Origin of the sequence: Pseudoalteromonas sp. MEBiC 03485 (assembly GCF_004195145.1) — a bacterium.
In the GTDB taxonomy this organism is placed as follows: Bacteria; Pseudomonadota; Gammaproteobacteria; order Enterobacterales; family Alteromonadaceae; genus Pseudoalteromonas; species Pseudoalteromonas apostichopi.
In genome coordinates, this window is record NZ_SGBT01000001.1 from 2,273,996 (window position 1) to 2,504,681 (window position 230,686).

The 230,686-nt window shown below is 40.7% G+C and carries 193 protein-coding genes, 7 tRNA genes and 1 riboswitch (2 of these 201 cut by a window edge); of the genes, 117 read left to right on the forward strand and 83 right to left on the reverse strand.

The window, feature by feature from the left end; all coding sequences use genetic code 11:
- The 5 genes from EVU92_RS10550 to speB all read left to right on the forward strand — a co-directional run.
- Positions 1 to 240: the 3' end of a transposase gene (locus EVU92_RS10550; protein WP_130051190.1), read on the forward strand. Its footprint begins 738 nt before the window's first position; the window shows 240 of its 978 coding nt (coding positions 739–978); its start codon lies beyond the left edge, outside the window; its stop codon occupies positions 238 to 240.
- A gap of 470 nt (positions 241 to 710) precedes the next feature.
- Complete coding sequence (locus EVU92_RS10555) at positions 711 to 1,172, forward strand: GNAT family N-acetyltransferase (protein ID WP_105174581.1); 462 nt, start codon at positions 711 to 713, stop codon at positions 1,170 to 1,172.
- An 82-nt stretch (positions 1,173 to 1,254) separates the two neighbouring features.
- A complete protein-coding gene (locus tag EVU92_RS10560) occupies positions 1,255 to 1,680 on the forward strand; it encodes a hypothetical protein (protein WP_130051191.1) in 426 nt (141 codons plus the stop codon).
- A gap of 212 nt (positions 1,681 to 1,892) precedes the next feature.
- Complete coding sequence (gene speA / locus EVU92_RS10565; protein ID WP_130051192.1) at positions 1,893 to 3,806, forward strand: biosynthetic arginine decarboxylase; 1,914 nt, start codon at positions 1,893 to 1,895, stop codon at positions 3,804 to 3,806.
- Between the two features lie 3 nt (positions 3,807 to 3,809).
- Positions 3,810 to 4,733, forward strand: a complete 924-nt coding sequence (speB, locus tag EVU92_RS10570) for an agmatinase (protein ID WP_130051193.1) — start codon at positions 3,810 to 3,812, stop codon at positions 4,731 to 4,733.
- A 56-nt stretch (positions 4,734 to 4,789) separates the two neighbouring features.
- On the opposite strand, the gene EVU92_RS10575 is transcribed toward speB, so the two are convergent.
- Positions 4,790 to 6,376, reverse strand: a complete 1,587-nt coding sequence (locus tag EVU92_RS10575) for a LysM peptidoglycan-binding domain-containing protein (RefSeq protein ID WP_130051194.1) — start codon at positions 6,374 to 6,376, stop codon at positions 4,790 to 4,792.
- 147 nt (positions 6,377 to 6,523) lie between these two features.
- Positions 6,524 to 7,297: a hydroxyacylglutathione hydrolase gene (gloB, locus tag EVU92_RS10580; protein WP_130051195.1), complete on the reverse strand. Its 774-nt coding sequence runs from the start codon at positions 7,295 to 7,297 to the stop codon at positions 6,524 to 6,526.
- Positions 7,298 to 7,350: 53 nt separating this feature from the next.
- Between gloB and EVU92_RS10585 the strand changes: the two genes are divergently transcribed.
- Positions 7,351 to 8,109, forward strand: a complete 759-nt coding sequence (locus tag EVU92_RS10585; protein ID WP_130051196.1) for a class I SAM-dependent methyltransferase — start codon at positions 7,351 to 7,353, stop codon at positions 8,107 to 8,109.
- On the opposite strand, the gene EVU92_RS10590 is transcribed toward EVU92_RS10585, so the two are convergent.
- The gene (locus EVU92_RS10590) at positions 8,080 to 8,943 is read right to left on the reverse strand and encodes an MBL fold metallo-hydrolase (protein WP_130051197.1); all 864 of its coding nucleotides are present in this window, start codon (positions 8,941 to 8,943) and stop codon (positions 8,080 to 8,082) included. The genes EVU92_RS10585 and EVU92_RS10590 overlap by 30 nt on opposite strands.
- Positions 8,944 to 9,032: 89 nt before the next feature.
- Positions 9,033 to 9,500 carry a ribonuclease HI gene (rnhA, locus tag EVU92_RS10595; protein WP_130051198.1) on the reverse strand — a complete coding sequence of 156 codons (468 nt, stop codon included), beginning with the start codon at positions 9,498 to 9,500 and terminating at the stop codon, positions 9,033 to 9,035.
- A 68-nt stretch (positions 9,501 to 9,568) separates the two neighbouring features.
- On the opposite strand from rnhA, the gene dnaQ reads away from it, so the two are divergent.
- The 10 genes from dnaQ (at position 9,569) to EVU92_RS10645 (ending at position 13,448) form a co-directional block, all read left to right on the forward strand.
- Positions 9,569 to 10,279, forward strand: coding sequence for a DNA polymerase III subunit epsilon (gene dnaQ, locus EVU92_RS10600; RefSeq protein ID WP_130051199.1), 711 nt, complete (start codon positions 9,569 to 9,571; stop codon positions 10,277 to 10,279).
- Between the two features lie 9 nt (positions 10,280 to 10,288).
- A complete protein-coding gene (locus EVU92_RS10605) occupies positions 10,289 to 11,662 on the forward strand; it encodes a TIGR03503 family protein (protein WP_130051200.1) in 1,374 nt (457 codons plus the stop codon).
- 98 nt (positions 11,663 to 11,760) lie between these two features.
- Positions 11,761 to 11,837 (forward strand) — tRNA-Asp (locus EVU92_RS10610).
- 27 nt (positions 11,838 to 11,864) lie between these two features.
- Positions 11,865 to 11,941, forward strand: a tRNA-Asp gene (locus EVU92_RS10615).
- A gap of 41 nt (positions 11,942 to 11,982) precedes the next feature.
- Positions 11,983 to 12,059, forward strand: a tRNA-Asp gene (locus EVU92_RS10620).
- 29 nt (positions 12,060 to 12,088) lie between these two features.
- Positions 12,089 to 12,165, forward strand: a tRNA-Asp gene (locus EVU92_RS10625).
- A 37-nt stretch (positions 12,166 to 12,202) separates the two neighbouring features.
- Positions 12,203 to 12,279, forward strand: a tRNA-Asp gene (locus EVU92_RS10630).
- Positions 12,280 to 12,310: 31 nt separating this feature from the next.
- A tRNA-Asp gene (locus EVU92_RS10635) sits at positions 12,311 to 12,387 on the forward strand.
- A gap of 50 nt (positions 12,388 to 12,437) precedes the next feature.
- A tRNA-Asp gene (locus tag EVU92_RS10640) sits at positions 12,438 to 12,514 on the forward strand.
- Positions 12,515 to 12,722: 208 nt separating this feature from the next.
- Positions 12,723 to 13,448: a helix-turn-helix transcriptional regulator gene (locus EVU92_RS10645; RefSeq protein WP_130051201.1), complete on the forward strand. Its 726-nt coding sequence runs from the start codon at positions 12,723 to 12,725 to the stop codon at positions 13,446 to 13,448.
- A 23-nt stretch (positions 13,449 to 13,471) separates the two neighbouring features.
- On the opposite strand, the gene EVU92_RS10650 is transcribed toward EVU92_RS10645, so the two are convergent.
- Positions 13,472 to 13,936, reverse strand: a complete 465-nt coding sequence (locus tag EVU92_RS10650) for a sel1 repeat family protein (RefSeq protein WP_119852042.1) — start codon at positions 13,934 to 13,936, stop codon at positions 13,472 to 13,474.
- 121 nt (positions 13,937 to 14,057) lie between these two features.
- Here EVU92_RS10650 and EVU92_RS10655 point away from each other — a divergent pair, with 121 nt between their 5' ends.
- Positions 14,058 to 15,350: an NCS2 family permease gene (locus EVU92_RS10655; protein WP_167657755.1), complete on the forward strand. Its 1,293-nt coding sequence runs from the start codon at positions 14,058 to 14,060 to the stop codon at positions 15,348 to 15,350.
- Positions 15,351 to 15,376: 26 nt separating this feature from the next.
- Here EVU92_RS10655 and EVU92_RS10660 read toward each other — a convergent pair whose 3' ends face one another.
- On the reverse strand, positions 15,377 to 16,135 hold the full coding sequence (locus EVU92_RS10660) for a hypothetical protein (RefSeq protein ID WP_130051202.1): 759 nt from the start codon (positions 16,133 to 16,135) through the stop codon (positions 15,377 to 15,379).
- A 298-nt stretch (positions 16,136 to 16,433) separates the two neighbouring features.
- Between EVU92_RS10660 and cysB the strand changes: the two genes are divergently transcribed.
- Positions 16,434 to 17,411, forward strand: a complete 978-nt coding sequence (gene cysB / locus EVU92_RS10665) for an HTH-type transcriptional regulator CysB (RefSeq protein WP_130051203.1) — start codon at positions 16,434 to 16,436, stop codon at positions 17,409 to 17,411.
- Positions 17,412 to 17,467: 56 nt separating this feature from the next.
- Here cysB and EVU92_RS10670 read toward each other — a convergent pair whose 3' ends face one another.
- From EVU92_RS10670 to pabB, 3 genes are all read right to left on the reverse strand, one after another.
- On the reverse strand, positions 17,468 to 18,844 hold the full coding sequence (locus EVU92_RS10670) for an L-serine ammonia-lyase (protein WP_130051204.1): 1,377 nt from the start codon (positions 18,842 to 18,844) through the stop codon (positions 17,468 to 17,470).
- 101 nt (positions 18,845 to 18,945) lie between these two features.
- Complete coding sequence (locus EVU92_RS10675) at positions 18,946 to 19,524, reverse strand: CoA pyrophosphatase (protein WP_130051205.1); 579 nt, start codon at positions 19,522 to 19,524, stop codon at positions 18,946 to 18,948.
- Positions 19,525 to 19,541: 17 nt separating this feature from the next.
- Positions 19,542 to 20,885, reverse strand: coding sequence for an aminodeoxychorismate synthase component I (gene pabB / locus EVU92_RS10680; protein ID WP_130051206.1), 1,344 nt, complete (start codon positions 20,883 to 20,885; stop codon positions 19,542 to 19,544).
- A 181-nt stretch (positions 20,886 to 21,066) separates the two neighbouring features.
- Here pabB and EVU92_RS10685 point away from each other — a divergent pair, with 181 nt between their 5' ends.
- The 6 genes from EVU92_RS10685 to EVU92_RS10710 all read left to right on the forward strand — a co-directional run bounded on the left by EVU92_RS10685 (position 21,067) and on the right by EVU92_RS10710 (position 32,072).
- Complete coding sequence (locus EVU92_RS10685; RefSeq protein ID WP_062570698.1) at positions 21,067 to 22,593, forward strand: fumarate hydratase; 1,527 nt, start codon at positions 21,067 to 21,069, stop codon at positions 22,591 to 22,593.
- 400 nt (positions 22,594 to 22,993) lie between these two features.
- Entirely contained in the window at positions 22,994 to 24,034 is a 1,041-nt protein-coding gene (locus tag EVU92_RS10690) for a Glu/Leu/Phe/Val dehydrogenase (protein WP_130051207.1), read from the forward strand.
- A gap of 157 nt (positions 24,035 to 24,191) precedes the next feature.
- The gene (locus EVU92_RS10695; RefSeq protein WP_205987943.1) at positions 24,192 to 24,827 is read left to right on the forward strand and encodes a CatA-like O-acetyltransferase; all 636 of its coding nucleotides are present in this window, start codon (positions 24,192 to 24,194) and stop codon (positions 24,825 to 24,827) included.
- A gap of 131 nt (positions 24,828 to 24,958) precedes the next feature.
- Positions 24,959 to 27,865, forward strand: a complete 2,907-nt coding sequence (locus EVU92_RS10700) for a ligand-binding sensor domain-containing diguanylate cyclase (protein ID WP_130051209.1) — start codon at positions 24,959 to 24,961, stop codon at positions 27,863 to 27,865.
- Positions 27,866 to 27,954: 89 nt separating this feature from the next.
- A complete protein-coding gene (locus tag EVU92_RS10705; protein ID WP_130051210.1) occupies positions 27,955 to 28,779 on the forward strand; it encodes a M90 family metallopeptidase in 825 nt (274 codons plus the stop codon).
- A gap of 107 nt (positions 28,780 to 28,886) precedes the next feature.
- The gene (locus EVU92_RS10710; RefSeq protein WP_130051211.1) at positions 28,887 to 32,072 is read left to right on the forward strand and encodes an amidohydrolase family protein; all 3,186 of its coding nucleotides are present in this window, start codon (positions 28,887 to 28,889) and stop codon (positions 32,070 to 32,072) included.
- Positions 32,073 to 32,115: 43 nt separating this feature from the next.
- Here EVU92_RS10710 and EVU92_RS10715 read toward each other — a convergent pair whose 3' ends face one another.
- Positions 32,116 to 32,658: a TetR/AcrR family transcriptional regulator gene (locus EVU92_RS10715; RefSeq protein ID WP_130051212.1), complete on the reverse strand. Its 543-nt coding sequence runs from the start codon at positions 32,656 to 32,658 to the stop codon at positions 32,116 to 32,118.
- A gap of 99 nt (positions 32,659 to 32,757) precedes the next feature.
- Here EVU92_RS10715 and EVU92_RS10720 point away from each other — a divergent pair, with 99 nt between their 5' ends.
- Positions 32,758 to 33,234, forward strand: a complete 477-nt coding sequence (locus EVU92_RS10720) for an HPP family protein (RefSeq protein ID WP_130051213.1) — start codon at positions 32,758 to 32,760, stop codon at positions 33,232 to 33,234.
- Positions 33,235 to 33,264: 30 nt separating this feature from the next.
- Here the strand turns inward: EVU92_RS10720 and EVU92_RS10725 are convergent, their stop codons facing one another.
- Positions 33,265 to 33,642 carry a hypothetical protein gene (locus EVU92_RS10725; RefSeq protein WP_054561783.1) on the reverse strand — a complete coding sequence of 126 codons (378 nt, stop codon included), beginning with the start codon at positions 33,640 to 33,642 and terminating at the stop codon, positions 33,265 to 33,267.
- Between the two features lie 150 nt (positions 33,643 to 33,792).
- Here EVU92_RS10725 and EVU92_RS10730 point away from each other — a divergent pair, with 150 nt between their 5' ends.
- Positions 33,793 to 34,545: a Nif3-like dinuclear metal center hexameric protein gene (locus EVU92_RS10730; protein WP_130051214.1), complete on the forward strand. Its 753-nt coding sequence runs from the start codon at positions 33,793 to 33,795 to the stop codon at positions 34,543 to 34,545.
- Between the two features lie 6 nt (positions 34,546 to 34,551).
- On the opposite strand, the gene EVU92_RS10735 is transcribed toward EVU92_RS10730, so the two are convergent.
- A complete protein-coding gene (locus tag EVU92_RS10735; RefSeq protein WP_130051215.1) occupies positions 34,552 to 35,316 on the reverse strand; it encodes a YdcF family protein in 765 nt (254 codons plus the stop codon).
- Positions 35,317 to 35,371: 55 nt separating this feature from the next.
- Positions 35,372 to 36,259, reverse strand: coding sequence for a LysR substrate-binding domain-containing protein (locus EVU92_RS10740; protein ID WP_054551603.1), 888 nt, complete (start codon positions 36,257 to 36,259; stop codon positions 35,372 to 35,374).
- A 362-nt stretch (positions 36,260 to 36,621) separates the two neighbouring features.
- Between EVU92_RS10740 and EVU92_RS10745 the strand changes: the two genes are divergently transcribed.
- Positions 36,622 to 37,266: an alpha/beta hydrolase gene (locus tag EVU92_RS10745; RefSeq protein WP_240701309.1), complete on the forward strand. Its 645-nt coding sequence runs from the start codon at positions 36,622 to 36,624 to the stop codon at positions 37,264 to 37,266.
- A 2-nt stretch (positions 37,267 to 37,268) separates the two neighbouring features.
- Entirely contained in the window at positions 37,269 to 38,093 is an 825-nt protein-coding gene (locus tag EVU92_RS10750) for an alpha/beta hydrolase-fold protein (RefSeq protein WP_130051216.1), read from the forward strand.
- On the opposite strand, the gene EVU92_RS10755 is transcribed toward EVU92_RS10750, so the two are convergent.
- The 4 genes from EVU92_RS10755 to fadE form a co-directional block, all read right to left on the reverse strand.
- Complete coding sequence (locus EVU92_RS10755; RefSeq protein ID WP_130051217.1) at positions 38,090 to 38,569, reverse strand: YchJ family protein; 480 nt, start codon at positions 38,567 to 38,569, stop codon at positions 38,090 to 38,092. The genes EVU92_RS10750 and EVU92_RS10755 overlap by 4 nt on opposite strands.
- 40 nt (positions 38,570 to 38,609) lie before the next feature.
- A complete protein-coding gene (locus tag EVU92_RS10760; protein ID WP_130051218.1) occupies positions 38,610 to 39,047 on the reverse strand; it encodes a SulA-like leucine-rich domain-containing protein in 438 nt (145 codons plus the stop codon).
- A gap of 303 nt (positions 39,048 to 39,350) precedes the next feature.
- Positions 39,351 to 41,276 carry a S9 family peptidase gene (locus EVU92_RS10765; protein ID WP_130051219.1) on the reverse strand — a complete coding sequence of 642 codons (1,926 nt, stop codon included), beginning with the start codon at positions 41,274 to 41,276 and terminating at the stop codon, positions 39,351 to 39,353.
- Positions 41,277 to 41,474: 198 nt separating this feature from the next.
- The gene (gene fadE, locus EVU92_RS10770; RefSeq protein WP_130051220.1) at positions 41,475 to 43,931 is read right to left on the reverse strand and encodes an acyl-CoA dehydrogenase FadE; all 2,457 of its coding nucleotides are present in this window, start codon (positions 43,929 to 43,931) and stop codon (positions 41,475 to 41,477) included.
- A gap of 337 nt (positions 43,932 to 44,268) precedes the next feature.
- Between fadE and EVU92_RS10775 the strand changes: the two genes are divergently transcribed.
- Positions 44,269 to 45,033 (forward strand): class II glutamine amidotransferase, encoded by a 765-nt coding sequence (locus tag EVU92_RS10775; RefSeq protein ID WP_130051221.1) that lies wholly within the window; start codon positions 44,269 to 44,271, stop codon positions 45,031 to 45,033.
- Between the two features lie 17 nt (positions 45,034 to 45,050).
- Here the strand turns inward: EVU92_RS10775 and EVU92_RS10780 are convergent, their stop codons facing one another.
- The 5 genes from EVU92_RS10780 to cmoA form a co-directional block, all read right to left on the reverse strand.
- On the reverse strand, positions 45,051 to 45,851 hold the full coding sequence (locus EVU92_RS10780) for a DUF3108 domain-containing protein (protein ID WP_130051222.1): 801 nt from the start codon (positions 45,849 to 45,851) through the stop codon (positions 45,051 to 45,053).
- A complete protein-coding gene (gene purN / locus EVU92_RS10785; RefSeq protein WP_130051223.1) occupies positions 45,796 to 46,443 on the reverse strand; it encodes a phosphoribosylglycinamide formyltransferase in 648 nt (215 codons plus the stop codon). Before purN ends, EVU92_RS10780 begins: the two co-directional genes overlap by 56 nt.
- A complete protein-coding gene (gene purM, locus EVU92_RS10790) occupies positions 46,443 to 47,495 on the reverse strand; it encodes a phosphoribosylformylglycinamidine cyclo-ligase (RefSeq protein ID WP_130051224.1) in 1,053 nt (350 codons plus the stop codon). Before purM ends, purN begins: the two co-directional genes overlap by 1 nt.
- A gap of 191 nt (positions 47,496 to 47,686) precedes the next feature.
- Positions 47,687 to 48,655: a tRNA 5-methoxyuridine(34)/uridine 5-oxyacetic acid(34) synthase CmoB gene (gene cmoB, locus EVU92_RS10795; RefSeq protein ID WP_130051225.1), complete on the reverse strand. Its 969-nt coding sequence runs from the start codon at positions 48,653 to 48,655 to the stop codon at positions 47,687 to 47,689.
- A gap of 27 nt (positions 48,656 to 48,682) precedes the next feature.
- Positions 48,683 to 49,408, reverse strand: a complete 726-nt coding sequence (gene cmoA, locus EVU92_RS10800; RefSeq protein ID WP_063706202.1) for a carboxy-S-adenosyl-L-methionine synthase CmoA — start codon at positions 49,406 to 49,408, stop codon at positions 48,683 to 48,685.
- 118 nt (positions 49,409 to 49,526) lie between these two features.
- Here cmoA and EVU92_RS10805 point away from each other — a divergent pair, with 118 nt between their 5' ends.
- On the forward strand, positions 49,527 to 50,207 hold the full coding sequence (locus EVU92_RS10805) for a DUF3334 family protein (RefSeq protein ID WP_063705977.1): 681 nt from the start codon (positions 49,527 to 49,529) through the stop codon (positions 50,205 to 50,207).
- A gap of 353 nt (positions 50,208 to 50,560) precedes the next feature.
- Positions 50,561 to 51,577 carry a DUF5924 family protein gene (locus EVU92_RS10810; RefSeq protein ID WP_168990012.1) on the forward strand — a complete coding sequence of 339 codons (1,017 nt, stop codon included), beginning with the start codon at positions 50,561 to 50,563 and terminating at the stop codon, positions 51,575 to 51,577.
- Between the two features lie 9 nt (positions 51,578 to 51,586).
- Here the strand turns inward: EVU92_RS10810 and EVU92_RS10815 are convergent, their stop codons facing one another.
- Together EVU92_RS10815 and EVU92_RS10820 are read right to left on the reverse strand one after the other, a co-directional pair.
- Positions 51,587 to 52,081 carry a YgjP-like metallopeptidase domain-containing protein gene (locus EVU92_RS10815; RefSeq protein WP_130051226.1) on the reverse strand — a complete coding sequence of 165 codons (495 nt, stop codon included), beginning with the start codon at positions 52,079 to 52,081 and terminating at the stop codon, positions 51,587 to 51,589.
- Positions 52,082 to 52,103: 22 nt separating this feature from the next.
- Complete coding sequence (locus EVU92_RS10820; RefSeq protein WP_130051227.1) at positions 52,104 to 52,952, reverse strand: DUF72 domain-containing protein; 849 nt, start codon at positions 52,950 to 52,952, stop codon at positions 52,104 to 52,106.
- A gap of 227 nt (positions 52,953 to 53,179) precedes the next feature.
- On the opposite strand from EVU92_RS10820, the gene aspS reads away from it, so the two are divergent.
- The 5 genes from aspS (at position 53,180) to EVU92_RS10845 (ending at position 57,187) form a co-directional block, all read left to right on the forward strand.
- A complete protein-coding gene (gene aspS, locus EVU92_RS10825) occupies positions 53,180 to 54,949 on the forward strand; it encodes an aspartate--tRNA ligase (RefSeq protein WP_130051228.1) in 1,770 nt (589 codons plus the stop codon).
- Between the two features lie 109 nt (positions 54,950 to 55,058).
- Entirely contained in the window at positions 55,059 to 55,265 is a 207-nt protein-coding gene (locus tag EVU92_RS10830) for a hypothetical protein (protein ID WP_058585269.1), read from the forward strand.
- Positions 55,265 to 55,852 carry a pentapeptide repeat-containing protein gene (locus tag EVU92_RS10835; protein ID WP_130052273.1) on the forward strand — a complete coding sequence of 196 codons (588 nt, stop codon included), beginning with the start codon at positions 55,265 to 55,267 and terminating at the stop codon, positions 55,850 to 55,852. Before EVU92_RS10830 ends, EVU92_RS10835 begins: the two co-directional genes overlap by 1 nt.
- A 14-nt stretch (positions 55,853 to 55,866) precedes the next feature.
- Entirely contained in the window at positions 55,867 to 56,454 is a 588-nt protein-coding gene (locus EVU92_RS10840; protein WP_130051229.1) for a GNAT family N-acetyltransferase, read from the forward strand.
- 1 nt (position 56,455) lies between these two features.
- Positions 56,456 to 57,187, forward strand: a complete 732-nt coding sequence (locus EVU92_RS10845) for an alpha/beta hydrolase (protein ID WP_130051230.1) — start codon at positions 56,456 to 56,458, stop codon at positions 57,185 to 57,187.
- A 7-nt stretch (positions 57,188 to 57,194) separates the two neighbouring features.
- Here EVU92_RS10845 and EVU92_RS10850 read toward each other — a convergent pair whose 3' ends face one another.
- Positions 57,195 to 58,082, reverse strand: coding sequence for an MBL fold metallo-hydrolase (locus EVU92_RS10850; protein WP_130051231.1), 888 nt, complete (start codon positions 58,080 to 58,082; stop codon positions 57,195 to 57,197).
- Between the two features lie 238 nt (positions 58,083 to 58,320).
- On the opposite strand from EVU92_RS10850, the gene EVU92_RS10855 reads away from it, so the two are divergent.
- Positions 58,321 to 59,163: a 2OG-Fe(II) oxygenase family protein gene (locus EVU92_RS10855; protein ID WP_130051232.1), complete on the forward strand. Its 843-nt coding sequence runs from the start codon at positions 58,321 to 58,323 to the stop codon at positions 59,161 to 59,163.
- Between the two features lie 203 nt (positions 59,164 to 59,366).
- Positions 59,367 to 60,773 (forward strand): DEAD/DEAH box helicase, encoded by a 1,407-nt coding sequence (locus tag EVU92_RS10860; protein WP_130051233.1) that lies wholly within the window; start codon positions 59,367 to 59,369, stop codon positions 60,771 to 60,773.
- A 62-nt stretch (positions 60,774 to 60,835) separates the two neighbouring features.
- On the opposite strand, the gene EVU92_RS10865 is transcribed toward EVU92_RS10860, so the two are convergent.
- Both EVU92_RS10865 and EVU92_RS10870 read right to left on the reverse strand, forming a co-directional pair.
- Entirely contained in the window at positions 60,836 to 61,582 is a 747-nt protein-coding gene (locus EVU92_RS10865) for a DUF3307 domain-containing protein (RefSeq protein ID WP_130051234.1), read from the reverse strand.
- Positions 61,579 to 62,196 carry a hypothetical protein gene (locus EVU92_RS10870; RefSeq protein ID WP_167657774.1) on the reverse strand — a complete coding sequence of 206 codons (618 nt, stop codon included), beginning with the start codon at positions 62,194 to 62,196 and terminating at the stop codon, positions 61,579 to 61,581. The genes EVU92_RS10865 and EVU92_RS10870 overlap by 4 nt, the downstream gene beginning before the upstream one ends.
- 155 nt (positions 62,197 to 62,351) lie before the next feature.
- Here EVU92_RS10870 and EVU92_RS10875 point away from each other — a divergent pair, with 155 nt between their 5' ends.
- From EVU92_RS10875 to EVU92_RS10925, 11 genes are all read left to right on the forward strand, one after another.
- Positions 62,352 to 62,846, forward strand: coding sequence for an NYN domain-containing protein (locus EVU92_RS10875; protein WP_130051236.1), 495 nt, complete (start codon positions 62,352 to 62,354; stop codon positions 62,844 to 62,846).
- Between the two features lie 372 nt (positions 62,847 to 63,218).
- A complete protein-coding gene (locus tag EVU92_RS10880) occupies positions 63,219 to 64,133 on the forward strand; it encodes a BadF/BadG/BcrA/BcrD ATPase family protein (RefSeq protein WP_130051237.1) in 915 nt (304 codons plus the stop codon).
- Positions 64,133 to 65,245: an N-acetylglucosamine-6-phosphate deacetylase gene (gene nagA / locus EVU92_RS10885; protein ID WP_130051238.1), complete on the forward strand. Its 1,113-nt coding sequence runs from the start codon at positions 64,133 to 64,135 to the stop codon at positions 65,243 to 65,245. Before EVU92_RS10880 ends, nagA begins: the two co-directional genes overlap by 1 nt.
- Positions 65,246 to 65,306: 61 nt before the next feature.
- A complete protein-coding gene (locus EVU92_RS10890; protein WP_130051239.1) occupies positions 65,307 to 66,437 on the forward strand; it encodes a DUF5009 domain-containing protein in 1,131 nt (376 codons plus the stop codon).
- Positions 66,438 to 66,647: 210 nt separating this feature from the next.
- Positions 66,648 to 67,442: a glucosamine-6-phosphate deaminase gene (gene nagB / locus EVU92_RS10895; RefSeq protein WP_130051240.1), complete on the forward strand. Its 795-nt coding sequence runs from the start codon at positions 66,648 to 66,650 to the stop codon at positions 67,440 to 67,442.
- Between the two features lie 114 nt (positions 67,443 to 67,556).
- The gene (gene nudC / locus EVU92_RS10900) at positions 67,557 to 68,474 is read left to right on the forward strand and encodes an NAD(+) diphosphatase (RefSeq protein ID WP_130051241.1); all 918 of its coding nucleotides are present in this window, start codon (positions 67,557 to 67,559) and stop codon (positions 68,472 to 68,474) included.
- A gap of 19 nt (positions 68,475 to 68,493) precedes the next feature.
- Entirely contained in the window at positions 68,494 to 69,672 is a 1,179-nt protein-coding gene (locus tag EVU92_RS10905) for a cystathionine beta-lyase (protein ID WP_130051242.1), read from the forward strand.
- A gap of 114 nt (positions 69,673 to 69,786) precedes the next feature.
- Positions 69,787 to 70,605, forward strand: coding sequence for an ABC transporter permease subunit (locus tag EVU92_RS10910; RefSeq protein WP_130051243.1), 819 nt, complete (start codon positions 69,787 to 69,789; stop codon positions 70,603 to 70,605).
- Entirely contained in the window at positions 70,602 to 71,510 is a 909-nt protein-coding gene (locus tag EVU92_RS10915) for an ABC transporter ATP-binding protein (RefSeq protein WP_130051244.1), read from the forward strand. Before EVU92_RS10910 ends, EVU92_RS10915 begins: the two co-directional genes overlap by 4 nt.
- Positions 71,511 to 71,512: 2 nt before the next feature.
- Complete coding sequence (locus EVU92_RS10920) at positions 71,513 to 71,887, forward strand: PH domain-containing protein (RefSeq protein ID WP_130051245.1); 375 nt, start codon at positions 71,513 to 71,515, stop codon at positions 71,885 to 71,887.
- A 220-nt stretch (positions 71,888 to 72,107) separates the two neighbouring features.
- Entirely contained in the window at positions 72,108 to 72,896 is a 789-nt protein-coding gene (locus EVU92_RS10925; RefSeq protein WP_130051246.1) for a putative porin, read from the forward strand.
- A gap of 57 nt (positions 72,897 to 72,953) precedes the next feature.
- On the opposite strand, the gene EVU92_RS10930 is transcribed toward EVU92_RS10925, so the two are convergent.
- A complete protein-coding gene (locus tag EVU92_RS10930) occupies positions 72,954 to 74,804 on the reverse strand; it encodes a M2 family metallopeptidase (RefSeq protein ID WP_130051247.1) in 1,851 nt (616 codons plus the stop codon).
- 168 nt (positions 74,805 to 74,972) lie between these two features.
- Here EVU92_RS10930 and EVU92_RS10935 point away from each other — a divergent pair, with 168 nt between their 5' ends.
- Positions 74,973 to 77,252, forward strand: a complete 2,280-nt coding sequence (locus EVU92_RS10935; RefSeq protein WP_130051248.1) for an acyl-CoA dehydrogenase — start codon at positions 74,973 to 74,975, stop codon at positions 77,250 to 77,252.
- A 58-nt stretch (positions 77,253 to 77,310) separates the two neighbouring features.
- Here EVU92_RS10935 and EVU92_RS10940 read toward each other — a convergent pair whose 3' ends face one another.
- Complete coding sequence (locus EVU92_RS10940) at positions 77,311 to 79,680, reverse strand: EAL domain-containing protein (RefSeq protein ID WP_130051249.1); 2,370 nt, start codon at positions 79,678 to 79,680, stop codon at positions 77,311 to 77,313.
- 191 nt (positions 79,681 to 79,871) lie between these two features.
- Between EVU92_RS10940 and pyrC the strand changes: the two genes are divergently transcribed.
- The 10 genes from pyrC to EVU92_RS10990 all read left to right on the forward strand — a co-directional run bounded on the left by pyrC (position 79,872) and on the right by EVU92_RS10990 (position 89,026).
- The gene (gene pyrC, locus EVU92_RS10945; protein WP_130051250.1) at positions 79,872 to 80,918 is read left to right on the forward strand and encodes a dihydroorotase; all 1,047 of its coding nucleotides are present in this window, start codon (positions 79,872 to 79,874) and stop codon (positions 80,916 to 80,918) included.
- A 345-nt stretch (positions 80,919 to 81,263) separates the two neighbouring features.
- On the forward strand, positions 81,264 to 81,473 hold the full coding sequence (locus EVU92_RS10950) for a cold-shock protein (RefSeq protein ID WP_036967526.1): 210 nt from the start codon (positions 81,264 to 81,266) through the stop codon (positions 81,471 to 81,473).
- Positions 81,474 to 81,903: 430 nt separating this feature from the next.
- Positions 81,904 to 82,518, forward strand: coding sequence for a response regulator transcription factor (locus EVU92_RS10955; RefSeq protein ID WP_130051251.1), 615 nt, complete (start codon positions 81,904 to 81,906; stop codon positions 82,516 to 82,518).
- 474 nt (positions 82,519 to 82,992) lie between these two features.
- Positions 82,993 to 83,763, forward strand: a complete 771-nt coding sequence (locus EVU92_RS10960) for a DUF3450 domain-containing protein (protein WP_054551560.1) — start codon at positions 82,993 to 82,995, stop codon at positions 83,761 to 83,763.
- A gap of 6 nt (positions 83,764 to 83,769) precedes the next feature.
- Positions 83,770 to 85,134 (forward strand): MotA/TolQ/ExbB proton channel family protein, encoded by a 1,365-nt coding sequence (locus tag EVU92_RS10965; RefSeq protein WP_130051252.1) that lies wholly within the window; start codon positions 83,770 to 83,772, stop codon positions 85,132 to 85,134.
- Complete coding sequence (locus EVU92_RS10970) at positions 85,134 to 85,658, forward strand: MotA/TolQ/ExbB proton channel family protein (protein WP_062570716.1); 525 nt, start codon at positions 85,134 to 85,136, stop codon at positions 85,656 to 85,658. The genes EVU92_RS10965 and EVU92_RS10970 overlap by 1 nt, the downstream gene beginning before the upstream one ends.
- A 14-nt stretch (positions 85,659 to 85,672) precedes the next feature.
- Positions 85,673 to 86,077 (forward strand): biopolymer transporter ExbD, encoded by a 405-nt coding sequence (locus EVU92_RS10975; RefSeq protein WP_054551557.1) that lies wholly within the window; start codon positions 85,673 to 85,675, stop codon positions 86,075 to 86,077.
- Positions 86,077 to 86,694: an energy transducer TonB gene (locus EVU92_RS10980; protein WP_054551556.1), complete on the forward strand. Its 618-nt coding sequence runs from the start codon at positions 86,077 to 86,079 to the stop codon at positions 86,692 to 86,694. The genes EVU92_RS10975 and EVU92_RS10980 overlap by 1 nt, the downstream gene beginning before the upstream one ends.
- 11 nt (positions 86,695 to 86,705) lie before the next feature.
- Entirely contained in the window at positions 86,706 to 87,965 is a 1,260-nt protein-coding gene (locus EVU92_RS10985) for a tetratricopeptide repeat protein (RefSeq protein ID WP_130051253.1), read from the forward strand.
- 56 nt (positions 87,966 to 88,021) lie between these two features.
- Complete coding sequence (locus EVU92_RS10990; RefSeq protein ID WP_130051254.1) at positions 88,022 to 89,026, forward strand: hypothetical protein; 1,005 nt, start codon at positions 88,022 to 88,024, stop codon at positions 89,024 to 89,026.
- 14 nt (positions 89,027 to 89,040) lie between these two features.
- Here the strand turns inward: EVU92_RS10990 and EVU92_RS10995 are convergent, their stop codons facing one another.
- Complete coding sequence (locus EVU92_RS10995) at positions 89,041 to 89,376, reverse strand: TraR/DksA C4-type zinc finger protein (RefSeq protein WP_130051255.1); 336 nt, start codon at positions 89,374 to 89,376, stop codon at positions 89,041 to 89,043.
- 51 nt (positions 89,377 to 89,427) lie between these two features.
- Complete coding sequence (locus EVU92_RS11000) at positions 89,428 to 90,405, reverse strand: tRNA-dihydrouridine synthase (RefSeq protein WP_130051256.1); 978 nt, start codon at positions 90,403 to 90,405, stop codon at positions 89,428 to 89,430.
- 172 nt (positions 90,406 to 90,577) lie between these two features.
- Between EVU92_RS11000 and EVU92_RS11005 the strand changes: the two genes are divergently transcribed.
- The 10 genes from EVU92_RS11005 (at position 90,578) to adk (ending at position 100,059) form a co-directional block, all read left to right on the forward strand.
- On the forward strand, positions 90,578 to 91,129 hold the full coding sequence (locus EVU92_RS11005) for a hypothetical protein (RefSeq protein ID WP_130051257.1): 552 nt from the start codon (positions 90,578 to 90,580) through the stop codon (positions 91,127 to 91,129).
- Between the two features lie 56 nt (positions 91,130 to 91,185).
- The gene (locus EVU92_RS11010; RefSeq protein WP_130051258.1) at positions 91,186 to 92,049 is read left to right on the forward strand and encodes a DUF692 domain-containing protein; all 864 of its coding nucleotides are present in this window, start codon (positions 91,186 to 91,188) and stop codon (positions 92,047 to 92,049) included.
- The gene (locus EVU92_RS11015) at positions 92,042 to 92,794 is read left to right on the forward strand and encodes a putative DNA-binding domain-containing protein (protein ID WP_256854835.1); all 753 of its coding nucleotides are present in this window, start codon (positions 92,042 to 92,044) and stop codon (positions 92,792 to 92,794) included. Before EVU92_RS11010 ends, EVU92_RS11015 begins: the two co-directional genes overlap by 8 nt.
- 91 nt (positions 92,795 to 92,885) lie before the next feature.
- Complete coding sequence (locus tag EVU92_RS21820) at positions 92,886 to 93,008, forward strand: hypothetical protein (protein WP_254907726.1); 123 nt, start codon at positions 92,886 to 92,888, stop codon at positions 93,006 to 93,008.
- 151 nt (positions 93,009 to 93,159) lie between these two features.
- Positions 93,160 to 93,705: an adenine phosphoribosyltransferase gene (gene apt / locus EVU92_RS11020; RefSeq protein ID WP_130051259.1), complete on the forward strand. Its 546-nt coding sequence runs from the start codon at positions 93,160 to 93,162 to the stop codon at positions 93,703 to 93,705.
- Positions 93,706 to 93,708: 3 nt separating this feature from the next.
- Positions 93,709 to 96,156 carry a DNA polymerase III subunit gamma/tau gene (dnaX, locus tag EVU92_RS11025; protein WP_130051260.1) on the forward strand — a complete coding sequence of 816 codons (2,448 nt, stop codon included), beginning with the start codon at positions 93,709 to 93,711 and terminating at the stop codon, positions 96,154 to 96,156.
- 59 nt (positions 96,157 to 96,215) lie between these two features.
- Positions 96,216 to 96,542, forward strand: coding sequence for a YbaB/EbfC family nucleoid-associated protein (locus tag EVU92_RS11030; protein WP_036967566.1), 327 nt, complete (start codon positions 96,216 to 96,218; stop codon positions 96,540 to 96,542).
- Positions 96,543 to 96,552: 10 nt separating this feature from the next.
- Positions 96,553 to 97,161, forward strand: a complete 609-nt coding sequence (gene recR / locus EVU92_RS11035; protein ID WP_063705901.1) for a recombination mediator RecR — start codon at positions 96,553 to 96,555, stop codon at positions 97,159 to 97,161.
- A gap of 160 nt (positions 97,162 to 97,321) precedes the next feature.
- Positions 97,322 to 99,235, forward strand: coding sequence for a molecular chaperone HtpG (gene htpG / locus EVU92_RS11040; RefSeq protein ID WP_130051261.1), 1,914 nt, complete (start codon positions 97,322 to 97,324; stop codon positions 99,233 to 99,235).
- A gap of 179 nt (positions 99,236 to 99,414) precedes the next feature.
- Positions 99,415 to 100,059, forward strand: coding sequence for an adenylate kinase (adk, locus tag EVU92_RS11045; protein ID WP_036967590.1), 645 nt, complete (start codon positions 99,415 to 99,417; stop codon positions 100,057 to 100,059).
- A gap of 80 nt (positions 100,060 to 100,139) precedes the next feature.
- Here the strand turns inward: adk and tpx are convergent, their stop codons facing one another.
- The gene (gene tpx, locus EVU92_RS11050) at positions 100,140 to 100,721 is read right to left on the reverse strand and encodes a thiol peroxidase (RefSeq protein ID WP_130051262.1); all 582 of its coding nucleotides are present in this window, start codon (positions 100,719 to 100,721) and stop codon (positions 100,140 to 100,142) included.
- A gap of 205 nt (positions 100,722 to 100,926) precedes the next feature.
- Between tpx and EVU92_RS11055 the strand changes: the two genes are divergently transcribed.
- Together EVU92_RS11055 and EVU92_RS11060 are read left to right on the forward strand one after the other, a co-directional pair.
- Positions 100,927 to 101,931, forward strand: coding sequence for a response regulator (locus EVU92_RS11055; protein WP_130051263.1), 1,005 nt, complete (start codon positions 100,927 to 100,929; stop codon positions 101,929 to 101,931).
- A 3-nt stretch (positions 101,932 to 101,934) separates the two neighbouring features.
- A complete protein-coding gene (locus tag EVU92_RS11060; protein WP_130051264.1) occupies positions 101,935 to 102,897 on the forward strand; it encodes a diguanylate cyclase in 963 nt (320 codons plus the stop codon).
- Between the two features lie 50 nt (positions 102,898 to 102,947).
- Here the strand turns inward: EVU92_RS11060 and EVU92_RS11065 are convergent, their stop codons facing one another.
- From EVU92_RS11065 to EVU92_RS11085, 5 genes are all read right to left on the reverse strand, one after another.
- Entirely contained in the window at positions 102,948 to 103,829 is an 882-nt protein-coding gene (locus tag EVU92_RS11065) for a universal stress protein (protein WP_130051265.1), read from the reverse strand.
- A 5-nt stretch (positions 103,830 to 103,834) separates the two neighbouring features.
- Positions 103,835 to 105,349 (reverse strand): SpoVR family protein, encoded by a 1,515-nt coding sequence (locus tag EVU92_RS11070; protein WP_130051266.1) that lies wholly within the window; start codon positions 105,347 to 105,349, stop codon positions 103,835 to 103,837.
- 20 nt (positions 105,350 to 105,369) lie between these two features.
- Positions 105,370 to 106,656 (reverse strand): YeaH/YhbH family protein, encoded by a 1,287-nt coding sequence (locus tag EVU92_RS11075; protein WP_130051267.1) that lies wholly within the window; start codon positions 106,654 to 106,656, stop codon positions 105,370 to 105,372.
- Positions 106,657 to 106,682: 26 nt separating this feature from the next.
- On the reverse strand, positions 106,683 to 108,605 hold the full coding sequence (locus EVU92_RS11080) for a PrkA family serine protein kinase (RefSeq protein WP_130051268.1): 1,923 nt from the start codon (positions 108,603 to 108,605) through the stop codon (positions 106,683 to 106,685).
- A gap of 239 nt (positions 108,606 to 108,844) precedes the next feature.
- Positions 108,845 to 109,426: a Fe-Mn family superoxide dismutase gene (locus EVU92_RS11085; protein WP_054551537.1), complete on the reverse strand. Its 582-nt coding sequence runs from the start codon at positions 109,424 to 109,426 to the stop codon at positions 108,845 to 108,847.
- Between the two features lie 264 nt (positions 109,427 to 109,690).
- On the opposite strand from EVU92_RS11085, the gene EVU92_RS11090 reads away from it, so the two are divergent.
- Positions 109,691 to 110,029 carry a Grx4 family monothiol glutaredoxin gene (locus EVU92_RS11090; protein ID WP_054551536.1) on the forward strand — a complete coding sequence of 113 codons (339 nt, stop codon included), beginning with the start codon at positions 109,691 to 109,693 and terminating at the stop codon, positions 110,027 to 110,029.
- Positions 110,030 to 110,097: 68 nt separating this feature from the next.
- On the opposite strand, the gene EVU92_RS11095 is transcribed toward EVU92_RS11090, so the two are convergent.
- The 6 genes from EVU92_RS11095 to EVU92_RS11120 all read right to left on the reverse strand — a co-directional run bounded on the left by EVU92_RS11095 (position 110,098) and on the right by EVU92_RS11120 (position 117,324).
- The gene (locus EVU92_RS11095; protein ID WP_130051269.1) at positions 110,098 to 111,399 is read right to left on the reverse strand and encodes an ATP-binding protein; all 1,302 of its coding nucleotides are present in this window, start codon (positions 111,397 to 111,399) and stop codon (positions 110,098 to 110,100) included.
- Positions 111,399 to 112,727, reverse strand: coding sequence for a sigma-54 dependent transcriptional regulator (locus tag EVU92_RS11100; RefSeq protein WP_130051270.1), 1,329 nt, complete (start codon positions 112,725 to 112,727; stop codon positions 111,399 to 111,401). The genes EVU92_RS11095 and EVU92_RS11100 overlap by 1 nt, the downstream gene beginning before the upstream one ends.
- Before the next feature lie 81 nt (positions 112,728 to 112,808).
- A complete protein-coding gene (locus EVU92_RS11105; RefSeq protein WP_130051271.1) occupies positions 112,809 to 114,014 on the reverse strand; it encodes an FtsX-like permease family protein in 1,206 nt (401 codons plus the stop codon).
- 11 nt (positions 114,015 to 114,025) lie between these two features.
- On the reverse strand, positions 114,026 to 115,339 hold the full coding sequence (locus EVU92_RS11110) for an ABC transporter permease (RefSeq protein WP_130051272.1): 1,314 nt from the start codon (positions 115,337 to 115,339) through the stop codon (positions 114,026 to 114,028).
- 2 nt (positions 115,340 to 115,341) lie between these two features.
- A complete protein-coding gene (locus EVU92_RS11115; protein ID WP_130051273.1) occupies positions 115,342 to 116,049 on the reverse strand; it encodes an ABC transporter ATP-binding protein in 708 nt (235 codons plus the stop codon).
- 21 nt (positions 116,050 to 116,070) lie between these two features.
- Positions 116,071 to 117,324, reverse strand: coding sequence for an HlyD family efflux transporter periplasmic adaptor subunit (locus EVU92_RS11120; protein ID WP_130052275.1), 1,254 nt, complete (start codon positions 117,322 to 117,324; stop codon positions 116,071 to 116,073).
- A gap of 696 nt (positions 117,325 to 118,020) precedes the next feature.
- Between EVU92_RS11120 and gltB the strand changes: the two genes are divergently transcribed.
- The 4 genes from gltB to EVU92_RS11140 all read left to right on the forward strand — a co-directional run bounded on the left by gltB (position 118,021) and on the right by EVU92_RS11140 (position 125,096).
- The gene (gene gltB / locus EVU92_RS11125; protein WP_130051274.1) at positions 118,021 to 122,478 is read left to right on the forward strand and encodes a glutamate synthase large subunit; all 4,458 of its coding nucleotides are present in this window, start codon (positions 118,021 to 118,023) and stop codon (positions 122,476 to 122,478) included.
- A gap of 9 nt (positions 122,479 to 122,487) precedes the next feature.
- Positions 122,488 to 123,903 (forward strand): FAD-dependent oxidoreductase, encoded by a 1,416-nt coding sequence (locus EVU92_RS11130; protein WP_130051275.1) that lies wholly within the window; start codon positions 122,488 to 122,490, stop codon positions 123,901 to 123,903.
- Between the two features lie 289 nt (positions 123,904 to 124,192).
- Complete coding sequence (locus tag EVU92_RS11135; protein ID WP_130051276.1) at positions 124,193 to 124,390, forward strand: hypothetical protein; 198 nt, start codon at positions 124,193 to 124,195, stop codon at positions 124,388 to 124,390.
- Between the two features lie 13 nt (positions 124,391 to 124,403).
- Entirely contained in the window at positions 124,404 to 125,096 is a 693-nt protein-coding gene (locus EVU92_RS11140; protein WP_130051277.1) for a response regulator, read from the forward strand.
- 23 nt (positions 125,097 to 125,119) lie between these two features.
- Here the strand turns inward: EVU92_RS11140 and EVU92_RS11145 are convergent, their stop codons facing one another.
- Together EVU92_RS11145 and EVU92_RS11150 are read right to left on the reverse strand one after the other, a co-directional pair.
- Positions 125,120 to 125,581 (reverse strand): hypothetical protein, encoded by a 462-nt coding sequence (locus EVU92_RS11145; RefSeq protein WP_130051278.1) that lies wholly within the window; start codon positions 125,579 to 125,581, stop codon positions 125,120 to 125,122.
- 66 nt (positions 125,582 to 125,647) lie between these two features.
- Entirely contained in the window at positions 125,648 to 127,690 is a 2,043-nt protein-coding gene (locus tag EVU92_RS11150; RefSeq protein WP_130051279.1) for an ATP-binding protein, read from the reverse strand.
- 312 nt (positions 127,691 to 128,002) lie between these two features.
- Between EVU92_RS11150 and EVU92_RS11155 the strand changes: the two genes are divergently transcribed.
- Positions 128,003 to 129,598, forward strand: a complete 1,596-nt coding sequence (locus EVU92_RS11155) for a hypothetical protein (RefSeq protein ID WP_130051280.1) — start codon at positions 128,003 to 128,005, stop codon at positions 129,596 to 129,598.
- A gap of 405 nt (positions 129,599 to 130,003) precedes the next feature.
- Positions 130,004 to 131,602: a hypothetical protein gene (locus EVU92_RS11160; protein WP_130051281.1), complete on the forward strand. Its 1,599-nt coding sequence runs from the start codon at positions 130,004 to 130,006 to the stop codon at positions 131,600 to 131,602.
- Positions 131,603 to 131,676: 74 nt separating this feature from the next.
- On the opposite strand, the gene EVU92_RS11165 is transcribed toward EVU92_RS11160, so the two are convergent.
- From EVU92_RS11165 to nadK, 4 genes are all read right to left on the reverse strand, one after another.
- Positions 131,677 to 132,075: a hypothetical protein gene (locus EVU92_RS11165; RefSeq protein ID WP_130051282.1), complete on the reverse strand. Its 399-nt coding sequence runs from the start codon at positions 132,073 to 132,075 to the stop codon at positions 131,677 to 131,679.
- Positions 132,076 to 132,113: 38 nt separating this feature from the next.
- Positions 132,114 to 133,787 (reverse strand): DNA repair protein RecN, encoded by a 1,674-nt coding sequence (recN, locus tag EVU92_RS11170; protein WP_130051283.1) that lies wholly within the window; start codon positions 133,785 to 133,787, stop codon positions 132,114 to 132,116.
- Between the two features lie 68 nt (positions 133,788 to 133,855).
- The gene (locus EVU92_RS11175; RefSeq protein WP_130051284.1) at positions 133,856 to 134,419 is read right to left on the reverse strand and encodes a hypothetical protein; all 564 of its coding nucleotides are present in this window, start codon (positions 134,417 to 134,419) and stop codon (positions 133,856 to 133,858) included.
- 94 nt (positions 134,420 to 134,513) lie between these two features.
- Entirely contained in the window at positions 134,514 to 135,398 is an 885-nt protein-coding gene (gene nadK, locus EVU92_RS11180; protein WP_130051285.1) for an NAD(+) kinase, read from the reverse strand.
- Positions 135,399 to 135,518: 120 nt separating this feature from the next.
- On the opposite strand from nadK, the gene EVU92_RS11185 reads away from it, so the two are divergent.
- The gene (locus tag EVU92_RS11185) at positions 135,519 to 136,463 is read left to right on the forward strand and encodes an HrcA family transcriptional regulator (protein WP_130051286.1); all 945 of its coding nucleotides are present in this window, start codon (positions 135,519 to 135,521) and stop codon (positions 136,461 to 136,463) included.
- Positions 136,464 to 136,521: 58 nt separating this feature from the next.
- Positions 136,522 to 137,130 (forward strand): nucleotide exchange factor GrpE, encoded by a 609-nt coding sequence (gene grpE / locus EVU92_RS11190; RefSeq protein WP_054551515.1) that lies wholly within the window; start codon positions 136,522 to 136,524, stop codon positions 137,128 to 137,130.
- A 102-nt stretch (positions 137,131 to 137,232) separates the two neighbouring features.
- Here grpE and EVU92_RS11195 read toward each other — a convergent pair whose 3' ends face one another.
- Positions 137,233 to 138,423 (reverse strand): Bcr/CflA family efflux MFS transporter, encoded by a 1,191-nt coding sequence (locus tag EVU92_RS11195; RefSeq protein ID WP_130051287.1) that lies wholly within the window; start codon positions 138,421 to 138,423, stop codon positions 137,233 to 137,235.
- Positions 138,424 to 138,615: 192 nt separating this feature from the next.
- On the opposite strand from EVU92_RS11195, the gene EVU92_RS11200 reads away from it, so the two are divergent.
- Entirely contained in the window at positions 138,616 to 139,413 is a 798-nt protein-coding gene (locus EVU92_RS11200) for a M48 family metallopeptidase (protein ID WP_130051288.1), read from the forward strand.
- 75 nt (positions 139,414 to 139,488) lie between these two features.
- Here the strand turns inward: EVU92_RS11200 and EVU92_RS11205 are convergent, their stop codons facing one another.
- Positions 139,489 to 140,271, reverse strand: a complete 783-nt coding sequence (locus EVU92_RS11205; protein ID WP_130051289.1) for a nucleoside-binding protein — start codon at positions 140,269 to 140,271, stop codon at positions 139,489 to 139,491.
- 91 nt (positions 140,272 to 140,362) lie between these two features.
- Complete coding sequence (locus EVU92_RS11210) at positions 140,363 to 141,676, reverse strand: Na+/H+ antiporter NhaC family protein (protein ID WP_130052276.1); 1,314 nt, start codon at positions 141,674 to 141,676, stop codon at positions 140,363 to 140,365.
- 294 nt (positions 141,677 to 141,970) lie between these two features.
- Here EVU92_RS11210 and dapB point away from each other — a divergent pair, with 294 nt between their 5' ends.
- The 5 genes from dapB (at position 141,971) to EVU92_RS11235 (ending at position 149,038) form a co-directional block, all read left to right on the forward strand.
- Positions 141,971 to 142,768: a 4-hydroxy-tetrahydrodipicolinate reductase gene (gene dapB / locus EVU92_RS11215; RefSeq protein ID WP_130051290.1), complete on the forward strand. Its 798-nt coding sequence runs from the start codon at positions 141,971 to 141,973 to the stop codon at positions 142,766 to 142,768.
- A 207-nt stretch (positions 142,769 to 142,975) separates the two neighbouring features.
- Positions 142,976 to 144,112: a glutamine-hydrolyzing carbamoyl-phosphate synthase small subunit gene (carA, locus tag EVU92_RS11220; RefSeq protein WP_055020805.1), complete on the forward strand. Its 1,137-nt coding sequence runs from the start codon at positions 142,976 to 142,978 to the stop codon at positions 144,110 to 144,112.
- A gap of 16 nt (positions 144,113 to 144,128) precedes the next feature.
- Positions 144,129 to 147,347 (forward strand): carbamoyl-phosphate synthase large subunit, encoded by a 3,219-nt coding sequence (gene carB / locus EVU92_RS11225; RefSeq protein WP_130051291.1) that lies wholly within the window; start codon positions 144,129 to 144,131, stop codon positions 147,345 to 147,347.
- Positions 147,348 to 147,398: 51 nt separating this feature from the next.
- Positions 147,399 to 147,875: a transcription elongation factor GreA gene (greA, locus tag EVU92_RS11230; protein ID WP_054551507.1), complete on the forward strand. Its 477-nt coding sequence runs from the start codon at positions 147,399 to 147,401 to the stop codon at positions 147,873 to 147,875.
- 119 nt (positions 147,876 to 147,994) lie between these two features.
- On the forward strand, positions 147,995 to 149,038 hold the full coding sequence (locus EVU92_RS11235; RefSeq protein WP_130051292.1) for a S66 peptidase family protein: 1,044 nt from the start codon (positions 147,995 to 147,997) through the stop codon (positions 149,036 to 149,038).
- Between the two features lie 36 nt (positions 149,039 to 149,074).
- Here EVU92_RS11235 and EVU92_RS11240 read toward each other — a convergent pair whose 3' ends face one another.
- Positions 149,075 to 149,731 carry a nitroreductase family protein gene (locus EVU92_RS11240; RefSeq protein WP_130051293.1) on the reverse strand — a complete coding sequence of 219 codons (657 nt, stop codon included), beginning with the start codon at positions 149,729 to 149,731 and terminating at the stop codon, positions 149,075 to 149,077.
- Between the two features lie 102 nt (positions 149,732 to 149,833).
- Here EVU92_RS11240 and EVU92_RS11245 point away from each other — a divergent pair, with 102 nt between their 5' ends.
- Positions 149,834 to 150,772, forward strand: a complete 939-nt coding sequence (locus EVU92_RS11245) for a LysR family transcriptional regulator (RefSeq protein ID WP_130051294.1) — start codon at positions 149,834 to 149,836, stop codon at positions 150,770 to 150,772.
- Positions 150,773 to 150,802: 30 nt separating this feature from the next.
- On the opposite strand, the gene EVU92_RS11250 is transcribed toward EVU92_RS11245, so the two are convergent.
- From EVU92_RS11250 to EVU92_RS11275, 6 genes are all read right to left on the reverse strand, one after another.
- The gene (locus tag EVU92_RS11250) at positions 150,803 to 152,245 is read right to left on the reverse strand and encodes a serine hydrolase (protein ID WP_130051295.1); all 1,443 of its coding nucleotides are present in this window, start codon (positions 152,243 to 152,245) and stop codon (positions 150,803 to 150,805) included.
- 22 nt (positions 152,246 to 152,267) lie between these two features.
- Positions 152,268 to 152,543: a hypothetical protein gene (locus tag EVU92_RS11255; protein WP_130051296.1), complete on the reverse strand. Its 276-nt coding sequence runs from the start codon at positions 152,541 to 152,543 to the stop codon at positions 152,268 to 152,270.
- 70 nt (positions 152,544 to 152,613) lie between these two features.
- Complete coding sequence (locus EVU92_RS11260; protein WP_130051297.1) at positions 152,614 to 153,477, reverse strand: D-Ala-D-Ala carboxypeptidase family metallohydrolase; 864 nt, start codon at positions 153,475 to 153,477, stop codon at positions 152,614 to 152,616.
- An 8-nt stretch (positions 153,478 to 153,485) separates the two neighbouring features.
- Complete coding sequence (locus tag EVU92_RS11265) at positions 153,486 to 155,102, reverse strand: L,D-transpeptidase family protein (protein WP_130051298.1); 1,617 nt, start codon at positions 155,100 to 155,102, stop codon at positions 153,486 to 153,488.
- A 158-nt stretch (positions 155,103 to 155,260) separates the two neighbouring features.
- On the reverse strand, positions 155,261 to 158,413 hold the full coding sequence (locus tag EVU92_RS11270; protein ID WP_130051299.1) for an efflux RND transporter permease subunit: 3,153 nt from the start codon (positions 158,411 to 158,413) through the stop codon (positions 155,261 to 155,263).
- Between the two features lie 3 nt (positions 158,414 to 158,416).
- Positions 158,417 to 159,589, reverse strand: a complete 1,173-nt coding sequence (locus EVU92_RS11275) for an efflux RND transporter periplasmic adaptor subunit (protein ID WP_130051300.1) — start codon at positions 159,587 to 159,589, stop codon at positions 158,417 to 158,419.
- Between the two features lie 158 nt (positions 159,590 to 159,747).
- Between EVU92_RS11275 and EVU92_RS11280 the strand changes: the two genes are divergently transcribed.
- Entirely contained in the window at positions 159,748 to 159,996 is a 249-nt protein-coding gene (locus EVU92_RS11280; RefSeq protein WP_130052277.1) for a YkgJ family cysteine cluster protein, read from the forward strand.
- Positions 159,997 to 160,169: 173 nt separating this feature from the next.
- Here the strand turns inward: EVU92_RS11280 and EVU92_RS11285 are convergent, their stop codons facing one another.
- From EVU92_RS11285 to EVU92_RS11305, 5 genes are all read right to left on the reverse strand, one after another.
- Positions 160,170 to 162,008 (reverse strand): TonB-dependent receptor, encoded by a 1,839-nt coding sequence (locus EVU92_RS11285; RefSeq protein ID WP_130051301.1) that lies wholly within the window; start codon positions 162,006 to 162,008, stop codon positions 160,170 to 160,172.
- A 163-nt stretch (positions 162,009 to 162,171) separates the two neighbouring features.
- Positions 162,172 to 162,726 carry a DUF4136 domain-containing protein gene (locus EVU92_RS11290; protein WP_130051302.1) on the reverse strand — a complete coding sequence of 185 codons (555 nt, stop codon included), beginning with the start codon at positions 162,724 to 162,726 and terminating at the stop codon, positions 162,172 to 162,174.
- A gap of 122 nt (positions 162,727 to 162,848) precedes the next feature.
- Positions 162,849 to 165,635 (reverse strand): ATPase, encoded by a 2,787-nt coding sequence (locus tag EVU92_RS11295; RefSeq protein ID WP_130051303.1) that lies wholly within the window; start codon positions 165,633 to 165,635, stop codon positions 162,849 to 162,851.
- Positions 165,635 to 166,180, reverse strand: coding sequence for a hypothetical protein (locus EVU92_RS11300; protein ID WP_062564547.1), 546 nt, complete (start codon positions 166,178 to 166,180; stop codon positions 165,635 to 165,637). The genes EVU92_RS11295 and EVU92_RS11300 overlap by 1 nt, the downstream gene beginning before the upstream one ends.
- A gap of 2 nt (positions 166,181 to 166,182) precedes the next feature.
- A complete protein-coding gene (locus EVU92_RS11305; protein ID WP_130051304.1) occupies positions 166,183 to 167,457 on the reverse strand; it encodes a hypothetical protein in 1,275 nt (424 codons plus the stop codon).
- Positions 167,458 to 167,605: 148 nt separating this feature from the next.
- Here EVU92_RS11305 and nhaD point away from each other — a divergent pair, with 148 nt between their 5' ends.
- Positions 167,606 to 168,856 carry a sodium:proton antiporter NhaD gene (nhaD, locus tag EVU92_RS11310; RefSeq protein WP_130051305.1) on the forward strand — a complete coding sequence of 417 codons (1,251 nt, stop codon included), beginning with the start codon at positions 167,606 to 167,608 and terminating at the stop codon, positions 168,854 to 168,856.
- An 87-nt stretch (positions 168,857 to 168,943) separates the two neighbouring features.
- Positions 168,944 to 169,116, forward strand: a riboswitch (Lysine riboswitch).
- Between the two features lie 81 nt (positions 169,117 to 169,197).
- A complete protein-coding gene (gene lysC, locus EVU92_RS11315) occupies positions 169,198 to 170,577 on the forward strand; it encodes a lysine-sensitive aspartokinase 3 (protein WP_130051306.1) in 1,380 nt (459 codons plus the stop codon).
- Here the strand turns inward: lysC and EVU92_RS11320 are convergent.
- A complete protein-coding gene (locus EVU92_RS11320; protein WP_130051307.1) occupies positions 170,554 to 171,291 on the reverse strand; it encodes a 4'-phosphopantetheinyl transferase superfamily protein in 738 nt (245 codons plus the stop codon). The genes lysC and EVU92_RS11320 overlap by 24 nt on opposite strands.
- Positions 171,292 to 171,438: 147 nt before the next feature.
- Here EVU92_RS11320 and EVU92_RS11325 point away from each other — a divergent pair, with 147 nt between their 5' ends.
- A complete protein-coding gene (locus tag EVU92_RS11325; protein ID WP_130051308.1) occupies positions 171,439 to 172,764 on the forward strand; it encodes a sodium-dependent transporter in 1,326 nt (441 codons plus the stop codon).
- A 106-nt stretch (positions 172,765 to 172,870) separates the two neighbouring features.
- On the opposite strand, the gene EVU92_RS11330 is transcribed toward EVU92_RS11325, so the two are convergent.
- Together EVU92_RS11330 and EVU92_RS11335 are read right to left on the reverse strand one after the other, a co-directional pair.
- The gene (locus EVU92_RS11330) at positions 172,871 to 173,854 is read right to left on the reverse strand and encodes a 2-hydroxyacid dehydrogenase (protein ID WP_130052278.1); all 984 of its coding nucleotides are present in this window, start codon (positions 173,852 to 173,854) and stop codon (positions 172,871 to 172,873) included.
- Positions 173,820 to 174,335 (reverse strand): redoxin domain-containing protein, encoded by a 516-nt coding sequence (locus EVU92_RS11335; RefSeq protein WP_130051309.1) that lies wholly within the window; start codon positions 174,333 to 174,335, stop codon positions 173,820 to 173,822. Before EVU92_RS11335 ends, EVU92_RS11330 begins: the two co-directional genes overlap by 35 nt.
- A gap of 114 nt (positions 174,336 to 174,449) precedes the next feature.
- Here EVU92_RS11335 and EVU92_RS11340 point away from each other — a divergent pair, with 114 nt between their 5' ends.
- Positions 174,450 to 175,331, forward strand: coding sequence for an NAD(P)-dependent oxidoreductase (locus EVU92_RS11340; RefSeq protein WP_130051310.1), 882 nt, complete (start codon positions 174,450 to 174,452; stop codon positions 175,329 to 175,331).
- A 38-nt stretch (positions 175,332 to 175,369) separates the two neighbouring features.
- On the opposite strand, the gene sbcB is transcribed toward EVU92_RS11340, so the two are convergent.
- A complete protein-coding gene (gene sbcB, locus EVU92_RS11345) occupies positions 175,370 to 176,815 on the reverse strand; it encodes an exodeoxyribonuclease I (RefSeq protein WP_130051311.1) in 1,446 nt (481 codons plus the stop codon).
- Positions 176,816 to 177,079: 264 nt separating this feature from the next.
- Between sbcB and EVU92_RS21605 the strand changes: the two genes are divergently transcribed.
- The 3 genes from EVU92_RS21605 (at position 177,080) to EVU92_RS11355 (ending at position 178,427) form a co-directional block, all read left to right on the forward strand.
- Positions 177,080 to 177,256: a hypothetical protein gene (locus tag EVU92_RS21605; RefSeq protein WP_168990013.1), complete on the forward strand. Its 177-nt coding sequence runs from the start codon at positions 177,080 to 177,082 to the stop codon at positions 177,254 to 177,256.
- A gap of 89 nt (positions 177,257 to 177,345) precedes the next feature.
- Complete coding sequence (locus tag EVU92_RS11350; RefSeq protein ID WP_130051312.1) at positions 177,346 to 177,921, forward strand: hypothetical protein; 576 nt, start codon at positions 177,346 to 177,348, stop codon at positions 177,919 to 177,921.
- Between the two features lie 125 nt (positions 177,922 to 178,046).
- A complete protein-coding gene (locus EVU92_RS11355; protein ID WP_130051313.1) occupies positions 178,047 to 178,427 on the forward strand; it encodes a hypothetical protein in 381 nt (126 codons plus the stop codon).
- A gap of 13 nt (positions 178,428 to 178,440) precedes the next feature.
- On the opposite strand, the gene EVU92_RS11360 is transcribed toward EVU92_RS11355, so the two are convergent.
- Both EVU92_RS11360 and EVU92_RS11365 read right to left on the reverse strand, forming a co-directional pair.
- Positions 178,441 to 178,860 (reverse strand): hypothetical protein, encoded by a 420-nt coding sequence (locus EVU92_RS11360; RefSeq protein WP_130051314.1) that lies wholly within the window; start codon positions 178,858 to 178,860, stop codon positions 178,441 to 178,443.
- Between the two features lie 83 nt (positions 178,861 to 178,943).
- A complete protein-coding gene (locus tag EVU92_RS11365) occupies positions 178,944 to 179,885 on the reverse strand; it encodes a sodium-dependent bicarbonate transport family permease (protein ID WP_130051315.1) in 942 nt (313 codons plus the stop codon).
- 109 nt (positions 179,886 to 179,994) lie between these two features.
- Here EVU92_RS11365 and EVU92_RS11370 point away from each other — a divergent pair, with 109 nt between their 5' ends.
- On the forward strand, positions 179,995 to 180,969 hold the full coding sequence (locus tag EVU92_RS11370; RefSeq protein WP_130051316.1) for a LysR family transcriptional regulator: 975 nt from the start codon (positions 179,995 to 179,997) through the stop codon (positions 180,967 to 180,969).
- On the opposite strand, the gene EVU92_RS11375 is transcribed toward EVU92_RS11370, so the two are convergent.
- The 3 genes from EVU92_RS11375 to EVU92_RS11385 all read right to left on the reverse strand — a co-directional run bounded on the left by EVU92_RS11375 (position 180,966) and on the right by EVU92_RS11385 (position 184,470).
- A complete protein-coding gene (locus tag EVU92_RS11375; protein ID WP_130051317.1) occupies positions 180,966 to 182,108 on the reverse strand; it encodes a GGDEF domain-containing protein in 1,143 nt (380 codons plus the stop codon). The two genes, EVU92_RS11370 and EVU92_RS11375, sit on opposite strands and share 4 nt — an antisense overlap.
- Before the next feature lie 81 nt (positions 182,109 to 182,189).
- Positions 182,190 to 183,083 (reverse strand): TIGR01777 family oxidoreductase, encoded by an 894-nt coding sequence (locus tag EVU92_RS11380; protein ID WP_130051318.1) that lies wholly within the window; start codon positions 183,081 to 183,083, stop codon positions 182,190 to 182,192.
- Between the two features lie 88 nt (positions 183,084 to 183,171).
- Complete coding sequence (locus EVU92_RS11385) at positions 183,172 to 184,470, reverse strand: diguanylate cyclase (RefSeq protein ID WP_130051319.1); 1,299 nt, start codon at positions 184,468 to 184,470, stop codon at positions 183,172 to 183,174.
- 213 nt (positions 184,471 to 184,683) lie between these two features.
- Here EVU92_RS11385 and EVU92_RS11390 point away from each other — a divergent pair, with 213 nt between their 5' ends.
- The 3 genes from EVU92_RS11390 to EVU92_RS11400 all read left to right on the forward strand — a co-directional run bounded on the left by EVU92_RS11390 (position 184,684) and on the right by EVU92_RS11400 (position 190,389).
- Positions 184,684 to 186,702 carry an ATP-binding protein gene (locus EVU92_RS11390; RefSeq protein ID WP_130051320.1) on the forward strand — a complete coding sequence of 673 codons (2,019 nt, stop codon included), beginning with the start codon at positions 184,684 to 184,686 and terminating at the stop codon, positions 186,700 to 186,702.
- A 126-nt stretch (positions 186,703 to 186,828) separates the two neighbouring features.
- Positions 186,829 to 188,097, forward strand: coding sequence for a substrate-binding domain-containing protein (locus tag EVU92_RS11395; protein ID WP_130051321.1), 1,269 nt, complete (start codon positions 186,829 to 186,831; stop codon positions 188,095 to 188,097).
- A 9-nt stretch (positions 188,098 to 188,106) separates the two neighbouring features.
- On the forward strand, positions 188,107 to 190,389 hold the full coding sequence (locus tag EVU92_RS11400) for an ATP-binding protein (protein ID WP_130051322.1): 2,283 nt from the start codon (positions 188,107 to 188,109) through the stop codon (positions 190,387 to 190,389).
- Between the two features lie 118 nt (positions 190,390 to 190,507).
- On the opposite strand, the gene EVU92_RS11405 is transcribed toward EVU92_RS11400, so the two are convergent.
- Entirely contained in the window at positions 190,508 to 192,730 is a 2,223-nt protein-coding gene (locus tag EVU92_RS11405; RefSeq protein ID WP_130051323.1) for an NADP-dependent isocitrate dehydrogenase, read from the reverse strand.
- Between the two features lie 439 nt (positions 192,731 to 193,169).
- Positions 193,170 to 193,385 (reverse strand): cold shock domain-containing protein CspD, encoded by a 216-nt coding sequence (gene cspD, locus EVU92_RS11410; RefSeq protein ID WP_036968098.1) that lies wholly within the window; start codon positions 193,383 to 193,385, stop codon positions 193,170 to 193,172.
- Between the two features lie 209 nt (positions 193,386 to 193,594).
- Here cspD and clpS point away from each other — a divergent pair, with 209 nt between their 5' ends.
- Both clpS and clpA read left to right on the forward strand, forming a co-directional pair.
- A complete protein-coding gene (gene clpS, locus EVU92_RS11415; RefSeq protein WP_175580379.1) occupies positions 193,595 to 193,903 on the forward strand; it encodes an ATP-dependent Clp protease adapter ClpS in 309 nt (102 codons plus the stop codon).
- A 69-nt stretch (positions 193,904 to 193,972) separates the two neighbouring features.
- A complete protein-coding gene (clpA, locus tag EVU92_RS11420) occupies positions 193,973 to 196,237 on the forward strand; it encodes an ATP-dependent Clp protease ATP-binding subunit ClpA (RefSeq protein ID WP_130051325.1) in 2,265 nt (754 codons plus the stop codon).
- 176 nt (positions 196,238 to 196,413) lie between these two features.
- Here the strand turns inward: clpA and infA are convergent, their stop codons facing one another.
- From infA to trxB, 4 genes are all read right to left on the reverse strand, one after another.
- Positions 196,414 to 196,632: a translation initiation factor IF-1 gene (infA, locus tag EVU92_RS11425; protein ID WP_002962494.1), complete on the reverse strand. Its 219-nt coding sequence runs from the start codon at positions 196,630 to 196,632 to the stop codon at positions 196,414 to 196,416.
- A gap of 90 nt (positions 196,633 to 196,722) precedes the next feature.
- On the reverse strand, positions 196,723 to 197,427 hold the full coding sequence (locus EVU92_RS11430) for an arginyltransferase (protein WP_130051326.1): 705 nt from the start codon (positions 197,425 to 197,427) through the stop codon (positions 196,723 to 196,725).
- Entirely contained in the window at positions 197,420 to 198,136 is a 717-nt protein-coding gene (gene aat / locus EVU92_RS11435; protein ID WP_130051327.1) for a leucyl/phenylalanyl-tRNA--protein transferase, read from the reverse strand. Before aat ends, EVU92_RS11430 begins: the two co-directional genes overlap by 8 nt.
- 106 nt (positions 198,137 to 198,242) lie before the next feature.
- Positions 198,243 to 199,193, reverse strand: coding sequence for a thioredoxin-disulfide reductase (gene trxB / locus EVU92_RS11440; RefSeq protein WP_054551466.1), 951 nt, complete (start codon positions 199,191 to 199,193; stop codon positions 198,243 to 198,245).
- Between the two features lie 288 nt (positions 199,194 to 199,481).
- Between trxB and pssA the strand changes: the two genes are divergently transcribed.
- Positions 199,482 to 200,807, forward strand: a complete 1,326-nt coding sequence (gene pssA / locus EVU92_RS11445; RefSeq protein WP_130051328.1) for a CDP-diacylglycerol--serine O-phosphatidyltransferase — start codon at positions 199,482 to 199,484, stop codon at positions 200,805 to 200,807.
- A 205-nt stretch (positions 200,808 to 201,012) separates the two neighbouring features.
- Here the strand turns inward: pssA and EVU92_RS11450 are convergent, their stop codons facing one another.
- Positions 201,013 to 201,756: a YciK family oxidoreductase gene (locus EVU92_RS11450; RefSeq protein ID WP_130052279.1), complete on the reverse strand. Its 744-nt coding sequence runs from the start codon at positions 201,754 to 201,756 to the stop codon at positions 201,013 to 201,015.
- A gap of 228 nt (positions 201,757 to 201,984) precedes the next feature.
- On the opposite strand from EVU92_RS11450, the gene EVU92_RS11455 reads away from it, so the two are divergent.
- A complete protein-coding gene (locus tag EVU92_RS11455) occupies positions 201,985 to 204,417 on the forward strand; it encodes a VolA/Pla-1 family phospholipase (protein ID WP_130051329.1) in 2,433 nt (810 codons plus the stop codon).
- A gap of 115 nt (positions 204,418 to 204,532) precedes the next feature.
- On the forward strand, positions 204,533 to 205,549 hold the full coding sequence (gene sohB / locus EVU92_RS11460) for a protease SohB (RefSeq protein ID WP_130051330.1): 1,017 nt from the start codon (positions 204,533 to 204,535) through the stop codon (positions 205,547 to 205,549).
- 77 nt (positions 205,550 to 205,626) lie between these two features.
- Here the strand turns inward: sohB and EVU92_RS11465 are convergent, their stop codons facing one another.
- Positions 205,627 to 206,958, reverse strand: a complete 1,332-nt coding sequence (locus EVU92_RS11465) for a dicarboxylate/amino acid:cation symporter (protein ID WP_130051331.1) — start codon at positions 206,956 to 206,958, stop codon at positions 205,627 to 205,629.
- 192 nt (positions 206,959 to 207,150) lie between these two features.
- On the opposite strand from EVU92_RS11465, the gene EVU92_RS11470 reads away from it, so the two are divergent.
- The 4 genes from EVU92_RS11470 to EVU92_RS11485 all read left to right on the forward strand — a co-directional run bounded on the left by EVU92_RS11470 (position 207,151) and on the right by EVU92_RS11485 (position 214,352).
- Positions 207,151 to 210,588 carry a hypothetical protein gene (locus tag EVU92_RS11470; RefSeq protein ID WP_130051332.1) on the forward strand — a complete coding sequence of 1,146 codons (3,438 nt, stop codon included), beginning with the start codon at positions 207,151 to 207,153 and terminating at the stop codon, positions 210,586 to 210,588.
- Positions 210,589 to 210,896: 308 nt separating this feature from the next.
- A complete protein-coding gene (gene topA / locus EVU92_RS11475; RefSeq protein ID WP_130051333.1) occupies positions 210,897 to 213,554 on the forward strand; it encodes a type I DNA topoisomerase in 2,658 nt (885 codons plus the stop codon).
- A 147-nt stretch (positions 213,555 to 213,701) separates the two neighbouring features.
- Positions 213,702 to 214,157, forward strand: a complete 456-nt coding sequence (locus tag EVU92_RS11480; RefSeq protein ID WP_130051334.1) for a carboxymuconolactone decarboxylase family protein — start codon at positions 213,702 to 213,704, stop codon at positions 214,155 to 214,157.
- A gap of 9 nt (positions 214,158 to 214,166) precedes the next feature.
- Positions 214,167 to 214,352 carry a YrhK family protein gene (locus EVU92_RS11485; protein WP_130051335.1) on the forward strand — a complete coding sequence of 62 codons (186 nt, stop codon included), beginning with the start codon at positions 214,167 to 214,169 and terminating at the stop codon, positions 214,350 to 214,352.
- Positions 214,353 to 214,418: 66 nt separating this feature from the next.
- Here EVU92_RS11485 and EVU92_RS11490 read toward each other — a convergent pair whose 3' ends face one another.
- A complete protein-coding gene (locus tag EVU92_RS11490; protein WP_054551458.1) occupies positions 214,419 to 214,661 on the reverse strand; it encodes a hypothetical protein in 243 nt (80 codons plus the stop codon).
- A 240-nt stretch (positions 214,662 to 214,901) separates the two neighbouring features.
- On the opposite strand from EVU92_RS11490, the gene EVU92_RS11495 reads away from it, so the two are divergent.
- Positions 214,902 to 215,450 (forward strand): TIGR00645 family protein, encoded by a 549-nt coding sequence (locus tag EVU92_RS11495; RefSeq protein ID WP_130051336.1) that lies wholly within the window; start codon positions 214,902 to 214,904, stop codon positions 215,448 to 215,450.
- 59 nt (positions 215,451 to 215,509) lie between these two features.
- Here the strand turns inward: EVU92_RS11495 and EVU92_RS11500 are convergent, their stop codons facing one another.
- Positions 215,510 to 217,135: an alpha-glucosidase family protein gene (locus EVU92_RS11500; RefSeq protein WP_130051337.1), complete on the reverse strand. Its 1,626-nt coding sequence runs from the start codon at positions 217,133 to 217,135 to the stop codon at positions 215,510 to 215,512.
- Positions 217,136 to 217,818: 683 nt separating this feature from the next.
- Between EVU92_RS11500 and EVU92_RS11505 the strand changes: the two genes are divergently transcribed.
- The 7 genes from EVU92_RS11505 to EVU92_RS11535 form a co-directional block, all read left to right on the forward strand.
- Positions 217,819 to 220,608, forward strand: coding sequence for a TonB-dependent receptor (locus EVU92_RS11505; protein WP_130051338.1), 2,790 nt, complete (start codon positions 217,819 to 217,821; stop codon positions 220,606 to 220,608).
- Between the two features lie 105 nt (positions 220,609 to 220,713).
- Complete coding sequence (locus tag EVU92_RS11510; RefSeq protein ID WP_130051339.1) at positions 220,714 to 222,210, forward strand: tryptophan halogenase family protein; 1,497 nt, start codon at positions 220,714 to 220,716, stop codon at positions 222,208 to 222,210.
- Between the two features lie 2 nt (positions 222,211 to 222,212).
- Positions 222,213 to 224,063, forward strand: a complete 1,851-nt coding sequence (locus EVU92_RS11515) for a glycoside hydrolase family 13 protein (protein WP_130051340.1) — start codon at positions 222,213 to 222,215, stop codon at positions 224,061 to 224,063.
- Positions 224,064 to 224,154: 91 nt separating this feature from the next.
- Positions 224,155 to 226,032, forward strand: a complete 1,878-nt coding sequence (locus EVU92_RS11520) for an alpha-amylase family glycosyl hydrolase (protein WP_130051341.1) — start codon at positions 224,155 to 224,157, stop codon at positions 226,030 to 226,032.
- Positions 226,025 to 227,509 (forward strand): MFS transporter, encoded by a 1,485-nt coding sequence (locus EVU92_RS11525; protein WP_130051342.1) that lies wholly within the window; start codon positions 226,025 to 226,027, stop codon positions 227,507 to 227,509. The genes EVU92_RS11520 and EVU92_RS11525 overlap by 8 nt, the downstream gene beginning before the upstream one ends.
- A gap of 12 nt (positions 227,510 to 227,521) precedes the next feature.
- On the forward strand, positions 227,522 to 229,921 hold the full coding sequence (locus tag EVU92_RS11530) for a glucan 1,4-alpha-glucosidase (RefSeq protein ID WP_130051343.1): 2,400 nt from the start codon (positions 227,522 to 227,524) through the stop codon (positions 229,919 to 229,921).
- Positions 229,922 to 229,981: 60 nt separating this feature from the next.
- Positions 229,982 to 230,686: the 5' portion of an alpha/beta hydrolase-fold protein gene (locus EVU92_RS11535; RefSeq protein ID WP_130051344.1), read on the forward strand. The gene runs 234 nt beyond the window's last position; only the first 705 of its 939 coding nucleotides appear in the window; the start codon lies at positions 229,982 to 229,984; the stop codon falls past the right edge of the window.

The window sequence follows — 230,686 nt, forward strand, 5'->3', positions numbered from 1 at the left end:
GTAGAACAGACAGGGCGTTGTATTAGCACGGATAAACGCGGATATATAGATCATCATTTACCTACTATCCTTGAGAGGCTTAATCTCGAGCCAGCAAATTGGCTAACATTAACAACACAGTTTGAACATTTATTTCACGGTGCTGTAGGTCGAATACAAGCTATTGAAAACTACTGTAGTAAAACTGCTCGAAAGCGGCGAAGTAACAGGACTAATAGTCTATTACTGTTAGCTAGCTAATTCTTTTATGTGATTTTTGTAATATTATTTTTTAAAACCATTGCTTTGAAATGGCTAGCGTTTCTCAAATTAATCAAAATCAGTTTTAAGATTAAAGGAAAAGAAAGACCTTTATAGTTAAGCGGGCTTTGCAAGGTCAAGTTTAGAGAGGTTGAGAGGAGTTTTAACCTAAGTCTAAGGTTTTTATTTTTAAGTGCCTGTCCATTTTAGTTAAATTAAAAACTAAAGTGACTGTCTTCTTAAAGTTGTCAGTAAAAATCATTAATCTTTAATTGAGCGGTGTAGGTTGGACTTTAATTTTTATCAACTGGGCGTTTTTTCAGTTACATACTGTTGAACTAAGCGATAGTATGGCGGTCTGAACAGTACCTATAAAAATGAATATTGAAAACAACAGTAGAGGATTAAACTAATATCCGATATCATTGTTAACATCATTAACAAAAACGACATATAAAAATGGGAGTTTTATGCAGTTAGTCGATTTAAATCCACATGATCCTGAAGTAGTACACGTGTTTTCTGATATAGACCGACTCATAAACTCATTATATCCTGTTGCAACCGCTCAATCCTTAAGTGTTGAAGAACTTGCTGAACCTAATGTTTATGCCATTGGCTTGAAAAATGAAGATGGTATCGTTGCTTGTGGTGCAATCGTGATGCAAGAAGGCAATCCTCCATATGGTGAGATCCGCCGCCTATATGTAAAACCAAGTTACCGTGGTAAAGGTTTATCACGTCGAATTATGCAAATACTCTTGCATCACGCAGGTGAGCAGCAAATTCCGCTTATTCGATTAGAAACAGGCCCTAAACAAACAGAATCCATTAGCCTATATGAAAACTTAGGCTTCAATCGTTGTGGTCCGTTTGGTAACTATAGCGAAAATCCACAAAGTTTATTTATGGAGTTAGGGCTTAACCAGTAAGTTAGGTATTAAGCCATGTTTTATTGAGGTTATCCTAATTTATAAATATTCCTTACAATTCATATGTTTTGTTACGATTTTTTTGATTACTGCCTGTGGTGATAAGTCACAAGTATCTATTACTTCTAAGAGTAAGCAACCCGACTTTACTATTGATACCACCCAGTTCTACTTAAACTCATGTCACTCCCTAACTGGTGTCTTCAATCATAATGGCACTATAGAATCAAAAGTTATTCTTACATTTCCTTATCGGCCTTTAAGTGTTTGCACTGATAAACAATCACAGCTTAATTTTGATGGTACTTATCTTACTGTAAAAATTTGCCGCACATCTTTTGGTGCAGGAGGGTGTGGGGTTGAAAAGTTTCGGACAAAGGACTTTGAAAATTGGCAAGAGTACATCGGTATTACGTGGCATGATAACGAGCAATATGAGGCATGGAGGCGCTTGGGATCGAACTCAACAAAAGCAGATGAAATCACAAAAGTAGTGCCTGTCCTCTAAAATACTCTAAAATGAAAAACAGTCCACTAATATGTAGTGCCTGTCCTTAAATAATTTTGAGTATGGGTAGGGAATTATCGATTCGTTTTTCACATTAAAAATCACTCGTTACGAGTAAAAATTCTTGTTGGACTTGAATCACTATTTTTCTTTTAATGCGCGGCAACAACCCTTGCCGTTTTTGGCATTACTAAAATAAAAGAGAAAGATAGATGAAAGAGACAACATCACTAGAACAAGCTCGCACGAGTTACAATGTTCGTCATTGGAGCCAAGGTTTCTTTGGTATTAATGATCAAGGTGATGTGTATGTTGCGCCAAAGGCCCATGCCCCAGAGCAAACCATTGCACTAATCGATATCGCACAGCAATTACAAGACAAAGGCTTAAGCTTGCCTGCGTTGGTTCGTTTTCCACAAATTTTACATCATCGTGTACATAGCTTATGTCAGGCATTTAACACGGCGATTGAAAATTATGGTTATCCGAAAGACTATTTGCTTGTTTATCCAATTAAAGTAAACCAACAACGCGAAGTTGTTGAAGAAATAGTTGCAAGCCAAGCTGATATTGAAAAGAAGCAATTGGGTCTAGAAGCGGGCAGTAAACCTGAGCTATTAACGGTTTTAGCCATGGCTGAAAAAACCAGTGCTGTAATTGTATGTAATGGCTATAAAGACCAAGAATACATTCGTTTAGCACTGATTGGCGAGAAGCTAGGTCACAAGGTTTACATTGTTCTTGAAAAACTGTCTGAGCTAGACATGGTGCTTAGCCAAGCAAAAGAGTTAAACGTAAAGCCACGCATTGGTATTCGTGTACGTTTAGCGTCGCAAGGTAAGGGCAAGTGGCAAGCAAGTGGTGGCGAAAAATCAAAATTTGGTTTGTCGGCATCGCAAGTACTCAGTGTGGTTAATCGTTTAAAAGCATCTGATCAACTTGATCTGATCCAACTTGTACACTTTCACCTTGGCTCGCAAATGGCAAACATCCGCGATGTTCGCTTAGGTGTGAGTGAAGCTGCGCGTTTTTACTGTGAGTTACGCAAATTAGGTGCACAAATTGATTGTTTAGATGTAGGTGGCGGTTTAGCGGTAGATTATGACGGTACACGTAGCCAGTCTCATAACTCAATGAACTACAGCTTAAGTGAATATGCTAATAACATTGTATACACCATTGGTGATACCTGTAAGTTATATGAGCAACCAATGCCGCGCATTATTTCTGAATCAGGTCGTGCGTTAACAGCGCACCATGCTGTATTGATTTCGAATGTTATTGGTACCGAAAGCTATGTACCAGAAGACATTCAAGCGCCAGCCGCTGATGCACCACTATTATTAAAAAACATGTGGACATCATGGCAGCAGTTAAGTGATGACAATGACGACCGTGCATTAATTGAAATTTATCATGATAGCCAAGGTGATTTAGCCGAAGCACATAATCAATTCGCACTTGGCTTATTAGATTTAACAGAGCGAGCATGGGCGGAGCAAGTTAACTTACGTGTATGTTATGAACTTAACAAACATATGGATAACAAAAACCGTTTTCATCGTCCGATTATTGATGAATTAAATGCGCGTTTAGCAGATAAGTTTTTTGTGAACTTTTCATTGTTCCAGTCATTACCGGATGCATGGGGTATTGACCAGGTGTTTCCTGTTTTGCCTTTAAGTGGTTTAACAGAGGCACCACAAAAGCGTGCAGTGTTACTTGATATTACCTGCGACTCAGATGGTGCTATGGAGCACTATGTCGATGGTCAAGGTATTGAAAGCACCTTGCCGGTACCAGCATTTAGCGAAGAAAAACCTTATTTAATGGGCTTTTTCTTAGTGGGTGCTTACCAAGAGATTTTAGGTGATATGCATAATTTATTTGGTGACACGCACAGTGCAATTATAAAAATGGACGAGCAGGGTCAGGCGAAAATCACTGAAGTTAACGAGGGTGATACCGTTGCTGACATGATGCGTTATGTACATTTAGATGTAGAAGGTTTTCAGCAATCTTACGCCCAACTGGTAGCGGCAAAATTACCAGAATCAGAGCAGCAAAGCGTATTAGATGAGTTGCAAACTGGCTTAAATGGTTACACTTATTTAGAAGAGTTATAAGCAATGTCGACATTGTTTGACCACACAGATCATTCGTTATATTCAAACGGCATGACGTTTCTACGTCAGCCGATGGTGCAAAACATCACTGCAATCGATGCCGATGTAGTGGTGCTAGGTTTACCATTTGACCTGGCGACCTCGGGTCGCCCAGGTGCACGTTTAGGCCCTGATGCAATTCGTCGTGCCTCTGTGCACCTTGCGTGGGAAGAAATCAAGTACCCGTGGACGTTCCCGTTGTTTGAGCGTTTAAAATTAGCTGATGCTGGTGATTTTACCTACCCAGTAGGTGACCCAGAATATTTTACAGCGCAATTAGAATTAGCGGCTGAGCAAATTCTTCGTCAAGGTAAAACATTATTAGGCTTAGGTGGCGACCATTTTGTGACTTTGCCTTTACTGCGCGCCCATGCTAAGCAATACGGTAAGATGGCATTAGTTCATTTTGATGCTCACACAGATACTTACAGCAATGGCTCACGTTATGATCACGGTACCATGTTTTATCATGCGCCGATGGAAGGACTCATTGATGTTGAACACAGTATTCAAATTGGTATTCGTACCGACTTTGATCAGAGCAAACATGAGTTTGCGGTGATTGATGCAATGGCTGCCAATGATTTACCTGCACAAGATATCGCTGAGCAAATCAAAGCACGCGTGGGTGACTTACCTGTGTATCTAACCTTTGATATTGACTGCCTTGACCCTGCATTCGCTCCAGGGACAGGCACACCTGTGTGTGGTGGCTTAACAAGCGATAAAGTGCTTAAGGTGCTTCGTGCATTGAAGGGCATTAATATGGTCGGTATGGATGTGGTTGAAGTATCGCCATCATATGATCAAAGTGAATTAACCGCGATTGCCGCAGCGACCATTGCCAATGAGTTATTACACTTATGGGCTTTAAAGCATAAATACTAAGTGAGAGAGACAAAGAGCGCCTAAAGGCGCTCTTTTTTTAACATAAAATGAAGCCGTTATGCGCTTCGTACATCAACTTTTAACTTAAGCTTTTGCCCAGGCTGAATGTATTTTTGTCCAGCTAATGAGTTCCATTTGATAATATCTTGCACAGAAACATTAAACTTAGCGGCAATTCGCGCTAACGAGTCACCACGACGAACTTTATAGGTAATTGTTCGCTCTTTGGTTTGTGTCGCAGCAAGTTGTGACTTTTCTTCCTTATATACAGTTAGCTTTTGACCAACACGAAGCACTGAATTTTTTTTCAGCTTATTCCATGTTGCTAGTTCTGCAATAGTCACATCGTACTCACGGCTGATATCCCAAAGTGTATCGCCACTGGCGACTTTATGGCTTAGCTTTTTACGCGTTGCTTTATTCGCTGCCATACGTACTGATTTTGGTAAATGCTGGCTATTTATCTCACCATCACTTAGTGGCACAAGTAATTGCTGACCAACACGAATAGTATTCGATGAAAGTTTATTCAGCGTTTTAATGGCATTTGTACTTGTAGAAAACTTCTTCGCAATCACAGATAAGCTGTCACCACGTGCAACCACATATTGCTGCCAGCGCAGTCGGTCTTTTTGCTCTGTTTTTGCTAGTCTCTCAGAAAACGATTCAACTTTATCTGACGGTAATAATAAAAAGTGCGGTCCATTTGGATCAGTCGCCCAGCGATTAAAACCAGGGTTCAAACGATAAAGTTCAGTTAAGCTAATATCTGCCATATCAGCAGCGAGTGCCAAGTCGATTTGGCTTCCTACATTAACCGCTTCAACTACTTGAGCATTAATAATTGGCTGCCACTTCACACCAAACTCGTCGCTGCGTTTTACTAGATCAGACAGCGCTAACAGCTTTGGTACGTACGAAGTGGTTTCTTTTGGTAAATCAAGTGACCAAAAATCCGTTGGTAAATGCTTTTTACGGTTCTTTTTAATGGCGCGAAGTAAACGACCTTCACCTGAGTTATAGGCCGCAATGGCATTTAGCCAATCGCCTTCTAAGGTTTTGTGTAAATATGATAAGTAATCAAGGGCTGCACGGGTCGATTGCACAATGTCACGACGACCGTCATACCACCAGTTTTGTTTTAAATCAAAACGCTCACCGGTCTGTGGCATAAATTGCCAGATACCTGAAGCACTGCGGTGCGAATAGCCAAATGGGTCAAATGCACTTTCTACAATGGGTAAAAGGGCAATTTCGATTGGCATTTGACGTTTTTCGACTTCTTCAACAATGAAGTATAGGTATGGCTCAGCTCGCTTCGAGATACGATCTAAATAGGCCTGATGACGCGCATAATAGTTACGCTCAGCAACAACAGGGCGGTTTTGTGGCACATCAATCGAAAGCTGGTAGCGAATACGTTCCCATACATCATCAAATACAGGAGGCGGCTCATCAATATCGGTTAATTGTTGATACTGAGCGTTGATCATCAATGCATCATTGATGTCGCTCGGACTTGCGCCGTCTAATTGTTGCTCAACATTATTGTTCGCAACATCTGTACTTGCTGAGTCAGAGGCTGTTAATTGACAGCCACTTAAAATCAGCGCAAGTGATAAAACTAAAGGAGACTTATACATATATACCCATACATCAGGTAAAAAAACTCGGCGAATATTACCTGCTCTGAGAACATATTGCCACTTTATGACCAGTTTATGTCAGCTTATTATTGCAAGATGCTGATCTAAATATACAAAATTGTAAACACTGGCGTTTACGTTTATTTAAAAGTTATCTTTCCAAGCTCTGAGACCTGAAAAGCGTTGCCAAGGTTCATTCAGATCCAAATTAATTTTTAGCTCATCAGGCAGCTCATCGGTGATAGTTGCTACGTTGCTACGCAAAAATGGATTTATTTGTTTTTCAACGCCTAACTGAGTTGGCAGGCTTATTTCGCCGTTGGCACGCAGCATATCTACTTTATCACTGTAGTTGAGTAGGTATTCATTATTTGGTTCAACGGCTTTTGCAAAGGCTAAGTTGGCTTGCGTGTATTCATGAGTGCAATAGATTTTACACTCATCTGGCAGGGCTCTTAATTTACATAGTGAGTGCCACATTTGCTCAGCACTGCCTTCAAATAATCGTCCGCAGCCAGCACTAAATAAGGTGTCGCCAGTAAAACTTAATTCGTCATTAATGTAACAAACATGGTCTAGGGTATGACCGGGTGTGGCAAGCACGGTAAAAGTGTAATCATACACAGTGACTTTATCCGCTTCTGATACGCCATGAGTAATGCCTTTAAAAGGGCTGTGTCTTGGCCCATAAACCGGAATATCACGAAATGCCTTAACCAGTGCAGCAACGCCATCGGTATGGTCATAGTGGTGATGGGTAATCAAAATACCGCAAAGTGTTAAGTTTTGCTCGTTTAGGTAGTTTAAAACAGGTTCTGCTTGACCTGGGTCTACAACCCATGCAGTTTGCTCAGCCTCATTGCTGATGCACCAAATGTAATTATCAGAAAAGGCTTTAATTGCTTTAACTTGCACCATGTTTAATTGCTCTATAAAGTGACAGTTAACACACAGTATAACGAGCTCAGAAAATGAAACCAGCCCTTAGTTTTCAAGAAGGTCCTAAGCCATACTCTTGGCAGCAGTTCCCTCATGGTGACTATTTACGTGCTGAAATTGAACGTAAGCTAACGCCATGGCTGCCACGCATGTTTGGCTATCACATGCTCAAACTTGGTAATTTAAGTGGTGAGCTGGCAACCAGTGAAAGTCCTATTAAGCATCAAGTTTGTGTAGCAGAGCAGGGGTTATTTACCGGTGTAATTGCGGATGTAGACGAACTGCCTTTTTATGAGCACAGTGTTGATGCATGTATTTTATCGCATTGCTTAGAATATCATTCTGATCCGCACCACATTTTACGCGAAGCACACCGTACTTTAATTCCCGGTGGCTATCTGGTGATCACGGGCTTTAACCCGTTTAGCTTGTGTGGATTGGCGCAGCTTTTACCTTTTAGTCGCCAAAAGCTTCCTTGGACAGGGCGCTTTTTTACACCGTCGCGAGTAAAAGATTGGCTGAATCTATTGGGTTTTGAGATTATTTCGGATGAGCGATTTATCCATTCATCGCTTGCAAGAGGGAGCCGTTTATCACGCTTTGCTGCTTGGCGTAGTTTTGGTCAACAATATTTAAAGCCAATGGGGAGTGTTTATATGCTGGTGGCTCGAAAACGTGTGGCCCCGCTTACACCAATTAAACCTAAATGGCATGCAAGGCCGCAATTTTCGCCGGTAAAAGGAGCTGGGCTTAGACAAACATCAAAGCAGCACTGTGAGCGGGATAGCTAAATAGTGTTGGTGAGTATCCGTTTTGCTTGGGTATTGGCCTGCACGAATATTTAATTGAATAGAAGGGTGCAGCAGCTTTGGTACAGCTAAGGTTGCATCGCGGTCTTCCCGAGTTGCAATAAAGCTTTGTTTATCGCCTTTTAAATGAATGTTTTGCTCACGCTGCTCTTTCACTGTGGTTTTGTTCGCGAGAGGGCGGCCATCTGGTTGGTAGTCATGACACATCCAAAGTACCGTGTCGTCAGGTAAAGCTAAAATACGTTGTAGTGAATCATATAACTCGGCTGCACTACCGCCAGGGAAGTCACAGCGGGCTGTGCCGCTGTCTGGCATAAAGAAGGTGTCACCTACAAATACATTGCCATCAATGTGGTAACACACACTATCAGGAGTGTGGCCCGGTGTGGCAATCACATCAACCGTGTAATCACCTAACTGAAATTGTGCTTTATTAGCAAATAAGGCATCAAACGGTTCACCATTACATGGCATATCTAGATTATAAAGTTGGCTAAAGTGTTTTTGAACGTGTGTGATCCCTTCGCCTGTACCAAGCTTACAGGGATGTGTGTTTTGTAATTGTTGCTTTATATAACTTGCTGCGGTGATATGGTCAGCATGTGCATGGGTCTCAAGTAGCCATTGTAATGTGAGCTGCTCAGTCTTTATGTAGCTGATGATCTCATTGGCTGTTGTAAAACTTAACTCACCACTTGGCATATCAAAATCAGCGGGTGCATCAATCAGCAAGCAATCTTTAGTGCTTTCACAACTAACTAAATAACAGAGAGTGGCGCTTTGTTGATGATAAAAAGAGTGAATGCGCAGAGCCATAATGAGTCCTTTATAATTCGTTATAGCCAAATCTTATAACATATAACAAAAATATAAAACGGCCTGCGCCAAGTTTATTTCAAGGCACCTTAATTACCGTCGTAACCTGTGTCTTCAAGTAATTCATCGCTGCCAGCAGCTTCGCGAGCAAGATCGTCAACAATTTCATTATATTTATTGCCGCTATGGCCTTTTACCCAGCGCCATTCTACGTCATGCTGTTGGCATGCTGCATCAAGTCGTTTCCATAAATCGACATTCTTGACTGGCTTTTTTGCTGCTGTTTTCCAGCCGCGTTTTTTCCAATTTTCGACCCATGACTCAATCCCTTGTTTCACATATTGGCTATCGGTGGTGAGAATGACGTGACAAGAGCGGGTGAGGGTTTCTAGTGCAACGATAGCTGCGAGCATTTCCATCCGATTATTTGTTGTTAGGGTATAACCTTGACTTAATTGCTTCTCGTGGCCGTTGTATCGCATCACGATGCCATAACCTCCAGGCCCTGGATTACCTAAACATGATCCATCGGTGTAAATCTCTACGGTTTTCTGCACTGTTTTACCTTGATATTGTGTACAATAAAGTGATGATAGAAAGATACCAGAGTCAGGCTTAAGACGATATGGCACATAGACAAATAGTTTTAGATACAGAAACCACGGGTATTGACCCAAAGCAAGGCCACCGCATTATTGAAATCGGTTGTGTTGAACTTGTTAATCGCCGCCTTACTGGCAACAACTTTCATGTGTATATCAATCCACAGCGTGAAATAGAAGAAGAAGCGATAGACGTTCATGGTATAACCAATGAATTTTTGCGTGATAAGCCTTTATACCACCAGATTGCACATGAATTTTTAGAATATATTCGCGGCGCTGAGCTTGTAATCCACAACGCTGCGTTCGATATTGGTCACATGGACAATGAATTTGCATTGTTAAATCAAGGTTTTCCGAATACTGCCGATGTATGTAGTGTACTTGATACTTTGAAAATGGCGCGTGACTTGCATCCAGGTCAAAAGAATAACCTTGATGCACTTTGTCGTCGTTACGATATTGATAACTCAAAGCGTACCTTACACGGCGCACTGCTGGATTCCGAAATTCTAGCAGATGTTTACCTTTCTATGACGGGTGGACAAGTAAAGCTGAATCTTAATCAAAATAAAGATGAAAGCTCAACACAACAAGCTGGTGGTATTCGCCGACTTAGTGCTGATAGAGCACCGCTTGTCGTATTAAGAGCAACAGAACAAGAGCACGCCGCTCATGAAGAGCGTTTAGACTTGGTCGCTAAAGGTGGTCAATGCTTATGGCGTGCAGAATAGGGTAATAAAATGAGAAAACAACTACTAGCAGGATTAGTGTGTTTAATTCCCTTAACGGGATTTGCCAACGAGCAAGATAAAATAACCCCATTAGAACGTGATGGGGTGCAAAATGAAATTCCCCTGCTAGAGAACCGTTTTCGTATTGACCATAAAATCGATAAAGTTACTTTACTCTTCTTTCGTAAGCGCGGTGCGCCTGCCGTTGTTTTAGTTCGCCCTGATGGTACTAAGTACTATGCTACTGACTCAGTCAAAAATGATGACCTCGACTGGCATGATGAATTGAGCTATGACTTGATCACCATCAGCAACCCAATGCCTGGTCCCTGGCAAGTAGTCGGCAGCATTTTGCCAGATAGCCGTATAATGGTGCTGGGTGAAATTGAGCTTAATGTTGATCCACTCCCGCCTATGCTGTTTCGCGGAGAAACAGTCAAACTAACTGGCCGCGTATTAAATGACGGTGAGCCTATAGAAGTTGGCCAGTTTCGTGATGTAATAAGTCTACACGTTGATTTTGTCAGCACTAATAATAGTGATTTCGCAAACTTTGGCGCAGGTACGCAAAGTGTTACCGATTTTAGAGATGATGGGCGTGGCTTTGATGAGCGTCCTCTTGATGGTGTGTTTACCGGTGAATTTAAGCTGATATTCCCAGCCGGGGAGTGGCAACCCGAGCTTTATATAGAAACCCCTATATTAAAGCGTACCGTGATACAAAAACCCATTGTCGTGCACGAACCGCCTTTTGCTTACGAAATAGCACTTGCTGAGCAAGATGAAGATGATCACATTTTAACGATCACCTTAAATCCTGAAATCGTCAAACCAGAAACAGTGCTTATTCAAGGAAAAATATATTACCCCAATAATGAAGAGCAAATGTTCTCTTTAGATGCTGATAAATCGCAAACACGTGAGCTTGCCATTAAAAATTATGATTGGGGTCGATACAGTGTCGAGCTTTCTGTATTTGGTAGCAATATAAATGACCGTGAATTTATGGCTACTTTACCTACTTATAAATTTGAAATAGAGCGCCCAATTGAAGCTGTACCAGAAATTGTTCGCCCTGAAATTGATTTAGAAGCGCAAGCGGAGCAACAACGAATTCTTGAAGAAGAACAAAAAACATCCACCATGCTCATGGTGACCTTAATTGTTGTTGGAAATTTAACCGTACTTTTATTGGGTTGGCTAGCAATTAGAATTTTTGTTCAAAAGAAACCGCTTAAATTTAAATTTTCGTTACCGTTTTTAAAGAAAAAAAATCAAACCGAAAATGATGAGCAAGCAACGAATGAAAATGAAGTTGGCAAAAACGGCTCAAAAAATGACAAATCAGGTGAAATTTTAAACCTTTCGATGTCAGATGACTAAAAAACCTGTAAAAATACAAAAAACCCCTTGACGAACCAGAGGGTGATTCGTATTATTCACGCCGCTGTCAGGGGAGACTCAGTCAGCAACGAAAATGTGGAGTGGTAGTTCAGTTGGTTAGAATACCGGCCTGTCACGCCGGGGGTCGCGGGTTCGAGTCCCGTCCACTCCGCCAATTTTCGACAATTTGTAAGTATGCGCTGGAGTGGTAGTTCAGTTGGTTAGAATACCGGCCTGTCACGCCGGGGGTCGCGGGTTCGAGTCCCGTCCACTCCGCCAATTACTTGCACAACTTATGGTTGTAAAACATTTTCCTTTGCGGAGTGGTAGTTCAGTTGGTTAGAATACCGGCCTGTCACGCCGGGGGTCGCGGGTTCGAGTCCCGTCCACTCCGCCAATAGGAAAATAAATAGCATTAGATACTGCGGAGTGGTAGTTCAGTTGGTTAGAATACCGGCCTGTCACGCCGGGGGTCGCGGGTTCGAGTCCCGTCCACTCCGCCACTATTTAAACGCTATTTTATTACAAAATTTGTATCGCGGAGTGGTAGTTCAGTTGGTTAGAATACCGGCCTGTCACGCCGGGGGTCGCGGGTTCGAGTCCCGTCCACTCCGCCAACAAATTAAGTAATAACAATGATATCTCTGCGGAGTGGTAGTTCAGTTGGTTAGAATACCGGCCTGTCACGCCGGGGGTCGCGGGTTCGAGTCCCGTCCACTCCGCCATTTGATATCATAAACAAATTAAGTGCATTACCCCATGCACATACCACTGCGGAGTGGTAGTTCAGTTGGTTAGAATACCGGCCTGTCACGCCGGGGGTCGCGGGTTCGAGTCCCGTCCACTCCGCCATTTGTTTTCCTCAAACAAATGATTAGATAAATCTTTACATTACAGCGTACTTTTCTCTTATACTGACATCGTATCTCATATCTCGTATCTCGTATCTCGTATATTTCTTCCTATCTTGCTAATATTCTTAATTATTCCTATTTATTCAGCTTCTTATATCTGCATGAATAGCAAAGAATAGTGGCTCCACAACAAAAGGAAATGCGTTATGAGTACATTCGGAACACAACTAAAACACTATCGCTGTGAGCTAAAACTAAGCCAACCAGAATTTGCTGAGCAAATAGGGATAGAGCAAAGTTACCTATCAAAACTTGAGAACGATAAATCAGTGCCTTCAAATGACACATTTCGTTCGATACTAACGGCGCTCAACCTAACAATTTGTGACTTTATGGAGCCATTAAAACACTCGGCAGATAAAGCTAGGTTGATTAATGTGCCTGACATTGAAGCTTGGTATAAGCGACAAAGTAATAAACAATTCATTAAACAGCGCTCATTGATATATGTTGCCATACTGTTGAGTGCGCTAGGCTGTGCCATGTTTTATTTAGGGCATCAAGAAAAGCTATTCAATACAATGTTCTATGAGTACAAATCATACGGTGAAGTGAAAGATAATGAACCAGATGGCATTTTTCATGATTGGCGAACGCTACTCGTTGAACAAAGCCGCGAGAAAATAGATGCAAAACGTCGAGAAATGATTAGCAGGCATGATTTTAAATTTATTATCTCAGCTGACTATAAGGGCATCTCGTTTGTAGAGCCTGGCGAGCAAGACAGCAGACGCTTATACAGCCTTACTTCAAAAACACCTATTATCAAGCCGCATAAAGGCCATGTGTGGCTTGAGTTTTTAGGTATCTTATTGCTTGTGGTTGGTGCAGGTCTCATCACATTTGAGAGTAAACTGACAAGACAGCATTAATGAGTTGCAGAACCTGACGCGTGTTAGCTCGCGTCAGGGTCACGAGGAATTAAATGAGCAAACTGTTGCTGGTGGATTTGTTCGTATAAGGTCGCTGCATAGCTTTGCGCATCATGTAATCGGCGAGTACTAATGTGCTTTCTAAGGTCATCAAGTGCTGCCGTTGCAGGCTCATAACCTTGGCTACTTGCCAGACTTAACCACACCGCGCCATGAAAAACACTGTGCGGTACACCTTGCCCTTTGATGAAAAACAGCCCCATATAAAATTGCGCTCTATGGTTACCCGCCATAGCTGCTAGGCGCATCCATTTGGCTGCAAGGGGAGGTTGTTCATTTTTTAAATAATACAAAGCTTTGTTTAGTACGTTTTCAACAGATTGAGTACTTTTATCTGGCGCCGACCCTTTATCGGGTTGGGTAATAAAGGCAAGTACATTATCAAGCTGTTGCTCTAAATCTAAGCCTACTGGCGAATTATCAGACATAGTTTAGTTATTTTCTTGAATTAAAAGACCTTATTAGTTTAGAACATTGCAAGGCAAAATGTCCTCTTATTGAGATAAAATATGATAAAATTAGCCAATTAATCTCAACTTAAAGTTCAACATGTTCGAAAGACTTTTCAAAATCACTGAAAACAACACCTCTGTGCGCCGCGAGACTATTGCTGGCATCACAACATTCATTACCATGGTTTACATTGTATTTGTTAACCCTGCCATGCTAGCAGAAGCGGGAATGGATCAAGGTGCGGCATTCGTAGCAACCTGTATTGCTGCTGCAATTGGCTGTTTTATCATGGGTTTATGGGCAAACTACCCATTAGCACTGGCTCCGGGTATGGGCTTAAACGCCTTCTTCACTTATGGTGTTGTTTTGGGCATGGGCTACACTTGGCAAGCTGCATTAGGTGCAGTTTTTATGTCTGGCTGTATTTTCTTATTCTTAAGCCTATTTAAGGTGAGAGAGTGGATCATTGATGCTATTCCACTGGTATTAAAGCGTGCCATTGCCACAGGTATCGGTGCTTTCTTAGCGCTTATTGCATTGAAAAACGCTGGGATTATCGTAGCAAGCCCTGCAACCTTAGTGCAGTTAGGCGATATCACAGCCCCAGGTCCACTACTTGCGATTTTTAGCTTCTTTGTTATTGCTGCGCTGTTATATCGCGATATGAAAAGCGGCGTGCTTATTAGTATTTTACTAGTAACGGCTATTGCGCTTGGTTTAGACCTTGTGGAATATCAAGGAATTATTTCAATGCCGCCTTCAATTGCACCAACCTTTATGCAATTGGACTTTGCAGCCGCATTCGAAATCTCAATGCTAACAGTGGTTTTTGCGTTCTTATTTGTTGATTTGTTTGATACTTCAGGCACTTTAGTTGCTGTAACGCAAAAAGCAGGTCTTGCTGATGAACAAGGTAAAATGCCTCGTTTAGGTCGTGCATTAAGTGCCGACAGCACAGCTACCATTGCAGGTTCAATGCTTGGTACATCAACAACAACGTCTTACATTGAATCAGTAGCAGGTGTGTCAGTGGGCGGCCGTACAGGTCTTACTGCTGTGGTTGTAGGCATTTGTTTTTTGTTAATGATGTTCTTTGCGCCACTTGCTAGTATGATCCCAGCTTATGCAACTGCGGGTGCGATTTTGTATGTTGCTGTTTTAATGATGCAAAACTTAAAGCTGGTAAATTGGGACGATATGACAGATGCAATCCCTGTCAGCGTGGTATTATTAATGACACCGCTCACTTTCTCGATTGCACACGGTATTGCACTTGGTTTTATTTCTTATACTGCAGTGAAGTTGGTATGTGGTAAAAAAGATGAAATCAGTATTAGTGTGTGGGTATTAACAGCGCTGTTTATTGTTAAGTTTGCGTTTTTATCTTAATTAGCACAAAGCAAAGAAAAAGTGGTTTACCACTTTTTCTTTGGTGCGAATAATACATCTAAATCGTCTTGCTCTTGTTCTGCTTTTTTCTTCAGTGACGTTGCATTTGAAGCTTTTAATTCAGAACTAATCGTTTCTAGATAATTCTCTACTTCTTGCTTTTTGGTATTAACATAATCATCGCTATAGCTAACTGCGCTGAGAGTCGCAAGTGCCTTTTCAAAATACTGTCTGGCAGAACCCACCATGTTTGCTGAACGGGCAGAGATACCACGCTTAATTTGGCTTTCTACATTGATTCGCAGTTGTAACTTTTCAAGACGTTTATCTTCAGCAACAAATATTTGGCTATCTATTTTACCTTTGCCATGCTCTGAGCGAAGTAAGGCACGTAATTTCTTTATCCCTTGAATTAGGGCAATCAGTTGTTTGTCGTTATCTGGTAGGGCTAATGCATCACTATTATTAGCTTCGATAGGAGAGGCTAAACGTTCTTTTGATTCTTTTAATCTGTTTTTCAATTCTTTTGAGCTTGGAGAGAGCTCTACCATACCTGCTAAAGCATCATAAATACGACGCTGAATAATACGTAGGATATTTTCAGACATTGGGATATTGGCACTGTTAAGCAGTACATCCTCTGCTTCTTCAATGATTTTTTTCTGTTTTGTAAGCTCTTTACGGCGCTCTGCTTCTTGTTTTTCTTTATGTTGTTGCACTGCACTGACCCATAGTGCGATCACAATTAATGCAACAATGAGCATGATGATGATAGAAACAATCATTACTAAATCTCAGTTTTAACTATCTAATTTTTTTATCTTACATTAAAAAGATTAGATCTGAACAGTTTTGCGGTTAGTTATCTCGAATAAACTTCTTACACTTACTACTTTATAATGAGTATAGCCTTAAACTAGCACCTTTATTGAATATTTTGCGAGTAAACACCGCTACCGAGCTGTAATTTAATGTGTTAGCCTTAGAAACAATCGATATAAATGTATAGCGCGATGAAATATCGCTTGGCATTGCGCTTTACAGCCATTATAAATAAACAATAACAACGTCTACAATGCAGCCATGAAACTACAACAACTCAGATATATAGTCGAAGTCCAAAATCATAAACTGAATGTATCCGCAACAGCAGAAAGTTTATTTACCTCGCAACCGGGGATCTCGAAACAAGTTCGTATGCTTGAAGACGAACTCGGTGTACAGATCTTTGGCCGCAGTGGTAAACACCTTACCCATGTAACCAGTGCAGGTAACGAAATTATTAATATCTCACGGGAAATACTGTCGAAAGTTGAAGGTATTAAAGCGGTTGCCAATGAGCATACCTTACCCGATCAAGGTAAGCTTAATATTGCGACTACTCATACTCAGGCTCGTTATGCATTGCCGAATGTTATTCAAGGTTTTATGAAAAAGTACCCAGCTGTTTCGCTGCACATGCATCAAGGTACGCCGCAACAAATTTCAGATGCTGCAGCACGCGGCGATGCTGACTTTGCCATTGCGACTGAGGCATTGCATTTATATTCTGATTTAGTCATGTTGCCTTGTTATCACTGGAATCGCAGTATTGTTGTGGCAAAAACACATCCGCTCGCGCAAAAGGCTGATAATTTAACGGTTGCCGATGTGGCTAAATACCCACTTATTACTTATGTGTTTGGTTTTACGGGTCGTTCTGAATTAGATAAAGCTTTCAATGCGCATGGGCTTGAGCCGCATATTGTATTTACTGCAACCGACGCTGATGTAATCAAAACCTATGTCCGTTTAGGGCTAGGTGTGGGTGTTGTGGCGTCTATGGCGATTGATCAAATAACTGATTCTGATTTAGTGTGTATTGATGCAAGCCACTTATTTGAAGCGAGCACTACCAAAATTGGTTTTAGAAAAGGCAGCTTTTTACGCAGCTACATGTATGATTTTATTGAGCGTTTTGCACCACACTTAACTAAAGAGTTAGTGGAAAAAGCAAGCTTATTACGTAATCAAGAAGATGTTGATAAGCTCTTCGAAAACATTGAATTACCAGTAAAATAGATATAAAGAAGCCGCGTTAAAGCGGCTTTTTTATTGTGCTCAAAAGGTGCTATAAATTAACACTCGATGATATTAACAGCTAAGCCACCGCGCGCGGTTTCTTTGTATTTTGTTTTCATATCATTTCCTGTGTCGAGCATGGTTTTAATGACCTTATCAAGCGTAACCTTTTGCTCGCCAGAACCGCGCATTGCCAAACGTGATGCGTTAATTGCTTTAATTGAACCCATCGCATTACGTTCAATACACGGAACTTGCACAAGACCGCCAACGGGGTCACAAGTTAAACCCAGGTTGTGCTCCATACCGATTTCAGCGGCATTTTCAACTTGCACAACATTACCACCCATTATTTCAGTTAGTGCACCAGCGGCCATTGAGCAGGCAACGCCCACTTCACCTTGGCAACCTACTTCAGCACCCGAAATTGAAGCATTCTTTTTATATAAAATACCAATTGCTGCAGCTGTTAATAAATAACGTGTTGCAATATCACGGTCTACTTCTTTAATGAAAGTGTGATAATACATTAATACCGCTGGCAAGATACCCGCAGCACCATTGGTTGGTGCGGTAACAACACGGCCACCTGCTGCATTTTCTTCATTTACTGCAAGAGCAAACAAATCAACCCAGTCCATTGCGCGCAATGGGTCATTATTAACCTCAATATTTAATTTAAGGTGTAAGCTTGGTGCGCGGCGTTTTACTTTTAAACCACCTGGTAAGATACCCTCTGTACGCATACCTCGCTCGATACAGGCTTTCATTACTTGCCAAATATTAAACAGCTCATCTTTAATGTCTTTTTCGCTGCGTAGAGTTTTTTCGTTGTGCATCATAAGCGTTGATACACTAAAACCTGATTCACGGCATAGATCTAATAGCTCTTTTGCAGTATTAAACGGGTAAGGAGCTGGGTTTTCTTCGCGTATCTCGAGCGCTTTTTGTTTTTCGTTCTCGAACTCATCATCGCTTACGATAAAACCACCACCGATTGAGTAATACACCTTACTAAATAATTTTTCGCCATTTTGGCTGGCAATGATTTCCATTGCATTTGAATGTTTTGGTAGTGTTTTACGGCGGTGGAATACAATCGCCCCTTGCTTTGGGAAATTGGCTTTATGGCTTTGGTTTAAATAAATAACCTGTTCTTTTTCGATTTTTGCGAGGATATCGTCTACTAAATCAGCATCAATGGTTTCTGGATCATAACCAGCAAGACCTAATATTACGGCTTTACCAGAGCCGTGGCCAATACCTGTCTGCCCTAATGAGCCAAACAGCTCAACTTTAATATCGGTCACGTTTGCAAGTAAGTTTTTTTCTTCTAATTCGTTTACAAATAAACGCGAAGCGCGCATTGGGCCAACAGTGTGAGATGACGATGGGCCAATACCAATACTAAACATATCGAATGCACTGATCATAATTTGCTACTCATTTTTCTATTAACGGCATACTACCTGCCTTTGAACGGTGCCACATGATAACGTTTAAACGTGTCTGTGTAACCCTAAAAACAGGATAATTAAACTGGTAGGGCGAGCTGTTTGATAAAGTTATTAATAATGCTGGCTGTTGCCCCCCAAAGCAGACCATGCGGGGTCATTAAGCCTTGTAAAATAATGATTTTACCATTTCGTTCAAAGGGCAGGGGCTGCCAATTTTGTTGATTACTCAAATAAGATAAAGGCAGTAAAAAGCTAGCAGCAACTTCGTTGGGATCTGCCTGCCATGTTGTGCCTTCGCTAAGGACACAAACAAATGGCTCAATAGTGAAACCGGTTAGGGTCGCGTATTGGTGTAATTTACCGTGAACCGTCACTTGATGTGTCGCAATATTGAGCTCTTCATTGAGCTCTCGAAGGGCTGTGTGCATCAAAGAGTCATCATGCTTTTCATACTTACCACCTGGTAAGCAAATTTCCCCCGGGTGGTGAAGCAGATAACTTGGTCGTTTACATAGTAATAAATGTGCTTCGTCATTTACATCAAGCAATGGTAGCATCACGGCACTGGCGCGCTTTTCGGCATTAAAGCGAATGGTGCTAGGGCTCTGTGTGGTTTTACTTAAACTAAAACGAGCTATTATTTGCTGACTATTCAAGGTAGTTACTTCAACTTTTACTTTAACAAAGGCAGTATTTTATTTACTTTATCGTAAGTTTCTTGGTACTCCAAGTCGACCTTTGAATCAGCCACAATGCCACCGCCAGCCCAGCAATAGATAGCACCTTGATGACACACTAAAGTACGAATTGTGATACTAGTATCCATGTTGCCACAGGCACTCAAATAGCCAATTGAGCCGCAGTAAACATTACGACGATGCGGTTCAAGCTCTTCTATAATTTCCATTGCACGAATTTTTGGTGCTCCAGTAATTGAACCGCCTGGAAAAGCAGCATGAATTTGGTCAACGGCATCTTTGCCATCCGCTAATTCTGCGCGCACAGTACTTACTAAGTGATGTACTGCCGGAAAGCTCTCTATGGCAAATAAGGACGGCACGGTGACACTACCTGGACGGGCAACTTTTCCTAAATCATTACGCAAAAGATCGACAATCATGACATTTTCCGCACGGTCTTTCTCAGATTGTTGTAAGCGAGAAGCTTGCGCTTGGTCTTGTTCATGGTCGGCCAAACGAGGAAGCGTTCCTTTAATTGGTTTGGTTTCTATTTGGCCCTGATTAACTGAAATAAAACGCTCAGGCGAGATTGATAAAATAGCGCCATCAGGGTGGTTTATATAGCTTGAGAATGGTGCTTTATTGGCTTCTCGCAACTGTTTATAGGCTTGCCATGTTGAACCCGAAAATTCAGCTTTAAATCGCTGAGCAAGGTTGATTTGGTAGCAATCACCGCTTTTTAAATAAGCTTGAATTTGTTCAAACTTTTCGCTGTAGCTGGCTTTGGTCATATTTGAGTGCCAGTCACTTGTTAGGGCGAACTCTGCACTTTCTGGTGTTTCGTTTAGCTGCTGTTGATAGAGTGCTAAGCGATTATGATTTGGCTGACAGACGTAAAACCAGCTTTGTTGTTGCTTATCAAAAATAAGGGCATCAGGATAAAGACCTATTGCCATTTGCGGCATATTAATATCGTTTTTGGCACTATTTGGCATAGTTTCAATCACACGACCTAAATCATAACCAAAATAACCAAGCCAACCACCAGTAAAAGGTAGGTTGTTTGAGTTTGGTGTGTGATTAAACTCCCTAAGACCAGATTTCATCAAACTAAAGCAATCACTTGATTGTAATTTACCATCTACAAAGCACTGATTATCGCGCACCTCTAATTGCTTTAATGGCGCAATGGCAATGATATCGAAACGGCTATTCACATGCTCGCTATTAGCTGAATCAAGTAACACGGCGTGGGGCAAATGAGCGAAATGAGTAAATAGCGTGATGCAATCACCGCTTAATTCTAATTTAATGCATAAATTTTCATCGTTTATCATCTACATTGCCCTGAATAACTAGCCCGAAACGGGCGAGGAGGGTATCATAAGTTAAATTTGATTGGCAGCGTTATGATTTCCTTTATAGTGATGCCATGACTAACCCGTAGAGTAAATCTTCGTCACCGGTTTACTCAGGATCACGTACAGCGCTACGCGATAAAAACTTAAGGAACCCGTAATGAGTACAATTCGTCAGCAAGACTTCATTGATAGCATTGAAGATGCATTGCAATACATTTCTTTTTATCACCCTCTCGATTTCGTACAAGCCTTAGAAAAAGCTTACAACAAAGAGCAAAGCAAAGCGGCAAAAGATGCCATTGCGCAAATATTAATTAACTCTCGAATGTCAGCTGAAGGTAAGCGTCCGCTATGTCAAGATACAGGTATTATTACTTGTTTCGTAAAAGTAGGTATGGATGTTAAGTGGGATAAAACAGACATGACCGTACAGCAAATGGTTGATGAAGGTACCCGTCGCGCATACTTAAACCCAGATAACCCGTTACGTGCATCAATTGTTGCAGACCCTGCTGGTACGCGTAAAAACACCAAAGATAATACACCATCAGTTGTTCATATCGACTTAGTGCCAGGCGCTGAAGTAGAAGTAATGGTGGCAGCGAAGGGCGGTGGCTCAGAAAATAAAACGAAAATGGTTATGCTTAACCCATCTGATGATGTGGCTGCATGGGTTGAAAAAACATTACCAACGATGGGTGCGGGCTGGTGTCCACCTGGCATGTTAGGTATAGGTATTGGTGGTACTGCAGAAAAAGCTGCGGTACTTGCTAAAGAATCTCTAATGGACCCAGTTGATATTCACGAGCTGATTGAGCGCGGCGCAGAAACAACTGAAGAAAAAATGCGTATCGATATCTTCGAACGTGCAAATAAATTAGGTATTGGTGCACAAGGTCTTGGCGGTTTAACAACCGTAGTTGATGTGAAAATCAAAACGGCACCGACTCACGCAGCATCAAAACCAGTGGTTATGATCCCTAACTGTGCAGCAACTCGTCACGTTCACTTTACGTTAGATGGTTCAGGCCCTGCTGATCTTAAAGCACCGAAACTAGAAGATTGGCCAGAAGTTACGTTTGAAGTTGGCGAAGGTACACGTCGCGTTGATTTAAACACACTGACTAAAGAAGATACGCAAGAATGGAAGATGGGTGAAACTGTACTTCTGTCTGGTACTATCTTAACGGGTCGTGATGCAGCTCATAAGCGTCTACAAGACATGATCCAATCAGGTGAAGGTTTACCAGAAGGCGTTGATTTTGATAACAAGTTTATCTACTACGTTGGCCCTGTAGATGCTGTGGGTGATGAAGCAGTAGGCCCAGCAGGCCCTACAACTGCGACTCGTATGGATAAATTCACCGATATGATGTTAGAAAACACAGGCATCATCGGTATGATTGGTAAAGCTGAGCGTGGTCCTGCTACAGTAGAATCAATCAAAAACAATAAGTCTATCTACTTAATGGCGGTAGGTGGTGCAGCTTACCTTGTTTCTAAAGCAATCAAGAAAGCACGTGTTGTTGCGTTCGAAGATTTAGGTATGGAAGCAATCTACGAGTTTGAAGTAGAAGATATGCCAGTAACCGTTGCTGTTGATAGTGAAGGTGCGAATGCGCATACGCAAGGTCCAGCTATTTGGAAAGCAAAGATCGAAGAACTTGATGGCAAATTAAAATAACCATCTTGTAACTCTTTAAATAAACGGCGCAACAGCGCCGTTTTTTTCAGCTCTGACCAGTCTTAGTTATTTCTTCACCATACCCTTAAAAAGCATATATTTCTTGGCTTTATCGATACAATTTCTTTGTAATATTTTCTTTACGCTATACTTTACCTTTACGTTCACGTAATTAAGTATGCAATGTTAATATTTTGTTTTGAATTAACAATGCTTAAAGTGTGCTTTTTATGGTGTGTTTTTTCTTTAAAGTGTTATTTTTTGAGTTGTTATTTCGGCAGGGGAACTTTGCTTAGTTTTATCATCTCATATAGTGGCAAGGGAGCAAACGAAGTGATAAAGTCTCGGCACTTTCAGCGCTCACACCCCTTAGGGTAAGAAAATTTCGGAGTATTTAACTGTGGCTGTATTTAATAAAGTCGACTTTGATAACCACGAGCAAGTGGTGTTTTGTTCAGATAAAGAATCAGGCCTAAAAGCTATTATCGCGGTTCATAATACCAAGTTAGGTCCAGCAGTTGGTGGTTGCAGAATGTGGGACTACTCAACAGATGAAGATGCTGTAACTGACGCACTACGTTTATCAAAAGGTATGACGTATAAAAATGCTGTGGCACGCTTACCATTTGGTGGCGGTAAGTCAGTGATTATTGGTAATGCAAAAGAAATAAAATCAGAGCAACTTTTCCGTGCATTTGGTCGTCAATTAGAGCGATTAAGCGGTAGCTACTATTCAGCTGAAGACGTGAACATCACCTGTGACGATGTTGCTATTATGAATAAAGAAACTAACTATGTATTAGGTCTTGAAGGTAAAAGTGGTAACCCATCGCCTTTCACTGCTTATGGTACATTCTTAGGTATTAAAGCTGCATTACAACATCAACGTGGTCACCAAGACCTAGCAGGTGTTAAAGTAGCAGTTCAAGGTTTAGGTGCTGTAGCATATGGCCTTTGTAAACACCTACATGAAGCGGGCGCAACATTATTTGTAACAGATATCAATGAGCAAGCTGTTGAGCGTGTTGTAAATGACTTCAATGCAACGGCTGTGGGTATTGATGAAATCTATGACTTAGATGTTGATGTATATGCACCATGTGCCCTAGGCGCAACGGTAAACGACACGACTATCCCTCGTTTAAAAGCAACGATTATTGCAGGTTGTGCTAATAACCAATTAGCAGAGTCTCGTCACGGTGAAATTATTCGTGAAAAAGGTATCTTATACGCTCCAGATTACGTAATTAACGCAGGTGGTATCATCAACGTTTACTACGAAACAGCGCCAGAAGGTTATAGTGCAGAAGCATCAACGAAACACGTTGAAGGCATCTTTGATACCCTAACTGAAATCTTTGCTCGTTCGGAAAAAGAGCAAAAGTCGACGCATTTAATTGCAGATGAGCTAGCATTAGAAATCATCGAAAACGGTTTATAATTTAGTAAATTCACTAAATTTACAGTCAAAAAAAGGTGCGCAGGTCGCACCTTTTTTGTATCTGTTATTTATCGCATCAAGGTGACGAAGTTAAGCTTGCTAGGTACACTCAGCTTTTAAATTTCGAGGACACCTAATGAAAGCTCCATCTTGTGAAATCACGCCTATTGATCTAGCGACTTGGCCTCGTAAACAGCATTTTGCTTTTTTCAAAGAATTTTCTCTGCCTTATTTTAATGTGTGTGTTTCGCTCGATATGGCAGCTCTATACACTAAATGTAAAACAGAGTCTTATTCGTTTTTTCACTGCTATGTCTACCTAACACTTGAAGCATGCCATGATTATGCGCCGATGCGTCAACGTATTATTGATTGTTTGCCAGTACAACTGTCATCGGTAAGAGGCAGTGTTGTAGAGCTTGCTGAAAATGAAACATTCCGCTTTAGTTATTTTGAAAAACAAGCGTCGATGGACGATTTCTCAAAACATGCCATTTCAGCGAGCAAAACAAGTAAAGCAAAGCCATTTTTTTCTGATGCATTTGCTGCAACAGAAGGGCAGCCTGATCTTATTCATATCTCAGTGCTTCCATGGTTAAACTTCACAGGCTTCTCGCATGCCGTGAGTGAGGGGCACGGCCTTGGTATACCTAAGTTTGTGTTTGGTCAATATGACTCGAAAACTGGCAAGATGCCACTCTCAATTGATGTGCATCATGCTTTGATGGATGGCTTACATGTGGCGCGATTTGTGAAAATACTGCAAGATAAAATTACGAATTTTTGTAATTGATTGTTGCTAAATGTCATTAAAGTGAGTAAGAATTGCAACTAATGTAGTATTATCTGAAGTTAGCGATGACTTTGGCTTCACAGAGCTACATCACTGAATAGAACGATAATAAATATCAGGGTTTTAGTTTTATGGTGCGGGTAGTTAGTTGTATTTTACTTTTCTTATGTTTCAGCGCTTTTGCAGACTCTGCACGCCTCTCTCTGAGTGACTACTTTACAGAGACTTGGAGTACTCGCGCCGGACTTCCTCATAATAGTATTAATAGCGTTACGCAAACTAAAGATGGCTACATTTGGATAGCGACTTGGGAAGGCCTTTCTCGCTTTAATGGCCGTGAGTTTAAACTTTTCACTCGCACAGAAATTCCTGGTTTACCAGATTCAGGCTTACGTAGCCTTATTCCCATGGATAATGGAGATTTATATATCGTTGGTGCGCGAGGTGGTATTGCTCTTCGCTCACAAGGTGGGTGGCGCGCATTACCCAGTTCTTCTGCGATGGTAAATCATGCGCTTGTCACTGAACAAGGTGAGCTTTGGTTAGCACTAGAAGGACAAGGCATTACTTATCGTGCTTCTGAAAATGCCACTGAGCAAAAGTTACTTGATAAGCTGAGCGCATATCGTCTTTTACAGGACAAAACTGGGGTGATCTGGGCTGCTACCAGTGATGGACTCTATCAAATTATTAATAATCAAGTTCGTAGAGTAGGTCAAGAATCAGGCCTACCTGACGCCTCTGTCTTTACTTTGTTACTCACTAGTTCAGGTACCTTAATTGTTGGGACCGAAAAGGGAGTATGGAAAAAGCAGCAAGACAAATTCATTTCTGTTGACCCTGTACTGAATAAAGAATCTATTTCTAGCTTACTTGAAGATAGTGAAGGCGATTTGTGGTTTGGTACCATCAATAAAGGAGTGTTCAGACTCAGCAGTGTAGGACTTGAAAACTTGGCCGCCGATGATGGTTTACCCAACAACCGTATTTTATCTTTACTGCAAGATCGCGAAAAAAGTATCTGGGTTGGCACTAATGCTGGTTTATTTCGCCTGCGAGAAGCGCCATTTACAAATTGGAGTCAAAGTCGTGGGCTTGCATCTGACTATGTGCGTACCGTGTTATCGCATTCTGATGGTAGTTTGTGGGTGGGCAGTAGTAATGGTTTAAACCGTATTGAAAATGGCAAGCTCACAACTCTTAGCCAAGCCTATGAAAAAGACCCGCTATCAGTTTTAAGTTTAACCGAAGATAAACAAGGCACAGTGTGGTTAGGCACTTATACTGCAGGTTTAATGAAAGTGGTAAACAAACAAATTTACCCAGTAAGAAATCGCAGTAATGGCTTGATTAGTAATGAAGTTCGCGCTGTGTTGTTCGATAAAATGGATAACTTATGGATTGGCACCGCGGGTGGTTTAACCAAAATAGATCCTGCCGGGCAAACTGAATTATTCACCACAGAAGATGGTTTAATTGGTGATTTCATTATGGCCCTTGTCGAAGATGACCATGGCAGGTTATGGGTTGGTACGGGGGTCGGTGTTTCAATTTATGACCCAGCAACAAAGCAGTTTAAAACTCTAGAGTTTCCAAAGCAGTTCAGTACTGAGTATGCATTTGGCTTTTATTTAGATGACGATACTATGTGGCTTGCTACTGATAGAGGCCTAGTTCGCTACAATCTCAGCACAGATAAAATGAGCTTGTTTGGTCGAGATCATGGTTTACCAGTTGATAAGCTGTTCCAAGTAATTGAGCAAGGTGACTCATTATGGCTGACCAGTAACCGTGGTGTTATTCAAGTCAACAAAGCTCAGTTAGTTGCAATACTAGATAACCCTGAAAAAGTTCAACCAATGAGCATTTCGATGCAGCTTTATGATGAAGGCGATGGCATGTTGAGCGCGCAAGCAAATGGCGGTTCAAACCCAGCAGCTGTTCTTCATTCCGATGGACAAATATGGGTTGCTACTGCTAAAGGTGTCGCTATCGTAACACCAGAGCGCTTAAAAGAAGCTAGTAAACGACGATTATCGACGGTTATTGAAAGCTTTGAAGTCGATGGCAAACCAATGACTTTACCTGTTGGTAATGAAGTTTTGAGTTTACCTGCTGGTGTTTCTCGTGTTTCGTTTAACTATGCAGGGCTTAGTTTTATCATGCCTGGGCGTTTAAACTACCAAACTCAATTAAGTGGTTACAATCAACAATGGGTAGACAGGGGGCGTCTGGCCATTACGGAGTACACCAATTTACCGCCGGGTGAATATACCTTTAAAGTGCGTGCAGGGTATCCTAATAGTGATTGGCAAAATAATGAGCAAGTACTGCGTTTTAAAATCGCCCCTTATTTTTGGCAAAAAACTAGCTTTAAGTTATTTATCTTAATTGCCGTACTTTTTACTGCTTATGTCATTTATAAATACCGCTTATATCATTATAAGCGTATTGAAATTGAGTTAACCGAAAAAGTTGAACAGCAAATGCATGATTTACAAACCCAAGCGGATGCTTTTGCTCATTTAGCGAACCATGATCAGTTAACGCAATTACCGAACAGACGAGCTTTCGATAGCTGGTTATCTGAAAACTTTAATCAATTTCAGCGTGATAATAAAACGCTTAGTATTGCCATTATGGATATTGATCACTTCAAACTTATTAATGACAACTTCTCGCACTTAATTGGCGATAAAGTGATTTGTGAAATTGCTCGTTTGCTGCGCCTGAACTTCCCTGATGAAGGTTATGCCGCTCGTTGGGGCGGTGAAGAGTTTACTCTGCTGTTCCCTTATAAAAATGCTGAAGAAGCTGCAAAAATGTGTGAAATTATCCGTTTAGAAATAGCCGATTACGATTTTTCAGAATTAGCACAAGAGCTCTCAGTGACGGTTAGTTTTGGCGTTGCAGATAATGCAGAAGTTACTGATTATGACCGTTTATTATCACATGCAGATACAGCTCTTTATCACGCTAAAAACAACGGGCGTAATAAAATTTTTATTTATAATCAAGGTTGCACTGCGCTAGATTAGCCAATCTGAAAATAAAAATGTGTGTAAACAATTGATCTTTTTTTGTTTGCACACATTAAAGTATCAAGATTGTTTTTTAGGCGATAGTAATGCTTAACCTGGTTTTGATACTTTTTTTAATAATTTTTGTTGTGTGTTACTGGCGCTGGGACGACATCCGTAATCACTTTTGGCAGAAAAAATACCTCAATAACTCCCTCAATGTTCAGCAAAAAAATCTGCTGTTAAAATATATGCCTATCTACCGAAAGATGACGGATGCCGATCGTGAAAAGCTGGAGCGTCACATCGTTTGGTTTTTAAATGAAAAACGCTTTATTGGTTGTGATGGCCTTGAGCTTAATGATGCAATGAAGCTGATTGTAGCGGCAGATGCCTGTGTTTTAGTGCTTAATAAACCGTGGCCATTGTATCGCAATGTAAAAGAAATCCTACTTTACCCTAGTGCTTATTATGCACCACAAACTTCCCGCGATAATGCTGGGCTTGTCAGTTATCACAATACTGTGCGACAAGGTGAATCATGGCCGGGCGGAACGCTGGTATTGAGCTGGCATGATGTCCTTGAGGGGAATCGCTTGCCAAGTGATGGTCATAATTTGGTGTTTCATGAATTTGCCCATCAGCTCGACCAAGAAACCGGCAAAACTACAGGCACGCCATTGCTTTCGAGTAATGAGGATTACCAAAAGTGGGCAAAAGTATTTAGCCGTGCGTTTAATCAATTAAAAACCCATTTAGCCTATGGCATGCCTCATGTTATTCACAGCTATGGCGCGACCAATGAGGCAGAGTTTTTTGCTGTTATTACTGAAACCTTTTTAGAAAAGCCTGCTGAACTCAGACAGTTTGACCCAGAAATATACCATTTACTGGTTGGCTTTTATCAGTTTGATCCGATTGCGTGGCATTAGTCGACTATTTACGTCTGTTTAACACGAATCACTGGAATCTTGCTATGCTATTTGGTGCAATCCTGAAAGTGTGCATATAAGCAAAACAATAAAAAAGTGAGATTTCAATGAAGAAAATGCTTCATACAGCGCTTGCTGTATCGATTTCACTTGCTTTAACAGGGCAAGTGGCTGCAGCTGAGCAATCAAATGATGACAAATGGCAGGTAGACGCACCAAAAGGCCAATTCTTAGACGCTAAAATTAGTGTTGAGCAAGGCACGTGGATGAATGTTGATATTAGCCCTGATGGTAAAACAGTCGTGTTTGACCTACTCGGCGATATTTATACCATGCCAATGTCTGGTGGTACTGCAACGCAATTAACCAGTGATATAGCATGGCAAATGCAACCGCGCTTTAGCCCTGATGGTAAGCACATTGCATTTACTTCAGACCAAGGTGGTGGCGACAACATTTGGGTTATGGATTTAAATGGTGAAAACCAAAAGGCAGTAACGAATGAAACATTTCGTTTATTAAATAGCCCAGCTTGGAGCCCTGATGGAGACTACTTAGTGGCTCGTAAGCACTTTACTGCAAGCCGCTCTTTGGGTGCAGGTGAAGTATGGCTATACCATAAAGCGGGTGGTAAAGGTGTACAGCTAACTGCACGCGAAAACGACCAAAAAGACTTAGGTGAGCCAATGTTCTCGCCTGATGGGCGTTATGTTTATTTCTCTCATGATGCAACGCCGGGTAAAACATTTCATTACTCTAAAGACTCTGTAGCGGGTATTTATAAAATTAAACGCTATGACCGTGAAACTGGCGATATTGAAACAATTATCGATGGCATGGGCGGGGCTATTCGTCCTACACCTTCGCCAGATGGTAAAAAGCTTGCTTACATCAAGCGTGATGATTTTCAAACAAGCTTGTACTTATATGACCTTCACACCGGTGAGCATACTAAGCTGTATGGTGAGCTTGAGCGCGATATGCAAGAGACATGGGCTATTCATGGCGTATATCCAACAATCGCTTGGACACCAGATAACGAACAATTGGTATTTTGGGCTGGTGGTACTATCCATAAGCTAGATGTCGATGATAAGTCTGTTTCGACTATTCCATTTAAAGTTGAAACCAATAAGCAAATTCAAAAAGCAGTGCGTTTTACACAAAACATCGATAGCGATAATTTTGATGTGAAAATGCTGCGCAATGTACAAATTTCACCAGATGGTGAAACGGCTATATTTGAAGCGCTAGGTCATATTTATAAGCGTGATTTAGAGTCTGGCAAAGTGAAGCGCTTAACTAAGCAAGACGATCACTTTGAATTATTCCCACAGTTCTCTCGTGATGGAAAGAAAATTGTTTACACAACATGGGATGATAATGAGCAGGGCTCAGTACGTGTTGTATCTGCGCGTAGTGGTCGTGGCGATACTATTACCAAAGAGCCGGGTAAATATGTAGAGCCAACATTTAGCCCAGATGGCAAAACGGTTGTTTACCGTAAAGCGTCAGGCGGCAGTATTCTTAATCCTACATGGTCATTAGAGCCAGGTATTTACTCAGTAAGTGCTAAAGGCGGTAAAGCAACGCTTATCACTAAATCAGGCTATCAACCACAATTTGGTGTAGCAAACGACCGTATTTATGTGATGAGTCCTTGGCCAAAACCAACATTAAGCGTTGTTGAACTTGAATCAAAACAAATTCGTAAACTTTATGAATCAGAGCATGCAACAGAGTTTAGAGTATCACCAGATGGTAAATACTTAGCGTTTGCAGAGCGATTTAAAGTGTTTGTCACGCCATTTGTTGAACGTGGTAAAACCATTAATATTGGCCCGAAAGATAGCCAATTCCCAATTGAGCAGCTCTCTGTTCGTGCGGGTGAAAATATCAGTTGGAGTGGTACAAGCGATAAACTTTATTGGAGCTTGGGCCCTGAGTTATATCATGCAAGCCTAGCGGGTTTATTTGATATTAACCAAAATGCTGAGACTGATTTTAAAGTTAAAAGTGGCGACAATATCGGTTTTACAAAAACCATGGCGGAGCCTAAATCTGTATTTGCGTTAACTGGCGCGCGCATTATTACCATGAATGGTGAGCAGGTCATTGAAAACGGCGTTATTGTTACCGACGGTAAGCATATTAAAGCTGTAGGTAGTAAAGACAGTGTTGATATACCTAAAGGCGCAGAAGTAATTGATGTGACTGGTAAAACAATTATGCCGGGTATTGTTGATGCGCATGCACATGGCTCGCAAGGTAGCGATGAGATCATTCCACAGCAGAACTGGAAGAACTTAGCTGGATTAGCGTTAGGTGTGACAACGATTCATGATCCATCAAACGACACCACTGAGATTTTTGCTGCAAGTGAAATGCAAAAAGCAGGCATGATTGTCGGCCCTCGTATCTTCTCTACGGGTACCATTTTATATGGTGCGAATATGCCAGGTTATACATCGCACATTGACTCGCTAGAAGATGCTAAGTTCCACCTTGAGCGCTTAAAGAAAGTGGGCGCGTTTAGTGTTAAATCATATAACCAACCGCGTCGTGAACAGCGCCAGCAAGTAATTGAAGCAGGCCGTGAACTTGAAATGATGGTTGTGCCAGAGGGTGGATCATTACTGCAGCACAACTTAACCATGGTGGTTGATGGTCATACGGGTATTGAACACTCAATTCCTGTAGCCAATATATACGATGATATTCGCCAGCTTTGGTCACAAAGCGATGTTGGTTACACGCCGACACTCGGTGTAGCATACGGTGGCATTTGGGGTGAAAATTATTGGTACGATAAGACTGATGTGTGGAATCACCCACGCTTAAGTAAGTTTGTACCAAAGAATCAGCTTTTACCTCGTTCAATGCGTCGTGTTAAGGCTCCCGATCATCACTATAATCACTTTAACAATGCCCGTGTTGCCAAAGAGCTACAGGACTTAGGTGTTTTAGTCAATCTGGGAGCACATGGTCAACGTGAAGGTTTAGCTGCACACTGGGAGATTTGGATGTTTGCTCAAGGTGGTATGACGCCACTAGAAGCAATTCGTGCGGCAACGCTAGATCCCGCTAAATACATTGGCCTTGATAACAACATCGGTTCTCTTGAGCCGGGTAAACTTGCAGATTTAATCGTTATTGACGGTAACCCGCTAACTAACATTCGTGATACAGATAAAATAGATTACACCATGATTAATGGTCGTCTATTTGATGCTGCAACCATGAACGAAGTGGGTGAGAAAAAACGCGAAAAGTTATATTTTGAAAAAATCTAACATAGCAAAAATCTAAACTGAAAGCGGCCATAGTGCCGCTTTTTTATTGTTTTAAGTGAGGAAACTGTTTAGTTCCTATTAGTTTTGCTTGGCAGATCATGCCTTCAACGAGCGTCATTAAATAGTGGCTGTGCGTGTCCAGCTGCGCACTTTCCATGTTATTACACGATGACAGACGCAGTTTAATTAACTGCTGTATGGCCATTTTATGTTCTTTACAGGCTTGATTTATCGGGCTAGTAGGATCAGGAAACTCGGCTGCAGTGTTAATAAATAAACAGCCATTGAAATCACCTAACTCAGTCACCTCAGAATTAAACCAAGCTTCATGGCAGCTGATCAAAGCTACTTTAAATTCTTCAACAGTGGTTAGCTTGCTGGTGGCATGCGTTAACCAATTTAAGAATCTGTTATGTCGCTCACTAAGGCACGCAAGTAATAATTCATCTTTACTTGCGAAATGGTGGTACATGGTTTTTTTGGCGACACCAGCCACATTAATAATTTCGTTTATTCCCACACTATGAATGCCTTTTTGATAAAAAAGTGACAGGGCAGTCAAAATAATATGTGTTCGTTTATCCATAACAAAGCCTCATTGGGTGACTAATGATAGCTTGACAGAAGTAGACCGAGTTGTCTACCATTTGCGAGGTAGACAACTCGGTCTACTTTTGGAGGTGTTATGGAAAATAAATTTCGTAAAGCTGCTATTGCTGGCATATTTGCTTGTATGGCAATTTTTGTTTTAGCTTATTTGCAGCAATTAGGAAATTATGGTGTTTGGTTGATGGCGCCATTTGGTGCAACTGCGGTGCTGGTGTTTGGTGTACCGCACAGTCCTTTAGCGAAAGCGAAGAATGTCATCGGCGGGCACATTTTGACTGCTTTAATCGGCGTTGTATTTGTAAATTATGTTGGAGTAGGGCCTGTTGAAATTGCTTTAGCCACAGGGTTGGCAATTAGCCTGATGATGTTGACAGATACAATTCATCCCGCAGCAGGCGCTAACCCAATTTTGATTATGCAATCTCTACAAAGTTGGGATTTTTTAGTGATGCCCGTACTGATTGGAACTGTGTTTATTGTGTTATTTGGTTATTTAAGTCAATGGCTATTAAATATTCAGTTGAATGGGCATAAAAAAACCGCTAACGAGTAGCGGTTTTTAAAATTTTTAAGTGTAATTAAATTACACAACACCACGCGGTAAACGACAATCGTGGTCTTTTTCAGCTAGGTTAACAATCCAAAGCTCTTCAGCTTTGTAACCATCATCGTTTGCTGTAACAACAGTGAACGATGCTTTCTTAGCTGTTTTAGCCGGCGCAGCGGTTTTAGTTTTGGTTTTTTTCGCTGGTGCTTTTGGTGCTTCTTCTGCTTTAGGCTCAGCTGTTTTACCAGAAGTGAGCTCTTCAGTCAGCGCTGCAACATCAGCAAGGCGCATATTTTTGCCACCGTCGATGCTATACCAACCAGGTTTTGTTGTGATTTCAGGTTTCTTACCATTCGCTGCTTCGTATGCTGCTTCGAAGGCATTTAACACTTCTGTTTTGTCTAGTTTGCTCATCAGAGACCCTATACGTTGTAAACACAGATTAAGAATATATATTTATACCTATTTTCAGCTTACTTTTCAATTTTTTGCGATTTTCCTTCCATTTTTCACTCATAAACGCCAAAATTTGCACAAAATAGAGGGTTGAAGGACGATTTTTATATGCAACGCAAACAATTTACTCAATTATTAAACGACATTCTTAAACCTGATTCTATCGCTGACTTTTGCCCAAATGGCTTACAAGTTGAAGGTGCGAGCGAAGTAAAAAAAATAGTGACGGGTGTCACAGCAAGTCAAGCATTGATTGATGCTGCTATTACACAAAATGCAGATACTATTTTGGTACACCATGGTTATTTCTGGAAAGGGGAGTCACAGCCAATCACGGGCATGAAAAAGCGCCGTATAGCGGCACTTTTAAAAAATGATATTAATTTATATGGCTATCATTTACCGCTAGATATTCACCCCGACATTGGTAATAACGCACAATTGGCAAAGTTACTCGATATTGAGTTCACAGGCGGGCTTGAATCAGGTCCAAATAGTGTGCCAGTAAAGGGACGTTTAAAAACACCATTAAGCGGTGAAGAGTTTTCCGACAAAATTACTCAAGTACTTAACCGTGCACCATTAACTAGCTTGGTTAGAGAACAGAAAATCGAAACCATCGCTTGGTGCACAGGAGGTGGACAAGGGTATATTGATTTAGCGGCTGCTCAAGGTATTGATGCTTATCTTACTGGTGAAGCCTCTGAGCAGACTATTCATAGTTCACGTGAGCAAGGCATCGACTTTTTTGCAGCAGGACACCATGCTACTGAGCGTTATGGCATTAAAGCCTTAGGCGAACTTTTAGCTGAGCAGCATGGTTTTGATGTAACGTTTATCGATATAGACAATCCAGTCTGATTAAGTCTATAGCACCTCTGGATCAATCCAGCGGCGCACACTCACCCATGCACTGCCAATTTTCTCATGAGCAACTCTGGTAACTGCAACAAGTACAGCGTCATCAGGTATAAACTGTTTATACGTTGGATACTGACCAAAATCTTGAAAGTCGGTTGCCGCTGGGATCACATCAACACCTTGTGCATTAAATAAGTCTTTCGCTCGCGGCATATGGCTTGCTGAGGTGACTAGGGCTGTTTTTCTATCGACTAAATAAATGGCAAGTCGCTTCGCTTCTTCTGCGGTATCCATAGCGAGGGGGTTTTGTTTAATTCTCGTTGCAGAAATACCTAACGCTTTTGCTGTTTCAAACATGAGTTGACTATTGGTGGTATTAGCAAAACCGCCCCCTGATACATAGAGGATGGCATTTGGATAATGGTGAGCAAGCTTAACACCTTCAAGTAAGCGAGCAAGCGCACAATCGCCTAACTGGTGGTTTGCTTGAAGGCGCGAGTTGGGCATTATTGAGCAGCCAAGTACCACAATATTATCAAGTTTAGGATGTTTTGCTTGGTTAAATTGCCATGCAGGGTTATTGCTTGTAGCTATCAATGACTGGCCAATAAATGGCGTGCTTATCAGCATTAAAGTTAAAATGCTAACAAAGCCAAAATAGAGTGCTTTGCGTTTATGTGTAATGGCTAAAAATACCATCACTAAAGTAAGCAGCCCGAGCAACGGCAGGGGCATTAATAATGAGCCAATGATCTTTTTAATTTCAAACATATATCAATGCTATTGTCTGTGACAGATAATGCTATGTTAGTTATTTTGCCTTGCTTTAGCGACCGTTATTTTGCTTACAAGTATTTAAAAAGTGGCGATAAACAGGGTTATCTTTCATATTTTTTTTCATCGCTAAATACATAGGGCGTGTAAGACCTAATGCACCTAACGGAATAGACTTAATAAGCCCTTGGCTTTCATAAGGGGTGACTAGCCAATCTGGTAATGCAGCAACTCCCATACCTGCGCTCACTAATTGGAAAATCAATAAGCCTTGGTCAACCGTTTTAAGGGTGCCATCAAATCGTGCATTTTGAATGAAATGTTTAAAGATATCTTGGCGCTCACGCGGAATAGGGTAAGAAATAATTGTTTCGTTCTTTAAATCAAGGGCCGTGACATAGGCTTTTTTTGCCAATTCATGATCCGGTGCAACGATTAGTTTTAATTTAAAATCAAACAGGTGAGCATATTCAAGCTGATCGGGTTCACGAATATCAGAAGTCAGCACTAGATCTAATTCATCATTAATTAAATCTGGGATAGCGTCGTAACTAAAGCCGCGCTCGTAATCAATTTTAATATCAGGCCAAAAGTTATTAAATTCTTTTATGGTTGGTAGCAACCAATGAAAGCAGGCATGACACTCAACACTTAAACGTAAATTTGATATTGGCTGATTCAGGCTTTCCTTTAAGCGACATTTCGTTGCTTCAACTCGAGGTAATACCTCGTTAGCAAGTTCCAGAAGTAACATACCTTGTGGTGTGAAGCGCACAGGCTGTGTCTTACGTTCAAACAGTTGGCAATCTAACTTATTCTCAAGATCTTTAATTTGATGCGATAAAGCCGATTGAGTTAGAAATAACTCACGCGCTGTATTGACCAAAGAGCCTGTTTCTTTAAGGGTCGCTATGGTTTTTAAGTGTTTTATATCAATCATCTTTAAAAAATCTCATGAAAAATGTGAGTCTGACTCAGATTACGAACATACTACGCCTTAGAATTATTTTTTTCAACGTCTAGACGTCTAAAGTTGGCGATTAATTTAACCGCTTTTTTACAATACGCCTTCCTATAAACAGTTGACAGCGTTGTCATGTAATTGTTTGTATTTTAGTTATGAAATTATATGAATTTACCTCAAGTTAAAACTTGCTATTTTAATAGTGTTATAGCTTGCGAGAACTAACTTGATATTTATTTTCAATTAATAGTAGTAGGGTAGAGCTGTTCGCTAAGGTATTATTTTTTATAATGTTATTATCTAAAACAATGGTAGTTTTATTTTTCATAGGGATGTCTGTGTTGCGTACTGTATTTTTACTCTGTGCTTGTTGGGTTATGCCTGCTTTTGCTGGCACTATTAACAGCCAGTTTCCGACAGAAATTGATCCACATGGTCACTATGTTTTTTATTCACATGGTTTTATTGTAGAAGGGCATAACCCTAAGCCTGTTCACAAAACCTTTGGGATTTATGATTTTGTTGCCGTAAAAGAAGCGCTTGCAGATGAGAGCTATCATTTAATTGCTTACCATAGACCAAAAGGCACTGAACCTTTTGTGTTTGCGAAAAAGCTTGCAGCAGACGTTGAAGCATTAATAACTGCCGGTGTTGCTGAATCAAACATCAGTTTGGTTGGTTTTTCAAGGGGTGGGGCATTGTCGATAATGGCAGCCAATGAACTTAAACGTACAAATATCAACTTAATTATTTTAGCTGGTTGTGCTGGTTTAATTAAAAAGCTCCCATCAGTTAAAGCTTACGGCAAGGTTTACTCTATCTTTGAACGTTCAGATCAGGTTGGCTCTTGCCAATTTTTAATTGATAGGAATGAGGTAACCAAGTTCGAAGAAATAAGCATCAATACAGGGCTTTCACATGGCGCATTTTATAAGCCAAAAGATGAATGGGTGTTACCTATTAAGAAGTGGCTAAAGGATTAACTATGCCTTATATATTGTTATTTTTAGCGATTAGTGTTTTCGGAATAAGCTTTTCATGCGATGCTGAGCCGTTTACGTTGCCGCGCACTGATACAGTTTTGCTTAAAGATAAACATTCAGACAACGAATACCCAATCACTATTAAACTGCCACCTAGCTACCAAAAGCAAAGTCATAAACGCTACCCTGTGGTGTATCTATTAGATGCAAATTATAGTTTGCCAATTGCCTCTGGTGCTAGTCGCTTTATGATGAATTCGGGGTCCATTGAAGAGGTGATTATCGTTGCTATAGGATACCAAAAAGGCATGTCTGGGCTTAATAGCCGTATTTATGACTACACCCCATTTGAAGATAAAAATTGGCAGCGACAGACTGGGGGAGCAAGAAACTACCTCAATTATTTAAAACAATCCGTATTGCCCTATATTGATGCTCAGTACAGAACAAGCCAAAAAAACACCTTGGTCGGTAACTCGCTTGGTGGTTTATTTGCAGCCTATACCTTGTTTACTGAGCCTACGCTTTTTTCCAGTTATGTCATAGGTAGCCCTTCAGTGTGGTTTAAGCAGCATGACCTTTTAGCTTTACCTGTGGTGCCCACGAGCAAAACAACTAAAGTGTATATTGGTATCGGAGAACTTGAAGAAAGTGAAGGTGAACAAATGGTTTCGGGCGCAAGGCAATTAGCAGCTAAAATTAATAAACAAAGCGGCGCGCTGGTTACAACAAATTTATTTGTTATCCCTCAGGCACGCCATGCAACAGCATTCCCAACAACGATTACCCAAGCCTTAGACTGGATTTACCAGGTTAATGATAACTAAAGAGCGTGACACTTTTTATATTTTTTGCCGCTACCACAAGGGCATTCATCATTACGGCCAATTTTAATATCTGCAACTGGCGTTATATCACCATCTAGGTAACGCCATAGGCCATCTTCTTTAATAAAACGCGATTTTTCGTGTAACTCACAATACAAGTTTTGGTAAAAGTAATTTGCTTTAAATTCTACAAAACCTTCTTGATCATTATGTTCAGTATCTAAAACACTGAGTTTGGTAAAACGGCAGCTATTAGCAAAATCTTTGATTTCGCGAACCGGGTTAGCGGCTTGCTGGCTTTGTGCATAGGTACTAAATACATATTTAGCATCTTTTAGCGCGTAGGCACTAAAACGAGAACGCATAAGTTGCTCTGGGTTATCAGCTTGGCTTGCACCTGTATGAAAAGGTTGGCAGCAAAGCTCGTAAGTCAATTCGCTGCCACAAGGACAAAGGGAGTGTGTGAGTGATGTCATAACAACTTACCTAAAACTATAAATTGTTATTTTAACAAGCCTATTGTGGCTGCGGTACTAAATTGTTTAATTGGGCGCTTTTTGTAAAACAATAAAACTTAGCAGATGCCTGCTCAAGGTTTAAGTTCATCGAATCAAGTTGATGATTGCTTACAATATCTGTCCATGTGATTACAGCAGCAAAATTACCGTTATGTAATGCTGAGCTAAGTACATACTCAAGGTTAACTAAATGCTTTTGTCTTATCACAAGCAGTTTGCTGGTATCAATCGAACACGAATCTAATAACGCTTTACTAGGAACATGATCAGGAGCAATTAATAGGGTCCATGCATTTTGGCTATTGTAATGATGCAATACCTTTAATAGTTCAAAGGTTGCTGATATTTCATCTTCAATTTGAATTAAGTTAACAGACGCTTTGTCGTTATCTTGTTGGTAGCTTTTAACTGTTCTTAAGGTAATTGGCTGTAACATAACTTTCACTCACTGGTTGTTTATACAGTATGTGTATACAGTAGTTTATACAGTGTTCTTGCGCAAGTACTTTTTTGCTATTTTTTAACCAATAATTCAGTTTTATTTTAATTAAAATAATTTAGTTGTTATTAAACAATTGGTTATGGTTTTGTTTTGAAGGTTGAAAAAGGTGAGAAATTTACCGCTAAAGCTATACAGTATTTTATACAGTACTATGTAAATAGCTAAGTTTTGCTTCTATACAGGTATTTTGCATAAAAAAGCCGGTATAGAAACCGGCTCTTAATCTTTGTAGTTCTGCTATTTATCTAAGTAGGTATTTAAAAACTCAAGATATGCGTTTGAGGCTTTTATACGGTTTTCCTTTTTAGTAAACCCATGGCCTTCATCATCGAATAATACATATTCGACAGGCACACCATTTGCTTTTACAGCGGCAACGAGCTCATCGCTTTCAACTTGTAAAACGCGAGGGTCGTTAGCACCTTGAATCACCATTAAAGGCTTAGTGATGTTTTTAGCATGAAATAGTGGCGAAATTGCACGGTGACGTTCACCGTCTGTCGCGGGGTCGCCCATTTCGTCATACAGCGCCTTTTTAAAGCTTTCCCACCATGGTGGAATCGAGTTTAAGGTTCTAACCCAATTCGTTACACCAAAAATATTAATGCCGACTTTAAACTCTTCAGGTTCGAAGGCAAGTGCAGCAGCAGTCATAAAACCACCATAGCTGCCCCCTATGATGCCAATTTTATCAGCATCGACCCAATCTAGGCTTTGCAGGTGTTTTTTACCGTAAACGATATCTTGTAAATCGTCAGTGCCATGCTTTTTGTCATCTAAATGGAAGAAGGTTTTACCGTAACCTGAGCTACCTCGGTTATTGACTGCAAAAATGGCATAACCATGATTTACTAGATGTTGCTGCATAGCACTATATCCAGTGCGGCTTTGTCCACCAGGGCCGCCATGCACCCATACTAAAGCAGGTACTTTGTTGTTGCTGTTGGCTTGCTTAGGCTTGTATAAAACTCCCGGAATTTCTAAACCATCAAAGCTTTTAAAGCGCACAATGGTGCTTTCAACCAAGTCACTTTGATCAATTGCATCACTTAATGTATTGGTTAATTGTTTAGCTTTCGACTCACCGACTTGCCATACAAATAGGTTGCTTGGAGAGGTGTCTGAATTTAGGTAAAACGCCATGGTTTTTTCATCAGCTGAAAAATTTACACCGCGTAAGTTACCAGCAGGCAGTGATGGCATGGCAATACCTTTACCTGTGGTGGTATCGATTATCGACACCTTAGTGCTTGCATCAGCATTAACACCGCTTACTTGGTAACGGCCAGATTTAGAGAAGTAAATAAAGCTTACATCCCACTCATCTTTGAGGGCAGGGCTGTGCTCACCGGTAGTTAAATCATAACGCCATACTTCTGCAAACTCACCCTTAGCATCAGTTGAGTAGTACAATGATTTACTGTCTCTTGAAAATGTTTCAGGGCCGTATTTAGCGTCGCCGTCATGGCGGGTAATGAGCTCTGGTTTCAGAGTTTTTTTACGAGTATCAAGTATGAATACATCACTGTCTTTGTTCGAATTGTTTTTCGATAAAGCAATAAAACGGCCATCAGGGCTGATTGCGCCGACATCAAGGCCCATGGTATTTTGATAAACAGGTGTTACTTCATAGCTGTTAGCATCAACACGATATAGGTCCATAAACTTAGCATCACGCTGATTGCTGGTTATAAAAAAGTGTTTACCGTCTTCTGTGAAACCTGCAAATCCTGCTCTGGTTTCTTCACCTGGCGTAAGATCTTTAACTGTGCCATCTGTTTCGCGAACGTAGATGTGATAACGCTCGTTACCGCCTGAGTCTTTAGTAAATAGTACGCGCTCATCTTTAGGGAAATAAGCCACTGCATAAGTACTGTCTTCAAAGTCTGTTAAGCGGGTTTTCTTGGCAGTTTTTATATCTACTTCATAAAGACTATAAATGCCGCTTTCGTCACTGCTAACGAGTATTTTGTCACCTTTCGGTGAAAAGCTGCTGCCCATAATTGAGGTTGTGTCAAAAAAGGTTTCAGCATCATACTGTTTAACAGTTTGGCTTTGTTGCACGCTTTCGGTGCTACTTGTTGATGGGGTTGATTGTGAACATCCTGCAAGTGCAAGGCTAAGTGCGCATGCAACGGCAGCTAGTTGAAAACTCGGTTTCATTGTAATTATTCCTTGTTAATTTTTCGTTATAAAGTGTTGCCTGTTCATAATCTAAACGCAAGTTTTACCCGTTCGATATTTGTTACAAATCATGTAAATAAATAGGTACATGAGTGTGCTAGAGAGTTTTTAAACGAAAAAACCAGCGCAATTTGCGCTGGTTTGGTTTTTCATAACAATTGGAATTGTTTTGCTAGCTTAAGCGGCGTCTGCTTTTTTATCGCTCTCGCCGCGGGCTACCTTACCGGCAACTAAGTCCGCTGGGTCAAAGTCGTCAACGTTAATAACATCAAGACGGGCTTTCTCAACAGCAGCTAATTTGTCGGCTTCAGCTTGGCTTAAAATACCTGCTTCAAGGCCCATTTGCGCTACTTTATCAAGCTGGAAGAAAGGCAGTTTCACGCCTTTTTCACGGCATACCTTGTCAAACAAAGGCTCAACTTCAAGAATGTCTTTAAGCGTTTGCTCCTGACGACCCACAAGGTTAAGCGGCTCGTTTTTAAGGTAAATGTAGTTAGCTAAACGGTTACGAGTTTCGCTTGGTACTTGTAATAAGTGAGCAAGTTTGTGTTCAAGCTTATCTGTAGGCTTACGAACTGGACGACCGAATGGGAATAACATGATTTTTAGCATCGCACGAAGTGGGGCAGATGGCATGTTGTTAATTAAGTCAGCTAGTGCACGTTGGCAGTGGTAAAGGTGATCTTGGCAGCTCCATTGAACAAGCGCAAAATCTTCTTTTTTACGGCCTTCGTCGTTGTAACGTTTAAGTGTTGCAGATACAAGGTATAAGTAGCTTAGTAAGTCACCTAAACGTGCAGAGATACGCTCTTTACGTTTTAATGAACCACCAAATACCGCCATGCTGATATCTGACATTAATGCTAACGATGCACTGAAACGTGACGCAACACGATAAAACTCAGCGGTTTCATCTTTGTACGGCGTACTCGTAAAACGTGCATTTGTAAATGCTAACCACTTAGTGCGAACAAGGTTCGAAATAGTAAAGCCAACGTGACCCATTAACGCTTTATCGAATACTGCAAGGGCTTCTTCGCGGTCTTCAATTGCACAAGCACCTAGCTCAGTTAACACAAATGGATGACAACGAATTGCACCTTGACCATAGATGATCATGTTACGTGTTAAGATATTTGCACCTTCAACGGTAATCGCAATTGGCGCACCTTGGTAGCCACGACCTAAATAGTTGTTTGGACCAAGCATGATGCCTTTACCACCGTGAACATCCATGCCGTGAATAGTCGCTTCACGCATTTGCTCAGTTAAGTGGTATTTAATAATTGCAGATACAACCGATGGTTTTTCACCAAGGTCAACAGCCCCTGTAGACATACTAACTGCAGCATCAGAGCTATATGCGTAACCTGCAAGTTTTGCCATTGATTCTTCAACACCTTCCATTTGACCAATTGGTAAACGGAATTGACGACGAATACGGCTGTAAGAGCCTGTTGCAAGCGCGATTGTTTTTATGCCACCTGTAGAGTTAGACGGCAATGTGATTGCACGACCAACAGATAAACATTCAACAAGCATACGCCAGCCTTGACCTGCCATTTTCGGGCCACCAATGATGTAATCAAGTGGTACAAAGATATCTTTACCGCGAGTAGGACCATTTTGGAATGGTACGTTTAGCGGGAAGTGACGACGGCCAATTTCTACTCCCGGAGTATCTGTTGGGATCAGCGCACAGGTAATACCAGGTTCTTTGTCATCACCTAGTAAACCGTCAGGATCTTGCAATTTAAATGCAAGGCCAAGTACAGTTGCAACAGGAGCAAGAGTAATATAACGCTTGTTCCATGTTAGGCTAATACCAACAACTTCTTCACCGTTCCATTGACCTTTACAAACAACACCGTAATCAGGAATTGCACTTGCGTCAGAACCTGCTTCTGGTGAGGTTAGCGCAAAACATGGAATTTCTTGACCACTCGCTAAGCGTGGTAAGTAATGATCTTTTTGCTCTTTAGTACCATAGTGCTGAAGTAATTCGCCCGGACCTAATGAGTTAGGTACACCTACGATAGAAGATAGCAACGTTGATTTACTTGTTAGTTTTTGCAGTACACATGATTGTGCATAGGCAGAAAACTCTAAACCGCCGTATTCTTTTTTGATGATCATGGCAAAGAACTTATTATCTTTTAGATATTGCCAAACATCTTGCGGTAAATCAGTTAGTTCGTGAGTTGCGTGCCAGTCATCTAGCATACTACACACTTCTTCAACAGGACCATCAATAAATGCTTGTTCTTCGATAGTCAGTTTAGGAGCTGGGTATTGGTGTAATTTGTTCCAGTCAGGACGACCACAAAACAGATCCGCTTCCCACCACGTAGTACCGGCATCGATTGCTGATTTTTCAGTATCCGACATAGTCGGTGTTACTTTTTTGAAAGCAGCAAAAATAGGTTTAATGATGTATTGTTGACGAACGCCAGTCACAGAAAGTGGCACAGCGATAAGTAAGAATAGTAGCCAACTAATTGCGCCAAACGCGCCAGCAAATGTGCCAACAAGTAAAGTCGCAATGGTAATACCTAAGCAGGTATTCCAGCTTGCTCTGTGGTAACTCGCAATACTAAGCAGCACGAGTAAACCAAGTAAAAATATGAGAGTCATTGATTATTCCTTAATAGAGGTCAGACCACCTCTTTTAGAGTAGCGCTAGAAAAGCGAATTATCAAGAGCAGAACAGAGATTAAAACAGTCTGTTCAGTGAGTTTTATTCATTTAAAAATGACTATCAGTGCAAAAAGATTTACAGCAAATTAGAAATTGTTGAGTAATTACTGATAATCAGCGCCGCTAAAACAGCTATTAGTTGTGAATTGCTCAGATAGTTCTGAAAATCTCAGCATAGCAGTTGCCATCTTTAGCGCTATGTTTAACAATGAGCGCAGGCAGGGATCAGCCCATCATGCCTTTCCTTCGATTAGTTTTATAGGTTAAGAGTTCTATGTGTGAGTTGCTTGGCATGTCGGCCAATGTACCAACGGATATTTGTTTCAGTTTTTCAGGATTATTAGAGCGGGGTGGTAATACTGGCCCACATAAAGATGGCTGGGGCATCACCTTTTATGAAGGTAAAGGCTGTCGTACATTTAAAGATCCAGAGCCAAGTTGCCAATCAGAAATTGCTAAACTCGTTAAAGCGTATCCAATAAAAAGTATTTCGGTGATAAGTCATATTCGCCAAGGTAATCGTGGCCGTGTATGTCTTGAAAACACTCATCCATTTACCCGAGAGTTGTGGGGACGCGAAATTACCTATGCTCACAACGGGCAATTATCGAATTATCATGATTTAAAGCCAGATTATTATCGGCCAGTGGGTAATACCGACAGTGAGCTAGCGTTTTGTTGGTTGCTCGATAAAATTCGCGAAAAATACCCTAAGCGCCCATCAAGTATGGCATCTGTATTTCGTTATGCTGCTAAGCTTGCTCACACACTGCGTGAAAAAGGCGTATTTAACATGCTACTTACCGATGGTGTTTATGTTTTAGCTTATTGTACCAATAACTTACATTGGATCACTCGTCGAGCACCGTTTGGTAAAGCAACATTAATTGATGCTGATATGGTGGTCGATTTTCAAAAAGAAACCACACCGAATGATGTGGTTACTGTCATTGCGACAAGACCACTCACCAATGACGAGCGTTGGCAAAAAATGGAACCGGGTGAGTTTGCACTGTTTAAAATGGGCGAAAAAATCTAAAAAAGAATGAAGCGCTATTAGGGCGCTTCTTTACTTTCTTCATTTGTTAATGAGACTGGTGTGGTCACAGTGAATGAATTTAGTTGCACTTCAAATTGTTCTACCCCTTTTTCACCTTTCCACATACGAACTAACATGTAGTCCATTTCAGGAGCAAACCAAGCTAGCGCTTGACGCTTATCGTTATCGTATAAACGTTTTACTTTAATGGCTTCTACATTACCAATTGGCAGCGAAATCATTTCTGTGCCCACAACTTCAAAGTCGTAATTTCGCAGATTACCTTTTTTATCAATCAATGGATACGATAATTGCGTTTTGCCTTGTTTTAGTTCTTCGCGGACTTGTACTTGATAAGACAGTGAATCTTGAAAATCATCAGACCAATCAATTTTAAGTGGGTATTTACTTTGATTGCTTTGCACTTGCTTTTGAGTTGAATCAAATTTTAAGCTGTATTCTTTATCAGGCCCTGTTCCCGAGCGCTCCATAGTGTAACTTACTGGAGAGATTTTGTGATCATGATAAGTAAACATTGATGTTTCTTTTCGTGAGTCCGAAAAAATCATCCATTCGATTTCACTGTGATAAGTGATCACGTAATTACCGTCTGCGGCTCTTTTAAGCTCGCGGACTGCTTTACCATGGGTTTCGCCTTTACGAAGTACATCGTATTCTGCTTGGTATTGAGTGAGGTCGCCAGCTAAAACACTGGTAGGAAGTAATAAAGTGCCCACACAAGCAAGTAGGGCACTTAGATTTTTATTCTGGGTAGTGCGCGCCGTGTGCAGGAAGTTTCTTTTCGTCAAAAACTGCATAATCTGCTTCCATCTTGAGTCGTTGTTCACTGAACCACTTGACCACCAATGGATAGATTATATGTTCTTGCTGATGAACACGTTGTGCGAGTGTCTCTGCGGTATCGCTTTCGAGTACCGGAACTTTGGCTTGAAGAACAACGGGACCGCCGTCTAGCTCTTCTGTGACAAAGTGAACACTAACACCATGAACGTCATCTTTTGCATCTATCGCTCGTTGGTGGGTATTCAGCCCTTGGTACTTAGGCAACAAAGAAGGGTGAATGTTCAACATTTTTCCCTTAAATTTTTGCACTAAGCTAGGAGTAAGAATACGCATAAAACCAGCTAATACAACTAGATTTGGTTCAAAATTGTCAATAATGTCCATTAACTCAGCATCATAGGCCTCGCGCGAGTCAAAATCTTTATGGCTAAGTACACGAGTTTGTATACCTGCATTTTTTGCTCGCTCAAGGCCATAGGCGTCGGCTTTATTACTAATTACAGCGGCGATTTCGGCCTTAATTTCACCACGCGCACACGCGTCAATGATGGCTTGAAGGTTAGAACCGCTACCAGAAATTAATACAACAAGACGACAAGGGGTCATTAGTCACGACCACCTAAAATTTCTACTTGCTCTTCGCCTGCTTTCGCATCTTGGATCTCACCGATATGCCATGCATTTTCGCCAAGATCTTTAAGAATTGTTAAGCTTTGCTCAAGTTTGTCAGCTGGAACAACTAATACCATGCCTACACCACAGTTGAATGTACGGTACATTTCGTGTGTTGTGATGTTGCCGTTTTCTTGTAACCAGTTGAAAACTACAGGCCATTCCCAGCTGTCGCCTTTGATTACTGCTTTTGCAGACTCAGGAAGTACGCGCGGGATGTTTTCCCAGAAGCCACCACCTGTAATGTGAGATAACGCGTGTACATCAACTTGCTTGAATAGCTCAAGTAATTGTTTAACGTAGATGCGAGTTGGCTCTAAAAGGTGATCGCCAAGTGCTTTGCCTTCAAGTTCAGCGCTTGTGTCTGCACCAGATACTTCAAGGACTTTACGAATTAATGAGAAACCGTTTGAATGAGGACCACTTGATGCAAGTGCGATTAATTGGTCGCCTGCAGCAACTTTAGTACCGTCGATAATTTTTGATTTTTCTACCACACCAGTACAGAAACCAGCCATGTCATAGTCTTCGCCGTCGTACATACCTGGCATTTCAGCAGTTTCACCACCGATTAATGCACAGCCAGAAAGCTCACAGCCTTTACCAATACCTGTTACAACATCAGCCGCAGTATCTACGTCTAATTTACCAGTTGCATAGTAATCAAGGAAAAATAGTGGCTCTGCACCTTGTACAATAAGGTCGTTTACACACATAGCAACAAGGTCGATACCCACTGTGTCGTGCTTTTTAAGATCGATTGCTAAACGTAGTTTTGTACCAACACCGTCTGTGCCAGCAACCAGTACAGGCTCTTTATAGCCAGTTGGTAGTTCGCAAAGTGCGCCAAAACCACCGATACCGCCCATTACTTCAGGACGTCTGGTTTTTTTAACTACGCCTTTAATACGCTCAACAAGTGCATTACCGGCATCGATATCTACGCCCGCGTCTTTATAGCTAAGAGACTGTTTTTGTTCGCTCACAGGTTTTCCTCAAAAAAGTTGCATGTGGGTTGCTTAGAAACGCGCGTATTTTACAACAATTGCAATGGCGCGGCTAGTTGAAAAATCACTTTAACCGACTTGACAAGGACAGTTGTCCGGTTTTTTTTGCTTTCAAGTTACAAGGCTAAAGTATCAAGCAAATGACCCTTCAGCCTTGTAACTGATATTTGTTAAGCTTTCGCGGTTAAAATAGCGCGAAGAGGGGCTGGGTAACCTTCGATGGTTTTGCTGGTGTCATTTGGGTCTAAAAAGTCGACCAGTGATTCGTTTTCCATCCACTGGGTTTTACGTTGTTCTTCAAGCGTTGTGATTGCGCAGTCTTTTACTTGCACATCTTTAAAACCAACGCGCTCCATCCATAGTTTTAATGCGGCGGTGCTTGGGATAAACCATACATTACGCATTTTCGCATAACGGTCGGTTGGCACTAAAACTGTATGTTCGTCACCTTCAACAACCAAAGTTTCAAGAACTAACTCACCACCTGGACGAAGCTGCGCTTTTAATTGTGCTAAAAAGTCGATAGGTGAACGACGGTGATATAAAACACCCATCGAAAATACTGTATCGAATGCTTTTAGCTCTGGCAGGGCTTCTACACCTAGCGGCAATAAGTGCACGTTGTCATCTTGATGATAGTGTTTAATCGCTTGGAATTGGCATAAGAACAAATCGGATGGATCAATGCCCACTACAAAATTAGCGCCTTCACCGCGCATGCGCCACAAGTGATAACCTGAGCCACAGCCAATATCAAGCACAGTGCGGCCTTTTAACGGTTCGATATGAGGCAGTAAACGATCCCATTTCCAATCACTGCGCCACTCAGTATCAATCTCGATACCGTGTAAGCTGAATGGTCCTTTACGCCATGGCATCATGCGCTTTAATAAATGCGTTAACTGTTTTTGCTGGCCTTCAGATAGCTCATCACCGGTGCCAATTTGTACTTTATCCTGAAGGTTCACATGGTTTGTGCTTACCTCAGGTAAGTTTTTCAGCACTTTTTGCCATTTTGGTAAATCACCGTGGCTAGCTTCTAGTTCCCAGTGCTTTAATTGGCCAGGCAAAGTTTCGAGCCAGTGGCTAAGCGGGCTTTGTGCAATCGCAGCGTAAAATTGGTTAAACCATTGAGACATGAAATACTCTTTATATCGTTGTGATGATTACTTGATTGCAATCATCGAGCAGAAGTTAAAACATTGATACCACACTTGCGTTTGGCTAAAACCAATTTCACTTAATCGGTTTAAGTGGGTAGATAAATGATCAGGGCGCATGACATTTTCGATAGCCGTGCGCTTTTGGCTGATCTCCAGTTCTGAATAGCCGTTGTGACGTTTAAAATCATGGTGCAAATCAATGAGCAAATTATCGCATTGCTCATTTTCACCTCTAATTTTTTCGCTAAGCAGCAAAACGCCGCCAGGTTTTAAATTTGCATAAATCTTTTCAAGCACTGCTTGGCGCTTTTCAGGTGGAATAAACTGTAGTGTAAAGTTCATCGCTACCACAGAAGCATTCTCGATTGCTAAATCGTTTATATCACCCAGCGTGACAGTGACCGGCACGTCAGAGCGAAAACCTTGTAAATGTAATTTACAGCGTTCAACCATCGCTTCTGAGTTATCGACGGCAATAATATTACAGTTATCGGTGCGAATATTACGGCGCATACTTAACGTTACAGCACCAAGTGAACAGCCTAGGTCGTATAGGTTTGAATTACTTTGCGCGTACTCGCCAGCCAGTTTACCTATGGTGCTAACAATGGTTGCGTAACCCGGCACCGAACGCTGGATCATATCAGGGAAAACTTCTACTACATGTTGGTCAAAGCTAAAGTCTTTAACCGCTTGCTCAGTGGCATAAATACTGTCTTTTTGCGTCACGTGAACAGTCTCTTTAAAAAATAATACCGCTATTTTAGCATTTTTAACTGGATAGTCAGTGATAAATTCAGTAGCTTGGCTAGAATTATCAATAACAAGTACAAAAAAGAGAAGTTTAATGACAAAAAGCAAAGTGATCAGTACAGAAGATATCTTATCAACTCTGTGTCATTCAGTGACTGGAGTTCTGTCTTCAGCAAGTGGTAACGGTATTAGTTATTCTGCTATGGTTCAAAAAATCACCCGCACCTGTATGCGCCCAGATATTGGCTGTTTTGTATTGTTCGATGGTGGCTTTACCGGTCTTGTGGTAACAAACTTCACAGCGCAAGCAGCCATGGAAATTTACCATGATTACATGCGTAACATGGGTATGCCAGAAGACGAAATTGCACAAAGCCATTTATCAGATGATGTGGCGAACGTACTCGGAGAGCTGATGAACCAAATCGTTGGTGACTTTACGTCAAAAGTACGTGACCAGCTGCATACTTCTATCACGCAAAACCAACCTAAGATGATGGCAATTAACAAGCAGGTGCAAATCTCTGTTGATACTACCATGGATAGACCGCAAGCACGCCGTGTGACATTCACCACAGCTAAGCAAAATATCTTCTATCTTGAGCTGGCAATGGATAAAACTGAATTCATCAAACTACATGACTTTGATATTTCAGAAGCGGTAGACCCAGATGACATCATCGAAAACGAAGCTAAACAAAAAGCTGAAAAGCAAAAAGCGTCATCACAAGCAGACGATGCAGATGATGATTTTATGGCAGAACTTGGTTTGTAACCCAACGACTTGAGCTGTCAGCTATCAGCTTTCAGCCGTCAGAGAAAATAGAGGCGCGGGTCAGACCGCGCTTTTTTGTGTTTAAAATGCTAAACACTCAGTGCTTTATAATAAGCTTATTGCAACTGTAAAATTCAATTGAGGGCACTAAACTCGGAGTTTGAAATATGGTTTTGCAGCTTTTATTAAGTTAATGCTTTGGTGCGTTATACATAAATTAAATAACTGAAATAACTCAATAGGCAGTTGAGTAACTAGTCTTGGCTTAAAGCTGAACTTAAAGCTCCTTTTAAAGCCTACATTCATCCAATTTATGCTTTACTCATTAAGCCTTAAATGGATTTGATGATTGCATGAATTACTTAAAAAACTTTATAACTAAATTTGTTTTCATGATGCAGAAGCGGCCGGGGTTGATGGCTGTGTTGGCTTTTTGCAGTGGTGTGGCAAGTTTTGTCTTTGTTGAGCGAAAAGAATCGTTTTCGCAGCTTATCTCTATTTTGTTATTAGTTACTTGGTTGTGGTTGTTAATAGATAACTGGCTAAGAGATAAAGTCGAGGAGCGTTTTGGTGTGGCGGTGTCGCCCAACGTGATGCGCTTTGCACTGCAAGTTGTGCAGCAAGAAAGTTTGTTTTTTGCCTTACCATTTTTTTTGGCGGTGACAACTTGGGATCATGGGCAGGCCGCGTTTACTGCGTTAATTATACTTTGTGCGTTCGTTTCTGTTGTTGATCCCCTTTATTACAAAAAGCTTGCAAGGCACAGTGTCTGGTTTAGTGTGTTTCATAGCTTTTCTTTATTTGTCGTGCTGTCGGTTACCTTACCTATTTTATTAAAGTTAACGACCAGCCAGAGTTTTGAAATTGCGCTGATCACGGCTGTTATTTTAACGATTCCAAGTCTTGGCAATTTGATGCCAAATGCGAAATGGTGGCGTTTCCCACTGTTGGTGTTATTGCTTTGCGCTTTAAGTGCTGGGCTTTGGCAATTACGCAGTTTTGTACCCCCTGCGGCACTGCGTTTAACTGATATGAGCATGTCGTATCAGCTTGATGAACAAGCCCGTAAACCTCTTGCACCAATTACAGAGCTCAATGAGCAGAGCTTGCATGGAAAAGGTTTATATAGTTTTAGTGCGGTAAAAGCCCCTCGAGGTTTAGATGAAAAAATCTTCCATGTATGGGTACATAATCGTAAAGAAGTTGACCGCATAGCCTTGGATATTTCTGGTGGTCGCAAAGCGGGCTATCGTGCCTGGAGTCATAAAACTAATTTCCCTGCAAATGCTGCAGGAAAATGGGTCGTTAAAGTGGTTACCGAGTCAGGTCAGCTGATAGGACAGAGAAGGTTTGAGGTAACTAAAGTCTAGCTGATAGCTTTAGTACGGATTTTTCCCTTCACCTACCAACACACTGAATATTCTCAAATCCAGTTCTAGTTGATGGTATTGCGGTTCCATGTGGCAGCAAAGTTGATAGAAGGCTTTGTTGTGGTCTTTTTCTTTAAAATGAGCCAGCTCGTGTACGACGAGTGCTTTGAGAAGTGGTTCAGGTGCGCGAAGTAGATCGCTATTAATGGCAAGGTCGTGTTTTCGGGTTTTACCTTGCATACGGAAAGTATGGGTGCCTAAGGCATTTGTGACCATATCGCCTTGTTTTTTGAACGCGGCACGGCCAAATGGCAGGGCATTTTTAAGGTAACGCTTTTTCAATTCAGTGGCGTAATTGTATAAAGCTTTATCGCTGGTAATGCTATGTGCATCTGGGTATTTGCTTTTTAGGTATTTGGCAGCTCTGTCACCCTTAAATAACTGTAACACTTGCTCAATGATATGGGGCGGGTAACCTTGAAAATAACGGCTGTAATCTTTCATCTTTTCTCTAATAAATCGGGCGCTAAAATAAACTGCTTTGGCTTGCTTCGCGTTCACCTAAAAACGGCGCAAGCACGGGGTGATTGTAACCTAAATCTTGGCAAAACTGTCTTGCTAAAAGTGGTGACTGGCGATTATCTGCGGTATGAAAAAACAAATAGGGCGATTTTCCTTCATCAAGCCATTGTTTTACTTTTTTCAGCCAAGGCTGATAATACGATTTATATTCATGTTCAAGGCTGGCAATCACAAAGCGCAGCATTGGCTGATCTCCTGTTGCAATGGCATGCACCGGTAAATAGGGCTTTTTCTTTTGCGCATCAATGAGTGCATCGGTATCGGCGGGTACAGCAAATAAAGCGCGGGTATCCATGCTTATGCGGTCTATATTGTTTTCAATTAATAGCTGATTTAAACGAATTTCAGCATCATCCTTATTAAAAAAGCCGGGGTGACGTACTTCTACACCGTAACTAAGTTGTTTGGGGAGTTGTGCAATAAAATTAGCAAGCAGTGGCAGTGCTTCTGGTCCAAAGGCGCGGGGTAGCTGCAACATAACTTGCCCCGTTTTAGCAAAGATTGGCTCAAATAAGTTTAGCCATGCATTAAGTTCATTATTTATATTTGTCAGTTGTAATTCGTGACTAAAACGACGATGAAACTTAAAAGTAAATTTAAAATCTTCGGGAACCGCATCATGCCAGCGCAATAATGACTCATGACTTGGGTCAGCATAAAAACTGGTGTTGCCCTCGACTGAGTTAAAGCATTGCGCATACTCACTGAGCATGTCGGCGCTTTTACAGTGACTAGAGAGTAAATTTCCTTTCCATGCGGTACTAGACCACTGCGGACAACCTAAATACAGCATTAAATCAACCAATAAATTGAAACTGTGCTTAGTGTAACAAAAGAAATGTTTGCTCAGAAGTCGGGGTGTATATTTAGCCCCCGACAGGCACTGCTGGCACTCGCATTTTGCGATGGTTTGGGTATAATGCTCTGCCTTAAATGATTACTTTGTATAGTGGCTTTTGCTCTCAAAATAGCGAACTCTTAAGAGCAGGCGGCTATAAGTCTTTAACTGACAGGAATACTATGCGCTCTATATATTGCGGACAGCTAAATAAATCTCACGTAGATCAAGAAGTTGAACTATGTGGTTGGATCAACAAACGCCGTGACCTTGGTGGCCTTATCTTCGTCGATTTACGTGACAGAGAAGGTTTAGTACAAGTTGTTTTTGATCCTGAAGTAGAAGGATTAATGGATACTGCGAATAAACTACGTCAAGAGTTTTGTGTGCAGTTAAAAGGTGTTGTTCGCGCACGCCCTGATAGCCAAGTAAACAAAGACATGGCAACAGGTGAAGTTGAAATTTTAGGCACAAGCTTAACTATCATCAACCGTTCAGAGCCATTACCACTTGATTTTAATCAGCAAAACTCTGAAGAGCGCCGCTTAAAATACCGTTACCTAGATTTACGTCGTCTTGAAATGAGCGACCGTATCAAGCTTCGTGCAAAAGCGAGCAGCTTTGTGCGTCGTTTCTTGGATGACAACGGTTTCTTAGATATCGAAACACCGGTACTAACAAAAGCAACACCAGAGGGTGCGCGTGACTACTTAGTACCTAGCCGTGTTCATAAAGGTAGCTTCTACGCTTTACCTCAGTCGCCACAGTTATTTAAGCAATTATTAATGATGTCGGGCTTTGACCGTTACTATCAAATTGTTAAATGTTTCCGTGACGAAGACTTACGTGCAGACCGTCAGCCAGAATTCACACAAATCGATTTAGAGACGTCATTCATGAGCTCTGATGAAGTGCGTGCAATGACTGAGAAAATGATTACAGAAATGTGGCAATCATTATTAGACGTTGACTTAGGCGACTTCCCAGTGATGCCATACAGCGAAGCAATGCGTTTATATGGTTCTGATAAACCAGACCTACGTAACCCAATGCAGCTTGTTGACGTTGCTGATTTAGTAAAAGACGTTGAGTTTAAAGTATTCTCAGGTCCTGCTAATGACGAAAAAGGCCGTGTTGCTGTATTAACTGTACCAGGCGGTGCTGAGCTTTCTCGTAAACAAATCGACGATTACACTAAATTCATCGGTATCTATGGTGCGAAAGGTCTAGCTTGGATGAAAGTGAACGACCGTGCTGCGGGCGTTGAAGGTGTGCAATCACCAATCGCTAAATTCTTAAACGAAGAGGTGATCAACCAATTACTTGAGCGTACTAATGCGCAATCTGGTGATATCATTTTATTCGGTGCTGATAAGCGCAACGTTGTAAACGAAGCAATGGGTGCACTACGTCTTAAGATTGGTGTTGATTTAGGCATTACTGATCTTGATAGCTGGAAACCTTTATGGGTTGTTGACTTCCCAATGTTCGAAGAAGACGACGAAGGTACATTGCATGCGGTTCACCACCCATTCACTGCACCGAAAGGTATTTCTGCCCAAGAGCTTGAAGCAAACCCAGCTGCAGCATTATCAGATGCATACGATATGGTATTAAATGGCTACGAAGTTGGTGGCGGTTCGGTACGTATTCACAATGCCGATATGCAAGAAACAGCATTCAGAATCTTAGGTATTGATGCACAAGAGCAACAAGACAAGTTTGGTTTCTTACTTGATGCACTTAAGTACGGTACACCTCCGCATGCGGGTCTTGCGTTTGGTCTTGACCGTTTAGTTATGCTGTTATGTGGTACTGACAACATTCGTGACGTGATTGCTTTCCCTAAAACAACGCAAGCATCATGTTTATTAACAGATGCACCAAGCAAAGCAAATGCAGATGCATTAACTGAGCTAGCAATTAATGTTGTAGCGAAAGACGCTGAATAATTCATAATAAACTGAATTATAAGACTTTATGAATAATAACCCTAAGGTATATGCCTTAGGGTTTTTTTGTGCTTAAATGAATATTTAGTATGTTCTTCAAGGAGAGAAAATGAATATCAATGCAACTTTAATCGGCCAAATAATTGTTATTTTAATCCCTGTGTTTGCCGCTATCAGCTATTACTTAGGCAAGCGTAAAACCTCAACACCAATTGTGGTGGCCGTTATTGGTGGATTATTAGCGCTTATTCCCTTGTTTGGTCTTATTTTTATTGCAGTTCTTGCGCTTAAACAAGATATTGAGACCACCGCGTGATCGTAAGCCACTCGCTTTATTTTGAACACACCTTTGAAGTAAACCTAGTAGACCAAACATTTTCGCATTGCGAATTTGAGCAATGTGAATTTATCGACTGTGACTTTAGCAATAGTCAGTTTGAAAACTGCCGGTTTATAGAGTGTGAGTTTAAAAACTGTAATTTAGCTGCGCTTGGGCTTAGATACACCTCACTCGAAGAAGTGAACTTTAAACAGTGTAAATTAACCAGTGTGCGCTTTACTGATGTTGATTGGCCGCTACTCGCTAGCCGTGCTCCAGTGAGTTTTATTGGCTGTGAGCTTAGCCACAGCAGCTTTTTTGAGCTTAGCTTAAAAGCTTTAAAAATGCGTAGCTGTTTTGCCAAAGATGTTGATTTTAGACATGCAGATTTATCTTCTGCTGATTTTACTGATACTGATTTTCGTGACAGCTTGTTTCAACAAACCAATCTCAGTAAAGCTAATTTTATAGGTGCTAGTCACTTTGCTATTGATATAACAGCTAACAATATCAGTAAGGCCAAATTTGAACGTTATGCCGCTTTGGATTTATTAGCAGGGCTCGACATCGAGCTGGTGGATTAAAGTTAAGGAAAGTTATGGATTTAAGTCCCATCTTTTTGGAAGGTCAATTTGTTAAATTAGTGCCGTTAACGCTTGAGCACCGTGATGCTTTAGTAAGCGCCGCTTCAGATGGAAAGCTTTGGGACCTGTGGTTTACCTCGGTGCCCAATGAAGAACGTGTTGACGATTATCTAACTATGGCGTTTGAACAACAAGCACTTGGTCGCGCATTACCATTTGCTGTCATCGATAAACACACTGATGAGGTGATAGGCTCAACTCGCTTTTGTAATATTGACAGTAAAAATCGCCGTTTAGAAATTGGCTATACCTGGTATGCCAAGCGTTTTCAGCGTACTGGGGTTAATACTGAATGTAAAAAACTGCTGCTGAGTTATGCATTTGAAACGCTTAATGTGATTGCTGTTGAGTTTCGTACCCATTGGCATAATCAGGCTTCGCGCAATGCCATTGCTCGCTTAGGAGCAAAACAAGATGGGGTTCTTCGTAATCACCAAATAATGGCCGATGGATGTGTACGCGACACCGTGGTGTTTTCAATTATTGATGGTGAGTGGCCGATGGTTAAACGCAGCTTAGAATTCAAATTAGAGAAGTCATAGCATGTTAAATATTAAAAAGGCGGCGCTAATGCTCGCGTTAACCCTTAGCGGACAGACAGCCTTTGCTAATCAAACAGAGATACTGTTTGATACACAGCGAGCTCGCCATATTCCGGTGACCATTACAGTAGCCGATAGCAAATGCACGATAAAGAAAAAATGCCCAGTGGCGTTTATTGGGGCAGGCTATGGTATGGCGCATACAGACTATCAATTTGCCCAGCAGGCCTTCCATCAGCATGGTTATTTAACGGTTGAAGTTGCTCATGAGTTAAAAGGCGATCCGAGTTTAAACCCTGAGCCACCATACATGACCACACGCATGGAAAACTGGCACCGTGGTGTACAAACCCTTGAGTTTTTAGCCGTTGAACTTGCAAAGCGTTATGCTGAGTATGACTTTAATCAGCTCACTTTATTTGGTCACTCAAATGGGGGTGATATTGCAGCATTATATGCCGCTATTTATCCCGCTAAGGTTTCTAAATTGATCACCCTCGATCATCGTCGTATGCTGACCCCAAGGAACAAAAATATTGCTGTACTGACACTACGTGGTAGCGATTACCCAGCAGATGACAACGTATTGCTTACGCAGCAAGAACTCGCTGTATACCCAGTGACGCAAATTAAGCTTAAAGATTCGCGCCATAACGATATGTATGATGGTGGCCCAGAAGCGCTTGTCGCACGTATGAGTAAAGAACTTAATACGTTTTTGGCACGTTTTTGATGCTCAGTTAAAACTGAGCATCAATATCGCTGCGAAAATTAAAATAGCCCATCTCGACAAGGTTGTTATACACACCCTCAATATTCAGTGGTAGCCATTGCTGGTACATTTTTAAATGGCTGTATTGGGGCAAGCTTATTTCTTTTTGTAAGGTAGCAAGGTTTTTACCTTTTAACATGCCATCGCGAACGGCAGTGTGTAAGTCTTCAATGTAGTGTAAGTAAGAGACAACATCATCGCGGTTGCCTGTATCAGCATGGCCACCTATAAATGCAGCAAACGCAGGTTCATTTAACACGGCTTTGGTTGAATGCAGCATGCCGTTAATATCGTAACCAATCAGATTTTTATATGGCATGCGGCCAAGTACAATCCAATCAACAACATAAAGTACATTGGCAGGCATAAAGCGCATACTGACATTACCACGGCCATTATTTGGCCCATAGTAATTAAGCTGCACGTAGCTATCACCTAAATCGACTTTGAGTGTATCGGTAAAAGTAAGATCAGGCAGGGCAGTAGGCACTTTATTCAATTTAAGGTCCTCAGCTGCAAACTGATGAGCGACGACAGTTGTGTTGGTATCGATTAGCTCATTACCGCCCATCGCATGGTCAACATGGCTATGGCTGTATAGCATGTATTTGATATCTGCGTTAAAGGTTTTCTTTATATAGCGTTTTAAGTATTTTGCGGCATCGCTATTAATAGGATCCGTTACCAAGGCAAGGTTATCAACAATCATAAAAGCACTATGATAATGGCCGGCAGTAAAGCGATATACATTATCTTTAATATTTTCGACTTTATAGTTTGCTTGCACAGCTGAGATGACCGGATTGGTAACGAGTATGAGCGCACTAAAAAGTAAAATTTGCAGCCTTGTGAACATAAGCGATCCTTTCGTGTTGAAACGTGTCTTATTAACCATATCAAAGTTTATGTAATAGTACGCATTATACTACTTAAAGGCTTAGTTGATCTGTATCAAACTTAAGGAGCTAAGCTAGGTAGGGGCGGACATAAGTCCTTATGTTTTTGCTTGTGTTTCTCTATTCTCGCGAAGCGCTATAATGAAGAAATGCTATGCTTAGCACAGACTTCTAGAACCTTATTCACTGGAAAAGACAATGCAACATTTACCTACCGTTGATTATAAAGCGAGCGATGCGGCCGCTCAATTTGTTGAGTCACTAAGAAACACAGGTTTCGGTGTATTAAAAAACCACCCAATACCTCAGTCATTAGTTGAGTCTATTTACAAAAATTGGCAAGAATTCTTTAATTCTGAGCAAAAGCATGAGTTTTTATTTTCAAAAGAAACACAAGATGGTTACTTCCCACCATCAGTGTCAGAAGTTGCAAAAGGCTTTACCGTTAAAGATATTAAAGAGTACTACCACGTTTATCCAAAAGGCCGTGTTCCAGCACAGCTAGAAGAAGAAATCCGTGAGTACTATCGCTTAGCCAATGAGTTTGCGGCAACATTATTAAGTTGGGTTCAGGCAGAAGCACCAGAAGAGGTGCGTGCTAAGTTCTCTATCGACCTTAAAGATATGATTGCTGACTCTGAGCAAACACTCCTGCGTATTCTTCACTATCCACCAATGACTGGTGATGAAGAGCCAGGTGCAATCCGTGCGGCAGCACACGGTGACATCAATTTATTAACTGTATTACCAGCGGCGAATGAACCCGGTTTACAAGTACAAAAAACAGATGGTGGTTGGTTAGACGTACCATGTGATTTTGGTAACCTGATCATCAATATTGGTGACATGCTACAAGAAGCGTCAGGTGGTTACTTCCCATCAACTATTCACCGCGTGATCAACCCAACGGGTAAAGCGTCAACGAAATCACGTATTTCGTTACCACTATTCTTACACCCGCGTCCTGATGTTGTGCTTTCTGAGCGCTACACTGCAGACAGCTATTTACAAGAGCGTTTACGCGAACTTGGTGTTAAGTAAAGATTAGCTATACCCAAACCACCTCAAGGTGGTTTGGGTATATAAGATAAAGCGGCATCAGAGCCGCTTTTTTTATACCTAAAATTATTCTGCTAAATCCACCATTAAGTACTAGTTTGTAAATAATTCCATGCATTATTGACTATCCTAGGTATAATGCGCCCACTTCGCCGTATCGGCTGAATTTTTTAAAGAGAGATAGTATGAGTTTTGATGGGTTAGGTTTATCACCAGCTTTAGTAAATGCAGTTTTAGAAAAGGGCTATGAAGCACCAACGCCTATTCAATCACAAGCTATCCCTGCGATCATTGAAGGTCGCGATGTTATGGCCGCAGCGCAAACTGGCACAGGCAAAACCGCGGGTTTTACGCTGCCGCTAATTGAGCGCTTGTCAAAAGGCCCTAAAGCAGGTGGCAATAAAGTACGTGCATTAGTATTGGCGCCAACTCGTGAGCTTGCTTTGCAAGTAAGCGAAAATGTTGAGCAATATGCTAAGCATTCAAATGTCAGCTCATTTGTAGTGTATGGTGGTGTTAAAATTAACCCGCAAATGATGCGCCTTCGCAAAGGTGTTGATATTTTAGTGGCAACACCAGGTCGTTTATTAGACCTACACAATCAAAATGCTCTTAAGTTTGATGATTTAGAAGTACTGATCCTTGATGAAGCCGATCGTATGCTTGATATGGGCTTTATCCATGATATCAAACGTATCATTGCTAAACTGCCAACTAAACGTCAAAACCTGATGTTCTCAGCGACTTTCTCTGATGAAATTCGTGAACTTGCAAAAGGGCTAATTAACGATCCGGTTGAAATTTCAGTTGCAGCAAAAAACACGACCGCTAAATCGGTTACTCAATCAGTTTATGCACTAGATAAATCGCGCAAAACAGCATTACTTAGCCACTTGATCCGTACTAACGATTGGCAACAAGTATTGGTATTTTGTCGTACCAAACATGGTGCTAACCGTTTAGTTAAGCAGCTTGAACGCGATGATATTGTGGGTGCTGCCATTCACGGAAATAAATCGCAAGGCGCTCGTGTTAAAGCACTCGAAGGCTTTAAATCAGGTGAAGTGCGCGTACTAGTGGCAACCGATATCGTTGCCCGAGGTCTTGATATTGTTGAGCTACCTCACGTTGTTAACTACGATTTACCGAATATTTATGAAGATTACGTACACCGTATCGGCCGTACAGGCCGAGCAGGTGCATCGGGTCATGCTATTTCGTTTGTGACAGCTGAAGATGCAGTTGATCTTTACGGTATCGAACGTTTTATTGGTGAATTGATCCCACGCGCGACTGAAGCAGGTTTTGAACCAAGCAATCCCGTGCCTGAACGAGAGCTTGATGCACGCCCAATTAAACCCAAAAAGCCGAAAAAAGCCAAACAGCCGTTTTCTAAGCCTAAGTCGGATAGTAAAAAACCAAATAGCAATGGCAGTGGCATAGGTCCACGCCGTGGTGGTTCTGGGAAAAAATCTAATGCCAAGAAAGCAAGTGACGAGCAAACACAAAGCCCATGGGCTAAGCGTCAGTCTGTAGGGGGGAATTCTCAGCGCAGACGTCGCCCTAAGAATGATGGCTCAAATAACAGCTAATTTATTGGTTAATTAATATAAAGCGCGCCTGTGTTGGCGCGTTTTTTTATGGGTCTGCAAAGTCACACGGCTTTAAGGTAATTAACGGCTAAACCAATAAATAAAGTCACGCTGACACTGAGTAAGGTACCGAGCATAACGTATTCAGTCAGTTTTTTATCTCTACTGGCACTTAAATCACCAAAGCGGAATACGGATTTTGCCGCAAGTAAAAAGCCAACGCCTGAAAATTGGTCCAGTAAGATAAATGTTAGCATCAATACCCGCTCAAGCATGCCGATACTTTGCCCCGCAGCTGGTAAACTGCCCGTGGTGCTAAAGCCAGATGTGATCCGCTCTAACATCATTCGAATAAACACCGCTGTTGGATTTAAAATTAATAAATAGCCACACAGCACCCATAATGTTGCCGGTTGCATCAGCCATTGCCAGCTATGTGTAAAAAACTTATCGTTTTCGCTTAACCATATAGCCAGTAAGAACAAGATAACTAAATGCGCAAGTTGGTCGACAATAAAAGGAACCACACCTTTACTTGAGTAAGATTTAGCAAGGTCGATTAGATAGTGTGTAACCATAATCACTGCCGTGGCGATAACGACGTTTGAAAGCGCTTGCCAGCCATAATTAAACTCCCAAAATAATAGTACCAAAAATGAGCTAGCACCGTGGATGAGCACGTGCAAGTAAAGTTTACTGGCACGAAAGTGGCGCGTATTTCTGTCATGTACCCAGCTCATAGGTTGCCAGTAAAAGTCGGCAATTAAATGCGCTAAAATTAAGCTTACGATAAGTAATGAAAAACTCATGTTGTCATTCCTTTGAGTGTGGTTTGGCTGTACTGTATAAAACGTTCAATTAATTGGTAGTGAGCCAAATTTAATAGCTTTGTGACATTGGCTCGGCTTGTTGCGAGTTCTTTAGCAAGTTCGGCATGGTTGTTGTGTTCTGCTGTTAAATAATAAAACAATGCATTTGCTTGTTTTTGACTCATTTTTTCAAGTAATACTTCTATTAGTTCAATATTGAGTAAAAAACCCTCTTCAAGGGGTTGATTGTCTATTTGTAAAGTGAGCCGTTGATGGCCCATATTATCTAACCCCCGGCCAGATAGAGTATAGGCGCTGCCTGTGGCTGTTTTTATATCGGCACGGGAGTTATCGAGTGAGCCAATAGCCAAACTTTGTCGCAGTTCGTAATTGGCTGCTTTCATTTGCAAATACAACAAAATTGCAGCATGACAGACCTGCTCTGGCTCTGTTAACTGTATTTGCAATGCATCGCCACGATATATGCTAAAACTTGCATTAAAGCGCTTGGCAACAAAGCGTAAGCTTTGATCAAGCTGATACAGCATGGCATCGTATTCTTGTTGTGGAATTTTTTGTGATTTAATTAAATCACCGCTGATCACCGCAATCATTATGATCCCTTAGGTTAAGTAACTTAATTTAGTTACATCGCGCTAAGTAACCAAATTTGGTTACTTTGTTTTATGTAACCAATTTAGGTTACTTTTTCGTAAATATCAACCTAGATATGCTACAGTGAACACAAATCACTAAAAACAGAAAAATTATGTCAGCAGTTGATAAGCTAAGAGTCGGTATCTTTGTAGATGTACAAAATATTTATTACACCTGTAAAGAAAGCTACAAGAAAAACTTTGATTACAATGCCTTTTGGGCACAGATGAGCGAACGCTATGAAATTGATTGCGCCATTGCGTATGCAATTTATCGTGGTGATGAAAAGCAATCGCAGTTTCAAAATATTCTGCGCGCAATTGGCTTTGAGGTAAAACTGAAACCTTTTATTCAGCGCAGAGATGGTAGTGCGAAAGGGGATTGGGATGTTGGCATTACCATTGATATGCTAGAGCATGCCAAGCAGCTCGATAAAATGGTATTACTTTCGGGTGATGGAGATTTTGCGTTATTGCTTGGCCATTTAGCGAATAAGTATCAGCTACCGTGTGATGTCTATGGGGCAGAGCACCTCACTGCCGATATTTTAAAGCAAGCCGCAGCTGAATTTCACTGTATTGACGATTCACTGTTGTTATCAAGGTAGAAAAAAATATTCCATTTCAAATAAAATGTTTAACTAAAGTATTATTTCGGCTAAGCTTGCATTAGTTAAACTTGATGATGAATAAAAGAATAGTCACTCACAATGCGCTAAATTATGCAAAAAAGTATAATTTAAGGTGTTATAAGACATCGTTGATGTGGTTTCTAATTTTCTTTTCTATTAAATAAAGCTATTTAATTCAACAAATTAAAAATAAATATAAAAGTTATACGAAATTTTATAAAAAATATAATGACAACGCTGTCATTTGTTGTGTAACATTAAATCAACAAAGGTTGAGATGATTTCGCATTCAGATAATAAAAATAATGCGATTTAGATAAAAACTAAACGAAGGCTAGGGGTCGTTAAATGATGGCGAAGAGTGTGAATGAGGACCAATTGTTTATTGGTATTGATGGTGGCGGAACGAAATGTCGAGCAACTATCTACTCTGTTAAACAAGGTGTATTAGGAACTGGCCTAGGTGGTCCTGCAAATCCATTACATGGTTTGGAACGTACTCTCGAATCAATTATGGTCTCAACACAATTAGCGCTTCGTGATGCTGGTTTACCACTTGATACAGTTCATCAGCTTTATGCCGGCTTAGGTCTGGCGGGTGTTAACCTACCTAGCTTGTATGACAAGATTATGGAATGGGAACATCCATTCAAACAAATGTTCCTCACGACTGATTTACATACTGCTTGCATTGGTGCACATGAAGGCAGTGATGGTGCGGTGATTATCACTGGCACGGGCTCTTGTGGTTTTTCATGTGTAAATGGTCGTACAACTAACTTTGGTGGTCATGGTTTTGCCCTAGGAGATAAAGGCAGTGGCGCATGGATGGGTCTTGAAGCAATAAAAGCGACCTTGCTAGACCTTGATGGTCTAGGCGAATCAACAAATTTAACTAAAGTGATCACTGAGCATTTTGCTGCTGATAATGCGATGGCAATTGTTGAGCAAATGTCTGGTCAGCCTTCGAGCAGTTTTGCTAAATTAGCCCGTTATGTATTTGAAGCAGCCAATAACAATGACAAAGTTGCCGTTGCGATAGTCAAAGAAGGCGCAGATTACGTGAGCAAATTAGCGCAGCGCTTACTTGAGAATAAGCCTCCACGTTTATCTATGATTGGCGGTTTAGCTGAGCCTCTGAATAAGTGGCTTGCAGAAGATATTGCTAAACGAGTTGAGACACCTATTCAACCACCTGAAATGGGCGCTGTTTATTTTGCTCAGCAATCTGTACTAGAACAAAGTCAAGAGGTAGGTTTGTAATGACGATTTATCATGCGAGTAAATTGTTTACCGGTGAAGAATTTTTATCAGATGTGTATTTTAGCGTCGACAATGGTGTCTTTAAACGTGTTGAAGCACATGCTGATGCTGTTGAATTAACAGGTTTAGTCACCCCTGGTTTTATTGATGTTCAAGTTAATGGCGGTGGCGGGGCATTTTTTAATGCAGAACAAACGCCAGATTGCTTAGATAGAATAGCCAAAGCGCATGGTCAGTTTGGTTCAACAGCGATTATGCCAACGCTTATTACCGACAAAGTAGAAGTAATGGCAAAGGCCGCTGATGCAACCGCACAAGCAATTGCTGAAGGGGTTCCGGGCGTTATGGGCGTGCACTTTGAAGGGCCACATCTTTCCTTTCCTAAAAAAGGTACCCACAGCGAGCAATTCATTCGTCCAATCACAGAGCAAGAATTTGCAATTTATGCACGCCAAGATCTAGGCATTAAAATCGTTACCTTGGCTCCTGAGAATGTTAGTGCTGATGATATCGCTCGCTTAGTTGAGTGTGGCGTAAAAGTATCTATTGGCCACACTAATGCGGACTTTGCGACTACCAATGCAGCACTTGCTGCTGGTGCTGATGGATTCACCCACTTATTTAATGCTATGTCAGCATTTACATCACGAGAACCGGGTGTTGTTGGTGCAGCACTTTGGGATGATAACAGCTGGTGCGGCTTAATTGTTGATGGTCATCATGTACACCCATCATCAGCAAAATTAGCAATTCGCACCAAGCAGCGCGGAAAAATTATGTTAGTCACAGATGCAATGCCACCTGTGGGTACTGACGATATGGAGTTTGATTTCTTTGATGGTCGTAAAGTCATTCGTACTGGCGATCGATTAAATTCAACTACCGGTGAATTAGCAGGCAGCGTACTTGATATGGCAAGTGCGGTGCGCAACACAGTGAATACATTGGATGTTAGCCTTGCTGAGAGCTTACGTATGGCATCACTTTATCCTGCACAATATTTAGGTTTACATAAAAAAGGTCGCTTGCTGAGCGGGTTTGATGCTGATTTTGTTGTGCTAGATGATAATCAATATGTAAAAGCGACATATATAGCTGGTAAAGCTTTGTAAGAACTTCCCTGGAAAAATCCCCGCCGAAGTATCGCGGGGCTTTTTGTATTAAAGGTAAACAATGACAACAACACAACCAACAAGAAAACGTTTGGCATCGCTGGATGCATTGCGTGGCATGGATATGTTTTGGATATTAGGCGGACAGTCACTATTCGCAGCGCTATTCGTTTTAACAGGCTGGACTGGCTGGAAAGTTTTTGAAGCACATACAGTACATAGCGTCTGGCATGGCTTCACATTTTACGATCTGATTTTCCCATTATTTATCTTCTTATCGGGTGTGGCGATGGGGCTAGCCCCGAAACGCATTGACCATTTGCCTTTTGAGGAACGCAAAGTTTATTACCGTAAGGCGGGAAAACGCCTTTTACTATTGTGTTTATTAGGTATTTTGTATAACCACGGCTGGGGCACTGGAATGCCAATGGCTTTGGATGAAATTCGCTATGCCAGTGTACTTGGGCGAATCGCCATTGCATGGTTCTTCTGTGCTATGTTGGTTTGGCACACCAGTTTACGAACGCAAATTATAACCGCAGCGACTATTTTAGTGGGCTATTGGTTACTGCTTTGTTTTGTGCCTGTGCCAGGCGGCAGTGCTGGTGACCTTTCAGCAGCAGGGAGTTGGAATGCATGGTTTGATGCACACTTACTGCCAGGTATTAGTTATCAAAACCGTGTGGTAGACCCAGAAGGTGTATTGTCGAATATCCCAGCGATTGTCAATGCTTTAATGGGCGTGTTTGCAGGTCAATTAGTCGCCCGTGCTCAGCAAATTGGCGAGTGGAAAATGACCGCATTATTGTTTGCTGCAGGGATTGTAAGTGTCTGTTTAGGTTGGTTATGGGACTTACAGTTCCCAGTAAATAAAGAGCTTTGGAGCAGTTCATTTGTGCTTGTAACGGTTGGTTGGAGTGCCATGTTGCTAGCCGTATTTTATGCACTGGTTGATATTCTGCCGGGCCAGCGCGCCGCGTATCCTTTTGTGATCATAGGTGCAAACTCAATTATTATTTACTTAGCCTCAAGTCTTGTGAATTGGGGTTATGTAAGCCAAAGCGTTTTTGGTGGTGTGGTTCGAGCTGTGCCAGAGGTATGGCAACCCCTGATGGCGGTGATTGCGTTATTAGCAGTACAAATGCTGGTATTGCATTGGATGTATCGCCGTAAGATCTTTGTTAGTGTTTGATAATTATTAAACACTAACAAAAAGAGTAATTTTTTATTCACTTTTACTTTACAAAGGTAAAACTAGAAGTGATAATGACAGCGTTGTCATAATGGTTATAGCTACTGCATCGTATCCTGGCAGTGGTTTGATCTAAAACCCAGCTCGATTGCACGTGGGGTTGGGTTTTAGGTCCCATTTTTTTCCAACTTATAATTAGAGCTAATCGATATGCAAATAGTGATTCTTGATGATGCAGCCCAAGTTGCAGCTTATGGTGCCAACATCTTTGCTAAACAATTACTAAAAAAACCAGCATCAGTGCTTGGCCTTGCTACAGGTTCAACACCCGTTGCCTTGTATCAACAACTGATCGAAAAAAATAAAGCAGGCGATATTTCGTTTAGCCAAGCGACAACATTTAACTTAGACGAATACTTAGGCTTAACTGGCGAACATCCACAAAGTTACCGCTACTTTATGAATGAGCAGCTGTTTAACCATGTTGATATCGACAAACAGAACACCCATGTACCGCCGGGTGATGCAGTAAACCCGCTTGTTGCTTGTACTGAATACGAACAAAAAATCGCAGCAGCTGGTGGTATTGATATACAGCTACTTGGTATTGGCCGTAATGGTCATATTGGTTTTAACGAACCATCTTCAGGTTTGACATCACGCACGCGTGTTAAAACACTTACGAAAGCGACAATTGAAGACAATGCACGATTTTTTGCCGAAGGCGAATATCAACCACATTTATCAATCACTATGGGTATTGGCACCATTTTAGAAGCTAAAAAAGTGGTACTTTTAGCAACCGGTGCAAGTAAAGCAGATGCCGTTCACGCCATGGTTGAAGGTCCGTTAATGGCTAAATGCCCAGCCTCAGCACTGCAACTTCATAAAGATGCCGTAATCATCATTGATAAAGCAGCAGCGAGTAAATTAGAAGATTTAGAGTTCTATCGGCATATTGAAGCTGAGAACCAAAAACTACAAGCGCATCTAGCGACCTTGTAAAATTGTGAGAGAGAATAAAAAAGCCCTGTTTGGGCTTTTTTTATGCCTGTAATAAATTGGGTTTATCATCCGCTTATGGTAGTTTTACTAAGTAAACTATTTTCAAGGAACGCCATGCTGAATTACTCTCAAATGCCATTGGATCGTGCATCAAACCGCCGCAAAGATCCTAAGTGGCTAAAGGCTCAAATGAATTCTCAGAGTCGCTGGTTATTAGTCAATAACAATCAAAGTTTATTTGTTAAAGACAGTCCTGAAGTGTGTTATTTACGCTTATCTCAAGTGGATCATCTCGATTTATCAAAAGGCATTTTATTGGGGTTAGACGACGATGATGTGGCTCATTTTGCATTAGATGTCAGCCATGAACCAGACTCACTTATTGAGCCAATGCTCAACGGCGCTGAGTTTGTTGATATTCGCAAGTTGGGCCCACAAGTTGAGCTTAAACAAGGCTCAATTGCAGCACTGGCAAGAGGCTTGTGTTTTTGGCACGCAACGCACCGTTTTTGTGGTCGTTGTGGTCATGAAAATAATATGGTTGAAGCTGGGCATTCGCGTTTATGTGAAAACCAAACTTGTCAGCATCAAACTTTTCCGCGAACCGATCCTGCCGTTATTATGATCGTTACGAAAACTTTTTCAGACGGAATAGAGCGTTGCTTGCTGGGCCGTCAAGCAAGCTGGCCTGAGGGTGTTTTTTCAACACTTGCAGGTTTTGTTGACCCAGGTGAAACACTAGAGCAAGCCGTTGCCCGTGAAGTAATGGAAGAAGCGGGTGTTGCTGTTACAGATATTCAATATATAGCTTCACAGCCCTGGCCATTTCCATCATCAATTATGTTTGGCTTTATGGCCACAGCAGTTTCAGAAGATATTCAGGTAGATAAAGACGAGTTAGACGATGCAAGATGGTTTAGCCGTGCTGAACTTAATGAATTCGGCCAATGGCATGAGCAGGGCAGCCATCTTAAACTAACCCGGCAAGATTCTATTTCTCGATTTTTGGTTGAGCACTGGCGCAACCTGTAAAGCACAGCTTGGACAAATTATGACAAAGACAAATAAAAATACCCAAATCGTCTCTGCAGGGCGTAAAAAAGCGTATACACAAGGGGTTGTGAACCCTGTCGTACAACGTGCATCAACTGTGGTATTTGACTCAGTTGCCGACTTAAAAGCTGCGGCTAAGAAACGTGGCGATAAAACTTTATTTTATGGCCGTCGCGGTACGACGACGCATTTTGCTCTGCAAGAAGCAATTGCAGAGCTTGAAGGTGGTGAGGGTTGTGCGCTTTACCCATCAGGTGCGGCTGCAATCAGTAATGCCTTGCTATCGTTTGTGAAAACGGGTGATCATATTTTAATGGTGGATACAGCTTATGAACCTACCCGTGATTTTTGTGACAAAATACTTGCTGGCTTAGGGATTGAAACAACCTATTACCCGCCGGGGATCGGCGCAGGGATTAGTGAGCTTATTAAAGATAACACCCGTGTATTGTTTTTAGAATCACCTGGCTCAATCACCATGGAAGTGCAAGATGTCCCAGCGATGGTTGCTAAAGCAAATGAGTGCGGTGTTATGACCATGCTAGATAACACTTGGGGTAATGGTCTGCATTTTAGACCGCTCGAGCATGGCGTTGATATTAGTATTCAAGCGGCTACAAAATACATTGTTGGTCACTCAGATGTGATGATGGGTGTTGCTGTTGCTAACAAAAAGTATTGGCCAACACTTCGAGAAAATTCATACCTACTTGGTCAATGTACCTCTGCAGATGATGCCTATTTAGCGCTACGTGGTCTGCGTACTATGGCTGTGCGTTTAAAACAACATGAACAAGCAGCCATAGAAGTGGCTAAATGGCTTGAAACACACCCTTTGGTTGATCATATTCGCCATCCAGCCTTTGCAACGTGCCCTGGTCATGAGTTCTTCAAACGAGACTTTGATGGCAGTAACGGCTTATTTTCATTTGTAATGAAGCAGGGTAATCAACAAGCGATTGATGCCTTTTTAGATAGCCTGCACCATTTTAAAATGGGCTTTTCATGGGGCGGTTATGAGAGCTTAGTCACGGCAAACTTGAGCATGAAAGGTCTTCGCTCTGAAACTGGTTGGTCGCAGGGCCCAGTGATAAGGCTACACATTGGTCTTGAAGATGTGGCTGATTTACTAGCCGACCTTGATCAAGCACTGGCTGTGTACGAAAGCCACCTCTAGGTTAAAGTTTATACTTTGTTACATAAGACCTGCTAGTCGGGTCTTTTTTTTCTGGTAATTCAAGCTGTTTCAACTTAGTGTAATTCTAATAATAAAATTCATTAAGGATTATGAGTGACGCAGTTACATCCTAAACGTCTTGCACAAATTGCCCAATTTGAGCTGGTACGACTATTTTTGACCAAGCGTGGTTTGTTGGCGGTTGCCGCTTTTGCCATTTGTTGGCTACTTATTTTACGCTATCCCATTGCCCAATCTGTGACCTTGATTAGCTCACCTGATTTTGCCGACTTTGCTAGGCAGGCATTTGGCGCCATTGGAATCAGTAAATTACTTGATTGGCCTGAACCTGAACTGGCCGTTTATTGGCTGATTGCTTTATTTAGTTTCCCAAGCTTTTGTTTGTTTTTATGTAGTGACCAGACAGTGGGCGACAGACAACGAGGTACGTTACGCTTTTTATCACTTAGAGCCACTCGCTCAGAAATTATCATTGGCCGCTTTTTAGGACAGCTATTAATTTTAGCGGCACTGTTGTTTGTTACTTTGATGGCAACGGTTGCAATGCTCGGTTATCGTGAGCCAAGTTTGCTGCTTTCTGGCTTATCGCGAAGCTTTATGTTGTTATTTTATTTGCTTGTTGCGGTTATGCCTTTTATTGCCCTAATGAGCTTTTTGAATACCTTTGCTCGTTCATCGCGTCTTGCATTTGTATTGGCTATTTTGTTCTTTGCTGGCGGTAATATTGTGATTGGCTTACTAACATGGCAATGGCCTGCATTTGAGGTTTTAAATTACATATTTCCGGGCTATCAACTTGATTTAATGGCTGGTCAACGTGCCGGCGTAACACTTGCTCTTGGTTTACCACTCTTACAAACTGCAGTGTTATTGATTGCTGGTGAACGAATTTTTTCGAGGAGCTCACTATGACCGTTTTAATTCAAGCACAAGGTTTGTCAAAAAACTATGGGGCTAAACGAGCGCTAGATAACGTCAGCTTTGAAATAAATAAAGGGGCTCCAGTGGCGCTGGTTGGTCCAAATGGTGCGGGTAAAACGACCTTATTTAGCTTGTTATGCGGCTATATTTTACCTAGTTCAGGAAAATTATCGGTAATGGGACATACCCCAGGGAGTGCGGAGTTATTTGGTAAGCTAACGGCATTACCACAAGATGCACAGCTTGATCCTCGCTTTAGTATTGCGCATCAACTTAACTTTTATGGTCAATTACAAGGGCTAAGTGGTGCGGTTCGTAAAAAAGAAACGGCTCGTGTTTTAGAGCTCGTTGGTTTGTCAGAAGTGGCTAAGCAGCGACCAGATGACCTTTCTCATGGTATGCGTAAGCGAGTGACGATTGCACAAGCCTTGATTGGTTCACCAGAAATAGTGATGCTTGATGAAGCAACTGCGGGCCTTGACCCAATTCATGCTCGTGAGGTGAGAGAGCTGGTAAGTTCTTTAAGTAACGAAGCAACATTTATTTTAAGCTCCCATGACTTGACTGAGCTTGAGCGTTTATGTTCTCAGGTGTTACACCTTGATAAAGGTATTTTAAGTGAACATCAAGCCCGTTCAAGCACTCAAGATAACAAACACTTTATTACGCTACAGTTGAATCAACAATATGATGATGTAGAAGCAAAGCTTGCTGGCCTTGCCCACGTACATCATGTTTATATGAGCCAAGCAAAAGAATATGTGATCGAGTTTGAGAAAACAGCCGAGCCTTTTGATATCAATCTTCTACACTTTTGTTATCAACAAGGTTGGCAGTATCGTCAACTGGTGAATGGTCACACACTCGAAAACCAAATCTTTCATAAGGAGAGCTAGTTATGGGGCTATTAAGTGGATTAATGGGTAACGCAAGTGAAGTTGATAACGACGATTTAGAAGAACTGCTTGCCAATACCCTGATTGATGGTGAAACAGTACAAAGAGCCTATAAAGTCATTCGTGATATGTTCATCTTTACAAATAAAAGATTGATTATCATTGATAAACAAGGTGTTACTGGTTCAAAAGTTGAAATGTTGAGCATTGCTTACTCAAAAATTACTAAGTTTAGTAAAGAAAGTGCCGGGCATTTTGACCTAGATGCTGAACTGAAAATTTGGGTTGGTTCAGATCCAACACCAATTAGTAAAGACTTTAAAGCAGGAGATAACATTAATGAGGTTTATAGAATTATAAGCCAGTTTGCTTTATAAGGTACTGACACACTTTATTTTTTCTTTGAAAGTTGGCTCAGAGGCGAAAGTTTCGGCCAACTTTTTCTTTACATTTGCCGACACTTTATTACAATTAATCAAGTAAAAACAAATGCTTAGTTAAGTTCTCATTCAGTTTTCTCACGTTAGCATGTGCCCAACTTAGCCATCAGGCTAGTTTTCAACAGCAATGAAACAATGTTAATAGGGAAATCTGTTTATGAAAAAGTTAGCAGTTATTATTTCGAGTATGCTTCTGTCAACTGCCGCGACTGCTGCGGATAGTTACCAATCAATCAGCCATTTAGGATACATGGACACCGATGGCAACGACACAGTAAGTGTTGATTCAACATATTACTTCGCACCAAAGAAAACAATGGGTCCATACGACCAGTTTGAATACATCAACAGAACAACCAACGTGTTTGGTTCGTACGCTGATGATGACTTTGGTGATGTGACTAACATCGGTGGTGAATACTTCGTACAAGATTTCGTAATCGGTGCAGGTTACAGCAACTACGATTACGGTTCAGATACTGATTTATTCAACGTGTCTGCAGGTTACTTCTTTAATCCTAACCTTCTTCTTAAAGCGACATTTATTGACGTAGAAGACGGTGATAACACAGTAATGTTTGACCTTAAGTACAATCATCAGCTTAACAGCACTGATTACTTAGGTTTTACTTTCACAGCTGACGACGAGTTTGATTACCGTGCAGTAAATGCGAAATACTTCATGGATCTTAAACAAGGTAACTACCTAACAATTGAAGGTACAATCTTAGATACAGACGATAGCGGTAGCTCTTGGGAACTAGGTTCAAACTACTACTTCTCTAAAGCAACATCAGCTTTTGTAACCTTTAATAAAGAAGATGACTACAGCTTTGGTGCACAGCACTTCTTTAACAAAAACGTTGGCTTAAAAGCAGGTTATGCAAACAACTGGGATGACTCAGATTACGATGCATACTTTGCAAACGTAAGCTTACAGTTTTAATCATTAATTTGATGACATAAAAAAGCCCGCATTATGCGGGCTTTTTCGTTTTTATCATTACCAACCGCACTGGCGGCCTTCATTTTGCTCATCAAGGTATTTTTGTAACGGTGCAAAGTAATCTAAGATTGCTGTTGCATCCATTTCTTCTTTACCAGTGATCGTCGCAAGAGCTTCTTGCCATGGGCGGCTTGAACCCATTTCTAACATCGCATTTAGTTTTTCACCCGCCTCAGCAGAGTTGTAAACTGAGCAGCGGTGTATCGCTTCTTTGTTACCAGCAATTTCACATAAACTTCTGTGGAAGTCGAATTGTAAAATGTGTGCTAAGAAATAACGCGTGTAAGGCGTGTTACCTGGTACGTGATATTTTGCACCCGGATCGAAGTCTGCTTCGCTACGTGCGATAGGCGCTTGTACACCTTGGTATTTTTCACGTAATTCCCACCACGCTTTGTTGTAGTTCTCTGGCGTTACTTCACCTGAGAAAACTTTCCAGCGCCATTGGTCTACTAATAAACCAAATGGGATAAATGCTACTTTGTCTAATGCCATTTTCATTAGTAGGCCAATATCTTTTGACTCATCAGGCACTTCGTCTAATAAACCAATTTCTTTTAAATAACCCGGTGTAACCGAAAGCGCAATGGTGTCACCAATCGCTTCGTGGAAACCATCGTTCGCACTCTCTTGATAGTAAACAGGCTGATTTTTGTATGCACGTTGATAAAAGTTATGGCCTAGCTCGTGGTGAATAACAGAGAATTCTTCACCTGTACGTTGAATACACATCTTAATACGCAGGTCATCTTTGCTATCAATATCCCATGCTGAAGCATGACACTGCACGTCACGGTCTTGTGGTTTAGTAAACAGTGAGCGTTCATAGAAAGTATCTGGCAGTGGCGCAAAGCCCATCGATGTAAAGAACTTCTCAGCACCACGTACCATTTTAAGTTCGTCGTAATCGTGCTCAGCTAATAGTTCAGTTACGTCATAACCAGGATCGGCATTTTCAGGTGCGACAACATCGTAAATGTTACCCCAAGTCTGTGCCCACATATTACCTAAAAGGTGTGCTGGGATAGGTTGGTCTTGTGGTACTTTATCTTCGCCATATTTTTCACCTAGCTTGGCACGAACATGACAATGTAATGAATCATAAAGAGGTTTAACTTGGCCCCAAATACGGTCAAGCTCTTTTGCAAAATCATCGGCTGGCATGTCGTATTTACTACGCCACATAGCACCTGTATCCGCATAACCTAGCTCTTTTGCGCCTTCATTGGTTAAAGCAACTTGTTGTTCATACAGTGGGCGCATTGGTTTTGAAACCTGACGCCAACCTTGCCATAAATCAAGCAATTCATTGTAATCACGGCTCGTTGCCATTTTAGCGGTCATTTCGCCAAGGCTTAAACAGCTACCATCTTCTTTACAGTATTTACCTTTACCATATATACCACCTAACTCAGCAACTAACTGCGAGAGTTTTGCTGTTTTTTCAGCATCTTGTGGTGCAGGTAAAGTGAGCGCTAGTTTTAGCTTATCAAGTTTACGGCGTGCATCGTAATCAAGTTCTAAACTATCAAATTTTGCAGCTTCATTAGCAAGGCGTACAACGGCTTCGGTCATTTTGCGATTAACTTCAGCAGATAGCTCAGCAGTATCATAGGTGATGAAGTTGGCATAAATCCACTCAGCGCGGCTTGCTTCTAAATAAAGCGCACTTAATTCTTTTTCAGTATCGGCGATAAATTTAGCGGCATCTTGTGCGGTTACTTGACTTGTTTGGACTTCAGTCGTTGTCGTTTTAGTACTCGCAGCGTCATCATTACAGCCAGTAAGTGCAAGAGCACTCGCTACCATAAGTGCGCTCATACTGAGCTTAAATGGAGTCTTTTTCATAACGTTCCCTAGAAGTTTATTGTTATTTATTGCACATGCATAATAGCAGTGTCTTAGTAAACAACAAACAGCATCGCTAAAAACAACCTTAGTAAGAGCTGCTTACGTTGTATTTATGGCACGATCAGTCATACTTGAAGCAGTTAAATAAAATAAAAGGATTGCACAATGACGACCGTAATTATTCTGTTACTAGTTGCTGTGATTGTAATTTTTGCTGTGAAAGACATTCGCATCAATCTTGTTACACGACCTACGTTTAGTATGTTTAAAAAAGTTTTGCCGCCATTATCGCAAACAGAGCGTGAAGCCATGGAAGCAGGTGACGTTTGGTGGGATGGTGAATTATTCAGCGGTAACCCTGATTGGCAAAAGCTGCATCGTTTCCCTAAACCCGAACTTAGCGAAAAAGAACGCGCATTTATGAGCGAGCAAGTCGAAACCTTGTTAGCTATGCTTGATGACTATCAAATCGTGCAAAAAGATAAAGACCTACCAAAAGAAGTGTGGGACTACCTAAAAAAAGAAGGTTTCTTTGCGTTAATTATTCCTGAAAAATTTGGTGGCCGTGAGTTTTCAGCCATAGCTAATTCAACCATCGTATCGAAAATTGCCACTAAGAGCTTAACCGCTGCGGTGACCGTCATGGTGCCAAATAGCTTAGGCCCAGGCGAATTACTGCTTCATTATGGTACTACCGAGCAACAAGAGCGTTGGTTACCAAGCCTAGCGAAAGGTGATGATGTGCCTTGTTTTGCTTTAACGGGCCCTGAGGCGGGTTCTGATGCGGGTAGTATTCCTGATACTGGTGTAGTTTGTAAGGGCATGCATAACGGTGAAGAAGTGATTGGCTTAAAACTTAACTGGTCAAAACGCTATATCACGCTTGCGCCAATTGCTACAGTGCTGGGTCTTGCATTTAAAATGTACGATCCTGACGGCTTATTAGGTGATAAAACAGAGCTTGGCATTACATGTGCGCTAATTCCTACTGATCACGAAGGTGTACAGACAGGTGAGCGTCATTACCCGTTGAATATGGCATTTATGAATGGCACAACTTACGGTAAAGATGTGTTTATTCCACTTGATTGGATCATTGGTGGCGAAAAAGGCGCAGGTAGAGGTTGGCGCATGTTAGTTGAGTGTTTAAGTGCAGGCCGAGGTATTTCGTTACCTGCGCTTAGTACAGCAACAGGCCACTTGGCTTCAAGAATGACATCAGCCTATGCAACTGTGCGTCAACAATTTGGTGTTTCAATTGGACAATTCGAAGGAGTGCAAGAGGCTCTTGCGCGCATAGGTGGTTTAACTTACACCTTAGAGTCTGCAAGACTAATGACTGCAGGCGCGATTGATATGAAGTTGAGTCCGTCTGTGGTTACTGCAATTGCAAAATATCATATGACAGAAATGGGTCGTACTGTTATGAATGACGCTATGGATATTCACTCAGGTAAAGGGATCCAAGTGGGCCCAAATAACTATTTAGCTCATGGCTATATGGGGATCCCGGTGTCGATTACTGTAGAAGGTGCAAACATTCTCACTCGTAATTTGATGATTTTTGGTCAAGGTGCTACGCGTTGCCATCCTTTTGTTCTTAAAGAAATGGAAGCGGCTGCAATGGAAGATCATGATGTTGCTTTAAAAGAGTTTGACTCATTACTACTGCAACATATTTTGTTTGCTGGTAGCAACGCAGGTATGGCGTTTGTACACGGATTAACACGTAGTTACTTCGCAAAAGCGCCGGTATCTGGTGCAACAGCTGTGTATTACAAACAATTAAGCCGCATGAGTCGTGGCTTAGCGTTTTGTACTGATGTTGCTATGCTGGTTTTAGGCGGTGAGTTAAAACGTAAAGAGATGATTTCGGCGCGCCTAGGTGATGTGCTTAGTCACTTATATTTAGCTTCATGTGTACTGAAACGCTACGAAGATGAAGGCCGTCAACAAGCTGATTTATCATTTGTACAATATGCTGTTGAGCATTCGTTATTTTGCATAGGTCAGGCATTCGATGGTTTCTTTAAAAACTTCTCTAATCCTGTTATTAATTTCTTACTGAAACGCATTGTGTTCCCGGTAGGTAATCATTATCACCGCCCAAGTGACGAGTTAGCACAAACTATGTGTGAGCACATGAGCAAGCCAGGTGTCTTCAGAGACAGATTAACTCACCTTTGTTATGTTGATGAAAATGCCGGTACAGGGGTGATGGAAAATGCCTTTCTAGCCATGATTGATACCCACGATGACTTTAAGCAGCTTCGTAAATGGCAAAAAGAAGGCACTATTGCTAAAAACCTTGAACTTGAGGATGCAATAGTCGTAGCGGCAGAGAAAAACTTGATTAACGAAACCGTTGCTGAGCGAATGAACAAAGCCAATGAGCTGCGCAAAAAAGCGATAGCTGTGGATAACTTCGCTCCTGGGGAGCTGTAAACGTTCCTAATATTTAATAGAGCCAAGCCTTGCATTCGCAAGGCTTTTTTATACTTAGTTACAGGCCGTTTGCTATCACTTTTTCTGCTTCACTAGCGGGCATAGGCTTTGCTTTTAAAAAGCCTTGGCCAAATTTACATTGAGTTTGCTTTAAAATAGCCAATTGTTTTTCCGTTTCAATTCCTTCTGCGACTACATCGAGCTTTAATGATTGCGCTAACGATAAAATAGCATCGACTAAGGGGTTGTGCGCTTTGTTTAAATGGTCAATGAAACTTTTATCAATTTTCATTATATGAATCGGTAATTGGTGTAAATACCCAAGCGCGGAATAGCCTGTACCAAAGTCATCTAAACACAGTTTCACTTCAAGAGGCTCAAGACCCTTGATGATTTTTGTCGCCAGCTCTAGATTACCGATAAGTCCAGATTCGGTTATTTCTAAGCATAGTGAGCCAAGAGGTAACTTATATTGCTTATATAAGGCATGTATTTGTTCCACAAAATCGAGGCTAGCAAAGTGACGCGATGACACATTTACGGTAATTCGGCCAAATGCTTTTCCTTCACTCGTCCACTTTGCAATTTGCTTTGCAGCAAGCTGAAGTAAATGTAAATCTAGGTTGATAATTTGACCTGTGTCTTCTGCTACCGGAATAAAATCATTTGGCGAGACAAAGCCTTTGCTTGGGTGATGCCAGCGCACAAGGGCCTCAAAACCAACAACTCTTGTGTCTTGAATAGTAAAAATTGGCTGGTAGTAAAGTTCAAAGTCGTCATGCTCAATGCCATGCTGTAAATCATTTTCTATATCGGCATGATTTTTAAGTTTTTTACGCATTGTATTGTTGAAAAACTTAACTTTACCACGGCCAGATGATTTCGCCTCGTACATTGCTGCATCAGCATGCTGCAATAGCTTATACGCTTGATCGCGACTACTTTCACAAAAAGCAACACCTATACTAGTCGATGCTTGTAGAAGGTGTCCATCAATATCAAGGGGCTGTGCGAGCACATGCTGGATCCGTTCAAGGGCATCATTTATTTGTTGTTTATCGGTAATGTTTTCCATAAAAATGGCAAACTCATCGCCTCCTAAGCGGGCGAAGGTGTCGGTGTTACGAATAGTGCTTAAGATCAATTCACAAATTTTAACTAAAAAATGGTCACCAACTTCATGGCCTAACGAATCATTGATACTTTTAAAGCGGTCAAAGTCTAAATAGAGTAGGGCATGCTTATGTTGCTTATTTGCTCTTGCAAGGCGAAGTATTGCATGTTTAATTCGCTCAATCAGTAAAGAACGATTAGCAAGTCCTGTTAATTCATCGTGAAGAGCTCGATGCTCAAGCTCTTGCCTTGATAATTGACGGTCTATTGCCATGCTGATTTGACGGCTAACATAAGTGAGTAAGGCACGATCATGCTCGTCATAATGGTAACTTTTACTGTAGCTTTGTACGGCAATGACACCGCTAATACGCTCATTCACTTTAAACGGTACACCTAGCCAAGACTCAGCCTGACGACCGACCATTTTAAAATGCCCAGCATCAATGTGCTGCTGAAATTCTTCTTTAGTAAAAAGAAGTGACTGATCTATATTTAGTAAGTAATAAGACGCAGTGTCTTTTAGTTGTTCTTTCGATATTTTTTTATGAGCATTTGAGCGCACGCCTTCTTCAATAATATAAACTAAATCAAGCACATCGAGCTGCTTGTCATAAAGGCCAATGAAGAAATTATCTGCCCTGAGTAAAGAGGTAATAATGCCGTGTAATGACTCAAAAAAACTATCTAGTTCACTTGATTGATACGTCAAATTGGCGATTTGCAGCATCGATCGTTCTAGCTTTTGCGCATCGTTTAACTGCATGACGGTTTGCTGTAAGTTTTCTATGGTGCGAACCTGATTGATCTTGGCACTTAATAAATGCGCGACAGTTGATAAAATCTCTAAATGCGCGTCATTGTAGTAATCTTTTTGCGGATGCTCACAGTCAATCACACCCAGTATTTTTTCTTTGTAAACTAATGGTACGCAAAGCTCAGAAAGAGCTGGGCGAGAATCAGCGATGTAACGTGGATCTTGGCTAACATCAGCAATCATCAAAGGTTTACCAGTACTTGCGACATAACCCGTAATGCCTTGATCAAAGCTGATTTCTGTACGGTCAATATGGTAAGTATCATGGCTGCCAGCTGTGCCTATAGAAGCCATTTCTTTTAGGGTGCGAGTTTTATCATCTGCGAGGTAAATTACACATTCAATAAAGCCTAGGCGGCTAACCACTTCAGACGTAACATATTCTAATAATTCTTCAACTGTGTCTAATTGCATTACAGATGATGAAAATTGATTAATTATATGTAGTTGGTCTGTTTTGACCTCAAGTGCAAAAGCAGTGTCTAAACTCTTAGGCATAGAATAAAAGGTAACCGAAATGTTGTATTAATTTATTACGTTAACCTACTATCAAACTATCCACAAAGTTATTTTCAAAAAAAACTGGAACTGGTGTAAACTAGGCACCTGAATATGAACTTGGGTAATTTAGCAAGGTTATTTGCTCAAAGTTTACGCTATCCCCCTAACTTTAGCCGTGGAAACAAGCAATGTCAGATTTAAATTCGATGCAAACTCTAACAATTACACGCCCTGATGATTGGCACATTCATTTACGTGATGGTGAGCAACTCGTTGATACCGTTCGTGACGCAAGCCGTTACATGGGTCGCGCAATTATCATGCCTAATCTTGTTCCACCGGCAACTTGTACAGAAACTGCGTTATCTTACTATGAGCGAATTAAAGCTGCCGGCCCACAGGGTAACTTTGAACCGTTAATGGTGCTTTATCTGACAGATAAAACTACGCCAGAAGAAATCAAAAAAGCGAAAGCAACGGGTAAAATTGTTGCAGCTAAGTTGTACCCAGCTGGTGCGACTACAAACTCAGATTCAGGTGTTACTTCAATCAAAAACATCTACCCAGTACTTGAAGCAATGCAAGAAGTGGGTATGTTGTTGCTTGTTCATGGTGAAGTGACAGATTCATCTATTGATATTTTTGATCGTGAGAAGGTGTTCCTAGAAACAATTTTAGCGGACGTAGTGAACGATTTCCCTAACTTAAAAATTGTGCTTGAGCACATCACAACAAAAGATGCGGTAGAGTTTGTTAATAATGCACCTGAAAATGTAGCAGCAACAATTACTGCTCATCACTTACTTTATAATCGTAATCACATGTTAGCGGGTGGAATTCGCCCTCATTATTACTGCTTACCTATTTTGAAGCGTAATATCCATCAACAAGCGTTGATTGCTGCTGCAACAAGTGGTAGTAAAAAGTTCTTCTTAGGTACTGATTCTGCTCCGCACTACAAAGATAAAAAAGAAGCAGCTTGCGGATGTGCAGGTGCTTACACAGCACATGCTGCGATTGAGTTATATGCTGAAGCATTTGAAGAAGCGGGGGCTTTAGATAAACTAGAAGGTTTTGCAAGCCACTTTGGTCCAGACTTCTATGGTATGCCTCGTAACCAAGATACTATTACACTATTTAAAGAAAGCTGGACGGTACCAGCAAGCTATAAACTAGGTGATTCAGAAGTGGTGCCAATCAAAGCTGAAGCGAAAATGGATTGGCAAGTAAAATAATCAAAAGCAATAGCACTCTTTTCTTGAAAATTAGAAGCCCATCATTTTGATGGGCTTTTTTCATTTATTATTAATTGTTTATAAATAATACTGTCATATATTTTTGTTTCGGCAGTTGACCTTAAAATTATTTTCGATTAATAGAGCTAAAAACTATTTAATGTGTTAGTCTTAAATTGCTTTGAGTTTTTGCGTATTGAATTTACGGATAATGTGCGGCTGTACGGTTACCGGTTAGGTTATTGGTTCTTCCTGTACTTTACCCCAAGTTTATTGGGCATTCACTCAGGGAGGATAGAGCCATTATGGCTGAATTTTAATAATTGACTTACAGGAAAATTTGGTATGTCAAACACGGTTACTGGTAAAGTTAAGTTCTTCAACGAAGCTAAAGGCTTCGGTTTTATTGAACAAGAAAATGGCCCTGATGTATTCGTACACTTCAGTGCTATCACAGGTACAGGCTTCCGCACTCTTAGCGAAGGTCAACAAGTATCTTTCGGCATCAAACAAGGTCAAAAAGGCCCTGAAGCTGAGAACGTAGAAGTAGCATAATTTATTATGTGAACCTCTCATTTTGGTGGAACAGTTTCTGTTTCACCAAAATTCATCATTACCTCACAAAAAATTGCAACACTCATATCTCACCAAACATTAATTAGCTGTACCGAAATTATATTCCTCCAAAGGCATTGAAAGCGACTAATTTAATCAGACGATAAGCTAGAACTTCACGATCTATGCTCTAAAAGCTACTCTCCATAACTAAAGTATTATATGCTGTAACGATGTAATTTATTAAACATAACAGCGTCTGTTATGTTAGTTAGTAGTTTTGATTGAACTCGAAAGTTAGCAGCAAAATGTTTACAGTTATTTTTCACCAAACTAGAAATAACCCGCTAAACTTAACTTATCCACATGTGGAAATAATGCTGAGTAACTTATACTTGTTTGATGAAATATAATGAAGGTTTGCTAATCGATGAGCATAGGAAACAATATACTTTTGGTAGACGACCACCCAATGGTGGCAACAGCAATTAAAATGGCACTTGCCAAGTCTACACTAGTAAACGAAGTACAAGCTGTTGCAAGTCAAAAAGAAGCGTTGCAGTTTTTAAAAAGTAATAATGTAGCGCTAGCGATTTTAGACATCGAGTTAGAAGACTCCGATGGCTTTAGTTTATATAAGCGCGCCGTCAGTAGTGGTTTTACTGGTAAAGTGTTGTTTCTATCAGCTAAGCAAGACAAGCATATTATCCGTACAGCTGCAAAACTTGGTGCGCAGGGGTTTGTAAACAAAGCAGAGAGCCTTGAAGATATCTCTTCAGCCGTTGAAATGATTTTGCGTGGTTATACATTCTTCCCGCAAGAGCACTTAATCGCTTCGGAAAAAGACATTGACGAGTTATTAACTGAACGTGAGCTTGCGGTGATGAATTATTTACTACAAGGCTTATCGAACAAAGATATCGGTGAAAAGCTCTTTATTAGTAACAAAACAGTAAGTACATACAAAGCGAAAATATTTGAAAAGCTTGAAGTTGATTCAATTATTTCACTTGCCAAGCTTGTAAAAGACCGCGCAATATTTTAACTCTCTCACCCATAGCGGTGAGAGATTTCAACTCTCTCATTCTTGTGTTTAGTGCCTGATTTGGCTGCTTATTGAGCGGTTACACGTGGCGAGTGCATAAAAATTCTTCAAAATAGATTTTTTAGATGAATAAACGGATTTTTTTTTTCATTTTTCTTCAGCATTTTCAGATTTCATAAAATGTTACATTTATGTTTAAGGTTGAACCTAATATGAATGCGATGTTCGCCAGCAAAGGGCTATAGAAGTATCATATGAACACCTCTGTTATATTTTTGTTAATTCGTTGTTTTGGTTCTTTTCCTTTCAACGACGAGTCACCAAATTTTTCCGACGAAAGCCGAACATCAAGTTGACAGACTCTGATGCATTTAGCATTATTGGAGGGTTGATATCTATTAAAAGATATCAGGGTTGTCCTCTTCGGGGGGTAATTAAATTATAAAAGTAACATTACTTAATTGGTTGGGAACTATGTCTGTTAAAATCAGAAAGAGTCTTGTAGCATCAGCGTTGGTTGGCGCTTTTGCATTTGCAAGCAGCAATGTGATTGCAGATCCTTTGAAAGATGTGCAAGATGCAGGTCAACAAATTCAAAAGGCTGCTGTTAAGTCTCAAACTAAAATTGACAATGTATATGGTCAAACTCAAGAGCTAATCGCTGAGTACCGTAGCGTTGTTGACGAAACTGAGCTAATGAAGGTTTATAACGATCACGTAGCACGTTTGGTCGCTGACCAAAATGCTTCAATCGAGTCGTTTGACCGTCAAATCGCAACTATCGATAACACGAAACAAAACGTTGTGCCTTTGATGTATCGCATGATCGATACGCTTGAGCAATTCATCAAAGCGGACGTTCCGTTCAATCTTGAAAACCGTCTAGCACGTGTTGAAAGACTTCGTGACATCATGGCGTCAGCATCAGTTACTACATCTGAAAAATTCCGCCAAGTTCTTGAAGCTTACACTGTTGAAACTGCATACAGCTCAGCTGTAACTGCTTCACAAGGTACTCTTGAGATCGACGGTAAGAGCATCAACGTTGACTTCGGTCGTTTAGGTCGTATCACTTACGTTGCTCAGTCTTTTGACCTTAAGCACGCGTGGGTGTGGGATAACAACACTAAACAGTGGAAAGAATTAGGTGAAGAATACCTAAAACCTGTTAAAGAAGTTATTCGTATGGCGCGTAAACAAGCGACATTAGAACTTGTTAAACTACCAATCTTTGGCGCGGAGTAATCAATAATGAAGAAACTATTTAAAGGTTTTGCTGTTGCAGCAGTACTATCTGTTTCTGCAGGTACCGCGCTTAATGCACATGCAAACACTGATGCTTTAGACAAAATTCTTGAGCAAGTTAAGCAAGAACGTATCTCTGAAGGCAAATTAAATAAGCAACGTGAACAAGAGTTCCTTTCAGCTCGTGCTGATAAGCAAGCGTTACTTAACAAAGCTAAAAGTGACCTAGCTGCTGAAAAAGCTCGTGGTGATCGTTTAGCTAAAGAATATGCACAAAACGAAAATACTTTAGCTGAGAAAGAGCAAGCTCTTTTAAACGCTCAAGGTACGTTAGGTGAGATGTTCGGTGTTGTACGTCGTGCAGCTGCTGATGCAATCGGTTCAATCGAAGCATCACTTGTTTCTGCTGAAAAACCAGGACGTGCTGAAGTACTTCGCTCACTAGCTGCTGCGAAAGAACTTCCAACTGTACGTGAACTTGAAGAGCTTTGGATTTCTCTTCAAACTGAAATGACTGAGTCAGCTAAAGTTTCAACTTTCGAAACTGAAGTTGCGGGTCTTGACGGTTCATCTTCTGTGAAGAAAGTAACGCGTATCGGTAACTTCAACTTAGTAACTGACGATGGTTATTTAATCTACTCACCAGAAACTAAAGCAATCCAACCACTAGGTAAGCAACCTGATAGCTACATCCTAGCTGGTATCAGCGATTTAGAAAATACTTCTTCTGACAACTATGCTGGCGTATACATCGACCCGACTCGTGGCGCGATCTTACGTATCAACACGCAGAAGAAATCGTTAATGGAATACTACGAGCAAGGTGCTGAAGTAGGTTACATCATCACAGTATTACTTGTTGTTGGTCTACTTATCTTCATCGTTCGTTTCATTGATCTTGCGCTTACTAGCACTAAGATTAAGAGCCAGCTTAAAAACCTTTCTACTCCGAATACAAACAACCCACTGGGTCGTATTCTTAAGGTTTATGCTGACAACAAGAATCAAGACGTTGAAAACCTTGAGCTTAAACTTGACGAAGCAATCTTACGTGAAACGCCTCGCATTGAAGCTGGTATCAACATCATCAAGATCTTGGCAGCAATCGCTCCATTACTAGGTCTACTAGGTACGGTAATCGGTATGATCCTTACGTTCCAAACAATCACATTGTTCGGTACAGGTGATCCGAAGATCATGGCTGGTAATATCTCTCTAGCACTTGTTACTACAGCGTTAGGTCTAATTGCAGCTCTACCACTTATTCTACTTCACTCAATTGTTGCGGGTCGTAGTAAGTCGGTTCTACATGTCCTTGATGAGCAAAGCGCAGGTATCATCGCTGCTCACGCGGAGAAGGAGAAAGCCTAATGCTAGTCCTGATGGAGATCTGGGAATCTATCAGGGATTTTGTTGGCACAGGCGGCCAGGTTTTATACGTGGTCGCGATAGCACTCTTTCTTATGTGGGTTTTAATGATTGAGCGCTATTGGTTCCTACTAGCTGAGTTTCCTCGTATGACGAAGAACATTGTAGCTCAGTGGGATGCCCGCCAAGACACTACGTCTTGGTACGCACACAGAATCCGTGAAGCATGGATTTCTGAAGCGTCTGAAAAATTAGATCAGCGTATGTTGTTGATTAAGACATTGGTAGCTATTTGTCCTTTAATAGGCTTACTAGGTACTGTAACGGGTATGATCGCGGTTTTCGAAACCATGGCTACTCAAGGTACAGGTAACGCACGTTTAATGGCATCAGGTATTTCAATGGCAACAATCCCAACAATGGCTGGAATGGTTGCGGCACTATCTGGAGTATTCTTTAGCTCACGTCTAGAAGCGAGAGCGAGAATGGCGAAAGCTAAACTTGTAGATAGCATGCCTCATCACTAGAGAGAGAATTAAATATGGCACGTAAACAACGTTTTCGTGAAGAAGAAGAAGCAGCGGTTGACATGACGCCAATGCTTGACATCGTATTTATCATGCTTATTTTCTTTATCGTAACTACATCGTTCGTTAAAGAGGCTGGTATCGAAGTCAATAAACCTAAAGCAGCTGCAGCTACGAAGCAAAAAAATGCAAACATTTTTGTTGCTATCCGTGCTGACGGTGCGATCTGGATTGATAAACAACAAGTAGACGTTGAGCGTGTATCAGCTAAACTTGAAAGTTTATTAGCAGAACAACCTACTGAAGTTGTGATTTTGCAAGCTGATAAAGAAGCAAAACACGGCGTAGTGGTTAAAGTTATGGACCAGATCAAAGCGACGGGTGATAACCTTAAAATTTCAATAGCTGGAGATCAGTAATGATTCGTTTTCTGTTTTCACTGATTGCAGGTGGGGCAGTTACTTTCGGCTTGTTCTACTTCATGGCGTACCTCATCTCCGGTGGAGCTGATCGTGCGACTGAACAAAAAGAACAGATCGTAGTCGAAATTATGACGAATCCGCCTGAATCTAAGGTGCAGGAGAGGAAGCGTGTTCCGCCTCCGCCTCCGCCACCGCCAAAGCAGCCGCCTAAGCCGCAGCCGCCTCAGCCGGAAAACAGCAACCCGAACACTGGTGGTTTGTCATTTAATATGCCAAGCATCGATGTGGGTAGCACAGCTGGTGGCCTAAGTGGTCCAGGTGCATTTGGACGTGATGGTGATGCGACACCTATCGTTCGTATTGAACCAAAATACCCTACGCAAGCAGCGCGTGATGGTAAGGAAGGTTGGGTACAACTTTCATTCACTATCAATGAAGTTGGTGGTGTAGAAGATGTTGAAGTGATCGACGCCGATCCAAAACGTATCTTCGACCGCGAAGCTAAACGTGCGCTACGTAAGTGGAAGTACCGTCCGAAAATCATCGATGGTAAACCACAGAAGCAATTTGGTCTTCAAGTACAATTAGACTTTAAACTTAACCAAGGCAACTAAGGAGGCGAGTAATGAGAAATTTATCTAAAGTAACTGCACTTGCGCTTCTTATGTCTCTATCAGGTGTAGCTTTCACTGCACCTGCTTTAGCAGCGCCAGATTACGCGAAGATTGAAGCGCGTAAAAAAGCAAAAACTAAAGTTATGGGCGAGCGCGTTGGTAAGAAAGTTATTAAAGCGTTTGACTTGTACAATGAAGATAAGCTTGATGAAGCGATTGCACTACTTAAAGAAATCGATCCTTCGGATGATTTCGATAAGGCAACAGTTGATCGTTACTTAGGTCAGATGTACGCTCAAAAAGAGCAGTACCAATTGGCTATTAAGCACATCTCAGCGGCAGTTAAGCCTGACGTTTTAAACTTTGCTGACCAAGAGCAAGGCCTAAAACTTCTAGGTGATATGTACGCGGGTACTGAGCAATATGCAAAAGCGAAAGAAGCTTATGCAGCTTGGATGGACTTCACAGGTGAGGAAGACGACAAAGTTTATACACGTATTGCGCAAGCAAACTACGAGTTAAAACTTTACAAAGACGTTCTTCCTGCTGCAGACAAAGCAATTGAATTGGCAAAAGAACCTGCAAAAGCTTCTTACCAATTAAAGCTAGCTGCCTATTTTGAACTTAAACAGTACAAAAACATGGTGGAAGTAGCTGAAGAGATTGTTCGTGTTTGGCCTGAAGACAAAAAAGCCTGGGTTGGTTTAGGTAAATACTACCTACAAACCGAAGACTTCAAAAAAGGTCTAGCGACCATGGAAGTTGCCTACAAAAATGGCTATTTTGAAAACGAAGTTGAATACAAAGTACTTTCTAACTTCTATTCGTTAAATGATATTCCTTACAAAGCAGCAGTCGTGCTTGAAAAGGCAATCAACGAAGAAAAAGTTAAGCGTAACAAGCAAAATATCAGCGCAGTGGCATCTAATTACCACCGTTCTAAAGATATTGAAAAAGCAGCTAAATACTATGAAGAAGCGGCTAAATTTGATGACGATGCAGAGCTTTACCGCAAAGCAGGTTCATTACTTTTACAATCGCAAAATTATAGTGCAGCCGTTGTTCGTTTGAACAAGGCATTAGAGTTAGGTTCTGATAAAAAAGGAACTATCTATTCTGATTTAGCTGAAGCTTACTACTACCAAGAGAAGTACAAGCAAGCTTACAACGCTATCACTAAGGCAATGGATGATCCGCGCACGCGTCGTTTCGCGAAGAGCTGGTCAGCCTTCATCAAAGATAAAGCCGCTCGTAACGGTGTAAAAATCTAATTGATGTTGTTTTAAATTAAAAAGCCCCTCTGGGGCTTTTTTTATGGAATTTTAAAATGCTAAGACAGATCGTATTATTACTTGTCGCAAGTGTGATGCTGATAGCTTGCTCTGAGCAATCTTCAGGTTTCAAGACTTTTAGGGAAGGGCAGCAAGCGCTGCAAAGAATTAATAATTTATTATCTAATCAAGAACTGCAAAGTGAAGCTACTAGCTGGCCTTTCTCTGAAAGTTATTTGCAAGCACGTCACCAAGCTTATCAAAAGCTAAAAGCGACGTCTTTAGATGAGTCACAACAGGCGCAATTAAATTATTTAATTATTGCCGAGCGTTATCCTGAACGTTATTTTGTCTGGCCTGTACAACGTGATGTTATTAGTCAAGCTCGTTCACAGGATAACTATTCAGCAAATGCACTAGCTAATTGGTTAGAGTTAGTTGAAATGCAGTTAATTGCTGCTGAACAAAGCAACCTTAAATTAAATAAAATTGAGTTAACGTTATTGCATAACATGGTTAAATCGCATCTGGATAACAGCGATGACAGTGTCCAAGCAGCGCTTTATAAACTCAATCAATACTTAACTCAATATAAACCTCGTACAAAGCTTGGTTTAGTTGGTTTAGCGAACGGTAAAGACTGGTACCAAAGTAAACTTAATTACTTCAGTGGTGAGACTAAGTCTCCTTTAAACTGGCTTAGTGAGGTCCAAAGTTCACTTAAGCAGTTACAAAGAGCAGATTTTGTATTACCTGTATCAGATTCTCATGTTAACCCATTAGTGATGACTTATTTTGTGGAAAATCATCAGCACAGTGGTCTTGATTGGCAGCTTGATTATATAGACCCGCTAAAAAGTAAACGTAAGCTAACGCAAGGCGAGCAATACTTCTGGCAAGTTATGATGGAAACCGACTTAGGTATTCATTATCACACTTGGAGTGAACAGCAAGCACGTGTCAATTTAATGAAGCGTTTAGGCGTAGATCAGCTGCAAGCGGATTGGTTAATTGAGGATATTATACTTTATCCTGCAATGAGTTTTATTTTTATAAATTAGTACAGCATTGCGCTCTATGGAGCGCAACGCCGACAACGTTGGCTTGCAGGATCTGCAAGTAAACGTTCGTCATCGATTTTTTCTTCGCAATCACAGCAATAGCCATACTGCCCGATATCAATTTGGCAAAGTGCTGCTTCCAACTTTTCTATCCGAGCAATCAATATTTGATATTCAGAGCCAAGGTTATTTGCTGTCAGCTCTAACCAATCCGAAGGAGGGTTATCTTTAAGTTGCGATAGTAGTTGCTGATGATAGCTTTGTTCAGAATTAGCCAGCATATCAAGTAAACGTTGTCTGACCTGCGCAAGTTCCGCAGATAACTTTGTTTGAATTTCAGTATTGTTCATCGCGTTTCTTCCAAGTGGGCAATACTAGTATTATCAAACAAAATCCGTTTGCTAATTATGATTTGTATCAATACTCGGCGCTTTGGCATACTTTCTTAGCACATCAGCTACTTCATCTTTGGCTTTTAAGCGACGTATCTCATCAAAAAGTACGCTTGCTTGTGGGTATTGGCGTTTTAAATAACCGAGCCATTGCTTAGTTCGAGAAGCAAAGTACTTTTCACATTTACTTTCGTCTTGGTGCATTGATGAATGAATAATGTGGTATATCACATGCTCCCATAACATAGGAGTATAATGTTCGTTTTGTGCATGTGACTTTATTTGTTTTGCTAAATCAGGCATTGCTAGTGCGCCACGACCAAGCATTAAGTCTTGGCAATGGCTTCTTTTTTGGCAAAGTATAGCATCTTTAACTTGCCAAATTTCACCGTTAGCAACTACTGAAATATTCTTGTTTTTGATTAATGGGGGGATTTTTTCCCAGTAAGCAGGAGGGTTATAACCATCTCGTTTAGTTCTGGCATGAATAGCAAGACTTGAAGCGCCTGCGCTTACAACAGCATCAACAATTTCTTGGCTATTACTATCATCATCAAAGCCAAGTCTGATTTTTGCACTCACCTCATGGCGTGGGTCGACAGCATCACGTACGGCTTTGATTATCTCGTACATATGCTCAGGGTCTTTTAAAAGTACCGCACCACCTTTACTTTTATTTACCGTTTTAGCAGGGCAACCAAAGTTTAAGTCGATTCCATGTGAGCCTAGGCGTATTGCTTTAACTGCATTTTCAGCTAAAGCATTGGCAACTTGACCCAGTAATTGAATACGTACAGGTGTACCTGCACGGGTATAGCCACCTGTTTTTAGCTCAGGACAATAGCGATGAAACACGCGCTCGGGTAGCGTGTCTTCGACGACACGAACAAACTCTGTAACGCATAAATCAAATCCACCTAAATCAGTTAGGAGTTGTCGCATTTTAAAATCTACAACACCTTCCATCGGTGCTAAAACTAGTCGCATGATACCTGTTTACTTATCAAAAATTAGGACGCGTATTCTAGCTGTTCTAGATTGTTTTATAAATCGTAATTTGCTTTCTGCGCACTTTCAGAAAATAATTAGAAAAAAATGAAAGATATTTGTAGTTCACAGGTCTTGTTTAATAACCCTTTATAAAAAAGAGAGTCATCGAATGAACACAGTTAAGAAAAATTCAATTGCATTAACATTAGGTGCAGTTGTAGTAGGTGCGTCAAGTTTTGCAGCCACTGATGCGAACGCGAATCCATTTGAATTTCAGCAAATGCAAGCAGGGTATCAGTTAGACGCGGCTGAAGGTAAGTGTGGAGAAGGCAAGTGTGGCGGCGATAAAAAAGCGGCTAAAGAAGGTAAGTGCGGCGAAGGTAAATGTGGCGCAGACAAAAAAGCAGCTAAAGAAGGTAAGTGCGGCGAAGGTAAATGTGGCGCAGACAAAAAAGCAGCTAAAGAAGGTAAGTGCGGCGAAGGTAAATGTGGCGCAGACAAAAAAGCGGCTAAAGAAGGTAAGTGCGGCGAAGGTAAATGTGGCGCAGACAAAAAAGCGGCTAAAGAAGGTAAGTGCGGCGAAGGTAAATGTGGCGCAGACAAAAAAGCAGCTAAAAAAGCAGCTAAAGAAGGTAAGTGCGGCGAAGGCAAATGTGGCGCAGACAAAAAGAAAGCTAAAGAAGGTAAGTGTGGTGAAGGTAAATGTGGTTCTAACCACTAAGCGCTCACTTAGCTTTTGAAAGGGCCGTAAAGGCCCTTTTTAGTAGGAGAGGTAGTATGTTAAAAGAATCAGTAGCTGATTTTGGGCAGATTGGGCTAGGTTTGCGACGAGAAATGCTTGATGAAATGCTTATCGATGTTCCTAAACCCATTGAGTTTTTAGAAGTTGCACCAGAAAACTGGCTAAAGCTTGGGGGGCGATTTGGTAAGCAATTTAAGCAGCTAACCGAGCAACATGCCTTTGTATGTCACGGTTTGTCGTTATCGATTGGGTCACCTTCAGCACTTGATATTGAGTTTGTGCAATCGCTTAAAACTTTCTTTAAAGAGCATAATGTTCGTCTGTTTAGTGAGCACTTAAGTTACTGCTCGGGAGAAGGGCACATGTACGACTTAATGCCAATTCCGTTTACTGAAGATGCTATTAAGCATGTTGCCTCTCGAATTAGGCAAGTTCAAGATATTCTTGAGCAGCCAATTGCAATTGAAAATGTCTCTTATTATGGCGCGCCCGGTCAACAAATGACGGAACTTGAATTTACTAATGCGGTTTTAGAAGAGGGGGATTGTAAATTACTGCTCGATGTTAATAATATTTACGTCAATTCGATTAATCATGGTTATGATGCAGGGAAATTCTTAGCAGCATTACCAACTAATCGCATTGCCTATGGGCATGTTGCTGGTCATTACACTGAGGCTGAGGATTTACTCGTTGATACTCATGGTGCGCCAGTGATCGATCCCGTTTGGCAATTGCTCGAAAAAGCCTATGAAATTCATGGGGTATTTCCCACCTTATTAGAGCGTGATTTTAATATTCCTCCTATGAGTGAATTATTAACAGAGCTGAGAACCATTGGAGCGTTGCAAGAGGCTGCTGCTCATCGAAATCAAGCAACGGTGAAACACAGTGCCTAATCATTTTACGCAAGTACAGCAAGAGTTTATGGCGCATATTCGCGACCCAGAAAATAATAAGAAGCCAGCCGATGTTGAAGAGCGTCGCATGGCGATTTACCGCGATTTATTTTTTAATAATGTGGATGGTTTTGTCAGCTCTGCGTACCCAGTGCTAAAAAGTTTATATACTGAGCAAGCTTGGCAGAGACTCATTAGGCATTTCTTTAGTATGCATGACTGTAAATCACCTTACTTTTTAGATATAGCAGGGGAGTTTTTGACTTTTCTTGCAAATGACTATGAAATGCAAAGTGATGATCCTGCTTTTATGTTCGAACTGGCGCATTATGAATGGGTTGAGCTTGATGTGTCGGTTGCTCAAGAGGTGGCACAAGAAGTGAAATTATCAGCTCATAAAGTGACAAGCTCCCCATTATATTTAAGTTCGTTTGCTCGCAATTTAAGTTATAGCTTCCCAGTTCATACTATCAGTGTGGATAATCAACCAAGTGAGCCGACAGCACAAGCAAGTTACTTCGTGGTTTATCGTGATAGTGATGATGAAGTACAGTTTTTATCAACAAATGCGATGACCGCATTACTGCTTAATATTATTGAATCTAAGCCTGGTGCAGATTTAAATGATGTATGCCAAGCAGTTGCAGAGCATGCTCCTCAATTTAGCCAAGAGCAGCTGTATCAAGGGGCCCTCAATACCTTAAGCGCTATGGCAGAGCGCGGTGTTGTGGTTACTAATACATAGGTTTAAAAATCGGCTAAAGCTCTTTATTGATGAGGGCTGTTAGACTATTATGTGCACCTTATTTTGTCGTGCTTAAATAAAGGTAGTAACTATGTCGAATGATAAAGACTTTAAAGATCCGTTCAATGCAACTTATTTCATTGCGTTTTTAGCTGTATTCGGTGGCATTGGCTGCCTTAACGCTATTCTTGGTTGGATCACTTCTTTATCTTAATCTGCGCAAGCAAATTTAAGACACTAGGCTGCACCATGCAGCCTTTTTTGTTGTAGTTAAGTGATTAATTTCGAAACTTGCTACCGACTTTCCACTAAGGTGATGTTATACTCTCGAGCTTTGTTAGATAAACTTTTTGAGCAGTATAATTATGACTCAAGCAACTTCAACGCTCATCAAACAGAGCATTGCAACGATCGCTGATTACCCTAAGCCGGGCATTATGTTCCGCGACGTAACAACATTAATGGCTAATGCTGACGCATTTAAAGCAACTATCGACAGCTTTATCGCAGCATACAAAGACCAAGGTTTTACAAAAATCATCGGTACTGAATCTCGTGGTTTTATCTTTGGTGCACCACTTTCATACGCACTAGGTATTCCATTCATTCCAGTTCGTAAACCAGGTAAACTTCCTCGCGAAGTGATTTCACAAAGCTACCAATTAGAGTATGGTGAAGATATTCTTGAGCTTCATACAGACGCAATTGTACCTGGTGATAAAGTGTTACTAGTAGATGACTTACTTGCTACAGGTGGCACAATCGAAGCAACTGCAAAATTAGTTGCTAAACTAGGCGGTAACGCAACTGATGCGGCATTTGTTGTTTCTTTACCAGAGCTTGGTGGTGAGCAACGTGTTGCTGAGATGGGCATCAAAATCTTAAAGTTGGTTGAATTCGAAGGCGAATAATTAATGAGTTATCAGGTTCTAGCAAGGAAATGGCGACCACAAACCTTTCACGAGTTAGTGGGGCAGTCTCATGTTAAACAAGCATTAGTGAATGCATTAACACAAAATAGACTCCATCATGCTTATCTCTTTACTGGAACCCGTGGGGTGGGTAAAACAACCATCGCACGTATATTCGCAAAAAGCCTCAACTGCGATAAGGGTATCTCTGCAGAGCCATGTGGCCAATGTTCAAGTTGTACTGACATTGAAGCAGGTCGTTATATTGATTTATTAGAAATCGATGCGGCATCGCGTACCAAAGTAGAAGATACCCGCGAAATCCTTGATAACGTTCAGTACGCACCAACACGTGGTCGTTACAAGGTATACCTAATCGATGAAGTTCACATGCTGTCAAAGCATAGTTTCAATGCATTACTAAAAACATTGGAAGAGCCTCCAGAGCATGTGAAATTTTTATTAGCGACAACTGATCCGCAAAAACTGCCCGTGACGATTTTATCGCGTTGCTTACAGTTTAATCTTAATGCTTTGTCGCAATCAGAAATTCATGATCAGCTTGCCCATGTTCTTAATCAAGAACAGCTAAGTTTTGATGATAAATCATTGTCTATTTTAGCTAAGGCCGCTGATGGTAGTATGCGTGATGCACTGAGCCTTACAGACCAAGCAATTGCGCAAACCAACGGCAGTATAAATCATCAGGCAGTACAAACCATGCTTGGCTTGATGGATACTCAATATAGCCAAACCATGTTAGCGGCGCTACTGTGCCAAGATGGCGATGCACTACTTCAAGAAGTAAAAGCGGTCGTAAGTCGAAACCCTAACTTTGTAGCCTTGCTCGACGATTTAATCGCCCTGACGCACCTTATTCAGCTTGTGCAACTCGTGCCTAGTGCAGCGGCACTTGATGATACTAACCGTGATTTTATTGAGCAAGTAGCGCAAACCACTGATGCACAGCAGATGCAGGTTTACTACCAATTGCTATTAAATGGTAAAAAAGATTTGCAGTGGGCACCCGATGCTAAACTAGGTTTTGAAATGATTATGTTGCGTTTGTTGGCATTCCAACCTACGCAATTTGCACAAAGCCAAACACCAACGAATACCCAGCAGCAGGTTAAGCCAAGTGGTGCCGGTGCACTGCGTGATATTTTGAAAAAATCAACGGCGCAACGTGAACAAGCAGTGTCAGAGCAAGCACTTTTAGCACAAAGCTCTGCACAGACAACTGCTGTTCCTTCAGAGCCTCAGCAAATTCAAGCTGAGCCTATTGAAGCTGAACCTGTTCAAGCAGCTAAAGCAGAAACAGTGCATAGCCAAGAGCCTGACCAGCAAGTTGAAGCAACAGCGGTAGTACAGCCTGGTGTTGAACAACAGCCTCAGCAATCTGTTGAAACTGCAATGACCGCTGAAGTTGAACCAGCGCCACAACAGCAAGAGCAAAGCTACTCAGAGCAAGTACCTGCAGCTGAATACTCTCCACAGGAGTATTCTTCGCAAGATTATATAGACGATCATGATGCACAAATGGACTCATCACTTGCTGCGCAATACGATGATGTGATGAATAGCGCCTATGATCAGGGCTTTACTGCAAATGAAGCACCTCAGCAACAGCAAACTGCACCAGTGCAATTACAACAGCAGCAAAGTCAGGCGCAGTCGGCCATTGCTCGTATTTTACAAGACCGCAATATCTCAGGTGCTGGGCGTTTAAGTGGTGCTGCAACGCAAACGAATGCTAAAGCAGAACAACAACCTGAAGCGAAGCCCAAAGCAGAGCCGCCAGCGCAACAAAGCACAGCCACGACCAATATTCAGCCTCAGCAGCAAGCAATGGCTGCTGAAGTAAAAAAGCCCATCCCCCAGCAAACGGGGGAGAGCAGTAATAAAGTAAAAAAAGTCGACTTTAGAGAAAAGCATCAAACAATTACTGAAAACTTAGCGCCTGAGCTGCTTGAGCAGATCAACCCGCAAAAAGTGCCAGAGCCAGTAGTAGAAGAAGCCAGTATTCCGGTCCCTGATGATTTTGAAAGTCCGATCAGCAGTATTAAATTTGCACACGAACAAGATGAATGGGCGTATTTAATAAAGCGCATGGGGCTCGGCGGACGGATGCGCCAATTTGCACTGCATTCAATTTTTACCAAGCAGAATAACCGACTGCACATTGAGGTTGACTCGTCACAGCGCCATTTAGACAGCGCAGTGCTAAGGCAAAAGCTCAATGCTGCATTAAGTGAAATTTACGGTCATAATGTAGAGCTTAGTATCGAGTTTGCTGATGGCGTAATTGACTCACCGTATTTGATTCAGCAAAAAATCGATGCCGGACGTCATCAACAAGCAATTGATGTAATAAATAGCGACGAAAACATAGTGCAATTTCAACAGTTATTTAGCGCTATAATCGATGAAAACAGTATTCAGGCATTGTAATTCGTTACAATAGCCCTTATCTTCATGCCAATTAAAGTAGTTTAGAAAGAGAGACAGTTATGTTTAAAGGTGGAATGGGTAACATGATGAAGCAAGCGCAGCAAATGCAAGAGCGCATGCAAAAAGCCCAAGAAGAAATCGCAAACCTTGAAGTAGTAGGTGAAGCAGGTGCAGGCCTAGTTAAAGTAACTATGCTTGGTAACCACAATGTACGTCGTGTTGAGTTAGATGAAAGCCTAATGGAAGACGACAAAGACATGATCGAAGATTTACTAGCGGCAGCGTGTAACGATGCTGTACGTCGTGTTGCTGAAGAAACGCAAGAGCGCATGAGCAAAGTAACTGGCGGTATGCAATTACCACCAGGTATGAAAATGCCATTCTAAGTGATTTTGTATGCAACTATCTCCTAGTTTAACACAGCTAATTGAAGCGCTACGATGCCAGCCAGGCATAGGCCCTAAGTCGGCACAGCGCATTGCTTTTCATTTGCTTGAGCGTGACCGTCAAGGTGGTAAACAACTTGGCCATGCATTAACTAAAGCAATGGATGAAGTAGGGCATTGTCAATCTTGTCGTACTTTTACAGAGCAAGCTGTGTGTGATATTTGTTCTAGTGTTAAACGCCAAGATAGTGGTTTATTGTGTGTGGTTGAATCACCAACCGATGTACTTGCTATTGAGCAAACTGGTCAGTACCAAGGCCTTTACTTTGTTTTAATGGGTCATTTGTCGCCAATTGATGGCATAGGACCAAAAGAAATTGGCCTTGATATTCTTGAAAGCAAGTTGCAACAAGGTGGCATTAATGAGGTGATCCTAGCAACCAATCCAAGTGTTGAAGGTGAAACCACAGCCCACTATATTGCAGAGCTTTGTCATAAGTATCAGGTGAGTGCATCTCGGATAGCTCATGGTGTCCCTGTTGGTGGTGAGCTCGATTTACTCGATGGTATGACGCTTATGCACGCATTTAGCGGACGACGCGCCGTAAACCAAAACTAATACCGAAAATGGTATCAAAAGCCTGCTTTAAGCAGGCTTTTTTGTGTTTAACCCCTAATTTACCCGCGAATTTAATTTTTTGCCTTGAAGTTCCAAAAGCCTACCCCATATAAAGAGTCATAGTGCAGATTAGACACTTTGTTAATTGGAGATTTACACAATGACTGCAGCACAAAAAGAAACATTAGGCTTTCAAACAGAAGTCAAACAACTATTAAACCTGATGATTCATTCTCTTTACTCTAATAAAGAGATTTTTCTACGTGAGCTTGTATCAAACGCCTCAGATGCGGCAGATAAATTACGTTTCCTTGCGCTTTCTAATGGCGATTTATATGAAAATGATGCGGAACTAAAAGTACGTATCAGTGCCGATAAAGAAGCAAACACGGTCACCATTACTGATAACGGTATTGGTATGAGCCGTGAAGATGTGATTAATTCACTAGGTACCATTGCAAAATCTGGCACTGCAGAGTTTTTCCAAAACCTAACAGGCGACCAAAGCAAAGATTCACAATTGATTGGTCAATTTGGTGTTGGTTTTTACTCAGCATTTATCGTTGCTGATAAAGTAACAGTGCGTACTCGTAAAGCAGGTGAAAGCCAAGGTATTGAATGGCAATCTGCAGGTGAAGGTGAGTACACATTACAAGAGATTGATAAACCATCACGCGGTACCGAAATTATTCTTCACCTTCGTGAAGACGAAACAGAGTTTGCTGATGAGTTCCGTTTACGTAGTATCGTAACTAAATACTCTGATCATATTTCGATTCCTGTTGAAATGTATAAAGAAGAAGTACCTGAATCTGAAGGTCCTGATGGCGAGAAGATTCCAGCACAGCCAGGCGAGTGGGAAGGTATTAACCGCGCGACAGCACTATGGACTCGTGATAAGTCAGAAGTAACAGACGAAGAGTACAAAGAGTTTTATAAGCATATCGGTCATGATTGGGAAGAGCCACTAAGCTGGGCACATAACAAGGTTGAAGGTAAAACAGAATACACTAGCCTGTTATACATCCCGAAAAAAGCACCTTTCGATTTATGGAACCGTGAGCGTCAATCAGGTTTAAAACTGTATGTGCAACGCGTTTTCATTATGGATGACGCAGAGCAGTTCATGCCAAGCTACCTACGTTTTGTGAAAGGTTTACTTGATTCAAACGACTTACCACTTAACGTGTCGCGTGAAATCTTGCAAGACAACAAAGTAACACAGGCAATCCGTAAAGGTTGTACATCGCGCGTACTTAAAATGCTCGAGCGCATGGCGAAAAACCGCGAAGAAGATTATCAATCTTTCTGGAACGAATTTGGTCAGGTGTTAAAAGAAGGCCCAGCGGAAGATATGGCAAATAAAGAAGCCATTGCTAAGCTACTGCGTTTCGCTTCTACACATACTGATGAAAGCACACAAAATGTATCGCTTGAACAATACATTGAGCGTATGAAGCCAGAGCAAGATAAGATTTACTATGTAGTTGCTGATTCATTCGCTGCAGCGAAAAACTCACCACACTTAGAGATCTTCCGTAAGAAGGGCATCGAAGTATTGCTACTAAGTGACCGTGTTGATGAGTGGATGATGAGCTACTTAACAGAGTTCAACGAAAAGTCATTCCAGTCAATTACCCGTGGTGACTTAGATTTAGGCAACATGGATGACGAAGAAACGAAAAAAGCGCAAGAAGAGTCAGAAAAAGAAGTTGCTGGCCTAGTTGAGCGTATTAAAACAGCACTAGGTGATAACGTTAAAGACGTACGCTTTACGCATCGTCTAACGGACTCTCCTGCATGTGTTGTTGCTGATGAGCATGATATGAGCTCACAAATGCAAAAGTTAATGGAATCAGTTGGTCAAACTGTGCCTGAGCAAAAGCCAATTTTTGAGCTTAACCCAGAGCATCAGCTTGTTAAACACTTAAATGTTGAACAAGATGAAGACAAGTTTTCCCAGTGGTCACAAGTACTTCTAGATCAAGCTTTACTAGCTGAGCGCGGAACTTTAAAAGACCCTGCAGGCTTTGTAACTCGTTTGAATAAACTTATGCTAGATTTAAGCAAATAAGCGTTTTAGCATAATGAGTTGGAAAAGGGAGCAAGGCTCCCTTTTTTATTGCCGCTAATATAGGCAATTGGTATAAGTTACTTGAGGTATAGCCTTAGTTGTGGAAGAATTCAGGCTCTAAAAACAAAACTCCACTGATCGACCATTTTTAAGATTAGTATCACACAGAGGACAATGATATGCGCATTATTCTTTTGGGCGCGCCGGGTGCAGGTAAAGGTACTCAAGCTCAGTTTTTGATGGACAAATACGGTATTCCACAAATTTCTACGGGCGATATGCTGCGTGCAGCAATCAAAGAAGGTACACCACTTGGTCTTGAAGCTAAAAAAGTAATGGATGCAGGTCAATTAGTATCTGACGAAATTATTATCGGTCTAGTTAAAGAGCGCATCGCTAAGCCAGATTGCGAAAAAGGTTTCTTACTAGATGGTTTCCCTCGTACTATTCCTCAAGCAGATGCAATGAAAGAGAATGGCGTGGTAGTTGATCACGTTATCGAATTTGACGTTGCTGACGAAATCATCGTTGAGCGTATGGGCGGCCGTCGCGTACACCCTGGTTCTGGTCGTGTTTATCACGTTGTTTATAACCCACCTAAAGTCGATGGCAAAGATGACATCACAGGTGAAGATCTAATCATTCGTGATGACGACACTGAAGAAACAGTACGTAAGCGTTTAGGTATTTACCACGACCAAACTAAACCATTAGTTGATTACTACCAAGCTGAAGCAAAAGCAGGCAACACTCAGTACCACAAATTAGACGGTACTCAAGCTGTTGAAGCTGTTAGCCAACAACTTGGTGAGCTACTAGGTTAATTTACCTTTTAGAATCACAAATAAAAAACCGCCTCTGGGCGGTTTTTTTGTGTCTGTCTCACTGCAAGTAAAATTGCGCTTTACAGTTTCTTTAATGCCGCAATGGCACCGTCGTAATCAGGCTCTTTTGATAAATTATCAACTAGCTGCTTATAAACGATGTTATGTTCTTTATCTAACACAAACACTGCACGGGTTAATAAGCCCATATCTTTGATAATCAAACCGTAGTTCTTACCAAAGTCACGCCACACTGAGTCAGACAAAGTCACCACTTTGTCGATATTTTCGGCTTTACAAAAACGCTTTTGTGCAAACGGTAAATCTGCGCTTAAGGTAAGCATAGCAACACTTGGGTACTCAGTAGCTACTTTTTCATTAAAGTGTTTGGTTTGAATACTACACACACCCGTATCTAAACTTGGCACTACGCTTAAAAGCACTGCTTGACCTTGGTAGTTATCTAGTGTGACAGGTGTAAAGCTGCCATCTACTACTTTAAAATTAGGCGCTTTTTGACCAACTTCAACACCTTGACCTAGTAAAGTGACCGGCTTAGATTGGGCAGAAACCTTACCTGCATCTAAACTATTTTCTGATAAATCACCAGCATAACTAAACGTGCATACAGCACCTAGTGCAAATATTAGCGGACGTAACATAATAAGATTCCTTCAAATTAACGCATTTAACATCAGTGTATTATACTCATAGAGTGGCTCAAAGGATTAGTACAATTTAAAATTGTAAATAACCAATAGTTTGATTAACATGTGTTCGTGAACCGATTTTTTATATAGAAAAATAATAATAAAGTTACTGGCACTAGTTAGTATCTAGTTAAAAGTGCGTATTTAGAGAGAAGGTATGTCAACATCGGTATTAGTTTGTGATGATTCAAAGTTAGCACGTCGACAATTAGCGCGCTCTTTACCCGATGATTGGGATATTAAAGTTGAGTTCGCTGAAAATGGTGTGCACTGTATTGAGCAGATTAAAAAAATTCAGCCAGAAATTCTATTTCTCGATTTAAACATGCCTGAAATGGATGGCTATGAAGTGCTTCAAGCCATTCAAGAACAGGACCTTCATGTTCTCACCGTGGTTGTGTCTGGTGATATTCAACCTAATGCGCATCAACGAGTGCTAGAGTTAGGTGCCATCGACTTTATTCAAAAACCTTGCTCTGCGGAAAAGCTCGCTAATATCATCGAACACCATGGTATTAAAGATAAAGCCATGCGTGAGCGCCTTGCTAATAAGCTAGGTGAGCAAGTTGACCCTGATGTGCGTGATATCTATCAAGAGCTCACTAACGTCGCTATGGGGCAAGCAGGGGACTTATTAGCGCGTCTTCTTAATGTATTCGTAAAGCTGCCTATCCCTAATGTAAATGTATTAGAAGTAAATGAGCTTGATATGGCTCTGCGCTCTATTGATGCTAATGCAACTACATCGGGTGTATGCCAAGGTTTTATCGGCGGTGGAGTATCTGGCGAAGCATTACTACTTTTAAACGATTCAAGTTTTAAAGAAATCGCGTCATTGATGAATTACGAAGGTGAGCTAAACGATAATGTCGAGCTTGAGCTGTTAATGGATGTGAGCAACATTCTGATCGGTGCGATTTTATCAGGGCTTTCTAAACAGCTAGATATGCGTTTTAGCCAAGGTCATCCTGTGGTGCTAGGGCAGCATTGTGATGTCACCGATTTAGTAAAAGCCAATAAATCTCGCTGGCAACGAACACTGGCGATTGAGATCAGCTATGGCATCGAAAATCACAATATTAACTGTGATTTGATGTTGCTGTTCACTGAGGACTCACTTAAAACCCTTAAGTACAAAGTAGCTTATTTATTAGAAGACTAAACTATGCCTGCAGCCGATTTTAATATGAATGAACTCCATTGGTTAATGGATATGTTTAATACCGTTGATGTAGGCCTAGTAGTGCTCGATAGAGACTACAAAGTATGCATCTGGAATGGTTTTATGGAAAACCATTCAGGCTTGCTACCAAGCGCGGTGAAAGATAAAGATCTGTTTGATTTATTTCCATCAATTGATGAAAAGTGGTTTCGCAGTAAATCAGAGTCTGTGTTCATACTAAATAATCGTTCATTTACTATTTGGGAGCAGCAGCCATATATTTTCCGTTTCAAAAACTACCGCCCAATTACCGGTAAAGCGGATCATATGTATCAAAATGCTACCTTTATTCCGCTGACAACGACCACAGGTGAAGTGTCGCATATCTGTATCATTATTTATGATGTAACGGATGAAGCTGTAAACAAAAAAGAGCTAGAAGAAGCCAACAGTAAGCTTGAACAAATGAGTCGAACAGATGCGCTGACTAAACTGACCAACCGTGGTTATTGGGAAGAAAAATTACGTAAAGAGTATATGCGTATTGTTCGCAGTGGCGGGTGTAGCAGTTTGTTGATGTTTGATATTGATCATTTTAAAAAGGTTAATGATGAGCATGGCCATCGCGGAGGTGATGAGGCGTTGCGTCATATTGCTGACCTTCTGCGTAAGACTTTGCGTGAAACCGATTTAGCTGGCCGCTATGGTGGTGAAGAGTTTGCGGTAACCTTGCTAGATACTGATCATGAAGGTGCGCATATTTTTGCTGAGCGATTAAGAACACTGATTGAGAACTCATCAATATACTTTGATGGCAAACAAATTCAACTGACGGTCAGTATTGGTTTTGCCTGCTTTGACGAAAAGTTTGATCGCTACGAAAAGTGGGTTGAAGCGGCAGATAAAGCCTTGTATCACTCTAAAGAAAATGGCCGTAACATGGTTACTGCTTATACAGATTTATAAAAAGGGGCAAAAGCCCCTTTTTTATACTAATTTTCTTAAGATTTTGCCGATTAAATGCCAAGTGGCGGTAAAACGAGAATATCTGTTTTAAGTAGCTTCATGACCTTTTCAGCAGTATTACCAATTAAATGACCTTTAATACCTGTATTACCAACCGAGCCCATAATCACTAAATCAGCATTTAATTTTGCTGCAACACTTGGAATCACTTGTTCAACCACACCAGCTTTGATTTTTAGTTTTTCTTTTAAGTCGTGCGCTTCAATTAAGGTACGCTGCGCGACGGGGAGTTTTTCAAAAGCATTTGTCACTTGTTCATCTGAAAATACAATGCCTAAATCACGTAAAAATGGTGACACGTGCACGGTATAACACGCATAAAATTCGCTTTCGTAGTCTTTAGCATAGGCCAAACCTGCTTTAATAATTGCCTCGTTTAAACAGTATTTAGTGGCTTTTTCGCTGCCTAAATCAAGAGCCGCGAGTACATTGGTATTGTTACGCCATTTGTTATCGGCGGCTAGGTAAAGGGGGAGTGGGCTAAAACGGATAAGCTGCCAATCTAGTTCGCTAAATTGCGTTTCTTCGTCAATGTGACGGGTTTTAATCACCATATCATAGTTTGACGTATCAAGCTCATTTGCAAGCCACTGTACTGGGCTTTCATGCCAAAGGTTTTGCAATGTATAACTGCCGTCATCTAGATGCTCACTGATCAGAGGGCTAAGCGCTGCACGGACTTTAGCGAGTTCTTTGTCTTGTATCGCAAGCGCTTCATCTGGTGGAATAGAGAATAAAATGTTATTGGTATCTTCATAACTAAAAGCAACAAGATCAATATGCTTAACGCCTTTGGCTTTTTGCTTTGCATGTAAAATAGACGTTTTAGCATCGGCTATTGAGTCGATGATCACCAGTATTTTTTTATTCATTTTGGCTACTCTGTTGTGTGTCGGGTATCACTGCTTGGGCATTCACCCAGTAATGAAACTTCACCTGTTGAGGTTTCTTGTTCCAGTTTTACCTTAAAGCCCCATAGCCTGTAAAGGTGTTTTAGCACTTCATCTTTTGATTTAGCTAAGGGAATATTGTTATGGGGGACATAGCGCAGAGTTAATGAACGATCTCCTCTGATATCAACGTTATAGACTTGAATATTTGGCTCGAGATTACTTAAGTTATATTGAGCCGAAAGCGTTTCACGAACTTGTTGATAACCTAGCTCATCATGAATTGCCCCCACATTAAGAGTCGGTTCTTTTTCATGGTCAATAATGGTAAATAATTTAAAATCACGAATTATTTTCGGCGATAAAAACTGGCTTATAAAGCTCTCGTCTTTAAAGTTTTGCATTGCGAAATGCAGCGTCTCTAACCAATCGCTGCCTGCATATTCAGGGAACCACTTTTTATCTTCATCAGTTGGGTTTTCACACATTCTGCGGATATCAACCATCATGTTAAAGCCAAGGGCATAAGGGTTTATACCTGAATAATAGTTACTGTTGTATGGTGGTTGATACACTACATTTGTATGGCTTTGTAAAAACTCGAGCATAAAGGCATCTGTGAGTTTTCCTTCATCGTAAAGGTGGTTCAAAATGGTGTAATGCCAAAATGTTGCCCAGCCCTCATTCATAACTTGAGTTTGTTTTTGTGGATAAAAATATTGAGAAATCTTACGAACAATACGGATGACTTCCCGTTGCCATGACTCAAGCAGCGGGGCATTTTTCTCGATGAAGTACAAAATGTTTTCTTGTGGCTCATCAGGAAAGCGGCGCTCACGCTTTTTAGACTCTTGCTGTGAGGTTGGAATAGTACGCCAAAGTTCATTCACTTGTGATTGTAGGTAATCTTCACGTTCTTGTTGGCGCTTTTGTTCTTCATACAGTGAAATTCGTTGCGGACGCTTGTAACGGTCTACACCATAATTCATAAGGGCATGACATGAATCAATCAGGTTTTCGACCTCGGTAATGCCGTATTTTTCTTCGCATTTAGCTATGTAATTTTTTGCAAATAACAAGTAATCGATAATTGAGCTGGCATCGGTCCAGGTTTTAAATAAGTAATTACCTTTAAAAAACGAGTTGTGGCCATAGCAAGCATGAGCCATTACCAAAGCTTGCATTGGTAGGGTATTTTCTTCCATTAAATAAGCAATACAAGGGTCTGAGTTAATAACAATTTCATAAGCGAGGCCCATTTGTCCTCGTTTATAGTTTTGTTCTGTTTGAATGAATTTTTTACCATACGACCAGTGGCTGTAGCCAATCGGCATCCCTACACTGGAATAGGCATCCATCATTTGTTCTGCGGTGATCACCTCAATTTGATTTGGGTAGGTATCGAGTTTATAAATTTTCGCAACCCGCTCAATCTCAGTTTGATACTCTGCTAATAAATCAAAGGTCCAATCAGGACCGTCACTAATACGTTTATCGGCCATACTTTACCTCACTCGCAAGGCTATGCGGCGCCTTGCTGCTGACGATTCTTTTTAAATAATTCACGGAAAATAGGGTAAATGTCCTCAACGCCCCGGATATGTTGCATTGCAAAATTGTCGTGGGTTTGCGCTATCGACTGATACTCTCGCCACAAGCTTTGATGGGCACGGGCTGTAATTTCGATGTAGGCGTAATAGCGCACCGCCTTTAGTAGTTTATTACGTAAAATTTCGCCACAGTTCGGTGAGTCGTCTGCCCAGTTGTCGCCATCAGAGGCTTGTGCTGCATAAATGTTCCACTCTTCTGGGTTGTAGCGATCAGCGATAATTTCGTTCATTAGCTTTAATGCGCTCGATACAATTGTGCCACCCGTTTCCTGAGAATAGAAAAACTCTTGCTCATCTACTTCTTTCGCTTGGGTATGATGGCGAATATAGACGACTTCTATATTTTTGTAGCTGCGGGTTAGAAATTGATAAAGCAAAATATAAAAGCGTTTTGCCATATCTTTAGTAGCTTGGTCCATCGAACCTGAGACATCCATTAAGCAAAACATCACTGCTTTGCTTGTAGGATGTGGCTGTTTTTCATAATTACGAAAACGTAGGTCATAATTATCAATAAATGGCACTGCGTTAATGCGACTTTGTAGTTCCTCAATTTGACGTTCGAGTAACGCAATGGCAGCTTTGTCTGGTTCTTCCTCTGCTTTTAGCAACGCTAACTGACCTTCAAGCTCAGCAAGGTGGCGCTTTTTGCCTGCGGTCATTGCTACTCTGCGAGCAAGTGAGCCTTGTAATGAGCGCACTATATCAATATTGCTTGGCATGCCATCATTACAAAAACCTGCACGATGGGTTTTCATTTGTACGAGTTTATCTAGCTGATTTTGTTGTAGGTTAGGCAGTTCAAGATCTTCGAACAGTAAGTCTAAGTATTCATCCTTTGAAATAGAGAATACAAAGTCATCTTGTCCTTCACCCGAGTCACTGGCTTCACCTTCGCCACTGCCTCCACCTTGACCACCCCCTTGCGGCCGCTTGATTTTATCGCCCGTAGAGAATTGATCATTACCTGGGTGGATTTGTTCACGGTCACCGCCACGTCCTTGATGAAAAATAGGTTCACTGATATCACGTTGCGGAATAGAAATACTCTCGCCGCTGGTAGTATCGGTTACGCTACGCTTATTAATGGCATCAGATACCGCTTCTTTAATCTGTTTCTTATAACGCCTGATGAACCGTTGACGATTCAAGGTACTTTTGTTTTTTCCATTCAGGCGTCGGTCAATAAAATGCGCCATAACAACCCCCTTAAAACAAACGTTTTTTACTGCGATTTTCTAACGCGTAAATACCATTCAGAAAGTAAACGTACTTGTTTTTGGGTATAGCCTTTCTCAACCATACGATTGACAAAGTCTTCGTGTTTTTTCTGATCTTCAGCCGAGGTTTTCGCATTGAAAGAAATAACAGGCAGTAGGTCTTCAGTGTTTGAGAACATTTTTTTCTCAATAACAGTGCGAAGTTTTTCGTAACTGGTCCAAAGCGGGTTCTTGCCTTGGTTGTGTGCACGCGCACGCAATACAAAGTTGACAATTTCATTACGGAAATCTTTAGGATTTGAAATACCCGCAGGTTTTTCAATCTTCTCAAGCTCTGCATTGAGTGCTGCACGGTCAAATAGCTGGCCTGTATCTGGGTCACGATATTCTTGATCTTGGATCCAGAAATCTGCATAAGTGACATAACGGTCGAAGATGTTTTGTCCGTATTCAGAATAAGATTCTAAATACGCCGTTTGTAACTCTTTACCGATAAACTCAACGTACTGAGGAATGAGGTAACCTTTTAAGTGGCTTAAGTAACGCTCCTCAACATCGGCAGTAAACTGCTCACGCTCAATTTGCTGCTCCAGCACATAGAATAAGTGCACGGGGTTAGCAGCTACTTCTGTGGTATCGAAGTTAAATACCCGCGATAGAATCTTAAACGCAAAGCGGGTAGATAGCCCTGTCATGCCTTCATCAACACCGGCGTAGTCGCGGTATTCTTGATACGACTTAGCTTTTGGGTCGGTGTCTTTTAAGCTTTCGCCATCATAGACTCGCATTTTTGAATAAATGCTTGAGTTTTCTGGCTCTTTAATCCGCGAAAGTGTGGTAAATTGCGCCAGTGTCTTTAATGTGCCGGGTGCACATGGTGCATCATGTAACTCACTGTTTTCAAGTAGTTTATTGTAAATTTTAACTTCTTCAGACACACGTAAACAATAAGGTACTTTGACGATGTAAACACGGTCTAAAAATGCTTCATTATTTTTGTTGTTCTTAAATGTTTGCCACTCAGATTCATTTGAGTGAGCTAATATCATGCCATTAAACGGTAGGGCACTAATACCTTCTGTGCCGTTGTAGTTGCCTTCTTGAGTGGCTGTAAGCAGTGGGTGTAGCACCTTGATTGGCGCTTTAAACATTTCCACAAACTCCATTAAGCCTTGGTTTGCTAAGCAAAGGGCACCAGAGTATGCATATGCATCAGGGTCGTTTTGCGCAAAGTGCTCTAGCTGGCGAATATCTACTTTACCTACCAAAGCTGAAATATCTTGATTGTTTTCATCGCCCGGTTCTGTTTTGGCAATTGCGATTTGATTTAAAATTGATGGGTAGCGCTTAACTACTCTGAATTGGCTAATATCACCATTAAACTCACTTAAGCGTTTTGCAGCCCATGGTGACATCACTGTTTTTAAATAACGTGGCTTAATACCGTATTCTTTTTCTAAAAGCTCAGCGTCTTCATTTGGGTCAAATAACGCTAGAGGGTGGTCGTTGACGGGCGAGCCTTTTATTGAGTAAATTGGTACTTGTTGCATTAAATATTTAAGCTTTTCAGCAATTGATGATTTACCACCACCTACTGGGCCAAGTAAATACAGCACTTGCTTACATTCTTCTAAGCCCTGCGCAGCATGCTTTAAGTAAGAGACGATTTGTTCAATGGCATCTTCCATACCATAAAAATCGTGAAATGCAGGGTAGCGTGCAACTACGCGATTTGAAAACAGCCTGCTTAAGCGCGCATCGGTCGATGTGTCGATAATTTCCGGCTCACCGATCGCCATCAATAGACGTTCAGGTGCGCTGGCATAAGCTGATTTATCCTTCTTACAGATTTCGAGAAATTCCTCAATACTGTATTCTTCTTCTTGCGCTGCTTCGTATCGTGATTGGTAATGCTCAAAAATACTCATAGAGACCTCCGAAAACCCGCTAAAATGACGTGTAATTAGATTAAGAGAAAAGCAAAGGCTAATTAAAGCTTAGTCACGATTTTGAATTTTTGCGCAAGAAAATTAAGAATTTAATTGAAAAAAGCTCATCTTGATTACGCTTTTTGGCTGAGGACTTGGCTGCGACTTAGAGGGGGCGTGCAATGGCAATAAAAAAGACGCCGAAGCGTCTTTTTTGGATTACTGTTAGTAACAGAAGATTAAGCGAAGTTAGCGTTCGCGAAGTCCCAGTTAACTAATGCCCAGAAACCTTTTAGGTAATCTGGACGAACGTTACGGTAATCGATGTAGTAAGCGTGTTCCCAAAGATCCACAGTTAGGATTGGTGTAACACCTTCATCAGTTAATGGAGTTGCAGCATTTGACGTGTTTACGATATCAAGTGTGCCGTCAGCTAGTTTAACTAACCAAGTCCAGCTTGAACCAAAGTTGTTTACTGCTTTATCGTTTAACGCTTCTTTGAATGCGTCGAAAGAACCCCATTTAGCATTGATCGCGTCAGCGATTGCGCCAGTAGGCTCGCCACCACCGTTTGGAGATAGGCTGTTCCAGTAGAAAGTGTGGTTCCAGATTTGTGCAGCATTGTTAAATACGCCACCTTCTGAAGAACATACGATTTCTTCTAGAGATTTGTTTTCGAATTCTGTGCCTGGGATCAGACCATTTAATTTCACAACGTAAGTGTTGTGGTGTTTACCGTGGTGAAACTCTAGAGTCTCTTTTGAAATATGTGGCTCTAATGCATCGATTGCGTATGGTAGTGACGGTAGTTCAAATGCCATTTTTTATCTCCATCTTCTTGGTTGATAGTCCACTCAGTTATAGGTAATAGCAAGGTAAACAGCGTACTTCCCTATACCAAGTGGTATTATAGTGTTACTATAATTGTTGAGTATTTTACTCAAGTTTTAGCAAACAGCAATGCTATTGCTAAAGACTATTTAAAATTGTGGCTACGAATGCCGATTTTAAGTTATATATCTGAGGCCACAGTGAAACTTTTTCAAGGCCAATGTAGTAAGCCAATGTCTTTTTTGAGGTTGTAAATGGAAACCATCGATAAAATTAAACAGCAAATTTCTGAAAATCCAATCCTTCTTTACATGAAGGGATCACCAAAGTTACCTAACTGTGGTTTTTCTTCACAAGCATCACAAGCACTTATGGCTTGTGGTGAGCAGTTTGCTTACGTTGACATTCTACTTAACCCAGACATCCGTGCAGAGTTACCTGCATACGCAAACTGGCCAACATTCCCACAATTATGGGTAGAAGGCGAGCTTATCGGTGGTTGTGACATTATCATCGAAATGTTTCAGCGTGGTGAATTACAACCACTAATTACTGAAACAGCTGCAAAGTACAAAGAAAAAGACGCTGAATAATCGAATTTAGTGTAGAAAAAAGCCGCTGATTGCGGCTTTTTTTATACCAATATTATTGCTTATAGGCATTATGAGGGTAATAAAACATGCACGCTTAAGCCACCTTGCTCGCGGTTGTGTAGGCTAATTTGCCCGTGGTGTGCTTCAACTATTTCTCTGCAAAGTGCTAAACCTAGGCCACTACCAGTTGTCTTGGTTGAATAGAAGGGGATAAGCGCATTAGCCATCACAGCTTCACTCATGCCTTTGCCTTTGTCGCTCACTGTGATGTGAGTGCCGTTTGCTTCTTGTTGCACAGTTAAATTGATATCTTCAGGGTTAGAACCTGATTCATAGGCATTTTTTAATAGGTTGATCAGTAATTGTTCTAGTTGTGTGTGATCAGCTTCAGTTGTTACACCCTCATCAAGTGATACATCAACCTGCCACTGGCTTTTTAGCTGTTCAATAAGAGTATGCCAGTTAACCGTCGATAGTTGCGGTGTTGGTAACTTGGCAAATTTGCCATAACCTTGCACAAACTCATTAAGATGCTTGATGCGGTCCTCAATGGTAGTAAAGACCCGCTTCAAGCGTGGCTCGTCGACTTCTTTAGTTAATAACTGAGCGCTATGAAGCATGGATGACATTGGGCCGAGTGAGTTATTCAGCTCATGACTAATGATGCGAATGACTTTTTTCCACACTTCAACTTCTTGGCGGCTTAGCTCGCGAGTGAGCTGTTTAAATACAAACAGTTGGTGAAACTGATTATTAAGTAATAATCGGCCTGTCGCCATATGCCAAGTTTGCGATTCTTGGTCTTCTTTATCAAGGGTAAATAAACCATCGACCCCTTTGTGAATCGCACGCGTTAATTGCTCACAGCTAGATTCTAAAAAGTGTTCAAGTTTAGCGCCTTCAAGAGCTGATTTAGCATCGAGTAAGCTGCGTGCACTGTGGTTGCTATAAACGATAAAACCTTGGTCGTTAGTCAAAAGCACTGCTTGTGGCGAGCTTTGTAAAACTTTATCGAGCATCAGCTCTCGCTGATATATCCATTGTTTTTCTTGGCGAAGCTGTTTTGCAGTTTGGTTATAAAGCCGACATAAATCGCCAAGCTCATCACTGCCCTCATATGCTAATAATGTAGCCAGCTCGCCATCTTTAAAATTAAGTAGCCCGGTTTCGAGAGAGTTCATTCCATCAATGAGCGGGGCAGATAACTGGGCGGCAAAAAGAGCACTTATCAACACGCATGCAAGTAGAGCTAAAATGCTGTAAAACAAGCTTATGCCCGAAAAGTAACAAACCAATATCAGCGGCAATACAGACGCTGTAATACATAAGGTTATGATTTTATATCGAAACGAAAAACGCTGTGTTGTCATTAATAATCAATCTTAAATTTATCAAGTCTACGATAAAGGGCTTGGCGACTTAATCCAAAATGACGAGCCACTTTCGCAATAACACCTTGGTACTCGCGCATGGCAAGTTCAATCTCTTGCTTGTTTGGCTCTGTTCTTGTTTGTGCGGGGCTATTTACTTCAACTTGTAAGCCAAAATCGGCAAGCTCAATCATCCCTGTGGGCTTTAAAACCCCAGCACGTTTACAGGCATTTTCAAGTTCGCGAACATTACCAGGCCAGCTGTGGGCAAGTAGGGCTTTTTCTGTGCTGAGTGAGAATGCTCGCTCAGGTAAAAAGTGTGCGACCAAAGCTAAAATGTCATCTGGGCGATCAGCAAGGCTTGGCAAATTTAACTCAATGACATTCAAACGGTAGTAAAGATCTTCACGAAACTGACCAGTTTTAATTGCATGACTTAAATCTTCATTGGTTGCTGAAATTACCCTAACATTCACTTTGCGTGTTTGTGTTGAACCTAAGCGTTCAAATTCGCCGGTTTGTAAAATGCGTAATAGTTTCATTTGCCCAGAGAGTGGCAAGTTACCAATTTCGTCTAAAAATAGGGTGCCACCATCGGCGGCTTCAAAACGACCAATACGCTGTTTAGTAATTCCTGTATACGCACCGGCTTCTGCACCAAATAGCTCAGCTTCGATCAGTTCGCTTGGCAGGGCGCCAGCATTAACAGTGATAAAGGGTTTGTCTGCTAATAATGAATTAGCCTGAATTATTTGTGCAATTCGCTCTTTGCCACTGCCGTTAGGACCAGTGATAAGCACCGAAATATCCGATTTAGCAACTTGAATTGCAAGATTAACAATGTGCTCCATAGCGGTACTTTTATATATAAGACCCACTAAATTAGCGTTATGCACAGATGCATCACGTTCTTGCTGGTGGCGGGTAAAGGTTTCGTTTTGTTGTTTTACTTTACCCAGCTCTATCAGGTTATTTACACAGGTAAGTAACTTGGTATCGTCCCATGGTTTCGGTAGATAATCAGCTGCACCCGCTTTTACGAGTTCAACGGCTGTTGACAGCTCAGTCCATGCGGTAATCAAGATAATTGGTAAATGAGGGTTAATGTCTCGTAAGGCATAAAAGAGCTCTTTGCCTTCTTCGCCTGAGGTTGTGTCGGCGGTAAAGTTCATGTCTTGAATAACAAGCGCAATACGTTGATATTGCACAGCTTGAATTGCCTCAAGAGGATTGCTTGCTGTAACGACCTCAAAATCGTGAATTTCAAGTAATAATGACAACGCATCCAAGATGGCTGGGTTATCATCGACGATAAGTATTTTTTCCATATAATTGTTTTAGTTATTTTCCTAATAAGGGTGCAAGATAAATGCTACACTGTAAATCCAGTGTAGCATAGGTTGGGAGAACTAAATTGTTCGAGTTGCAATGCTCGGAGAGATGTTCGCCGCCCGTTTTGCTGGAGCAAGTACTGCCAACAGACTCATAATAAATACTGCTAATGCTGTTACTAGCACGTAGCTAATATCAAGTTGAGCAATTGAGAAATGCTGCATCAGCACCTGGCCTAAATATATGGCAGCAATAACGCCAATCACTAAACCAACTACACATATCATGGCGTTTTCAACTAAGAAGTAGTTAATAATGGCTGATTTTCTTGCACCTAAAGCGCGGCGAGTACCAATCTGTTTTGTACGTTTACTGATATTAAATAAGGTAAGTCCGAAGATACCCAGTGCAGTTACTAACACTAAGATTGCAATGAGTACAACCAGCATTCTCATCATTAATGTGTCTTCAGCCATGTACTGTTCTTTATCATCATCTAAACCACGGATACGAGAAATAACACGTTTGTTGTAGTTTTTAAGCATGGCCTCTTCAACACGATTCATAACTGATTGACGTTGACCTGGCTCAGTTCTGACCACAAAACGTGCATTTGTACCTGGCTTGATGAAAGGTAGCAGTGCTACGTTATCTGGGCGGCTGTCTTTTAGCCATGGACCTTTCATAAGATCAATAACACCAATAATTTTCATTGGAATGTCACCAAAATAAACTGTTTGACCTAAACCATTTCCGTCAGGGAATAGCTCATCAACTAGGGCTTTAGTTACAACAGTTACTTTTGACAGTTCATCATAGTTATCGGTCACGATGACTTCATCTTCGGTGTAGTTACGCCCAGCAATGAGCTTAACACCGTAGGTATTAATGCCATGCTCATCGATAAACATGTAAGACGTACGGACGGATTTACTCTCTTCAGGTGCAGGCTTTAAACTAAAATCTGACGAAGATCCACTGCCTGAAAGCGGTGTATTACTAGAGTAAGCCGCATCAACTACACCTGGGATTTGACGGAGCATAGTTTCATCTAGCTCGTACTGCTGAGATGGAGACACGTCTTTGCCAAACATCATGACATTAAAAACGAAAATATCTTCTTCAGGGTAGCCTGTTTCTTGGCTTAAGTAGCTTACCCTGTCTTGAATAATAAACGCGGCATTACTGACAATCGCAGTGGTGATGGCAATTTGTATCAGTAATAAAATAGCGCCAACTTTTGAGCGGCATAAGGCGTGAAAGATAGGTTTAATTTCTAACATAGGTGTCTTCCTTATTGGCTCTTAAGATAAATAGCAGGGTTGGTTTTACACACTAGCCATGCAGGGTAAAGGCCAGCAATAATACAGGTGGTAATTGCAATCACTGGCGCGCTTAATAGCATGCTTAAATCCATCGTGGCTAAGCTTTTGTAGTAGCTATAGCTATGGCGTACGCCTAATAAACCTATTTGTGCCAAAATAATACCGAAGATGCCACCCAAGAAGCCTAACATTGCCACCTCAACGATATGTTGAAAGAAGATTTGGCGCTTACTGGCGCCTAATGCGCGGCGTACACCCACTTCAGGAGCACGACGTAAAAACTTCGCCAGTAATAAGCCTAAAATATTAGCAAGGCACACGGCTAAAAACATAAAACTTAGGCCGACTAAAATTTCGTTGTCTTCACTGACAACATTGTTGTATTGCATCCACTCATTTACATCGCGCAAGGTGGCCGTTAGTTTTTCACGATTAAAACGACCGAGCTTTTGTTGCTCTTGCATATAGGCCATCAAAAAGTCTTGGTAAGCTTGTTTTTCTGCAGATGTTTTTAGTTCAACCCAAAACTGCAACCACACCATTTCTGAATTTAGTTTGTCGTTAAAGGTGTTGGTTTTTTCATGTTTCCAACCATTGGTATTACCCCAATTTTCAAGCTCGCGGGCTTTCATTAGGCTAAATGGTAAAAACAGTTGTTCGGTTTTATTAAATGCGCCGTTATTAAGGTCATAGTATTTTGTGGTGATATCCCAATCATCAATCACGCCAATAACTTCATAACTGGCATCATCTAGATAAACCATTTTACCTACGGGGTTTTGACCTGCGAAAAGCTTGTCGTTTAGATCTTTATTAATCACCACTACAGGGGCTGCATCTGCTTCTTGTTGCTCAGTCCACACTCCACCATAAATAAACGATAAGTTAAACATATCGAAAAAGTCAGGAGTGGTTAGGCGCGCTTGACCAATAAATGGTTTTACTTTGTCTGAGTCTAAATAAACCGAAAAACCCGTTCTTACCATAGTGACGCGTTTACCACCGGCTTTTGCTTTATTAAGGTTGACTGCATCTTGATAAGTTAATTGCAGTGGCATGTTATCGACTGTCCACCAAGTACGGCCTTCATCCATGGTTTGTAACTGCACAGAATAAAGGCTGCTACTTTTTTCAGGAATAGGGTCTGCTGACATCATGTGATACACAGATAAACTTGTCATGGTTACGCCAATACCAATAGCAATGGCCAATACCATTAAAAAGCTCACAAGTGGCGTGCGCTTAAAGCTGCGCCAGCTTAAATCTAAATAATGAAGGAACATGGTTACACTCCAGCCGCTTTAAGGTTTTGAGTGCCTTGATACAAGGTGAAGTCAGCTAGTTGGCCATCAACAACTTGGATATTGCGTGGGGCTCTGCGCGCAAGTTCTGGATCATGGGTAACCATGATAATGGTTGCGCCATCACGGTTGATTTGCTCAAGTAGCTCCATCACTTGACGCGCCATTAAACTATCTAAATTACCCGTCGGCTCATCGGCAAGTAAAAAGCGAGGCTCACCGGCTAGTGCTCTGGCAATGGCCACACGTTGTTGTTGACCACCAGAAAGTTGTTGCGGTAAGTGTTTTGCTCGTGAAGCTAAACCAACTTGCTCAAGGCATTGCTCAATACGGCGTTTACGCTCAGCGGCTTTAATGCCACGATAACGCAATGGCACTTCAATATTTTCATATAAGTTCAAGTCAGGGATGAGGTTAAAACCCTGGAATATAAAACCAATTTTTTGATTTCGTAGATCAGCGCGTTGGTTGTCATTTAGTTTCCCCACATCAATACCATCTAACATGTACTGGCCTTCGCTAAATGGCTCCAACATACCTGCGATGTTTAAAAAAGTGGTTTTACCCGAGCCACTTGGACCAGTTACTGCAATAAATTCACCTTCATCTACTTGTAGGTTGAAGTCGCGAAGGGCATGAGTTTGTACCATGTCAGTTTGATACACTTTGCTGATGTCGTTCATTGTAAGCATGTTGATTTTTCCTTTTATTTGTTAACGTAAAACCAGTGTGGATGCTTTTTTAAAGCGGTCGTAATTCGAGATGATTAGCTTATCGCCAGGCTCTACGCCTTCTATTATCTCGACAGCATTGATACTGCTAGCACCGGTTTTTATATCGATTAAATAAGCCATGTCACCTTCAACTTTATAAGCCTGGGTGCCACCTTGCTGTAAGAATGCACCGCGTTTTACTTGCAATACATCATCGCGATTCTCTAATAAAATACGTGCGGTTAAGCGTTGGTTTTGGCGAATACCAGAAACCTCACTGTCAAAGCGTACGCGGGTAGTTACCTCGCGATTATTCACCTCCGGTGAAATAGCCGATAAGGTTCCTGTTACATGACGGGCACCTAAAGTCAGTTCAACTTGCATACCAAGACCTAGCTCATTGGCATAGCTTTCTGGTACTTGTAGTTCAGCTTCAAAGTTACTTAAATCCACCAAAGTCATTAATGGTTGGCTTTGTGTAACGGCTTCTTTTTGCTGCACTAATAAGTTACCAACAATACCGCTTACACTGGCAGTAATTGTGAGTTCATTCACCTGCCTAAATAAGTCATCAACGATGAGTTGCTGACGCGTCAGATCGCGCTCTGCAGCTTTTAGTTCAAATGCGAGGGTATCTTTAGCTAAGCTGACTTCTTGCTCTGCATGTTTAAAGGAAAGTTTGGCGCGGGCCAAGTCATCAACGGCTTTTTCTAAATCTATTTGGCTGATTAAATGTTTTTCGATAGAGAGTTTAGCTCGGCGGTTTTCTCTGTCTGCGGCATTTAGTTCAACCTGTGCTAAATCAAGGGCTTTAGTAAGGCTTAGTTTTTGTCGACGTGCTTCAAGTTGCTTGCGTTGTAGTTCACCTTCTAATCGTGCTAATACTGATTGTTGCTGTTTTAATTCGTTAGTAAGCTCAGGGCTGGTTACGGTGGCGATTACTTCGTTTACTTCAACGCTGTCACCGGCTTTTACTTTTAAATCAACAAAACCTCGTTCAGGGCTATAAACTTTTGGCGCATTAGCTGCAACGATTTTACCGCTCGCTGCCACATCTCTAGTAAGCGTCTTTTGGCTTACTTCACTAATTTGTAGGCTTGCTGCATCAACCGAAATGCTGCCATCGCTACTGGCAAACAATGCTTGAAAGCCAAGCGCACCAACAAGTATTACACCTACTGCTAATATAAGTGGTTTCTTAATGGTGTTTTTTTTAGCCACAGTAATATCTTGGGCACTGGTATCCTTTATCATCATAACTCCTTACGATTCTCAAAACATACAATCATGAAGCCAACGGCAATCATGGTAAGCGGAGAAGCCATAAACAAACTGATAGTGAACATTTTGAAATCCTTAATTTCGCTGATGACTTATCTATACCAGTAGCGTGCCAATTGTTAAGTTTCTGATAGTATTGTGTTTTTATTTTTTTTGAAGAGTAGATGTCTGTCCGCGGACAGAAAAAGTGTCCGCTGCGGACACTTTTAAATTGCTGATTATTGACGCGAGGGTAAAGAAAGTCAGTCATTGCGACTAAGGTCGGCTGCTCAGAGACCTAGTTTGTTACTATGCTAAAGCCAAGAGTAAATAATGATGCAGCAGCGTTAGGTGATACCTCATAAAAACTGCATTGATATTCAGATTGTGAATAATCATTCATAATTAAGCGCAGTTTACGTTAACGTAAAGAGGCGGGTTTTAGATTGTTTTTTTTACAAGTTGTTAAATTTGACACCAGTGTCATAAAAAAATAACGGGTGAAATACGCCTAAATGTAAAAAAATAGCATAGAATTTAGAAAGTGCCTTTAAGTGAGAAATATTCATGAATATGAATATGTATTCAAAACTCTATTGACTCATGAGGTATTTGGCGATAGTTTTGTTCGTCTGCTAGCACTGTCACAAAAGACTGAACCGCTAGTCGTTGTAGCAAGGGGAGGGGTCTATGTTATACGACTCAAAATTAGAAAAAGATAATTGTGGCTTTGGCTTAATAGCCCAGGTCAATGGTCAGGCGAGTCACCGCTTGATTCGAACAGCAATCACTGGCTTAGATCGCATGGAACACCGTGGTGGTATTTCTGCAGATGGTAAAACTGGTGATGGCTGTGGTTTATTAATGCAAAAACCTGATAGTTTCTTTCGTGCTATTGCCAGCGAACATGATTGGCACTTAGGTAAGAACTACGCCGTTGGCATGGTATTTTTAAATGCCGATCCTGTACTTGCGCAAACAGCTAAAGATGTGTTGAGTGAAGAACTCGAAAAAGAAACCTTGAGTATTCAAGGCTGGCGCGTAGTACCTACCGATGCGTCATGTTTAGGGCCAATTGCAAAAAAACAACTACCAGGCTTTGAACAAATTTTTGTTAGCGCACCAGAAGGCTGGCGTCCAAAAGATTTAGAGCGTCGCTTGTATGTAGCGCGTCGTCGTGCTGAAAAGCGCCTCGAAAACGATGAACACTTTTATATTGCCAGTTTATCTGGTTTGGTCACTGTCTATAAAGGCTTGATGATGCCTGTAGACTTACCTAACTTTTATTTAGACTTAGCTGACATTCGCATGACCAGTGCGATTTGTGTATTCCACCAACGTTTTTCTACTAATACACAGCCTCGTTGGCCTTTAGCTCAACCTTTCCGCTATTTAGCGCATAATGGTGAAATTAATACGATTCAAGGTAACCGCCAATGGGCACGTGCCCGTGCTTATAAGTTTGCCTCACCACTTATTCCAGATCTGCAATCAGCCGCACCATTCGTTAACGAAAGCGGCTCAGATTCTTCAAGCTTAGATAATATGCTTGAGTTGTTCTTAGCGGGAGGCATGGATTTATTCCGTGCAATGCGTATGCTTGTCCCACCAGCATGGCAGAAAAACCGTGCCATGGATGATGACCTACGTGCGTTCTATGACTTCAACTCAATGCATATGGAACCATGGGATGGCCCAGCTGGTATTGTAATGTCTGACGGCCGTTTCGCGGCTTGTAACCTTGACCGTAATGGCTTGCGTCCGGCGCGTTATGTAATTACTCAAGATGGATTTATCACGCTTGCCTCTGAAGTGGGCATTTGGGATTACGCACCAGACGAAGTCGTTGAAAAAGGCCGTGTCGGACCAGGTGAGCTGTTAGTTATTGATACTCATCAAGGGAAAATATGGCATTCAGATGAGATTGACCAAGACCTTAAATCTCGCCACCCATATAAAGCATGGTTAGAGGCAAACGTTAAGCGTTTAACGCCATTTGAACAGTTATCTGAAAAAGATGCGGGTAACCGTTCTTTTGATGACGAAACACTGCTTAAGTATCAAAAAATGTTTGGCTATACCAACGAAGAACTTGATAGCGTGATTCGTGTTATGGGTGAAAATGGTCAAGAAGCAACGGGTTCTATGGGTGATGACACGCCATTTGCGGTCCTGTCAGAAGGCCATCGCTCACTGTTTGATTACTTCCGACAAAAGTTTGCGCAAGTAACGAATCCACCGATTGACCCACTTCGTGAAAATCACGTTATGTCACTAGCAACCTGTATTGGTAGTGAGCAAAACGTATTTAACGAAACCACCGGCCATGCTAAGCGTTTACAGTTTGATACGCCAATTTTGATGTACGCTGATATGCAACAGCTGATCAATGCTGACGATGAGCACTACAGCTACTGTAAAATTGATATCACTTACACCGCAGAAGAAGGCTTAGAAAAAGCAATCACACGTATCTGTGATGAAGCACAAGAAAAAGCGGCGTCAGGCTGTGTCATGCTTATTTTAAGTGATCGTAACTTTAGCGAAACGCATTTACCGATTCCTGCGGCGATGGCGGTTGGTTCAATTCAAAAGCGTTTAGTAGATAATAACTTACGTTGTGAATCTAATATCATCATCGAATCGGGCAGTGTCCGTGATGCGCATCAATTTGCGGTATTACTTGGTTTTGGTGCAACGGCAATTTATCCGTACCTTGCTTATGAATCATTAGTTGCAATGAGCGACAAAAAGACCCTGAACAAGAGCTATTGCGAAGTAACGCTTGCGTATCGTAATGCGATTAACAAAGGTCTGTATAAAATCATGTCGAAAATGGGCATCAGTACTGTCGCTTCGTACCGCTGTTCAATGTTATTTGAGGCAGTTGGTTTATCAGATGCGGTTGTAGAAACCTGTTTTAACGGTGTAGCTAGTCGTATTAAAGGGGCTTGTTTTACAGATTTTGATGATGACCAACGTAAGCTTCATAAGCTGGCCTTTAGTAAGCGTAAATTATTGAGCCATGGCGGATTATTAAAATATGTTCACGGTGGTGAGTACCATGCTTATAACCCAGATGTTATTCAAACACTGCAAAAAGCAGTACGCTCTGGGGATTACAAAGATTACTTAGCGTATGCTGATTTAGTAAATAACCGCCCGATCACCAATTTACGTGACATGTTGGCAGTCAAGATCCCTGATACAGGTGTCAGTGTTGATGATGTTGAACCTGCAACTGAGCTGTTCAAACGTTTTGACTCTGCAGCAATGAGTATTGGTGCGTTATCGCCAGAAGCGCATGAAGCACTCGCAATTGCAATGAACCGTTTAGGTGGTTGCTCAAACTCGGGTGAAGGTGGTGAAGACAAGCTTCGCTACGGCACAGAGAAAAACTCGCGTATTAAGCAGGTTGCCTCAGGTCGTTTTGGTGTAACACCACATTACTTACGTAGCGCTGATGTAATTCAGATTAAAGTTGCGCAAGGTGCAAAGCCAGGTGAGGGTGGTCAATTACCGGGTGAAAAAGTAACGCCGTATATTGCAAAATTACGTTATTCAGTGCCGGGTGTGACTTTGATTTCGCCTCCGCCACATCACGATATTTACTCGATTGAAGATTTAGCTCAGCTTATTTTCGATTTAAAACAAGTAAATCCAGATGCACTTATTTCGGTGAAACTAGTTTCTGAACCAGGTGTAGGTACTATCGCAACAGGTGTAGCTAAAGCCTATGCCGATTTGATTACCATTGCTGGTTATGACGGTGGTACAGGTGCAAGCCCGCTCACTTCTGTTAAGTATGCAGGTAGTCCTTGGGAGCTTGGTCTTGCTGAAACTCAACAGGCGTTAGTAGAAAATGGTTTACGTCACCGTATTCGTCTACAAACAGATGGTGGCCTTAAAACGGGTCTAGATATCATTAAGGCGGCTATTTTAGGTGCTGAAAGCTTTGGTTTTGGTACTGGGCCTATGGTAGCTCTTGGTTGTAAATACCTACGTATTTGTCACCTAAATAACTGTGCGACCGGTGTTGCAACGCAAGACGATACGCTGCGTCAAAAGCATTATCATGGTCTGCCAGAAATGGCGATGAACTACTTTAAGTTTATTGCCGAAGAAGCGCGCCAAATTATGGCAAGCCTTGGTGTAACTCGCTTAACAGATTTAATAGGTCGTTTGGACTTACTTGAAGCAATTGAAGGCAAGACAGAGAAACAAAAGAAAGTTGATTTGTCTTCAGTTATTGCCGTACCAAACAACCCAACGGGTGAAACCTTGTATTGTAGTGTGCCTAATAGCTCACACTACTTAGGTCAGCTAAACGAAACCTTACTTGAAAAAGCGAAGCAAGCAATTGATGAAAAATCAGGTATCTCGCTGGTTAACCGTATTTGCAATACAGACCGCTCAGTAGGGGCTATGCTATCGGGTTATATTGCGTCAAAACATGGTAACCAAGGTATGGCTGCTGATCCTGTTTCTATTGAGCTCCATGGTACAGCAGGTCAATCATTTGGTGTGTGGAATGCAGGTGGTCTTGAAATGACGCTTGTTGGTGATGCGAATGACTATGTTGGTAAAGGAATGGCTGGCGGTAAGCTAGTAATTCGCCCACCGCTGGGTTCTTCTTTCGAAAGCCACAAAGCGACCATTGCCGGTAATACCTGTTTATATGGTGCAACGGGCGGTAAATTATTTGCCGCAGGCTGTGCCGGTGAGCGTTTTGCAGTTCGTAACTCAGGCGTCCAAGCGGTTGTAGAGGGCGTGGGTGACAATGGTTGTGAATACATGACAGGTGGTGTTGTTTGCGTACTTGGTAAAGTGGGTATCAACTTTGGTGCAGGTATGACAGGCGGTTTTGCTTATATTCTTGACGAAGGTAATGACTTTGAAAAACGCATTAACCCTGAACTTGTTGAGATTGTCACGCTTGAAGGGTTGGCATCACACCAAGAACATTTACGCGGTCTAATTGCTGAGCATTTAGAACTTACAGGCTCAAACCGCGCTGAGCAGATTTTAGCTAACTTCGATTTATACATTCCGATGTTTAAATTAGTTAAGCCAAAATCTAGTGATGTAAAAAGTTTACTTGGGCACCGAGCGCGCAGCAGCGCAGAGCTTCGTGTTCAGGCTCAGTAAGGGGGTAGTATGAGCGAAAATGTATACCAATTTATCGATGTACAACGTGTTGATCCGCGTAAAAAGCCAATCTCAGCACGTAAACAATCTTTCGTAGAAATTTACGAGCCGTTTTCTGAGACGCAAGTTAACTCACAGGCGGATCGCTGTTTAGATTGTGGTAACCCGTACTGTGAATGGAAATGCCCAGTACATAACTATATTCCACAGTGGTTAAAATTAATTCGTACTGGCCGTATTTTAGAAGCGGCAGAGTTGTCTCATCGTACAAACAGCTTACCAGAGGTGTGTGGTCGAGTGTGCCCACAAGACCGCTTGTGTGAAGGCTCTTGTACACTTGACGAAGAGTTTGGTGCTGTCACTATCGGTAATATCGAAAAGTACATCACAGATACCGCTTTTAAGATGGGCTGGAAACCAGATATGTCGTATGTGGTTTGGTCTGACAAAAAAGTGGCTATCATTGGTGCTGGTCCGGCAGGCTTAGGTTGTGCGGATATTTTAGTACGTAACGGTGTAAAACCTGTGGTGTTTGACCGTCACCCTGAAATTGGCGGCCTTCTTACATTTGGTATTCCTTCATTCAAACTTGAAAAAGAAGTAATGCAAAAGCGTCGTGAAATTTTCACTGAAATGGGTGTCGAGTTTCAGCTAAACACTGAAGTTGGCGTTGATATTACTCTTGATGAAATCTTGGCTGAATATGATGCCGTATTCTTAGGTGTTGGTACCTATCAAAGTATGCGTGCAGGCCTTGAAAACGAAGATGCTGATGGTGTGTTTGATGCACTGCCGTTCTTAATTGGTAACACAAACCGAGTTATGGGCTATGCAGAAGATAAGCAAACTTATATCGATATGGCGAACGAAAAAGTTGTCGTGTTAGGCGGTGGTGATACAGCAATGGACTGTGTGAGAACCTCTATTCGACAAGGTGCTGCAAAAGTAACTTGTGCTTATCGTCGTGACGAAGAAAATATGCCAGGCTCAAAGCGTGAAGTTAAAAATGCCCGTGAAGAGGGGGTAGAATTTACCTTCAATGTACAGCCGAAAGGCATTGTTGTTGACGAGCAAGGTAAAGTTGCTGGCGTTAAGATGGTGAAAACCCAGCTTGGTGAGCCGGACGAAAATGGTCGTCGTCGTGCTGAAGAAGTTGCCGGCTCTGAACATGTTATTGAAGCTACCAAAGTGCTTATGGCTTTTGGTTTTAAACCTCATAAAATGGATTGGTTAGAGCCGTACGGTGTTGAAATCAATCATTGGGGTGGCATCAACGCACCAGAAAAAGGTGAATTTACCCATCAAACAACGAACCCTAAAATCTTTGCTGGTGGCGATATTGTTCGCGGCTCAGACTTAGTGGTAACCGCTATTTTCGAAGGCCGAAACGCCGCAGAAGGGATTATGGACTATTTGGAAGTTTAATCCTAAGGGGTTCATTTAATATTTATAAAAGCAAGCTACCTAGCTTGCTTTTTTATTACCTGCCATAAAATATACTTATTTCTTGTTATGAGAATTTAAGCAAGATCCAGAAAGATAATGAAAAAATAGCGCTTATTACCTACAATCTTCGAATGAATTCTACAGTAGAATATAAAAGTTCATTATTTCGTATTAACTCCATATTTACTCCACATTGTTGCGTTTAAATGTCTATCAGAGGCAGAAGCCCATCTGAATATTTGATGCTAACAACATGGATAAAAAGAAAATGTTTTGCGAACACACTAATAACGAGCAGTTAAGCTTTTTTCAGCCGAATTCAAAATCTGAAAATGATTTACTCAATGAGGTCATGAATAGTGAAGACCTGCACGATATTCTGACTATGGTTTTACTAGATGAAACCTTATCAGACGCCCTTAAAGCGATGGTGAAGCAACAACTGAAAACAATAAAAAAAATATAAAACGGAAATAAAAATGCCGCAGATATTAGTCGTTGAAGACGACTTAGATATTGCAGAACAAGTACTGTTGTTCTTTAATGCATCTGGTTTTACTACTCACCACATCACTGATGGCAGTGCTGTGGTGTCGTGGGTTAAAGAAAATAATCCAGATGCAATAATTCTAGATGTAATGTTACCTAATTTAGATGGCGTGGAATGCATGAAGCAGATCCGCGCTTTTTCAATGGTGCCTATTATTATGGTAACCGCTAAAGTCGAAGAAGCTGATAGGTTAAAAGGGTTAGAACATGGCGCAGATGACTATGTATGTAAACCATTTAGCGGTGCAGAGCTGGTGATGCGTGTTAAAGCTATTTTAAGACGCTGCACGCCAGTATCTATTAGCAAGGAAACTGTTGAAACGCCTGCTACTATTTGCTTAAACGAAGATGCGCTTGAAGTTGAAATAAAGGGCGTGTCTTTGGGTTTAACTAAAGTAGAATTTGACGTATTCAAGCTTTTGTACAAAGCCCCTAAGCGTGTTTTTTCAAGGCAGCAGATACTTGATCACATTCAGCCCAATAACTTTGATATTACCGACCGCGTAATCGACAGTCACATCAAAAATATTCGTAAAAAACTGAAGAATTTACAGTTCTCTCCTAAGATAGTCGCTTCCGTTTATGGTGCAGGCTATCGCTATGATGAACGTCAAATCAATTGATTTGGCGTTCATCGCCTTTACTATTAATTACACACTGTACGTTCACCTTTTCGAATCGAATGGGTAAACACATACACTGATAATTCCCTTGCTTGAATATCTTGCCAAATTTGTTTGCTAGGGACAGGGCACAGCGCGTAATGTAAATATTGGCTAAGCGCTTCACCTTCAAGGGCTATCGAATAGGGCGTTCGTACATAGACCTGAATCGCATCAGTTGAGTACTTAATTTGATCTAATCGCCACTGGCCTAGTAAAAATTGCTTTGCAAAAAACTGAGAAATACGTTGTTTTGCAGCTTCAGACAGTGGAGGGTACTCTATTGGCTTTTCGTAGCTTGCATAATAGAGTCCTGCACTTAACAGCATGCTGGCAAGGGCCGCATAAATTGGCAGTGGGGACTTTTTGGTTTTTTTAACATTGCTTTGGCGATGTTTACGCTCAATAGATTTTGCCCATTGAGCGTGCTTTAATGATTCTGACATGGTTCCATTCCACAGTAGTTTATAGTGCTATTTAAGCAATAAAATGTGGTGGAAAGATGGAGAGGCTCACTTATTGCCTAAAGGCAGTAAGATTCTGATACATAAGCCACCTGACTTACCCGGTAATGCATTAATAGTACCTGACATCAATTCGACAAAACTCTGACAAATTGATAACCCTAAACCTGAGCCTCCTGATGCGCGGCTACGAGACTCTTCAACACGATATAAACGGTCAAAGAGCTTGCCAACATGGGCTTTACCTACACTCGGAGAGGTATCATCGACTTGAATAAACAGCTCTTGTTTATTCGCTCTCACCTTTAGGCGAACATGGCCTGGGCAGTCAGTATATAGACAAGCATTAGTAAAAATATTGTTGAAGATCTGGTCGAGCTTTTGTTTATCTACCGTGATCTCAACATCATCAGCAATAACAATGTCAGCAAAAAAAGTTAGCTGATGGCTGCAAACATAACGGCGCATGTCTTGCTCGTATTCTGCAAAAATTTGTGCGGCATTATATTGTTGAAGGTTCAATGTAAGAGTTTTATTTTCAGCTTGCGATAACTGATATACATCTGAAATTAAGTTATTAAGTTGTGCTATCTTGCCATTAATTTTGCTGTAGGCGAGATCGCGGTTTTCTTGAATATCGAGCTCAAGCGCTTCTATATGCAGTTTCAATACGCTCAATGGGGTGCGTAATTCATGAGAGATATCAGCGAGCATTTTGTCTTTTTCAATTAAGTTATATTGATAAAGCTTGGCTTTAAATAACGCTTTTCGATGCTTGAAGTAATAGAGTACTAACGCAAGGATACTAAACAACAAAACAATACCAGCAGACAACAACCAAATCTGTTTTTCTAGTCGCTGGTTATTCATTTGTGCAGTTGCGAGTTTGTTTTTTTGTATTTCATCATCAATTCGTTGCTGTTGCTCGATTGCTGTTAATTGCTTTTTATTCTTTTCGACAGCTTGATTTAGATGTTCTTCAAACAAAGACTCGGCCAGTTCATTTTCAAGCTTTAGCTGCTCAGTTGCTAGCTTGTAATCACCTATCAATTCAGCATAAATTGCGGTATAGCCGTGCTGCTTTTGATTCAATAATCGGTTATTGATACCTAGTAACAACTCTTTTGTTCGACTTAAATAAAGACCAATTAGCTCAGGGTTTTTAAGGACTAAATGCAATTCAATTAAATTAAAGTAAGAGTAGATCTTACTTAACGCCGAGCCAGATTTAAGCGCTGCATTGAGCCCAGACTCAGCACTACTGAGAGCCATATGCTGGTTGCCTATTTTCAAATACAATTGCATTAACGTATGCTTCGCCGTCGCCATATTTTCATAGGCTTTGACGTCGGCTAAACGGGTAAAGGCGTTATTTAATAAGGGAAGAGCCTGCTCTAAATCGCCTCGTTTATACACCAGCTTGGCAAGTTGTAAACTGGTATCAGCAATATTCATTTGGTTTTTGGTTTTAATATCAAACTCGAGTGCTTTTTTATAGAAGTACTCAGATTGCGTGAGGTCATCAAGCCTGTGAGCAAGGTTTGCTAAGTTATAAAAGTTAGTGGCAACAAGTTCATAATTATCGCTGTTTTCTAATAACGCTTGTGCTTTTACCTGATGATGCATTGATTGTTCAAGATCATTTAGTGTGTCGTATAGTGAACCCAAATTGCTATGGCTTTGTGCTTGTAGGTTTTTGTCTTCAAGCTCGTTTGCAAGCGCTAAGGCTGCCATATAGTGTTTTTTTGCTTCTATTGTTTTTAATTGGCGACGATAGTTGATCCCCAACTCTTTTTGGATGTGGTATTGGTCCTTTTTGCTTAAACTAGCAAGCTTTTGTAATGGCGATAATAGTTCAATCGCTTTGTTGTAATGACCTTGTTTACGTAACAGAGGCGCTTGTGCCATCACAATTACAGGGCTCGATGTAGCGCTATTTTTATCTTTGTATTGCTCTAGAATAGTGAGTGCTTCAATGAGCTTGCCTTGGTTCTCAAGGTCAGTGACTTGATTTAATAGAGAGCTTGGTAGTGAGGTTGCTACACAGGAAAAAGACAGTAAACATGTAGCGATAAGTAAAGAGTATTTCATTTGCAGTTAGAATAAGCTTAAAGTGTGCTTATACTAACCAGCAAATGTGTGCAAATTATGGAGTTATTAGTTAGCGTTTATCACAACTAAACTTCAATTAATGATAAAGTTTTATCCTTAATTCAGTTACACCTGAGATGTTATGGTTTTTCATCTTTTTGTCTCAGTATCAAAAATTTCTGATTGTATTCAACCTACGGAATCCTAAAATCTAGATTTGGATAATTTATGCTCCATTAAATTAATAGTAAATAATTTATTTGCTATTTCTGTTAATGATAAAGTTTTAGTTAATTCTTCAGGTGAAATACAATGAAAAAATCTATCCTGTCAATATTGATGGTATGCGGAGCCGTGGCTGCAGATGCTTCGGCAAATAGCTGCACAGGCGAGCTGTATGGTATTAACTCTGGTCGAGGCCATTTAGGTTTCGTTTTTTCTATTGATGAACATACGCAAAGTGCAGCGATTCATTCAAAAGCTGCTTTCTCGTCAGCAGCTATAGCATTTGATAGTACAAGAAACCGACTTTATTACGTTTCAGCTCCACGACCGCTTTCGTATAAGCTTGATGTAAGTGAATTTAATTTAGCAAGTCATGAACTAGCTGACCTGCCAATTAAAAGTGAAAAGTATAAGTATACTCGTCTCGCTTACGTTGATATGGATACAAATGAGCACACAGTGTTTAGTCGCTCTAATTCGATGACTCGATTAGCTTATGATCCAAATCGTGATGTTATCTACGGCTCTAAAGGCAGTAAGTTTTATATTATTTCCCCAGATTCTGGTGAAACTCAGTTTGTAGGTAATATGACTGGCTATGGGAATAGTTCAGATATTCTTCGTGGTGATATGATTGTTAAAAACGGAGAAGTTTATTTAGTTTCTGCAACAAGCATTTTCTCTTTGAACCTTTCTACACTTGAGTTAACGAAAAAATCTGAACATGGCTTAACGACAGTGACCGGTGCTGCGCTTGATCAAAATGGTGAGCTGATTATTGCTCGAGAAGTTATTAACGATCAAGGTAATTACAATATAACTAAGCTGTATAAAGCATCAATTGAAACGGGTAAAACATGTGCAATGGGTACGTATCCTATGCGTATTAATGATTTAGCGTTAAACACACTTAAACCAGTTGCTTGTTATACCAAACCAACCTGTAGTACCGGTGCAGAGTCAGTTGTTATCACGAGTATTGATAAGCAACGAAAAGCGACTTGGCAAAATTACACATTGAATGCTTATTTATTTGATAAACCTGTCGCAAAACTTAAGAGTGCAGCAAATTTTGGTGAAGGTGGAATTGTAAATAAAACACTTACAATTAATCATGACTTTGCCGATGCAAACTCCATTACAGAAGCTGCAATCGATTCTTATGGCACAGATATCTTTTTTGTGGGGAGTTTTCATGATACAGATTTCACAGACGCTGAAGTTTCAGAGCTTTACAATTGGTCAAAGAAACCAGGTAACGTAACTATTATTGCAGCTGACTCTGACTTGCCGAATGAAAAAGTGTATGCAAAGTGGGGCTATACTGTCACGCGTGATGGTTATGTCGACGGCCCAAATACGCAAAACCCTGATGGTGTGGGTACTCATGCTCAGCAGGCTATTTTTGCTGGCCCATTTGGTGGTGTAACGAGTTTTTATCAAGCGGGTGGTGCGAAAGGCTATTTCTCTGAAATGCCAGCTGGTACTCAAGTATTAGCAGTTAATCAAGATGGTCTGCCTACAATTGTTATGGACCCAGAAACTGGCGATATTCTATTATCTGATAATGGTATTGTTAACACTCAAGATAAAGTTGAGAACTACACTCCAGGTACAGGTGTAACTAGCATGGCCGAACGGCTATTCTTAAACTTAATTAACTATGCAAGTGATATAGATTAATTATCCTTATTTAAGCTATCGTGAAGTCATTTACTTCACGATGGTAATTTATATAAATCGTCTCCCATCATAAATTCATTCTAATAAATAATAGTAGTGTTTAGTTTTCTTTTTAATCTGATTTAAATTGATGTGTGCGCTTATTTTTATGATTTATTTACAGCGCAGCCTTGATTTTAAAGTCTTGCTTTCGAATGGTTCTTTTTTGTTACTTTATTTTTGTTTTATCATTTTTAATTATTGATTATTGTGGATTGTTGTTAAAATCAAAATTTTCCTATTGTTTTGTTGTGATTTAAAAGTAAGTATTTACCTTGTGCTATATATATAAATTAATATTTGCTAACTTTTTATTTTTAATTGTTAGTAAATAAGTTTGATTTTATCTTTTTAGGTGAATATAAAATGAAAATCTCTATGTTATCGATAATGACACTTTGCACTGCACTTTCGTCGGGTGCCTATGCAAATACGTGTACCGGTGAGCTATATGGAATTAATTCTGGGCGAGGTGACTTAGGGATTGTCTTTTCCTTGAATGAACAAGATCAAAGTGCTGCGATTCATTCGAAAGCTAAGTTTTCCTCAGCAGCTATGGCGTTTGATAGTACTCGTAACCGCTTATATTATGTATCTGCCCCTAGACCACTAACATATCAGCTAGATCCTGGCTCTTTAAATTTGACCGATGAAGAACTAAAAGGCTTACCGATTAAAGGTAATAAATTTAAATATACCAAACTTGCATATGTGGATATGGCAACTGGTGAGCACGTAGAAGTTGGTCGTAGCAGCCCAATGACAAGACTTGCTTATGATCCTGAGCGAGATGTTATGTATGGCTCAAAGGGTAGCAAGTTTTACATTATCTACCCTGATTCAGGAGAGACTCAGTACGTAGGTGAAATGACGGGTTATGGTAGCAGCTCTGATATCCTTCGGGGCGACATAGTTATAAAAGATTCAAAGATTTATTTGATCTCTTCTAAAAGTATCTTCTCACTTGATTTATCAACATTACAATTAACTCGAATATCAAATCATGGGTTAGTAACTGTAACAGGCGCTGCGGTAGATCAAAACGGTGAATTATTGATTTCTCGTGAAGTAATTAATGATCAAGGACACTTCAATCTTACCAAACTTTATAAGGCATCTATCGAAACTGGTAATACTTGTGAAGTAGGTTCATTCCCAGTGCGTGTCAATGATTTAGCTATGGATACGATAAAACCAGTTGCTTGCTATAATAAAAAGTATACATGTAGCACTGAGCCAGAATCGATAGTCATCACTAGCATTGACCAAAACAGACAAGCCACTTGGCAAGGGTATACGCTTAACGGCTTGCTAATGCTTTGGGCCCTAGAAAAGTTAACTAGTACAGACAATTTCGGTGAAAATGGTGTTGTTCGTAAACCTCTATCAATAAATCATGATTTTGCAGCGGCAAATTCAATTACAGAGGAAGCATTAAATAATTACAACACCGATATCTTTTTTATTGGTAGTTTCAGGTTAAGTAATTTTACAGATGCAGAGCTCGATGAAGCCTATAATTGGTCATTAAAGAAAGGTAATGTTGCCATTATTGCTGGTGATGCTGATTACCCAGAGGAAAAAATATACACAAGATGGGGTTATAAAGTAACAGCAGAAGGTTACATTGATGGACCAAGTATGCCTAATCCAGCAGGAGAGAGTACCAAAGCACAGCAAAGAATGTTCGCAGGACCATTTGGAGAGGTAATTGAGTTTTATCAATCAGGTACAGCAAGAGGTTATTTTTCAGAGATGCCTGCGGGGGCCCAAGTCTTAGCTGTAAACCAACAAGGCTTGCCAACTATCGTAAAAGACCCTGCTACAGGCGATATTATCTTGGCTGATAGTGGAATGCTAACAATTCAATATAAATTAGAAAATATTACACAAGGCCCAAAAGTGACAAGTATGGCGGATCGTCTATTAATGAACTTGTTTAACTATGCCAGTGAGATAGATTAATTATTGCCAAGTTATGTAAAAATCGTGAAGTGTTAAAAGCTTCGCGATTTTTTATAAAACTAACGTTGATTCTATTACCAGCAGCCTGTAAGGGTATTTTTTACTTTATTAGAATGCTGTCTAAGAAATAAATAATTAATACCAACAAGTAATGTATGACTGATTGCTAAAAAAATTAACCATGACGATAAGCCTTGTGTTAACTGAGTAACTGTTACCATGCTAAGTAGCATTAAAATCAAAGATGAATTTAACACGGCTTGTAGCAACTGTTTAAAACGCAAATGTTTCCAGCGACTCCAAACAACCAACAAAAAAGCGGTTGTAGGGAGTGCAACTAATATACATTCAAATAAAATAATGAATAATTGCGTACTTTGATAAGCTGAATTTGTAGTAGCACCCTGAGTATGGCTTGAACTTAGCGAAATCAATCCAAGTATCACAACAGTAAATATATTTTTAATATTCATTTATAAACTCTAAACTCTAAACAGACTTAACTACCAATTTATGCATGTGCGCTAATAAGCTCTTTGGCATTAGCTCTTGCCATTTTACTAATGTTATCGCCTGCGAGTAGTCGTGCAATTTCATCAATACGACCATCTTTTGAAAGTTTATTCATTTGCGTAAAGGTTTCGCCATTTGCAATTTCTTTTGCTACAAAAAATTGTTGATGCCCAGAGCTAGCAACTTGCGGAAGGTGAGTCACACAAATAACTTGAGTTGATTTACCTAGTTGGCGTAAAAGCTTGCCGACAGCAGAGGCGGTTGGGCCTGAAATCCCCACATCTACTTCATCGAAAATCAGTGTAGGCGTAGTAACACGTTGAGCAATAATAACCTGAATAGCTAAACTAATACGTGATAACTCACCCCCAGAGGCTACCTTAGAGAGGGCTTGCATTGGTTGACCTGGGTTCGTCGACACCAAAAACGAAACCGTATCAAAGCCCATTGCACTCGGTGCTTTATCGGTAGTTTGTTGAATATCAATCGCAAATTTGCCGTTTTCCATAGATAAATTCGCCATGCTATCGCTGATTAGCTGATTAAGTGTCTCAGCGTAACTATGACGGCTTTCACTCAATAGTTGAGCTGCTTGTTTGTATTGCTTAAGGGCAGAACTAATTTCGCTTTCAAGAGCAACAAGGCGGTCACTGTTATAGCTGATTGATGCTAACTCTTCTGCAATCGACTGATGAAATTTAACAAGCTCTTCAGGTTTTATGTGATGTTTACGGGCAAGGTCCATAGCACCTGCTAAGCGGGTTTCTACTTCATCTAAACGGGCAGGATCTAAGTCAGTAACATCAACATAGCTGCGAATTTCACGACTTGCTTCTTCAACTTGCACTGCAGCTTCACTTAGTAGTGATGCAATACTTGATAAGCTTTCATCGTAGTTCGCAAGCTCAGCAAATTGCTGTGCGCTGTGTTGCAATAACGAACAAGCACTTTGTTCATCACTTTCGTATAAGTGTTGTAGCTCACGTTGGCATGACTCTAAGATGGTTTGACTATGGCTTAACTTGTGATGCTCAGCTTCAATCTCTTCAAACTCGCCAGGTTGCAGGGCAAATTCATCTAGCTCAGCTACTTGATATTCAAGTAATTGCTTTTGAGCGGCTTGTTGCTGTTGTTGTTGCTCAAGCTGGTTAAACTCTTTGAGTAATGCTTGGTAGGCTTTATAGCGTTCTTTAACATCAGCTAATAATTGATTGTGGCCAGCATAGGCATCAAGCAGATGTAATTGATGTTCAGCTTTTAATAAATGCTGATGGGCATGTTGTCCGTGAATAGAAATTAAATACTGACCTAACTCTTTTAACTGTGCAGCTGTAACTGAGCTGCCATTAATATAGCTCTTGCTGCGGCCATTTTTGCAAATAACACGGCGTAGTAAACATTCGCCTTCACTGTTTGAAAGTAAATGTTGCTCTAAAAAGTGTTGGGCAAGAGGGAGTTGGCTAATATCAAATTGTGCACAAATTTCTGCACGATCAGTACCTGGGCGAACAGCACCAGCATCAGCGCGTTCGCCTAAACATAAAGAGAGGGCATCAATTGCAATTGATTTCCCCGCACCTGTTTCACCTGTAATGGCTGTCATACCATTGTGCCACTCAGTACTTAAATTACTTACAATGGCAAAGTTTTTAATTTCTAACCCGATTAACATACTGTTTATCCATCCAGCTAATTAACTGTTAATTTATACAGTGTTTTCGGGTTTTGCAAATTAAATTTTTAAGCTTTGCTTAATTCTGACGGTTGATTTTGTGGTGTGGAATCATCTGGCGCTTGTGTGCTCTGGGCTGGCAGCTGATCGTCTTGTAAACCCACTGGAGGCTGATATTTAATTACTTCAATCAGTGATGGTAGGGCTTCTTGGTAAAACGATTTGTTATATTCAATGCCATTGTAAGGTAATTCAGCCATAAAATATTGTAGTCTGTCTGCAAGCTGATCAATCTGCTCAGGGCTTTGTGCTTTGCTGGCTTCCATAATGATAGTGTTGAGCAGTAAATCGCTAATGTACTCAAGGTAGGTCAGGTTTTCTTCATTATGAGCTTGAACAACAAAATAATTGCTGGTGATCATACTTAAGCGTTGAATATTCTTCGGACGAATTATCTTACTTTCGCTAAAATCAATTAATTTATCCTTAAAGTCACTGTTGATTTTTTTTACTCGCTGATTAAAGTGTTTTTTTTCAGCTTCAATAGCTTTACGACGGTTGCTCTCAACCATCCAGTAGCAACCTAGTAAGGTGATCAGTAATAATAGAGCAAGAAAAACGATATAGCTCATTTTGCCTTATAATCCTTAAAAAAATACAGCATTAAGTTTGATTATTTTGCGCTAATCACTGCGCCTTGGCAATCATTTAAGATAAAAAAGCCGCTTAAAATAAGCGGCTTCCCCAGTTTAACTTTTTTCTAAGTACGTTGTAGTAAGAGTACTCTTTTGGATGTATTAAACGCAGTCTTTTATCTGCTTTTTTTATCACCACTTCATCACCAGGTAACACAGCTAAAACTACATGACTGTCGCAGCTGACTTGTAAGCTATCGGTATTTTCAAGACTAAGTTTTAAGCGCACTTCATTATCCGCATCAACCACAAGGGGACGGCTTGATAGAGTGTGCGGGAACATCGGAACGAGTGAAATTGCGTTCAGCTCTGGAGTTAAAATAGGACCGCCACCAGAAAGTGAATAAGCTGTTGAACCCGTTGGCGTTGATACAATTAATCCATCAGAGCGCTGTGAAAACACAAAATCGTTGTTTATAAAGGCCTCAAACTCAATCATATGAGCGACTTTATCGGCGTGTAATACAGCTTCATTAACCGCCAAATTCGCACTTTTTAGTTCAGCATGACGATATACTTCAACTTCAAGCAAAAAGCGCTTTTCTTCGAGGAATTGGCCACTTAGCACTTGTTCAAGGCTGGCTTCGAAACCTTCAGGGTTTAAATCGGTTAAAAAGCCTAAATTGCCACGGTTTACACCTATTACGGCGACATCAAAACGCGCTAAAACTCTTGCTGCACCAAGCATATTGCCATCGCCGCCCACTACTATGGCTAAGTCTGCACGTTCACCTAAATCTACCAATTTAACTAGGTTTTCAGCAGGTACGTCTTCAAGCTGGCGGCCAGTGCGTTGTTCTACTAGTACTTCAAATCCTAACGCACGCAAGAATGTGTGCAAGCGACCAAGTGTGGCAGCCGCGGCACTGTGATTAGGTTTGCCAATTAGACCTATGGTTTTAAACGGTGAATCCATGTTATTTGCACTTAAACTTTCATATCGCTAGATTACATTAAAAATTAATGCTTTGAAAATAACTTGAAATAAACTTGATGCGCCCAAATATCCACTGGCAAGAAGCTAAATGAATAAATTATGAAATTAAATCCGCGTGACCAACAAATTTTTTCAGCTGTAATGAGCCTTTACTGTAATGGAGAAGGTCAGCCTGTTGCCTCAACTCGTATTGCCAAACAAAAAGGTATGGCAGTATGTTCAGCTACAGTGCGTAATGCAATGGCACGGCTTGAAAAAGTGGGCTTATTATATTCGCCCCATACGTCAGCAGGCCGTGTGCCTACCAATGCTGGGTTTGATTATTGGCTCACAGAGTTTTTTGCTCTGCCTGAAATCGCAACATATTGGCAGCCTGAACAAGCACAATTAGTTGAGCTTGCCCATGGTTTAAGTCAACGCTATAAAGTGTGTTGCTGTGTGGGATTACCTCAAGTCAGCTCACAGCTGGTTTTCCGAGTAGAGGTGCTAGATTTTGATGGTAGTAATTGGCTTATTCTATTAATTGATAGAGCAGGGCAGAGCCATAATATTTGTATTACCAAACCTGAAGACTCATCTGATGCCGTTCGCTATCAGTTTGCCACTTGGCTCAATACTGTATTTAGCCAGCAAACCTTAATGGAAGGTTTATATCGTATGCAGGCAATGGCAGGCACTGCACCACATAATTGCCATGACTCACTGACACAATGGACTCGGCAATTAAGTCAAAAGCTTGGTTCAGACAATAGCATTGTAGTGGGTGAAAACTACCTTTACCGCCAAGTTGATTGCCAGACCAGTTTAAATATAGGTGTATCATTTTTAAATTTTGTTGAAGATAAACTCGCATTTAAAAATGGTTTATCGGTTTTAAATACAGAACAATTACCATTTACAGATTGTAATGAGCTGATGGTGATCAGCGTTCCATATTTTAATAACCATGAATACCAGAGTCGATTTTGTGTAATTTGTCCAAAATCAGCGCAAATAGAAGCAATCATCCAAGAATTTAAGTTAATCGGCTCATCAGCCTCTTGAATCTTTTAATTCAATCCCCATAATTACCGCAGTTGTAAAGAATTGGAGCATGTAAGCTATGTCTGAGCAGACAAAATCACCAGAGCAAGAAGTTGAACTAAACGAAGAATTTGAGCAAATGCAAGCTGAAGTAGAAGCTGCAGAAAAAGCAGCTGAGCAAGTTGATGGCGAAGAAATGAGCCCTGAAGCTGAAATTGCATTACTACACAGCGAACTAGAGGCAGCTAAACAAACGATTAACGACCAAAAAGACAGTGTTGTTCGTGCTGCAGCAGATGTTGAGAACATGCGTCGTCGTGCCGCTCAAGATGTAGAAAAAGCGCATAAGTTTGCACTTGAAAAGTTTGCTAACGAATTACTACCAGTTATCGATAACCTAGAGCGTGCTATTGAGTTTTCTGATAAAGAAAATGAGCAGCTTAAGCCTGTCCTTGAAGGTATCGAGATGACAGTTAAAAGCTTTAATGATGCAGTATCAAAATTCGGTGTTGAAATTGTTAACCCTCAGGGTGAGCAATTTAATCCTGAATTCCATCAAGCAATGTCAATTCAGCCAAGCAATGATGTAGCACCTAATACTGTTCTTGCAGTAATGCAGAAAGGTTATACATTAAATGGCCGTTTATTACGTCCAGCAATGGTTATGGTATCGAAAGAAGCTGAATAAGCTTTAAAGAGATATAAAAAATGCCTGTTAATTACAGGCATTTTTTTTGATAGCAATCGTGTTAAGTTACCGACCATTTAGCTCGCTAGGATGGTTAAATATTTAAGTCGATTGGTATCGTTTTCGATGCCAAAGCTGCACTAGTAAGATAAGTATCAGTGCGCTGAACATCATCGCAGAAAATGGAATGGCACTTTGAGGGTGAACAAAGGCAAGGATAGGACCAACTAAAGCGCCACTGCCGAATCTTAATGTACCAATAACGGCTGTTGCAGTACCTGACTTTTCCTCAAACTGCATTAGTATCAATGAGTCTGCATTACTCGCTACAATACCTAAGCTCATCATCAGTGGTGCGATGCTTGCAACGATAAAATACAATGATAAATGCATCACACTGAATAACAGTAATGCCCCACCAGAAACGAAGCCAATGGCAAGGCCAATAAATAAAAGCTTACGAGAACCCAAGCGCGGCACTAAACGTGTATTCATAAAGTTACCGAACATTAAAGCCAACACGTTAAAGGCGAATAACACCCCGAACAATTGCTCATCTACTTTAAAAAAATCGAGATATACATAAGGTACCGATGTTAAAAAGCAAAAGAATGCAAATGAGGCAAACATTGAGCTGGCAATATCGGCAAGGGCGCTACGACGGGAAAATACCGTTTTATAACTATTAAAGAACAGTGCCAAGCCACGTTGCTGACTCTTAAAGATTGGAATATCGATTAAATGAATTTGCACTAAAGCTAAAATTGCAAAGCTATAGACAGCTAAGGTAATAAAAATGACCTGCCAGGTTGAAATACCCATGATCAATGAGCCAAGAGTAGGAGCAATGAGCGGGGCAACCATCATGATCATTGATACGTAAGACATACCCTTGGCGGTGTTTTCTCGATAAATGTGGCGAATAATACCCGGCACAACGACCGTTGCAGCGGCGCCAGTGAATGCTTGTACCGCCCTGAGAGATAAAAATAATTCGATATTAGAACAAAACGCCAGTGCTAATGAGCTTATACCAAATAGTGCTAAGCCAACCTTAGCGAGTAATCGCCTGCCAAGTTCATCGGCTATCGGGCCAAAAAACAGCATACCAAGGGCATAACCCGCTAAATAAATACTGAGTGATATTTGCACATTTGGCATGGTTGTTTGTAGGTCGTTGGCAATTACCAACATTGCCGGTAAATATAAATCAATTGCCAAAGGCGTAATCGCGACAATACTTGCCAGTAAAGGCAATAAAATGCGTTTATTTAAAGTCTCAGGGGAAGGCATTGTTTACTCATTCATCAAACATTAGGTCACTATTGTAGCAGTGTGAATCACTGTGGTGAACTTAGTTTGCCTGCTAAGTAAAAGAATTAACTAAATAATAACAACTGAGTGGGTGATTGTTCATTTTCATATAAAATTAAGCAATGCTTTGCTATATTGATCAAAATTACACTAAGTATTTGAAGGACTAGTATGAAAAAGTTAATCATGGCAGTGTTAGCCACCGCTGTTTTAGCTGGCTGTAAAACCTCTCCAACAGGGCGCACGCAAATCGCGCTATATTCAGACCAACAGATGAGTCAAATGGGTCAAGCAAGTTTTGCTGAAATGAAAAAAACGCAACCTGTTAATACTGATCCAAGTGTCAATGCTTATGTGAAGTGTATTGCTGATGATGTTATTGCAGTTTTACCTAACGAGTATGCAAAGCAGTCTTGGGAAGTCGTTGTGTTTGAAGAAGATTCAGCGAATGCATTTGCATTACCAGGTGGTTATATTGGCGTTCATACAGGTTTATTAAAAGTTGCTGTAAACCAAGACCAACTTGCAACAGTACTAGGTCACGAAGTAGCACACGTTATTGCTGAGCACTCTAATGAACGTGTATCACAAAATGCACTGTTACAAACAGGCCTGCAAGTTGGTGGTGCAGCACTTGATATGGGTAATGTGCAATATCGAGGCGAAATTATGCAAGCTTTGGGGTTAGGTGCCCAATTTGGTGTAGTGCTGCCGTTTAGCCGCTCACATGAATCAGAAGCAGATATTGTCGGCCTAGATTTAATGGCAAAAGCAGGGTTTAACCCAGAGCAATCAGTATCGCTTTGGCAAAATATGAGTGCAGCAGGCAGTAGCGGCACCCCAGAGTTTATGTCGACTCACCCAGCACCGGGTAACCGAATTAAAGAGCTACAAAAGCATATGTCGGATGCATTAAAAGCCCAAAAAGCTGCTAAAGCAAAAGGCAAAAACCCACAGTGTAAACTGTAATAAAAATTATCTAGGAATTAAAAAAGCCTGTAGTCTAGCTGACTACAGGCTTTAATTTTTTCAGCTTTCAGCTTATTAGAACGTCCACTCAACGTGAAGTTGTGGTACTGATTCAGTTGTGTCTGTACCTAGTTTGTTGTGCCAGTATTGCCACTCAAGGCCTAGTAGTAGCGTATTTTCTTTCATGCTCATTGCGTGACCTAAATCCCACGTGATGATTGGCTGCGCTAAAATCCACGCTTTAACATCTTCGCCAAATTCGTTTTCACGCTCAGCAATGTATTCAACATGGCCCGTTACGTTGAACTTTTGTGAGCCGATAGTGAATGGGTAGCCCCATGCAACATCAATCATCCAGCTATTTGTTTCAGTGGGGGCACCACCGCGTGCTACGCCTTCACTGTCATCGATATAAGCGGTAAATAAAGTAGATAAAAAGCTAAAGCCAGGTGCCTGCCAGCTAAGTTTTACACCTGGTAAATACTTAAGAACTTTAGAATCGCCTGCAGCATTAAAACCTGCAGTTAAACCTACATCAGCAATTGCGCCGTATGAGAAGTCACTGTCAGAGATTTTTGATAAGCTGAATGTTGAGTACCACTCGCCGTAAAAGTCTTTATCTTGATAGCCATCCTGACGGTCGTCATTGCTGTAATCAATAAAAAAGAAGTTATCGCCATAGTCGTAACCAGAAGCGTGTTGCAATGAAACAACCGTGGTATTTGACTTAGTTAATGAAAACGGATTTTTGTGTTCACCGTTATTAACGTGTAATTGCGTAGAGCTCCAATTAGCGGCATAGCCTGAAGTACTTACTGCACATAGCGCAGCAACAGAAAGGATCTTTTTCAAGTTCATATCTCAATATTGATGGTGTAAAGGGGATACAAAGGGAGGATTATAGCAGATACGCCCTAAATTGGGCGTATCTTGGCAAAAATTATTTAACTTAAGCTTTATTCCGACGTAAGCAAATTACAGCCACAGCTGTAAAGGCAAGAATAAAGCAATAGTAAGATGAAGTAGACACCTGCCAAGGGCTAATTTTGAAAGTCGCACCGAGAAGTAACGCTTGTGCGCCATAAGGTAGTGAGCCTTGTGTTACACAAGCAAAAATATCAAGTAAGCTTGCTGAACGCTTACCAGTAATTTCGCCATCATCCGCTAATTTTTTAGCAATTGGGCCAGCAACAATGATTGATACCGTATTATTAGCAATACATAAGTTACTGGTCATCACCAGTGCCGCAATACCTAATTGATCCGCGACCTTACGGTGCCATTTTGCAATGATTTTCGTAATTGCTTGAATTTTGTTAGCAATATAATCAAGTCCACCATTAATACGGATAAACTCTGAAAGGCCACCAATAAACATCGATAGCAAGAAAATTTCCTGCATATCAGTAAAACCTTTATAGACATCCTTAACAAAACTGGCACCTTCATAGCTGCCAGTAAAGCCCATTAGTGCAGCGAAGATAATACCGCTAAACAGCACCACAAAGACGTTAAAGCCCATTACTGCGAGTACTAAGATAAAGGCATAAGGTAACACTAATAAAATATCGAAATCTTGTGTTTCTACAGCTTCAGCTGCAGGCGTTAAGAAGAATAACAAACCGATAGTTAATGCTGCAGCGGGTAAGGCAATTTTTAAGTTCTCACGGAATTTATCTTTCATTTCACAGCCTTGCGTACGGGTTGCAGCAATAGTTGTGTCAGAAATGATTGATAAGTTATCACCAAACATTGCACCCGATACAATCGTGCCTGCCATCAATGATGGATCAATGCCTGTTTTTTGGGCGACTGCATAAGCAATCGGGCCAATAGCACCGATAGTCCCCATTGAAGTACCCATTGCAGTCGACACAACCGCAGCGATTAAAAATAATCCAGGTAGTAATAAAGCTGGCGGAATAAGTGATAAACCCGCATTAACAACGGCATCGACACCACCCGTTGCACCTGCAACGGCAGAAAACGCACCGGCAAGCAGATAAATCAAACACATAGTGATGATGTTGCTATGGCCCGCACCTTTAATAAAGGTTTCAACACTATGGTTGATGGTATTTCTATTTAAGATAAAAGCCAGCATGATGGCAGGTAAAATTGCCACAGGGGCAGGCAATTGATAGAAGGCGTAATCGACACCTTGAGACTGTAAGTATAAGCCAGCGCCTAAAAATAAGCCGACAAACACCAAAAGCGGCAGCAAAGAAAGTTTTGCTTTTGTTTTATTAAATGATGGCTGCATCATATTCCTCGTTAGATAACCAATAACACAGCCAAATACTTCTTTTAGCTGTATTTAGTTGCCTGCATTCTCAAAAGACAATGCTGTTGCAACAGCGCCCGCAAGCCAAAGACCAAATCGGCGCAAAGGAAGAAGTTTAAATGTATAGATGGCTAAATGCAAAGACTATCTGTTATTATTGTTGTTCTATTAATAAATCTAAAATTAGCTCTGTATTTTTTATAAGCTAACCTGACTATTACATGAGTTTTCGATAAAATCCAGCCAGCTAAGAAGAATAGATAAGGTAACTATATGAACCGCATAGGTGTATTTGGCGCAAACGGCCGCATGGGACTTGCACTTTTAGAAGCAGTCTCAAAAAAAAATGACGCAACATTAACGGGCGCGTACGTGCGTGATAACTCGCCACTTTTAGATATAGCGGTTAATCAATTAAACAGTGCTGCATCAGCGGATGTATCATTTAGTAAAGAAACAGAAGTAAAAGATGCTGATGTATTAATTGATTTCACCTTACCGGCAGGAATGCGCAACCACTTGCAAATAGCGGTCGAAAAAAATATCGCAATGGTAATTGGTACCACGGGCCTCAACCAAGATGATATTGATGCCCTCAATGAAGCAGCGAAACACATTCCGATTGTTTTTGCTCGCAACTATAGCGTAGGTGTGAATTTACTGCTTAACTTAGTGCAGACTGCGGCTGTGAAGTTTGGTGATGACATGGACATTGAAATATTTGAAGCCCATCATCGTCATAAAATTGATGCGCCATCAGGGACTGCATTGGCAATTGGTGAAGCTATTGCCGAGGCAAAAGGCTGGCAGCATGATGAAGTCGCGCGTTTTGATAGAAGCAATGACGAACACGCAAAATCGCAAAATGAAATCGGTTATTCGGTCATGAGAGGCGGAGATATAGTAGGTGAACACACCGCATATTTCGCAACTTCTGGCGAAAGGCTAGAATTAACTCATAAAGCAAGTTCAAGAATGACCTTCGCGTTAGGTGCTGTAAGAGCTGCGGGCTGGTTGAAAAACAAACCAGCTGGACTTTATGACATGCAAGATGTGCTTGACTTGAAGTAGTTTAGTTTCTTTTTTGGCAGTTTCAGTGAATTTTTAGTTAATAACGCTTATTTTTACTATTTTATTAATTAAGATTAGATCTGAAAGCTAATTTACTGTAGAATAGTGCCAATTTGCCAAAAATTCATAAATGCGTGTTTCCAATCGCTTTAAACGGGCAGTAGAGCAAATGACTTTACTCCCGTTTTTTACTGTTAGGAGGTTAACTTGACTAAATCCGCTCTGTTAGTCCTAGAAGACGGCACAGTGTTTCGCGGTACTGCAATCGGCGCTGACGGCATGTCAGTCGGTGAAGTAGTATTCAATACGTCTATGACTGGTTATCAAGAAATTTTGACTGACCCTTCATACGCGGAACAAATCGTAACTTTGACGTACCCACATATCGGTAATACGGGTACTAACAGCGAAGACGAAGAAGCGGGTCAAATCTGGGCTAAAGGCCTAGTGATCCGTGATTTGCCACTGCTAGCAAGTAATTTCCGTAACGAGCAATCGTTAAGTGATTACTTAAAAGAACGCAATATCTTAGGTATTGCAGACATCGACACTCGTAAATTAACACGTATCTTACGTGATAAAGGCGCTCAAAATGGTTGTATCATTGCAGGCGACGAGTTAGATGAGAATAAAGCGCTTGAAGCTGCGCAAGCCTTCCCAGGCTTAAAAGGCATGGATTTAGCAAAAGTTGTCTCAACCAAGGAAAATTTTGAGTGGCGCGAATCAAGCTGGACTTTAGGTTCAGGCTTTAAAACGCTAGAAGCAGCAGACGAGAAGTTCCACGTTGTTGCTTATGACTTCGGTGTTAAACGAAATATCTTACGTATGTTAGTTGACCGCGGTTGTAAATTAACTGTCGTTCCTGCACAAACATCTGCAGAAGATGTACTGGCATTAAACCCAGACGGTATCTTCTTATCAAATGGCCCTGGTGATCCAGAGCCGTGTACTTACGCGATTGAAGCCATTAAAACTTTCCTAGAAACAGACACGCCAATTTTTGGTATCTGTTTAGGTCACCAATTACTTGCACTTGCTTCAGGTGCACAAACGGTGAAAATGAAGTTTGGTCACCACGGTGGTAACCACCCAGTTAAAGACCTTGACCGCAATGTTGTAATGATCACAGCGCAAAACCACGGTTTCGCAGCTGACGAAGCAACATTACCAGCGAATTTACGTGCAACTCACGTTTCATTATTCGATGGCACCCTACAAGGTATTCACCGCACAGATAAGCCTGCATTTAGCTTCCAAGGTCACCCAGAAGCAAGCCCAGGTCCACATGATGCGGCGCCATTATTTGACCACTTCATCGACTTGATGCAAGCACGTTCTAACTAATTTAACCGGAGTAACAATGCCAAAACGTACCGACATAAAAAGCATTCTTATCTTAGGCGCAGGCCCGATCGTAATCGGTCAAGCTTGTGAATTTGACTACTCTGGTGCACAAGCGTGTAAAGCACTACGAGAAGAAGGCTTTCGAGTAATTCTTGTAAACTCGAACCCTGCAACTATCATGACTGACCCTGAAATGGCGGATGCGACGTACATCGAACCAATTCACTGGGAAGTGGTAGAGAAAATCATTGAAAAAGAAAAGCCAGATGCAGTACTACCTACTATGGGTGGTCAAACAGCATTAAACTGTGCGCTTGACTTAGATAAGCACGGCGTACTGGCAAAACACGGTGTTGAGCTAATCGGTGCAACTGCTGATGCAATCGATAAAGCTGAAAACCGTGAGCGTTTTGACGTAGCAATGAAGAACATTGGCCTTGAGTGTCCGCGTGCAGAAATCGCTCACTCAATGGAAGAAGCACACGATGTTCTTAGTCGCATCGGTTTCCCATGTATCATTCGTCCATCATTCACTATGGGTGGTACTGGTGGTGGTGTTGCATACAACCAAGAAGAATTTGATGAAATTTGTGAGCGTGGTTTAGATTTATCACCAACAAATGAACTTTTAATCGATGAATCATTAATCGGTTGGAAAGAGTACGAAATGGAAGTTGTTCGTGACAAAAACGACAACTGTATCATCGTATGTTCTATCGAAAACTTTGACCCTATGGGTGTTCACACTGGTGACTCAATCACGGTTGCTCCAGCGCAAACACTAACTGATAAAGAATACCAAATCATGCGTAATGCATCGATGGCGGTACTTCGTGAAATCGGTGTTGAAACAGGTGGTTCAAACGTACAGTTTGGTGTGAATCCAGTTGATGGCCGTATGGTTATCATCGAGATGAATCCACGTGTATCGCGTTCGTCTGCACTAGCATCAAAAGCAACAGGTTTCCCAATTGCGAAAATCGCAGCGAAACTAGCTGTTGGTTACACGCTTGATGAGCTACAAAACGACATCACTGGCGGTAAAACACCAGCGTCTTTCGAGCCGTCGATCGACTACGTTGTTACTAAGATCCCACGTTTTAACTTCGAAAAATTCGCAGGTTCAAACGACCGTCTAACAACACAGATGAAATCTGTGGGTGAAGTTATGGCGATTGGTCGTAACCAACAAGAGTCACTGCATAAAGCATTACGTGGCCTAGAAGTAGGCGCAACGGGCTTCAACCCAGTTGTAGCCCTGGATGATCCGAAAGCAAAAGAAAAAATCATCCGTGAATTACGTGAGCCAGGTGCTGAGCGTATTTGGTACGTAGCAGATGCAATGCGTCACGGTATGAGCGTTGAAGAAGTTTTCGAACTAACTAAGATTGACCCTTGGTACCTAGTGCAAATCGAAGACATCTTAAAAGACGAAGCAACAATCAGCGAAGTAGGTATGGCTGGTTTAAATGCTGAGTTCTTACGTAAGCTTAAGCGTAAAGGCTTTGCTGATGCGCGTATCGCTGAAATTGCAGGTGTTTCTGAAGCAGAAATTCGCAAGAAGCGTCACCAGTTAGATATCGTGCCTGTATACAAGCGCGTTGATACCTGTGCTGCAGAGTTCAGCTCTGACACAGCTTATATGTACTCATCTTATGATGAAGAGTGTGAAGCGAATCCATCTGACAAAGATAAAATCATGGTAATCGGTGGTGGCCCTAACCGTATCGGTCAAGGTATCGAATTCGATTACTGTTGTGTTCACGCTGCATTAGCTTTACGTGAAGATGGCTACGAAACAATTATGGTTAACTGTAACCCTGAAACTGTTTCAACTGACTACGATACATCTGATCGTCTATTCTTCGAGCCAATCACGCTAGAAGATGTATTAGAAATCGTACGTGTTGAAAAGCCAAAAGGTGTTATCGTTCAGTACGGTGGTCAAACTCCACTGAAACTTGCTCGTGAACTTGAAGCGAATGGCGTGCCAGTAATTGGTACTTCACCAGATGCAATCGACCGTGCAGAAGACCGTGAGCGTTTCCAACAGCTTGTTGAGCGTCTAAACCTTCTTCAACCAGAGAATGCAACGGTTACTTCTTTAGAAGAAGCGATTGTTAAGTCTGCTGAAATTGGCTTCCCACTCGTAGTACGTCCTTCGTACGTACTAGGTGGTCGTGCGATGGAAGTAGTTTATGATGAAGACGATTTACGTCGTTACATGACTGAAGCGGTATCTGCATCAAATGAAGCGCCAGTACTACTTGACCATTTCTTAGATAACGCAATCGAAGTTGACGTTGACGCTATCTGTGACGGTGAGCAAGTAATCATCGGTGGTATCATGGAGCATATCGAGCAAGCAGGTGTTCACTCAGGTGACTCAGCGTGTTCATTACCAGCTCACTCATTAACAGCCGAAGTGCAAGACGTGATGCGTAAGCAAGTGACTGATATGGCTCTAGAGCTTGGCGTAGTAGGTCTAATGAATACTCAGTTTGCTGTGAAAGACGGTAAAGTTTACTTAATCGAAGTAAACCCACGTGCTGCGCGTACAGTACCGTTTGTTTCAAAAGCGACAGGTGTTGCACTTGCTAAAGTAGCGGCACGTTGTATGGCAGGTCAGTCGCTGGCAAGTCAAGGTATTACAAAAGAAGTAATCCCACCTTACTACAGCGTAAAAGAAGTGGTACTGCCATTTGCTAAGTTCCAAGGTGTTGACCCAATCCGTGGCCCTGAAATGCGCTCAACGGGTGAGGTAATGGGTGTTGGTGAAACTTTCGCCGAAGCATTCGCTAAAGCACAATTAGGTGCAAGCAACACTTTACCACGCGGTGGTCGCGCGTTACTATCGGTACGCAACAGTGACAAACCACGTATTGTTGAACTAGCTAAAACCATGACTGAACTTGGTTTCGAGCTAGATGCGACAGGTGGCACTGCAAAAGCACTTGAAGAAGCAGGCATTGCAGTTCGTCGCGTGAACAAGGTATACGAAGGTCGTCCTCATATTCTTGATAGAATTAAAAATGGTGAATACAGCTACATTGTAAACACTACTGAAGGCCGCCAAGCGATTGAAGATTCGAAGGTGTTACGTCGTGGTGCGTTACAGCATAAGACTAACTACACAACGACTCTGAACGCGGCATTTGCTAACTGTACTGCAAACCAAGCAGACGACCGTAGCAAGGTGACGTCAGTTCAGGAACTACACCAGCGAATGAACTAAGGAAATGTGCCAAGGGCGAGGCAATCGCCCTTGGGATTAAGTGAGAATAATATGCAATCAATTCCGATGACAGTTCGTGGTGCAGCATTACTGCGCGAAGAACTTAACGAATTAAAAACAGTTACCCGTCCAAAAATCGTTGCTGATATTGCTGAAGCACGTGAGCACGGTGATTTGAAAGAAAACGCTGAATACCATGCTGCTCGTGAGCAACAAGGTTTCTGCGAAGGCCGTATTCAAGAAATTGAAGCGAAGCTTTCAAATGTGCAAATCATTGATGTAACTAAAATGCCTAACACAGGTAAAGTTATTTTTGGCACAACGGTCACTATCGTTAATGTTGAAACCGATGCTGAAGTAAAATACCAAATCGTAGGCGATGATGAAGCAGATATCAAAAACAACCTGATTTCTGTTAACTCACCAATCGCGCGTGGTTTAATTGGTAAAGAGGTAGATGATGCCGTTATCATTAAAACGCCAAACGGTGAAGTAGAGTACGAAATCATTGAAGTTGAGTATATTTAGTAGCTTAACCAAGCATTGATAAAAACCGCAGTTATATACTGCGGTTTTTTTATACCTGTTTACATGCGTGGATTTATTCGGTACGTTGACTACAAGACAGTCGTAATGAAGGAGTAATAATGGCGAAAATTCAGTATCCTAAACCGCTTGTTCAAGGCGATAAAATAGCCATATGTGCTTTTTCATCAGGTGTAGATACAGCGTTTCATACGCGTTTAGACTTAGTACTTAATGGCTTAACAGCCAAAGGTTTTACTGTCATTGAGGGTGCCTGCTTGCGTCAGTCACACAATAGTGCAAAGCAACGTGCTGATGAGCTAATGGAGTATTTAACTGATGATTCAATAGCAGCCATCATGCCACCTTGGGGGGGCGATCTCACCATGGAGATTTTACCGCTTCTCGACTTTAATGCGATAAGTAAAGCAAGGCCTAAATGGTTGGTTGGCTTTTCAGATATAAGCACTTTTGCATGTGCATTAACAACTCGTTGTGGCTGGGCAACCTTGCACGCTGCGAATTTAATGCAAATTCACCCTGACGATTCAGATGTTTATTTAGCAAATATATTCAGTGCAATGTCACTTGAAGAAAAACAGCAACTGCACCAAGTCGCGTCTCCTTATTATCAGCAAAAACCAATTGATTATAAAGCCGATCCGCAAGCTCAATTTGACTATACAGCCCCGAGTCAATGGCGCTGTATTAACTATAAAGATAAACGCCAGATTGAAGTTTCAGGGCGTTTAATCGGCGGTTGCTTAGATACTCTTGGCTTGTTGCTACCCTCAAATTACTATGCATTGCATGAATTTAAAAAGCAGTATGCACCAGAGGGCTTAATTTTGTATTTAGAAAATGCAGAGCTCAGCCCGATGGCATTAGCACGTTGTTTGTTATCGTTAAAGTTGAATGATGTATTCACCGATGTAAATGCGGTGGTATTCGGCCGCAGTCCAGCAATTAATAACGACTGCTATTTTGATGAATACCAAGCAATCGAACTCGCATTTAAAGGTAATTTGTTCCCAGTTATTGTTGATGCGGACATTGGTCACGTTGCCCCTAATTTAGCATTAATAAATGGAGCAGTTGCCACAATAACTGCAGACTTATGTGAAGGTATGGCGAGTAATATCATTGTAAAGACAGACTTAAAATAACAATTATGCAGGCAAAGCCTGCATAATTTATAGGTTTTATACTACAGTAATTACCGCGTCTTTATCTAAACGAGATTTTGGTAATGTAGCATTATAATCTTGCTCTGGTTCGTGATAACCAATAGCGAGTGCCACTTCACATACATAACCATCTAACTCATCAGCAAATAGTTCACCGAGTAAGTCTTTATCGACGCCTTCCATCGGTGTTGAATCTAAACCTAAACGAGCCACAGTATGCATAGTATTACCTAATGCAATGTAGGTTTGAGATTTAGTCCAAGCAGCGTTATCGCCATGGTCATCAGTATTTAAATCAACAAATGCGAACGCACCAAACGCCTGCTCTTTGTTTTCAGCTTTTGTGCGACCATTAGCAATATCTGCATCGATGACTTTTTCATAGTCATCACGTTTATAACTTGGGTTATAAGCAAATAAAATAGTATGTGATGCAGTTTTTGCATGTACCTGATTAAACTGAAACTTATTTGCAAAACTATCGTGGAAACGTTGTTTTGCTTGCTCTGATTCGATGACTATAAACTTCCATGGTTGAGAATTAATAGACGATGGCGATAAGCGTAAAGCTTCTAAAATTACAGCTAAGTCTGCTTGGCTAATTTGCCTTGATGCGTCGTAGCGCTTACTTGTGTATCGGCGTTGTAAGTCAGAAATAATAGGGTGTGTCATGATTTGCTCCCGCATGTATAACAATTAGGTGCAGTTTACGCTTTGCATACTTTACGATAAAGCGCATAATCGAATAAACATTATCAAAAATTTTTAGTTAATATGCTGGTTGAAGATCTCAAATTAATCCTCAAGGTTGCAGAGTTTCGCAGTATTACAACCGCTGCGGCAAAATTAGACATGCGTGCTGCAACCGCTAGTGCAGCAATTAAGCGCGTTGAAGCAGCTCTTGGTACTGAATTGTTTGTTCGTACTACTCGCCATTTACGTTTATCGGCGTCAGGGGAGCGTTTTTTGCCTCAGTGTCAGCAAGCGGTGCTCATGCTAGAGCAAGCGACACTTGCCTTAAAAGGCGAGCATGATGAAATAGAAGGTGAACTAAGAGTTGCATTATCTTCAGATTTAGGCCGCAACATTATTATTCCTTGGTTAGATGAGTTACTTGATGAATATCCAAAGCTGAGTATGCGTCCTCATATTAGCGATAGTAATGTCGACTTTTACCGAGACTCTGTTGATTTTGCGCTCAGATATGGCTCGCCATCAGACTCGAACTTATATGGCTTTAAAATTTGTAATGTTCCTCGGTTGTTATGTGCAACCCCAGAGTACCTTGCCGAATATGGAGCGCCGACACATCCTGATGAATTAAACCAGCATCAAGGTTTATTTTATCAACTTCAAGATATCATCAACAATGTTTGGGAATTTACCGATGGAACAGAGCGTTTTAAAGTGAAAATGCAAGGCCGCCGAGCGTCTAATGATGGAGATTTAGTAAGACGTTGGTGTGTGGCTGGTAAAGGTCTAGCTGTTAAATCATGCATTGATATCAGTGATGATTTACTTAAAGGTCGGGTCGTGCCGGTTATGCAAAATTACCCTCACTTATGTGCCGAGCTTTGGTTAATCTGTCCAAGTCGACAATCTATAACACCTGCGGTTCGTTTAGTTCGTGATATATGTCGAGCAAAAACCAAGGCGATTCTCACTCAACTGATTGAAAAAGACATTTTAGATAAGCGGGTACTCGATAACTAATTATTTTAGGTATTGAGTTACAAGGCTTATTTATTGTAATTTCTCAATTGCTTGTTTAGCGCTTTCACTGTCAGGATTCAAGTTAAGAGCATTTTTGTAACTTGCCAATGCTTTTTGTTTATCGCCGACTGCTAAATATGCTTCACCTAAACTGTCATAAGTGTTTGCTGATTCTGGATAAGATTGATTGTTGAGTTCAAATACAGTAATTGCGGCATCTAGTTCTTTCATCTGCATTAATTCATAACCCAAGTAGTTTAACGACCTTTCTCTTGGCGTATTCCCATCATTCACCATTTGCTTATAGGTTTTCTTGAGCCCTTTAATACCTTCACTTTTAAATGCTTTATAAAGCTTGCTATCTACATGTTCTGTCGCTTTTTCATAAGGTTTGTCATAGTAGATTGCAAAGAGACCGTTAGTCATGGGGGTGAGAGGTGCACCACCCGTGTTATTTAGAATGACAATAAGTAATTTGTCTTCGATAATTCTACTTATAAACGCATTGAAACCATTGATACCACCGCCATGTTGAATACGTGTTAGGGGTTTTCCGTAAATGTTTTTATCGAGCTTTGTTACTTCCCAACCAAGCGCATAATTTCTTTGCCCAGAAACTTGATACATCTGCTTTTTATATGCGTCGTTTAATAACTTATCTGAGTAAAGGGCTTGATCCCATTTTAGTAAATCCCGCGCTGTTGAATACATTGACCCAGCTGCATACGGGATAGACATATCTAAATAATCGGTGTTGCTATAACCAGCTAGCCCGTTGTCGTATCCAGAGGCGCGAAATTTAATGATTTTATTGTGGGAATCATAGCCTGTATCCTTCATTTTAAGTGGGTCTAAAATATTCTGCTGTAATACCTCTTTATATTTTTGGCCAGTTACCTTTTCAATTACCGCACCCAAAATAAAATAGCCAGAATTGCTATAACGAAATTCAGTGCCAGGTTCGAACACTAGATCATCACTACATAGCAAGCGAATAAATTCATCAACACTGTAGGGGTTTCGGCTGTACTCATCACGAAACGATTTTGCTTGGGTATAATTACCAAGACCAGAGGTATGATTAAGTATTTGGCGAAGAGTAATTTTATTGGCAATATCTTGTCTGTATTCAGGAAGGTATGTTGCAAGATGATCATCGAGTTTAAGCTTGTTATTTTGTGCCAATTGCAGGATTAACATGGCGGTAAACTGTTTGGTTATTGAGCCAATTCTAAACTTACTTTTATCACTATGCTTTATATCCCACTCAAAGTTGGCATAGCCAAAGCTTTTTTCAAACAGTACTTTTCCATCCTTTGCAACTAATACATTGCCGTTAAACTGCTTGTATTCATGAAAGCCTTGAATAAAGTCGGCCATCTCTGTTTGCTTATTTTGGCTATGGGCAAGGCTTGAAATTGCGAGTAAATAAAAAACTACAAGCAATCTTAATTTCTTAAAGTGTATGTTCATTGCTATCCTTGTTATTTGTTGGTTACATTAATCTATGTAAAACCTCATTGCGCATGGCTTGATTGATAAGGCTTACCATTCTTGTGTGGTCTAAATCACTGTAATGCACAACAGAGACGCTCTCATTTTGAAGTGCTTGCCAATAATCAGCGGGGCTTATTAGATCACCGTTACTGACATAGAGAGTTGTACTAACTGATGGTTGTCTGTCATTGAGTAGGGCGATTAAATCAAGTTGTGTTTCATCAATACCACTGTTTTGAATTACATTTTTTTGCTGCGATTTTCCCTTGTTCACAATAACTTAGCAATCAAGCAAAAATAATGCAATCGGATGATCTTTAAACAAGGATTATATGAAGGTTGTATTACCACCTCGCGGTAAATCCTCGGTTATCTATATGTACAAAACCACCGTGATGGGAGGCGGGTCTATAGCGCCCTATACCACCATTATAACGGCTTTGTTTTTGAAATTTTTCGAACACTTTATAAAGTACATCTACATCAGCAACTGTCAGTTTGCCGTCGCCATTTAAATCGTCCATTCGGCCATTACTATCTTCGTCTATGTATAAATCGAAAGCATCGCCATATTGGTGTCGACTATGTTTGCCATTACCAATTGAGCGATTGTAGTGGGGTGTTCTATAGCCGCTGATAAAGGCAAACTTGCTGACTTTAATCCCTTCACTTTGTACAAACTTGAGTAGTTCTTCGAGCATCATCAAGCCACCGTTGTTGACATAAAGATATTTTGGAAAGCCACTCACTTGCTTACAAATTATATTTTTAACTTGCACATGAGGAGTCAGCTGGCGTGATAAGTCTTTCTCAAAAATTTCAATAAACCCGTTTGGTGCACTGTATTGTGTGTAGCCTTTATAGGGCGTAGGGTAGAGGCCTATTTGGTAATTATTTAACTGTTTATTGTTTGCATTGAATGGTTTTTTAACAATCACAAGTAGGTGTTTACTGGTTTCATCGTTACTCAATACTAGGTTATAAAATCCTGCATTTTCTGGGGCGTAAATTGCAATGCTATTTGGCCCTAATCGCTCAGTCTCAACGTCTGATACTGCAGTTGGAGCAAAATCAGCCGTGTTATCAAGTGTTAGAACCTGTTTTGCATCAAGAACAATGCTGTGCAGCGAGTCGCTTAATTCAATGGCAGCAACAGAGCATGTAGTTAACGCGAAGAACACACTTAAAATAATACGGCTGAAATACATAGTTACCTCTAAATTGTATTATTTGCTAATGGCGTGGTGAGTGCTTTTAATAACGCGCCATCGCGATTATAGACATCGGTATAAAATTGTAAGCTCTCGTCGTCACCTGCGACTGTCCAGTACATTAAAAGTACATCTAGCGGTTTTGATAAGCTGATTTTTGTAGTCTCTTTTGCAGCAATGGCGTCATCAATGTCGCTACGACTCCAATTATCTGACGTTTCTAATATTTTCTCAGCTAAGGTGAATGGGTCATCAACTCTTACACAGCCGTGGCTAAATGCACGTTGGTCTTGCTGGAATAATGTTTTTGCAGGGGTGTCGTGCAAATAAATTGAGTATTTATTAGGAAACATAAATTTAATTTGTCCCAATGAATTATTCTCTGAAGGTTGTTGTACAAACCAGTACGGAAAGTTCTTACGACTAGCATTTGCCCAATCAATACTCTTGCTATCCACTGGGTTACGGCGACTATCAACCACAACAAAATCTTTCTCGTTTAAGTAGTTTGGGTTTTCTTTCATTTTTTTGATAATGCCACCTGCAATACTCCGCGGTACTGTCCATGTTGGATTCATCACGATATAGCTCATTTGCCCTTTAAATATTGGGGTTTTGGTGTAGTTTCTGCCAACGACCACATTGGTTTGCCATTTTAATTTGTTGTCTTCAAATAAAAATAGTTTAAAACCAGCGATATTTACCACTAAGAAGCGCTCTGTGAGAGTATTATCAACCCAACGAATACGCTCTAGGTTTACTAAAATATCATCAATGTATTCACTGTAATCTTTGTTGAGTAATTTTAACGTTGCGTTACCAATCACACCGTCGTCAGTAACTTGATGAGCATTCTGAAAATTCTTAACTGCTGCAACTAGCTCATTGTCATAATCAGTATCATCACTATCACTGCCTTGAAAATAATTTAAGTGCTTTAACTTTTGTCTTAACAGCGGTACTGCTGCGTCTGATTGACCCGGTTTTAATATATTGTTTTGCAATGTGATGGCAGGTAACTCGCCAATTGCATCAAGTTCTCGGTAAAACACTAAAGCATCTTTTAAGCGTTTGTAATGAGGTAATACGGGCTTAAGGTTTTCAAGGCCTTTATCAAGGCTTTTAGACTTAACGTGTTTAAGTAAAGAGGCAGCTGCAGCATCAGGACTAACGTCAAACTGTCCATAATTCCATGTTGCAGTAAGTTGTTTTGGGTTTATTTTTCCGCGTATTAAGTGTTTTGCATACGTCATGACAGCATCAGTCATAAGTACATCAAACTGAGCTTCGACAGCCTCTGCTCCGCGTTTATCTATTTCGTTGGCCAGCGCCATTAATGTATCAAAGTGATAGTCATTGGGTGAGAGGCCTTCAAGCTCTGATTGAGCAATTAACTTGAGAGCTTGTTTTGCATATTTGGTGTCATTCCAAACACGTTCAAAACCATTTGCTTTATAGGTGGCAACGGTCATGTCAGGAGAATGGATGTGTTCTCTTTCAATACTGTGAGATTCACCAATCAGGATAGGTTCTAACTGTAGTTGTAAGTATTGGTTTTCAGCCAATACAGGCATGCAAATGGATAAACAACTGACCAAAATGGTGTAGCGCAGAATCTTCATAGCTATGTCCCTATAACAAGTTTGTAATTTGCTTGAATTGTTTCTTTTTTGCTCATTTAAGCTTAGCAAAGCAATACAATTTATAGGAACATATTTTTTAAATAAAAACGCTTGGCAAATGAGTTTGCCAAGCGTTCGGTTGGGATTTTGAGAGGGGTTTAATTACTGGTTGTTTGTAATTTTGCTTCTGGCTCTACTTTTTTACCTCTAAACTTGCCAATTAAACGTTTAAAGTCTTCTAACGCTACATACTGACAAGGGATTAAAATAAGTGTAATGACAGTCGCAAATAACACCCCGAATGCTAGAGATACAGCCATTGGGATAACTATTTTTGCTTGTAAGCTTGTTTCCATAATGATTGGTAATACACCAATAAAGGTCGTAATTGAGGTTAGTAATATTGCTCTAAAACGACGAGCACCGGCTTGCATCACAGCCTCTTTGATTGCAACACCTTCAGCGCGGGCCTTATTGACAAAGTCGACCATTACTAGCGAATCGTTTACTACTACACCAGCAACAGCGATGATACCGAATACTGATAAGCTACTCATTGTCATACCTAAGATCATGTGACCGAACATCGCGCCAATTACACCAAATGGAATAACCGACATAATAATGAATGGCTGCGAGTATGAGCGCAGTGGAATAGCAAGTAACGCAAATATAATCATCATAGACAAAGCAAAATCACGTACTTGTTCTGCCACACTATCCATTTCTTCTTGAATACGACCAGCCACATTACTTTCTACACCTGGGTAGCTTTTCAATAGGCTAGGTAAGTACTCGTCACGAATTTCTTTTGCAATGGCAAATGGTTCTGCTTGATCAGTGTTAACCGCAGCCCAAACGTTGACAGTGCGTTTTGCGTTTTCACGACGAATACGGTTCACACCATCAACGATGTTGACCTTCGCTACTTCTGCAAGAGGCACTTCAACGCCTGTTGGCGTAATGATACGCGCATCAGTGATGTCACTTACCGCATTTCGCGATTCACGAGGGTACCGGATCATTACTTTAATCTCTTCACCGTCACGTAAAATACGTTGTGCTTCTAAACCGTAGTAGCTAAAGCTAACTTGTGATGCCACATCCGATAAGGTTAAGCCTAAGCTGTAAGCAAGTGGTTTAAGTTCAAGTTGAACTTCGTCAGTTGCAGATTGTAGTGAGTCATTTACATCACCTACACCTTGCATGCTATTTAGCTTTTCTTTTAACTTAGCTGCAACTTCTTTTAGTTTATTGATATCTTTACCTTCTAAGCGGAAGCTCACATCACCGTCATCACGACCACCGTTCATGATACTGTCTTCAATATTAAGCGTTTTCACACCTGGCAGTGGTGGCATTTGTTCGCGCCACATTGCACTTAATTGGAAAGTATCAATAGGGCGTAAGTCTGGTTCGACTAAAATCGCCATAATGCGTGCACTTGTACGACCGCGTAAGCTAACAGATAAGTCACGGATCATCGCTTGACCATATTGCTCTTCAAGTTGCTTATCGACATCTAAAATCAGTTTTTCAATTGTTTGTGCTGTTTCAAGGGTCGCTTGTTCAGAAGAAGATAAGTTCATTTCAACTGAGATACGTGGGAAATCATGTGGAATTTTAGGATTCGCAACAAATTTCACTAAACCACCAGCGAACATACCGCCACTGACAATAAGTACACAGATAAAGCCAACAATCACGGTATAACGGTAATGAATACAGCGACCTATAAATGGTGTGTAGTAATTATCGACAAAGTTCTTCAGGCCATTATCCATACCTAAACGCAAGCGGTGTAATGGATTTTTAGGGTTCGCAGGTTTATTTTTCATGGCCGCTAAGTGAGCCGGTAGAATCAGTTTTGATTCAATCAATGAGAAAATTAAGCATAGGATAATTACGCCACCAATGGCTTTAGAAAAGGCAGAACCAGGCCCTGATGCCAGTGTTTGCGGTAAGAATGCGGCGATAGTAGTCAATACACCAAAGGTTGCAGGAATTGCAACGCGTTTTACACCACGCACTACATTATCTAGGCTATGACCGTGCTTTTCAATTTCAGCACTGGCTGATTCACCTACGACGATAGCATCATCAACGACTATCCCTAGCACCAGTATAAATGCGAATAAAGAAGCTAAGTTAACAGTGATGTCTATAAAGCCAAGTGGCATCATTAAAAATGCACCTAGGAATGATACAGGTAAACCCATCATGACCCAAAACGCTAAGCGCAGTGGCAAGAATAGGGCAAGTACCACCATAACTAAAATACCACCCCAAATCATGTTGTCGATCATCATGTTTAGACGACCTTCAAGGTAATAAGTTAAATCAACAATTGGCGATAGCTTTACACCTGCTGGTAACTGTGGCGCTTTATCTGCTAGGTATTTTTTTAATACTGCAGCAACCTTAGTGATGTCTTGATCTTTCGAAGCATTTACTTCAAAAGTCAGTGAATTTTTACCATTGTACTTAGAATATTGCAGGCCTTCTTCAAAGCCATCGTTAATTGTTGCCACATCACCCAAGAAAACTTGGGCGCCATCAGGTAAGTGTAATAAAGGCAGCTTTTCGAACTCTTTACCACGATACGCTTGGTTTTCAACACGCATTGAAATGTAGCCATTTTCAGAGCGAATTTGACCTGCTGACATATTGGCAGAGAAGCTACGAACGGCTGTGGCAATATCACGGAAAGTTAAACCATACTCACGTAGTTTATCTGGGCTGATTTCAATGCCAATTTCGTAGTTTAAGCCACTGTAAAAGTTGACCAAGTTAATTTGTGGTAAAGCTTGTAGTTCATCTTTTATGTCGTTACCAAGTTCTTTGAGCTGGTAGTTACTCATATCGCCATACAGCGCGAGTATCATAACTTCTTGCTCAAACTTTTCACGGCGAACAATTGGGCGTTCCATCTCAGCAGGGAAGGTATTGATTGAATCAACCTGCATCTTGATTTCATCGAGTACTTCTTGCGGGTCGTACTTTTCTTCGATTTCTATCCAAGCTTGTGAAAAACCACGGTTCGAATAAGTAATTAAACGTTTAATGCCTTCGAGGCCCTCTAAAGACTCTTCGACCTTTATGGTTATGCCTTCTTCTACCTCTTGTGGTGCAGCCCCTGGGTAGACAGCTTGAATACTGATCCAGTTACTTTCAAACTGTGGGAACATTTGCTTACGCACTGACATTGCAGTCAATAAGCCGCCCACTAAAATAAAGATCATAAGTAAGTTTGCAGCAACTGGGTTGCGTGCAAACCAGGCAATAAGCCCTTTTTCTCTGTGCGTGGTCATGGCTTATTCCTCTTTTAACGCTAATTGTGTTGTTGGCACACTTAGTTTTGCGTCATCTAGCTTGACTGCCATGCCTTCAGTTGGGTATTCAAGTGCTGAGGTAATAAGTTGCTCACCGTTAGCAAGGCCATTATCGGCGATCACCATGCCATTTTGTTCGCGCACAATGTTAAGTGTTTTAAAAGTAAGTGTTTCGCCATCTTGTAAAACAGCTACCTTGTTGTCTTTAACTAAATGGTGCGGAACAACAATCGCATTGTCCAGCGCTCGACCTTCGATAGTGGCATTAATGTATGAGCCAAAACGCAGTGGTTGTTTTTGCTCATAAGGCGTTGCTACTTGTGCTACTAGGTAATTCATGCGGCTGCGTTGGTCAACGACCCCTTCGCTGCGTACAATAGTCGCTTGCCACGTTGTTTGTTTACCTGCAAATTCAGCATTAATTGATACGCTTGCACCAATTCCTTGGTTATTTAGGTATTGCAGATCTTTATCAGCAACAGGTAAACGAATTTCAGCCAGTGATGTTGAGCTTAGGCTACCAAAGCTATTACCCGGGTTTACCACACTACCTAAACTAATCAGGCGCTCGTCGATAATGGCATCGTATGGCGCTTTAATGTATGTGCGCTCAAGATTACGTTTTGCGCGTTTTACACTGGCTTGAGCAGCACGGTAGTTTGCAAGCTTTTCAGCGAGTTGCGGTTTACGTAAATACAGCTCAGATGGAATAACTTGGTTTGAGTCACCTTTGATGCGGTCCCACTCAGCTTGTGCAACAGATACTTGCGCGCGTTCAATTTCAAGAGCAGAGCTTGCTTGCGCCAGACCTGCTTCTGCTTCAATGAGTGCAGCTTCGTAATCATTTGGGTCAATACGTGCTAGAATATCACCTTGCTTAACAAATCCGCCTTGTACAAATTGATCTGACAGCGATACAACCTGACCACTCACTTGCGCAACAAGTTCAGTTTGGTTTTTAGGTTTAACGATACCGTATGATTTTACATCAAGGGTAATGGCGTCAAAGCTTAACGGTTTAATTGATACAAGCGGTCGCAAATCTTGTTCTGGTTTTTCGACCGGCGCTTGCTTCATAGAGGCAAATGCGAATGCCATTCCAAGTCCGCCGACTAATACGGCGATAGGGAGAATGATTTGTTTTTTACTAGCCACGGGATAGTCCCTCACGGTTGACGGTAATTAAAAATAAATTTGATAGGCTAAGCATACGCAATAAAGTGTTTACAAGGCGTTCGAAGATGTAACAAACCATTACACATATTACAAAGGCACTACAAAGGTTCTATAAGAGGTACTCAATGACAGATAAAATGGCATGTAGATTAGGCTGTGGCGCCTGTTGTATTGCACCCAGTATTAGCTCACCGATCCCAGGAATGCCCAACGGGAAAGCGGCGGGAGAGCGCTGTATTCAACTGGATAATAATAACCTGTGTAAATTATTTGGTGATGAATCAAGGCCCAAGGTGTGTAGTGATTTTTCTGCCACTATTGATGTGTGTGGCACGACAAATGAACAAGCATTGTATTTAATTACCGAACTTGAGCAGATGACTTAAAAAAATTAAACCCTTAACATTTTTTAACAGTTACTGGGATAAATTAGGTTATTTTTTAAAGTCACAGTTTTCGCTATGGCATTTTAAATAAATTTGACTGTGGTGTTCTAAAGATCTTAGAAGAAAACGTGTCACAACAATGCCAGTCAATTGACTGGCATTGTTGTTTTTACTTACCACGTATAGGTAGCGCTTAAAGTATATTGTTCGCCGCGGCCTGGGGTACCCGGGACTTCTTCGAATGATTCATCCCAAATGTTGTCAGCTGCAAAGGTTACAAATACATTATCAAGCTGGGCTGGGGTAAATTTTAACGTTAACTGTGTGAAGAAAGCTTCATCATCAGAGCTACGTAGGCGGTTACTATGTTGTTTACGCCATTCGTTATCGATACGCAACTCAAGCACATCCATTGGTTGCCATACTGCACCCAGTGTTACACGGTGATCAGGGTAGTTAAGCGCATAAAAGCTCGCATCAATATCTGCCGTGCCATAGTCTTCTGACTTTTCTAAATAGGTGTAGCTGGCGATCAACTCAGCGCTTTCAAACGATTTATTCGCTAAAAACTCAACGCCTAAGGTGTCTATATCAACCGGGTTTGCAAAACGTGCTGAAGTTGCATCAAAGCGATATGTCCAATCCGTAAGGTTTTTATCTTTGCGGTAGAAAATAGCTGAATCTAAACGCCACGAAGATTGTTCAATTAGTAAACCTAATTCAAGGTTATCGGTGGTTTCGCGCTCAAGGCTGTAATTACTTCTGAATAACCCGCCCGTTTCACTGCCGCCGATTGCGGTGTAACCGGGAACTTGTGTTGCTTCGGCGTATGATGCGTACCAAGTATGTTCACTGCCATTTTGATTAGCTACTTTAAGACTTGCATCTGCAATAAAGGAGGTATCTGAACTATCACGGTTAGTATCATCAAAAGCAGCACCAACACGAACCATAAGCTCTTTGTTAGCTGTAAGGGCCGTCTTGTATTCAGGCAAGATACTTAGCTTAGTGTAATTGCGTGACGTAAAGTTGTTTTCAAGAGATGTTGATTCAATATCATCAGCAATAAATTGCCCAGCATAATTAATTGCATAGTGGTCATTTAAACGGTGACGTCCAGAGAGTGCCAATGACTTAACGGTGGTTTCGTGAAACGCTTCAAAAATAGCTGGGTTTTCACGAGACAATACATAATGGTCGTTATGTTTACGATAATAACCAGTCACTTCAAAGGTACTGCTATCACCATACATTTGCTTGTGATTGAGCATGAAAAGCTTGGTTTCAAGATCTTCGGTTTCGTTAAAGTTAAATGGCGTGTAAAGATTTGGCCAACCAAAAAATTTTTCTTGGCGTCCGAACATTAAATCAGTTTGCGAGGTATCGCTTGCAAGTTGAACGCGTGCTGAGGCACGTTCAAAGTCGTGGTCGCCATTATCAATTGAGCCATCGCTTTTTGAGTGCGAGTATTCACCCTCAAAACCTAATCGCCAATCAGGTTTGCTATCTAGCTTTTGGCTATGGGCGGCATGAATGCTTTGTAAATTAAAGCCATTCGTACCTGTGCCAAGTGAAACGCTGCCAGTGCTTGTGATAGGGCGCCAGCCAAATGAAACCGTGCCAACCGAGCTATTCATACCATAAAGGGCATTATCAGCCCCTGTAAGTACTGAAGGGCCTGTTAGCATCTGTGGGGCAATAGGAATTTCAGCAAAGTAGTGACCAGATTGGGGGTCAAATAATGTACTGCTACCGACACGAAAGCCAGTATTTTCGAAGATACCACCACGAATAGTGACATCAGCTTGTGCTTCAGCCATATTGCGTGATTGCAAATCGACACGTGGGTCATATTCTAAGTTTGATACCGGCGCATCAAAAGTACCAACCGGTTCTTTATTTGCGGTTGCTGAAACTTCAACGGTGATTTGTTCAATATTGTTGGTGTCTTCTGCTAGCACTGAGCAAGTGACGAATAAAGCGGGAAGTGTAAGCTGTACTGCGCGTACCATCTAAAACTCTCTTGATTTTGTTTAATCTGGGGTAGTGGGCTAGTTAGGCGCACTGAAAATTGCGGGTATTGTATCTGAATCACTGAGTTATACCACTCCAACCAGATTTCAGCAGGCAATAAAAAACCGCGCCAAGTGCGCGGTCTTTTTACTAAAACGGCATTTAGTTTTGATTAATTGATTGCGGTGGAAAGTTACTGAGAATGTTAGCAACAGTTTCTTTGATAACTTCAGTGCGCTTTTCAGGTGATTGGTTCTTTTGCAAACGACCTTCTTTAGCACCACGCCAAACTAATTGGTTAGAAGCACGGTCTACTACGTCTAAAATTAACGTACCGACTTCGTATTCGCGAGTTGTTGTTTGCGTGTTATAACCCATACCCCAGTAATTCCAGCGTGCACCGTAACCTACGTTGAAGGTATCTACATCAATTTTAGTATCAACTGATGCATGATAGTTAATAAGTACATCTGCTTGCGCTACATCAACAAGCTTCATGCCGCTTTTTTCAAGTTCGGCATTAACTGCTTCACGCACACGTTTTTCCATTAAAGGACTAATTTGGTAGTTCGCTACGTTTTTAGTCAAGCTGGCATTAGGTACCCAAGAGAAGGTTTTATAATTACTAAAATCTGCAGATTTGTCGTAATCCCAATCAGGCGTTTTAGCACAAGCCGCTAAAAATAATACAGCCGTCGCGATTAATAAGTTCTTCATATTGTTTGCTCCTTGGCAAAATTTCCACTACTTGATTGATAACATAACACAAATAATACTCAACTGAATGATTATTTAAATACTATGGCACATTTACAAATAAGTACTGTAATAGTTTGTAATTAAGCACTGTGTTCAACTTCTATCCAGTCTTTTTCATCGACCCAGTTTTGCACCCCATCTTTGACAGTACGAATAGGGACAATGTAATCACAGCTAACTTGTGGTTTAACTGAGGCAAAAATCGGCACGAAGCCAAAGCTAAGTGCTGTTTCGATAATTGCTTTTTGGTTTTGCGGGTCGATATCGGCAGCTTCATCGATATAAATCGGAATACGATACAGGTTTTGCTCTTGATCGCTTAATAAGTAACGAATAAACAGCATGCCACAAAGTAGCTTAATGGTAATCCGGGTACCGTTAGAGCCGGCTGAGTCGATTTTCTCGAAGTGCTCAGTGTCACCAGCACGATTTACCACTTCAAAGCGAATATCGAATAAGTCTGTCAGTGTTAAACCTGCTTTTTCAGAAGCAAGCTTAATTAAATGATCTTTTGCTTCGTTTACCGCAGACTCGCTATAAGGCTCTTGGCTTAATAAGTCGAGGGTATCGCCTTGCTCAAACTGATTTGAGGTACTAATGATGGTATCAATGCTATCAACCAGCATCTTGCGCGGGATAACATTAATTTTGAATGCTTGAAGGTTAGAGATCCGATGTTGACTAATGCCTTTATTAAAGCTATTCATTTCACGGCGCAAGCGGTCTAAGTCTTCACGCAAGCCTTTAATGGTAGCTGCCACTTCGGTTAATGCAACTCGGCCTTGACGCTCAACAGCATCGCGCTCGTTATCAATGTTATGAAACGCGCTGATAAGCTTTTCGTATTTAGTAAACTCATCGTTTTCGTTATCAAATTTAGTAATACCCGCATTATAAATATGCATGTAGGTGTTACGTACGTTGATATCAAAGTTACGTAGTTCTTGGCAGTCTTTGTTAAAGTGATGAATGAGGTCACTTAAGTTATCAAAATCAATACTGATTTCAATCATGTATGGTGTGACTTTGCCTGAGTAAAAATCAAGTGTGTGATCGATACGTTCAGATTTAACTTGGCGTAAGCGGTCAGCTTGGCGCGCAAGCAAATCTTTTTTCGACTTGATAATTGAGCGACGATCGCTAATTGAGCCACTGTTCTTTTGAATGTCTTGCAGGTAGTCGTCAACTTGTTCGCGTTCTGCATTTAATTGCTCTTTTAGCAGAGTTTGTGCATCGACAGATTGCTGCATCACTTCAAATTGTTCAAAGCGTTTTAATGCTTCTTCAGAGGCCATTAGCTCATCATACAAGGCATCTTTTTCTTTTTGCTTTTCAGCGACATTAGCAGCTACTTCGCGCTGTTGTTTAAACTCTTTCAGGGAGTTTTCAAGTGCAGCGAGTTGCGCAGTTAATTGCTCTTTGTTTTCGCCTGTTTGCATTTGCACAGGGCTTAGCTTTTTTAGTTTAATCGTCGCACCAGGAAGAGTCAGTACACCGCCTTTTACGTTTGCCGATAACTGCTCTAAAAACTCACCGAAGGCATCTTCGTCTGTGATATCAACATCACCATTGCTGGTGGTGGCAAACGATAAGATATCTGGGTTTAAAATACGCGAAATTTCTTCAACTTCTTTTAAAGATAAATCTTCACGCATACGGGTGAATAAATTGAACTCGAGGTTTTTTAACTGTAGTTTTAAGCTCTTAATTTGCTTTTGTGTTTCGCTAATGCGGTAATCAAGTGTGTGTAAGCTTTGACCTTGGGCACTGCTTAATGAATGCGAAAGCGACTCATAATCTTGTTTAAGCTGCGTAAGGCTTACTTTTAAGGTGGCTTTGTTAACTAGTTCAAACTCAGATTTAAGTGCTCGATAGTCTAAAAACCACTGCTCAATTTGAGTTTGCTTACGCTCAATGTCACGTGATTGCTGAATATACAGCTGCTGCTTTTGGTCGAACTCATGTTTTTCGTGCTCGATATCTTCAAGGGCAATATTTAGCTCAGTGAGTTGCTCTTGTTGATAGGTTTCAAAGTCAATCAGTGCTTGGTCAATTTTTGGCGCATAGGCGGCAAGTTTGCCTTTTAAAACCGTTTGATTCTCAAGCATAGATTCAAGGGCTGCGATAGGCTCTTGCATTGACTCAAGGGCTTTTAATTCACGTTTAGCGCGATTTACCTTATCGAATGAACGTCGCCATACTTCATAAAAATCGACCCGTGAATTTGACATATGACGCTCAAATACACGTAACATAAAGCGCTTAACATCACTGGCTCCTAACTTGTGCAAGTTAAGAATACGGCGGAAAATTTCTTTGTAAATTGCAGAGTCTTGCACGTTATTGAGTGGGATCATCTTTAAATTGATATCGCCATCAAACGGGGTTGCGCCGCCAGTAAGTAGGGCGTTCAGCTCTTGCGCTTTTAATTCAATTGGGTTGAAACCTTGCTCTTTTAAGTGATTAAAAAGCTTGGTGAATTTAACAATTGTCTTGCCTTGGGTGTAGTGATCTAGGTTTAACTTACCTTGATAGCAAAAAAACTGATGCGCATAACCAGCAATTTTACCAAGGCCAGCAACACCAATAACCACAGGGCCATTAGGTAGGTCAGCTTCAAGTAAAATATAGGATTGATCTGACGAAAAGTAGAACTTACGAGTTTCGTCTAAATCGTGGCCATCCCATTCTGTTAAGCGTAAATCATTAATTAACGGAAATTGCAGGGCATTAATAACCGAGCTTTTACCGGTATTATTCGGTGCACAAATTGAGCTACTTTTATCCAGTGGGATCACGCATTTTGCATAGCCTGCGGTATTTAAAAGCGCAAGTTTGCTGAGTCCGTAAAGGCTTTGGCTTTGCATTATTCGTCATCTCCTAGATAGGTTTCTTCGTTTACTTCCATTAATGCATCGATATAACGATAAATTGGCGCTTGCAGCATAAAGCCATTTTCTACTTCGCGAGCAAGGCCTAAACGCACCATACGTAGGTACACATCTTTACGTAAATCTGAGCCAGAGAATATTTCTAATTGATCAAACAAGTGCTTGTTGATTTGCACTAAGGTTTGCATCAGTTCAAGGTCGTTTACCTCGTCAAATAAGGCACGCATAGGATCTTTACCAGTATTGGCATAGTGCTCAATCAAGATGTAGATAGTCAGCGCGATGGCACGTGAAATTTTACCCATGTTTGGGGTGCTCTCGTCACTACCAAAATAGTAATAGCCACGGCTATCATGCTGTAGGTCATGGCCGAGTGCATTAAAAAGGGCACGGTAGGCATCAATGTGTTGGTCAAGCTCTTGCCACATCAGCGTGTCTTGTTCACTAATGTGGTAGCCTGACGTGAGCTTTTTATTAATAGCTTGCAGATGCGTTAAATCATCTAAATTAATATCTGTCATGGTTATTGCTCTGTTGCTTTTTTATCGTCAGCAATCGATGAGTTAAATGGGTAAAGAGAGAAGTGTTGCTGGGCAATTTTTATTTTTACTTTCTCTTGGCTTTGGCTAATTTCAAGGTCGCCATCGCTAATTAATTTTTGATACAAGAACAGCATTTCGTCAGCTTCTAGATCTGGGTAGCTTTCATCTAAGAAACTAAGCAGCGGCTGAGCTTTTTTGCTGGCTTTTTTAAAGCGTTTTCTAAATTGTGTTTTAACGTCGTTGTAATCAGGGATATGCGGGCTTTGATAGGCGGGCACATCATCATGCTCTGGTAGCTGATATTCATCGTGCTCAAAGTCGACTAAGCCTGCCATATAGGCCACGATATGACGTTGTTGACCAAGTGAAAAGCGTTGTGCATCCGAGACAAAGTTTGGTTGTACCGCACTTAGCATGTTATCGACGCCATTTTTACGCACTAAACCAAGTACTTTGGCTGCTTGGCGAGTAATTAGGTTGTTACGGCGTAATTCTTCACGTAGCGGCATTAGCATATCGGCGCTTTTACGTAAGCTTTCACGACCAACTAAATGCATTTCTAAAATACGGGTTCGCAATTGCTCAAGCATGCGTTTGTCTTGATATGACTTACCTAGGCGGTCAATTTGTTCGATTTGTGCGCTTATTTGCGTTTCGATGGTGTTAAAGCAAGCGTGGAAGTCACCACGTATATCAACCATTTCAAGCATAGGTTCAATGTATTCATCAAACGCTTCGATCACTGCTTGATAGCGCTTTTGCAAAGATTGCACGGCGTTGTTTGCTTTAGCTTGCTCAACAATATTTAAAATCGCGTTTTCATTGTGGGCAAACAATTTCATTATTTTACGTACCCGATCATCCATAATACGGCTAAAGCGGCGTAGCTCGTCGTAATCTTCAATTTCACCTGCTTTAGCCAAGCGACTACCAAGGCGAGCTAAATCATCAACTAGTACACTAATTTCTTGGGCAAGACCTAGGTGTTCTTCTTGTAGCAAGAAAGTCGCAAAATCAGCAATCGCTCGATTGATTTCTAATTGCGATGATTTCGCTAATGGAATGATAATATCTTGATTTAATAAACGATTTGTTTCCTTATAAATGCGTTCATTTGACCATGAAGGTTGTTTTTGTTTTATCGCATTTTGTACGTCTTTCAAACTGAAATCAGCCATCTTAAAACGTTTAAATAGCAGTTCTAACACCCCCCAATGTTCAGTAAGGGTATTTAATAACTTTTTAGCTGGGATCATAAGGCTCCAGTAAATTCAGACTTAGGTGTTAGCGATTAGTAGTAAATTATGTAATTGATAATAGTTTTATGCTTTCTATGCTGCTAGAATCCGCGCCGAAACACTCGACTTACAATTTTTACATTATTATAAAGGTTGTTCAAACACCATGGTAACCCCACTTATCCTAACCCTGATAGCGGTGGCATTTTTGCTTATCGTTATAGAGGATATTATCCATGTAAACAAGGCCAAAACGACGCTTTTTTTTGGCACTTTATGCTGGATTATCTTATTTATCTCTCCAATTCATGGGCAAAGCCCAGAAACCATACAACATCAACTGGATCACAATATATTAGAGATCGCGACTTTGTGGCTGTTTTTAATGGCAGCGATGACCTTTGTTGCGTATTTAAACTCTAAAGGCTTTATCCAGAATATTGTTCATAAAATTATGCCAAATCAAATCAGTGAACGAAAGTTGATGTTTCTGATTGGTGGCTTTTCTTTCTTATTTTCATCGATATCAGACAATATAACTGCGACTTTAATCTCACTTGCGGTGGTGATGTCACTAAAATTAGATCCTAAAAAATTAATAAAATATGCAACCTTGATTGTATTTAGTGTTAACTCGGGTGGGGTGTCGTTGATCACGGGTGATGTTACAACTCTGATGATTTTCTTAGACGAAAAGGTCACCATTGCTAATTTACTATTATTAATTGCGCCTGCACTGACAAGTGTTGCACTGCTTGCGGCAATGTTATCTGTAGGTATGTCGGGTAATGTAGTATTTGAAAAGCAAACAGCTCGTCGTATTGAAAAAACAGATATTACCATTGCGGTTATCTTCTTCTCGACGATTATTGCCACGTTAACTTTGAGCGTGCTTTATAATGTGCCACCGCTTTTAACCTTTTTATTTGGTTTATCACTAATGTTTTTGGTTGCGCAATTCTTAATGCGCAAAAAAGACGTCAACAAAAAAATTATCGATTATATTCGTGAGATTGAGTACGACACCTTATTGTTCTTCGTAGGTGTGTTATTGCTGGTTGGTGCATTAAAAGAAGTAGGTATGCTTGCTAAGTTTACTCACCTATATGAGTTGATGGCGCCTGAGTATGCAAACTACATGATGGGGCTATTATCAGCAGCGGTAGATAACGTACCTTTAACTGCAGCACTTTTAAAAGCAGATATTGTGATGAGTCCACAGCAGTGGTTGTCGTTTACATACGCAACAGGGGTAGGTGGTTCAATGCTTATTATCGGCTCTGCGGCAGGTATTATCGCCATGAGTAAAGTAAAAGCACTGACCTTTATGAGCTATCTTAAAATGTCGGTTTATTTATTAATTGCTTATACCGTTGGCTATTACGGGTCGCACTTAGCAGGCAGTTTAATTTCATAAAACAACTTGACAGCTAGACGTCTAAACGTTAACTTTCAAAGCCTGCTTTTTTAGCAGGCTTTGTTATTTTAACCAGGTGTTAACTTAACATTCAGAAGAGGTGCGATACTTAGGTAGTTAATGTGAGGTGACGAACGCCGATGACCATTAATGAGGGAAGTACTCGCCGAGAAAATTAGCCGGACGTCACGGTTACTTTTCGGTTTATGGGGCTGAATCCTCAAAACTGTCACCAAACTAGGTGGAGAGCTTCTGGCATGGACTACTCTTTATTTTCAAAGCACCCCCTTGCCGAGTTCTTCTTGAATTACTGTGGATAGTTTTCCACAAAAGGAGACGACATGAATACCCAATTAGCCGCCAACACAAAATCAGATTACGTTGTTGCAAAATTTGGTGGCACCAGTGTAGCTAACTTTGATGCTATGAGCCGCTGCGCAGAAATCATTTGTGCTGATAATCAAGTACGTATTGTTGCTGTGAGTGCCAGTGCAGGCGTGACCAATCATTTAGTTGCATTGTGTAAAGCTGATTTGAGTGCGGCTGAGCGTGACGAGCACATTACTGGTGTGGTCGCCATTCAAGAAGCTATTTTAGCTGAGCTATCGCTTGATGCTGACTTAGCTCATGGCTTTAATGAAACCCTCAAAGCCTTTCAAAAACTGGCATCAGAAGGGGTTAAGTCAGTAGCGGAGCAAGATGAGCTACTTAGCTTTGGTGAGCGTTTATCATCGTATTTATTTACACAAGTATTGCGTGGGCAAGGTCTTGATGCGGTGCGTTTTGATGTACGCAAGGTGCTAAAAACAGATAGCCAATTTGCTAAAGCAACACCGAATGTTGCAGCAACCGCTGCGGCTGCTAAAGAGCATTTAGTGCCGCTACTTGAGGACCACGTTGTAGTAACTCAGGGTTTTATTGGTAGCAATGAACATAATCAAACAACCACTTTAGGGCGTGGAGGTTCAGATTACAGCGCGGCATTACTTGCAGAAGCAATTAACGCAAAAAGCGTGCATATTTGGACTGATGTTGTGGGTATTTTCAGTACTGATCCGCGTTTATGCGCTAAAGCAAGCCCAATTGCACGCTTGAGTTTTGATGAAGCGGCAGAGATGGCAACGTTTGGTGCAAAAGTACTGCATCCTGCAACCATTTTACCTGCGAGCCGTAGTCATATTAGTGTGTTTGTTGGTTCAAGCCGTGAGCCACAATTAGGTGGTACATGGATTGAAAAAGAAAAGTCTCAGCAACCAGGTATTCGTGCAGTAACACAGCGTAAAAACCAAATTCTGTTAACGGTTAAAAGCCCAGAAATGCTCCTAGCGAGTGGTTTCTTAGCGCGTGTTTTCACTATTTTAAGTGAGTTTAATATTTCGGTTGATTTGGTTACTACCTCCGAGATCAGTGTTGCAATCACTTTAGATAACGCGCCAAATGCATCACGCCCTGAGCTGGATCAAGCTTGTTTAGATAAGCTTTCTGAGTTTTGTCATGTGTCGGTCGAGAATAACTTAACGCTGGTGGCTTTAATTGGTTCTGAAATTCAATTACGTCAGCAAGAAATGAATTTAATGCAGGTATTAAGCGACTTTAATATTCGTTTAATTTGCCACGGTGCAAGTAAACATAACCTGTGCTTTTTGGTGGAGCAAAGCGAGTCAGATGACGTTGTGCAGGCAATTCACAGCCGATTATTAGAAAGCCAAGTCGCGGCGTAAGTCGCTAAAGCTAATAAAAGAGCACTGCCAGTCAGTGCTTTTTTGTGCCACAACACTTATGTCAAAGCCTTCAATACAATTACTTCTAGCGCAGAAATTATGTTTACGTATTTCTTCAAATACATTGGGAGCGAGCAGTTTCGCAATCGGCTGAGCACTTGCCTTAGCAAGGGCTTCTTTTAATGTCCAAATTCTAAAAAAACACTGTGCCTGTTCATCGGGTGCATCAAAACTGCTGATTAAGTCAACTTCATCTTGATGATAAAAATGCTTTGCAAGCTTGATAAAAGGGCGAGGTTTGTTGCTTTGTTCAATATCAAAACCAAGCAGCTGCTGAGCTGGGTTGAGGGCAGCACCTATCAAACCATTTGAATGAGATAAGCAAGCCCAAACAGACTCTCTAACGGGTGTATGTAGTTTCAGCTTACTGTCTTTGTCATCAAATTGGCTTGATATTTCATTGAGCGCTAAATCATCATGAGGGTAAGTATGTTTGTATAAATACTTTAACGTTAAGCGAGTCGCTAAATACTCTTGTTTAGCTGCGGGCACTTTGCGTTGTTCAAGTACACATAATTCAAACTCACTGAGCAATTTTTCAATAGCTAAGCTTGAAATATCGATGTTTGATGCTTCCATTAGCATAATTTGCTGTGCCGTGTTGTTCGGCTGCAGATTAATAACTAAGGTGTTTGAAAAATAGTGGCTGCTCATGATTTAACGCTTATACGGGGGTTCGTATTTAGTTTTGTTTATTTTTACAGCAAATGAACTTGTAAGAGCACGAACAACTCAAATAGTTTACGCAGTTGGCTGTAATTATGGTTTAATGAGGAAAAATAATAACAGATTTATAGATGTATGGCACAAGTTCGTGACGGCTTTCACAGCCGACTAGGTTTCGTATTAGCCGCTTCAGGTGCGGCGGTAGGTTTAGGTAATATTTGGGGCTTTCCAACACAAGCGGCAAACCATGGCGGCGGTGCATTTTTACTTGTTTACTTCATTGTTATCTTCTTATTAGCGCTTCCAGCCCTTTATACTGAGCTGTATTTAGGCCACCAAGCGCAAGCTAATCCGGTAAAAGCATTATCCAATGCATGGCAAGATACGGCTCCTAAAGTGGGCGCTGCAGCAGGCTACATAGGTCTGTTTGGTGCAATTGTGATGTTAAGCTTTTATTCGATAGTCGCAGGTTGGATGTTAGCGTATGCACTTGAGCCAATCGCTAGCTTCTTGGGTTTTACTGAGTTAAGTAACTTTTTGCATAGTGATTCAATGGTACGCAACTTTGTGTTTACGCCGCTGATGCTTATTCTAACTGCGAGTATTATCTTAAAAGGGGTTAAATCAGGAATCGAGACTTGGTCACGCCGCTTAATGCCATTATTGCTAGTGTTATTAGTGGCGTTAATTGCTTATATCGCTACCCTAGATGGTGCGATGGATGGCTTTGCAGCCTACTTAGTGCCAGATTTTAGTCAAATTCTTGATGCAAACTTAATTATTGCGGCAATGGGGCAAGCGTTCTTTTCATTGTCGTTAGGTGTAGGCTGTATGATGGTTTATGGCTCATATTTAAAGCCTGATGCGAACCTGCCTAAACTAACCGGAACAGTGGCGTTGCTAGATACAGGGGTTGCCTTTTTAGCGGGTTTATTGATTATACCAGCTATTTTTGTTGCTCAGCATAACGGTGTAGAAGTGTTTAGCAACGGTAAATTAGTAGGTGAAGGGCAGTTAATTTTTGCAATTTTACCTGAGCTGTTTAGTACTATGGGGCAAATGGGCTTACTCGTTGGATTATTGTTTTTCGTGTTAATGTCAATAGCTTCTGTTACATCAACAATTTCATCAACTGAAATTCCAGTGGCATTTTTAGTTGAGAACCACAGTATAGAGCGCAAAAAAGCGACTTTATTTGTAACTTTAATCGTCTTTATCGCTTCATCAGTTATTATCTTAAATTTTGACTGGTTATTTGGTTTGGTGATTATGGTGCTTACGCAGTACCAACTTCCTTTAATGGGACTGTTCTATTTCATTACTGTAGGCTGGTTATGGAAACGTGGTAATAAATTGCATCAAGTCTCGAGCGGCCCTCATTATTGGTTTGCTCAGTATATTCGCTTTGTGTGCCCGTTATTAATGACAGCAGTATTTGTGAACGTGGCGTTGTTGAAATAGAGTCTTGAGCTGCGAGTTACAAGTTTCTAGTTTCGAGGTAAAAGACAAAAGTAAAAAGGCGTGGGGTTTAAACCTCACGCCTTTTTTAGTCTAAGGTACGCACTCATTAACTAACTTCGTTAGTTAATGGTAAGCCTTGGCTTATTTCATTAGCACTTTGTAGTGTGGTGCAGGCTATTTCGCTAAGCGCTTCTTGGGTGAAGAAGCCTTGGTGGCCTGTCACTAACACATTAGGAAAACTAATAAGGCGTGAAAAAATATCGTCTTGCATGATTTCTTCGCGATGATCTTTAAAGAATAACTCTGACTCTTGCTCATACACATCAAGTCCTAAGTGTCCGAGCTTTTTAGACTTAAGCGCTTGAATACATGCTTGGCTATCGAGAAGTGCACCACGAGAGGTGTTAATTAACATAACACCGTCTTTCATTTTTTTAAATGCACTGCTATCAATTAAATGATGGGTGTGCTCGTTGAGTGGGCAATGTAAAGAGATGACATCACTTTGTGTGAGCAATGTGTCTAAATCACATAAAGTATAAGGGCCTTCACTTGCCATTGGGTCACAGACGAGTACTTTAGCCCCAAAGCCATTTAAAATATTCACTAAAGCTAAACCGATTTTGCCACAGCCTATAATCCCAATGGTTTTTTTAAACAGATTAAAGCCAAGTAAGCCGTTTAAATCAAAGTTACCTTCACGTACACGGTTAAAGGCTTTGTGGGTTTTACGGTTGAGCGTTAGCATTAGAGCAATACAATGCTCTGCGACAGCTTCGGGGCTATAAGCCGGGACGCGGCAAACCTTGATGTTATGCTCTTTGGCTGCATCAAGGTCTACATTATTAAAACCTGCACAGCGTAATAAGATTGCTTTTATGCCTACAGCTGCCATATCTGCAATGACGTGCTTGTTGACAGTATCGTTTACAAACACGCACACCGCATCGAAGCCTTTACAAAGAGGAGTTGTATTGATGTTTAAAGACTGCTCAAAATAACTGAGCGAAACAGAGTCAGCGTATTCAGTTAGATTCCTTTCAAAAAACGGTTGCTCATATTTTTGCGCACTGAATAAGGCCAGTTTCATCATTTAAATTACTCTCTATCACCATTTTGAGGGTTTCGGGTTTGGTACGCGGGGCATATCGCGCAACGAGTTGACCCTCTGAGTTTATAAGAAATTTGGTGAAATTCCATTTAATTGCGCGGTTTTGTGCAATTCCACGGGTATGACACTTTAAATGATTAAATAAAGGGTGGGCATCAGGGCCGTTAACTAATACTTTGTTAAAAATAGGAAAGCTGACATCAAAGTGCTGCTGATAAAAAGCTTGTAGCTCATTGCCATCAAGGGGCTCATTGTGGCCAAATTGATTACATGCAAACCCAAGCACAGTAAATCCTTGCTGTTTATAGTCTTGATAGAGCTTTTCAAGGCTTGCCATTTGTACTGAAAAATTACATTTACTGGCAATATTGACGATAAGCGCTGTTTTTCCTTGTAGCGATTCAAGGCTAAAATTTTCACCAGATGCAAGCTGGGCGTTGAAACGATATATACTATCCATGTGTTACCTGTGTGTTTTTGACTGGTTTAAATGAACTTTTTTTCATTCGCTTTTTAGTTAATCGGTTGAGATAATGAAATTGTTACTAATTTATCACTCAAATAGGTCAGTTTTATGTCAATGAAAGTCGCCTTCATCGGATTAGGTGTAATGGGTTACCCAATGGCGGGTCACCTTGCTAACGCAGGTCACAACGTGACAGTTTACAACCGCACAACAGCTAAAGCGCAAAAGTGGGTTTCAGAATATCAAGGTAGTTATTGTGAAACGCCAAGTGAAGCAGCTAAAGGTGCTGATATCGTTTTCATGTGTGTAGGCAATGATGACGATTTACGTTCAGTTGTTTATGGTGAAAATGGTGTTCTTGTAAGTATGCATGAGGGGAGCTATTTAGTAGACCACACCACAACGTCGGCTGAAGTTGCACGTGAAGTAGGAGCTCAAGCTAAACAGCAGGGTATTGCATTTTTAGATGCGCCAGTCTCTGGTGGTCAAGCAGGTGCAGAAAATGGCGTGTTAACCGTGATGGTTGGTGGCGATGAAGCTGATTTTAATGTTGTTCAGCCTGTGATGGCTGCTTTTAGTCGCTTTAGCCAATTATTAGGCGAAGTAGGCTCTGGCCAACTTTGTAAAATGGTTAATCAGATTTGTATTGCCGGTGTGGTGCAGGGCTTAGCCGAGGGATTACACTTTGCAAAACAAGCCGGCCTTGATGGTGAAAAGGTCATTGAAACCATCTCTAAAGGTGCAGCAGGCTCATGGCAGATGGAAAACCGCTACAAAACCATGTGGGCTGGCGAATACGAATTTGGTTTTGCTGTTGATTGGATGCGTAAAGATTTAGGCATTGCTCTAGATGAGGCAAAGGCAAACGGCGCAACTTTGCCGATGACGGCAACAGTTGATCAATATTACGCTGATGTACAAGCTTTAGGTGGTGGCCGTTACGACACCTCAAGTTTATTAGCGCGCATCGAAGCGTTACATAAAAAGTAATACCTATAAAAACGCGACAATGATTGTCGCGTTTTCAATTACATGCTTTGTGCGTAATTGTACAAGGCTTTTAAAATATGCAGATTTTTCTCGTTATCATCATTTTCATGAGCTAGATTCTCAAGTGTGATCATGAAATCTTGCCCACTAATTGATGGATTATCTTCGCCATGCATTAGTTTGTTTTGACAATATTGGCGCCACTTTGCCAGTTCATCTTGGCTGAGTGTTTGAGGCCAGTTTCGAGCTCGGTATCTAAATAACAAGGTGGCAAACTTTTTATCATCGAAATCAAGCTGCATTGAGGCTAATTGCTCAGGGCTTGCATCACGTATCATAGCAAATTTTGCTTTATCAGCATGGCTGGTAAAACCATCATAAAGTTGATAGTCAGGGTTAGTGGTTTCGCCATAATCACGTTGTTCGTTAAACACTTCGGTTACTTTGTCGCGAAGCTCAGTGTTGGCTTTTAAAACAGCGAGATTTTGTAAGCATTTTTCGCGGTCAATACCTAATCGAGCTGCGTTCTCTGGTAACAAGGTTTTTGCTGGTGCAAGAATAGGGCATTTATTCAAATGCACGAGCTTTAAGCCAACAGGTGCTTCACCTTCACCAAGGTCACTGTGTTTTGTGTAAAGACGCGTGCGCAGCTCTTCAACAGATAAATCTAATAAGACTTGCGGATCTTCAGTCAAATTAAAGCAAATAATGGCGTTTTTATTGACAGGGTGAAAGCTCATTGGGGCAATCCAGCTTGTGCAGCCCTGACTGGCCGGAATTCGCGATGAGGTGTGCACTAGTGGTGTCATGTTAAACACATCGACTAAATCAGCCAGCGCTTTTTTAGAGCGTAAGCTAAAGAAAAACTGATATAGCTTAGGCTGCTTTTCTTTAATTAATTTAGCCAAGGCTATAGTTGCTGTTACATCGCTTAATGCATCGTGAGCCGCAGCGTGTTCAATACCATTGGCAACAGTAAGGTGTTCAAGTTTAAAGCTAGGTGATCCATCTTCTTTAAGCGGCCATTCAATGCCTTCTGGGCGTAACGCGTAACATGCTCGTACCAGATCAATGATATCCCAGCGGCTATTATTGTTTTTGTATTCGCGCTCGTAAGGGTCATAAAAGTTACGGTATAAGCTGTAACGCGTGACTTCATCATCAAAGCGAATGCTGTTATAACCCGCTACACAGGTGTTCGGTTGACTAAACTCAGCATGGATCTTTGCCATAAACTCAGCTTCAATCAAGCCTTTTTGCATCGCAACTTGCGGTGTGATGCCCGTTATTAAACACGCTTCAGGATGGGGCAAGTAATCAGCCGCTGGCTTACAATACTCAATTAACGGCTCACCAATAATATTTAAATCGAGATCGGTACGAATACCTGCAAATTGACTCGGGCGGTCTTTTTGCGGGCTTGCGCCAAATGTTTCGTAGTCGTGCCAGTAAATTGTTGGTTGCTGTTGTTCTGGATATGCCATGCATTAAACCTTGCTAAGCGTCGGGCCGCTTTGACTTATTTTTTGAATTAACAGAATTATGGCATAGAGGCTTGTTAGATTATAGGGCTAAAGGTGTCGAGGCTGTTCAGTGTATGTTTTAAATACATGGTTAGTATAAAAAATGGCCTAAAAGCCTAATTTTATGCTTATATAGAGCCTAGTCGTTAGTTTTTACCTTATTTGTATTTTAGTGGCTCGGTATTTGCTAACGAAAACTATCTTTAACAATGAAGGAACAAAAAAATGACTTTATCAGCTTTATTACTATCTACTTTAGCATTCGACGCTGTGCCAGCTTCAAGTTTTGATACAACAAAACTTCAAGGTTCAGGTGGAATCGTAATTATTAAAGAAAAGAAAAAGGAAGAACTACAAGGTTCTGGTGGAATAGTTATCATTAAAGAAAAAAAACCTAACTAAACAATAGACTATTCAAAAATAACCAGCTCAAACAGCTGGTTTTTTTTGCTTCATAGTAATATCCTAATGTTTGGTACAAAGGGTAAACTATGTTTGAATACTTCGCAGAATTATACAATAAGGCATTACTAGTCAGTGAAAACAGAGAAGTGTTTTCATATCAAGTACTCATATCATTGTCTTACCTTTTAGCTCTCATACTATCAATGGTAAGAGCGGTTAAAGATAAAGAATTATTCAGTGACTTTTTAACAATAGCAGTTGTCGTCACGAAATATATGCTTACAACATTATTGATGGAGTATGCATTAACATATATTCAGGAAAATCATGCTGTTGATAATGTTCAAAATGTTTACCTTGCTTTGAGCGCTACTTCTTTGTTTAGCATGTATGTGCTTGCAAAACTTCATAAAAAGTTTAGCTATAAATTTGGCTTACTCTTCTTTTGTGTATTCAAACTCACCATAGTTATTGCTATAGCTCACTTTGTACTTTGGTTTAAATTTGTAGTCTTAGATATTCAAGCTGAGCACGCTTACATACACTACATGTATAGCTTTATTGTGCTTTACATAAGTATTGCGCTTGCAGTGGTAATGTTGTTTCCTGGTCTTCTAAAAACTAGGTTAAAACTTTTGCTTAGTCCAAGTTGGCCGCTTTGAACAAAAAGTTAACATGAATTAATTGATGGTTTTCAGTCCCATACTAAAATTTATAATGCTTTTTCCTGATGTATTACGGACCAAGTTTGGGTGTATAGTAACATTTAGTTTACCGAGGGATCGTAATGCTTGAACTAATTTATATAGCCATTGCTGTTTTAGCCATCTTGCTGATTGCAAGTACATGGTTGATTGCGCGCAAGAATATCTTTGAAGATCAAATCAGGTCAAAGTCTGTTGAGGTGGTTTGGTGCACGTTGCAAGCCGAGCACGAAACAGATATTAGCAAAGCAATTAAACTATTTAATAAAGCTGAAGAATTAAAAAATGAGGTTGCGGCTTTAATTGAAAATTCACCAACAGCAGCTCATTTTAAATTGGTAGAGCCAATGGGTTTTGATAGTGAAAGCCTAAAGGAGTTATCGCTTGGAGAGTTACAGCGATACTATGATGAGAAAAACAACATTTCCGACATTTACGACAAAATGTACAAAGGTAAGAATTAATTAAAAAGCCAGGTTATTTAACCTGGCTTTGTATTTTTAGCTCTTTTTCTATTTGTTCAAGCTGAATTTCTGCAAGTTGACTAAGTGCTTCTTGAGTTTGATTATCACCCTTAATTAACCCCGCTATAGATAGCTTTTTTATGCTCTTGATAATACCACTACTAACTGCTTCTAATAGTGGTCCATCGAGCGCGAGCGTTTTATGTTCGTAACCATTAAGTAATGAATCAAAGCTAACTTGCGTAGCTTTAGCCACTTTATCAATCAATTGATAAGGCACTGAAGCAAGTTTGATACTTTGCACACAAAAACCAGGCGTTAACGATAAATGTTGCTCTAACTCAGCATTGTTTTGCACCTCACAAAGCTTACATAAGCGCATAAAAATATCACTTACATGCTGTTGCTCGGCGCTGAGCGTTTGATTGAACATAGCATGTCCTTGCACTGCTTTTTTATTTATATTAAACGACTTTTAAAAAAATCTCATGCATAAAGTGATTGTGAGTTAAATTTTTAACTCATGAATAATGCTATTTGATGATACATACCAATTCCAAGTAATACATTGAAAGGAAAGGTGATCCCTAAGGAACATAACATGGCTAAACCTATGTCTGCATCTGGAATAGCTGCTTTAATAGCCGCAGGAGCTGCAATATAAGAAGCGCTTGCAACAAGGCTTGCCAATATCACTACAGAGCCTAATTCCAGTTGTAGAGCTGTACCAACACCGACGCCAATGGCTCCTAATAGGTTAGGTGTTATAAGTGCGAATAATGCTAAACGCCAGTGATGCCATGGAATAGGGCGCAGTGTTTGCGCAGCCATTAAACCCATTTCCAGTAGGAATAATGCCAGAACAACTTTAAAACTATTTGTTAAAAGGCTTGTTACTTGGCTACCTTGCTGTGTACCGTACATCATGCCGATAATTACACCACCAACAAGGAGTATCACGCTTTTGTTCGTCAGTGTTTCATGCCAAAGCGCTTTGAGCGAGAGGTTTTGCCCAGAGCCATTCCCAAGGCGACGGTATAGTAATAAGCCAACGATGATCGCTGGTAATTCAAGCATTACTAAATAAAGAGTGACTTCCGCACCAACATTTAACGAGTTAGATTCGGCATAAGCTAAAGCGACCGCAAATGTACCTGCACTTACTGAACCATAATGTGCTGCGATACTTGCACTATTAGCAACAGATAAATTAAGCAGTTTGTTTAAAACAGGGTAAAGCATTAGTGGGATCAAACCGCCAAGTAGTAAAACGGCACCCATTTCAGGTAAAAGTTGCCAATGCAAATTGCCATGCAGCACCATACCACCTTTTAAACCAATGGTGAGCATTAACAATAGGCTAAGGGTTTCATAGGTCGCTTGCGGAATCTTTAGGTCAGAGCGAAGTAATCCAGCTGTGAGTCCTAAAACAAAAAACATTACAACAATATCAGGCACTTTGTTCTCCTCTTGGTTAAAAGCGACGCTATTCTAATTAAAAATTCACATAGTAAATAATTAAATAAATGATAATATTCTATAGATAATTATCTATAGGTGTTTGTTAATGGACTTGAGACATATTTCTTTTCGTTTACTTGAAGTGTTTATGTGCGTAGTAAAAACACGCTCAATTAGTGAGACAGCAAGGCAATTACATTTAACTCAACCGACTGTATCGCAACAAATTAAACGCCTACAAGAAACCGTTAATGAACCTTTAGTGATGGTTAACCAGCAGCGTCTTCATGTTACTGAAGCTGGCTTCGCGTTATTTCAAACTTGTCAGCAGGTGTTTGGTCATTTTGATGATTATCAAGATTACTTAGCTGAGCTCAGAGGTGGTGAGCGCGGTCGCTGTAAAATTGCAATTGTGAATACTGCACAATATATTTTGCCGAAATTATTAGGTCCTTATAGTAACTTACACCCTCATGTTGAGCTGCCGCTTGAAATTGGTAATCGTGCAGAGGTGCTTGCTAGATTCGAAAGAGGCGAAGATGATATCTATGTATTTAGTCATCCCCCCTCATTAGAGCACGCCAAGGCTGGCCGGTTTTTACAAAATCCATTGGTATTTATTGCGCCAACTAATCACCCGCTTGTAAGTAAAAACAACGTTACATTGCATGATTTAATCTCAGAACGATTTTTACTTCGAGAGCAGGGCTCTGCCACGCGAATGTTGTTTGAAAGCGAGCTACAAAGTCGGGGGGTTGTATTAAGTAATACAGTGCAAATGGCAAGTAATGAAGCTATTCGTGTTGCTGTCGGCTCTGGCATGGGTCTGGGAGTCGTGTCTCGTCATGTCTTACCACCACACGATAGCAGCTTTTGTATGCTAAATGTGCAAGATGTGAACTTAGCGAGTCATTGGTATTTTGTGGTGCGAACCGATCGCCATTTGTCGCATGCTGCGCGAAATTTTTTAAAATTTGCCGAGTTAAATTTAGAGCAATGCTTAGACAAAGAGTGGGTAAATAATGAGCTGAGTCAGCTAAATGCGAGCATTAATGTTCAGCTAGAAAAAAGGCACCATTAAAATGCCATTGTCACAACTTGGTTTCGGCCATTTAATTTAGCTTTGTATAAACCTTTATCGGCCTTTGCAAGTAGTTCATTTACATTATTAGTACCCGACTTGTGGGTGATTATACCAATGCTAATAGACAGATTAATTTCTTGGTTGTTATGGTGAAAGCTATCGTTGTGGATGGCTAAGCGAATTCTTTCAGATAGAATTTCACCCTTAACTTGACTGGTATTGGGTAGTATTACTGCAAACTCTTCACCACCTATTCTAGCAACTAAGTCGTGTTCACGAAGCTGGCTTTTAATCTTGTTCGCAACCCATTTGAGTGCTTCATCACCTGTTTCGTGACCATGTAGGTCATTTACTCTTTTAAAGAAGTCGATATCAATCATCAAAGCACAGAGTTCTGTAAGGCTGCTATTTGCTTTTTCTAAATAATTGTTACTAATAGTTATAAATGACCGGCGGTTTAATAAATCAGTTAATGGATCGCGATTAGCAAGGTCACTCAATGTTTGCTCAGATTCTAGAAACATTATTAGTGGCCAAATCATGGCTGTTAGGGTAGTGATAATGATATGACTTATCAGAATAACAGCTATTATTTGGTTTAAGTCTATGTTTAACAAACCTAGATAATCAGAAAGTAGCAGCAAAAACTGTATAGCCATGATTAAAGAATGAATTACAAAGCATACCTTGAGTAATGCTAAATGCATAATGCGCTTCACATGTAGCCCTTTAAGCGCGAAAGCAGCATAACCAAAGCATACGGCAATGATGGCCGTTGTGAGCAACTGACTTATTGGCAGATTATAAAGAGGAAGTAATATGGCAGAAGATGAAACTAGCACGAATGCACATGCACTTTGGTATTTTTTGTCAGACTGGCAATAAGCATGAATTCCTAATATTGCTGATAATGGTGCTGCAATAATTAGTAAATTGGCCAGATAGTGCGTAATTAAAGGAAAGTCAATAATAGCTCGTAGAGAGGCTGTAATTTGTGCGCATACAAAAATTAGACACGAGCTTCCCCAGTATAAATAGCTTGATTGTTGCCTTAGAAAGTATAAAGACAGTAAGAAAGCCCCAATAATCACATTCAATAAAATTGAAATGCTGATTATGGTGGGTAATTGCATCATGATTTTCCCTGAATAATCACTCGACTAATATCAGGTTAATTATTATGTATTAGTTACCTCTAATCAACCTAGACATAGTAATTATATTTTTAGACTTTCTAATGCTGGTTTTAATGTCGGGTAGTGGAATCGATAATTATGGCTTAGTAGCTTATTAGGGAGCACAAATTGACCGTAAAGCAGTAGATCAGACATTTCACCCATCATCATTTTTAACACCCAACTAGGCATACGCAACATAGCCGGACGCGAAATGACATTAGCTAATGTCTGGCTAAATTCATTATTATCAACAGGGTTAGGTGCAGTCGCGTTTATTGGCCCATGGATATTTTGATGTGAGAGAACAAAAAGGATTAGTTGGATCATGTCATCAATATGAATCCATGACATTCCTTGCTTTCCATGGCCTAATGGCCCACCTAAGCCAAACTTAAAGGCAGGAAGCATTTTACCAAGTGCACCACCTTGCTTAGCTAACACGATACCAGTACGAAGTAAGCACACCCGGGTTTTATCAGAATGTGCTTTCGTAGCTGCATGCTCCCAGTCTCGACAAAGAACGTGACTAAATTCAGGGTAAATATCATTGAAGCTCTCATCAATCGGCTGATTATCTTGTCGTCCATAAAAACCAATAGCACTGCCTGAAATAAATGTATGGGGTGGAGATTCACATCGGCTAATTGCTTTAGAGATCTGTAAAGTAAGATTAATTCGACTATTAAGTAAAGTTTGCTTTTGAGACTCGCTCCAACGTTTATTAACGATAGGTTCACCAGCTAAGTTGATGATGGCATCAATTTCTTCAAAATTAACTTCATCTAGTGACTTCACAGTATGCACTTGATGAGTCAGGATTACGGCTGCTTGAATTGGGTTGCGAGTAAGTACAGTGACTTTATGATGGTTTAATAAGAAAGGGCACAAATGTCTACCAATAAGGCCTGTTCCACCGGTTAAAAAAATATGCATAGTGCTACCTTAATGAAAGTGCTGTGTATTTTTTATACATTCTGATGAGTGTTTTTGCAAATTTATACGGATAAAGCAGTAATTTAGATTACTCTTTTTTTTCACCTTCTTGATAAATGTGATAACTCTTTTTAGGGTGTCTTTTAGATTTGTACATCGCCAGGTCAGCGAGTTCGAGTAGTTGCTTATACTCTGTACTATGATCTGGGGCTAAGGCTACTCCAATACTAATTGAAATATTTATTGTGTGTTGTTCCAGCATAAAAGGATGATTGAAGCACTCCAATAGATGATCAATCATTGCATCAATAAATCTGCTTTTGGCTATATTATGCGTAACAATAACAAATTCATCTCCTCCATAGCGATATACATCATCATCGGCTCTAACAGATGAAGTAATGCGTTTTGCGGTTTCTATTAGTATTTGATCACCGATTAGATGACCATATTCATCATTAAGTTGTTTAAACTTATTTATATCAATGAATATAACCGCAAGCTTATTTTTTTCGGAGCAAAGATGGATAGCATGCTTTAATGCTGGTTTTAATTCTGTACGGTTTAAAACTCCTGTTAGGTGATCGTGACTTGCCTGAAAGTTTAATTTTCTCGTTCGTTCATAAACAATGTCACTCATGCGTACAAAGCGTTTTATCAAGTAGCCTATATCATCGTGGATATCAATTGTTAAAGCTTTCGGCTTTTCGCCTTTTTCAACCTGTTTGGTAATGTGTATTAATAGTTTGAGGGGTTTTAAAAGCTTAGAATTTATATAAAAGGCGCAAAACAATAATAAGATAATGGCTAGTGGAATTTGCATAGTGACGAAACGCGTAATAAAAATTTTGGATTCTTGGTATTCAGCATCTTGTTGTTCTAGTTTTGCTCGTGCCGTATCTTGAAATAGTTCAATCTGCGTGCGGATTTGATCCATAAACTGCTTACCTTTATTAGTTAACACAACGACTTTTGCTCTCTCAAGCGCAGAGGGTGTGCCCTGCAAAACAAGTTCAACGGTTAATGCCAACTCAGCTAGCTTTTTACTTATTAGTTCATCAATTAATGCAAGTGTATTCTTTTGCTCTGGGTTGTTTATGGTTAGCTTATTGATGTTTAGAAAATGTTCTTTTACTTGATCAAGAGCAGAGTAATAGGGCGTTAAATAACTGATGTCTTGTGTTAATAAATAGCCTCGTTGACCTGTTTCAGCGTTTATGAGTTGCTTGTAAAGCTTTTCTGACTCATCAAGTACATCATGAGTGCGGATCACTGTTTCAAGCTTAGCCTGACCCTCTTTATCTAATAAATAGATGATAAAGGTATTAGCTACTATCACTAATAAAACAGTGGACAGTAAAAGGGTGAATTTGGCTCTAAGTGACATTGAAATGGTAAGTGCCTACAATTACTAACTTTAATAATAAAGTATTGACTAAGCATAGAGTTTTACCAGTTTATCAATAAAAAAAGTCATTTTAATGATATTTTATAACGTATTTGGCAAGTTTAGGCTGTTTACCTCTTTTTAAGTGAACACTCAATAAATTATTGATATGCTGTTTTGACAATATGTAGTTTTAAGTAACAAGGAGTGACTGTGAACTTTCTGCGCCAATTTCACGATATAGTATCCAACCAAGAAATTGATTTTTCAAACAAAGTAACCAAGCTGTTAAAGTTTGGTTTAGACGTTTTTAATCTTGAGTTTGCTATTGTGAGTCGGGTAGATGGTCAGGTTTATACGGTCATTCATGCTGTTACTCCTGATAATGCGATTGCTGTTGGTACGCAATTTGATGTCTCGGGAACTTATTGTGCTCATACCCTTGAAGCCAATAAGGCGCTCTCATTTCATCACGCTTCAAAAAGCCCTATTGCAGAGCACCCTTGTTATGTCAATTTTCAACTCGAATCATACATTGGCGCCCCTATTTTTGTTGGCAAAAAAGTATTTGGTACCGTTAATTTCTCAGCACCTAATGTATCAAAACCGTTCAATGAAGAATCACATGATTATGTTGAGCTATTTGCTCAGTGGCTAGGCAATGAACTGGCACGTAATGCATCGTCTGAACGGTTATTAAAAAAGAACTATATGTTAGCGCAAGTTGAAGAAGTTGCTCGTATTGGTTCTTGGGAGTTCGACCTGCTAGAAAATAAGCTGTACTGGAGTAAACAAACTAAAGCCATCCATGAGGTTCCTGCTGATTATGCACCTAACCTCGAAACTGCTATTAAGTTTTATAAAGAAGGCGAAAGTCGTAATGCAATACAACAAGTTGTTAAAGAAGCGGTTGAGCTAGGAAAGGATTGGAATCTTGAAATTGAATTGGTTACGGCTAAAGGTAATATTGTTTGGGTGTCAACCTATGGTGAAGCAGAATTTGAGAACAACCAGTGCGTTCGATTAATCGGGACGTTTCAGGATATTACTAAAGAAGTATTGCTGCGAGAAGAGCTCAAAAAGCAAAAAGCTGATGCACTGCGAACACTTGAAGAGCGCAGCATCTTGCTGGCCAAAATTAGTCATGAATTGCGCACGCCGCTCAATGGTATTGTAGGCATGATTACGACACTTCTATATGAAAAGTCAGAGCAAAAACGTGAAGAAAAACTCAAAGTTGCACTGCGAAGTGCTGATATTTTGTTAAACATCATTAACGAAGTACTCGACTTTTCTAAGATAAATCATGGTGAACTCAAATTAGAGCCTAGTCACTTTTTATTAAAAACAATTTTTGTTGATTTAGCGTCGTTATATTTACCTTTATATCAAGAAAAGAATCTTAATTTTGAGGTCGATATTGATATTAGTGATGAATGTTGGACTTATTGCGATAATACTCGTATCACTCAAATTTTGTCTAACTTACTTAGCAATGCATTAAAGTTTACTGAGCAAGGTACTATTAAACTAAACGTATCGGCTAAACCGCAAAATGGCGATGTGATCTTAAATATGCGAGTCAGCGATACAGGCATTGGTATGACTGAAACCTTTATGAAATCACTGTTTTCGCCTTTTACCCAAGAGCAAGATAAAGATCGTAATAAAGGCGGAACAGGCCTAGGTCTTGCTATTGTAAAAGAGCTCATTGACTACATGGGTGGCACGATAAAGGTCAGTAGTGAATACCAAAAAGGCAGTTGCTTTGATATTCAATTACCTCTAAAGCTTGGGCAGCCACAATCACATGATACGCTACATGCCAGTGATATCGACTTTTCAACCTTGCCTTTATCGATATTAGTTGTTGATGACAACCAAATTAATCGCTTCGTGTTGAAAGCTCATTTAGAGAAGTTGGGCTTGACTGCTGATTATGCTTGCGATGGAATTGATGCGGTAAATAAGTGCAAACAAAATAACTACAACTTGATTTTTATGGATTGTGTTATGCCTGAAATGGACGGTATTGAAGCAACACGGGTTTTGAGAAATGAAAAAATATGCCCGACAGATAAAACTTTTATCATTGCTTTGACTGCAAATACCTCTGCGGATGATAAAGCTGCCTGTAAAGAAGCAGGAATGGATTTATTTGTTTCTAAGCCAGTTAAAAATACGGCCATTGAACAAGCAATTGCGAGTGCAAAAGAACATTTTTTAATCTAGCTAACTGTGGTTGGCTTATGATTCAACTGCATTGGGTATTTTCTATATTGTAAATTTATACTTACTTTAGGTAATTTCCAAATTTAACCTATACTTTTAACGGGCTTAACATATTGGGAATGCTAAATGGACCACTTTGATAACCGCCGAGATTTTCTTAAAACGTTAGGGGCTGGTGCTGTTGCATCAACACTTGCTTTCAAAGTCCCCTATGTATTCGCTAAAAGCACTCCTACTATTAGAGTGATGGGCACCCATGTTACGTTACAAGAAGAACTTAGGCAAAAAGCCATGCTTGAGTTGGGTATTAATATTGAGTTTACGCCAATGGGCAGTGCAGCTGTGTTGCAAAAAGCGGCTGCAGATCCAAGTAGCTTTGATTTATACGAGCAATGGTCAGATTCAATTAACATTTTATGGCAAGCTGGCGCTATTCAACCTATAGAAACTGAGCGGTTAAGGTATTGGCATGAAATTAACCCTCTTTCTAAAACAGGAAAAATTGCTCCTGACGCTAAATTAGGTGCTGGTGATTCACCTAATAAACTGCTTTATGTACAAGCAGATGGCACGCTTTCAACTACACCAACTAATGCAATTAGTTTCATGCCTTATGTGCATAACGTTGATTCCTTTGGTTACAACACACAGTTCATAGAAAAGGGTACCCCATACGAAACAGAGTCATGGTCTTGGTTACTCGACGAAAAGAATAAAGGCAAAGTAGCGCTAGTAAATGCACCAACTATCGGTATTTTTGATGCGGCATTGGCTGCCCAAGCGCAAGGCCTGATGACGTTTAAAGATATGGGAAATATGAGCATTAGTGAGATTGATCAGTTGTTCGCAATCTTGCAACATAAGAAACGAGAAGGTCACTTTGCTGGATTTTGGACTTCGGTGCCGCAATCTGTCGACTTCATGAAAATGAAACGAGTCACTATTCAAAGCATGTTTTCGCCAGGTGTTAGTGCATGTAAAGGCCAAGGTATTCCAGTTGTTTATGCTTCCCCCAAAGAAGGCTATCGTGCATGGCATGGGGTAATGTGTTTATCTGCAAATACCCAAGGGTATGTTAAAGATGCTGCCTATGAGTACATGAATTGGTGGCTGTCGGGCTATCCGGGAGCGTTTATCGCAAGGCAAGGGTATTACATTTCTAACCCAGAGCGCAGCAAGCCACTGATGTCAAAGCCTGAATGGCAATATTGGTACGAAGGGCAAGAAGCATCCATTGATTTACGAGGAACAGACGGAAAAATTTCGGTTCAAGCTGGTCAGGTACGTGATGGAGGTAGCTACATTAAGCGCTTTTCGAACATAGCAGTATGGAATACGGTTATGCCTAATTATGATTACAGTTTAGATAAATGGTATGAATTACTAAATTCATAAGGAAGTACTTTGCTGACATTTATTTCTCGGTCATTAGCGGCCAAAGTGTTATTAGCGTTGACGCTAGTTTTACTTGCAATGGGAGCGAGTTACATTGTTCTGAGTAAACGGCTACAAAGCATTGAAGCTTCTATTAACGATATAAGCCGTATTAGTAACTATGCAGTTGGGATTTTGCGCATCAACAAGGATATTGTTGAAATGCAGCGAGATATCTCGGTTTATGGGGTTTCAGGAAGCAAAACAGTATTCAGTAAAATAATAGAAAACTTTAAAAGTATAAAAGTACGCTTAGAGAGTGTCGATTTAAAAAGTGACGAACTTGAAAACCAAGTTTACCTAGACTCGATGACACAGCTTATAACCAGGTATGGCGATAATTTGAGTGTGCTTGCTAAACGTTATGAGATAAAAAAAGAGCTTACCGACGACAAACTTCCTAATATTTATTTCCAAGCCATTAATTATCTAAACACCCTTAAATTAAACACTGCTTCAAGCGAAGAAAAGTTAGCTATCTCAGAGCAGCTGAACGTTTGGCATGAGTTACATCGAGATGCCTCATTGTTTCTAGCGAAAAAAGATTACTTTAAAAGAGCAGCGGTTAATAAAGCGATTACTGTCTTATCAAATAACAGACTATCAAACACTAAATATATTAAAAGTAGTGAACTGGCTACAGCGTATCAAGAAGTATTTTCCAAGGGAGTACAAGCTAATAGAAATTACTTGAGTTTAGTAAATGTTGTTATGGCTGGAGATGCAATTGAATTCAGTACACTCGCAGATAAGCTGCGCGAGCAATCCTTGACTCGATTACAAAAAATTAAAAGAGAAGCGCAAGATATAGTAATAAAGGCAGATCAAACACTTCGTTTTCTTTCTATAGGTATACTGATTTATATCATCGGGCTAGCTGCATTTTTCCACCTACAAATAACTCACTCAATAAAGCGTTTAACGATTAGCTTTCAACACTTTTTAGGAGGTGACTTATCTGCTCCTATTTATGATTTAAATCGTAAAGACGAAATTGGTGTGCTTGCAACTGCCGCTGATAGATTCCGTATATTGAGCCAAGACCTTACAGAGGCAAAAACAACAGCAGAGCATACAACAAAAGTAAAATCAGAATTCCTTGCGAACATGAGTCATGAAATTCGCACTCCTATGAATGGTATTCTCGGGATGGCACGTCAATTGAGGCGCACCACGTTAACACCAGAGCAAGTGAAGATGCTAAATATCATTCAATCCTCAGGGTCTGGTTTATTAGTGATCATCAATGATATTTTAGATATTAGTAAGATTGAAGCTTCTAAGATTGAGCTAGAATCGATACCAGTGCATTTAAACTCTATGCTAGATGAGCTTATGCACTTATTTAAAGAGCAAGCTCAAAATAAACATATCAACTTCAATATCTCTATTGCCGAAGCACAGCAAGATTGTATTTTCTTTGCCGATGAAACCCGTTTAAAACAAGTGTTAATAAACCTATTAGGGAATGCGATTAAATTTACCGAAAAAGGAAGTGTTTCGCTTGATATAAGAATTAATCGAGGTCAGAGCGACAATCTAAAGATCAAATTCTCTGTGGTTGATACGGGGATTGGCATCGCGAAAGAAAATCTCAGCAAGCTTTTTGAAGCGTTTTCGCAAGCTGATACGTCAATTACACGGCGTTTCGGTGGCACAGGGCTTGGATTGGCTATATCAAGTAAATTACTAAATTTGATGGATGCTCCTTTGCATGTAGAAAGTGATTTAGGGCAGGGCTCTCACTTTTATTTTGAGTTAAAAACAACACAGGTTTTTGAGCAGTCTGAGTTTGAAGCCGCAAATATACAAGAAACCGAAGAGGAACAGGCAGACTTTTCATCACTTAATGTACTTGTAGTCGAAGACAATGATATTAACCAGGTCGTTATCGAAGCCATGTTGAATGAGTTCGGGATAAGAACTATAAAAATAGCAGGGGATGGTGAGCAGGCCGTAGCGCTATGTAAGGAAAATAGTCAGCAAAACAACTTTGATATTATTTTTATGGATATGCAGATGCCTGTACTTGATGGCCCTCAAGCTACCGTATTGATTAGAAAAATCCCCGCTTATGAAGATACGCCCATTATTGCATTAACAGCCAATGTGCTTGAGGCGGATAAGCAGCGATGTTTTGCAGCGGGAATGAGTGATTTTATTGCTAAACCAATAGACTACCAATGTGTGAAAACAGTTTTATTCAAGTGGTGTTTTAATGAGAATGACCGCTCTGAAAAGCAATCAAATTAGTGAAAACCTAACAGGTTCGTTAGTCACGAGAGCAAAAAAAGAGTTATCTCTTTCGCGAATAAGCGCTTTGAGATAACTCTCTTGTAGCTAGTTAACTAGATAAATAAGATTTAAATAATTAAACAAGCTTAGCTAGAATGTCATTGAATGTTGAACTTGGACGCATTGCTTTAAATGCTAGCTCATCATTAGGTTGGTAATAACCACCTACACTCATAGCTGGACCTTGTGCATCGTTTAATTCATTAACGATTTGGTCTTTTTGAGACTCAAGATCAGCAGCAATTTGTGTGAACTGTGCTTTTAATTCCGCATCATCATTTTGTGCAGCAAGTTCTTGTGCCCAGAATAATGAAAGGAAGAAGTGCGAACCACGGTTATCAATCTCTTTCACTTTACGTGAAGGTGATTTGTTTTCAGCTAAGAATGTGCCTGTTGCTTTATCAAGTGTGTCAGCAAGCACTTGTGCTTTCTTGTTATCTGTATTAACCGCTAAATGCTCTAAAGAAGCAGCAAGGGCTAAGAACTCACCTAAAGAATCCCAACGTAAGTGATTTTCTTTTTCGAATTGTTGAACGTGCTTAGGCGCTGAACCACCTGCACCAGTTTCGAATAAACCGCCACCATTCATAAGTGGTACGATTGAAAGCATTTTAGCACTTGTACCAAGTTCAAGAATTGGGAATAAGTCAGTTAGGTAGTCTCGTAAAACGTTACCAGTTACTGAAATAGTGTCTTTACCTTCTTTGATACGCTCTAAAGAGAATTTAGTCGCTTCAACCGGCGCTAAGATATGGATTTCAAGACCATCAGTATCATGTTGTGGTAGATACGTGTTTACTTTTTTGATTAACTCAGCATCGTGTGCACGATTTTCGTCTAACCAGAAAACTGCCGGTGTGCTAGTTGCGCGAGCGCGGTTAACAGCAAGCTTAACCCAATCTTGGATTGGTGCGTCTTTTACCTGACACATACGCCAGATATCGCCTTGCTCAACAGCATGCTCTAGTAACGTTGTTCCAGCAGTATCAACAACACGGATAGTACCTGCAGCAGCTACTTCAAACGTTTTGTCATGTGAACCGTATTCTTCAGCTTTTTGTGCCATAAGACCAACGTTAGGTACGCTACCCATTGTTGTTGGATCGAATGCACCGTTTTCCTTACAGAAATCGATAGTTGCTTGGTAAACACCAGCGTAACAACGATCTGGAATTACAAAGCTTGTGTCTTGTAATTTACCTTCGCTATTCCACATTTGACCGCTAGAACGAATTGCAGCAGGCATTGATGCATCGATGATCACATCACTTGGCACGTGAAGGTTAGTAATACCACGATCAGAATCAACCATAGCGATAGCAGGGTTGTTTTCATAAACCGCTTGGATATCTGCTTCAATTTCAGCTTTTTTAGCTGCATCTAGGCTTTCGATTTTTGAGAATACATCGCCGAAGCCGTTGTTTACGTCAACATCTAGCTCTTTGAAAAGATTAGCGTGTTTTGTGAATACGTCTTTGAAGAAAACTTTTACAGCGTGACCGAAGATGATTGGGTCAGACACTTTCATCATAGTTGCTTTCATGTGTAATGAGAACAACACGCCTTTGTCTTTTGCTGTTTGAATTTCTTTAGCAAGGAAAGCTTGAAGCTTAGCTGCGCTCATGCATGAAGCGTCAATTACTTCACCAGCCAGTAATGGTGTGCTTGCTTTAAGCACTGTGATGTCACCATTTTGTGCAACATGCTCGATACGTACGTCAGTAGCTTCTGCAACAGTGACTGATTTCTCAGAACCGAAGAAGTCACCTTCTTCCATACTTGCAACGTAAGATTGAGAATCTTTGCTCCATGCACCCATTGAATGTGGGTTGTTACGAGCATACTCTTTAACTGAACTAGGTGCACGACGGTCAGAGTTACCTTCACGAAGTACAGGGTTTACAGCAGAGCCTTTGATTTTGTCGTAAGTTGCTTTAACATTCTTTTCTTCATCAGTTTTTGGCTCAGAAGGGTAGTCTGGTAACGCGTAACCTTTTTCTTGTAACTCTTTGATTACTGCACGTAGCTGAGGGATAGAAGCACTGATATTAGGTAGTTTGATAATGTTAGCTTCAGGTGTTTTTGCCATTTCACCTAATTCAGCAAGTGCATCATCAATACGTTGATCTTCAGTTAAGTACTCAGGGAAGTTTGCAATTACACGACCCGCTAATGAAATATCGCGAGTTTCAACTTCAACACCAGCAGCGTTAGTGTACGCTTGGATGATTGGTAACAATGAATACGTCGCAAGAGCTGGCGCTTCATCTGTTTTAGTATAGATAATTTTTGATGTCATCATCATTCCTAGATAGTTGGCGTAATGTTTGGTAATGACTGCTAACAGTAACCCTTAATTAGCCATATTCAACAATGCAATAGATAGCTTTGAAATACCAAGCTTAAAATTAAGTGCCTTGATAAAACAACAGCAAGCAGTCTGTTAGCTGTTGCAACTCAATACAAAGTATTAAAATAACCACAGCTGACAGACTGTAAAATTCTTATAGCTTAAATAAGCAAATTATGAAATTAGCCAAAAGCCTTACGTCAAAATGACGAAAAAGCTAAATTTAAGCAACAAGAGTGTAACAAGCTTGGCTCTAAAGGGCTAATAACAATTAAACAATTGGGGTTAAGAAATGTAATTTCAAGAGAAGTGTAAGGATATATTTAGAGCAGAAGAGTAAGCGAGGAACTTAACAAGGTCTCTCGCTTGATACTCGAATAGGTTTTACCTAGGAGATTTCATCGTTAGGCGCAATATTCGTTGCGTGTAACCCTTTTGGACCTTGTTGCAATTCGAATGTTACATCTTGACCAGCTTTAAGTGTTTTATAACCGTCCATTACAATCGTTGAGTAATGAGCGAATATATCAGTCTCGCTGCCGTCTTCTACGATGAAGCCAAAACCTTTGGCATTATTGAACCATTTGACTTTTCCACAAGCCATACTTCTACATCCTTCTATAAGTTGACTAATTTAGTTATTCTAAACCGTGTAATTTGCTAGACTGACTAATGATTAATCAATCTATATTTGACTGTAGTTTATTTAGCCAGTCAGTCAAGTGTTTTAGACTATTTTTTAACAATTTATTTATTTTTTTATTCAAGTTTGCTTGAGTTCTAAAGACAAGACTATATTTAATTATGAGTGGCATGAAAGATTCTGGTGTTATTGAAACAGTTCGCGATAGTGAAAAGCAAAAATTGCAACCACCGCGAAAATATAAAGTCATTTTAAATAATGACGATTACACGCCTATGGACTTTGTGATAGAAGTACTAATGACGTTTTTTAATATGGATAGCGATAGAGCAACAGATGTGATGCTTCAAGTTCATCATAATGGTAAAGCGATATGCGGTGTGTACAGCGCTGATGTAGCTCATACCAAAGTTGAACAAGTCAATCGTTACGCACGAGACAACGAGCATCCACTGCTTTGTAGTTGTGAGCAGGAATAAATACCAAGGTGGGTGATCAATTAGCCCGTCACAACGGTATATAAATATTATCTCAGTAAGGGGTTGCCAATGCTAAACAAAGACTTAGAACTAACCTTGAATGCGGCGTTTCGCGAAGCGAGAACACGTCGTCATGAATTTATGACCGTCGAGCATCTTTTACTTGCACTGCTCGATAACCCTTCTGCTGGAGAAGCGTTAAACGCCTGTGGCGTTGATATGAGCGCATTAAAAGTTGAGTTATCAGATTTTATTGATGAAACAACACCGGTGATTCCTGATCTTGAAGAAGACAGAGAAACACAACCGACGCTAGGTTTTCAGCGTGTATTACAACGCGCTGTATTTCACGTGCAATCATCAGGGAAAAACGAAGTAACTGGTGTTAACGTGCTGGTTGCAATTTTTTCCGAGCAGGAAAGCCAAGCAGTTTATTTACTCAAAAAATCAGACATTAATCGTTTAGATATTGTTAACTTTATTTCACATGGTATTTCTAAAGCAGATGATGATATCGGTGGTGAAGACCATGATGATATTCATGATGAAGTACAAGAAGTACAAGGTGAAGAACCGACTAAGCTTGAAAACTTTACCACTAACCTGAATCAGCAAGCTATTGATGGCAATATTGATCCTTTAGTGGGTCGTGACAACGAAGTTGAACGTACGGTGCAAGTTTTATGTCGCCGTAAGAAAAATAATCCACTATTGGTTGGTGAAGCTGGGGTGGGTAAAACAGCGATTGCTGAAGGCCTTGCTTATCGTATTGTGAACAAGGAAGTACCTGAAGTGATTGCTGATGCAGTAGTTTACTCACTGGACATGGGTGCATTATTAGCGGGGACCAAATATCGTGGTGATTTTGAAAAACGCTTTAAATCACTATTAAAAGAGTTACAAGCTAAACCAGGTTCAATTTTATTCATTGATGAAATTCATACCATTATTGGTGCCGGTGCGGCATCGGGTGGCGTAATGGATGCATCAAACTTAATCAAGCCACTACTTTCAAGTGGTAAGCTACGCTGCATGGGTTCGACAACTTACAACGAGTTTAAGAACATCTTTGAAAAAGACCGTGCTTTAGTTCGTCGATTCCAAAAAATTGATGTGCTTGAACCAAGTGTTGCTGATACCACTAAAATTCTTAACGGCTTAAAAGAGCGTTATGAAGAACATCACGGTATTCGTTATACACAAAAAGCTTTAAAAGCCGCAGCAGAACTGAGTGCTAAATACATTAATGAACGTCACCTACCTGATAAGGCAATTGATGTCATCGATGAAGCAGGAGCTAATCAGCGTCTACAGCCTGTATCGAAGCGTAAGAAAACCATTGGTGTGGCTGATATTGAACTAATTGTGTCAAAAATGGCTCGTATTCCACAACAAAGCGTTTCTTCAAGTGATAAAGAAACACTGAAAAATCTTGACCGCAACCTGAAGATGCTGGTGTTTGGTCAAGATCAGTCAATCGATGCGCTCACTTCGGCAATACGTTTATCGCGTTCTGGTCTTGCAAACGAAGATAAACCGGTTGGTTCATTCTTGTTCGCTGGCCCAACAGGGGTTGGTAAAACAGAAGTTACTAAACAGCTTGCTAAGTGTATGGGTGTTGAGTTTATTCGCTTTGATATGTCTGAATATGTTGAAAGGCATGCGGTAAGTCGACTAATCGGCGCACCTCCAGGTTATGTTGGTTTTGAACAAGGTGGTTTACTTACTGAAGCTGTGATCAAAAACCCACATGCAGTTGTACTATTGGATGAGATAGAAAAAGCGCACTCAGATATTTATAATATTCTGTTGCAAGTAATGGATCATGGAACACTGACAGACAATAATGGCCGTAAAGCCGATTTCAGAAATGTGGTTGTAGTGATGACAACCAATGCAGGTGTTCAGGAAACAGTTCGTAAGTCGATTGGTTTCACTGAGCAAGATCACTCTCACGATGCAATGACTGAAATCAATAAAGTGTTTTCACCTGAATTTAGAAACCGTTTAGATAACATTATTTGGTTTAATCACCTTGAAAAAGAAGTTATTTTGCAAGTGGTTGATAAGTTTATTGTCGAATTGCAAGCACAACTTGATAAGAAATCAGTTAATCTTGAGCTAACTTCAAAAGCAAGAGAGTGGTTGGCTGACAAAGGCTATGATAAAGCTATGGGCGCGCGTCCAATGGCTCGTGTTATTCAAGATGAGCTTAAAAAGCCTCTAGCAAATGCAATTTTGTTTGGTGAGTTAGCTGATGGTGGTTCGGTTAAAGTATCGGTCAAAGATAAAAAAATTCATTTTGATTTTGAGACCAACCTAGAAACTGCTTAGCCTAATAAGTTAAGTACAAACAAAAAGCCCAGCTAATGCTGGGCTTTTTGTTTATTAAATGGAATTAAAACTAAGTTAGTTTTAACACCATTTAACAAACGCTTTTAGCTCTTTGTAATAAACACACCTGCTCATTCAAAGCAGCAAAAAGCTAAATCTCTCGTTAACGCACTAACTTAGCGAGCACGGAATACGATGCGACCTTTCGATAAATCGTAAGGAGTCATTTCTACGGTTACTTTGTCGCCAGTTAAGATGCGGATGTAGTTTTTTCGCATTTTACCAGAGATATGAGCCACAACAACGTGACCATTTTCTAGCTCAACTCGGAACATTGTATTTGGTAAAGTATCAAGGACCGTACCTTGCATTTCGATTACGTCTTCTTTCGCCATGTTTAGCGTAACACCTCTTTAATAGTTAAACGCTGCAGATTTTGCCGAAAATACTGCAATAAGTAAAGCTACAGGGCTCATTTTTGTAAATTAAATCGCCAACCACTGATCGCCAATGTGCTTTTGTGCAGGCAAAAATTGGGTTTTATATTTCATTTTATTGCATTCGTCGATTTGGTAACCCAAATAGACGAATTGTTTTGCTTGTTGTTTTGCAAATTTAATTTGCTCCATGATCATGATGCTACCAATACTGTACTGCTCATAATCAGGATCAAAAAATGTATAAATCGCAGAGACTGAGTTGCTCATACAGTCGGTCACAGCAACGGCAACTAACTTATCATCATCCCGTAACTCTATAAAAATTACAGGTAGCCATTGGCAAAACAAAAAGCTTTCGTACTGATTTTGATCAGGTGGAAACATAGAACCATCTTGGTGTCTTTGCGTGATATACTTGCAATATAACGGGTAGTACTCAGCCCGTTCATAATCACTGTAGCTTACAGTAAATATTTTTTTTGCTTTGTTTAGTTTACGTTTTTGTGATTTAGATGGAGTAAATTGCTGGGCTAATACGCGTACTGAGTTGCAAGCATTACAAACAGGGCAATGAGGACGGTATATTTGGTCACCACTGCGCCTAAATCCCAATGCTAATAATTGCTCAAATTTATCAGGGCAATAGCAACTTGGGTCAAGAATAACAAGTAGTTGCTCCTGACGGTCTGGTAAATAGCTGCAATCAAATTGCTGGCTTAAACCAAGCCTAGCGGGTAAGTGCTCAGTCATAAATATTAATCAACTCTTGTGGTTGCCACATATGTTTTTTAGGCACAAAACTGTGCGCTAATTTAAGTCTAGTTAAAAATTCCCTGCGTGGGATAACTTTTGCACCTAAAGTGATTAAATAAGGGTTTTCTAATTGGCAATCAATAAAATGAGCTTGGTGTTTCTTAAGCCAATTAACTAATGCCCACATTGCCAGTTTCGAACCATTACTGACTTCATGAAACATTGATTCACCACAAAATATACCGTTTTGCATGATGCCATACAGGCCAGCAACTAATTTATCTTCATGCCAAATTTCAAGGCTATGAGCGATACCTTGATGGTGTGCTTCGATATAGGCATGCATCATTTGCTCAGTGATCCAAGTTCCTTCTGCATCGATACGCTGTTCACGACAAGCATTGATAACGTGCGCAAATGCGTGATTAACAGTGACACGCACAGGAAAACGCTTTAAATACTTTTTTAAACTGCGGCTAACATGAAATTCATCGAGCTCAAGAATACCGCGCATACTAGGCGACCACCACATAATGGGTTCATAATCACTAAACCAAGGGAAAACACCTGTATTGTAGGCTCTTTGGATACGCTCAACTGATAGGTCACCCCCAATCGCCAACAGGCCATCAGGCTCATCAAGGGCTAATTCTGGATCTGGAAAATCAACTGTCTCGGGCGAGAGTTGGTAAAGTTGCTTGATCATATCAGCGTTATCGTTGTTATTTGTTCTAATTTTAACAAAATTTTAGTTATAAAAAAGGGGCTGTTTTTGCAACAGCCCCAGTAATTAGTGTTTTAGATCAACTAATTTATAGGTTATCTAAGAAACGTTCAGCATCAAGTGCAGCCATACAGCCAGTACCTGCTGATGTGATTGCTTGACGGTAAATGTGATCTGACACGTCACCTGCAGCAAATACACCTGGTACGCTTGTTTGCGTTGCGTTGCCGTTTAAGCCTGACTGAACTACTAAATAGCCGTCTTTCATTTCTAGCTGACCTTCAAACATGTCAGTATTTGGCTTATGGCCAATTGCAATGAATACACCCGCAAGATCTAGATTTTCTGTTTCTTCAGAATCAGTTGCTTTAATACGAATGCCAGTTACGCCCATCTCATCACCAAGCACTTCATCTAAAGTGCGGTTGTAATGTAAAACAACGTTACCGTTTTCTGCTTTTTCTTTTAAACGATCAGCTAAGATCTTTTCACTGCGGAAGCTATCACGACGGTGAATAACGTGAACCTCATCAGCAATGTTTGATAAATAAAGCGCTTCTTCAACAGCTGTGTTACCACCACCTACAACCGCTACTTTTTGACCGCGGTAGAAGAAACCATCACAGGTTGCACAAGCAGAAACACCACGACCTTGGAAGTTAGTTTCTGATTCTAAACCTAAGTATTTAGCAGATGCGCCTGTCGCGATAATTAATGCATCACAAGTATATGTGCCAGAGTCACCAGTTAAAGTGAAAGGGCGTTTTGATACATCAACTTTGTTGATATGATCAAAGACAATCTCAGTTTCGAAACGTTCAGCATGCTCTTTCATACGATCCATTAATGCAGGACCCGTTAAGCCGTGTGCATCGCCTGGCCAGTTTTCAACTTCAGTCGTCGTAGTCAACTGACCACCTTGTTGAATACCAGTGATAAGGACAGGGTTTAGGTTAGCTCGTGCTGCGTATACCGCTGCTGTGTAGCCCGCAGGGCCAGAACCTAAGATTAATAGTTTACAGTGTTTTGCGTCACTCATGTTTTTTCCTAAAAACGTTTCAATACGATGTCTATGCGCCCGATTCTAAGAAAAACAAGGCGGATGTAAACAAAAGCCCTGATTATTTTTTTAGTCAAATCGCTAAGCTGTCAAATAATCCTTACTTATTATAATTTAAATAGCTCTTTTTGCTCACAAAATGGTCTAATTGCCAATTGTTATGCCTTCAAAGTACGGTAATTCATGACCAAGCAATAATTTTTTGATATGTTTTAGCTAATTTTGATATTAGCTCGTGCTATGAGCTAACTAAACGAACAGGCAATTATGGTATTTTGGCAGGAAAAGCCCGCTTTTGGGCTGACTACACAAGACGTACAAGTCTTAACCAATGCAAAAGAGTATCGCACTGAACTATTGCGTTTAATTGGTTCAGCAAAAAACAGGATTTATATTACCGCATTGTATCTTCAAGACGATGAAGCTGGGCGCGAAATATTAACTGCGTTACATCAGGCATCACTTACTAATCCTGATTTAGAAGTAAAAGTGTTGGTTGATTTCCATCGTGCCCAACGTGGTTTGATTGGAGCAGCTAAATCTGATGGCAATGCCAGCATGTATTGTGATTTTCAAGAGCAGTATCAGTCAAATGTGGAAGTATATGGTGTACCTGTAAAGGCAAAAGAGCTTTTCGGGGTTCTGCATTTAAAAGGCTTTGTAATTGACGATACATTATTATACAGCGGTGCAAGCTTAAATAATGTGTACCTTCAGCAAGATGAGCGTTATCGTTTAGATCGCTATTTTTTAGTTCATCAAGCTGGATTATGCAATTCGGTCATCGAATTTATTGAAACTCATCTTTTAAGTTCTGTTGCGGTACCACGCATCGATATGCGCCCACTCGTAAAATTTAACGATATTAAAGTCGCGCAGAAGCAATTGATGCGTGACCTTAAATCGGCAAGTTACGCAAGCGCCGCAGAAGCAAGTGCTGGTGAGCTTGGTGTCCGATTGTTCTTAGGTTTAGGGCGCCGTAGCAATAAGCTGAATCGTTTAATCAAATCGTTATTTGATACCACAGAACAAGAGCTTGTTCTCTATACCCCTTACTTTAACTTTCCTGCACCTTTAATGCGGTCATTACGACGTTTATTAAAACAAGGCAAGCAAGTGACTATTGTCGTAGGTGATAAAACCGCGAATGATTTTTATCTGCCGCCAAGTGAGCCGTTTAGTAAAATTGGTGCATTACCTTATTTATATGAAACCATTTTGTATAAGTTTTTAAAGTCACAAAAACGCCACATCAGTAATGGTAATTTGAATGTTTACCTTTGGAAGCATGAAAGTAATTCTTTTCACTTAAAAGGGATTTGCTCAGATAAGCGCTTACATTTATTAAGTGGGCATAATTTAAATCCGCGCGCATGGGGCTTAGATATCGAAAACGGTATTTTAATTGACGACCCTAAGCAGCATATTCTTGAGCAAATAGAAAATGAAAAACAAGCTATTTTGCAGCATTGTCGTCGTTTAACAGGTCCACAGGATTTAGAGACGATGGATGACTATCCTGCACCGGTTAAAAAGCTATTGGGGCAGGCTAAACGTGTAAAAGTTGATTTTATTATCAAGCGTTTTATTTAGGGCGTGTTGACCTTTGTAGATTAAAATTTGTTCTCTCTAGGGGCGATTTAATCGCCTTTAGGAAGACCCCGGACGGCAGAGCGCGTTCGACATTGATACTGCGTTATCGCCTATTTTTGTGGAACGATCACACTATATGGGTTCTGTCTTGCCTAAATATAAAAAAAGCAGCGAAATGCTGCTTTTTTTATATTTAGTTATTAGCTTACTTTTGTTGGGCATCTAAAGATTTACCGTTAACCTCTTTTGAGTCATCGCTCATCAAGTATAGGTAAGTTGGCATTAAATCTTCAGGTGTTGCTAATTTATCTCTATCTTCACCAGGGTAAGCAGAAGCACGCATTGATGTACGGGTAGCACCTGGATTAATACAGTTAACACGAATATTGGTTTTACCTACTTCACAAGCCCAAGTTTGCATCATACCTTCAACAGCAAATTTTGATATAGCATAAGCACCCCAATGTTCACGGCCTTGGCGGCCTACACCTGACGAAGTAAAAATAACAGATGCACTTGGTGATTTGCGAAGCAGTGGGAACATAAATTTAGTGATCATAGCTTGCGCAGTTACGTTAACCTTCATAATATTTTCGAAGGTTGAAACGCAGAAGTGCTCAAGCGGACCTAATGATCCTAAAATACCTGCGTTATTTAATAAGCCATCTAACTTACCGAACTGCAATTCAATGGTTGCTGCTAAGTCTCGGTAGTTTTGTTTAGTCGCACCTTTTAAATCCATCGGTACGATAGCAGGTTGTGGATATCCTGCATTTACGATCTCATCATATACACATTCTAGTTTATTTGTTGTTTTCCCGAGTAAAATAACAGTGGCACCATGCTTAGCATAAGTTAGTGCGGCAACACGGCCAATGCCATCACCGGCACCTGTTATTAAAATTACTTTGTCTTTTAGCGCATTCTCTGCGGCTTTGTAAGTATGCATAAACGTACCATTGATTAGATTTTTCGCCATTTTACCATAGCAAAAAGCCAAGTTATCGAATTTATTGCAAATTAAGGTGGCGAAAATCGAAACTTTACGTTAACTTTAACTGGTCTAATGTCTTATTAATATTCCAATTACATTAAATTAACTTAGAATAATGGTAGTAGAATAACTACTTTTTACCTTGAACACACAATAACAATAAGATTTGCGCGGAGCGAAATTATGAAAAAACTGCTACTTTCACTAGCCATTGCGTCAGCCATTACTGGCTGTGGTGGAGGGGAAACATTAGAAGATGTAAAAAATGATAATCCACCTGTTCTCCCAACCGCGACAGTAAAATTTGACCCAGCAAATAGTGTGATCTCAGTACCAAATGATTTATTAATGAGTGGTACTCTTGATGGCACTTTAAACATGCCAGGTGAATTAGATGACAACAATGTTAGTGTTGAACGTGCAGCGTATGCTGATCCACAACTTGCACTTGGCGCACTTGATGGTTGGTCAACACAAACTCCGTTTAAAATCGATTTAACTTTTCCTGCGGGTATCTCTCTTGATACGGCATCTGCTGCTTCTCCTGGTGCAGTACGTATATTTGAAGTAATCATGGGCGCAAGCCAAACAGATGAAACTTGTTCGCAAGTGCCTGCGGGTATTGCCTGTAAATTGGTGTCTGAATTAACCTTTGGTGTTGACTTTATTACTCAAGGTTCTGGCGATGCTGTGGCTGTGATCCCACTTAAACCGTTCAAAGCTGGTAGTACCTATATTAACGTTTTAACAACGTCATTAATGGACTCTGAAGGACGTTCAATTGAGCCTTCTTCAACTTACGCGTTAGTGAGCGAAGAGACAGCACTTATCACTGATTCACAGAAGTCACTTCAAGCTGTTATCAATAGCTATGAAGATGCAGTGACATCAGGTGGTGCAATCACAAAAGATGAAATTATCTATTCAGCAGCGATGACAATGCAGTCAGCAGGTCAAGTGCTTGGTACAGTTAAGCAACTCCTAGCAGCGAGTCTTTCGCAACCAGCCTTGCCGACACCTATGGTTCAAATTCCTGAGCAACCGGTTATTACAGTCGAGCAAGTATTTGCATCGCAAGGTATTACAGGTGTTTCACCCGTTTTTGGTGGGGTGCAATATCAAAAAGGTAGCGTGATGTTACCTATGTATTTAGCAACTCCTACAGGTAAAACGGTTGATGATTTATCTGCGACTTATTGGCAAGGGCTTTGTGACAGTGGTGTTGCTGTTTTAGGCTATGCAGCTGCAGCGGGTGATTCATTCCCAACCGATCCTATTAGCGAAACTGATGGCCTTTGTATGGCGTTAAGTGGAGGCAAGTTACGTGATTTAGGCTTAGATCAAACAAAACACTTAACTAAGTACAACACAATTCCAAAAACACAAAGCATTGCTAATGTGCCAGTACAAATTACTAAACCAATTTTACCTGTTATTAATGCAGTGCGAGCTCAGCTTGGCTTAGACGCATTGAGCATGCCTGAGACAGGCTGGCCTGTTGTTATTCTTCAGCACGGCATTACTTCTAAAAAAGAAGATATGCTAGCAATTACAGCGCAATTAACAATGCAAGGTTTTGCAACGGCTGCAATCGATCACCCAATGCATGGTGAGCGTGGCGTAGATGTAGACGGTGACGGTACTGACGACTTTAATGCCTCTACAGGTTCTGTACTAAGTTACATGAATTTACAGTCTTTATTGGTAGCTCGTGATAGTTTACGTCAGTCTGTAGCTGATTTGCTTGGTTTGCGTTTAGGCTTGAACTTTACTGGTGCTGCTGATTTAAATGCGCAAGATGTATCATTCTTAGGACATTCATTAGGCTCTGTTGTTGCACCAGCTTTTGTTGCTGTGACTAATGCACCTTTAGCAGCTCAAGTTGACCCAATGTTCAACGTTAAAAGTGTAGCTCTTGCCAGTGGTGGCGGTGGTATTGCAAACTTCTTGATTGAATCAAATACATTTGGTCCTTTTGTACAAGGTTCTGTATTACTTGCGGCTGGTACTACAGAGTCAGCAGAGTTTGGCGCTTATACTCAAAATGAAGCATTATCTAACTGTGGTTCACTTGCTTCAAATCAAACAGCTTATGTTACATGTGCTTATAAAGAGTACATAGGTTCGTTAACAGTAGCTGGTGAAACCGAAAAATTAGCTAACATTCAAAGTGTGGTAACTCAGTTTGCATTTGCAGCTCAAACAGCGCTTGATAGTGGCGACCCTTCTAACTATGCAGCATCAGTTGCAGCTCTTGGCACACCAGTTTACATGAGTGTAGTTGTCGGTGATGGTGCGAACAATAATGCTGATATGGTTATTCCACCAATGGTAGCGAGTAATCCAATTGCAGGTAGTTTACCTCTTGCTAATCTAATGGGTTTAACAACAGTTGCACAAACACAAGGCCCAACAGCGGACGCAATGAGCTATGTTGTTAAATTTACCAAAGGTCACCACAGCTCAGTCTTAACACCTGTTGCTACACCTGACTCAGGCGCAACGGCCGAAGAAAGTGCTGCAGCAACGGCTGAAATGCAATTGCAAATCGCGACTTTCTTAGCAAGCCGTGGTCAGTATCTTCAGGTTACAAACTCAGATGTTGTCACTGAATAAACGAAACCTTGTTAATTAAGTAATAACCAATTAAGTAAAAAGCCACTTCATGTGGCTTTTTTTTGCTTTAAAGCGTGGTAAATTGTGGCGAATCATTAATAAATGGAGAGTTTGATTGGAATTTTTATACGAATATGGGTTATTTTTTGCCAAGACCCTCACATTTGTCATCGCAATTGCAGTGATTGTTGCCATTATTATGGGCGCTGCAGTGAAACCCAAAGCTAAAAAAGGTGAGATAACAATTGATGACTTAAGTGAACAACTTGACGATTTAAAGCAAAGTTTTATTGAAAACACCCTTTCAAAGAAAGAGCTTAAAGCACACCACAAGCAGCAAAAACTCGAGGCAAAAAAACAGCAAGGCGACGAGCCAAAAGCGCGCTTATATGTCATAGATTTTAACGGCAGTGTTGATGCTCATGAAGTAGAAAGCCTAAGAGAAGAAATTACGGCTATTTTAACTATTGCTGATAAAGAAAAAGATCGCGTGCTTATTCGTCTAGAAAGTGGTGGTGGTGTGGTTCACGGTTATGGTCTAGCAGCATCACAGTTACAGCGCTTACGTAATGCCGAAATTCATTTAACTGTTGCCATAGATAAAGTGGCAGCCAGTGGAGGGTATATGATGGCGTGTGTTGCCAATGAGATTGTCGCAGCACCATTTGCAATTGTAGGCTCAATCGGTGTTATTGCGCAAATTCCTAACTTTAATAAAATCTTGAAAAAGAATGATGTGGATTTTGAGCAAATCACAGCGGGTGAGTACAAACGTACTTTAACTATCTTTGGTGAAAATACCGATAAAGGTCGTGAAAAATTCAAAGAAGAAATTGAACAAACTCACGGTTTATTTAAAACCTTTGTTAGTAAGCAGCGTCCATCTCTTGATATTGATACTGTTGCTACAGGTGAGCACTGGTTTGCAACTCAAGCGTTTGATAAAGGCTTAGTTGACAAGATTGATACCAGTGATGACATTTTATTGAGCCAAGCTAAAGAGCGCCAAATCTTTAAAGTGAAATACCGTATTAAGAAAAATTTAAGTGACAAATTAGCTATAGGTTTAAGTTCGGGTGTAAGTAAAGCGGGTGTGAGTTTAATGTCTCGCTTAAAAGGCTTAAACCCTTAGGTTGTGCTAAATATAAAATTAAAATAAAAAACCCGCTGTTCAAGCGGGTTTTTTACTTATAAATAGCCAGTAAATAATTACTTAATCGATTTATGATAGTCTTCTAAATCTTTAGCGGCATTTGGGTCGTTAAATACGTCTTCATCAAATTCCCCTTCAGATTTCGCAACTACACAAGTCACCATACAGTCACCAGTAACGTTGACAGCAGTACGCGTCATATCAAGTAAACGGTCTACACCAATAATGATAGCAATACCTTCTACAGGCAAGCCTACTTGGTTTAACACCATCGCTAACATAATAAGACCAACACCAGGCACACCAGCAGTACCTACAGATGCAAGTGTTGCGGTTAAAATAACCATTAAGTAATCTGAAATTGTTAAATCAACAGAAAATACTTGTGCAATGAATACGGTAGCAACACCTTGCATAATTGCTGTGCCGTCCATGTTAATGGTTGCACCTAAAGGCACGGTAAATGAGGCAACTGAATTATGTGCGCCTAATTTTTTGCTAGCAGTTTCTAGGGTAATAGGCATGGTTGCACTTGAGCTTGATGTGCTAAATGCAAATAGGCAGGCATTTTTCATTTTCTTTAAAAACGTAATAGGGTTAAGACCTGTAAACATTTTTAACAACACACTGTAGTTAACAATACCGTGGAAGAGTAGGGCAAAAACAACTACACCAAAGTACAATGCAAGGCTCTTTATTAGTTTTAAATCTATAGTAGTAAATAGTTTTGCCATTAAAAAGAAAACACCATAGGGTGCAATATTCATAAGCAAAGTAACTAGCTTTAGAATAACGGTATTTAAGTCTTCAAATACATTTGCTACTCGTTGACCCGCTTTACCACTAAGCGCCATCGCTACGCCAAATAATAATGCAAAAACAATAACCTGTAGCATATTACCGCTTGCCATTGCATCAATAGGGTTTGTCGGGAACATACTAATGATAACTTGTGCGAGAGTTGGCGCTTCTTTTGCACTGTAATTAGCATCTGAAGGTAGATTGATACCTTCTCCTGGATTTACAAATAACGCTAAGGTAATAGCAACGGTAATAGCGATTGCAGTAGTCGCTAAATAAAGCAAAATTGATTTACCACCTAAACGTCCTAATTTCTTGGGGTCGCTTAAGCTGCAAGTACCACAGACTAATGATACAAAAACCAGTGGTACCACAAGCATTTTCAAGCTTGCGATAAATATTTGACCACCAACATGGAAAATTCCATCAACGAAAAATGCTTTAATTGGTAAAGAGAATAACCCTAGTGGAATAAGGAAATCGTCTTCACCCGCTAAAATGGCTTGAAAGATAAAACCAACGATTACACCCAGTACCATACCTACCATGATACGAGATGTAAGGCTTAAAGATCGTACTTTTGACATACACCCAGTCTATTTTTTTATAAATTTTGCCATAGACTACCAGCATGAAGATTTTTATACAGAAAAATTCGATAAATAGTTAAAGAATTTCGTTGCCTTTAAAGGAAAAAAATTATGATCTTCGTTTAATTTTTAGGTTAATATTAGGTAAATATATAAATAATTTTAAAATAGCTAACTAGGGAGAGGTCAATGCCTTTATTGCGATGGCTAAGTATTATAGTTTTCAGCTCATTGTTAGTTGCCTGTGGCGGCGGTGGGTCATTAGAGAATGATAGTGGTTCACTTGGTGGTGGGGATGATGGTACAACCGATAACCCAAGTTTTGTCGTTGCTGTTCAAGGTTTCGTAAAGGACACAGATCAAGAATCGAGCTCAGTAACATCTGATACACCATTAACTATATTAGCTTCTCTGACCAGTAATGGTGATGCGGTTTCAAGTGAAGTTATAAGCTTTAGTTTAGATGGTGACATTGGCTTGCTTGATCCTGTTTCTGGAACTGCTCTGACTAATGCTGGTGGTGTCGCGTCAATTACACTAACTGCGGGTGATACTGCGGGTGCAGGGATTATTACTGCTACTTATGTTGTTGGTGATGAAACATTCAGTGATACCTTTGGCTTTACATCAGATGGCTCTGAAACAGATGACTCAAGTGTTAGTGGCAGTATTACTCTTGATGTGTCAATTTTAGACAGCACAGGCTCGCCATTTACAGTAGAAAACCCTGTTAGCAAAGATAATAAAGGGACAGTTACTGCAACCTTATTAGAAGAAGAACAGCCTTTACAGGGGCAGCTAATTTCTTTTACAACAAATTATACAGGCAAAATCACTCCTGTATTAGGCACTGCATTAACTGATGCAAATGGTGAAGCTTCAGTAACGTTAAGTAGTGGTGATTCTAAAGGGGCTGGTCAAGTAGTTGCTACATACACGGATGAAAGCGGTAACACAATCACTAAAATTGCAGGCTTTATTTCAAATGGTGATGATGCCCCTGTTGAAAGTGCCGAAGCGGAACTTGATATCAAGCTGTTACAAGGGTGCGCAACTAACTGGGAGGCTAATCGTAATACAACATCACTTGAAACAACTTACCTAGCTTCAGGGTGTAGCGTCGTAAATCAGTTTTCATCTGACGAACTCATCGACGTTATGGTAAAAGTGACTGATACAAGTTCGGGTGATGGTATCGACGGTATTATCGCTGAGCTTTCGACTGATCTTGGCGCTTTATTACCAGAATCAGGAAAAGCGCTTACTGACAACTTTGGTTTTGCAATTTTAAAACTACAACCTGGCGCAAATAGTGGTGCAGGTGAAGTATCTGTATCTGCTAAATCGGTGACTGCATCGAAAGCATTCGAAATTGCAACTGCTGAGTTAAGTGTAGAAATTTCAAATGGCTTATATAACAAGGTAGATGACGCCGGTAATGTAATTGATGACGAATTTGTGCCACTTGCAGCGGGTGCAACAACGGTTATTACAGTTAGTATTTATGATGCTGACGGTGAGCTGTTTGTAACGCCATTAGATGTTGAGTTTACATCTGGTTGCGTTGAATCTGACCTCGCTGTTATGGATGACACCGCAACGAGTATTAGCGGTATTGCAACTGCAACATATAGAAGTAACGGCTGTAACACAACACAAGGTGATACGGTCACAGCAACAGTCCTTACCGGGGGAACACCAAAAGTTGTTTCAGTGAATGTGCCAGTATCGGCCGCAGCTGTAAGTTCGATTGAGTTTGTTGAAGCTACCGAGCATGTAATAGCACTAAAAGGGACTGGTGGTGTATCTCGCAAAGAAATTAGTCAACTTACATTTAAGTTAACTGACGAAATTGGTAATACGGCAAAACAAAAGCGATTAGATTTTCGTTTGAGCTCGACTAATGGTGGCATTTCACTTTCTGAAGTAACAGATGCGACAGGTTATTCGCATGCAAGTGTTTCTACAGATTCAGAGGGCTTAGCAAGAATTCAAGTTAATTCAGGCTTTGTACCTCAAGCTGTTCGCGTACAAGCGTGCTACATACCAGATGAACTGATTCCTGAAAACCAAAACGATAATGTAACTTGTTGGAAAGAGCTTTATGATGAATGCCTTCTTGATGAATCTGAGCGAGATAACAATGTTTCATGTCCAACAGGTCAGCTTTCTTTAGTTTCATTAGATGAGCAAATAACAACCGTATCTGATCTTGTTTCAATTAGTTCAGGTTTACCTGATGGTAATAGTTTTACGGCTGCCCCAACAAACTTTAATGTCGAAGCATTAAATTATAACGGTGTTCTTGAGGAAATTAACGTTTATCTTGCAGATCATTTTAATAATCCTGTACCTGATGGCACATCTGTATATTTAACAACAGAAGGCGGTGCTATAGGAACAATTGATGGCACAGAGTTTAACCCTCAGCTTGAGTGTAATACAGTTGATGGACAATGTGTTGCCCAGTGGCGTTCACAAAATCCAAAACCATTTACAGAAGCTAAGTGGGGTAACAGAATCAACAGCATTAATCCAAAAACTGATGCAATTAACTGTGACCTTTACTTTGGAGCCGCAGCGCCTTGTATGGCAGGTATTTTAAACGCTGCATTCAATGAAAATGGCGTACCGCTAGGAGGCCGTGCCACAGTACTTGTCACAGCAAAAGGTCAAGAGTCATTCATCGACATTAATGGTAACGGCCGTTTTGACACCAACGAATATTACAGTGGCTATGACCTGACAGAAGCATTTATCGATCATAATGAAAATGGTTTTTATGATGGTTTAGCAGCAATTTACGACCCAGTTACTGCATCAGTGACAAAGGCTGCTGAAAATTGTCAAGAAGGTGCTACTGATGATCCGTGTAGTCCAGAAAATACGAATGCCGGACACTTCGAAGAAAGCTGGGATATTGACCTTAATGGCATGCATACACTAGCGGATGGAAAATATAATGGTTTAGTATGTAAGTCAGAGGCAACAACGCCAACAGATGGTGATACTTTTGAAAGCCTATGTACTAAAGAATTAGTTGATATTCGAGATTCTTTTGAAATTATTATGTCTGGTAGTACTGCGTACAGTCGATTTGTAGTTACAAAAAATGAGCTGCGTAGCCGATTTGCTGATGCTCTTGCTGAAACAACTGAAGATGATCCTACAGTTTTCACAGATAATGCAATGCAACTTGCTAGGGATATTGAGGAATGTAATCCAATCCGACGTTTTCCTGCAGCTGATGTAAAAGGTGCGTTTGTTCTCGATTTAGAGGAAACAGCTGATACTAATTATTGTGATGTGAGAAATATAAACATTACAACTGCTGATTCTGGTACTGAATTAGCCGCATTAACTTTTGCAGTTTATTACTCTGATATTTTTAATAATCCAATGCCTGCAGGGACCAGTGTTTCAGTAACTGCAGATAATGGAGAATACAGCGGCACTGATGGCTTTGAGCTTCGAAATTCAGCTGCGACAGCAGCGTTTGGAGAAGTTTTATCAATAAGTCGAGAGTCAGAAAGAAATGGTAAAACTGAAGGCTTTTTAACTGTTGAATTTACAACTGGAAAAGGCAACATTTCAACTGCTCGAATTGCAATTACTGATGATGGCTAATAAGTAGTTATTTGTTTAAATTTAAAAAAATGCCAACCAGAAGGTTGGCATTTTTGTTGCTGTTCTATATATTCCCCTTGAAATTACCGCAAAACGCCACATTGACTAAATTAGCAACAAAAATTGTTTAATTATTCAGTCAATGAAGAAAAGTTTCGATTAAAAGCTTGTAACAATTGGTGTTTGTAGATATACCTATAAATATTCGTGCTCCAATGTTAAAAAATCATACTTATTTGTTTAATGTGATGGATATACATTTATAAGGGCAAAAAACTTTTAAAATATTCGGTCAGAAATAGGCAGCTATGGGCAAATCACTTGTAATTGTAGAGTCTCCAGCAAAGGCAAAAACAATTAATAAATACTTAGGTAACGATTTCATCGTAAAGTCCAGTGTTGGGCATGTGCGTGATCTACCAACTTCAGGTTCAGGCAAAACGAAAACTGCAGCGACGAAAACGCCTGCTGAAGTTCGAAAAATGTCACCAGAAGAAAAAGCTGCCTACAAAAAGCAACGCGATTATAAAAATCTTGTTGCCCGCATGGGTATTGATCCTGAAAAAGGCTGGGAGCCACATTACGAAGTCTTGCCAGGCAAAGAGAAAGTTGTTCAAGAATTAAAAAAACTTGCTGAAAATGCAGATAAAATCTATCTCGCAACCGATTTGGATAGAGAAGGGGAAGCCATTGCATGGCACCTCGAACAGATTATTGGTGGCGAGCCTGAAAAATATAAGCGAGTTGTTTTTAACGAAATTACGAAAAATGCTATTCAACAGGCATTCGAAACACCGGGCGAACTAAACACTGATATGGTGTATGCGCAGCAAGCACGTCGTTTCCTTGACCGTGTTGTAGGTTTTATGGTGTCGCCGCTATTATGGGCAAAAGTTGCTCGTGGCTTATCAGCTGGTCGTGTTCAATCTGTCGCGGTGCGTCTACTCGTTGAACGCGAACGTGAGATTAAAGCATTCATTCCTGAAGAGTTTTGGGATGTCCACGCTGATGTAAAAAATACTGAAGCAGCTTTAAGGTTAGAAGTTACCAAACACGCTGACAAGCCTTTTAAGCCAGTTAATGAAGAGCAGGCGATGTCTGCCGTTAGTCAACTTGAAAAAGCTGACTACAAGGTCATTAGTGTTGAAGAAAAGCCAAGCAAGAGTAAACCGAGTGCACCATTTATTACTTCAACCATGCAACAGGCAGCAAGTACGCGCCTAGGTTATGGTGTTAAGAAGACGATGATGTTGGCTCAACGCTTGTATGAAGCTGGCCACATTACTTACATGCGTACCGACTCAACTAACTTATCGAAAGATGCCGTTGAAATGTGTCGTGATTACGTGACTGAGCAATTTGGTGAAAAGTATTTACCTAAAGCACCTATCAGCTATAGTTCTAAAGGCAATGCACAAGAGGCTCACGAAGCGATTCGTCCTTCGAGTGTCACTGTGTTATCTGGTCATTTAGATGGTGTTGAGGCCGATGCTAAAAAGTTATATGAACTAATTTGGCGTCAGTTTGTTGCTTGCCAAATGGTCCCTGCAGAATACGATTTAACAACTTTAACGGTTGGCGCGGGTGATTATCAATTAAAAGCAAAAGGCCGTGTGCTTCGCTTTGACGGTTGGACAAAAGTTCAGCCAGCTGTTCGTAAGAAAAACGAAGAAGATCAGTCACTGCCTGCAGTTAAAGAAGGTGATGTACTCACGCTAGTAGAGTTAGACCCTAAACAACATTTTACAAAGCCACCAGCACGCTTTAGTGAAGCAAGCTTAGTTAAAGAATTAGAAAAGCGTGGTATCGGTCGTCCTTCAACGTATGCATCTATCATCTCAACAATTCAAGACCGTGGTTATGTGCGTGTTGAGAACCGTCGTTTCTTCGCTGAAAAAATGGGTGAGATTGTTACGGACCGGTTAGTTGAAAACTTCGAAGATCTAATGAACTTTGATTTTACCGCTAAGATGGAAGGTCGTCTGGATGATATCGCAGAAGGTGAACGTGTCTGGACACAAGTACTAGATAAGTTTTATGCGGATTTTTCAACCCAGCTTGAAGTTGCCTCAGGTGATGAAGAGCACGGCGGTATGCGCCAAAATCAAATGGTTGAAACCGACATCGATTGTCCAACCTGTGGTCGCAAGATGGGTATCCGAACTGCATCAACCGGTGTGTTCTTAGGCTGTACGGGTTACAACCTGCCACCAAAAGAGCGTTGCACAACAACTATGAACTTGGTGCCAGGCGATGAAGCAATTGCTGCAGATGTTGAAGACGTCGAAACAGAATCACTGATGCAAATGAAGCGTTGTCCAATCTGTGAAACGGCAATGGATTCATACTTAATCGATGAAACACGCAAATTACATGTATGTGGTAACAACCCTGCGTGTAAAGGATATATCGTTGAACAAGGTACCTTTAAAATTAAAGGTTACGACGGCCCCATTATTGAATGTGATAAATGTGGTTCAGATATGCAGTTAAAATCAGGTCGTTTTGGTAAGTACTTTGGCTGTAGTAATGAAGAGTGTAAAAATACTCGTAAGTTACTTAAAAATGGTGAAGCTGCACCGCCGAAGGAAGATCCAGTTCATTTACCTGAGCTAGAGTGTGAAAAATCAGAAGCTTATTTTGTACTGCGTGATGGTGCATCGGGTATTTTCTTAGCTGCAAATACCTTCCCTAAATCACGTGAAACGCGTGCGCCTAAAGTTGAAGAGTTAAAACGCTTCAGAGACCGCATTTCTGAAAAGTTTTACTATCTTGCCGATGCGCCGGCACAAGACCCTGATGGCAATCCTTCAATTGTACGTTACAGCCGTAAAAATAAAGAGCAGTATGTAATGAGTGAAGTAGATGGCAAAGCCACAGGCTGGACTGCTCACTACCAAAATGGAAAATGGGTAGAAGAGAGTAAAAAGAAAGCGCCTAAGAAAAAAGCGGCGACTAAAAAGTAAGTTTACATCTATTTAGATCATAAAAAGGGATTGCAGTTGCAATCCTTTTTTTTGTGCTTTTATGACATTTGCTAATGTCGTTTTTTACCAATCTTTGCTTTTAATCAGTTGCTATTCTGTCTCCATTATTAAGATAGGAGATTTATAATGCAAACTCGTTTATCCCAACAGCAGGTATATTCACTTAACCCAGGACTTGTTGAACATTTAACTGGACTGAGCACACTACCAGAAGATTCAAAAATAACTAGTAGGATTGTAGATCTAGTAAGACTCAGAGTGTCGCAAATAAATGGCTGTGGATTTTGTCAGCATATGCACTCAGCAGAGTTAAGACGCCATGGAGAGCATCAGCAACGATTAGATGTATTGGCTGCTTGGCGTGAAGTTCCAGTGTTCTCAGAGGAAGAAGTTTCAGCATTAGCCTGGGCAGAAGCATTAACAAATATCATTGATAAGCATGTTGAAGACAATGTGTACAACCAAGTGTCTTTAATATTTACTGAAAAAGATGTCGTGGCACTGACGGCAATTGTGTTAGAGATTAATAGTTGGAACCGTATCGTTAAAGCGTTTCACTTTATCCCTGAGTTAACGGAGTAGAGAATAATTATGAAGTTTACACTCGCACCTAGGGTTAATGCGTTGGTAAATATATTATCAGCATGCGCCTTTTTCTTTGGTAGTACCTTATTTTTACCTGCATTTATAGAATATGCCACATTGGGGGTGGTGTTATTCATGATAGGTTCGTTATTATTTTTATTAAGTGCATTCGCTGATTATTACAGCCATTAATAACAAAAAACCGGAGCGCACATCTTTGTGTCATTCCGGTTTTCCATATTCTAAGCTGGCGTAAAATTAGATTTGTACGTCTTTTACTTTTTTATAGCCTTCAGCTTCAAGCTCATCGTTCACACACTTTAATACGTATGGCTTTAATTCTTCGTTGCTGATGTCATCATCTTTTGCCCAGTTTAAACACATTTCGGTGTATTCTTTGATCATTTCAGCTGATGCTTCTGGTGCTTCATTAGCGATTGCATTCGTTGCTGACACGCTTAAAACAGGTGCCAAAATTAGTGCTAGCAATGCTTTTTTCATTTAATTATTCCTAATCAACAAAAGTAATTATTACCGGCTCAATTGCACAGTAATGGTGCGCAATGTGTATCTCACTTTGCTTGAGTGAATTTATAAACTAAATTTCAAAAAAAGATAACGAAATTTTTTTATCGTAAAGATAAGCAAAAAATAACCACTCTTTTTACCTCTAAGGCTAGCAATGGTGAGGCTAATACACGTATTATCGCGCTAATTTTAAAAAGAAAAGTGAATTAAGTTATGTCTGAACAAGTGACTCATTCAAAAATAAAGAAAGTACCAAGCAAGCTAGAACACGTTGTTGAGAGTTTTATTTTTCGCTCGCGTTGGTTATTAGCGCCATTCTTTATTGGCTTATTAGTCGCTGTGGTATTACTGCTGCTAAAGTTCTTTAAATACTTATACAGTATGGCCTTAAATACGTTCACTGCGTCAAACCAAGAGCTTTTGGTGGGCATTTTGACTTTAGTTGACACTGCGCTACTAGCAGGGCTTTTGCTTATTATCATTTTCAGTGGTTACGAAAACTTTGTTTCAAAGTTAAATATAGAAAATCACGAAGATCGACCTGTTTGGATGGGTAAGGTTGGTTTCTCGGGTCTTAAGATGAAATTGATCAGTGCAATTGTTGCTATATCGGCTGTCGAGCTTTTAAAAGTGTTTATCAGCTCAAACAATCATTCCACAGATGAGTTACTCTGGAAGGTGTTAATTCATGTTACTTTTGTGGTGTCGGGGGTGTTATTTGCGCTAACGGATTACATAAATAGTAAAACCATGAACCATTAATAGCAATCTTCCATAAAAAAGCCCTGCAATAGCAGGGCTTGGTTTTTAACAACTGATTCTTAATTCAGGGTTGCGTAAAAGCAACCGAACCCGGGCAGAGTGACTGTATTATTGTTTAATTCAGCTGTGTGATGAGAGATCTCAGTATGCTGTGAAGACACAGAGTCAGAGATTGTCAGTTCACTACTTTGCGCAGCCAAGTTAAATGCACAAAGCATTTTAGTGTCGTTAAGCGTTCGATAAAAAGCAAGCACAGGCTCTTGCGTATCTATAAATTCAATATCGCCTTCTAAGAGAACGTTTTTATCTTTACGCCATGCCATAAATTCACGGTAGGCATTCAAAATCGAATCTTTATCTTGATCTTGCGTATTTACCGCAACTGATTTGTGCGCATCGCCCACAGGTAACCAAGGTTTTACTGATGAGAAGCCAGCTTGCTCTGCATCCGTTGCATCCCAAGGCATCGGTGTACGACAACCGTCACGGCCTTTAAAGTTTGGCCAGAATGTGATGCCATATGGGTCTTGTAAGTCTTCAAATGCAACTTCAGCTTCACCTAAACCAAGCTCTTCACCTTGGTACATACATACGCTGCCACGTAATGAAGCAAGTAGGGCTGTTAGCATCTTACATTGCTGAGGCTCAATTTTTTCACCTTGACTCCAACGGCTAGCAACACGTTCAACGTCGTGGTTGCTAAATGCCCAACATGGCCAACCTTCAGTCATGCGCTGCTCTAAAGTGCTAACTGTATTACGAATATATTCCGCGCTATAGTCGTTTGTCAGTAGCTCAAAGCTATAACCCATATGAAGTTTGTCACCACCTGATGTGTACTCAGCCATGGTTGCTAGTGAGTCTTCTGATGAAATCTCACCTAGAGCAACTGTGCCTGGGTACTTGTTTAGTAGGGCGCGGATGTCCTGCATAAAACTAAGGTTCTCAGGTTGCGTATTATTGTAGTAGTGATACTGGAACGCATATGGGTTGTCTTCGCTAAAGCCTCGGCCTTGACGCTTCTCTGGTGGCTTAGCTGGATTATCACGTAATTGAGCATCGTGATAGCAAAAGTTGATTGCATCTAAGCGGAAACCATCAACGCCTTTCTTAAGCCAAAACTCAACATTATCTAATACTGCTTTACGAACTTCAGGGTTATGGAAGTTTAAATCTGGCTGCTCAGCAAAGAAGTTATGTAAGTAATATTGACCACGACGCGGTTCCCATTGCCATGCAGGGCCACCAAAAATTGATAACCAGTTATTTGGTTGTGTGCCATCAGGCTTTGCATCAGCCCATACATACCAATCAGCTTTGTCGTTAGTTTTATCTTCACGGCTATCAAGGAACCATTGATGTTGATCAGAGGTATGGCTCAATACCTGATCAATAATGATCTTAATATCACGTTGGTGCGCTTGTGCAATGAGTTCATCAAAATCATCAAGGTTACCAAACAATGGGTCGATATCACGGTAGTCACTGATGTCATAACCAAAGTCTTTCATTGGCGATTTAAAGAAAGGTGAAACCCAAATAGCATCAACACCTAGGCTTTTAATGTAATCAATGCGATCAATGATACCTTTGATATCACCAATGCCATCGCCATTGGTGTCTTGGAAACTGCGCGGGTAAACTTGATAAATAACCGCACCTTTATACCACTGCTTTTGAGCCATGTTTTTCTCCATCGTGACACTCAGTGTATGTAAACTGTTAGGCAACCGTTAATGCAATATGTTGCCGGAATGTCAAAAGCATACGTGAAGGGTGAGATACTGTAAAAACTCTGCATACGTATGCACGCCAAATTCATCTATGTGCTCAGTAAAATTCATTAACTTGATTTAAAAGTAAACAACTCGAATATCAATTAATAAAACTTACCAATTAGATATTCCTTCTCTTATCAACAAATAAATACTCCAGCTTGGTGCATAAAATAGCTGGATTACACCAGAATGGTGCACCATCACAATTGGTAAGACCAATTGTCATTGTTGCAGGTCTGTTCCTAATATAATTGCGTCATGTCGCTATTTAAGCGAGATAAATGGCTTAGTATCCATTTCTGTAACCAAATTAGGTTCTTAAATATAGCAAAAATGTTTCATTACTATTAACTAAGACGTAAAAATCATTAAACACTTTAAATTCAGTGGCTTGAAGGTTGGTTTTGTAAAAATGTTGTTAATTTTTGTGAGGGTGAGCTACGCTGAATACGTATGCATAAATTTGTTAAGAAAATAATCAGAGCGTTAATATTCAATTCGACAACAAAATCAGTCAGCGAATTTCAGCTATTATGTTAATGAATAACTGCAACACGTTGGCATTACAATTTGGGTAATGGGAAAACATCATGTCTATGTTCAAACCAAGTATATTAACTCTGGCTTTAACAGCCGCAGGTTTAAATAGCTTTGTAGCGTATGCTGCAGAAGAAGACCAAAAAGCGAAAAACGATAACGTTGAAGTTATCGAAGTTAAAGGTTTTCGTGGCAGTGTTGTAGAATCTATTAATACTAAACGCTTCACTCCTGAAGTTGTTGAGTCAATCTCTGCAGAAGATATCGGTAAATTACCTGATTCATCAATTGCAGAATCAATCGCACGCCTTCCTGGTTTAACAGCACAACGCCTTGACGGTCGAGCTAGCCGTGTAAGTGTTCGTGGTTTCAGTGAAAACGAAAGTGCAACGACATTCAACGGTCGTGAGCAAGTATCAATCGGTGACAACCGTGGTGTAGAATTTGACCTTTATCCATCAGAAATTATGAGTGGCGTAACGGTATACAAAACACCAAGTGCAGGTATTGAAGCTGAAGGTATTGCTGGTGTAATCGACATGCAAACTGTGAAACCTTTAAGTAAAGGTGAACAAGTTATCATGTTCAACGGTCAATATGAGCAAACAGGTTTTGATAAATTAAATCCAGACGGTGACGACCAAGGTTTCCGCGGTACGTTCTCATACATTGACCAATTTGCTGATGACACAATCGGTGTTGCATTTGCATACAACACGATGAGCTCACCAAACCAAGAAAAACGTTGGAACTCGTGGGGTTATCCTGAGTTTACGGGTGAAGATGGCAATACATACTCAATTTTAGGTGGTGCTAAGCCATTTGTACGTTCATCGACTCTTGAGCGTGATACAGCAATGCTTGTAATTGAAGCTGCGCCGACTGATCGCTTAAACATGACATTTGATGCCTTATATGTAGATTTCTCAGATGAAAAAATCCTACGTGGTATAGAAGTTCCATTCGCATGGGGCCAAGGTTCAATCGACCCAAGTTCAGCAGTTGTTGACGCTGACACTGGTTTCATTACTAGTGCAGTAACAGAAGGCCAACGTGTTGTTGTTCGTAATGACTACGAAGAGCGTAATGCTGAGCTCACTCAGTTTGGTTTTAATGCAAAATATGACATTAGCGATGATTGGTCAGTAGAATTTGACGTAAGCCGTTCTGAAGTTGAACGTCAAATTTGGAGTATCGAAAGCTACTCAGGTACAGGTCGTGGTGACGCGAATGGTGTTGCTGATACAATCGGCTATGAGTTTGACGGTGGTAACACTGGCGCGCAATTTAGTCATAACCTTGATTACAGTGATTATGACTTAATTCAACTTGGTGGCCCATTATCTTGGGGTGCAAGTGCTGCACTTAATGACAAGTATGGTTTAACAGGTACTGAGTATCAAAATACAGCGCAAGATGGCTTTATTAATGCGCCAGAAATTAATGATGAACTAAGCACATTAAAACTTGCTGCAAGCAAAGTACTTGATAATGCTTACATCAGCCGAGTGTCATTTGGTATGTCATACCGTGACCGTGAAAAGAGTAAGTTGTCGGAAGGTTACTTCATGACATTAAAAGACTTCTCTTTATCGAACCCTGGCATGGTATCAATCCCGGAGCAATACCGCTTAGGTACAGCGAGTCTTGATTTCATCGGCATGGGTAACATGGTTGCTTATGATACCAATGGTTTAGTAAATGATGGTTATTATAACCTTCTTCAAGAAAGCCTTACTGATTCAAAGCACAAAACACAATCTTGGACTGTACAAGAAGAAGTAACAGCATTCTTTGCTCAAGCTGATATCAATGCTGAGCTGGGTTCAATCCCTGTAACAGGTAATATTGGTGTTCGTTATGTGAAAACTGAACAGTCTTCACAGGGTTTTGCTGCAAACACTGTTGATGGTTTAGTTGTTGTATCAGAGACCGATGTAAGCCATGACTACAGCCACTTCTTACCAAGCATCAATTTATCGTTTGCAATTGATGAAGAGCAAACTGTACGCTTCGGCGCAGCGAAAACGATTTCTCGTGCTCGCTTAGACGAAATGAACTCATCAGTTAATGCATCTTATAATCAACAACCAGATGAAAACGGTAACTACTGGAGTGTATCTGGTGGTAACCCAGAGCTTGAGCCTAAAGAAGCAACTGGTTTTGATTTAAGCTACGAAAATTACTTCCATGAAGAAGGTTATTTCGCTGCAGCTGTATTCTACAAAGATATCACTCAGTGGATTTTCGATGGTACTTATGAAATTGATATGAGTGGTGTAGCTGACCCGTCTACTGGTGAAATCCCTGCGACTTCAACTGGTACTGGTTCTGGTAAAGTAAATGGTGGTTCTGGTGACCTTTGGGGTTATGAGCTTTCATTAACACTACCGTTCACAATGTTCAGCGAATCTTTAGACGGTTTTGGCCTAATCGCAAGCCATACAGGTGTTGAGCAAGACTTAACTGACCAAAATGGTAACGACTATGAGCTACCTGGCCTATCTGATCAAATCGATAGCTTAACAGTTTACTTTGAGCGTAATGGTTTCCAAGCGCGTACCAGCATGCGTAAGCGTAGCGACTTTAAAGGTGACGTATACGGTTTAGGTTTTGCTACTACACAAGTTGATATTAAAGGCGAAACAATTTGGGATGCTCAAATTGGTTATGACTTCAGCGAAGGTGGTGTAGAGAGCCTTGACGGTTTATCTGTCACTTTCCAAGTGCAAAACATCACTGAAGAGCCGTTTACATCACTACAAGGTGATAACTCACTTCAAGTACGTGATTACCAAGACTACGGTCGTACATTCCTGTTAGGCTTCAGCTATAAGCTGTAATTAGCTAAAACAGCGATAGAAAATTGCCCTTGTGATTTGTTTTACAAGGGCTTTTTTATATCAGTGAGCTACACTCAATGAATTGAATTTGGCGTTTGGTGTACTATGGAATCAAAAAAAATTACAAAGGTAGTGATTGCCGGTGGTGGTACCGCTGGTTGGATAACCGCTGCGTTACTTAATAAAGTACTTGGGAAAGTGCTTGATATCACGCTTATTGAATCAGCAGAAATTGGCACTGTTGGTGTAGGCGAAGCGAGCATTCCACCTATCTTGCATCTAAATGGTGCGCTTGGCATTTCTGAAAAAGAATTTATAAAGGCCACTGGCGCAACGATTAAACTAGGTATCGAGTTTGAAAATTGGCGCAGCCAAGGCCATAGCTATATGCATGCCTTTGGTGAGATAGGTAAAGACTTTCCGTTTTGTGAGTTTTATCATTTTTGGCTAAAAGCAAATCAAACACAAAACGCGCCTGATTTTTGGGATTTCTCACTTAATTACCAAGCTGCAAAAGCACATAAATTTTCCCACCTTAGTCATATTCCTAATACCCAATTAGCAGGCTTACATTATGCTTATCACTTTGATGCCACACGATATGGCGAGTTCTTAAAAGAATTAGCGCAATCACGGGGCGTAAAACGTATCGAAGGCAAAATTGAATCGATTAATCAATGCCATCAAAGCGGATATATTTCTTCTTTGCTGATGCAAAATGGCAAGCAAATAGATGGCGACTTATTTATTGATTGCACAGGCCTGCGTGCCTTATTGATAGAAGAAACACTCAATACAGGGTTTGAAGATTGGTCACATTGGCTACCTTGTGATAGTGCTGTTGCAATGCAAAGTGAATCCGCTACGGATGCAATTCCTTATACACGGTCAATTGCAAAAGACTCTGGTTGGCAATGGCAAATTCCATTACAGCATCGTGTAGGAAACGGCCTTGTATATTCGTCTCGTTTCTTATCTGATGAATCAGCTAAACAACAGCTTCTGGACAACTTACCAGCTAAGCCATTGACAGAGCCACGTATTATTAAATTTAAAACAGGGCGTCGTTTAAAGCAGTGGCATAAAAATGTGGTATCGGTTGGCTTATCGAGTGGTTTTTTAGAGCCTTTAGAATCGACCAGTATTCATTTAATTCAAAGTGCAGCCATTCGTTTAATTAAGTTTTTTCCTCATCAAGGTATTAAGCAAAGCTTAGTTGATGAATTTAATAAACAAAGTAAAACAGAATTTGAGCGAATTCGTGACTTTATTATCCTTCATTACAAGCTAACTGAACGTGATGACACTGCATTTTGGCGTTTTTGCAAAGGCATGGATATTCCAAGCAGTCTTAAAAAGAAAATTGAGCTATTTAAAACCAGCGGCAAGCTCGTAAGAGAAGACGATGAGCTATTTGCTGAAGTTGCGTGGCAGCAAGTCATGATAGGGCAAGGGCTTATTGCAGACGATCATCATCCATTAACTGATGCCTTATCTGATGAGCAGTTAAATGAGTTATTTAGTAATTTAAAAACGTTGATTAATAACACCGTAGAGCAGCTACCGAGTCACAGTCAATTTTTAGAAAAAGTACAAAATTAATTATGAAAAAAACACAGACATTTTTAGCGTTAACGACCGCATTTACACTTTTTAACTCGACAGCGAGTTTTGCACTTACCGCTTCACCAGAAAATTGGTGGGTTGGAATGCAAAACGATTCTTTGCAAGTAATGCTTTACGATAACAATATTGCTAACAAAGCGTGGCAAATGATGCCTTACAAGGGCGTTGAGTTTAAAGGGGTGACAACAACAAATAACCCTAACTACGCTTTTTTAGATTTAAACATCAGCGATAATACAAAGCCGGGAAAACTGACTTTTAAAGCTGAAGATGGCACAACGTTTACTTACCCATTAAATGCTCGAGATAAGCAAAGTGCCAACCGCGATGGCTTTACAAACAAAGATACGCTGTATTTAATCAATCCTGACCGCTTTGTAAATGGTGACCCAAGTAACGACAGCGTTGCAGGTATGCAGGAGGCTGCAAATCCGAGCTTCAAAGGAGGTCGTCATGGCGGTGATATTCAAGGTGTTATTAATAGCTTAGATTATCTTGAGGACTTAGGTGTAACGCAACTTTGGTTAACACCTGTGCTTGAAAATGACATGCCAAGTTATTCTTATCATGGTTATGCTATTACTGACTTCTACAAGGTTGATCCGCGTATGGGCAGTAATGCGCTTTATAAAACCTTATCAGCAGAAGCGAAAGAGCATGGTATCGGCTTAGTGATGGACATGGTACTTAACCACTTTGGTTCATCGCATCAGTGGATGGCTGACATGCCAACAGTAGATTGGGTTAACTTTGATGGCAAGTTTGAAAATGGTAAAAATGCCACAAGCCACGCCAGACAAACAATTCAAGACCCTCATGCCAGCCAATACGATAAACGTCAATTTAATGATGGGTGGTTTGTTGAGTCGATGCCTGATTTAAATCAGCGCCAGCCGTTACTCTCAACTTATTTGATTCAAAATGCCATTTGGTGGATTGAATACGCCAACTTAAGCGGCATTCGTGTTGATACCTATTCATACTCAGATAAAGCGTTTTTAGCCGATTGGACTAAAGCGATTATGACCGAGTATCCAAACTTTAATATTGTTGGCGAAGAGTGGACAACCAACCCGGCAATTGCATCTTATTGGCAGCGCGGCAAAGTCAATCAAGATGGATATACCTCTGATTTACCAAGTGTGATGGACTTTTCATTACAAGAGGCGTTGATCCAAGCACTTAACGAAGAAGAAAGCTGGAATACAGGTTGGATAAAAGTGTATCAATCGCTGGCGAATGACTTTTTATATGCTGATACAGATAACATTTTAGTGTTTGCTGATAACCATGACATGAGCCGTGTTTACACTGAGCTTGGTCAAGACCTCGCAAAAACTAAATTAGCCATGACGCTGCTGTTAACAACTCGCGGTATTCCACAAATCTATTACGGTACAGAGCTTTTGCTTGATAACACGCCAAGCAATGACCACGGTGATATTCGCATTGACTTCCCTGGTGGGTTTACGGGTCAAAAAACAAATGCATTCACAGGCAAAGGCCTTTCAACTGATCAGCAAGAGATGTTAAGTACCATTAAAAAACTGCTTAAGCTGCGCCAAGAAAAACCAGCGCTAAGTGAAGGTCGTTTAATGCATTTTTCACCAAAGCAAGGCGTTTACAGCTATGTGAGAGAGCATAATGGCCAAACTGTATTGGTCGTTCTTAACAAAAACCAACAAGCTATTGATTGGGATTTAAGCTACATGCAAGAAGTGCTGAAAGGCAATAATAAAGGACGCGATTTAATCAGCGAAAAACGCGTTGAACTTGCAGCGCCAATCCGCTTAAAAGCTATGCAAGCACGCTTAATCGAGCTTGAATAATTGCAACTAATAGGCTGAATACGTATGCATTTACTGTCCGTATGCAGCCCTTAACATTAGTATGAACTGATATTTACAGAAAAATGAAGTAATGATGACAACATATAAACTAACTGCGTTAGTAGTGGCTTCGGTTTTAGGTTTAACTGCCTGTGGTAACGATGCGCCAGTACAGCAGAACACGCAAAAGCAGCAATCAGAATCGAGCCAAGCAGCTATCTCTAAGCCTGTGGTTTATCAAGTATTCACTCGATTATTTGGTAATACAAATACCACCAATAAACCGTGGGGTACATTAGAAGAAAATGGGGTAGGTAAATTCGCTGATTTTAATGATGCTGCATTACAAGGCATTAAAGAGCTAGGTACAACACATGTTTGGTACACAGGTGTACCGCGTCATGCTTTAGTAACTGACTATACCGAATACGGTTTGTCACAAGATGACCCTGATGTTGTAAAAGGCCGTGCAGGCTCACCTTATGCAGTGAAAGACTATTACGATGTTAATCCTGATTTAGCAATTAACCCTGAGCGCCGCTTAGAAGAGTTCGAAGAGCTAATCAATCGCACTCATGAGCACGGTATGAAAGTTGTTATTGATATTGTGCCAAACCACGTAGCACGTAACTATGAGTCGGTCGCAAAGCCTGAAGGTGTTAAAGATTTTGGTGCTGAAGATGACACGACGAAAACTTATGCTCGCGATAATAACTTTTACTATGTAACAGGGCAGTCATTTCAAGTTCCTACCAGCGATAGCTACCAAGTGTTAGGTGGTAACCCGCATCCTCTAGCAGATAATCAGTTTGCTGAAACACCAGCAAAATGGACGGGTAATGGGGCACGTGCAGCTAAACCTGACATCAATGATTGGTACGAAACAGTTAAAATTAATTACGGCGTGAAACCAGATGGCAGCTACGATTTTCCGACGCTACCTGCTGATTACGCTGATAAAGATTACCGTGCGCACTACGCATTTTGGCAAGATAAAGAGCTACCAAATAGCTGGTATAAATTCCGCGATATCGCGCTTTATTGGTTAGATAAAGGTGTCGATGGTTTTCGTTATGATATGGCAGAGATGGTGCCTGTTGAGTTCTGGAGCTTTTTAAATTCATCAATCAAGATGCAAAAAAGCGATGCCTTTATTTTGGCTGAGGTTTATAACCCAACGCTTTACCGCCCATATATCCAGCAAGGTAAGATGGATTACCTTTACGACAAAGTCGGTTTTTACGACACAGTTAAAGCTGTGATGCAAGGCAAGCAATCAGCGGATACTATTTTCGATATCCAAAGCCAAGTGGCTGATATTGAAGAGCACATGCTGCACTTTTTAGAAAACCATGATGAGCAACGTATTGCTAGCCCAGATTTCGCGGGCAGCAGTGAAAAAGGTAAGCCGGCTATGGTGGTTTCTACACTAATGTCGCGTTCGCCAACATTACTTTATTTTGGTCAAGCTGTCGGTGAAGATGGCTCTGAAGATGGTGGCTTTGGCGACCCAACCCGCACAAGTATCTTCGATTACATGGGTGTACCTGCGCATCAAGCGTGGATGAATAATGGTAAATTCGATGGTGGTGCGCTTTCAAAGCAGCAAGCTGATCTACGCGCTTACTACACTAAGTTAATGTCGTTAAACACGCTTCCTGCCATTGTTGGTGGTGACATGCAAGCGGTTGAATTGACGGGTTCAGAGCAAGTCATTGCTTTTACGCGTAAGCTTGGCCAACAACTGGTGCTTGTAGTAAGTAACTTTTCAGAGAACCCACAAAATGTTGAGCTTAACCTTAACCAAGCGTTGTTACCTAAGCTTAACCACAGTGATTTAACGTTAACTGATAACCTAGAAAATCATGCCGACATTGTGATTTCTGAGGCAACAACGAATGGGCCAATTCAATTACAAATGAATGGTTTAAGCAGTGCAGTATTTACTCTAAAGGCTGATTATGAATAATAACAAACCAACGCTAAGCTTTTGGCAAATATGGAATATGTGTTTTGGATTCTTAGGGATCCAATTTGGCTTTGCATTACAAAACGGTAATGTGAGCCGTATATTTCAAACCTTAGGTGCCAATGTTGATGACATTCCAATCCTTTGGGTTGCAGCGCCGCTTACAGGTCTTATTGTACAACCGATCATCGGTTATTGGAGCGATAAAACTTGGAATAAGTTAGGTCGCCGTCGTCCGTTCTTTTTTTATGGGGCTATTCTAACAACGTTATCGTTATTCATTATGCCTAACTCACCAAGCCTTTGGATTGCAGCGGGTATGCTATGGATCATGGATGCGTCAATTAACGTGACCATGGAGCCATTTCGTGCACTTGTTAGTGATAACCTGCCTAAAAAGCAACGTGCAACTGGTTATGCAATGCAAAGCTTCTTCATTGGTATCGGTGCGGTTGTCGCGTCGGCATTACCTTGGATGATGACTAACTGGTTCGATATTGCCAATACAGCACCAGCTGGACAAATCCCAGATTCTGTAAAATTTTCGTTTTACTTTGGTGCAGTAGTTTTAATTATTGCAGTGTTTTGGACTGTGTTTACCACTAAAGAATATTCCCCAGAAGAGCTAGAAAGTTTTCATGAGCAAGAGCAAAGCAATGACTCGAGCGATGTTCAAAGCGATGTGAATTTTAACAAAGGGGCTGCAATTTTTACGGTTCTTGGCCTTGTCGTTCTTGGAATTGTTACAGGTCTATCTCTTGAAAAAGAGCTTTATTTGCTTGCTGGTGGTTTGATTAGTTTTGGTGTTATTCAATTTATAGCCGGTGCTCTAAAAGCTAAAAATGCAACCAGTGGTGGCTTTTATCAAGTTGTAAATGATGTATTCACTATGCCAGAAACAATGAAGCAATTAGCTTGGGTACAATTTTTTAGCTGGTTCTCATTGTTTGCAATGTGGATTTATACCACCTCGGCGGTAACAAGTTTCCACTATGGCAGCAGTGATACAAGCTCACTTGCATACAACAATGGTGCGGATTGGGTTGGTGTGTTATTTGCCGCTTACAATGGCTTTGCTGCCATTGCAGCACTGTGTATTCCGATTGTCGTTAAAAAAGTGGGACTAAAAATGGCCCATGCTATCAACCTAGTGTTAGGTGCATTAGGGCTGGTCAGCTTTATTGTTATTAAAGATCCAAGTTTACTGATCTGGCCAATGATTGGGGTCGGTTTTGCTTGGGCGTCAATTCTCTCTTTACCATACGCAATGTTAAGTACCTCAGTACCAAGTAAGAAAATGGGTGTGTACATGGGTATCTTTAACTTCTTTATTGTTATCCCGCAGCTTTTAGCGGCAAGCGTATTAGGCCTAATTTTACGCCACCTTTTTGATAATCAACCGATTTATGCGTTAGTGCTAGGTGCAGTGTCATTCGTACTAGCAGCGGTCGCCGTACTGCGCGTTAAGCAACAATAATAAGGACACACAATGAAAAAATTTAATCTAATTACAGCAAGCTTTTTAGCATTAGGTTTAACAGCTTGTAGTTCAGAACAATCAGCAAATATAGCGGTAGACCAAGTTTCTGCACCGGGTGCACCGGGTGTTGAGCCTTTTTGGGCATACTCTGGTAAAACAGGTATTGGTACCTCTTATGAGCAATACCAAGACGGTCACTATAGCGACGCAGCTGCTACCGGCAAAGTATCAAAAGTTTGGTTTTCAATTGCTAAAGGCATGATCACAGAAACCATGTTTGGTTTAATTCACCAAGCACAAATCAAAGATATGCAATTTGTTGTCGTTGGTAAAGATTTTACCGTAACAGAGAACGATGATCTGGATGTAAGCATTGATTATTTATATAAAGATGACGCAGGTCGCCCATTATCGCTTGCGTACAAAGTAGTAAGTAAAGACAAGCAAGGTCGTTTCACCTTAGAAAAACATATCTTTACAGATCCTAACGGGCAAACACTGTTTGTTCGTAGTGTATTTAATACAGACCTTGAAGATGTGAAAGCCTACGTTAATGTGAATCCTTATATCGATAACAATGGCTTAGATGATTTTGCAAAAGTGACTGACAAGGGTCTAGTTGCTTGGCAAGATGATAACTTTTTATCTTTACAAGCCGCTCAACCATTCAAACAAGCGAGCGTTGGCTTTACGGGTGTAAGTGATGGCTTAAAAGAGTTGAGAGCATCGCAATCATTACCAACTACTTACCAAAATACCGGTGATAAGTCGGGTAATGTAAGCTTACTTGCAGAGCTGGGCGAAGTATCAAAAAACACCACCTTTGATTTAGCTTTAAGCTTTGGTAAATCTGAAGCTGCAAGCCTAAAAGAAGGTCAAGCAAGTTTAAACCAAGGCTATCAAAAAGTGCTTGCTGCATATAACGGTGAAGGTGCTGCCATTGGTTGGCAAGACTACTTAACAAGCCTTGAACCTTTGAGCACATTAACTAACAGCACTGCTGATAATGGTAAGCTGCTCTATACCAGTGCTATGGTGTTAAAAGCGCAAGAAGATAAAACTCATGCAGGTGCTTTAATTGCATCACTTTCTAACCCTTGGGGTGAAACGGTTTCGGCTAAAACAGGTTCTACCGGTTATAAAGCGGTTTGGGTTCGTGATTTCTATCAAGTTGCAATGGCATTTATGGCCATGGGTGATGCACGTACTGCTAAAACGGCGTTTGAGTATCTAGAAAAAGTACAAGTAACAGATAACACACCAGGCAATGGTGGTGACACTGGCTGGTTCTTACAAAAGACACATGTTGATGGTGAACTTGAGTGGGTAGGTGTACAGCTTGACCAAACAGCAATGCCAATTATGTTAGCTTGGAAACTTCATCAAGCAGGCGTACTTAGCGATCAAGAGCTGACAGATTGGTATGGCAAAATGTTAAAACCAGCTGCTGATTTCTTGGTTGATGGTGGCCTTGCCAAAATTCTTTGGAACGACACGCAAATTACACCTCCAGCAACGCAACAAGAGCGCTGGGAAGAACAAAATGGTTTTTCCCCATCAACAACAGCTGCGGTTGTTGCAGGTCTAGTGACAGCTGCTGATATTGCTAAAAAAGCAGGTGACACTAAAAATGCAGAGCGTTACCTAGCAACGGCTAAAACCTACAACAGTGAAATTGAAAGCACGATGTTTACGACTCAAGGTAACCTTAAGTCTGAAAACAGCGATGGTGAATATTTCATTCGTATCGGTCAAGACAAAGATCCAAACTCATCAACTACACTTAACGCCAATAACGGTCGTGAAGGCTTTGACAAAAAGCAAATCCTTGATGGTGGTTTCTTAGAGCTTGTACGCTATGGTGTACGTGATGCACTTGCTCCGAGCATTGTAAAAACATTACCAGAGTATGATGACGAAACTTTAGTTGATAACCTTCAAGTACGCTATACCTTTAACTTTGCTGATGGTTCGGGCTCATTCCCAGGCTACCGCCGCTATGGTAACGATGGTTACGGTGAAGACCAAATGACAGGTAACAACTACGCTGAAGGTGGTAACAACACCCCTGGTCAACGTGGGCGTGTATGGCCGTTTTTCACAGGTGAGCGTGGTCACTATGAAATCGCTGCGGCAAACGCAACCAATAGCCTAGATGCGATGAAGCAACAAGCGATTAAAGACACCTACGTAAAAGGAATGGAAGCTTTTGCCAATGAAGGCATGATGTTACCTGAACAAGTTTGGGATGGCGTAGGTAACAATAAAGCTGGTTATCAGTTAGGTGAGGGCACAAACTCGGCAACACCGCTTGCTTGGACTCACGCTGAATACATCAAGTTACTTCGTTCAGTGAGCGATAAACAAGTATGGGATCATTACCCAGTTGTTGAAAAAGCCCTCAAGTAATACCTTATCAATAAGCCGCAATTCATTTGCGGCTTTTTAGTTTAAATTTGAGTAGACATTATGTTTAAGAAATTAATTTGTTTAACCTTGATGCTATTTTCAGGTGTCACTTTTGCAAATGTGATAATCCCTGAGGTGTCAGAAGGGCATCTTGATGTTAAGAAAAACTTTAGTTCAAAGCATGTTGAGAGCCGTTTTTTAAATATCTGGTTACCACCAGGTTATAGCAACACACGTAAGTATGATGTTTTATATATGCATGATGGTCGAATGTTGTTTGATGCCAAAACAACATGGAATAAACAAGAATGGCAAGTTGATGAAGTTGCCGCGAAGTTAATTCAAAGCGGTAAAGTTAAGCCATTTATTGTTGTTGGCATTCCAAATGCGGTAGAAAATCGTCATAGCGAGTATTTTCCACAAAAAGTATTTGAAAGTTTAGCAAAGCAAAAACAAGCAAATTTATATGAGTTAGAGAGGTATCCAGGGCAAAAGCTGTTTTACTCTAAGGTTTATTCAGACAACTATGCTCGCTTTGTTGTTGAAGAAGTCATTCCCTTTATTGAGAATAATTATTCAGTAAATAAAGGTTTTGAACATCGGTATATCGCAGGATCAAGCATGGGAGGGCTTATTTCTTGGTATACATTACTTCAATATCCTAATGAGTTTGCCGGCGCAATTTGTATGTCTACGCATTGGCCAGGGATTTTTACTTATGACAAACAAGTATTTACTACTTTCAAGCAGTATATTTCTGACAAT

Bases quoted from the DNA above. Each gene is read 5' to 3' on its own strand.
- EVU92_RS10555 (WP_105174581.1), top strand. From the start codon at position 711: ATGCAGTTAGTCGATTTAAATCCACATGATCCTGAAGTAGTACACGTG.
- speA (WP_130051192.1), top strand. From the start codon at position 1,893: ATGAAAGAGACAACATCACTAGAACAAGCTCGCACGAGTTACAATGTT.
- speB (WP_130051193.1), top strand. From the start codon at position 3,810: ATGTCGACATTGTTTGACCACACAGATCATTCGTTATATTCAAACGGC.
- EVU92_RS10575 (WP_130051194.1), bottom strand. From the start codon at position 6,376: ATGTATAAGTCTCCTTTAGTTTTATCACTTGCGCTGATTTTAAGTGGC.
- gloB (WP_130051195.1), bottom strand. From the start codon at position 7,297: ATGGTGCAAGTTAAAGCAATTAAAGCCTTTTCTGATAATTACATTTGG.
- EVU92_RS10585 (WP_130051196.1), top strand. From the start codon at position 7,351: ATGAAACCAGCCCTTAGTTTTCAAGAAGGTCCTAAGCCATACTCTTGG.
- EVU92_RS10590 (WP_130051197.1), bottom strand. From the start codon at position 8,943: ATGGCTCTGCGCATTCACTCTTTTTATCATCAACAAAGCGCCACTCTC.
- dnaQ (WP_130051199.1), top strand. From the start codon at position 9,569: ATGGCACATAGACAAATAGTTTTAGATACAGAAACCACGGGTATTGAC.
- EVU92_RS10605 (WP_130051200.1), top strand. From the start codon at position 10,289: ATGAGAAAACAACTACTAGCAGGATTAGTGTGTTTAATTCCCTTAACG.
- EVU92_RS10645 (WP_130051201.1), top strand. From the start codon at position 12,723: ATGAGTACATTCGGAACACAACTAAAACACTATCGCTGTGAGCTAAAA.
- EVU92_RS10650 (WP_119852042.1), bottom strand. From the start codon at position 13,936: ATGTCTGATAATTCGCCAGTAGGCTTAGATTTAGAGCAACAGCTTGAT.
- EVU92_RS10655 (WP_167657755.1), top strand. From the start codon at position 14,058: ATGTTCGAAAGACTTTTCAAAATCACTGAAAACAACACCTCTGTGCGC.
- EVU92_RS10660 (WP_130051202.1), bottom strand. From the start codon at position 16,135: ATGATTGTTTCTATCATCATCATGCTCATTGTTGCATTAATTGTGATC.
- cysB (WP_130051203.1), top strand. From the start codon at position 16,434: ATGAAACTACAACAACTCAGATATATAGTCGAAGTCCAAAATCATAAA.
- EVU92_RS10670 (WP_130051204.1), bottom strand. From the start codon at position 18,844: ATGATCAGTGCATTCGATATGTTTAGTATTGGTATTGGCCCATCGTCA.
- pabB (WP_130051206.1), bottom strand. From the start codon at position 20,885: ATGATAAACGATGAAAATTTATGCATTAAATTAGAATTAAGCGGTGAT.
- EVU92_RS10685 (WP_062570698.1), top strand. From the start codon at position 21,067: ATGAGTACAATTCGTCAGCAAGACTTCATTGATAGCATTGAAGATGCA.
- EVU92_RS10700 (WP_130051209.1), top strand. From the start codon at position 24,959: ATGGTGCGGGTAGTTAGTTGTATTTTACTTTTCTTATGTTTCAGCGCT.
- EVU92_RS10705 (WP_130051210.1), top strand. From the start codon at position 27,955: ATGCTTAACCTGGTTTTGATACTTTTTTTAATAATTTTTGTTGTGTGT.
- EVU92_RS10710 (WP_130051211.1), top strand. From the start codon at position 28,887: ATGAAGAAAATGCTTCATACAGCGCTTGCTGTATCGATTTCACTTGCT.
- EVU92_RS10715 (WP_130051212.1), bottom strand. From the start codon at position 32,658: ATGGATAAACGAACACATATTATTTTGACTGCCCTGTCACTTTTTTAT.
- EVU92_RS10720 (WP_130051213.1), top strand. From the start codon at position 32,758: ATGGAAAATAAATTTCGTAAAGCTGCTATTGCTGGCATATTTGCTTGT.
- EVU92_RS10725 (WP_054561783.1), bottom strand. From the start codon at position 33,642: ATGAGCAAACTAGACAAAACAGAAGTGTTAAATGCCTTCGAAGCAGCA.
- EVU92_RS10730 (WP_130051214.1), top strand. From the start codon at position 33,793: ATGCAACGCAAACAATTTACTCAATTATTAAACGACATTCTTAAACCT.
- EVU92_RS10735 (WP_130051215.1), bottom strand. From the start codon at position 35,316: ATGTTTGAAATTAAAAAGATCATTGGCTCATTATTAATGCCCCTGCCG.
- EVU92_RS10740 (WP_054551603.1), bottom strand. From the start codon at position 36,259: ATGATTGATATAAAACACTTAAAAACCATAGCGACCCTTAAAGAAACA.
- EVU92_RS10750 (WP_130051216.1), top strand. From the start codon at position 37,269: ATGCCTTATATATTGTTATTTTTAGCGATTAGTGTTTTCGGAATAAGC.
- EVU92_RS10755 (WP_130051217.1), bottom strand. From the start codon at position 38,569: ATGACATCACTCACACACTCCCTTTGTCCTTGTGGCAGCGAATTGACT.
- EVU92_RS10760 (WP_130051218.1), bottom strand. From the start codon at position 39,047: ATGTTACAGCCAATTACCTTAAGAACAGTTAAAAGCTACCAACAAGAT.
- EVU92_RS10765 (WP_130051219.1), bottom strand. From the start codon at position 41,276: ATGAAACCGAGTTTTCAACTAGCTGCCGTTGCATGCGCACTTAGCCTT.
- fadE (WP_130051220.1), bottom strand. From the start codon at position 43,931: ATGACTCTCATATTTTTACTTGGTTTACTCGTGCTGCTTAGTATTGCG.
- EVU92_RS10775 (WP_130051221.1), top strand. From the start codon at position 44,269: ATGTGTGAGTTGCTTGGCATGTCGGCCAATGTACCAACGGATATTTGT.
- EVU92_RS10780 (WP_130051222.1), bottom strand. From the start codon at position 45,851: ATGCAGTTTTTGACGAAAAGAAACTTCCTGCACACGGCGCGCACTACC.
- purN (WP_130051223.1), bottom strand. From the start codon at position 46,443: ATGACCCCTTGTCGTCTTGTTGTATTAATTTCTGGTAGCGGTTCTAAC.
- cmoB (WP_130051225.1), bottom strand. From the start codon at position 48,655: ATGTCTCAATGGTTTAACCAATTTTACGCTGCGATTGCACAAAGCCCG.
- EVU92_RS10805 (WP_063705977.1), top strand. From the start codon at position 49,527: ATGACAAAAAGCAAAGTGATCAGTACAGAAGATATCTTATCAACTCTG.
- EVU92_RS10810 (WP_168990012.1), top strand. From the start codon at position 50,561: ATGAATTACTTAAAAAACTTTATAACTAAATTTGTTTTCATGATGCAG.
- EVU92_RS10815 (WP_130051226.1), bottom strand. From the start codon at position 52,081: ATGAAAGATTACAGCCGTTATTTTCAAGGTTACCCGCCCCATATCATT.
- EVU92_RS10820 (WP_130051227.1), bottom strand. From the start codon at position 52,952: ATGCTGTATTTAGGTTGTCCGCAGTGGTCTAGTACCGCATGGAAAGGA.
- aspS (WP_130051228.1), top strand. From the start codon at position 53,180: ATGCGCTCTATATATTGCGGACAGCTAAATAAATCTCACGTAGATCAA.
- EVU92_RS10830 (WP_058585269.1), top strand. From the start codon at position 55,059: ATGAATATCAATGCAACTTTAATCGGCCAAATAATTGTTATTTTAATC.
- EVU92_RS10840 (WP_130051229.1), top strand. From the start codon at position 55,867: ATGGATTTAAGTCCCATCTTTTTGGAAGGTCAATTTGTTAAATTAGTG.
- EVU92_RS10845 (WP_130051230.1), top strand. From the start codon at position 56,456: ATGTTAAATATTAAAAAGGCGGCGCTAATGCTCGCGTTAACCCTTAGC.
- EVU92_RS10850 (WP_130051231.1), bottom strand. From the start codon at position 58,082: ATGTTCACAAGGCTGCAAATTTTACTTTTTAGTGCGCTCATACTCGTT.
- EVU92_RS10855 (WP_130051232.1), top strand. From the start codon at position 58,321: ATGCAACATTTACCTACCGTTGATTATAAAGCGAGCGATGCGGCCGCT.
- EVU92_RS10860 (WP_130051233.1), top strand. From the start codon at position 59,367: ATGAGTTTTGATGGGTTAGGTTTATCACCAGCTTTAGTAAATGCAGTT.
- EVU92_RS10865 (WP_130051234.1), bottom strand. From the start codon at position 61,582: ATGAGTTTTTCATTACTTATCGTAAGCTTAATTTTAGCGCATTTAATT.
- EVU92_RS10870 (WP_167657774.1), bottom strand. From the start codon at position 62,196: ATGATTGCGGTGATCAGCGGTGATTTAATTAAATCACAAAAAATTCCA.
- EVU92_RS10875 (WP_130051236.1), top strand. From the start codon at position 62,352: ATGTCAGCAGTTGATAAGCTAAGAGTCGGTATCTTTGTAGATGTACAA.
- EVU92_RS10880 (WP_130051237.1), top strand. From the start codon at position 63,219: ATGATGGCGAAGAGTGTGAATGAGGACCAATTGTTTATTGGTATTGAT.
- nagA (WP_130051238.1), top strand. From the start codon at position 64,133: ATGACGATTTATCATGCGAGTAAATTGTTTACCGGTGAAGAATTTTTA.
- EVU92_RS10890 (WP_130051239.1), top strand. From the start codon at position 65,307: ATGACAACAACACAACCAACAAGAAAACGTTTGGCATCGCTGGATGCA.
- nagB (WP_130051240.1), top strand. From the start codon at position 66,648: ATGCAAATAGTGATTCTTGATGATGCAGCCCAAGTTGCAGCTTATGGT.
- nudC (WP_130051241.1), top strand. From the start codon at position 67,557: ATGCTGAATTACTCTCAAATGCCATTGGATCGTGCATCAAACCGCCGC.
- EVU92_RS10905 (WP_130051242.1), top strand. From the start codon at position 68,494: ATGACAAAGACAAATAAAAATACCCAAATCGTCTCTGCAGGGCGTAAA.
- EVU92_RS10915 (WP_130051244.1), top strand. From the start codon at position 70,602: ATGACCGTTTTAATTCAAGCACAAGGTTTGTCAAAAAACTATGGGGCT.
- EVU92_RS10920 (WP_130051245.1), top strand. From the start codon at position 71,513: ATGGGGCTATTAAGTGGATTAATGGGTAACGCAAGTGAAGTTGATAAC.
- EVU92_RS10925 (WP_130051246.1), top strand. From the start codon at position 72,108: ATGAAAAAGTTAGCAGTTATTATTTCGAGTATGCTTCTGTCAACTGCC.
- EVU92_RS10930 (WP_130051247.1), bottom strand. From the start codon at position 74,804: ATGAAAAAGACTCCATTTAAGCTCAGTATGAGCGCACTTATGGTAGCG.
- EVU92_RS10935 (WP_130051248.1), top strand. From the start codon at position 74,973: ATGACGACCGTAATTATTCTGTTACTAGTTGCTGTGATTGTAATTTTT.
- EVU92_RS10940 (WP_130051249.1), bottom strand. From the start codon at position 79,680: ATGCCTAAGAGTTTAGACACTGCTTTTGCACTTGAGGTCAAAACAGAC.
- pyrC (WP_130051250.1), top strand. From the start codon at position 79,872: ATGTCAGATTTAAATTCGATGCAAACTCTAACAATTACACGCCCTGAT.
- EVU92_RS10950 (WP_036967526.1), top strand. From the start codon at position 81,264: ATGTCAAACACGGTTACTGGTAAAGTTAAGTTCTTCAACGAAGCTAAA.
- EVU92_RS10955 (WP_130051251.1), top strand. From the start codon at position 81,904: ATGAGCATAGGAAACAATATACTTTTGGTAGACGACCACCCAATGGTG.
- EVU92_RS10960 (WP_054551560.1), top strand. From the start codon at position 82,993: ATGTCTGTTAAAATCAGAAAGAGTCTTGTAGCATCAGCGTTGGTTGGC.
- EVU92_RS10965 (WP_130051252.1), top strand. From the start codon at position 83,770: ATGAAGAAACTATTTAAAGGTTTTGCTGTTGCAGCAGTACTATCTGTT.
- EVU92_RS10970 (WP_062570716.1), top strand. From the start codon at position 85,134: ATGCTAGTCCTGATGGAGATCTGGGAATCTATCAGGGATTTTGTTGGC.
- EVU92_RS10975 (WP_054551557.1), top strand. From the start codon at position 85,673: ATGGCACGTAAACAACGTTTTCGTGAAGAAGAAGAAGCAGCGGTTGAC.
- EVU92_RS10980 (WP_054551556.1), top strand. From the start codon at position 86,077: ATGATTCGTTTTCTGTTTTCACTGATTGCAGGTGGGGCAGTTACTTTC.
- EVU92_RS10985 (WP_130051253.1), top strand. From the start codon at position 86,706: ATGAGAAATTTATCTAAAGTAACTGCACTTGCGCTTCTTATGTCTCTA.
- EVU92_RS10990 (WP_130051254.1), top strand. From the start codon at position 88,022: ATGCTAAGACAGATCGTATTATTACTTGTCGCAAGTGTGATGCTGATA.
- EVU92_RS10995 (WP_130051255.1), bottom strand. From the start codon at position 89,376: ATGAACAATACTGAAATTCAAACAAAGTTATCTGCGGAACTTGCGCAG.
- EVU92_RS11000 (WP_130051256.1), bottom strand. From the start codon at position 90,405: ATGCGACTAGTTTTAGCACCGATGGAAGGTGTTGTAGATTTTAAAATG.
- EVU92_RS11005 (WP_130051257.1), top strand. From the start codon at position 90,578: ATGAACACAGTTAAGAAAAATTCAATTGCATTAACATTAGGTGCAGTT.
- EVU92_RS11010 (WP_130051258.1), top strand. From the start codon at position 91,186: ATGTTAAAAGAATCAGTAGCTGATTTTGGGCAGATTGGGCTAGGTTTG.
- EVU92_RS21820 (WP_254907726.1), top strand. From the start codon at position 92,886: ATGTCGAATGATAAAGACTTTAAAGATCCGTTCAATGCAACTTATTTC.
- apt (WP_130051259.1), top strand. From the start codon at position 93,160: ATGACTCAAGCAACTTCAACGCTCATCAAACAGAGCATTGCAACGATC.
- dnaX (WP_130051260.1), top strand. From the start codon at position 93,709: ATGAGTTATCAGGTTCTAGCAAGGAAATGGCGACCACAAACCTTTCAC.
- EVU92_RS11030 (WP_036967566.1), top strand. From the start codon at position 96,216: ATGTTTAAAGGTGGAATGGGTAACATGATGAAGCAAGCGCAGCAAATG.
- recR (WP_063705901.1), top strand. From the start codon at position 96,553: ATGCAACTATCTCCTAGTTTAACACAGCTAATTGAAGCGCTACGATGC.
- htpG (WP_130051261.1), top strand. From the start codon at position 97,322: ATGACTGCAGCACAAAAAGAAACATTAGGCTTTCAAACAGAAGTCAAA.
- adk (WP_036967590.1), top strand. From the start codon at position 99,415: ATGCGCATTATTCTTTTGGGCGCGCCGGGTGCAGGTAAAGGTACTCAA.
- tpx (WP_130051262.1), bottom strand. From the start codon at position 100,721: ATGTTACGTCCGCTAATATTTGCACTAGGTGCTGTATGCACGTTTAGT.
- EVU92_RS11055 (WP_130051263.1), top strand. From the start codon at position 100,927: ATGTCAACATCGGTATTAGTTTGTGATGATTCAAAGTTAGCACGTCGA.
- EVU92_RS11060 (WP_130051264.1), top strand. From the start codon at position 101,935: ATGCCTGCAGCCGATTTTAATATGAATGAACTCCATTGGTTAATGGAT.
- EVU92_RS11065 (WP_130051265.1), bottom strand. From the start codon at position 103,829: ATGAATAAAAAAATACTGGTGATCATCGACTCAATAGCCGATGCTAAA.
- EVU92_RS11070 (WP_130051266.1), bottom strand. From the start codon at position 105,349: ATGGCCGATAAACGTATTAGTGACGGTCCTGATTGGACCTTTGATTTA.
- EVU92_RS11075 (WP_130051267.1), bottom strand. From the start codon at position 106,656: ATGGCGCATTTTATTGACCGACGCCTGAATGGAAAAAACAAAAGTACC.
- EVU92_RS11080 (WP_130051268.1), bottom strand. From the start codon at position 108,605: ATGAGTATTTTTGAGCATTACCAATCACGATACGAAGCAGCGCAAGAA.
- EVU92_RS11085 (WP_054551537.1), bottom strand. From the start codon at position 109,426: ATGGCATTTGAACTACCGTCACTACCATACGCAATCGATGCATTAGAG.
- EVU92_RS11090 (WP_054551536.1), top strand. From the start codon at position 109,691: ATGGAAACCATCGATAAAATTAAACAGCAAATTTCTGAAAATCCAATC.
- EVU92_RS11095 (WP_130051269.1), bottom strand. From the start codon at position 111,399: ATGACAACACAGCGTTTTTCGTTTCGATATAAAATCATAACCTTATGT.
- EVU92_RS11100 (WP_130051270.1), bottom strand. From the start codon at position 112,727: ATGGAAAAAATACTTATCGTCGATGATAACCCAGCCATCTTGGATGCG.
- EVU92_RS11105 (WP_130051271.1), bottom strand. From the start codon at position 114,014: ATGTTAGAAATTAAACCTATCTTTCACGCCTTATGCCGCTCAAAAGTT.
- EVU92_RS11110 (WP_130051272.1), bottom strand. From the start codon at position 115,339: ATGTTCCTTCATTATTTAGATTTAAGCTGGCGCAGCTTTAAGCGCACG.
- EVU92_RS11115 (WP_130051273.1), bottom strand. From the start codon at position 116,049: ATGCTTACAATGAACGACATCAGCAAAGTGTATCAAACTGACATGGTA.
- EVU92_RS11120 (WP_130052275.1), bottom strand. From the start codon at position 117,324: ATGATAAAGGATACCAGTGCCCAAGATATTACTGTGGCTAAAAAAAAC.
- gltB (WP_130051274.1), top strand. From the start codon at position 118,021: ATGTTATACGACTCAAAATTAGAAAAAGATAATTGTGGCTTTGGCTTA.
- EVU92_RS11130 (WP_130051275.1), top strand. From the start codon at position 122,488: ATGAGCGAAAATGTATACCAATTTATCGATGTACAACGTGTTGATCCG.
- EVU92_RS11135 (WP_130051276.1), top strand. From the start codon at position 124,193: ATGTTTTGCGAACACACTAATAACGAGCAGTTAAGCTTTTTTCAGCCG.
- EVU92_RS11140 (WP_130051277.1), top strand. From the start codon at position 124,404: ATGCCGCAGATATTAGTCGTTGAAGACGACTTAGATATTGCAGAACAA.
- EVU92_RS11145 (WP_130051278.1), bottom strand. From the start codon at position 125,581: ATGTCAGAATCATTAAAGCACGCTCAATGGGCAAAATCTATTGAGCGT.
- EVU92_RS11150 (WP_130051279.1), bottom strand. From the start codon at position 127,690: ATGAAATACTCTTTACTTATCGCTACATGTTTACTGTCTTTTTCCTGT.
- EVU92_RS11155 (WP_130051280.1), top strand. From the start codon at position 128,003: ATGAAAAAATCTATCCTGTCAATATTGATGGTATGCGGAGCCGTGGCT.
- EVU92_RS11160 (WP_130051281.1), top strand. From the start codon at position 130,004: ATGAAAATCTCTATGTTATCGATAATGACACTTTGCACTGCACTTTCG.
- EVU92_RS11165 (WP_130051282.1), bottom strand. From the start codon at position 132,075: ATGAATATTAAAAATATATTTACTGTTGTGATACTTGGATTGATTTCG.
- recN (WP_130051283.1), bottom strand. From the start codon at position 133,787: ATGTTAATCGGGTTAGAAATTAAAAACTTTGCCATTGTAAGTAATTTA.
- EVU92_RS11175 (WP_130051284.1), bottom strand. From the start codon at position 134,419: ATGAGCTATATCGTTTTTCTTGCTCTATTATTACTGATCACCTTACTA.
- nadK (WP_130051285.1), bottom strand. From the start codon at position 135,398: ATGGATTCACCGTTTAAAACCATAGGTCTAATTGGCAAACCTAATCAC.
- EVU92_RS11185 (WP_130051286.1), top strand. From the start codon at position 135,519: ATGAAATTAAATCCGCGTGACCAACAAATTTTTTCAGCTGTAATGAGC.
- grpE (WP_054551515.1), top strand. From the start codon at position 136,522: ATGTCTGAGCAGACAAAATCACCAGAGCAAGAAGTTGAACTAAACGAA.
- EVU92_RS11195 (WP_130051287.1), bottom strand. From the start codon at position 138,423: ATGCCTTCCCCTGAGACTTTAAATAAACGCATTTTATTGCCTTTACTG.
- EVU92_RS11200 (WP_130051288.1), top strand. From the start codon at position 138,616: ATGAAAAAGTTAATCATGGCAGTGTTAGCCACCGCTGTTTTAGCTGGC.
- EVU92_RS11205 (WP_130051289.1), bottom strand. From the start codon at position 140,271: ATGAACTTGAAAAAGATCCTTTCTGTTGCTGCGCTATGTGCAGTAAGT.
- EVU92_RS11210 (WP_130052276.1), bottom strand. From the start codon at position 141,676: ATGCAGCCATCATTTAATAAAACAAAAGCAAAACTTTCTTTGCTGCCG.
- dapB (WP_130051290.1), top strand. From the start codon at position 141,971: ATGAACCGCATAGGTGTATTTGGCGCAAACGGCCGCATGGGACTTGCA.
- carB (WP_130051291.1), top strand. From the start codon at position 144,129: ATGCCAAAACGTACCGACATAAAAAGCATTCTTATCTTAGGCGCAGGC.
- greA (WP_054551507.1), top strand. From the start codon at position 147,399: ATGCAATCAATTCCGATGACAGTTCGTGGTGCAGCATTACTGCGCGAA.
- EVU92_RS11235 (WP_130051292.1), top strand. From the start codon at position 147,995: ATGGCGAAAATTCAGTATCCTAAACCGCTTGTTCAAGGCGATAAAATA.
- EVU92_RS11240 (WP_130051293.1), bottom strand. From the start codon at position 149,731: ATGACACACCCTATTATTTCTGACTTACAACGCCGATACACAAGTAAG.
- EVU92_RS11245 (WP_130051294.1), top strand. From the start codon at position 149,834: ATGCTGGTTGAAGATCTCAAATTAATCCTCAAGGTTGCAGAGTTTCGC.
- EVU92_RS11250 (WP_130051295.1), bottom strand. From the start codon at position 152,245: ATGAACATACACTTTAAGAAATTAAGATTGCTTGTAGTTTTTTATTTA.
- EVU92_RS11260 (WP_130051297.1), bottom strand. From the start codon at position 153,477: ATGTATTTCAGCCGTATTATTTTAAGTGTGTTCTTCGCGTTAACTACA.
- EVU92_RS11265 (WP_130051298.1), bottom strand. From the start codon at position 155,102: ATGAAGATTCTGCGCTACACCATTTTGGTCAGTTGTTTATCCATTTGC.
- EVU92_RS11270 (WP_130051299.1), bottom strand. From the start codon at position 158,413: ATGACCACGCACAGAGAAAAAGGGCTTATTGCCTGGTTTGCACGCAAC.
- EVU92_RS11280 (WP_130052277.1), top strand. From the start codon at position 159,748: ATGGCATGTAGATTAGGCTGTGGCGCCTGTTGTATTGCACCCAGTATT.
- EVU92_RS11285 (WP_130051301.1), bottom strand. From the start codon at position 162,008: ATGGTACGCGCAGTACAGCTTACACTTCCCGCTTTATTCGTCACTTGC.
- EVU92_RS11290 (WP_130051302.1), bottom strand. From the start codon at position 162,726: ATGAAGAACTTATTAATCGCGACGGCTGTATTATTTTTAGCGGCTTGT.
- EVU92_RS11295 (WP_130051303.1), bottom strand. From the start codon at position 165,635: ATGCAAAGCCAAAGCCTTTACGGACTCAGCAAACTTGCGCTTTTAAAT.
- EVU92_RS11300 (WP_062564547.1), bottom strand. From the start codon at position 166,180: ATGACAGATATTAATTTAGATGATTTAACGCATCTGCAAGCTATTAAT.
- EVU92_RS11305 (WP_130051304.1), bottom strand. From the start codon at position 167,457: ATGATCCCAGCTAAAAAGTTATTAAATACCCTTACTGAACATTGGGGG.
- nhaD (WP_130051305.1), top strand. From the start codon at position 167,606: ATGGTAACCCCACTTATCCTAACCCTGATAGCGGTGGCATTTTTGCTT.
- lysC (WP_130051306.1), top strand. From the start codon at position 169,198: ATGAATACCCAATTAGCCGCCAACACAAAATCAGATTACGTTGTTGCA.
- EVU92_RS11320 (WP_130051307.1), bottom strand. From the start codon at position 171,291: ATGAGCAGCCACTATTTTTCAAACACCTTAGTTATTAATCTGCAGCCG.
- EVU92_RS11325 (WP_130051308.1), top strand. From the start codon at position 171,439: ATGGCACAAGTTCGTGACGGCTTTCACAGCCGACTAGGTTTCGTATTA.
- EVU92_RS11330 (WP_130052278.1), bottom strand. From the start codon at position 173,854: ATGAAACTGGCCTTATTCAGTGCGCAAAAATATGAGCAACCGTTTTTT.
- EVU92_RS11335 (WP_130051309.1), bottom strand. From the start codon at position 174,335: ATGGATAGTATATATCGTTTCAACGCCCAGCTTGCATCTGGTGAAAAT.
- EVU92_RS11340 (WP_130051310.1), top strand. From the start codon at position 174,450: ATGTCAATGAAAGTCGCCTTCATCGGATTAGGTGTAATGGGTTACCCA.
- sbcB (WP_130051311.1), bottom strand. From the start codon at position 176,815: ATGGCATATCCAGAACAACAGCAACCAACAATTTACTGGCACGACTAC.
- EVU92_RS21605 (WP_168990013.1), top strand. From the start codon at position 177,080: ATGACTTTATCAGCTTTATTACTATCTACTTTAGCATTCGACGCTGTG.
- EVU92_RS11350 (WP_130051312.1), top strand. From the start codon at position 177,346: ATGTTTGAATACTTCGCAGAATTATACAATAAGGCATTACTAGTCAGT.
- EVU92_RS11355 (WP_130051313.1), top strand. From the start codon at position 178,047: ATGCTTGAACTAATTTATATAGCCATTGCTGTTTTAGCCATCTTGCTG.
- EVU92_RS11360 (WP_130051314.1), bottom strand. From the start codon at position 178,860: ATGTTCAATCAAACGCTCAGCGCCGAGCAACAGCATGTAAGTGATATT.
- EVU92_RS11370 (WP_130051316.1), top strand. From the start codon at position 179,995: ATGGACTTGAGACATATTTCTTTTCGTTTACTTGAAGTGTTTATGTGC.
- EVU92_RS11375 (WP_130051317.1), bottom strand. From the start codon at position 182,108: ATGATGCAATTACCCACCATAATCAGCATTTCAATTTTATTGAATGTG.
- EVU92_RS11380 (WP_130051318.1), bottom strand. From the start codon at position 183,083: ATGCATATTTTTTTAACCGGTGGAACAGGCCTTATTGGTAGACATTTG.
- EVU92_RS11385 (WP_130051319.1), bottom strand. From the start codon at position 184,470: ATGTCACTTAGAGCCAAATTCACCCTTTTACTGTCCACTGTTTTATTA.
- EVU92_RS11395 (WP_130051321.1), top strand. From the start codon at position 186,829: ATGGACCACTTTGATAACCGCCGAGATTTTCTTAAAACGTTAGGGGCT.
- EVU92_RS11405 (WP_130051323.1), bottom strand. From the start codon at position 192,730: ATGACATCAAAAATTATCTATACTAAAACAGATGAAGCGCCAGCTCTT.
- cspD (WP_036968098.1), bottom strand. From the start codon at position 193,385: ATGGCTTGTGGAAAAGTCAAATGGTTCAATAATGCCAAAGGTTTTGGC.
- clpS (WP_175580379.1), top strand. From the start codon at position 193,595: ATGAAAGATTCTGGTGTTATTGAAACAGTTCGCGATAGTGAAAAGCAA.
- clpA (WP_130051325.1), top strand. From the start codon at position 193,973: ATGCTAAACAAAGACTTAGAACTAACCTTGAATGCGGCGTTTCGCGAA.
- infA (WP_002962494.1), bottom strand. From the start codon at position 196,632: ATGGCGAAAGAAGACGTAATCGAAATGCAAGGTACGGTCCTTGATACT.
- EVU92_RS11430 (WP_130051326.1), bottom strand. From the start codon at position 197,427: ATGACTGAGCACTTACCCGCTAGGCTTGGTTTAAGCCAGCAATTTGAT.
- aat (WP_130051327.1), bottom strand. From the start codon at position 198,136: ATGATCAAGCAACTTTACCAACTCTCGCCCGAGACAGTTGATTTTCCA.
- trxB (WP_054551466.1), bottom strand. From the start codon at position 199,193: ATGAGTGACGCAAAACACTGTAAACTATTAATCTTAGGTTCTGGCCCT.
- pssA (WP_130051328.1), top strand. From the start codon at position 199,482: ATGGTATTTTGGCAGGAAAAGCCCGCTTTTGGGCTGACTACACAAGAC.
- EVU92_RS11450 (WP_130052279.1), bottom strand. From the start codon at position 201,756: ATGCATACTTACAAAGCCGCAGAGAATGCGCTAAAAGACAAAGTAATT.
- EVU92_RS11455 (WP_130051329.1), top strand. From the start codon at position 201,985: ATGAAAAAACTGCTACTTTCACTAGCCATTGCGTCAGCCATTACTGGC.
- EVU92_RS11465 (WP_130051331.1), bottom strand. From the start codon at position 206,958: ATGTCAAAAGTACGATCTTTAAGCCTTACATCTCGTATCATGGTAGGT.
- EVU92_RS11470 (WP_130051332.1), top strand. From the start codon at position 207,151: ATGCCTTTATTGCGATGGCTAAGTATTATAGTTTTCAGCTCATTGTTA.
- topA (WP_130051333.1), top strand. From the start codon at position 210,897: ATGGGCAAATCACTTGTAATTGTAGAGTCTCCAGCAAAGGCAAAAACA.
- EVU92_RS11480 (WP_130051334.1), top strand. From the start codon at position 213,702: ATGCAAACTCGTTTATCCCAACAGCAGGTATATTCACTTAACCCAGGA.
- EVU92_RS11485 (WP_130051335.1), top strand. From the start codon at position 214,167: ATGAAGTTTACACTCGCACCTAGGGTTAATGCGTTGGTAAATATATTA.
- EVU92_RS11490 (WP_054551458.1), bottom strand. From the start codon at position 214,661: ATGAAAAAAGCATTGCTAGCACTAATTTTGGCACCTGTTTTAAGCGTG.
- EVU92_RS11495 (WP_130051336.1), top strand. From the start codon at position 214,902: ATGTCTGAACAAGTGACTCATTCAAAAATAAAGAAAGTACCAAGCAAG.
- EVU92_RS11500 (WP_130051337.1), bottom strand. From the start codon at position 217,135: ATGGCTCAAAAGCAGTGGTATAAAGGTGCGGTTATTTATCAAGTTTAC.
- EVU92_RS11505 (WP_130051338.1), top strand. From the start codon at position 217,819: ATGTCTATGTTCAAACCAAGTATATTAACTCTGGCTTTAACAGCCGCA.
- EVU92_RS11510 (WP_130051339.1), top strand. From the start codon at position 220,714: ATGGAATCAAAAAAAATTACAAAGGTAGTGATTGCCGGTGGTGGTACC.
- EVU92_RS11515 (WP_130051340.1), top strand. From the start codon at position 222,213: ATGAAAAAAACACAGACATTTTTAGCGTTAACGACCGCATTTACACTT.
- EVU92_RS11520 (WP_130051341.1), top strand. From the start codon at position 224,155: ATGATGACAACATATAAACTAACTGCGTTAGTAGTGGCTTCGGTTTTA.
- EVU92_RS11525 (WP_130051342.1), top strand. From the start codon at position 226,025: ATGAATAATAACAAACCAACGCTAAGCTTTTGGCAAATATGGAATATG.
- EVU92_RS11530 (WP_130051343.1), top strand. From the start codon at position 227,522: ATGAAAAAATTTAATCTAATTACAGCAAGCTTTTTAGCATTAGGTTTA.